Consider the following 225,919-nt stretch of genomic DNA (forward strand, 5'->3'; position numbering starts at 1 on the left):
TCTCGGCGGCGTCGCTGCCGCTGCGCCTTACCGCTATCCTCGGCGTGCTGGTGATGGCGGCGGCCACCTTGCTGGTTTTCTTCCATTCGCCGCTGCCCTGGCACGAGGACGCGCCGCTGGCGATGCCGTTCGTCTATGTCGCCGGCATCTGGATGGCGGTGTTCTCCTCCATCGCCTTCACAGCGATCTACGCCTTCCGCGTCGCCGAGGAAGCCCGCCTGCTCGCCAACGCGCTCGCCGCCACCGAACTGGTGCTGCAGCGCGAGCAGCATCTGTCGGCGCTCGATGGTCTCGCCGCCGCCGCCGCGCATGAGCTGGGCACGCCGCTCGCCACCATCGCGCTGGTCTCCAAGGAGATGGAAAAGGCGCTCGGTGAAGACTCGAAATACCGCGAGGACGTAACGCTGCTGCGCTCGCAAAGCGAGCGCTGCCGCGAAATCCTCAAGCGCTTGACCAGCCTGTCATCCGAGGGCGAGGCGCATCTCTCCCGTCTGCCGCTGACCTCGCTGGTCGAGGAGGTGACTGCACCGCATCGTGATTTCGGCATCTCGATCCGGCTGCGGCCGGGCGAGCGCATTGGCGCCGAACCAGTCGGACGGCGCAATCCCGGCGTCATCTACGGCCTCGGCAATCTGGTTGAGAACGCCGTCGATTTCGCCCGCAAGACCGTCACTGTGCGCTGGAGCTGGGATGAGGATGACGTCACCTTCTCGATAATCGATGACGGGCCTGGTTTCCCGCCCGAAATCATCGACCGCATCGGCGAGCCCTATATGTCGACGCGCCAGGGCAACGAAGCCGGCGGCGGCCTCGGCCTCGGGCTTTTCATCGCCAAGACCTTGCTCGAACGCTCGGGCGCTACGCTCGATTTCCGCAATTCGAGCGGGCTGGGCGAGGGCGCGGTCGTGCATATAGCGTGGCCGCGCAGTGTCTTCCTCAATCCCGAATCGGCCTCGGCCACCATGTTTGACACCGCTTAAATTGGACAATGGCGCTTCGGAACGATATCTGCGTAAAATTAAGGCAGCAGGATTTTTGAACACGATGACAGGCGACGAGATAATTGGTGCAATGGTTGAGGGCGAGGACACCTCGCTGCTGATCGTCGACGACGACAAACCATTTCTCACGCGCCTTGCTCGCGCCATGGAAACCAGGGGTTTCGTGGTCGACACCGCCGAGAGCGTCGAGGAGGCGGTGGCCAAGGCGCGCGCCAATCCGCCCGCCTATGCGGTGGTCGACATGCGGCTCGGCGACGGCAACGGTCTCGATGTCGTTGCCGCCATCCGCGAGAAGCGCGACGACGCCCGCGCCATCATCCTCACCGGCTATGGCAACATCGCCACCGCGGTGACGGCGGTGAAGCTCGGCGCCATCGACTATCTGTCGAAGCCGGCCGATGCCGACGACATTTTTGCAGCACTCACCCGCACCGCCGGCGAACGCGCGGCGCCGCCCGAAAATCCGATGTCGGCCGACCGCGTGCGCTGGGAACACATCCAGCGCGTCTACGAAATGTGCGACCGCAACGTCTCGGAAACAGCGCGCCGCCTCAACATGCATCGCCGCACGCTGCAGCGGATACTGGCCAAGCGCGCACCGCGCTGAGACTGTTTGGAAATTCTACTCCGGCGGCCATCTGATGGCGTTTTCTGCGCTTCCGGTGCTCGCGGACCCAAATGTCCGCTGCGCTCCGGTTCTCGAAACCACCACCATATGACTCGCCGGAGCGAATACCGAAACAGTCTCTGAGAGGGCGGAGAACACATGCGCGACGAGCGGCCAAAATCCATCCTTCGCGAATTCCTTGACGGCGAGGCGGCCGGCGGCATCATCCTGATGGTGGCCGCGGCGCTCGCCCTGATCGTCGCCAATTCGCCGCTGTCCCAGGCCTATTTCGCTGCCCTGCATGCCTATGTCGGGCCGCTCAGCGTCTCGCACTGGATCAATGACGGGCTGATGGCGGTGTTTTTCCTGCTGGTCGGCCTGGAGATCAAGCGAGAGATGCTCGACGGCCAGCTCTCGACCTGGCCGCGACGTGTCCTGCCGGGCGTGGCCGCAGCCGGCGGCATGGTTGTGCCGGCCCTGGTCTATGTCGCCATCAACCGCAACAATTCAGCAGCACTCTCCGGCTGGGCGATCCCCACCGCCACCGACATCGCCTTTGCGCTTGGCGTGCTGTCGTTGCTCGGCAGCCGCGTGCCGGCGTCGCTGAAAATCTTCCTCACCGCGCTTGCCATCATCGACGATCTCGGCGCCGTCATCATCATCGCGATCTTCTACACCAACGGCCTGTCGCTCGCCTATCTCGGCGCTGCCTTCGCCGTCATCGCCGTGCTCCTCGTGCTCAACCGCATGCGTGTACTCATCTTGCTGCCCTATATCGTGCTCGGCATCGTGCTCTGGGTGCTGGTGCTGAAATCCGGCGTCCACGCCACGCTCGCCGGCGTGGCGCTGGCGCTGACCATCCCGCTCAAGGTTTCCCCGGGCAGCGGCCACGATCTCGACCATTCGCCGCTGCACCGGCTCGAGCATGGCCTGCACAAGATCGTACCCTTCTTCGTCATCCCGATCTTCGGCTTTGCCAATGCCGGCGTCTCGCTCGCCGGCCTGAGCGCTGCCGCCCTGGTCGAGCCGCTGACGCTCGGCGTCGCCGCCGGCCTCGTCGCCGGTAAGCTGGTTGGCGTCTTCGGCTCCTCGGCACTTGCCATCCGGCTCGGCTTTGCCGACCTGCCGGTCAACGCCGGCTGGCTGCACATGATCGGAATTTCGCTGCTGTGCGGCATCGGCTTCACCATGAGCCTGTTCATCGGCCTGCTCGCCTTCGCCAATGATTTGGCGCTGCAGGACGCGGTCAAGGTCGGCATCCTCGCCGGCTCCTTCATCGCCGCCCTCCTCGGCGCCGCCATGCTGCTGATGGCACCGGCCGCGGGCGAGGCTACTGACGAGGATTAGGCCAGACAAGCGGCAGGCCGAAGGCCGTAAACAAGTCTTGGCCGAGCGGACCGACATAGACCGTCAGCAAGGAGATCTTGTCGTCGGCAGGCTCGATGACGTGCAGGGACTGGGCTCGCCACACGAGATCCCCGTGGCGGCGCGCGTAGACCGCAAACGCGGGCTGGCCATTGGCGCCGGTGGCGACCGCATGGTAGCCGGCGAAATTGCCCCAGACGGTCTCGAAAAAACCACGGATCGCCTCGCGTCCCTGGTACCAGTCCCGCCATGGTGGCATGTGATAGCTGGCATCCTCGCGCAGCAGTTCGATCAAGCCGTCGAGACTGGCGGCCTGCCAGGCCTGCATGTAGCGTTCGAGCAACAGCGCCTCCTGGCGGCTGGGCTGCGATCGATGCAGGGGACGTCCCCGAGGATATCGCGCGCCAAGCGTCGCGCGAGCCCGCTGCAGGGCGCTGTTGATCGACGCGGTCGACCCGCCGAGCAATTGTGCCGTCTCGAGCGCCGACCACCCCAGCACGTCGCACAGCAAAAGGGCGGCCCGCTGCCTGGGTGGCAGCAGCTGGATCGCGGCGACGAAGGCCAGTTGCACGGCCTCGCGCGTTTCATAGCGCGCTTCCGGACCGGGTTCGCCGTCAACGAGGTCCGGAAGCTCCGCGTCCGGATAGGGCTCCAGCCAGGTGAGCTCTGGCGCCGGCCCGCCTGTGGCCGGTCCGCGCGAGGGCGACCGTTCGGGCTGCTGGAGAAGGCGCTGCGCCGTCGACCTCGCCTTGAGCGCGTTGAGGCAGCTGTTGGTGGCGATCGTGTAGAGCCAGCCGCGCAGCGAGCCTCGCGCGTCGAACTGCAACCGCCCGCGCCAGGCCCGCAGGAAGGTTTCCTGGACTAGGTCGTCCGCCTCGTGCACCGAGCCCATCATCCGGTAACAATGGAGCTTGAGCTCGCGGCGGTGGGCAGCCGTGAGACGCTCGAAGGCCGGCCGATCGAGGATCGGCCGGCCCAGTGGCTCAACAGGGCCAGGAGCATCTGTCATAGGCAGCCCGCGGTGCTGAAATCGCCTTGCATCCTGAGCGCCTCAGGCCGCTGCCGCAAGTCCGCTGCCGCTGACCGTGAAGGAACTGCCTTCCGATTTCCCGGTGGCGAGCGCGACCACCGCGCGGCCCACATCGGCCGGCGTCTGCATGTCGGTCATGCTGGCGAGGATTTCTGCAGGCTGGATGCCCAGATACGCAGCAAAGCCATCGAGGCCGGCATCGCCGACGCCGGTCCCTGGCATGATGCGCGCCGGTGCGAGCGCCATGAAGCGCAGCCCAGTCCAAGCCGATCCGATTCCTTCTGGCAATGACCGGCCAGAAACATCTGCATGCGTTTTGCGCCGGCATAGCCGCCGGCGAACGGTGGTCCGCCGCTCAAGGCTGCGCCGCTGGAGATCAGCACAATTCGGGTCCCCGGCTTGAGCGGATCGTTGAGCGCGGCCTTGCAGAACAGGAACGCCGCCTTGACGTCAGTTTCCCAGTTTGCGGAGAAGACCTCCCAGCTCTGTTTCTGCACAAGCGTGGAGGGTGCAAGGGCGCCTGCGCAGATCACCAGCACATCCGGCGCTAGCGTGTCGAAAACCACTTCGGGCGCGACCTCCTTCGTCGCGTCGACCGCAAGGGTCTTCAAGCCTGGGTTCTCCCAGGAGAGCTCCTTCAGGGCCGCTGCGCCGCGGGCGACGGCGAGAACGGTCGCCCCCTCGCCAAGTGCTGCTTCTACGATTGCGCGGCCGACACCCCGGCTGCCACCGACGACGACGACATTCTGACCTTGTAACGATCGCATGGATCACCTCGCTTTCCGGCAGCTGGACCATCCAGCGCCTATTGATCAGGACAGCGCCGGGGAGCGGAAATCATCGGTGCGGGATAAAATATTTTTCGCGGTCCGGCGCAAAAACCCTCGATCGCGCGAAATCGACAGGCGGCGGCGCATCGGCTAGTGCGGCGCACATTTGCGGCGGACCTACTCGCTCTCACCCTCCAGCGCCGGCACCGAGACGCCGGCTAGTTCCGCCGCCAGCAGCCGCGATGCACCGGCGCGCGCAATCCGCAGCATCAGCGCCTTGCGTGTTGCCGCCGCCATGCGGTGCTCCGGCGCGTCGCGCATGATCTCGGCGCCGTAACCGTCCGAGAGGATGAATCCGCATTCCTCGGGAAAAATCTCCGCGGGCACGCCGGGATGGGTGGCGAAGAAAAAGCGGTCGGAGTGCAATCGGTAGTCAGGCCATTTGCGGTCGACCCTGAAATCCTCGATCGAGGATTTGATCTCGATGATCCAGATGTCGCCCTGGCGGGTCAGCGCCACGAGGTCAGCGCGGCGGCCGGTGGCCAGCGACAGTTCCGGCAGCACATGCATGCCCATTTGCATGAGCAGCCGCTGCACGCCGCGCCGCACCAGCATGGCGCGTTCCGATTGGCGGCCATCGATCAGAGGGTTGAGCGGAATCGGGGAAATGATCGGCATGGCCGGCATCATGCCAGAGTTTGTTCACGGTTTGAACCCTCTCCTGCAAGGGCAATTATATATTTGACAGACCCGCTCCTTGCGGTTGCAGGCTACCTATCCGCAACGGAGCCGTTTGAGCCAGTTGCATTATTGGCGCTGCCAATTCTTCCCTCATCTCTCTTCGCGTGGAAGAATTTGCCTTGCGCGCGTGACATTCTCTTATTCAAACTTCCCAAGAGGTAACCGGCGGGCGATACGCACATTATTCCGGTTACGACGTTATTTGGTAAAACAAAGTACAATAGCGCATAACCTACGCAACCTACAATAAATATCCAGAATACCGTTCCAATCGCGTCTTGCCACATGCGATTTACAGGAAGGAATTGCTCCATCCATGGCATTACCAAGGGGTTTTTATCCCAAAACTGGTCAATTCGAATGGGGTCTTGGGGCATAGCTCTAGACGAATCCGCAGGCCACGATTGACCCAAGGCCAGCATGCGACCCGATGGTAGGATGGACCAATCACAATATCGAGCACGGGGAAGTAGCGGCTAGGCTTGCTGAGAGGCCAGAATGCGGGCTTCCCTCACAAGCGATGTCCAGTTCTGAGCCCCAATAAAGCCGATAAGCTCGCGGGCCTGATCTTCCGAAATGCCAGTATCTTCCACCAGTCGGCGCACAAAAAGGCTATAGCCCGCGTGCGGCTTGCCTTGTTCCTCTACCATGGTGGATACACTCCAGGTTCGCGTGAACGCGCGGAACGGATAATGGTTCCAGTGGCGCTACCCAGCCGTGAGGGAATGGCCGGTGCGGCTGGGGTGTTTGGGGTTGAGGTGGCCGCACCGGCCACTGCGGGCTGTTTTTGGCCGTCCCCCGCGCTGATTAAACTATGAGCATATTAGCAATCGCGCAATTACGACCAAGGGCCCTAGGCTCGCCGGACCTTTGGCTACCATCCGTAGGGGAATGGCGGGGGATTACCCCGCCAAGCGCCTCTCTTGGTCTCGGCGATCTTCCTCAATGGTAGTGCGAACTCGCTTGGATCGTCGGAGCCCATCGCGTCGCGAAGGTTGGCGCTGGCGGGGACACCACGACTCCACCTATCCAGCCCTAGGGGTAATGGCCGGTGCGGTTTACCTCGGGGGTGCGGAGGCCGCACCGGCCACTGCGGGTTGGGGTTGGGCCGCCCCCCGCGTTGACTAAACTATAGGCATATTAGCAATTACGCAATTAAGCCGATCGGTGGTGCTCAGCCGCGTCGACGCGGTCCTATGCCGACGCCGAAGCGCCTTTTTCATTGAGCAACACCGCCCCCGCCATATCGTCCAAAATCGGACAATCCGGCCTGTCGTCGCCGTGGCAGGCGTGGACCGCTTTTGCAAGGTCGCGCGCATCGACTGCAATTCGAGCACCTTTTCCTCGATGGCGCCGACATGGGCGGCGGCGATTTCGCGCACGTCGTGGCTGGCGCGGCTGCGGTCCTGGTAGAGCGCCATCAGCTGGCGGCAATCATCGATTGAAATGCCGAGATTGCGGGCGCAGCGCAAAAACGCCAGCGGGTGGATGTCGTCACACCTGAATAATCGCGGTAACCATTGCCGGCACGCGCCGACGCGATCAGATCGAATTCCTTATAGCAGCGGATGGTCTTGGCGGCAGGCCGGAACGCTGGGCGGCATCGCCGAGATTCGTAGTGGTTCCTCGATTCCGGGCAGTCCGACAGAGCCGCCCATTGAATTTCCTTCACAATCCTGTGAAGCCTGTTGCCAAAATGTCATAGTTGTGAGCTTACCGGCGCGTAAGCCCCTGCATATGGGCATCGCGCGCTTGGCAAGCAAAGCAAATGCCAGCATGAATGTTCCTGACAAAAGCGGCCGACTCGTGCCGCTACCTTTGGGCGGGGCATCGGACATTTTCATGCGCGTGAAGTCACTTGCAATCGTTGCCGCTCTCGCGTTGTCGACCGCGATCTCGGGTTGCAGCACCATCGGTGCGCAACTGTTCACCAACAACTACGGCTCGGTCACCGATGCCGGCTATCAATTGCCGCGCATCCCGATCGAAAAGGTGCCGCTGAAATATCACCGGCAGGAGGTCAACTACGACACCTCGGAAAAGCCGGGCACCATCATCGTCGATACGCAGAACAAGTTCCTGTACTTCGTCGAGGGCGACGGCCGGGCGATACGCTATGGCATCGGCGTCGGCCGCGAAGGCTTTGAATGGCACGGCACCGCCCGTATCGCACTGAAGCGCGAATGGCCGACCTGGACGCCGCCGAAGCAGATGATCCAGCGCCAGCCGGAACTGGCCAAGTTTGCCGACGGCATGGAGCCAGGCCTGAAGAACCCGCTCGGCGCGCGCGCCATGTACCTGTTCAACAAGGGCGGCGACATGGGCTACCGTCTGCATGGCAGCCCGGAGTGGAACTCGATCGGCAAGGCCATGTCGTCAGGCTGCATCCGGCTGATGAACCAGGACATTATCGACCTCTATGACCGCGCCTCGGTCGGCGCCAAGGTCATTGTGATGTAGGACCATGATCCCGAAAAGTGGAAACCGGTTTTCGGGCAAGATCATGGTCAAAGTAGAAGATTACCTTCGTACGCGGACCGTCTAGGCAACAACGGACGTCCCAAACAGAAAACCGGGCAATTCGGCCCGGTTTTTTGTTGTCTGCTTGAAGGTGATTGGAGCAATTCCAGGAAAAGTGTGCAGCGGTTTTCCGTCCGGAATTGCGTAAAAACAAAGGGTCTTAAGAAACCTGTTCGACGGCCTGCACTTCCGGCACAAAATGCCGAAGCAGGTTCTGGATGCCGTGCTTCAGCGTCGCCGTCGAAGACGGGCAGCCGGCGCAGGCGCCCTTCATATGCAGGAACACGGTGCCGTTCTCGAAGCCGCGGAAGGTGATGTCGCCACCGTCCTGTGCAACCGCCGGGCGCACCCTTGTGTCAAGAAGTTCCTTGATGGTGATGACCAGTTCCTCGTCGGCCTTGTCGTAGAACTCGCCGGTCTGGCTGGTCTCGGCGGCGGGTCCGGCCTTGGCCATGACGGGCGCGCCCGACATGAAATGCTCCATGATGGCGCCGAGGATTGCCGGCTTCAAATGCTGCCAGTCGGGGCCGTCCTTGGTCACGGTGATGAAATCATAGCCGAAGAACACACCGGTCACGCCGGGGATCTCGAACAGCCGTCCGGCCAGCGGCGAAGCGATTGCGGCACTATCGGCATCGCGGAAATCGGCTGTGCCTTCGAGAAGCACCTCCTTGCCGGGCAGGAACTTCAGGGTTGCCGGGTTTGGCGTCGATTCGGTCTGGATGAACATGGCCGTCTCCGTGCCCATGCCGGGCAGCTAGTTTGGAATAGTTCTAAATAGGCTCTATTGGCTGGACATTCAAGCGAAACGCGTCGTCGGAACGGCTGGCTGGCGGAATGTTTTTGCGCGCCCACCAAGCGCCTAGAGGTGTGTCGTGATTCGGGTCAGGCAGGCCCCACCTGAATATCAGTACACCTCAGGCCAGGCTGTCGATCTCCTCGTCGGACAGATTCTGCGGCACCACCGTGACAGGGATCGGGAAAGCAGCACCCTTGCCGGCCACAGCGCCGACCAGCGGCCCCGGGCCTTCCTTGCCCGCGCCGGCCGCCAGCACCAGGATGGCGATGTCCTGGTCTTCCTCGATCAACTTGTGGATTTCTTCGGTCGGCTTGCCTTCGCGCACCACCAGTTCCGGCTCGATGCCCAGCTTCTGGCGTACCTTGTTGGCGTAGCTGTCGAGCGCGGTACGCGCCGTGGCGTTGGCCTCCTCGCGCATGATCTTTTCGACGCCCAGCCAGTGCTGGAAGTCGTCCGGCTCGATGACATAGAGCAGCACCAGCACGCCGCTGGTGCTCTGCGCCCGCTTCGAGGCGTAGGCAACGGCGCGCTCGCATTCCGGCGTGTCGTCGATGATCGCCAGGAACTTGCGGCGATGGCCGGCTTCGCGACTAAGGCGTTTGGAGACCATATTCTACCTGTCGATGGTTTCGGTCCGCAATCTGCCACCCGCACCGGCTGGCTGCAAGCGGCCGGTCTGTGTCGGGTGTTGGTGCAGATCAGCCCTGCAGCAGGCCGATAATGTCGCGCACGGTCTTCATCGTCGCCTCGGCCAGCACGCCGGCCCGCTCGCCGCCATCCTTCAGCACCGCGTCGACATAGGCCCGGTCGTCGGAAATGCGGCGCATCTCGCCGGCGATCGGCGCCAGCTTCTCCACCGCCAGGTCGGCGAGCGCCGGCTTGAACACGGAAAACTGCTGGCCGCCGAACGCCTTCAGCACGTCGGCCTTCGAGATCTCGGCGAGGCCAGCGTAGATACCGACCAGGTTCTCCGCCTCGGGCCTTGTGGCTAGACCGTCCAGCTCGCTTGGCAACGCTTCCGGGTCGGTCTTGGCCTTGCGGATCTTCTTCGAAATAGTGTCGGCATCGTCGGTCAAATTGATGCGCGACAGGTCCGACGGGTCCGACTTCGACATCTTCTTCGAGCCGTCGCGCAACGACATGATGCGCGCCGCCGGTCCGCCGATGATCGGCTCCGTCAACGGGAAATAGCCGTTCACCGTCTCCTCGCCGATTTGCATCTCGACGCCGACACCAAGGCCGGCGATGCGGTCCGAAAAGTCATTGTTGAACTTTTGCGCGATGTCGCGCGTCAGCTCCAGATGCTGCTTCTGGTCGTCGCCCACCGGCACGTGGGTGGCGCGGTAGACGAGGATGTCGGCAGCCATCAGCGAGGGATAGGCTAACAGGCCGAGCGAGGCGTTCTCGCGGTCCTTGCCGGCCTTGTCCTTGAACTGCGTCATGCGGTTCATCCAGCCGATCCGCGCCACGCAATTGAAGACCCAGGCAAGCTCGGCATGCTGCATCACCCGCGACTGGTTGAAGACGATGTGCTTCTTCGGGTCGATGCCCGAGGCGAGAAACGCCGCGGTGATCGACCGTGTCTGGTCAGCGAGGTCTTCATGGACGAGCTGGGCGGTCAGCGAATGCAGGTCGACGACGCAATAGATGCAGTCGGAGGTGTCCTGCAGCGCGACGAATTTCTTGATGGCGCCGAGATAGTTGCCGAGATGCAAATTGCCGGTCGGCTGGACGCCGGAAAAAACGAGTGGCTTGAAGGCGGTCATTGTTGTTCCCTTGGCTTGTGGAGGGCCGTTTCGCGCGCGGCGAAAGTCTTTCGACGGCGCGCTTATGGACGAGAGCGCGGAGAGGATCAAGACCGCCGTCGCCGTGAGGTTGCAGGAACTATTCGTCCGGATCGGATTTTGCGGCGGAGGGGGGCGCCTTCGCGGCGCCCCGCATGGCATTGCGCCGGATCATGCCGAAATCGGCGCCGCCGGTGGCGAAAGCTGTGATGAAATAGAGTGCTGCACCACCGGCAACCAGCGACAGCAGCGTCACGGCCTTGATCACCAGCGGCGAGCCGGGGCCGAGCCTGATGGCGAACCAGTGCTCGGCAAAATAGAGCGCCGCCCCCATCACCGCCGCCGACAGCACCAGCCGCGGAATGCGCTTCAACAGCGGCACGTCGCGGCCCCAATGGCCGCGCCGGATCAGCACGGCAAGCAGCATCATCGCGTTGACCCAGCCGGCGACTGCCGAAGCCACCGCGATGCCCGGCGCGCCCATCGACGGAAACAGCGTCAGCGCCGTGGTGACGTTCACCGCCACCGAGATGGCGGCGAAGATCATCGGCGTGCGGGTGTCCTCGCGGGCGAAATAGCCGGGGGTGAACGCCTTGATCAGCACGAAGGCCGGCAGGCCGAGGCCGAAGATCGCCAGGATGGCCGCCACGATCGGCGTCGAGTGGTTGGCGGCAAACGCGCCGCGCTCATAGACCAGCCGCACGATCGGCTCGGACATCACCCAAAGTGCGGCGGCCGCCGGCAAGGTCAGGAACAGCGTGAATTCGACCGAGCGGTTCTGCAGATTGGCTGCCTCGATCAGATTGCCCGATTTCAGTGCCCGCGACAGTTCCGGCAACAGCACGATGGCGACAGCGACGCCGACGACGCCGAGCGGCAGCTGGTAGATGCGGTCGGCATAGGCCAACGAGGAGACCGCGCTGTCCTGCGCCGAAGCGATGGCGGTACCGATCAGCTGGTTGATCTGGGTGATGCCGCCGGTGATCGCCGCCGGCAGCGCCAGGATCAACAGCCGCTTGACGCTGGGCGTCATCTTCGGCCGGCGAAAGCCGATCGATATGCCGGCATGGCGCACCGCCACCCAGACTATCGCCAATTGCACCAGCCCCGCCGCCAGCACGCCCCAGGACAGGCCGAAGCCGACCGCGCGCGCATCCAGCCCCTTGTACCAGGAATAGCCGAGCACGCCGATCAGGATGACGTTGAGGAACACCGGCGCCACCGCTGCGGCAAAATAGCGGCGCAGCGAGTTCAGCATGCCGGCCATCATGGCGCCGAGCGACATGCAGATCAGGTAGGGGAACATGATGGTCGCGAGCGTGACCGTCATCTCGAATTTTCCCGGCGTGTCGGCAAAGCCGGGCGCCACCAAATAGCGCACGATCAACGGCATCGCCAGTTCCATGGCGATGGTCAGCGCCAGCAGCGCGGTAAACAGCACGCCGAACACTTCTTCCGAAAAGCGCTTGGCGCCCTCGGTGCCGTGGGTTTCGATCTCCTTGGCAAACAAAGGCACGAAGGCGGCGTTGAAGGCGCCTTCTGCGAACAGCCGGCGAAAGGTATTGGGAAACTGGAAGGCAGCGTTGAAGGCGTCGGCGATCGGCCCGGTGCCGAGTGCGGCGGCCATCAGCATCTCGCGGCCAAAACCGAGCGCACGGCTCATCAGCGTGCCGGAAGCGACCGTCGCGAATTTTCTGACAAGGCTCATGCGTGTGTAGACTGCCTTAGAGCAATTCCAGGAAAAGTGTGAAACGGTATTCCGCCCGGAATTGCGTTAAAACGAAGAGTTAGAGCTATTCGCCGTTTCCGTGAAACGGCGAATAGCTCGAGGGATTGGGACAAAGTGATGGTGACGATCACTCGGCGGCCGCCTTGGCCTTGCCGCCGCGCTCGGGCGCGATGCCTTCAAGCGCCGCGATCAGCCGGTTGTGGATGGCCGCAATGCGGGCGGGGCTGTCGATCTTCTGGCCGGTCAGGTCGGTGACATAGAAAGTGTCGATGACCTTTTCGCCAAACGTGGTGATGTGGGCCGAGGCGATGTCGAGCGACAGATCGGACAGCGCGCCGGTGATCTCGGAGAGCAGGCCCGGCCGGTCCAGCCCCTCGACCTCGATCACCGAGAACCGGTTCGACAGCGTGTTGCGGATTTCGGCGCGCGGCGGAATTTTGAACACCTTGGCGCCGCGCCGCGGCTTGGTGCGCTTCTCGATCATCTCCGGCAGCCAGCTCTTGCCCGACAGCACGTCCTCGATCAGCTTACCGACGCGCTCGGCGCGGCGGCGCTCATCCTCGTCGCGGTCGAACTCCCGCGAGATCAGGATGGTGTCCAGCGCCCGGCCATCGGAGGTGGTGAAGATCTGCGCATCGACGATGTTGCCGCCGGCTCCCGCACAGGCACCGGCGATGACCGAGAGCAGGCGCGGATGGTCCTGCGCCAGCACGGTGATCTCGGTCACCCCCTCGAACTGGTGGGTCTTGACCATGGTGGCGAGCTTCTTGCCGGCCACATCCGCCTCGCGAATGAATTCGGCATGGCGAAGCTGGTCGGGGAGATCGACCGTCAGCAAATAGTTCTCGTAATGCTGGCCGACATAGCGCTTGCGAGCCTTTTCCGGCCAAGCGGACAGCGCCTCGGCCAGTCGCTCGCGGGCAGCCGCCGTGCGCGTCGCGCGCGACACTTCCGAAAACCCGCCGGTCAACAGCAGTTCGGTTTCGTAGTAGAGCGTGCGCAGCAACTGGCCTTTCCAGCCGTTCCAGACGCCCGGCCCGACGCCTCTGATGTCGCAGACGGTGAGGATGAGCAGCAGCTTCAGCCGTTCGACCGACTGCACGATCGCGGCAAAATCCTCGATCGTCTTGCGGTCGTTGAGATCGCGGGTCTGCGCCGTCATCGACATGACGAGGTGGTTCTCGACCAACCAGGCGACGGTTTCGGTGTCGGCCGGCGACAGTCCCATATGCGGGCAGATGCGCCGCGCGATGCGGGCGCCGGCTTCGGAATGGTCCTCCAGCCGTCCCTTGGCGATGTCGTGCAGCAGCACCGCGACATAGAGCGCCTCGCGGCTCTTCTTCAGCCCCGGCATCAGCGTGTGGGAAAGCGGATGGATTTTTTCGCCGTCGCCGCGCTCGATCTCGGCCAACACGCCGATGCAGCGGATCAGGTGCTCGTCCACCGTGTAGTGGTGGTACATCGAGAACTGCATCATGGCGACGATCTTGCCGAAATCCGGGATCAACCTGCCCAGCAATCCGGCCTCGTTCATGCGCCGCAGGTTGAGCTCGGCGTTGCGGTCCGAGGTCAAGATGTCGAGGAACAGCCGGTTGGCCTCCTCGTCGCGCCGCAGCGACTTGTTGACCAGGCCGAGCGAACGGGTCAGCAGCTTCAGCGCGTCGGGGTGGAATTCCAGCCCGTGCTTGTCGGCAAACCAGAACAGCCTGAGCAGATTGACCGGGTCGCGCTCGAACACCGTGTCGTCGGCAATGTTGATGCGGTGATTGTCGACGATGAAATCGGAGGTGCCGGCCAGCTTGCGCTTGCGCCTGGAGAAAGTCAGGAAGATACGGTTGAAGCCCGGCACATGCTTGGCCTGCTCCTCCTCGAGCGCGGCGCAGAAGATGCGGGTCAGGTCGCCGACATCCTTGGCGACGAGGAAGTAGTGCTTCATGAAGCGTTCGACCGCCGACAGGCCGGGATGGGTGGTGTAGCCCAGCCGTTCGGCGATCTCACGCTGGATGTCGAAATGCAGCCTCTCCTCAGGCTTGCCGGTGAGGAAATGCATGTGGCAGCGCACCGCCCACAGGAAATCCTCGGCCTTCTGGAACTCCCGGTATTCGCCTTCCGTGAAGACGCCCTTGTCGACCAGCTCCTCGCCGGTGCGCACCCGGTAGAAATATTTCCCGATCCAGAACAGCGTCTGCAGGTCGCGCAGGCCGCCCTTGCCGTCCTTGACGTTGGGTTCGACGAGGTAGCGGCTTTCGCCGGCCTTCGCGTGGCGCTCGTCGCGCTCGGCCAGCTTGGCCTGCACATATTCAGGCCCGGTCGTGCGCACCACCTCGTGGTCGAAGCGCAGCAGAAGCTCGTCATAGAGCTTTTGCTCGCCCCACAGGAAGCGTGCTTCCAGGATCGAGGTGCGGATGGTGATGTCGGTGCGCGACAGCCTGACGCATTCGTCGATATTGCGGGTGGCGTGGCCGACTTTCAGCCCGAGGTCCCACAGCATGTAGAGCATGTATTCGACGGTCTGCTCGCCCCACGGCGTCTGCTTGTAGGGCAGCAGGAACAGAAGATCGATGTCGGATCCCGGCGCCAGCGTGCCGCGGCCATAGCCGCCGACGGCGACGACGGCCATGCGTTCGGCCGTCGAGGGGTTTTTCACCCGATAGACATGGGTCGCGGCAAAATCGTAGAGCGCGCGGATGATCTCGTCCATGACATGCGACAGCCTGGCGGCGCAGGCATTGCCGCTGCCGTCATCCCGCAGCATGGCCTCGGCTGTTTTGCGGCCATCGGCGAGCCGGCCCTTGAGAAGCTGAAGCACGCCGCTGCGCACCACCTGCCCGGAGCCGTCGCCTGCGGTCGCCGCAGTCAGCGCGGTCATCTCGCGGCGCAAGGCTTCGCCGTCGATCAGTTCATCGAGCTTCAGAGAGATTTTTGCCATATGCGCGGGTTGGCCTTGCCTTTTCGGCGGCGTCTATAGCGCGTTTTCGCGGTGCTGGGTATGGGGCGGACGGACGTGTTGTCTACGGCAGTCCGACAACCGCCGCCACAAGAAAAGTCGAAAATCAGCCCTTGACCTTCCAGTTACTGGAAGCACTACCTCTGCACCAGCATCGAGACACAAAGGCATTTTTTCAATGGCGCATTCCGACCATGACCATCACGCGCACGCCGCTGCCGGCTGCTGCTCGGCAAAGCATGCTGCACCTGTCGCGGCCACTGTGGCTCGCGATCCGGTCTGCGGCATGAGCGTCGACCCTGCCACGGCCAAGCATTCTTTGCGGCATGAGAGCCAGGATTTCTATTTCTGCTCGGCCGGCTGCAAGGCGAAGTTCGAGGCGGAGCCGGCAAAATATCTTGGCGACCGGCCAGAACCGAAGGCGATGCCGAAAGGCACGCAATACACCTGCCCAATGCATCCCGAAATCATCCGCGACAAGCCCGGATCCTGCCCGATCTGCGGCATGGCGCTGGAGCCGATGGGAGTGCCGACCGGCGACGAGGGTCCAAACCCGGAGCTTGTCGACTTCACCCGGCGTCTCTGGGTCAGTGCCATCCTGTCGGTGCCTTTGCTGATCGTCGCCATGGCGCCGATGTTCGGCCTAACCTTCGCAAGCTTTATCGATGAACGATCGATGGTCTGGCTGGAGCTGGCGTTGGCGAGCCCGGTGGTGCTGTGGGCGGCGCTACCCTTCTTCCATCGCGGCTGGGACTCGGTCGTCAACCGCAGTCCCAACATGTGGACGTTGATCTCGCTCGGCGTCGGCGCGGCCTATCTCTACAGCCTCGTCGCCACGCTGTTTCCGGACATTTTTCCGCACCAGTTCCGCGGTCATGACGGCACTGTCCCGGTCTATTTCGAGGCGGCCGCCGTCATCGTGGCGCTGGTGTTCCTTGGCCAGGTGCTGGAGCTGCGGGCTCGCGAGCAAACCGGTTCGGCGATCCGCGCGCTGCTCGATCTGGCGCCGAAGACGGCGCGGCTGATAGGCGCGGACGGTGCCGAAAATGACGTGCCGCTCGACGCGGTCAAGGCGGGTGACCGGCTGCGCATCCGCCCTGGCGACGCCGTTCCGGTCGACGGCATCGTGCTGGAGGGCCGCTCTGCCATCGACGAATCGATGATCACAGGCGAGCCGCTGCCGGTCGAAAAGACCCAAGGCGACGCGTTGACCGGCGGCACGCTCAACAAATACGGTTCGCTGATCATGCGCGCCGAGAAGGTTGGCGCCGAGACGACGCTGGCCCGCATTGTCGAACTGGTCGCCAAGGCGCAGCGGTCGCGGGCGCCGATCCAGGGGCTGGCCGACCGCGTCTCCTTCTACTTCGTTCCCGTCGTCGTGCTGGTCGCGCTCGTCGCTTTCACCGCCTGGGCGTTTCTCGGCCCCGAGCCCAGCCTGATCTTCGCCATCGTCTCGGCGGTGTCGGTGCTGATCATCGCCTGCCCGTGCGCGCTGGGTCTGGCGACGCCGATGTCGATCATGACCGCCACCGGGCGCGGGGCGCATGCCGGCGTGCTGATCAAGGAAGCGGCGGCGCTCGAGCGCTTTGCCTCCGTCAACACGCTGATCGTCGACAAGACCGGCACACTGACCGAAGGCCGACCGCGATTGACCGATGTCGTCGCTGTCGAAGGCATGGTGGAAGATGAATTGCTGGCACTCGCCGCAGCACTGGAAAAAGGCTCCGAGCATCCGCTGGCAGAGGCGATCGTCGAGGGCGCCGGCGAACGCGGCCTGAAGATCGCCGATGCCGGCGGTTTCGAGGCGGTCACCGGCAAGGGCGTTTCCGGCACGGTGTCGGGCAAGCTGGTCGCGCTCGGCAACGCGGCAATGATGGCCGATCTCGGCATCGACATCGGGTCGGTGTCAGCCAAGGCCGAAGCGCTGCAGGCCGAAGGCAAGACCGCGATGTTTGTTGCCGTGGAGAACAAACTGGCCGGCATCGTTGCCGTCGCCGACCCGGTCAAGGCAACGACGGCCGAGGCGATCAAGGCGCTGCATGACAGTGGGCTGAGGATCATCATGGCGACCGGCGACAATGAGCGCACGGCGAGAGCCATTGCGAGCAAGCTCGGCATCGACGAGGTGCGCGCCGGTCTGCTTCCGGAACAGAAGGCAGCCCTCGTCGAGGAACTGCGCGCCAAAGGCGCCGGCGTTGCCATGGCCGGCGACGGTGTCAACGATGCGCCCGCACTTGCCGCCGCCGATGTCGGCATCGCCATGGGCACCGGCGCCGATGTCGCGGTCGAAAGCGCCGGGATCACGCTGGTCAAGGGCGACCTGAACGGCATCGTCCGCGCCCGCCGGCTTGCCCAGGCGACGATCCGCAACATCCGCCAGAACCTGTTTTTCGCCTTCCTTTACAATGTGTTGGGTGTACCGGTGGCTGCCGGCGTGCTCTATCCGCTGACCGGAACGTTGCTGTCGCCGATGCTGGCCGCGGCGGCGATGAGCCTGTCCTCGGTCTCGGTCATCGCCAACGCATTGCGGCTCAGGACGTTGAAACTCTGAACTCAACCCCCAAATACGAAAACCCAATCAACAGGAGACCATGAATGACCTTGGCTAAAAAGATCGTGCTTTTGCTGATGGCGGCGGGAATGCTGCTTGCCGTTTTCCTCGAAAGCATCCCGGCGCAATCGGAGGAGGTAAAACATGACATGGCCGGTATGGCGATGGGCGCGGAAGGTCCTTCGACCGATGGCTACAAGGCTGCGATGGACAAGATGCACACCGACATGATGATCGAATATTCCGGCAATGCCGATGTCGATTTTGTCAGGGGCATGATCCCGCATCATCAGGGTGCGATCGACATGGCCAAGGTCGAGCTTGCCAACGGCAAGGATCCGGAAATCCGCAAGCTGGCCGAAGGCGTCATCGCCGCGCAGGAAGCCGAGATCAAGCAGATGCAGACTTGGCTCGCCGCTCACCCGGTGAAGTAAGACATCTGCCACGGTGATGGAGAATCCGGTGAAGATGCTTTCCGGATTTCTCCCGCTGGCTATGATGGTCTCCGGCCTCGACTGGAGCATGCAATGTCCTCAACGATAAGAACCACCACGCTGCCTTCAGGCGAAGCCGTTCAGGTGCTTGGCCAAGGCACATGGAAGATGGGCGAGGATGCCCGTCGCCGTGCCGATGAGGTCAACGCCCTGAAGCTCGGACTCGACCTCGGCATGACGCTGATCGACACCGCCGAAATGTATGCCAGCGGCGGCGCCGAGGAGGTGGTGGCGGAAGCCATTGCCGGACGCCGTGACGAACTCTTTCTCGTCTCCAAGGTGCTGCCGTCCAATGCCTCGCGCAGCGGCGTGCCGGCGGCTTGCGAGAAAAGCCTCAGGCGCATGCGCACCGACCGCATCGATCTCTACCTCCTGCATTGGCCGGGCAGCGTGCCGCTGGCGGAAACGGTCGAGGCGTTTGAGGCGCTGAAGAAAGCTGGCAAGATCCGCCACTGGGGCGTCAGCAATTTCGACACCGACGAGATGGACGAACTGACCGGGCTGCCCTCGGGCGGTAATGTCCAGACCAATCAGGTGCTCTACAATCTGTCGCGGCGCGGCCCCGAATTCGACCTCGCACCGTGGAGCCGGCAGCGCGGCATTCCGCTGATGGCCTATTCGCCGGTCGAGCAGGGCGCCCTGGCGCGCAATGCCAAGCTGGAGGCTATTGCCGCCCGCCACAACGCCACGCCGGCGCAGATCGCGCTTGCCTGGGTGATGGCGCAGCCCGGCGTCATCGCCATTCCGAAGGCCAGCCGCCAGGAGCATGTCCGCCAGAATGTCGCCGCGCTCGACATCAAGCTCACCGGCGAAGACCTCGCCGACCTCGATCGCGCTTTCCCGCCGCCGACCCGCAAGCGCGGGCTGGAGATGATCTAGCGAGCCTTGAGCGCCGCCCGCGCCCGTTGCAGCGCACGCGAAAACACCGCTGTGTCGTCGAAGGCGCGTGCCAGCGTGAGCGCGCCCTGGATGGCGGCGACAGTCTCTTCAGCGAGGTCGGCCGCTTGCGGCTGGCTATGGCCGAGGCGCTGCAGCGCCTCAGTCAGACGCGCGACCCAGCGGCCGAAATAGCTTTTTATCGCCTTGGCAAAAAGGTCGCGCGCGTCGTCCAGCGCGAAGGCGCCGATCAGGCACACACGACGACCGGAGCGGAAATAGTTGTCGGTCGCCTCCAGCATGCGCTCGATGCCGGCTTGCGGGTCGGCCCTGTCCTGCAGCGGCACGAAGACATTCTCCTCGAACCAGCCATCGATATGGGCGATGACGGCTGCCGCCATCTCTTCCTTCCCGCCGGGAAAGAAATGATAAAGGCTGCCCTTGCCGAGCCTCGTCGCTTCGCCGATCAGCGACAGGCTGGCGCCCTCATAGCCATGCTCGCGAAACACCTCGGCCAAAATGGCCAGCAGGCTGTCGCGATCGGGCGCGATCCGGCGCATCCTTACAGTCCGAGTTCGGACAGGCCCGGATGGTCGTCCGGCCGGCGGCCGAGCGGCCAGTGATACTTGCGCTCGGCCTCAGTGATCGGCAGGTCGTTGATGCTGGCGACGCGCCGGCGCATCAATCCGGCTGCATCGAACTCCCAGTTCTCATTGCCGTAGGAGCGGAACCAGTGACCGCTGTCGTCGCGCCACTCATAGGCGAAGCGCACGGCAATGCGGTTGTCGGTAAAGGCCCAGACCTCCTTGATCAGGCGGTAGTCGAGCTCGCGTGCCCATTTGCGCGTCAGGAAATCGACGATCTCCGGCCGCCCGGCAACGAATTCGGCCCGGTTGCGCCAGACGCTGTCGTCGGTATAGGCGAGCGACACCCGCTCCGGGTCGCGACTGTTCCAGGCATCTTCGGCCATGCGCGCTTTTTGCGCCGCCGTCTCGGCTGTAAAGGGCGGCAGCGGCGGACGACTCATGGCGTTCTCCCATCGATAGAAGTGATGGCGAGCATTGTACTGATCGGTACAATCAAGTCAAGAGGGTCAATGAAGCTATGGCTTCCCTGCCAGCCCCTTCAGCCGGTAAAGCACTTCCAGCGCCTCGCGCGGCGTCATCTCGTCGGGGTTGATGTCGTCGAGCGCCGCACCCAGCGCATCGTTCTTCACCGGCTTCGGCGCCTCCCGCCTCGCCGCCACCGAAAACAGCGGCAAATCGTCGACCAGCCGGTTCGCCTTGCCTGAAACTTCGCCTGCTTCCAGCTGGTGCAGCACTTCCTTGGCCCGACCGACCACCGCTTCCGGCAGGCCGGCCAGCCGCGCCACCTGTACGCCGTAGGAGCGGTCGGCGGCACCCTTGCCGACCTCGTGCAGGAAGACGACGTCGCCTTCCCATTCCTTGACCCGCATGGTGACGTTGTGCAGCCGCGCCAGCTTTCCGGCCAGCGCCGTCATCTCGTGGAAATGGGTGGCGAAGATCGCCCGGCAGCGGTTCTTTTCGTGCAGATATTCGACCGCCGCCCAGGCGATCGACAGGCCGTCGAAGGTTGCAGTGCCGCGGCCGATTTCGTCGAGGATGACCAGCGCCCGTTCGCCGGCCTGGTTGAGGATCGCCGCCGTCTCGACCATCTCGACCATGAAGGTCGAGCGGCCGCGCGCCAGATCGTCCGAGGCGCCGACACGCGAAAACAGCCGGTCGACGACGCCGATATGAGCCGATGTCGCCGGCACGAACGAGCCGGTCTGGGCAAGGATGGCGATCAGCGCGTTCTGCCGCAGGAAGGTCGACTTACCGCCCATATTGGGGCCGGTCAGCAGCCAGATCGCGCCGTTTTTCGTGCCGCCTTCCGGCGACAGGTCGCAATCATTGGCGACGAATGGCCCGTCGCCTGAACGCCGCAGCGACTGCTCGACCACCGGGTGGCGTCCGCCGGAGATGTCGAAGGCAAGGCTGGCGTCGACAATCGGTCGGCACCAGGCCTCGCTCTCGGAAAGCAGCGCGAGTGCCGCCGACACGTCGAGCACGGCAAGCGCCTCGGCTCCGGCGCGGATAGCATCGGCCTGGCCGACCGCTTCCGCCGTCAGCGTGTCGAAAGCGGCTAGCTCGACGCTCAGCGCCCGGTCGGCGGCATTGGCGATCTTCGATTCCAGCGCCGCCAGATCGGTGGTGGTGAAGCGCATGGCGTTGGCCATGGTCTGGCGGTGGATGAAGCGCGCCTTGGCCCCATCACTGCTGGTCATGATCGCGTGATGGTTGGCGGTAACCTCGATATAGTAGCCCAGCACATTGTTGTGCCGGATTTTCAGCGAGCGGATGCCGGTCTCCTCGATCAGCGAGCGCTCCAGCCCGGCGATCACCTTGCGCGATTCATCGCGCAGCGCCCGCATCTCGTCGAGCTCGGCGTGGTAGCCGGCACGGACGAAGCCGCCATCGCGCTTCAGCAACGGCAATTCGTCGCCGAGCGCCTGCGTCAGATGCGCGGCCAGCGCGCTCGGCAGTGTCTTGATCGTCGCCAGCGCTGCTGCCAATTCGCCGGGCAGGGCGGTCTCTCCAAACAGGTTGGCAATGGCGCCGGCCGCCTCGAAGCCGGCGCGCAGCGCGCCGAGGTCGCGCGGTCCGCCGCGGTTGAGCGCCAGCCTGGACAAAGCACGCGGCATGTCGGCGACACTCTTCAGGCTCGCCCGCACCGCCTGGCAGAGGCGCGTTTCCGAGCGGAAGAACGACACCGAGTCGAGCCGCGCCGTAATGTGTGTGGGGTCGGTCAGTGGCGCCATCAGCCGGTCGGCCAGCAACCGCGCGCCGCCACCCGTCACCGTGCGGTCGATCGCCTTGAACAACGAGCCGTCGCGGCTGCCGGACAGCGTGCGTAAGAGTTCCAGATTGGCGCGCGTCGCCGGGTCGATGAACAGCGTCGACCCTTGCTCCTCGCGCTCCGGCCGCGACAGCGGCGGCCGCTCGGCCTTCTGCGTCTTCTCGACATAGGCGATGGCGCCGGAGATCGCCGACAGCTCGGCGCGCGAAAAGGCGCCAAAGCTGTCCGGCGTCGCCACCTCGAAGAAGCGGGCGATGCGCCCCGCGGCAGACGCCGAATCGAACAGAGACGGCGGCTGCGGGTTGGCAACGCGGCCAAGCACGTCGAACACCGGCTTCAGCTCCGGGTCGTAAAACACCGGTTCGGCGACGATCAGCTCGCGTGGGTCGACGCGGAACACATCGGCCAGCAGCCGGTCGGCCGTCGTCTCGGCAACACGAAAAGCCCCCGTCGATATCTCGATCCAGGCCAACGCAAAACTTCCTTGGTTCCCTGTCGCGCTGCCGCGCTCCCCGCCTCTTGGCTCTGCCCCGCCCTTGACCCGCCCCAGCGCCATCAGGAAGCTCGATTCCGATGGCGCCAGCAATTTGTCCTCGGTGATGGTGCCGGGTGTCACCAGCCGCACCACGTCGCGGCGCACCACCGATTTGCCGCCGCGTTTTTTCGCCTCGGCCGGATCCTCGATCTGCTCGCAGACGGCGACGCGAAAACCCTGGCCGATCAGCTTCTGCAGATAGTCGTCGGCGGCATGCACCGGCACGCCGCACATCGGAATGTCGAGGCCCTGGTGCTTGCCGCGCTTGGTCAAGACGATGCCCAGCGCCCGGCTCGCCTTCTCGGCATCGTCGAAGAACAGCTCGTAGAAATCGCCCATGCGGTAGAACAGCAGCGAATCCGGGTTCGCCGCCTTGATCTCGATGAACTGTTCGATCATCGGCGTAGCACCCGGTGCGGCGACCGGCGTCGGCGTCAAGGGCGTAGCGGTATCGTTGTCGGAAGGGATCATATCCATGGCCGCACGCTAGCAGATGTGGCCGGACGGTTTAATGCCGGCGGCTGTGGAAAACAGGGGACGACGGCGGTTCCGAGGGCTCGCAACGAATCTCAGCTGCCAAAGGTCACTCAGGTTGCGCCGGGCGAGGGCCAGGCCCTATGATCTCTAGGGCGAGATTATGGGGAATCGTGGGTGGACCAGGACAAGCAGGAGACGTTCGATGAGATGGTTGGTCCCGTCGAGTCGACGATCACGCGTCTGTTGCTTTTGGCGGCACGACGCGCCGATCGAACCAGGAACAAACTGAGGGTTGCGGCGCGCAAGCGGTTGCCCTTCATCCTCCCGGCGCGCGGCCCGCTGTCCGATCTCGATGGCGGCATCGAGATTGCGGCCCATGTCTTCAATCGCGATCCGCTGGTGCTGTACATGCCGGTCGGCGGTCCTCGCCCTCTCTATCCGCTGGCGGCGATTGGCCGGCGCCTGGCGTCACGCCAGGTCACGTTCCTGATGATGCCGAGCTGGACGTTCGAAAGGCCTGATGTCGTCACCCGGATGGGCCGCGACCTCGACTGGTATGCCAGGCACTTTCCCCTGCATGAGATCATCTTCCTATGCAACACCGAGGAAGAGCGCCGTCTGATCAGCGCGGTCGGCGGCAATGCCATTTTCTCCAATCACAATCTGATGATATCGGAGAACGTCTTTCGACCGCTGCCGGATGTGCCGGTCGAATTCGACGCCGTCTACAATGGCCGCATCTCGCCGACAAAGCGTCACCATCTTGCATTCGAAATCGAACGACTGGCGCACGTCACCTATTCGATCGGCGAACTGCCTCCCGCCGCCGCCCGGGCCTTCATCCGGCGTCTGCAGGCACAGTCGCCGCTTCACCGCATCGTCAATCCGATCGTCGATGGCATGCCCGGAAGATTGACAGCCAGCGAGGTCAACCGCGCCTACAACCAGGCCGCGGTCGGGCTCTGCCTGTCGGCAAGCGAAGGCGCGATGTATTCCTCGATGGAGTATCTGATGGCCGGGCTGCCGATCGTCAGCACACCGAGCCTCGGCGGCCGCGATGTTTATTTCGATCCGGATTATTGCATCATCGCCGACCCGGAACCGGCGGCCATCCGCCGTGCCGTCGAGACTTTGCGCGACCGCGCCATACCACGCGAGGAAGTACGCGGCAGGACGCTCGAGAAGGTTCGCGCCCAGCGCATCGAACTCATGGCCTATCTGTCTGCGCTTCTGCGACGCAAAGGCAGCAGCGCCCCACCAATCGAGACTTGGCCGTTTTCCGGCACGCAGGGCCTGATGCGATGGGGACCGGTGCGCGACCAGGCGCGGGACTTTGCCGCGCTCGCCAGCGGGTCCGGCCGGCCCTGACCGGATAAATTCTCAGGGATGCACGAGATCGCTTGTCGGTTTACAGCGGCGGCGTGTAGCCTTAGGGAACTTTAAAAAACACGCGCCCGTCTCAAGGGTGCCGCATGGGCGAGGAAATCAAAAGCATCATGGCCAGGAAAACCGAAAACAACGGTCCCTCCGTCAGCGCGCAGGAAGCGCTGGAGTTCCACTCCATGGGCCGCCCCGGCAAGCTGGAGGTCGTCGCCACCAAGCCGATGGCAACGCAGCGCGATTTGAGCCTCGCCTATTCGCCGGGTGTCGCGGTTCCTGTCCTGGCCATCGCCGAGGACCCCAGCCGCGCCTTCGACTATACGACGCGCGGCAATATGGTCGCCGTCATTTCCAATGGCACCGCCATTCTCGGCCTCGGCAATCTCGGCGCGCTGGCTTCCAAGCCGGTGATGGAAGGCAAGGCGGTGCTGTTCAAGCGCTTTGCCGATGTCGATTCCATTGATCTGGAAGTCGACACCGAGGATGCCGACGAGTTCATCAACTGCGTGCGCTTTCTCGGCCCGTCCTTCGGCGGCATCAACCTCGAGGACATCAAGGCGCCGGAGTGCTTCATCATCGAGCAGCGGCTGCGCGAGCTGATGGACATCCCGGTCTTCCACGACGACCAGCACGGCACCGCCATCATCTCGGCCGCCGGCCTGATCAACGCGCTGGAAATCACCGGCCGCGACATGAAGACCACCAAAATGGTCTGCAACGGCGCCGGCGCCGCCGGCATCGCCTGCATCGAGCTGATGAAGGCGATGGGCTTTGCCCCCGACAACATCATCCTGTGCGACACCAAGGGCGTGGTCTACCAAGGCCGCACCGAGGGCATGAACCAGTGGAAGTCGGCGCATGCGGTCAAGACCGACACGCGCTCGCTGGCCGAGGCGCTCGATGGCGCCGATGTCTTCCTCGGCCTCTCCGCCAAGGGCGCGCTGACCACCGCCATGGTGCAGTCGATGGCCAAGAACCCGATCATCTTCGCCATGGCCAACCCCGATCCGGAAATCACGCCCGAGGAAGTGGCCGAGATCCGCACCGACGCCATCATGGCCACCGGGCGTTCTGATTACCCCAATCAGGTCAACAACGTGCTCGGTTTCCCCTATATCTTCCGCGGCGCGCTGGATGTACGCGCCACCACCATCAATGACGACATGAAGATCGCCGCCGCCCGTGCGCTCGCCGAACTGGCGCGCAAGGACGTGCCCGACGATGTCGCCGCCGCCTATCAGGGCAACCGGCCGAAATTCGGCCCCAACTACATCATTCCGGTGCCGTTCGATCCGCGCTTGATCTCGGCCATCCCGATCGCGGTGGCAAAGGCTGCGATGGAAAGCGGCGTCGCCCGCAAGCCGATCCTCGATCTCGACCGCTACCAGCAGGAGCTGTCCGCTCGTCGCGATCCGATCGCCTCGACCTTGCAGCGCATCTACGACCGCGTGCGTCGCCAGCCCAAGCGCATCGTCTTCGCCGAGGGCGAGGAGGAGCAGGTCATGCGCGCCGCCGTCTCCTATGTGAATCAGCGGCTCGGCACCGCCATCCTGCTCGGCCGCGACGATGTCATCAAGGAAAACGCCCGGAACGCCGGCATAGAACTCGACAAGCAAGGCATCGAGATCATCAATGCGAGGCTGTCGCGCCGCAACGGCATCTACACCGACTATCTCTACGAGCGCATGCAGCGCAAAGGTTTTCTGTTCCGCGATTGCCAGCGCCTGATCAACAACGACCGCAACCACTTCGCCGCCTGCATGGTGGCGCTGGGCGATGCCGACGGCATCGTCACCGGCGTCACCCGCAACTATTCCACCGCGCTCGAGGACATCCGCCGCGTCATCGACGCGAGGCCGGGCCATTGTGTCATCGGTGTCTCGATCGTGCTCGCGCGCGGCCGCACTGTGCTCGTTGCCGACACTGCCGTGCATGATATGCCCAATGCCGAGCAGATCGCCGACATTGCCGAGGAAGCCGCCGGCTTTGCCCGCCGCATGGGCTACGAGCCGAGGCTGGCCATGCTCGCCTATTCCACCTTCGGCCATCCTCAGGGCGAACGCTCCGAGCGCGTCCAGGAAGCGGTGCGCATCCTCGACAAGCGCCGCGTCGATTTCGAGTATGATGGCGAAATGGCCGCCGACGTCGCGCTCAACGCCCGCGCCATGGCGCAATATCCCTTCATCCGCCTGACCGGCCCGGCCAATGTGCTGATCATGCCGGCCTTCCACTCGGCCTCGATCTCGACCAAGATGCTGCAGGAACTCGGCGGCTCGACCGTCATCGGCCCGCTGCTGGTCGGCCTCAACAAACCGGTGCAGATCGTCTCGCTCAACGCCAAGGATTCAGACATCGTCAACATGGCGGCCATCGCGGCGTATAGCGCGGGGGCTTGACGCCCGCGCTGCGGACGAAAAGCCGACGGTGAGCCCGCGAACGCTTTTCGAGTGAGGCAAGGCCCGAAGCCATAACGGAAGGCAGACTGACGAACGGCCGCCCCGGAGCGCCCAACCCCAGGAATCTCGCGATTCCAGCCGAATTGGTCGCAAATCGCCAATTTCCATAAGGGATTGATAATACTCGACTGCTATAGGGGACGTTCTTGCCCATGCCCTTACGGCATTCGGGCGCGCTCAGACCGCCAAAACGGGAGTGCGGCCATGAAGCATGACACGGTTTCAGTGGTCGGCCAGGGGGTCGTCCACGACGAGCGCCTGGATGCGCTGCTCAGCATCACCGGCCGCATGGACGGCTATCTCTACCGTTGCCGCAACGATTCCTCCTACACCATGCTCTACATCAGCGACGGCATTTTCACCGTCAGCGGCTATCGGCCGAGCGACTTCATTCACAACGCTGTGCGCGACTACGTCTCGGCGATCCACCCGGACGATCTCGCCGCTGTCTATGCCGCTGTCGACACCGCGCTTGCGGCGCGCTGCAACTGGAACGTCGACTACCGCATCGTGCCGCAGGCAGGCGAACCGCTCTGGGTCCGCGAGATCGGCGGCGGCGTCTGGGATGACGCCGGCGAACTCGAATTCCTCGAGGGTTTCGTCGTCGACATCAGCGATCGCAAGGTTGTCGAGGACCTCAATGCCGAACTGCTGCTCGAACTCAAGGCCGCCAACGAAGAGCTCTCCGTGCAAAAACGCGAGATCGAGCTGGCCAAGCAGCATAGCGACCACTCGGCCAACCACGATGCATTGACCGACCTGCCCAACCGCCGCGCCTTTCACAACGAACTGAGGTCGGTGATCGACCGCTGCGACAGTACCGGCCAGGCAGCCGGCCTGCTGTTCATCGATCTCGACAGGTTCAAGAAGGTCAACGACACGCTCGGCCACGAGGCGGGTGACGCGCTCCTGCTGGAGGTGTCGGGCCAGCTTCGCACGATCCTGCGCAGCGCCGATTTCGTGGCGCGGCTTGGCGGCGACGAGTTCGCCTTCCTGTTTTCGGGCGCGGCCGACCAGGCCCGTCAAAAAGCCGTGCGTGTCGCCGAACGCATCCTGGAGAAGCTGCGCATCAAGGTTCCGACGCCGACTGGCGCCATCCATGTCGGCTGCACGGTTGGCGTCGCCATCTATCCGTCGGAAGCGCCCGATTCGGAGGCGCTGATAACGCTCGCCGACCGGCTGATGTACATCGGCAAGAAAAGCGGCCGCAACCGCCTGGTCACCGCCGAGGCGTTGGAACTCGGGCCGACCTCCGACGACCTTCGCCGCACCGCCTGATCCCGCAGCGGGTCCACTGTCGTCCCTGAAATGAAACGGCCCGCAGCGACGTGCTGCGGGCCGTCTCTGTACAATCGGTAGGCTATTAGAACGAGCGCTGGAAGCGGAGGATGCCGCCGATCGCGTCGGAATTGCTCTTGTCGAAATTGTCGTAGTAGTCGGCTTCGGCGGTGATCGTGTAGCCAGGAACGATGGTGTAGGCGATGTTCGCCGCCACGGCGAAGTCCTTGGCATCGGTGTACGAGACTTGGGCGTTGAGCGCGGTCTTCTTGTTGATCGTGTAGGTGCCGCCGCCCCAGACGGCGAAGTTTCCGGTCCACGGCTTGTAGAAGTTCGTTGCCTTGTTGTCATCGGTGCCATAGCCGCCCATCACGAACAGCGTCAGGTCCGCGGTCGCCTTGACGTCAAGGCGGACCTTGCCGGCCCATTCTTCCCAGTTGCTGTTGTAGGCGCCGACCGCGGTGATCGAGCCCCAGTCGCCCTTGTACTTCACGCCGCCGACGATATGCGGAACATAGCTGTCGATGGTCTCGGCGCCCGAACCTTCTTCGAGCGAAGCCACCGCCGAGAAGCCGTCGCCGGCATCGAAGTAGTAGCTGATCAGGCCGGTGTCCTTGAGACCATAGGGGATGATGGTGTCCTGGACGACGTTGCCGGCGTAGCCGATGAACGAGTCATAGACGGTTTCGTCCTTACCGACGCGCAAGCCGCCAAGCTGGATCCAGGCGAAGTGCAGGTCGACGGCCTTGTTGCCGGCCTCGCTGAACACCACGCCGCCTTCCGTAACGTTGCTATTGCCCCAGTTGAAACGGGTCTCGGTATAGGTCTTCAAGGTGCCGAGTTCGGTTTCCTGGCCGGTCCACGTCTTCAAATTGAAGCGGGCGTTCTTGTTCCAGGTCTGCTGCTGGTCGCCGTCCATGCGGTCATGCGTCGTTGCGCCGTCCAGGACGCGGCCGGCGTCGCCAAAGCTGGCGTCATAGCGGATGTAGCCACCGATGCGCAGGCAGGTTTCGGTGCCGGGGATGTAGAAGTAACCGGCGCCGTAGACGTCGCAAATCTTGACGTATTCGGCCGGTTCCGGCTCGGCGACGACGACCGCGTCGGCGGCGCGTGCACCCGAAACTGCGATCAGGGCCGCAGCGGAGCCGAGAAGAAGGCTCTTGATGTTCATTTTCTGAATCTCCAGTCAGTCAAAGGGTCAAAACAGGTCGGGCGTCCTGCTCATTCGCAGCGTTTCTGCCCCATCCCCACCATCGAAAAAGACGCGCACCGCGCCGCTTCTTCGGCTTCGACATGACCGATGCGGCGGCAGCGTTCAACACAGATCGTGGCGAAAGAGTGTTTTATGGATTCTTCCAAAAGTATTGTTGCGTAAATGCCACGAAAATCGAAATAAGATGGGACAAGTGGCACATTTTGTACAAATTTATATGCCAAATGCGCGATCAAGCGACTCAAACAATATTACAGAATTATGAAACATTAGTTGGCTAATACGCCAGTGATCGGTTCTGTCCAAAACCTTGATTCCATGCCTGAAATCAGGCCAGGGAGGATCCTCGCGCGGCCTTCACAACATCCTGCACCATGTCCTGCTTGAGCATTTCAATCGGGATGCGGCCGCCGAGCTCGGGTGAAGGACGGTTCAGCCATGACCACGCAAGCCTTGGATTGGCGATCAGCGAAAGCACTTCGCTTATCCCGGGAGCTGGCCTGCCGTCGATGAACTGGGCGAGCGGAAAGACATGCTTGCGACCGCCCTTGCGCAAGGCAATAACTTCGTTGCGCCTTTGCCAGCGATGCAGCGTCGAGCGCGCTATGCGAAAATTCTCTTCCAGATAGGTCGAGCCGGCGACCTCGCCCGCCCAATCCTCGATCAGCAACGATTGAAGATCGTTGATTCGCTCGCGCTGCGAAGCGGGTTTCCGGCTGTCGATTGCCGACGCCAAGGTCGCGCTTTCATCCCGGCTATTCGCTGCGTCGCGGTGTGCGGCTGCTATTGTGTGGACGAACTCAGAGGCCAGGGCTCTCCATTCACCCTTATAGGAGCTGATCGCGCGCCGCTGTGCTTGCGGCAGGAAAGGCAGGCTGGCGGCGACGCTGCCGGCAAAGGCACTGGTTGAAACCAGGGTCTGTGTGTCAAGAGCGACGCCGTGCCGGATCAGCGCCTGTTGCACCGCTTCCGCCACCAGGCCTGCCAAGGCATCCTGCGAGATCCCATCCATCGGATTTTGAAATCTGGTCACGTATCTGCCTTGCGGGCCACGCGCTCTCTTCCCCAGCCGCGGCCAATTGAAATGGCTACAACAGGAAGCGGAAATGGCAACAACAGCAGACACAGCGACCCGACAGGTTGCTGTCTTGCACCGAACACCCCAACTGACTGTGGACGTCCCGAAATGTCAGTCGCGGGACGTCTCAGTTTGCATGTAGGTGCGATGTGTGACAGGCGCACGACAGATGGCGTCGTCTGACGCTCATCAGGGGTGACGCAGCCGGACCTAAAGCAGTCCGGCCAGTTGGGCCGCGCTGCGCAGATTCTGCCGCGGCCGTGGTCCGAGCTGCTGGATCACCAGTCCGGCGGCCAGCGAGCCGAGATCGCCGCAATCCTTCAGGCTGCGCCCCGTGGTGTAGCCGTAGAGGAAGCCGGCGGCATAGAGGTCGCCGGCGCCGGTGGTGTCGACCAGTTCGCGGATCGTCGTCGCCTGGATGGTGACGGTCTCGTCGCCGCGCACGATCACCGAACCTTTTTCGGAGCGCGTGACGGCGGCGATCTTGCAGTCCTTGCGAATAGCCTCCAGCGCCTCGTCGAAGGATTTGGTCTGGTAGAGCGACTTGATCTCGTGGCTGTTGGCAAAGACGATGTCGACGGTGCCCGAGCGCATCAGCTCGAGGAACTCGTCCCGGTAGCGGTCGACGCAGAACGAATCCGAGAGCGTCATCGACACTTCGCGCCCGGCGGCGTGCGCCAGCCGCGCGGTCTGGCGGATCGCCTCCTTGGCGCGCGGCGGATCCCACAGATAGCCCTCGAAATAGGTGACCTTTGCGCCGGATGCCTTGTCGGCCTCGACATCTTGCGGGCCGAGCTCGACGCAGGCGCCGAGATAGGTGTTCATCGAACGCTCGCCGTCGGGGGTAACGAAGATCATCGAGCGGGCCGTCGGCGGCTGGCCCTCAAGCGGCTTGGTGTCGAAGGCGACGCCTTGCGCATGGATGTCATGGGCATAGATCTCGCCGAGCGGGTCGTTCGACACCTTGCCGAAGAAGGCGGCGCGGCCGCCGAAGCTGGCGACGCCGGCCGCCGTGTTGCCGGCGCTGCCGCCGGAGGCTTCGATCGCCGGACCCATGCGGCTGTAGAGCAGTTCGGCGCGCCTGGTGTCGATCAGGTTCATCGCGCCCTTGATGATGCCGTTCGTCTCGAGAAACGCCTCGTCGCACTGGGCGATGATGTCGACAATGGCATTGCCGATGCAAAGAACGTCATAATCCGGCATCAATATCTCCGCCAATAACCCTGCCGGCTTTCTGCCACGCCGACCCGGCGCGGGTCTAGCGATTTGGCGCGGCTTTGCCTAGCCGACAAATACGGGGTCGCCCACGCTTCGAGGCGCAGCGACAATTCGACCGTGGCAGAAGCATTTCACCCCGGCGTTGCCTACAAGCATGTCGATCACTTCCGAAGGCGCCAACCAGCCATGCCCGCAAAAACCGATATGAAGACCGAGCTGGCGCTGCTCCTCGTGCTGGCGGTGCTGTGGGGGGCGTCCTACAGCTTCATCAAGATCGGCGTCGAGACGATCCCGCCGGTAACGCTGATCGCAGCCAGGACCTTGATCGCGGGCGGCATTCTTCTCGCCATCATCCGCTGGCGCGGCCTGGCCTTGCCGGGCGATGCGGCAAGCTGGCGCCGTTTTGCGTTCCAGGCCTGCCTCAACAGCGTCGTGCCGTTCACGCTGATCGCCGCGGCCGAGCGCTCGGTGGACGCGAGCCTGGCGACGATCCTGAATGCCACGTCGCCGATCTTCACCTTCCTGCTGACCGCCCTCATCACCCGCCACGAGCCGGTGACCATGCGCAAACTGTTCGGCGTCGGCGCCGGCATAGCCGGCATATGCCTGATCATCGGCACCCAGGCGCTTGGCGGCCTTGGCCATCAATTGTGGGCGCAGCTTGCCATCGTCGCGGCGACGATCTGCTATGCCGGTGCTGCCATTTTCGGCCGCAGCTTCAAAGGGCTCGATCCGATGCTGCCGGCCGCCGGCTCCATGCTTTGCGGCGCCGTCATGCTGGTCCCCTTGAGTCTCGTCTTCGACCGGCCATGGACATTGGCGCCCTCGACGGCGTCGATCCTGGCCTTGGTCGGCTTGTCGGTCTTTTCGACCGCACTGGCCTTCTGCATCTATTTCCGCCTCATCCACACGCTGGGCTCGGTCGGCACGACGTCGCAGGCCTATCTCAGAGTGCCGATCGGCGTCGGCATCGGCGCTCTATTTCTCGGCGAAAGCCTCGGTCCGACGGCATGGTGGGGAATGGCCTTTGTCGTCGCCGGCGTGGCGGCAATGACCATCCCTGCCAACAAGCCGGCGCTGGCGCGCTAGAGCATGATCCCGAAAAGTGGGAACCGGTTTTCGGAAAAGATCATGCTCAAACAAGGAAGCTAGAGCCCCATCCCGATTCCATCGGGATGGAACAGGCTCCAGGTTGCGCTTGCGGCTTGCCCGCTCTCCACCTATCTCGGAGGCGTTGCGTTCGACAAGGGTTGGAAACGCCGTGATTTTCGATGCCGCCCGCGCCGCCGCCAGCCGGCTGTTCTCGCCAGAACTGCGCTCGGTGTTCCTGAAGACGCTGGGGCTGACCCTGCTGGCGCTGGCAGCACTCTGGTTCAGCCTGACCAGCCTCGTGGAATGGCTGGCCCTGCCATGGCTCGAGGCAATGGTCCCTGGCCTGCCGTCCTGGGCCGGATGGCTGGGCGGCATCATTGCCGCCATCGCTCTTGCCTTCGGGATGGCGCTGCTCATCGCGCCGGTGACGGCGATCGTCGCCGGCCTGTTCCTTGACGATGTCGCCGAAGTGGTCGAGCGCACCGATTATCCCAGCGACCCGCCCGGCCGCGCCATGCCGGCATTGCGCTCGCTGGTGCTGGCTGTCAGGTTCTTCGGCGTCGTCATCCTGGGCAACCTTGTCGCCCTGCTGCTTCTGCTGGTGCCGGGCATCAACATCGCCGCCTTCTTCATCGTCAATGGCTACCTGCTCGGGCGTGAGTTCTTCGAATTCGCCGCCATGCGCTTTCGTCCGGAGGTCGACGCTCGCGCCTTGCGCAAGAAATACGCCGGCACGGTGTTTCTCGCCGGCCTGGTCATCGCCGCCTTCCTCGCCGTGCCGCTGCTCAACCTTTTGACGCCGCTGTTTGCCGCCGCCATGATGGTGCACCTGCACAAGGCGGTCTCGGCGCGCGAAGCAGCCCGCACTTCGCGGCGCTAGGCGTTTCTTCAGCGCAAGAGGAAGCCGCGTCCGAGCTCATCGTCGGGTTCGACGATGAATTCCGTCCGTCCTGAATAATAGGCGCGGCCGCCGACACGGGCGATGATGGCGTCATGCGGGCCGGTTTTCGCCGTCCGCACCACCGCGCCGGAAAAGCGCGAGCCGGCGATGCTCTCGAAGGTCCGTGTCTGGCCGATTTCGATCTCGCCTTTGGCATGCATTGCCGCCAGCCGTGCGGTGACGCCGGAACCGGTCGGCGAACGGTCGACTTCCGCCTCGGCGAAGACGCAGATGTTTTTGGTAGCCTCGCCGGAAAACGCATCCTTGCCGTCAGTCAGGATGGTGCCATAGAGGAAGGCAAGGTCGGCATGGTCGGGGTGTGACAGCGGAAACTCGGCCTTGAGTTTCCCCGTCAGCGCGGTTGCCGCATCGACGAAATCGCGCACCCAGTCGCGGCCGAATTGCAAGCCGAACTGGTGGCAGTTGGCCAGCGCGTAGAAGGCGCCGCCATAAGCGATGTCGAAGCTGATCGCGCCAAAACCCGGCAGCTCGATTGTCTGGTCGCGGGCGAGCAGAAAGGCCGGCACGCTTTCGAACGACACCGCACCCGCCTTGCCGTCCGTCACCTCTACCGAGGCGACGATCAGCCCGCAGGGCGCCTCGATGTTGACGGTCGTCACCGGCTCCTGCCGCGCAACCAGGCCTTCGTCGATGGCGTAGCGGCCGAGCGCGATGATGGCGTGGCCGCACATGGTCGAATAGCCTTCATTGTGCATGAACAGCACCGCGAGGTCGGCGCCGGGAAGATCGGGCTCGACCAGCAGCGCGCCATACATGTCATAATGGCCGCGCGGCTCGAAGATCAGGATTTTCCTGAGATGATCGAGGTGATCGCGCACATAGGCGCGCTTTTCCAGGATCGTGCCTTTGGGGGTGTCCGGGTAGCCAGCGGTGACGATCCTCAGCGGCTCGCCGCCGGTGTGCATGTCGACGACCTTGAGCGTCATGCGTTGAGGCCTGTTCTAACCTGAAGATTTGGAAAACAGCGCCTGCAATTTGCCGAACGGCATGGCGGCGCGGGTGAAGCCGAAAGTGCCGTCCTGCTGGATTTCGCGCGCCGCCGTCTCCAGCATGCCGAAAGCGAAATTAGCAAGCCATGGCCCGAGCGAGATGCGCTTGACCCCGACCATGGCCAGGTCGGCAATGGTGAAGCCGGGCATTGCCATGACATTGACCGGCCTGGTCACCGCCGAGCAGACGGCGCGCAACGTCTCGACGTCGCCGAGCCCCGGCGCGTAGAGTACATCGGCGCCTGCCTTCTCGAAGGCCTGCAGCCGCTTGATGGTGTCGTCGATATCGGGCTTGCCCCACAGGAAATTTTCGGCCCGTGCGGTGAAGACGAAATCATGCTTCAGCGCTCGTGCCGCCTCGACCGCCGCGGCGACACGCTCGACCGCATGCGAAAAATCATAGATCGGCTTGTCCGGGTCGCCGGTGTGGTCCTCGATCGAGCAGCCGGCAAGGCCAGCCGCTTCGGCGGCAAAAATGGTCTCGGCGGCGCTGGTCGGGCTGTCGCCCTTGCCTTTCTCGAGATCGGCCGAAACCGGCAGGCTGGTCGCCGCCGTCACGTCGCGGCAATGGTGGATCATCGCCTCGAACGTCACCGCGCCGTCTGGCAGGCCGCGCGAAAAGGCAAAGCCGGCGCTGGTCGTCGCCAGCGCCTTGAAGCCGAACGAGGCCAACAGCTTGGTCGTGCCGACATCCCACGGATTGGGCATGACGAAGGTCGAGGCGTGCAGGTCGCGAAAGATCTTGCCCTTGTCCATGAACGCGTCCCTTCATCTGTGGAATTGTGCGGCGGATTCTAGCGTGCCGAAATGCCCCGGGCAAACGAATGCGGTTGGCTCAGAAGCGTTTGGCGTTCTCTGCTGCCAATTTGTCCAGCGCGTCGGAATCCTTGACGTAGCGCGACGCTGCCTTGTCCCAGTGATAGGTGACGGAAATGGCGGTCGAGACGGCTGCGGGCGGCGTCTCGTCGCAGCTTTCTTCGCTCGGCAAGGTGGCGTCGGTCACCGTCACCTGGATGGCATTGCGGGGCTGGCCGTCGGCAATCGTCTGGAAAGCCGGTTCCTGCTGGCGGCGGTATGCGCACAGGTTCTCGTCGAAGGTAAAGATCATATCGATCAGTTCGAATTTGTCGTTCCGGATCATGATCAGCGGCGTGATGACATAGCCCTGGCTCGAATTGAAATGCGTGCTGGTGGTGATGAGCACGTCATCGCCGGCGTCGACGGACAGCTTGCCGGGTTCACGAAACGAGGTGCTGCGGTCGACGGCGACATTGACGGCGTCGAGCAGCGCCGGCTTGCCGGTGATGTCATACAGCGCCAGCACCGCATAGCCTTCGGCGCTGTCGGGGGAGTCGCCGAGGTCGAACAGCATGGCCAGCCGATCCTTGCCGCCAGCCTTGATGGCGAGCGCGTCGGCACCGGAAAAGCCCGTGGTGTTGGGTGGCGAGCCGCCGGAATCAGGACCCTCTATATGGCGCATCTCGATCGGCAATCCACCCCGGTAGAAGCCGTTACTGTCCCCGGTCAGGTCTGGAATGATCATCCGGGCGAGGTCGAGATAGGTGGCTTTCCCACCGGGGATGACGCTGCCGAGCTCAGGGTAGCCAACCTCTTGCGCGCTCGCCGCGGACCACAGGCACGGCACAGCACAAAGGCGAGGAGGAAGCGAAGCAGGCTGGGTTTCATGCGTGTGGCCTCAGATTGGCGGCGGCACGCTAGCACGGACAATCGAGGCGTACAGCCTTGGGCTGACGGTCAGATCATTGGATCGGCACCAGCCCCGCGAGCTCGCGCATGTCATCGAACAGTATGCCGCCGGCTTCAGCCAGCCCGTCGCGGTCGGAGAGCGGATCGCCATGATAGGAAAACACCCGCATGCCGGCGGCGATGCCGGCTTGCGTTCCGGCGACGCTGTCTTCGATGACGATGCAATCGGCGGGCGCAAACCCCATCGTTTTCGCCGCGTGCAGGAACAGGTCGGGAAACGGCTTGCCGCGGCCGACCATGGTCGAACTGAACAGCGCTTGCTCGAACAGCGGCAGCAGCCCGGTCTGGCCGAGCGTGATGTGCATCTTCGAAATCCTGGCCGAAGTGGCGACGCAATAGGCGATGCCCGCCGCGCGCACGGCCTCGACAAACTCCCGGACATAGGGGACAGCTTCCACGCCATGAGCAAACAGGTCCGGCAGGCCGGCATTCCAGCGGTCGACGAAATCGGCGCCGAGGCTGACGCCGGTCGCTTCGACCTCCTTCTGCACCGACACCATGCTGCGGCCGGAAAAATTCTTGCGGCAATATTCGAAGCTTGTGGGATAGCCGGCGGCGGTCAGCCATTCGGCGAGACGTCGATTGGCGAGATTCTCGGTATCGACCAGGATCCCGTCGCAATCGAAGATAACCAGTTTGGGTAGGGACATCAGGCCGTGCCGGTCGATCCGAAGCCGCCGGAGCCGCGCGCCGTGCCGCCGGCCAATGTGCGCTCCTCGACCGCCGCTTGCACCACCGAGGCAAAGACGATCTGGGCGATGCGCATGCCGCGCGTCACGGCAAAATCCTCATCGCCGAGATTGATCAGCAACACCTTCACCTCGCCGCGATAGTCGCTGTCGATGGTGCCCGGCGTGTTGAGAACGGTCAGCCCGTGCTTGAAGGCGAGGCCCGAACGCGGCCGGACCTGGCCTTCCATGCCTTCGGGAATTTCCAGGATCAGCCCGGTCGGCACCAAGGCGCGTTTGCCCGGCAAGATCAGCAGCGGCCGATCGTCGGGGACGGCGGCGCGCAAATCCATGCCGGCGGCGCCGGTGCTCTCATAGGCTGGAAGCGGTAAACCCTCACCATGCGGCAACCTGACGAAGCCGACGGAGGGACCCATGACGGAGGAGTTTTGGAGGGCTGCGCGCATAAAATCGATCCTATCGGCGCGAACGGCGATTCGGTCAATTCGTCCGCAACGCTATCAACGGCTTTCTTTGTGGCGTCACCGAGACCTCAACGCAGTTCCACCGGAACGACCGTCGTCTCCTTGATCTCTTCCATGACGAAGGACGCCGAGACATCCGACAACGCCACCTTGGCGATCAGCCGCTGGTAGAGCCGGTCATAGGCCTTTACGTCGGCGACGCGAGCCCGCAGCACATAGTCGAGATCGCCGGACATGCGGTAGACGCCGGTGATCTCGGAAAAGCCGGTCACCGCCGCTCGAAACTTCTGCAGCCAGTCCGGGTCATGGTTGGAGGTGCGGATCAGGATGAACACCGAAAGCCCGAGCCCGAGCTTGTCGGCATCGACCAGCGCCACCCGGCCGGTGATGACGCCGTCTTCCTCCAGCCGCTTCACCCGCCGCCAGCAGGCATTGCGCGACAGCGATATCTTTTCCGACAGCTGGTCGACCGACAGCGTACCGTCGCGTTGCAGCTCGGCCAGCAATCTGCGGTCGATTTCATCGATTCCCACTGACATGTGGGATATTTGTCCCAACAATTGGCCTGATACAAGGACAATTTGAGACAAGTGAACCAGATGGTCATGTCAGGATACTCATCATCGGGTCTTCATGCCCGACAGGAGGGGACCAACATGACGGCACGGCTTGCACGACTTTTCACCTCTCACCCGGCAGCGGTGGGCGAGAGCTATTTCGGCCATATGGCATTTGCCGCGTGGTTCTCGTCGCGACTGTTCCTGGCGGCAGGTGCTGCGCTCATTCACGCTTTCTTGCCGTTTATGTTCGATTCTACGGCAAGCCGAATCGTCCGCGAGCTTTACGAGCGGACGCACAACAGAGGCTCGCACGCGACCAAGGAACCGACGGCTCTTCCGGATCGTGCCTAGAGGACGATAAGCAATGTGCCGATGGGCGGCCTATCTTGGCGAAGCGGTCTTCCTCGAAGACATCGTCACCGCGCCCTGCCATTCGCTGATCGCCCAGAGCCATTGCGCCCAGGAAGCGAAGTCGCCGACCAATGGCGACGGTTTCGGCCTCGCCTGGTACGGCGACCGGCCCGAGCCCGGCCTCTACCGTGACATCCTGCCGGCCTGGTCGGACCCCAATCTGAAGAGCCTGTGCCGGCAGATCAAATCCGGTCTGTTTCTCGCCCATGTCCGCGCCTCGACCGGCGGCGCCACCAGCCGCATGAACTGCCACCCCTTCATTTCCGGCCGCTGGTCGTTCATGCACAATGGCCAGATCGGCGGCTTCGAAAAAATCCGCCGCACACTGGAGAATTCACTCTCCGACGCCGTCTTCGACCAGCGCGAAGGCACCACCGATTCCGAACTCTTTTTTCTCTTGATGATCGACGAGGGCCTGTCCGACGATCCACAAGGCGCCGTGTCGCGCGCCACCAGCCGCGTCGTCGATGCCTCGCGCCGCGCCGGAATTGAGCCGGCTTTGAAACTCACCGCGGCCTTCTCGGATGGCGTGTCGCTCTATGCAGTCCGCTATGCCAGCGACAATCACGCACCGACGCTCTACACCTCCACCTTTGGCAAGGGCACCGGCGGCTGCATCGTCTCGGAGCCGTTTGATCGCGACGGTGGCGAGTGGCAGGCGATCCCGCCCTCGAGCTTCGTCACCATGACGATCTCAGGTATGACCATCCGCCCGTTCGTGCCCGTCGCAGCCAAGCTGGCGCTGGTCGGATAATCCTTCGCCTGGTCGCAAATCATGGCAACGTCGCGGGACAGCGCCCCCCTCTGTCCTGCCGGACATCTCCCCCACACGGGGGGAGATTGGCAGCTTCGCGCCCCGCGCCATTCCTTCAACGTTGGAGATTGGCGAAAGCCGTCGTGACATCCAATCTCCCCACCTGTGGGGGAGATGTCCGGCAGGACAGAGGGGGGCGACGTAGAGCGCCGACCTCAATCGGCCTCCGCAACGCAATTCCGATCAAGCGCCGTGGACCCCCGAATGCTCTACTCAGCTTGAAAACGCGCCGCTGTCCGCCATCTTGATCTGGCGAGTGCGGTCAAGCCGGAGCGTTGATCATGGACCTCGTCTTTTCCTCGACCACCGAACTCGCCGCTGCGATCGCCGAGCGGAAGGTCTCCGCTGTAGAAGTGCTCGATGCCCATCTGGCCCAGATCGACAGGCACAACGGGGTGGTCAACGCTGTCATCAATCTCGACCGGGAAGGCGCCCACGATCGCGCGAGAAAAGCCGACGCTGCGCAGGCGCGGGGCGACGCTCTCGGTCCATTGCACGGCGTGCCGTTCACGCTGAAGGACACGCATGAAACGGCAGGCATGAAGACCACAACCGGCTTCCCGCCCTTTGCCGACTATGTCGCCAGCCAGGACAACCCGGTCGTTGCCCGATTGAAGGCGGCCGGCGGGGTGCTGATGGCCAAGACCAATGTGCCGACGATGCTGTCCGACTGGCAGTCGAACAATCCGCTGTTCGGCCGCACCAGCAGCCCGTGGGATCTCTCGCGCACCGCGGGCGGGTCCAGCGGCGGTGCGGCGGCAGCCGTTTGCTCGGGCATGACGCCGTTCGAAGTCGGCACCGACATGCAGGCTTCGATCCGCCTGCCGGCTGCGTTCTGCGGCGTCTATGGCCTCAAACCCACCGAGCACCGTATCTCGCTGGCCGGCGCCTTTCCCGATCCGGAAGGTGCTGCGCGTAGCGTGCGGCTGATGTCCTGCCTCGGCCCGCTGGCGCGGACCGTCGACGATCTGGCGCTGATCTACAAAATCATCGCCGGGCCGGATGGACGCGACACCGACCTTGCGGCTGTACCGGTAGAGGACGTCCCGGCGGTCGACCTCAACACACTGCGTATCGCCTTCGCTCCTGCCTTTCCAGGGTTTCCGGTGGCTGCCGCCATCAGCGCCGCTGTCGAAACTCTGGCAAGGCAACTCGCGTCGGCAGGCGCGACCGTCGAAGAAGCAGAACTCCCAAAACTCGACCTGCACGACGATCTGGCCAAGGGCGGCGCGCTGATCGGCATGATGCTGGAGGCCGCACAGCCGCAGCCATCCGAGCAGCCGACGCCGGTGTCGCGATGGTTTGAAGCGCTCGCTCGTCGCGACAGGTCGATCCTGGCCTGGGACCGGGGTTTCGAAAACTGCGATGCCTTGTTGTGCCCGGTCGCCATGACCACGGCTTTTGCGCATTGCGAGCCGGGGACGCCGATCGCGGTCGATGGCAAGGAGCAAAGCTACTGGATGCTGCCGGCCTATGGCGCGGTGTTCAACTATTCCGGCCATCCGGCGCTGACGATACCCGGCGGGCAGGACCGCGATGGCTTGACCATTGGCCTGCAGCTGGTCGGCAAGCGTTGGTCCGAATCGCAGCTGCTTGGCATCGCGAAAGCAATCGAACCGCTGACCGGCGGCTTTCGCCGTCCGCCCGGCTATTGAGCGAAACGCGACAGCCCGTAAGGCTCAAGCAGCGGGTCGCGCTCGCCGTCGAGGATTTCGCGGGTGGCGAACAGGCCGACGGCGGGGGCCAGCGTGATGCCCGAATGCATGACCGCGACATAGACGCCGGCGACACTTTCGGCGCGGCCGATGATCGGAAAACCGTCGATCGGATTGGGGCGATAGCCGACTGTGTGGAAATCCAGTTCCAGTCCGTCGGCGCCGCGCAAGGCTGCCTTCATTGCCGCAAACAAGTCGCGCGCCGTGGCGTCAGGGTTTTCGCCCGGATCGCCGCCGGCGAAATCCGAGCCGGCGATGATGCGGCCCTCTGCCGTCTGGCGCATATGCAGCTTCTCGGCGTGCACCAGGCCGTTGAGCAGTTTTTTGTAAGGCCGCGAGTGGACAATCAGGCCAGCCGGCGTCTCGATCGGCAGTTTGATGCCGGTGGTCGCCGCGATGGCCGGGGCGCCGGCGCCGGCTGCGATCACCACCTCGTCGGCAGCGATCGTCTCGCCCGAAATGACCACGCCAGTAACTTTGCCGTTGGTTAGAGCCAGCCTGTCGATGGCTCCCGTGACCACCCGTGCGCCGTGCCGTTCCGCATCTGCCAGCAGCGCCTTGGCCGCCGCCACCGGCTCGGCCACACCTTCCTCGGCGACATAGACGGCGAATTCAGGAGGCGCGACGAGATTGGGCTCGATTTGCGCCGCCCGCTTCCGGCCAACGCGTTCGATACCGTAACCCCATGAAGAGTGCTCGGCCGCGTAGGCTTCGAGCCTGTCGGCCGGCAGATCGAAGCATAGGCCGCCGCACCAGGTGAGCGGCAGGCCGGGCAGGTCGTTTGCCAGCCGTTTCCACTCGGCCATGGCGCGGATGCGCAGCCGGAAATAGATCTCGGGATTGCCCCAGCTGGCGTTGATCCAGGCAAAGGAGTTCGGCGTCGCGACGCCACCTGCGCCGCTCTCTGAGATCACCGTCACCTGCGCGCCGGCCTTGCTGAGATGCCGGGCGATGGAGGCGCCGATGATGCCGGCGCCGATGACGATGACTTGCTTGCTCATGCTGGACCTTTGCCGGATTGGCCCTTCTGATGCCATTGCGGCGGCCTGATCTCAAGACCCGGCAAGGAGGCTGCGGCCAAAACTGTTCGACAGGCCGGAAAAGCGCTGCTAGAAGCCCGCCACCACATGGGATTCCACAAATTGGCTGAAGACATCACGCAGGCGGTGGCGCGCCGCCGCACCTTCGCGATCATCGCGCACCCCGACGCCGGCAAGACGACGCTCACCGAAAAGCTGCTGCTGTTCGGCGGCGCCATCCAGCTTGCCGGTGAGGTCAAGGCCAAGAAGGACCGCATCCAGACCCGATCCGACTGGATGAAGATCGAGCGCGAGCGCGGCATTTCGGTCGTCACCTCGGTGATGACCTTCGAGTATGAGGACAATGTCTTCAACCTCCTCGACACGCCCGGCCACGAGGATTTCGCCGACGACACCTACCGCACGCTGTCGGCGGTCGACTCTGCCGTCATGGTCATCGATGCCGCCAAGGGCATCGAGCCGCGCACGCTGAAGCTGTTCGAGGTCTGCCGCCTGCGCGACATCCCGATCATCACCTTCATCAACAAGATGGACCGCGAAAGCCGCGACCCGTTCGAAATCCTCGACGAGATCGAGCAGAAGCTGGCGCTGGACACTGCCCCCATCACTTGGCCGATCGGCCGCGGCAAGACCTTTTCCGGCACCTATCATCTGTCGCAGAACGCTGTGCGTCGGGGCGACGCGGAAAAGGACCGCACGCCGGTCAACGGCCCCGATTCCAACCGCGTCGCCGGCCTGCTGCCGGAGAACGAGCGCGAAGCCTTCATCGAGGAGCTGGAGCTCGCGCGGGAAGCTTGCCGACCTCTTGATATTGACGCCTTTCGCGAGGGCCACCTGACGCCGGTCTATTTCGGCTCGGCGTTGCGCAACTTTGGCGTCCGCGACCTGATCGAGGCGCTGGGCAACTACGGTCCGCCGCCGCGCGCGCAGGAGGCCGACACCCGCAAGGTCGAGGCCACCGAGGACAAGATGACCTCGTTCGTTTTCAAGATCCAAGCCAACATGGATCCGAACCACCGCGACCGCATCGCCTTCGTCCGCGTCTGCTCCGGCAAGCTCGAGCGCGGCATGAAGGCCAAGCTGGTGCGGACCGGAAAGCCGATGAGCCTGTCGGCGCCGCAATTCTTTTTTGCCCGCACCCGCGTCACCGCCGACGAAGCCTTTGCCGGCGACGTCGTCGGCATTCCCAACCACGGCACGTTGCGCATCGGCGACACGCTGACCGAGGGGGAGGAAATCCTGTTCAGAGGCGTGCCGAATTTCGCTCCGGAAATCTTGCGCCGCGTTCGCCTCGGCGACGCGATGAAGGCCAAGAAGCTTAAGGAAGCGCTGCACCAGATGGCCGAGGAGGGCGTCGTGCAGCTGTTCTCGCCCGAGGATGGCTCACCGGCCATCGTCGGCGTCGTCGGCGCGCTGCAGCTCGATGTGCTGAAGGAGCGGCTGAACTTCGAATATACGCTGCCGGTCGAATTCGAGATGTCGCGCTTTTCCGTCTGCCGCTGGATTTCGGCCGACGACAAGGCCGAGGTCTACCGCTTCATCGAGGCGCATCGCGGCGACATCGCCCGCGACCTCGACAACGACCCGGTGTTTCTGGCCCAGCACGCCTTCTCGCTCAACTACGAAGCCGAGCGCTGGAAGGCGATCCGGTTTGCCGCGATCAAGGATTATCAGGTCCGCGACAAGGCGGCGTAAAGTGCACTCTTCCCTTCTCCCACAAGGGGAGAAGGGAAGAGTGCGCGGTGCTCAGCCTCTTGCCGCCTCTTCGATCTTGGCGATGTCGATCTTGCCCATCTGCATCATCGCATTCATCGCCCGGCCGGCCTTGGCCTGGTCCGCATCCCCAAGCAGGCGCGGCAGCTGTTCCGGCACGACTTGCCAGGAAACGCCGAACTTGTCCTTCAGCCAGCTGCAACGGCCGGGTTCGCCGCCTTCGGTCAGCCTGTCCCAGAAATGGTCGACCTCTTCCTGGTTCTTGCAGTCGATCGAAAGCGAGATCGCCTCGGTGAATTTGTATTGCGGTCCGCCGTTAAGCGCCAGGAACGGGACGCCATCGAGTTCGAACGAGGCCACCAGCACCTTGCCTTCGAGAGCGTGGCCCTTGGGCCAGCGCGTTGTGCTCAGCACCTTCGAATTCTTGAAGATGGATATGTAGTGGTTCATCGCTTCTTCGGCCTGGTCGTCGAACCACAGGAAGGTGGTGATCTTTTGCATCGTCGTTCTCCTCGGTGTTTAGGGTTGCGGCGGCTTCTTTTGGGGGAAGGGTCAGGCGGCGCCCTTCGCGGCGTCCTGCAGGGAAGCGAGATAGGAATCGAGCTGGGCGTAGCTGTCGGCCATGCCGCTGGTCATGCCGGTGCCGAGCGCGCCGTCGCGCGCCGCCTGCGAGGCGTAAAGCACCGTCTGCGTCAGCAGCGTTTTGCCGGTGTGATCGGCAAAGGTCACCGTTCCAATCGTCTCGCCACCCGTCCAATCCTCGTCGAACAGTTCGGTGGCGACGATCCGGCTCGGCCGCACGATCTCGCGATAGGCTCCGCTCATGCCCATGCTGCGACCGTCGCGGTGTTGCCAGACATAGCGTGTCGCGCCGCCCACCCTGAGGTCGATTTCGCACACCGCCAGCCGCCAGCCGTCGGGGCCGTGCAGCCAGCCTTTCAAAAGCTCCGGCACGGTCCAGCAGTCGAAGACCATCGGCCGCGGCGCATCGAAGATGCGGGTGATCTGGACTTCACGGTCGCTCGGCGTGGTCACGGTCAATGTCGCAACGGTCGAGCCGGGCAAGGTGGTGGTGCTCACGATTGTCCTCCTGCGCTTGTCTGTTTGCCCAAGGACGTCCGGCCAACTGGCGATCCGACACGGCCCCTGATTTTCTTTCGGCTATTGGCCGGCCTCGCCGGGAGCCTTTTCGGCCTGCATGGCGCCCAGCAGGGCGTCGAGGCGCTGAAAATTGCCTTCCCAGATTTTTCGGTAGCGCTCCAGCCAGTCATTGGCTTCGGCCAGTGGCCGGGCTTCCAGCCGGCACGGCCGGCGCTGCGCGTCGCGGCCGCGTGAAATCAGCCCTGCGGCTTCCAGCACTTTCAGATGCTTGGAGATCGACGGCTGGCTCATCGCGAACGGCTCGGCCAGTTCCATCACCGAGGCCTCCCCCTGGATGAGGCGGGCAAGGATGGCGCGCCGCGTCGGATCGGCAAGCGCGGCAAAGGTGGCGTCGAGCTGGTTCATTTCACATCCATAGCCAATTAGATATATACCCATTTGGCTATATACAGCGGAACGCCCCTCGTCAACCCGCGTGCGCCATGCGCTCTGGCGCATCGCAAAATTGTGGCCATACCAGATTGTGGCGTCTATAACGCCTGCGGTCCGAATTCAGCGCCGCCGCGCCAGCCATCGAGCGCAGCCAGCCACCAAGGAAAAAATATGCCTGCCTATCGTTCCCGCACCACCACCCATGGCCGCAACATGGCCGGCGCCCGCGGTCTCTGGCGCGCCACCGGCATGAAGGATTCCGATTTCGGCAAGCCGATCATCGCCGTCGTCAACTCCTTCACCCAGTTCGTGCCGGGTCACGTCCATCTCAAGGACCTCGGCCAGCTGGTTGCGCGCGAGATCGAGAAGGCCGGTGGCGTCGCCAAGGAATTCAACACCATCGCCGTCGATGACGGCATCGCCATGGGCCATGACGGCATGCTCTATTCGCTGCCGTCGCGCGAGCTGATCGCCGACTCGGTCGAATACATGGTCAACGCCCACTGCGCCGATGCCATGGTCTGCATCTCCAATTGCGACAAGATCACGCCGGGCATGCTGATGGCGTCGCTGCGGCTCAACATCCCGACCGTCTTCGTCTCCGGCGGCCCGATGGAAGCCGGCAAGGTGGTGCTCGCGGGGAAGACGCAGGCGCTCGATCTGGTCGATGCCATGGTCGCTGCCGCCGACGACAAGATCTCCGACGAGGACGTCAAGGTCATCGAGCGCTCGGCCTGTCCGACCTGCGGCTCCTGCTCTGGCATGTTCACCGCCAATTCGATGAACTGTTTGACCGAGGCGCTCGGCCTGTCGCTGCCCGGCAATGGCTCGACGCTGGCGACGCACGCCGATCGCAAGCGCCTGTTCGTCGAGGCCGGCCATCTGATCGTCGATCTCGCCCAGCGCTATTACGAACAGGACGACGAGACCGCGCTGCCACGCAACATCGCCTCTAAGGGCGCCTTCGAGAACGCAATGACGCTCGACATCGCCATGGGCGGCTCGACCAACACCGTTCTGCACATCCTGGCCGCCGCGCATGAGGGCGAGATCGATTTCGATCAGGACGATATCGACGCGCTGTCGCGCAAGGTTCCGGTGCTGTGCAAGGTTGCTCCGGCCAAGTCCGACGTGCACATGGAAGACGTCCACCGCGCCGGCGGCATCATGGCCATTCTCGGCCAGCTCGACAATGCCGGGCTGATCAACCGCGATTTGCCGACCGTGCACACGTCGACGCTCGGCGAGGCGCTCGACCATTGGGATATTTCCCGCACCTCCAGCCAGAGCGTCCGCGACTTCTTCCTGGCCGCTCCTGGCGGCGTGCCGACGCAGGTCGCGTTCAGCCAGGACCGCCGCTGGGACGAGCTCGATCTCGACCGCGAGAAGGGCGTCATCCGGTCAGTCGAGCATCCTTTCTCCAAGGACGGTGGCCTTGCCGTGCTGAAGGGCAATCTGGCGCTCGACGGCTGCATCGTGAAGACCGCCGGCGTCGATGAATCGATCCTGAAATTCACCGGCCCGGCCCGCGTGTTCGAAAGCCAGGACGCCAGCGTCAAGGCGATCCTGTCCAACGAGATCAAGGCCGGCGATGTCGTCGTCATCCGCTACGAAGGGCCGCGTGGCGGGCCCGGCATGCAGGAAATGCTCTACCCCACCAGCTATCTCAAGTCGAAAGGCCTCGGCAAAGCCTGCGCACTGGTCACTGACGGCCGCTTCTCCGGCGGCACGTCGGGCCTGTCGATCGGCCATGCCTCGCCGGAAGCGGCGGAAGGCGGTCTCATCGGGCTGGTGCAGGAGGGCGACACGATCGAGATCGATATCCCGAACCGCAGCATCCGCCTTGCCGTAGACGATGCCGAACTGGCTGCGCGCCGCGCGGCGATGGAGGCCAAGGGCACCGCTGCCTGGAAGCCTGAGGAGAAGCGCAAGCGCAAGGTGACGACTGCCTTGCGCGCCTACGCCGCGATGGCGACGAGCGCGGCAAAGGGTGCGGTAAGGTTCGTGCCGGAGTAGCGCGCTCTTACCTTCTCCCACAAGGGGAGAAGGGAAGGGCGCTACGGCATCAGCTGATATTCATAAAGCTTCTGGTAAAGCCCACCCTGACTGAGCAAGGTCTTGTGCGGGCCGCTTTCAGCCACTTTGCCGGCTTCCAGGACCACGATCGTATCGGCCTGATGCACGGTCGACAGCCGGTGCGCGATGACAATCGTGGTGCGCCCCACCGTCAGCTGCTGCAGCGCATCGCGGAACAGCGCTTCCGATTCCGCGTCGAGCGCGCTGGTCGCCTCGTCCAGCAGCAGGATCTCCGCGTTGCGCAACATGGCGCGGGCGATCGAGATCCGCTGGCGCTGACCACCAGACAGCATGCCGCCATTCTCGCCGACTTCCGTGTCATAACCGTTCGCCTGGGCAGTGATGAAGGTGTGGGCATTGGCGGCCTTGGCGGCGGCGATCACCTCTTCGTCAGTCGCGTCCTGGCGGCCGAGGCGGATGTTGTGCATGATCGTGCCGGCAAACAGGAACGTGTCCTGGCTGACATAGGCAATCTTTTCTCGAACCGAGCTGAGCGTTGCGCCGGAGATATCCTGGCCGTCGAACAGCACCTTGCCGCTCTGCGGATCGTACATGCGCATGATCAGGTTCAGCATGGTTGACTTGCCGCTGCCGGAAGGTCCGACCAGTGCCGTCATCCTGCCGGGCTCGATAGTCAGGTTGAACTGCTCGAGGACCGGTTGGCCTTCCTGATAGACAAAGCCGACATCATCGAACGTGATTTCGCCTGGCCCCGCTTTCAGCGGCTGTGCATCAGGCTTTTCAGCCAGCGTCAGCGGCCGGTCCGCTAGTTGGAACATCATTCGCACTCCGACGATGCCGGTTTCTAGCGATATGCGTACGCGCGCCAGACGCTTGGCCGGTTCATAGGCAAGCAGCAGTGCCCCGATGAAGGCCATGATGTTACCCGGCATCTGGCCGCCCTGCAGGACCAGGAAGCCGCTGACCAGCACGGAGCCGGAGATCGCCAGCCCTGCGAGCGTTTCCATCACCGGGCTGGTGGCGGCTTCCAGCGTGGCGATGTTGTTGGCGCGGTTCTCGACGTCGGAAACCGCTTTGTACATGCGCCCGCGCATCGCCCCTTCGAGATTGAAGGATTTGACGACCCGCACGCCGATCGCGGTTTCCTGCATGATCTGCACGATCTGGCCGATCGAGCGGAACTCCATTGCGGCAATGTTGCGGACTCGCTTCAGGATGCGGTTGACGCCGTAGATGGCCAGGGGGCCGATGATGAAGCAGATCAAGGACAGCGCCGGTTGCTGCCAGATCATGACCAGCACCAGGACAACCAAGGTCACCAGGTCCCGCACATAGGACGTGACGATGAGGTCGAGCACGTTGCGTGCCGCCTGCGCATTGTTGGTCATGCGGTTGATCAGATCGGACGACGAGGTCGAATGGTAGAACTCGATGCCTTGCGCCAGGATACGGTCATAGATCTTGCGCTGCCGCTCGGCGATGATGCTGTTGCCGACGCGGCTCATGCAGTAGGCTTGGACGAAATTGGCGACGCCCTTGAGAATGAAGATCGCGGCGACCGCGGCTGCTATCAGGTTAATGCGGTCGAGTCTCTTGTAGATCACGAATTCGTTGGTGATCTCACGCAGAATCCAGGCGCTGGCACCTGTCGTGGCGGCCACCACCAGCATCGAAGCGATGGCGGCGCCGTAGCCGAACCTGTGCTGGTGGAACGATTCCCGCAGCAGCCTCACGATAAGGCGCTGGTTCTCCATCGAGCGCTCGTCGCGTTTCAGGAATTTAAAATCCAGAGCCACACGGGATTCCATGGTTTGCTGAGCATGATCCCGAAATTCGTCGCTGCACTGCGCGCCACTGGTGCGAACTTCGGATTCGCCGGTTAGGACGAAAGGCGGCTTATAGAGCCAGTTGCATCAGGATGGAACCTTTCGCCACGACTGAAAGAAACGGCTGCGGCAAGCTGTCTTTTGCGCCACCATGGTCGGGTGATTCTGAAAAGGGATGACGACAGATGAATTTCGACCTTGTTGTGCGCGGCGGCACGCTGCCCGACGGCACCATTGCCGACATCGGCATCGTCGGCGAGACGATCGCTGCGATCGGGCCCGACCTCGACGTTACGGCGGGTACCGCTATCGACGCTCATGGCAATCTGGTCTCGCCGCCCTTCGTCGATCCGCATTTCCACATGGACGCGACGCTCTCCTACGGCATTCCGCGCATCAACGTCTCAGGCACGCTGCTGGAAGGCATTTCGCTGTGGGGTGAGCTGAAGCCGCTGCTGACGCATGAGGCCGTGCGCGACCGCGCGCTTGCCTATTGCGACTGGGCTGTGTCGATGGGCCTGCTCGCCATCCGCACCCATGTCGATGTCTGCGACGACCGCTTGCTGGCGGTGGAAGCCTTGCTCGATGTGAAGAAAACGGTCGCGCCCTATATCGACCTGCAGCTGGTCGCCTTCCCGCAGGACGGGCTTTACCGCTCGCCGACGGCGCGCCAGAACACGCTGCGGGCGCTCGACCTCGGCGTCGATATTGTCGGCGGCATCCCGCATTTTGAGCGCACCATGGCCGACGGCACGCGTTCCGTGACCGAACTCTGCGAAATCGCGGCAAAACGCGGGCTGATGGTCGACCTGCATTGCGACGAGACCGACGACCCGCTGTCGCGCCATATCGAGCAACTGGCCTACGAGACGCAGCGCCTTGGCCTGCAAGGCAGGGTGGCCGGCTCGCACCTCACCTCGATGCATTCGATGGACAATTACTATGTCTCGAAGCTGTTGCCGCTGATCGCCGAGGCCGGCGTTTCGGCCATCCCCAATCCGCTGATCAACATCATGCTGCAGGGTCGCCACGATACGTTTCCCAAGCGCCGTGGCCTGACCCGCGTCAAGGAGATGCTGGCCATGGGCATCCGCGTCGGCTGGGGCCAGGATTGCGTACTTGACCCCTGGTATTCGCTGGGCACCGCCGACATGCTCGACGTCGCCTTCATGGGCCTGCACGTCGCCCAGATGTCGAGTCCGGCCGACATGGCCCGTTGTTTCGACATGGTCACCAACGTCAACGCCGCCATCATGGGCCTCGACCATCTCGGCCTTGCCGTCGGCAAGCGCGCCAGCCTCGTCATCCTCGACGCCGGCAACCCGATAGAGGCCCTGCGCCTGCGCGCCGAACGGCTTTGCGTCATCGCCAGGGGCAAGGTGGTGGCGCAGCGTACCAGGCAGGACACCCGGCTGTCGATTCCCGGAAGGCCCGGAGAGGTGAACCGGCGGCACAAAACCGCTTGAGATCACCCATTTCCGGCGCTGGTCTTACCGATTTTTCGCTTTTCCGCCTCGCCAAGGCTGCCGCTTGTGTCTACGACGCGGTTCACCCTACGCATGGCAGGAACCGGCAAAGGCATGGCGCAGCCAACAGCCCAGAATTCGACGATCAGGAACGTTCTCGTGGCCGGCATCCTGCTGATGCTGGCCGGCGATTTCCTGTTCGCGTTGAACGACGCCATGGGCAAATGGCTGGTCGCCAGCTTTTCCGTCGGCCAGGTCGTGCTGATCCGCTCGGTCGGCGCCTTTTTCGTGCTCGGGCCGATGATTGCAAATCAAGGCGCCGGCAAACTGTTTCGCATGGAACGGCTGGAGCTGCAGGTCTTGCGCGTGGTGGCGACGACGCTCGACACCGCCTTGTTCTACGCCGCCGTCGTCTATCTGCCGCTTGCCGATGTGATGAGCTTCTACATGGCGGGGCCGATCTATGTCGCGGCGCTGTCGCATTTCCTGCTCGGCGAAAGGGTCGGTTGGCGCCGCTGGGCGGCGATCCTGGTCGGCTTCTGCGGCGTGCTGATCATGCTGAAGCCGTCCTCGGCGGCGTTCTCGCAGTCCGCGGTGTTCGCGCTGGTCGGCAGCATTGCGTTTGCCTTCGCCATCATCCTCAACCGCCGCCTGCGCGGCACCAGCGACACCAATCTGGTGACGTGGCAGACCATCGGCACGCTGTTGGTCGGCGGCGCGATGACCATCGGCAGCTGGCAGACACCGTCAGCGCTCGATTTCGGCGCCATGCTGCTGCTCGGCATCGTCTCCTGCGGCGCGCATCTGATGATCACCAGGGCGCTGAAGCTGGCACCGGCCTCGACGCTGGCGCCGCTGCACTACACGCTGTTGTTGTGGGCGGTCGTCTTCGGTCTGGTGTTCTTTGGCGACGTTCCCGGCCCGCGCATCCTGATCGGCTCGGCCATCGTCGTGTTCGCGGGCCTGTTCATCTTCCATCGCCAGAAAGTGGTCGAGACAGTCGTGCCGCCCGAGAACGTGCCGAAGGGCGTGAATTGAGGTCCAGATTTCTGGTACTTAGCCCCGACGCACCGCCGCCAGATGGCGGGAAAACTCAGGCGTCTCCATCAACGCCTTGCAGCGCGCAAACCGTCCGTCGGCATAGGCGCGAAAGTCGTCGACGGGATTGTTGTTGGCAAGCTGGATCAACCCCCACAGCGTCCACAACAGATCGCACATCGCCTTGTAGATGATGATGCGGCCGCGCTCGGCCGGTTTTGCCTCGCCGCCAAAATAGGCATACATCATCTCGTCGTCCTGTGCCGTGTCGAATTGTCCTTCGACACTGAGGTCGCCGAGATCCCAGAGCGGGTCGTTCATGCCCGAATATTCCCAGTCGACGATCCACATCCGCTCTCCCGTATCGAGAAAGTTCTCGCACAGCGGGTCGCAATGGCAGGCGGCGAGGGGAAGCGGATGGGCGGCAAGTGCGGCGCGTACCGTGCCGGCCTCGCGCACGACGTCGTGGTAGCCGGCGGGCAAGGCGACATCCTTGGTCGACAGCACTTTCAGATAATCGTCGATCATCGCAAACAGCTCGAAGCGGAAGGGAAACACCGCTCCGGAGCCGTGCAATGCGCGAAAGGCCTTGCCGGCACGCGCGGGACTGCCCGGCCGTGTCCTGAATTTCTCCGGCGACATCGTCTGCGCGCCGGCGATGAAGCGCGTCACCATTACCCCGGTCCCTTGGTCGACATGCAGCACTTCGGGGCTGACCCCGGCCTTTGCCGCCTCGCGCGCCGCGACCGCCTCGTTGGCGCGGTTTATATATTCCTCTGTGCCTTTGCCGGGAATGCGCAGGCAGAGGTCGCCGGCCTTGAAGACGAGATTGGTGAGGCCGCCGAGCCGCTCCAGCGGCCCGTCATAGCCTGCCAGCAGCGGAATGCCCTTGAGCGTTGCGCGCGCCTCGTCGACCACCATGCGTGAGCCCCCTCATGCCGTTATTTGTCGCCACGACGGTTCCACAGTTTTCGCCGTTTGGCTATCATCTGATAGAATGTGGCGTATAGACCGGCGGACGGAGTGGCGATGACGGACGGCAAACATCATGGCACGCTCGGCGCCGCCTATGCGGCGAAACGGCCTGAAGAGGTGGCGGCGCTCTACGATCGCTGGGCCGATACCTACGATGCCGACATGTCGGCGGCCGGCTACCGCCATCCGACGATCTGCCTTGCCTTGCTTGCCCGCCATTTGCCGCGCGGCGCAGCCCCTCTGCTCGATGCCGGCGCCGGCACCGGGCTGATCGGCGAATGGCTGACCATCACCGGCTACCCACAAGTCGAGGCGCTCGACATCTCGCAAGGCATGCTGGACAAGGCGGCCGCCAAGGGCGTCTATACGGCGCTCCACTGCCTGGCGATGGGTGGGCCATTGCCCTTCGCGGACGACGCCTATGCCGGCATCGTCTCCGCCGGCGTCTTCACCTCCGGCCATGTCGGCGCCGAAGGGCTGGACGAGCTGATCCGCATCTGCAGGCCGGGCGGCGTCATCGTGCTGACGGTCAAGAACACGCTGTGGGAAGCGGGATTTTCCGCGCGCATTGCCGAGCTGGCAGCGCAAGGCATCGTCGTCCGCGCCGAGGAAACGCCGCCTTACGTTTCCATGCCGGGCGAGGCGGATACCGTGCCCAGTCGTGGCATCGTGCTCCGCGTGAGCTGAATCTACGCTTTGATCTTTTCTCCAGCCGCGTCGTACAGCGGCTGCAGATGGATTTTTGCCGGCGTCCGCTCCATCGCCACCACCAATTCGTAGTCGCCGGTGGCGAGGAAATCGTCACTCACGCCGTCGGCGTTGCGGACATAGCCAAAACCGATGTTCTTGCCCAACGTGTAGCCATAGCCGCCGCTGGTGAGATAACCGACCGGCTCGCCGTTGCGCAATATCGTCTCGCGCCCGACCAGCACGATCTCGGGATCGTCGACGGTGAAGCCGGCAAAGCGTTTCTTCAGCGCTGCGCCATTGAGCTGCTCAAGTGCCCGCCGGCCGACGAAATCGGTGTTCTTCCTGAGCTTCACCGCCCAGCCGAGACCGGCCTCCTGTGGCGTGTCATTGGGGGTGATGTCGGAGCCCCAGGCGCGATAGCCCTTTTCCAGCCGCAGCGATTCCAGCGCCCGGTAGCCGACCGGGCGGATGTCGTGCTTCTTACCGGCCGTGATCAGCGCGTCGAAGATTTCGCCCGTCGCCGCGATCGGCACATGCAATTCCCAACCGAGCTCACCGACATAGGTGACGCGCAGCGCCCGCACTGTGTGGCCGGCAATGGCAATCTCGCGCACATGGCTGAAGGGGAAGCTGGCGTTCGACACATCGGCATCGGTCACTCCGGCCAGCACATCGCGTGCCCTGGGACCCATCAGCGACAGCGTGCCGAAATCCTCGGTGACATCGGTCAGCGTCACGTCGAGCCCATCGCCGATATGATCGCTGATCCATGAGGAATCATGCGTGCGAAAACCGGTGCCGGTGACGATGTAGAATTTTTCCTCGGCCAGCCGCGCCACGGTGAGATCGGCCTCGATGCCGCCGCGTGTGTTGAGCAGTTGCGTGTAGGTCAGCCGTCCCGCCGGTTTGCTGACGTCGTTGGCGCAGATCCAGTCCAGCGCCTTCAGCGCGTCGGGGCCGGTCAGTTCGTATTTGGCGAAGGACGACTGGTCGAAAATACCGACGTGCTCGCGCACATGCCGGTGCTCGTCGCCGACCGGCGCGAACCAGTTCTGCCTGCCCATCGAATAGACATCCTTCGGCTCGACGCCTTCGGGCGCGAACCAGTTCGGCCGCTCCCAGCCCAGCTTCGAACCGAACACGCCGCGATGCTGTTTCAGTCGCTCGTACAACGGCGAGACGATGCGCGGCCGGCCGGAGGAATATTCCTCATGCGGGAAGCCGATCGTGTAGTGTTTGCCATAGGCTTCCAACGTGCGGTCGCAGACCCATTGCCGGTCGCGGTGCAGGTTGGAGAAGCGCCTGATATCGACCACCCACAGGTCGAGCGGCGCCTCGCCGTCGACCACCCATTGCGCCAGCACCCAGCCGGCGCCACCGCCCGACGCGATGCCGAAAGCGTTGAAGCCGGCGCCGACGAACATGTTGACGCATTCGGGTGCCGTGCCGAGGATGAAATTGCCGTCTGACGTAAAACTCTCCGGCCCGTTGATCATCTGCTTGACGCCGACGGTCTCTAGCGCCGGAACCCGCGCTATCGCCTGGGTCATATGCTGCTCGAAATGATCGTAGTCGTCGTCGAACAGCCGGAATTCCCAGTCGTCGGGCACATCACCTGTCGTCCAGGCCTGCGGGTTCGGTTCGTAGCCGCCCATCACGAGCCCGCCGACCTCCTCCTTGAAATAGGTGCGCCGGTCAGGGTCGCGGATGGTCGGCGCATCGGTCGACAGTCCCTCGATCTTTTCGGTGATGATGTACTGGTGCCTCACCGGCTGCAACGGCACGTTGATGCCGGCTAGGGCGCCCACTTGCCGCGCCCATTGTCCGGCACAGTTCACCACCTTGTCGCAAGCAATATCGCCCTTGCTGGTCTTCACCGCGGTGATGCGGCCGTCCTTCATCTCAAAGCCGGTGACGCGGACATCCTCGAACAGTTTGGCGCCATGCATGCGTGCGCCCTTGGCCAGCGACTGCGTAATGTCGGAAGGGCTCGCCTGGCCGTCGGTCGGCAGCCAGGAGGCGCCGACGAGGTCGCCGGTTTCCAGCAGCGGCCACATTTGTTTCACCTCTGCCGGCGACAGCAATTGCATGTCCATGCCGAAGCTTTTCGCCGTCGTCGCCAGCCTTTTGTATTCGGTCCAACGATCGGCATTGGTGGCCAGCCGCAGGCACCCGGTCATTTTCCACCCGGTGGCCAGTCCGGTCTCGGCCTCCAGCCCCTTGTAGAGATCGACCGAATATTTGAGCACGCGCGTGATCGAGGCCGACGAACGCAACTGACCGACCAGCCCGGCGGCGTGCCAGGTCGAGCCCGAGGTCAGCTTGCCCTGTTCTAGCAGCACGACATCGGCCTTGTGGTCGCGCGCCAGGTGATAGGCCGTCGAACAGCCGATGATGCCGCCGCCGATGACGACGATCCCGGCGTGCGTAGGCAAAGTCATGCGTGTATCCCGTATTTTGTTCTGTAGTTTTCCAGCGCGGCGTCGAGCCGCGTCAGGTTCTCTTCGGTGTAGGCGACGTAGTCGATGCCGGGCGCGTCGAGATAGAGCTCGGAAACCATGCTCCACATCGCCTCGCGCAGCAGCGACGCGCATTGCATGGCCGCATGCGAGCGGCGGATCGCCTCGTCCGGTTCCTTCATGAAATAGGCGGTGAGGAAAGCGAAGGATACCTCGTCACTCATCTCGGCATTCGAGGCGACGCCGGCAAGGTCGAACATCGCCGTGTTGAAACCGGCATATTCGAAGTCGATCAGCCACAACCTGCTACCGTCGTCGAGAATATTGGCCGGCAAGAGATCATTGTGACCAAAGACGATCGGCAGCAGTTTCTGCGCCCGCTCGAGTTCGTCCGCGAGCGTCAGAAGGCGCGGCAAGTCGCCTCGCTTGCGGCTGCCACCCTCTTCCAGCGTGCGCGCATAGTCGCGGATGACGTGGAACACCCAGAACATGAAGCCGGCGCCGGAGATGTGATTGGGCATTTCGCGGTGGAAGCCGCGCATCAGGGCGGCGACGCGGCCGATATTGCTGCGGACGTCTTCGGCGACATAGGTCTTGGCGCCGAGAAACTCCGTCACCATGATGCCGGGTTCGGCATAGCGGACGGCCGGCGCGAAGCCGGCGGCGTGCGCTGCCCGCGCCGTCATCACCTCGCGCTCGCGAAACACGTGGTGGAACGGATAGTCCTGGCCAAAGCGCACGACATGCCGTCCGGCCGCGTCCTTGACCAGATAGTTGGCGTTGCTGAGGCCGCCCGGCAGCGGCGCGATATCGATGCTGCCGGTCCAGCAGGGCAGGGCGCGGATGCGGTCTTCAGCAGTCACGGGACCATCCCTGGTTGGCTGAGCTTCGACAAAGCGCCGCGGACAGCGCGACGATGGCGGGGAGAAACGCAAAAATCTCGTCGGTGCGGGACGCCAGGATTGGTATCCCGCACCGCACCGACGAGCCCCTTGGCCAGGTTTTTAATACCCGCCATCCGCCCCCGCGGATCTGAAAAATCCTTGCACCAGGCGCATTCCAGACGATCTGGTCTGTAAGTTGCGGCTCTGCCATCACCCTCTCGTGGCAGTTCCGAGCCTGTCACGCCTTGATCTCACGTCAGTGTTGGCCGGCTGTCAATAAAAAGTTGTGACTTTTTTTGGGTGTTTTGCCCGAAAGCACAAGCAATTGCTTTAAAACAGTTTGAATTACCTTAGAATCGGTCAAAAGGGCAAAAACCAGGAAAGCCGAATGATCCATTCGAAGCGGCATGGCGAAATCCTGCGCCTCCTCAAGGAGGAAGGCACAATCAGCATCGCCAGCCTGGCCGATCGGCTGGGTGTGTCGCTGGAAACCGTGCGCCGCGACGTCAAGCCGCTAACGGGCGATGGCTCGATCCTGAAGATGCATGGCGCCATCGGCCTGCCCTCGATGGCCGGTGAGGCACCGTTCGAGCGGCGCATGCGCGACAATGCCGACGCCAAGCGCATGATCGCTCGCATGGTCGCCGCCACCATCCGCGACGGCGAATCGATCATGCTCGACACCGGCACGACGACGTCTTTCCTCGCCCGCGAACTGCTCGGCCACCGGCGGCTGACGGTCGTCACCAATTCGTCCGACATCGCCCGCACGCTGGCCACCGTCAACGGCAACAAGGTCTATATGGCCGGCGGCGAATTGCGCAGCGATTCAGGCGCTGCTTTCGGAGTCTCGGCCATCGAATTCGTCAGCCGCTTTTCCGTCAACCATGCGGTGATTTCCACAGGTGCCGTCGATGCCGTCACCGGCGTCATGGACTATGACCTGGAAGAGGCGGAGTTCGCCCGTATGGTGCTGTCGCGCGGCCAGCGCTCGCTGGTTGTCACCGACCACACAAAATTCGGCCGCCAGGGTCTGGTCCAGGTTTGCGGCTTCGACGACTTTTCCGAACTCGCGACCGACAGGCCGCCGCCGCGCGACATCGCTGCGGCTCTCGCACAAGCCGGCGCGCGGCTCAGCATCGCTGGTGGCGGAACCGACCCCTGATCTGCGAAAGTTGGCGATTGGGCGCCGACGCCCTTCTGATCGCCCCACTTCCCAGCGTCGCCTTAGCCGTGTTTAGTCCGGCCATGGCTTTCACCATCCGCCAGTTGCAGTTCTTCATCGCCGTCGCCGAGCAGGGCACGGTGTCGGGCGCCGCGCAGAACCTGTCGATCTCGCAATCGTCGGTCACCGAGGCGATCAAGGAGCTTGAAAGCGATCTCGGCGTGGAACTGTTCGAGCGCCACCCGCGCGGCCTCAACATAACCCACAAGGGTCATCAGTTCCTGCGCCACGCGACCAAGATCCTCGCCGACGTTTCCGATGCGCGCCGCTCCTTCTCCGGCGACCAGATGGTGGCGGGCGGTCGGCTGCAGCTCGGCGTGACCTCGCTGGTTGCCGGCTATGTGCTGTCCGACCTGCTCGCCCGCTACCGCCGCGCCTATCCGGGCGTCGAGGTTTCGGCCATCGAGGACAATGGCGACTACCTCGAACATCTGCTGATCGGCGGCAAGCTCGACATCGCCGTCATGGTCACCTCGAACCTGCGCGACCGCACCGCGCTGCAATCGGAAATCCTCGAAGTCTCGGCCTACCGGCTGTGGCTGCCGCTCGGCCATCCGCTGGCCAGCGCCGACATCATCGGCATCGGCGACATTGCCGGCGAGCCGCTGATCATGCTGACCGTCGACGAAATCGAGGAAAACACCGGCAAGCTGCTGGCGGCGATCGGCGCCAAGCCGCATGTCGCTTTTCGCACCCGTTCGGTCGAGGCGGTGCGCAGCCTTGTCGCCACCGGCGCCGGCGTGGCGCTGCTGCCGGATCTCGTCTACCGGCCATGGTCGCTGGAAGGCGACCGCATCGAATCGCGCGATATTTCCGGCTCCCTGCCGGTGGTGCAGGTCGGCATGGTCTGGCGGCGCGGCTCCGGTCTGCCGCAGGCGGCGCGCGACTTCATCGGCCTTGCCCAGTCGCAGCGCATGGTCCGCCAGCGGCCCGACAAGGTTGGGCGCTGATCTATCGGAAAAACCGATATCGCCCTTCTGATAAATGAATTTGCGAAACCGGCAATTTCACAGCACTTTGTCTGTCAGGAACCAAAACCGCCGTCAGAGCGGCATGCGTCCATCGGACGAGCTGACTTTTTCAGTCCGCGCGTGACCCTAGCGAAGACCGAAACCGGCTTCGGGGTCAGGCGCCAAAATGGGAGATCGATGATGAATTCATTCCTCAAGTCATGCACTGCATTGACGGTTGCGCTGACCTTCTCCGGCCAGGCTGTCGCCCAGGTCAAGGAACTCGGCAAGGGCGAAGGCCAGGTCAACATTGTCGCCTGGCCCGGCTACATCGAGCGCGGCGAAACCGACAAGGGCTATGACTGGGTTTCCTCATTCGAGAAGGACACTGGCTGCAAGGTCAATGTCAAGACCGCCAACACCTCCGACGAGATGGTCTCGCTGATGAACGAGGGTGGTTTTGACCTCGTCACCGCCTCGGGCGATGCGTCGCTGCGCCTCGTCGCCGGCAAGCGCGTCCAGCCGATCAACACCGATCTCATCCCGAGCTGGAAGACGGTCGACGACCGACTGAAGGATGCGCCCTGGTTCACGGTCGACAAGGTACACTACGGCGTTCCCTATCAGTGGGGGCCGAATGTGCTGATGTACAACACCGACGTGTTCAAGGAAGCACCGAAGAGCTGGAACGTCGTCTTCGAGGAAATGAACCTGCCGGACGGCAAGTCGAACAAGGGCCGTGTCCAGGCCTATGACGGTGCGATCCATATTGCCGACGCCGCCAATTATTTGATGTTCCACAAGCCGGAACTCGGCATCAAGGACCCTTACGAACTGACCGAAGACCAGTACAAGGCCGCGCTCGAATTGCTGCGCGTCCAGCGCACGCTGGTCGGCCGCTATTGGCATGACGCCGCCATCCAGGTCGACGATTTCCAGAACGAAGGCGTCGTCGCCTCCGGTTCATGGCCTTACCAGGTCAACACGCTGGTTGCCGCCAAGAAGCCGATCGCCTCGACCGTGCCCGAGGAAGGCGTCACCGGTTGGGCGGATACCACCATGATGGAGGCCGACGCGGCCAACCCGAACTGCGCCTATATGTGGCTGGAACATTCGCTGTCGCCAAAGGTGCAGGGCGACGTTTCCGCCTGGTTCGGTTCGCTGCCAGTGGTGCCTGCCGCCTGCAAGGGCAATGAGCTGTTGACCGACGAAGGCTGCAAAACCAACGGCTACGACAATTTCGACAAGATCAAGTTCTGGAAGACGCCGGTGTCGAAATGCGTCAGCCAGAACAATCAGTGCGTGCCCTACTATCGCTGGGTCTCGGATTATATCGGCGTCATCGGCGGACGCTGATTTCGCCCATTGCCCTCCCCTGATGGGGAGGGTCGACGCGTACCGTTGGGGTGGAGTCCGCGAGGTGGGGGCTGCTCGGCAGGTCATGCCGGATCACCCCACCCGCGGCTTCGCCGCAACCTCCCCCATTTGAGGGAGGTGAAATGTTGCGCCAATCCGTCATCCCGGTCGGGAGGCGTGAGCGATTCGACAAAGCTAAACCGGCAACAGATTGACAGCCCATGACACCAGCCGTTTCCTTCAAACAGGTCTCCCGCCATTTCGGCAGCGTGCGCGCCGTCGATGCGGTCGACCTCGATATCGTGCCGGGTGAGTTCTTCGCCATGCTCGGACCCTCGGGCTCCGGCAAGACGACCTGCTTGCGCCTGATCGCCGGTTTCGAGCAGCCGACATCGGGCTCGATCTCAATCTTCGGCGAACGCGCTGAGGGCGTCCCGCCCTATCGCCGCAACGTCAACACCGTGTTCCAGGACTATGCGCTGTTCCCGCATCTGAACGTCCTCGACAACGTCGCCTACGGGCTGATGGTCAAGGGCGTCGGCAAGCCGGAACGACAGAAGGCGGCGGAAGAGGCACTGTCGCTGGTGCGGCTTCCCGGCTATGGCGCCCGCCGCCCCGGCCAGCTTTCCGGCGGCCAGCGCCAGCGCGTCGCGCTCGCCCGCGCGCTGGTCAACCAGCCCAAGGTGCTGTTGCTCGACGAGCCGCTCGGTGCGCTCGACCTCAAATTGCGCGAGAACATGCAGGAAGAGCTGAAATCGCTGCAGAAGGCGCTCGGCATCACCTTCATCTTCGTCACCCATGACCAGGGCGAGGCGCTGTCGATGGCCGACCGCGTCGCTGTCTTCAACGACGGCAAGATCATGCAGATCGGCACGCCGGAGGACATCTATCAGCGCCCGAAAACCCGCTTCGTCGCCGATTTCGTCGGCTCCTCCAATGTCTTGCCGCCGGATTTCGTGCAGCGCTATGCCGGTCAGCATCGCTGGGGCAGCCTGCGTCCTGAATCCATTCGCGTCGGCCGTGCCGCGAAAGGCGACGGTGTTGCCGCTCGCCTCGTCTCCACCAACTATCTCGGCGCCACGACCAAACTGGCGCTCGCTGCCGACGGGCTGAAGCTGCATGCCATAGTGCCGGCAGGCACCGCCTTGCCGGCAGAAGGCGAGGCGGTGGTGCTCACCTTCAACCGCGAGCATTTGCACATCATGGACGAGCCGGCATGAGCCTCGACGCCGCCATGCCGCGCGCCGATGCTCCCGCGATCCTGCCGGGAAGCGGTGGCCTGCGCGGCGCATTGTCGGACCTGTTCTGGCGCAAGCCAAAGGTCCTGCTGTTACTCATGCTGCTGCCGCCGGTGCTGTGGCTCGGCATCGTCTATATCGGCTCGCTGTTTGCGCTGCTGGCACAGAGTTTTTTCTCGATCGACGAGTTCTCCGGCCTCATCAATCGCGAGTTCACGCTGAAAACCTATGGCGACCTGTTCCAGGCCGCCAATCTCGACATCATCCTGCGCACCGTGACGATGGCGGCTCTGGTCACGGTTGCTTCGGCCATGGTCGCTTTCCCCATCGCCTACTACGCGGCGCGTTATGCGCGCGGCCGCTGGAAGGCGCTGCTCTATCTCGGCATCATGCTGCCGTTGTGGTCGAGCTACCTGGTCAAGATCTATGCCTGGAAGCTGATCCTCGCCAAGGAAGGCATCCTGACCTGGCTGCTCGCCAAGTTGCATCTTTTGTGGCTGCTCGATGGCTGGCTGTCGCTGCCGGTCGTCGGCGGCAATTCGCTCTCGGTCTCCGCCACCGGCACCTTCATCGTCTTTGTCTATGTCTGGCTGCCGTTCATGATCCTGCCGGTGCAGGCAGCACTCGAGCGTGTGCCCGGCAATCTGGTCGAAGCCTCCTCCGATCTCGGCGCCTCGCCCGGGCAGACCTTTCGCAACGTGCTGTTCCCGCTGGCGTTGCCGGGCATCGTCGCCGGCTCGATCTTCACCTTCTCGCTGACGCTCGGCGACTACATCATCCCACAGATCATCGGGACGTCGCGGCTGTTCATCGGCCAGGCCGTCTATTCGCAGCAAGGCACCGCCGGCAACATCCCGCTCGCCGCCGCCTTCACTGTGGTGCCCATCGTCATCATGGGCTTCTACCTCTGGGGCGCCAAGCGCATGGGGGCCTTCGATGCGCTCTGATGGCTCGCAGTCGGCACCCCTCGGCCTGAAGATATCAGCCGCTTGCGGCCTGCTGTTCCTGCATCTGCCGATCCTGCTGATCTTCGTCTACGCCTTCACCACCGAGGAAAAGAGTTTTGTCTGGCCGCCGCCGGGCCTGACCACGCAGTGGTTCGCCGTCACCTGGAACCGGCCCGATGTCTGGCAGGCGCTGTCGCTGTCGGTCCGGGTCGCGGCGATCTCGACGGCCATTGCGCTGATCCTCGGCACGCTCTGCTCGGCCGCGGTTTCCAGGACAAAATTCTTCGGCCGCGAAACCATCTCGCTGCTGGTCATCCTGCCGATCGCGCTGCCCGGCATCATCACCGGCATCGCGTTGCGCTCGGCGTTTTCGCTGGCCGACATCCCATTCTCGTTCTGGACGATCGTGCTCGGCCACGCCACCTTCTGCGTCGTCGTCGTCTACAACAACGCCGTCGCCCGTTTTCGCCGCACCTCCGGCTCGATGATCGAGGCCTCGATGGATCTCGGCGCCGACGGATTTCAGACGTTTCGCCATGTCGTGCTGCCCAACATCGCCACCGCTCTGCTCGCCGGCGGCATGCTGGCCTTTGCCTTGTCCTTCGACGAGGTCATCGTCACCACTTTCACCGCCGGCCAACAGCAGACGCTGCCTATCTGGATGCTGGAGGAGTTGATCCGTCCGCGCCAGCGCCCGGTCACCAATGTCGTGGCCATGGTCGTCGTGCTGGTGACGCTGCTGCCCATCCTGCTTGCCTATTACCTGACCCGCGACGGCGACCAGATCGCCGGCAGTGGAAAATGAAACAGCGAATAGGGAGTAGCCAATAGCGAATAGGGAAAGATCGGCGGTCAAACCCTATTCGCTATTCGCTATTCGCTACTCGCTCCTGATTAAGGAGAACGACATGGACACCCACATGCTGATCGGCTCGACCTTCGAGAAGGGCACCGAGACCGAGGAGCCGATCCTCAACCCAAAGACCGGGGCGACCATTCTCAACCTGCCTGAAGCCAACCAGGCGCAGATCGAGGCGGCGGTCACTGCCGCCGAACGAGCGTTCGTCTTGTGGTCGCGCACCACGCCGGCACAGCGCTCCGGCTATCTCCTGAAAATCGCCGATCGCATCGAGGCCGACGCGAAGGAGTTCGCGGCACTCGAGGCGCTCAACTGCGGCAAGCCGATCAATGCCGTGCTCAATGACGAGATTCCGGCGATCGTCGACTGCTATCGCTTCTTTGCCGGCGCAGTGCGCTCCATGCCGGGCGTGGTCGCCGGCGAGTATATTCCGGGTCACACCTCGATGGTCCGCCGCGATGCCATCGGCATCGTCGCCTCCATCGCGCCGTGGAACTATCCGCTGATGATGATGGCGTGGAAGCTGGCGCCGGCGATTGCCGGCGGCAACACCGTCGTCTTCAAGCCGTCGGAGCAGACGCCGCTGACGGCGCTGAAGCTGGCGAAGATCCTGGCCGAAATCCTGCCGGAAGGCGTCGTCAATGTCGTGCTTGGCCGCGGCGACAGCGTCGGCAACACGCTGATCAACCACCCCAAGGTCAACATGATCTCGATCACCGGTGATGTCGCCACCGGCAAAAAGGTGCTGCAGGCCGCCGCCAAGTCGGTCAAGCGTACGCATCTGGAACTCGGCGGCAAGGCGCCAGTCATCGTCTTCGACGACGCCGACCTCGGCGCCGTGGTCAACGGCCTGCGCGCCTTCGGCTACTACAATGCCGGCCAGGACTGCACCGCCGCCTGCCGCATCTATGCCGGCAAGAAGATCTACGACAAGCTGGTCGCCGACCTCTCTTCGGCCGTCTCGACCATCAAGTACAACCGCCCCGACGACACCGAGAACGAGATCGGACCGTTGATCTCGCGTCGCCAGCGCGACCGCGTCTCGAGCTTCGTCGAGCGTGCTTCGGAGCTCAAGCACATCGAGATCACCACCGGCGGCAAGCCGGGCGAGGGCTCCGGCTTCTACTACCAGCCGACTGTCGTTGCTGGCGCGCTGCAGGAAGACGAGATCGTTCGCCGCGAGGTGTTCGGGCCGGTCGTCTCGGTCACCCGTTTCACCGAAGTCGACGAGGCGGTCAACTGGGCCAATGACAGCGACTACGGCCTGGCATCGTCGGTGTGGACCAAGGATGTCTCGCGCGCTATGGCGACCGCCGCACGTCTTCAGTACGGCTGCACCTGGATCAACACCCACTTCATGCTGACCAACGAGATGCCGCATGGCGGGCTAAAACAGTCCGGCTACGGCAAGGACATGTCGCTCTATGCGCTGGAGGATTACACCGCCGTGCGCCACGTGATGGTTGCGCATGGGTGAGGAGCGGTCCGCGCAGCGGACGAAAAGCCCTCAAATGGGCTTTTCGAGCGACGAACGCCCGGAGCCATAGCGAAGCGCGGGGAGGCGTTGGAGATTGTCTCTTCGAAGGGCCGGGCGGCGATCGAAGCAAAGACATGGCGCGGAGGCTATCGTTAAAGTATTCGTCTTGCGGTTATCGATCCGCTAAGCGAATTCAACTTTCGCGGCCCCGCAGCAGATCACAATTTACTGAATATTCAACCTGGGCGAGCAGCCTTCGTGTCGGCAAACCGGCGGCGAGGGGGTTCGCGCATGAATACGGCCAAGATCAAGTTGACACTAATCGGCGGCTTCTGCGTGCTGATCGCCGTCTTCGGCGGCAATGACGTCATCAAGAAAAGCGGCTGGCCGCAGGCGCCGGCCGAAATCCTGGCGGTCAACGTCGAATGCAACATGGAATCGACCGCGCACAGGATCGTCTACAAGACCGTGAGCACCGCGACGATCCCATGCGAGTTGGTTGATGCGTTCAAGACAGTCCACGCGGACAAAGAGTGGAAGGTGAGCCAGAAATTCACCGGCACCTTGCGCGTCGGCACCGGCGCCGATGCCGTCGAAGCGACGATGGATCTGAACAAGAACGGCGACCGTGAACCGCAGGTAGGCGACACGCTCACCGTCGTCCAGAACCCTGCCAAACCGACCCAGATCGAGCCCACCGGCATGACCGGCACGCGTCTCACGATAGTCATCGGCGCCGGGCTGCTCGGCGCGCTGTTGCTGTTCATCGCTTTCCGTGGCAGCAGGCCAGCGCGAGTCAGCGCAACGACCGCGAACTTTGCCGACGATGCAGCCGGCGACGCCGAACGCGCCCGCAAGGCCGATGCCATGATAGCAGCGGCCTTGGCCAGACAGGGCGCCATGCCCGGCCAGGGCGCTCCGGCGGGGCGCATGGCGGCCGCCGAACAGGCCAGGCAAGAGCGCTACGCGGGGCCGCGGACAAGCTTCGGCCGTCGAAGCTGACGGCCGAAAGTTGCGGCACCTGTGGAGCTGCTACTCGACGATGCGATAGATGTTCCACAGGCTGGTGCCCGAGACCACATAAGGCTCGATCTCCTTGCCCCATTTGGCGTGCGCGTCGATCTTGCCGATCTTGGCGAAGAACGCCTCCAGCTGGGCCAGGCTTTCGACCTCGTGATGCGACTCGACCGTCGCTTCCCGCGCGCCGATCGATCCGGTCATGATCTGGAACTTCAGGTCGGCGATGCCGACCTGCGAGCCGATCTCGCGTTCCCATTTCTTCAACAGCTCAAGCACGGTCTGCTTGTGCCCGAACTTGGCGTCGATCTGCCATCTGGCGCTGAACATCTTCTTCTCCTCCGGGTTTGCGGCGCAATCCGCCGTTGATCTACGCGGTTGACCTACTCGTCCCAGGCCTGCACGACGGTCTGCCGTGCGATCAGCCCGTTCTTCAATTCCAGCATCGCCGCGCAGAACACCTTGGTGCCGTCCGGATAGGAGCAGGCCTGGGTGAAGGCGAGGTTGTTGCCATCGGCGATGGTGGTGTCGACCTTGTGGGTCATCGCCCGGCTGCAGATGTCATCCCAGAACGTGCTGATCGCCGCCCGCCCGCGGATTTCACGCGGCTTGCTCGGCGGGTTGTTGCGGTCGAACACGCGCACCAGCGCGTCATCGGTATAGAAGCTTGACAGCAGCTTTCCATCACGGCCTTCCTTGATCGCCGCGCCGTCCACGACTTGAGTCTTCGTCAGCATTTTATCCTCCATGTGCCCGTCTTCCCGATCGGGCGGTTGATCATCAGAAGCGCTGCCCGGCGCTCATCGACGGGCAGAGGTTTCTTCACTGCGACTTGGCCTTGACGGCCGCGAACACATCGTCGGTCTGCTTCTTGAAGGTAGCGAGGTCGACCTGGCTGCCATTGAGCATCGTCGACCAGTGGCGAACGATCGCCGCCATTGCCACGGCTTCCTTGATCTCCTCGTCGCTGGCGCCGTTGAGCTTGGCTGCCTGCGTGTGGAAATAGATGCAGTACTGGCACGGGATCTGCGAGGCGACGGCGAGGCCCATCAGTTCCTTGGTCTTCCCGTCGAGCGCCGTGTTCGGATTGAGCTGCACGCCCTTGATCTCAGCCCAGGCGCCGGCGACCGCGACGTCCGGCAAGGTGTTGAACATATCCGGCACCGAGCCGAGCGTGGCCTGAATGTCCTTGTAGGCGGCCGTCGCCGAAGCGTCCTCCGCCTTGGCAGGTGCCATGGCAAAGAGCGCGCCGACGCTCGCCGCCATTGCCAGCGATATGAGTGTCCGGTTCGACTTCAACATTTCCTCCTCCGTTCGCAGCGCCTTTCCTGGCGACATCCGCCTGGCCTGCATGGGAAGAATTGATAGCGCTTACGCTACCTTGGCCGCTTCGCCCGAAAGCGCCATGGCTCCTATGGCCCGTCCGGGCCAGTGTGCCTGGCTGAAAACGCCGCCGCGGCTGCTCGCGACGGCAGATCCAGTTTGAGCAGTATGTTGGCGACGTGACGCTTGACCGTGTGTTCGCTGAGCCTGAGCTCGGCGGCGATCGCTGCATTGCTCTTGCCGTCGGCGATCAGGCTCACCACCTCGCTTTCCCGCGCCGTCAGCGCGGCCGGTTCGGCCGGTTTGGGCTTGGGGCGGCAAGCCGGTTCCAGATGCTGTTCGGACGTCGCTCGGACCAGCGCCAACGGTTCGTCCTGTTCGTCCAGCGTGATGCGCCCGGCGTCTGCGAAATGCAGGCCCGAGCCGGCTGCGAGATCGGCAACCAGCCGCGACGCGAGGATGTCGCCGCGTCCGGCATGGGCGGCAAGCTGCATCGTCACGCGGGCTGTCAGCCCGACCGGCGGCCCGCGCAATTCGACCTCGCCGACATGCACGCCTTGCCCGCTGGCGATGCCGATTTCCTGTGCCGCGTCGCGCAGTGCGGCCGCGCAGCGAATGGCGCGGGCCGGGCCGTCGAAGCGCGAAATCATCATTTCGCCCTGCGTGCCTGCCGAGCGGCCGCCATGGCGCCCAACCAGCAGCCGCCAGCTTTCCTGGAAGCGCTGGCTGCGTTCGCTCCACATGCGGTCGCCGATCCGCGCCGTATCGTAGATGCGTGTCGCCACAAGTGTGGCAAGCACGCGTTCCACCTCCGCCACGGCGCGCGCGCCGGTCAGGAACTCCTCGATCAGGTCGGCCACCCGGTCGACATCGCCGGTCCAGATCGGATGGTCGCGTCCGGGCACCTCGACCAGCTGCGCATTCGCGATTTTCTTGGCCAGGAAGCGGCTGGCATCGGGGTCGACCCGCGCATCGTTGCGGCGATGGATCAGCAAGGTCGGCGCGCTGATCGCCGAAAGTATCCCGCGCACGTCGATCCCGGCATTCATGCGCGCCAGCGCGGCTGCCGCGGTCGGGCTTGCAGACAGCCGCTCGAACCGCCCCCACCACAAGGCGAAACGCGGATCGTCGACCCGGCCAGGAGCGAAATGCGGCAGCGTGGCGCCGGTGCCCCATGCGGTCTCGGCTGTCTCGATGAAAGCGTCGAGGCGCTCCGGCGACATCACCCATTTGTGGAAATGCGCATAGCCGCCGTAAAGCGCCAGCGCCCGCGTCCGCTGCGGATAGGTGGCGGCGAACAGCATCGCCATCGGCGCGCCTTCCGAAGCGCCAAGCAGCGCCGCCCGGCCGCTGCCGGCGGCATCCATCACCGCGCGCACATCGTCCATGCGGGTTTCGAGACTGGGCAAATGATGGGTATCGACGCGGTCGGAAAGGCCGGTGCCGCGCTTGTCGAACAGGATCAGCCGTGAGAAGGCCGATAGCCGCCTCAACAGCCTGGTATAGCCTTCGTCTTCCCAGTGCAGATCCAGATTGGAAATGAAACCCGGCACGAACACCAGATCGAACGAGCCTTGGCCGATCACCTGATAGGCGATCCGCACATCGCCGCTCAGGGCGTATCGGGTCTCGATCGGCCTCACGAGTGCATTCCACCCGGCCAGACGTTCTGATCGCCGACCATAGCAGAGGCGCGCCGCTTGCGGCAGCCAAACTTCAGGGGACTGAAATATACGACCTTTGGCGACCGGGAGGGCGGTTGTCGGTCTATTTCTGCGGGGCGACGCTCTCGGCCTGCGCGGGCTCGCGCCCAGTGTAACCGATACTCGTATCGGCCTGTTCTGGCGTCTTGGGCCGCTTGATCTTGGCGGAAGCAGCCACGACCAGTTCGTTGAAGCCCTCACCACCACTGTTCAGCATCTCGAACAGTTGCCGCCGCATTCTCGGCTCCCAGAACTTGTTGATGTGCTCGGCGATGCCGGCGATGCCTTCCTCGCGCGGCTTGGAGTGGAAGAAGGCTGCGATCTGGTTGGCCATGATCACCAGCTTCTCGCTGGTGCTCATGATGTGCTCTTCGTCATGCGACATGCTGTGTAACTCCGGAGACCACCCGGTCGGGGTGGGTGAAAATATCGAAATCGTCGCCGCGCACCAGCGCCACCAGCGTCATGCCGGCGCCTTCGGCCGTACGAATGGCGAGGGCTGTAGGCGCCGAGACAGCGATGATGAAGGCAGAGCCGATCGCCGCCGTCTTCTGCACCATCTCGACTGAAACGCGTGACGTGACGACGACGGCACCCGATGCGCCGTCTATGCCGACCTTGGCCAGCGCGCCGGCCAGTTTGTCCAGCGCATTGTGACGCCCGACATCCTCGCGCGCCATGACGATGCCCTTGCCGGGAATGTAAAAGCCGGCGGCGTGCACCGCGCCGGTCTCGGCGTGCAGCGGCTGCACCTTCGACAAGAGCTTGACCGAGCGAACGATGTCGTCGGCCTCAAGCGTAAGTCTCGACGCACCGACCGCATCGACCGAGCGCATCGCCTCCTCGATCGATTCAATGCCGCACAGGCCGCAGCCGACCGGTCCGGCCAGCCTCCTGCGCCGCGCCTCGAAGCGCGTGTTGGCCTGATCCTTGAGCCGAATCTGGATGTCGATGCCGGCGCCATGATCCTCGACCTCGATGGCCTCGATTTCTTCCGGCGCTGCGATAATGCCTTCGGTCAGCGAGAAGCCGAGCGCAAAATCCTCGAAATCCGCGGGGCTCGCCATCATCACCGCATGTGTGGTGCCGGCAAAGGAGAACGCCACCGGCGTCTCCTCCGGCACCATGCGGTTGGCCGCCGCGGTGCCGCCGGCGCGGCGTGCGAGGCGCGAGATTTGCGTCGTGGCTTTGCGGCGCGCGGCCAAGACCTATTCCGCCGCTTCCAGCTTTGCGATGCGGCGGCTCTGCTTGGCCTGCTCGTCATAGTCGCGCTGCCATTCCGACGGGCCGTTGGACGCGCCGACCTGCACCGCCGTCACCTTGTATTCCGGGCAGTTGGTCGCCCAGTCGGAGAAGTCGGTGGTGATGACGTTGGCCTGCGTGTCCGGATGGTGGAACGTCGTGTAGACCACGCCGGGTGACACCCGGTCGGTGATCAGCGCACGCAGCGTCGTCTCGCCCGAGCGGCTGGTCAGCCGGACCCAATCGCCATCGCGCAGGCCGCGGTTCTCGGCATCGTGCGGATGGATTTCCAGCCGGTCCTCCGAGTGCCACATGACGTTGTCGGTGCGCCTGGTCTGCGCGCCGACATTGTATTGCGACAGGATCCGGCCGGTGGTCAGCAGCAGCGGGAAGCGCGGCCCGGTCCGCTCGTCCGTAGCAACATATTCTGTGCGGATGAACTTACCCTTGCCGCGCACGAAACCATCGACATGCATGATCGGAGTGCCGAGCGGCGCCTTCTCATTGCAGGGCCATTGCACAGATCCGACACGGTCGAGCAGCTCGAAGGAGACGCCGGCGAAGCTCGGCGTCGTCTTGGCGACCTCGTCCATGATCTCCGAGGGATGCTGATAATTCCAGTCCAGCCCTACCGCGCGCGCAAGCTCCTGCGTCGCCTCCCAGTCGGCGTAGCGCGCCTTGGGCTCCAGAACCTTGCGCACCATGTTGATGCGGCGCTCGGCGTTGGTGAAAGTGCCGTCCTTCTCCAGGAAGGTCGAGCCCGGCAGGAACACATGTGCGTAGTTCGCCGTCTCGTTGAGGAAGAGGTCGTGCACGACGACGCATTCCATCGCTGCGAGGCCGGCGGCAACATGCTTGGTATCAGGATCTGACTGAAGAATGTCCTCGCCCTGGATGTAGATGCCCTTGAACGTGCCGTCGACGGCGGCGTCCAACATGTTGGGAATGCGCAGGCCGGGCTCGTCGTCCAGCTTCACGCCCCACAGGCTCTCATAGATGTCGCGCACGGCTTCGCCGGAGATGTGACGATAGCCGGGCAATTCGTGCGGGAAGGAGCCCATGTCGCACGAGCCTTGCACGTTGTTCTGGCCGCGCAGCGGGTTCACGCCAACGCCGGGACGGCCGATATTGCCGGTGGCCATGGCGAGGTTGGCGATCGCCATCACCGTGGTCGACCCCTGGCTGTGTTCCGTCACGCCCAGGCCATAATAGATCGCGCCGTTGCCGCCGGTGGCGTACATCCGCGCAGCACCCCTGATCAACTCGGGATCGACGCCGGACAGCTTGCCGACGATTTCGGGGCTGTTTTCCGGCAAGGCGACAAACGAAGCCCAATCCTGGAACTCCACCCAGTCGCAGCGCTCGCGGATGAAGGCTTCGTTGAAAAGACCTTCGGTGACGATGACATGCGCCAGCGACGTCAGCACTGCCACATTGGTGCCGGGCTTCAGCGGCAGGTGATAATCCGCCTCGATATGGGCTGACTTGACCATTTCGGTGCGACGCGGATCGAGCACGATCAGCTTGGCGCCCTGGCGCAGCCGCTTCTTCAGTCGCGAGGCGAACACCGGATGGGCGGAAGCGGGATTGGCGCCGATGATGACGGCGACGTCGGTGTAATCGACGGAGTCGAAATCCTGCGTGCCGGCCGAGGTGCCATAGGTCTGGCCGAGACCGTAGCCGGTCGGCGAATGGCAGACGCGCGCGCAGGTATCGACGTTGTTGTTGCGGAAGCCTTGCCGCACCAGCTTCTGGACGAGATAGGTCTCCTCGTTCGTGCAGCGCGAGGACGTGATGCCGCCGATTGCGGTGCGTCCGTACTGATACTGGATACGACGGAATTCCTTGGCTGTGTGAACGATCGCCTCTTCCCAGCTCACTTCGCGCCAGGGATCGCTGATCTTTTCCCGGATCATCGGCGACAGGATGCGGTCCTTGTGGGTGGCGTAGCCATAGGCGAAACGGCCCTTCACGCAGGAATGGCCGTGGTTCGCCTTGCCGTCCTTGTACGGCATCATGCGGATGACTTCGTCGTCCTTCACCTCGGCCTTGAACGAGCAGCCGACGCCGCAATAGGCGCAGGTGGTGACGGCCGAGCGCTCCGGCATGCCCTTCTCGAGCACCGTTTTCTCGCGCAGCGCATCGGTCGGACAGGCCTGCACGCAGGCGCCGCAGGACACGCATTCGGAGGCGATGAAGTCCTCGTGCATGCCGGCGACCATGCGCGATTCGAAACCGCGACCCTCGATGGTCAGCGCGAAGGTGCCCTGCACCTCCTCGCAGGCCCGTACGCAGCGCGAGCAAACGATGCATTGCGCCGGATCATAGGTGAAATAGGGGTTGGACTCATCGCGGGCGATGTAGTCGACCGCCAGCGAACCATGGCCGGGCGCGACGCCGTTTTCCTTGACGTGGTTGCGGCCCTCGACGCCGAAGCGGTTCTCGGTCAGGCCGACCGACTTTGCCACCGCGTCGAACTCGCTGGCGCCGGTGCCGGCTTTCTCGTTCCAGCCGGTCGGATGGTCGGATATGTAGAGTTCCATGACACCGCGGCGAATAGCGTCGAGCCGATCGGACTGCGTGCGCACCACCATGCCTTCGCCAACCGGCGTCGTGCAGGACGCCGGCGTGCCGCCGCGTCCCTCGATCTCGACCAGGCAGACACGACACGAACCGAACGAATCCAGCATGTCGGTGGCGCAGAGCTTGGGGATCTCGACCCCGCCTTCCATCGCGGCGCGCATGATCGACGTGCCCTCCGGCACGCTGATGCTGCGGCCGTCGACGGTCAGCGTGATCCGCTTCTCCGCATTCGATTGCGGGGTTCCGTAGTCGATCTCTTCGACGAGCGGCGGGAAGTCGGCCTTGATGTTCATCTGCCAGCTCCTATTCAGCAGCCACGCGCGCCGGCGCGGGCTTGAAATCTTCGGGGAAGTGGGTGATCGAGCTCATCACCGGGTAAGGCGTGAAGCCGCCCAGCGCGCACAGCGACCCGAACTTCATCGTGTTGCAGAGGTCGGTGACCAGCGCGAGGTTCTTCTCCGGCTCGATGCCGGCCGCGAGCCTGTCAATGGTCTCGACACCGCGCGTCGAGCCGATGCGGCAGGGCGTGCACTTGCCGCAACTTTCGATGGCGCAGAACTCCATGGCGAAGCGCGCCTGCTTCAGCATGTCGGCGGTGTCGTCGAAGACGGTGATGCCGGCATGGCCGATCAGACCATCCTTGGCGGCGAAGGCTTCATAGTCGAACGGCGTATCGAACAGGCTGCGCGGGAAGTAGGCGCCGAGCGGTCCGCCGACCTGGACCGCCTTCACCGGCCGGCCGGTCGCGGTGCCGCCGCCGATATCATCGACGATCTCGCCTAGCGTCATGCCGAAGGCCGCCTCGAACAGGCCACCTTGCTTGACGTTGCCAGCAATCTGGATCGGGATTGTGCCGCGCGAGCGGCCCATGCCGTAATCCTTGTAGAAGGCGGCACCCCTGTCCATGATGATCGGCACGGAGGCTAGGCTGATGACGTTGTTGATCACCGTCGGCTTGCCGAACAGGCCTTGGATCGCCGGCAGCGGCGGCTTGGCGCGAACGACACCGCGCTTGCCCTCCAGGCTGTTCAACAGCGAGGTTTCCTCGCCGCAGACATAAGCACCGGCGCCGACGCGGATTTCCATATCGAAGGCATTGGGCGAGCCGAGCACATTGACGCCGAGCACGCCGGCCTTGCGGGCGACCTCGACAGCCTTGTTCATCGTCGCCACCGCATGCGGATATTCCGAGCGGATATAGACAAAACCCTTGGTCGCGCCGGTGGCGATACCGGCGATCGCCATGCCTTCGATGAGCACGAAGGGGTCGCCTTCCATGATCATGCGGTCGGCGAAGGTGGCGCTGTCGCCCTCGTCGGCGTTACAGACGATGTATTTGCGGTCACCAGCGGTGTCGAGCACCGTCTTCCACTTGATGCCGGTCGGGAAGCCGGCGCCGCCGCGGCCGCGCAGACCCGAGTCCGTCACCTGCTTGACGATGTCGGCGGGCGCCATGGCCACTGCATTCTGCAGGCCCTTCAGCCCGCCGAGCGATTTGTAGGCGTCCAGCGACACCGGGTCGTTGATGCCGCAGCGCGCAAAAGTCAGGCGCGTCTGCTTGGCCAGGAACGGGATCTTGTCTGGCGCGCCCAGCCAGCGCTTGTGATGGCCACCCTTGAGGAAGCCGCAGTCGAACAGGCTTTTGACGTCGGAAGGCTTCACAGGCCCATAGGCGACGCGGCCCTCGGCGGTAGCCACCTCGACCATCGGCTCGAGGAAATAAGCGCCGCGCGAACCATTGCGTACGATCTTGGCCTCGATGCCGCGTTCGGCCAGTTCCACCTGAATCGCCTTGGCGACTTTCTCGGCGCCGAGTGCCAGAGCACCGGAGTCTGCGGGGATATAGATGCGCGGGATCATGAGCGTACCTCGGCGACGATCTCTTCGATCTTCTCGTCATCGAGCCGGCCGATAACCTCACCGTCCAGCATCGCCGACGGCGAACAGGCACAAAGCCCGAGGCAATAGACCGGCTCCAGCGTCACCGATCCGTCGCGCGTGGTTTCGTGGAAACCGATGCCCAGCAATTGCTTGATCTTGGCGGCGACGGCATCCGAACCCATCGACTGGCAGGCTTCTGCCTGGCAGAGCTTGAGCACATGCCGTCCGGCCGGCTTGGCGCGGAAATCATGATAGAAGGTGACGACGCCGTGCACTTCGGCCCGCGACAGGTTCAGCCCATCGGCGATGATCGGCAGCGCGTCGTGCGGCACATGGCCGAACTCTTCCTGGATGCCGTGGAGGATCGGCAACAGTGGACCTTCGAGGTCCTTTAACTCCTGGATGATCGCCGCCGTGCGCGACGCGATCTCGGTACTTGCAGGCTGCATCGTCATGCAGCGCCCTCCCTGGTGGTAGCTTTTTATCGCTAAGTCTTTACAAAATCAGAGGAAACCCGCGGAATCAATAAAGCTGTTCCGTTGTTCGATAGAGATCTTCTATCGATGGTATCCAGCCAGCATTGTTTAGCTCAACGTCGGGTGTGGAAATCGTCCGCCAGCGCCATCGCCTCGTCCAGCAGCGCCGAGACCAGCGGCGTGTGCGGCTCGCGCGGCGTCGCCACCAGCCCGACTGTGTGGCTGGCGTCGGGCTCGACGATCGGAATGGCCCGGATCGGCTCGGAAAAGCCGAATGTTTCCGCAAGGTTGAGCGGCATGATCGATGACCATTTTCCGGTGCGGATATGCGAAAACAGCACGATCATCGAATTGGATTCCAGCGTCGGCCGCACCTGCACGCCGGCCTCGGCCAGATGCTGGTCGATGATGCGGCGGTTCTGCATGTCCGGCGTCAGCAGGCAGAGCGGCAGCTGGCTGAGCTCGGCCCATGTCACTTTGTCGCGGTCGGAATAGGGGTTCCCAACCGCGGTGATCAGCTGGTAGCGCTCATCATAGAGCGGCACGCTGGTCACCCGCCCGAGCGGTTCATTGTCGAGATAGGTGATGCCGGCGTCGATGTCGAAATTGCCGAGCAGCGACAGCACCTCGATCGAGGTCCGCGACAGCACCGAGAAGGTGACGCCGGGATGCTTTGCCCGAAACGGTGTCGTCAGCCGCGCCACCATGGCCAGTGCGGTTGGAATGGCGGCGATGCGGATGCGGCCGGAAAGGCCGTGGCGCGCCGCCCGCATCTCTTCTCTCATAGTGCGTGTGTCGCCGACGATGCGGCGCGCCCAGACCAGCACCTGCTTTCCCTCGGGCGTCAGCCCCTGGAAGCGCGAGCCGCGCAGCACCAGCATCACCCCGAGCTGGCCCTCCAACTGCTTGATCCCGGCCGAAAGCGTCGGCTGGGTGACGCCGCACAGCTCTGCCGCTCGCCCAAAATGCTCTTCCCTGGCCAGCGCGATGAAGAATTCCAGCTTGTCGATCATGGGCGAAAGCTAACCGGCGCGAGGCGGCTACGCCAGCCGGTGCTGGCGCCCCTTACCCAAAATCGCCTTGTGCACACGAGATCGCGGCCGAAACCTACCTGTCTACAAGGTTCAGGATGTTGCCGTCTGGATCCTTGAACCAGGCGACCTTCATCCCGTAGCCGACATGGATATCGCCCTCCAGCGTCAGGCCGGGCATGTCGTAGTGCTCGAAGGTAACGCCCTTCGCCTTTAGTGCCTTGACGACATTGCCGATCTCATCGCCAACCATCCAGGTCACCGCCGTCGCCTTGTTGGTTCCGGCAAATCGGGAATGATACACGTTGATGGCGGTGTCGCCGCTTTTGTACACGATCAGTTCGCCGCCCTCATCATGCACCTGTTTCAGGCCAAGGGTCCCCTCATAGAAGGCCTTGGCCCTTGCCAGGTCTTTCACCGCCAGATTGGCCGTCGCGTTGCTGTTTGCGAGCATGGTCGTCTCCTTCCGAGACTGTCGGTCTTGCTGGTCATTGAAATAGGTCGCTCCGATCGTTTGACGACTGTCGGCTGGCCCAATTGCTGGCCGCACCGGCGTTCGATCATCTGGAAGACGTTTGGCGGGGATGAAGTCCGACAAGACCCGTCGTTTTTACGGGCGCGCCAGGGCAGCCATTGCTCCACGGCTTGGTTCTGTCGGGGAACTGCATTATCTCAGGCGCAAGCTGCGTAAGGAAAAACTGCCATGTCAGTCACCAAGGAAATCGTCACCGAGCGCCTGAAGACGGTCAATGGCCCGGATTTCACCGGCAATATCGTCGACCTCGGCATGGTTTCCGAGATTTTCATTGCCGATTCCAAGGTCTTCTTCTCGATCACCGTGCCCGCTGCGCGCGCCCAGGAGATGGAGCCGCTGCGCGCCGCCGCTGAGCGGGTGGTGAAAGCGATCCCCGGTGTTGCCGGGGCCGTGGTCGCGCTGACGGCGGAAAAGAAGGGCGGCGGCATGGAGGCCTCGGTCCCGGCGCGCCCCGCCCCCAGGCCTGCGCCGCCGGCAGCACCGGCCGCCCCGCGGCCTGCTCCCCACGCTCCTGCTTCGCACAGCCAAGGCAAGCGCGGCGTGCCCGGTATCGAGGCGATCATCGCGGTGGCTTCCGGCAAGGGTGGCGTCGGCAAGTCGACCACCGCCGTCAACATCGCGCTTGGCCTCGCCGCCAACGGCCTGCGGGTCGGCGTGCTCGACGCCGACATCTACGGCCCGTCAATGCCGCGACTGTTGAACATCCATGGTCGGCCGCAGACCGTCGACGGCAAGATCCTGAAACCGATGGAGAATTACGGGCTCAAGGTCATGTCGATGGGCTTCCTCGTCGATGAGGAGACGCCGATGATCTGGCGCGGCCCGATGGTGATGTCGGCGCTGACGCAGATGCTGCGCGAGGTCGAATGGGGCCGGCTCGACGTGCTGGTCGTCGACATGCCGCCCGGCACCGGCGATGCCCAGCTGACCATGGCCCAGCAGGTCCCGCTGGCCGGCGCCGTCATCGTCTCGACGCCGCAGGATCTGGCCCTGATCGATGCCCGTAAGGGTCTGAACATGTTCAAAAAAGTCGACGTTCCGCTGTTGGGGATCGTCGAGAACATGAGCTATTTCATCGCCCCCGATACCGGCAAACGCTATGACATCTTCGGCCATGGCGGAGCCCGCCGGGAGGCCGAGCGTCTCGGCGTCGCCTTCCTCGGCGAAGTGCCGCTCGAAATGGGCATTCGCGAAAGCTCGGACGCCGGCACGCCGGTGGTCGTCTCGAAACCCGATGGTCCCGAGGCGAAAATCTACCGCGATATTGCCGGAAAGGTCTGGGAGCGGATCAACGAGGAACGCGGCGCGGCGGCAGCTGCCGTGCCGAGCATCGTCTTTGAGTGATCCCCTCAAGGGGGAGGGGTTTAGCCGCCGACCTTCTCGCCAAAGCTCGAAAAGAACTGGCCGGCCAGTTTCTTCGAGGTCGACTCGATCAGCCGGCTGCCGAGCTGGGCGATCTTGCCGCCGACATCGGCCTTGGCCGCGTATTTGAGGATCGTCGCATCCGGCCCGTCTGATGTCAGCGTGACGTCGGCGCCGCCCTTGGCGAAGCCGGCGATGCCGCCCTTGCCTTCGCCCTGGATCGTGTAGGAGTTCGGCGGGTTGAGGTTTTTCAGCGTCACCTCGCCGTTGAACGTCGCCTTGATTGGCCCGATCTTCAGCACAACGGTCGCCGTCATCTCGGTCGGTGATTTCATGTCGAGGCTCTTGCAGCCGGGAATCGTCGCCTTCAGCACCTCGGGGTCGTTCAGTGCTTCCCATACTTTTTGCAGGGGTGCGGCGATCCGTTCCTCGCCTTCGATCACCAAAGCCATCAAAATCTCCCCGAAAAGACAGGTCCGAAGCCCTAGCGCAGGGGCGCTGATATGTCTATCGCACCAAAGTGCGGGTTCGGACCGCGGGTGCCCCTTGCCTGCATCCGCGCGTTGTCATATCGATTTGTCCTACAAATATGGAGACCATGATGGCCGGCGCCCCCACCAGAAAGAAGAAATTTCGCTCGCAGGAGTGGTTTGACAACCCAGACAATCCGGGGATGACGGCGCTTTATCTGGAGCGCTACCTGAATTACGGGCTGACGCGCGCCGAACTGATGTCGGGCAAGCCGCTGATCGGCATTGCCCAGACCGGCTCGGACCTGTCGCCCTGCAACCGCCACCACATCGAACTGGCCAAGCGCGTGCGCGAGGGCATCGTCTCGATGGGCGGCATTCCTTTCGAGTTTCCTTGCCATCCGATCCAGGAAACCGGCAAGCGGCCGACCGCGGCCCTCGATCGCAACCTTGCCTATCTCGGCCTGGTCGAGATTCTCTATGGCTATCCACTCGATGGCGTCGTGCTCACCATCGGTTGCGACAAGACCACGCCCGCGCTTTTGATGGCCGCGGCCACCGTCAACATTCCGGCGATTGCGCTGTCGGTCGGCCCGATGCTGAACGGCTGGCACAAGGGCAAGCGCACCGGCTCCGGCACCATCGTCTGGGAATCGCGCCAGCGCCTGTCGGCCGGCGAGATCGGCTATGACGAGTTCATGGACATCGTCGCGTCCTCGGCGCCGTCCACTGGCTATTGCAACACCATGGGCACCGCCACCACCATGAATTCGCTGGCCGAGGCGCTCGGCATGCAATTGCCGGGCTCGGCCGCCATCCCCGCGCCCTACCGCGAGCGCGGTCAGATTTCCTACGAGACCGGAAAACGCATCGTCGAGATGGTGCATGAGGATCTGAAGCCGTCCGACATCATGACCAGAGAGGCGTTCGAGAACGCCGTCGTCGTCAATTCGGCCATTGGCGGCTCCACCAACGCGCCGATCCATCTCAATGCCATCGCCCGCCATCTCGGCGTCAAGCTTGACAATGACGACTGGCAGGCAATCGGCCTCAACGTGCCGCTGCTAGTCAACCTGCAGCCGACCGGCGAGTATCTCGGCGAGGACTATCACCATGCCGGCGGCGTGCCGGCCGTGGTGGCTGAGCTGATCAAGGGCGGGCTGTTGCCGCATCCCGGCGCGCGCACCGTCAACGGCAAGTCGATCGGTGAGAATTGCGAGGGCGTCGCCAACGAAAATACCGACGTCATCCGCTCCGTCGCCAAGCCGCTGAAGACCAATGCCGGTTTCATCAACCTTAGAGGTAATCTGTTCGATTCGGCGATCATGAAGACCAGCGGTATCTCGCCCGAATTCCGCGAGCGCTATCTGTCCAACCCTGCGGATCCCGAGGCCTTCGAGGGCAACGCCATGGTCTTCGACGGGCCGGAGGACTATCACGCCCGCATCGACGATCCGGCGCAAGGCATCGACGAACACACCATCCTGTTCATGCGCGGCGCCGGCCCAATCGGCTATCCCGGTGGCGCCGAGGTCGTCAACATGCAGCCGCCGGCCTATCTCATCAAGAAGGGCATCCATGCGCTGGCTTGCATCGGCGATGGCCGCCAGTCGGGCACATCGGGCTCGCCGTCGATCCTCAACGCCTCGCCGGAAGCTGCCATCGGCGGCGGCTTGGCACTGCTGAAGACCGGCGACCGTGTGCGCATAGACTTACGCAAAGGAACCGCCGACATCCTCGTCACCGACGACGAGATTACCCGGCGCCGCGCCGAACTGCAGAACAATGGCGGCTACCACTACCCCAAGCACCAGACGCCATGGCAGGAGATCCAGCGCGGCATGGTCGACCAGTTCTCGGCCGGCATGGTGCTGAAGCCAGCGGTGAAATACCAGGATGTCGCGCACACCAGCGGCGTGCCGAGGGACAACCACTGACCGACGGGTTCGGCCGCGCAAGCCGCCGGGCAAGGCTGTTGTGGGCGGCAATCGCCCTGGCAGCCTCGCTCGTGTCGTCGGTCGCAACTGCAACCGACTTTCCCGTGACGGCGGGCGGCTGGACGGTCGCCGTTGCGGAACGCTGGTGCAACGCGACCAACCGTGATCCGGTTGAATTCGCTGCAACGCCTTACAACGGCCTGCAGTTTGGCCGCACGCGCGACTCGAACCGCATCGTCATGCGCGTCTTCGTGTGGCCGGGCGCCTTCAAGGAAGAGGACGTGCCGGTCACGGTGACTCTGCAGCTCAAGGGCGCCGACCAGCCGCTGGAAATGACGGCCATGACCACCGTCGACTATATCGCCGACATCGACAACGCGCTGACGGCGGAAGAGCAGAAGGCGATCGCCGATGCCGGGTCGATGACGGTGCGCGTGACCGGCGTCGAACAGCCGCTCACCTTTCGCACCGAAGGTCTCGCTGGAGCGCTGCGGCTGCTTGAGGAATGTGCCAGGACGATCAAGCAGGGGTGAGTCCTATTCGGTTTCTTTCCGAACGCGCGGTTCCCATATTGATTGGGAAACGGACAGGACCATCGATGACGACACGACGCTCTTCGCTCGGATTTCTCGGAATGTTCGGCCGCTCGGGCGACCTCAGGGAGCTCGACGCGGCATTGCGTGGCGCCGATCTTCATCCCGCTTTGGTGCCGGAGGGCGTAAAGCTCACCATCGTCAACCTGATGAAGGATCACTGGCCCGAAGAGCCGCCAGCAGACGCCTATCGATCCGTGGCGCAACTGTTCAGCTACTGTATCGCCGGGCCGGAAACATTCGAGCAGGCCAATGGCTCTGAAAGCAGGCTGGACGCGGAACGCCGGATCGAGGCGGCACTCGAGGCCGGCGACAGTTTCGATGCGCAAATCGTGCTGATGACGCTGCATGCCAAGCTGATCAGCGCCGAAATCGTCGAGCGCTACCGGCTGAGCGCCGACTGACTACCCGGCAGGGCTGGTTCACCCGCCCATATTGCCGCGCGGCAGCTTGATCATCTCGCCGAAGCGGGCGCGCAATCTGTCGTCGATCGCCTTTGGCACATGGCGCGGAAAGCGCTCGGCGAGGATGCGCTTCTTCTCGATGATCGCCCGCTGCAAGATGTCGGGCCTGCCCTTTTCGTTCCATTCCTTCGGCGAAAAACGGTCACCAACGGCCGGGTAGAAATATTCGGTCTGCATCAGCCGCAGCGTCTGCTCGTTGCCGAGATAGTGGCCGGGTCCCTTGAGACAGACATCGGCGATGGTGTCGATCGACAGCGCTTCGTCGGTCACCTCGATGCCGCGCACGCAGCGCAGGCAATGGCCCAGCATGTCATTGTCAATGATCAGGCTTTCCAGGCAGAAGCCGAGCAGCGAGGCGTGCATGCCGGCCGATTCATAGACGAGGTTGAGCCCGGCAAGGCCGGCCATCACATCGGTGATGCCCTTTTCGTAGCCGGACTGGATGTCGGGCAATTTCGAATCCGTCATGCCGGCGGCCGAACCACCCGGGAGATCGTAGAATTGCGCCATCTGCGCGCAGGCCGCGGTCAGCACCGCCTGCTCGGCCGACCCGCCGGACATGGCGCCGGTCCTGAGATCGGAAACGAACGGCCACGTGCCGAAGATCGCCGGATGTCCGGGCTTGATGGCGTTGACATAGATGAGGCCGACGAGCACTTCGGCCACCGCTTGCACAACCGCACCGGCAATCGCCGCCGGCGCTGTCGCGCCAGCCTGGCCGGCCGAGAGCAGGAGAATCGGAATGCCGCCTTCCACACAGGCTTCGAGCACGCCGCAGGCGTCCTCGGCGAATTTCATCGGCGGCACGACGAAGCAGTTCGAGTTCGACACGAACGGCCGGGCGCGGAAATTCTCTTCACCGCCGGCGATCGCATAGAGCATTTCGAGCGCCGGCTGGACGTTTTCGCGCACCGTAAACGAGGTGCCGACATGCTTGGACGTGCCCATCACGCAGGCGTAGAGCGTGTTGAAATCCATATCGAGCGGATCGGGAATGTCGCGCGGCACCATCGGCCGCTGGAAGAAATGGATGTTGTCCAGCCCCTCGACGATGCGGGCGGCGTCATAGATGTCCTGCAGCAGCGACTCGCGGTATTCGCGCTTTTCGACATCGACAAGATGCACGGCAGCGCCGGCGGTGCCGTAATGCACGCGCTTGCCCTTGATCAGCATGTCGTGCCGGGGATCCTGGCCGTGCAGGGTGAAATGCCGTGCCGCCTTCTTGATCGTGTCGAGGACCAGGCCGCGCGGAAAGCGCAAACGGCCATCGTCGCCAAGCGTAGCGCCGGCCTTGGTCAGGGCCTCGATGCAGGAAGGAATGGCATTGGCGAAGCCGACCGTCTCCAGAAGGGTCAGCACCGCTTCGTGGATGCGCTCCTGGTCGTTCTCGGTCAGCGGTCCGTAGCTGCCGCCTTCAAGGCCGGCACGCACCGGCCTGATATCGTCGGCCAGCGGCGCAGCCCGCATGGCGCGGCGCGCTTCGCGGCCGCCGGAGCGTCGCGAACGTTGGTCCGTCGATGCTTCCTGCTTCTCAAGAGCCACTGACATGGAGGCACTCCACCTTTAGCTGCGAAGCGGGAGGCGGTGGTTGGTCCACCATCGGCCTGCTTCGTCCCCTTTATGCCTCCGACTATGCCGCCGGCATTGGCACAGCCTATGGGCCAACGGCTCCCGTCGCATATGCCAGAGTGCTAAAGAAGAACGGGGCCGTTTCCGGCCCCGCCATAAACAAGGTTGTCAGGCCGCTGCCGGTCGGCGCCCGGCTGCAGTGGCCAGTTCGCGGATGCCGGGCTCGATGTGCTGCAGCGCGATCGAGGAAATGCCCAAGCGCATGAAACGCGACGGCTTTTCGTTGCGGTCGAAGAAGCGGTCGCCGGGCTCGATGATGACGCTGCGCGAGGCCGCGGCCTCGGCCAGCCCGCGCGAATCGGTGCCGCGCGGCCCTTCGAGCCAGAGCGATGTGCCGCCGGCGGAATCGGTCGAACGCCACTCCGGCAGGAAGGCGGAAATCGCATGGACCAGACGCTTGCGCCGCTCGTCGAATGCGCTCGACAGCCGCCGCACCAGCGCTTCGTGATGGCCGAGCGACAGGAACAGCGCGACCGCGCGCTGATTGTTGGCCGGCGGATGGCGCAGCATAAAGCGGCGCAACGCGCGCAGCTCGGAGATCAACCCGGCAGACGCGACGATGTAGCCAAGCCGCAGACCGGGAGCCAGCGTCTTCGACATCGAGCCGACATAGACGACGCGGCCAGACCGATCGAGGCTCTTCAGCGCCTGCTGCGGCGCCTCGTCGAGAAGCTGGCTGTCATAGCCATCCTCGATGATGATCTGGTTGTAGCGGTTGGCGCGCGCCAAAAGGTCCTGCCGCCGCTCCGCCGACAACGGCACCATGGTCGGGCAATGATGGCTCGGCGTGACGAAGACGAAGCCGGAATCGTTGGGGATGGAAGAGGTTACAATGCCGGACTGGTCGACCGGAACCGGCTGTATCTCGGCGCCCGCCAGCCGGAAAATGCTGCGCGCGTCGGGATAGCCGGGATCTTCCATTGCCACTTTGGAGCCCTTGGTCATCAGCAGCGTGGCCAGCATGTAGAGCGCATTCTGGGCGCCCAAGGTCACGATGATCTCGTCCGGATTGGCAAAGATGCCGCGCCGCGGCAGCAGCCGCGCCTGGATCTGTTCGATCAGCAGCGGATCGTCGCGATCGACCATGTCTGAGGCCCAGTTGCGGATTTCGAGCACGGCCAGCGCCATGCGGTTGCACTCGCGCCATTCGGCGGTCGGGAACAGCGCCGGGTCGAACTGGCCGTAGACGAAGGGATAGGACGACTTGATCCAGTTGTCATGCTTGGCCGGCGGCGGCATGTCGCTGGCGGCGATCTGCCGGCGCGCCTTCCAGTCGATCTCATTGGCCTGGTCGGGCGCCTTCTGGTGCGGCTTGGCCGGTGTCGCCAGCACGTCGGGATTGACGAAATGGCCACGCCGTTCGCGCGCCACCAGGAAGCCCTGGTCGACCAGCTGCTGGAAAGCCAGAACCACGGTGCCGCGGGCGACACCGAGCTTTTCGGCCAGAATCCGGCAGGACGGAAGCGGCATCGAAGCGGCAATTTGCCGGTCGAGGATGGCGGCGACGATCGCCTGGCGGATCTGCGCCTGCAGGGTCTGACCGGATTCCGCCGAAATCCGGAACAGGCCGGACCATATGGCCGTGTCGTTACGCTGTGGCATGGAAGATGTTCCTCGATGGCCAACCTTTTTTGCTTGGTTGGACCAGCCGAACGTAGCCGTGGTACAAGGGGTTGCGCCAATCAATTTTTCTGATCTCTGGGATTTATGCCAGTGATCCTTCGCGCGACGCGCAGCGTCGTCGCGCAGCATTGTCCCCGCGTGACGCGCAGCGTCATCGCGTCGTGACGCTCGCGTCATCCCGCCGCGCATCGCGCCATCGCCTTGTGCTGCACTGCGTCATCCCTCCGCATTGAAACGAATGGAATTCGGCTCAATAGATTGACGCGCCGACACGCGCCGGAAACATCCGGTCTGATAGAATGTGTCAAAAAGCCCAGGAGCGCCGCCAGTGGATCAACCAGCATTCGACAAGCAGCTCGCCGCCTTGCGCGACCATCGCGCGGCGACGTCAGGCACCATGCGCGAGGCTTTCGCCGCCGATCCCAGGCGCTTCGAGACATTCTCCGCCACTGACGGCGACCTGTTGCTGGACTGGTCGAAATGCGCCGTCGACGCAAAAACGATGGAGCTGCTGGAGAAGCTCGCGGGTGCGGCCGACCTTGCGGGCCGCCGTGCCGCGATGTTTTCCGGCAAGAAGATCAACTTCACCGAAGATCGCGCCGTGCTGCACACGGCGCTGCGCACCCTCAGCGGCAAGGGCGTCACGGTCGACGGTCAGGACGTCAAAGCGGATGTGCTTGCCGTGCTCGACGCGATGGGCGTTTTCGCCGACGCGGTGCGCTCGGGCAAGGCGGCCGGCGCCACCGGCAAGAAGATCACCGATATCGTCAACATCGGCATCGGTGGGTCCGACCTCGGCCCGGCCATGGCGACGCTGGCACTGGCGCCCTATCACGATGGTCCGCGCGCCCACTACGTGTCCAACATCGACGGCGCCCATATCCACGACACGCTGAAGAGCCTGTCCGCCGAGACCACTCTGTTCATCGTCGCCTCGAAGACCTTTACCACGGTCGAGACGATGACCAACGCCGAGACGGCGCGCAAATGGGTGCAGAAGGCGCTCGGCGAGGAAGCCGTCGGCAAGCATTTCGCCGCCGTCTCGACCGCGCTCGACCTGGTGGCGAAGTTTGGCATCGCCTCCGACCGCGTGTTCGGCTTCTGGGACTGGGTCGGCGGCCGCTACTCGCTCTGGGGCGCGATCGGCCTGCCGGTGATGATCGCCGTTGGGCCAAGAAACTTTCGCGCCTTTCTCGATGGCGCGCATGAGATGGACGAGCACTTCCGCACCGCGCCGCTGGCGAAAAACCTGCCGGCGCTGATGGGGTTGATCGGCTGGTGGCATCGGGTGATCTGCAAATATCCGGCCCGCGCCGTCATCCCTTACGACCAGCGTCTGTCCAGGTTGCCGGCCTATCTGCAGCAGCTCGACATGGAATCGAACGGCAAGAGCGTCACCCTCGACGGCGGCCCCGTCACCACGCCGACCGGCCCGCTGGTCTGGGGCGAGCCCGGCACCAACGGCCAGCACGCTTTCTTCCAGCTGCTGCACCAGGGCACCGATGTCATCCCGGTCGAATTCCTCGCGGCGGCCGTCGGCCACGAGCCGGACCTCCGGCATCACCATGATCTGTTGCTGGCCAACTGCCTGGCGCAGTCGGAAGCCTTCATGAAGGGCCGCACGCTGGAGGAAGCCCGCGCGCAGATGCTGGCCAAAGGCATGAAGCCGGCCGATGTCGACAGAATAGCCCCGCACCGTGTCTTCTCCGGCAACCGGCCCTCGGTGACGATCCTCTACAAGAAGCTCGACCCGCGCACCTTCGGCCGGCTGGTCGCGCTCTACGAGCATCGCGTCTTCGTCGAAGGAACGCTGTTCAACATCAATTCCTTCGACCAGTGGGGTGTCGAACTCGGCAAGGAACTGGCGACCGGGCTGCTGCCTGTCGTGGAAGGCAAGGAGAATGCCGCAAAGCGTGACGCTTCGACGGCCGGTCTGGTGGGACACATCCACCAATTGCGTGGCTCGGAGTGAAGAATTTGGCGGACATCAAGGGAATTCTGTTCGACAAGGACGGCACGCTTGTCGACTTCAATGCGACATGGCTCGGCATCGCCGATTTCATGGCCATGGACGCCTCCGAAGGCGACCGCTGGAAGGCCGACAGACTGCTGGCGGCGGCAGGCTTCGATTTTGCCACCAAGCGCTTCAAGCCCGATTCCATCTTTGCGTCGGGCACCAACATGGATGTCGTCGAATTGTGGTTTCCGCGCCTGTCCGACGAAGACCAGATGCTGGCCGTCGCCCGCTTCAACGAGATCACCTCGGTGAAAGGCTCGGCAATGGCGGTGGCGCTGCCGGGCATCGTCGAGTCGCTGACGGCGCTGCACAGGAAATCCTACCGGCTCGGCGTCGCCACCAACGATTCGACCAGCGGTGCGGAGAAAACCTTGCTGACGCTGGGCGTCGCCCAGCTGTTCGATGCCGCCTATGGCTACGACGCCGTGGCCAATCCGAAACCGGCACCGGACACGATCCTCGCCTTCTCAGACCTGACCGGCCTGAGGCCGGCGCAGATCGCCATGGTCGGCGACAACCGTCACGATCTCGAAATGGCGCGCGCCGGCGGCTGCGGCCTGGCGGTCGGCGTGCTCTCCGGCACCGGCACGCGTGAATCGCTGTCATCGATCGCCGACGTCGTTCTCGACTCGGTTGCCGATCTGCCGGCGTTTCTGTCGGAGCGGGTCAAGGAGACGATCTGACTGGCAAGGCCTTTGAACAAGACGCAAATCGACCCAAGCTTTCCCGCCAATGGCTGACATAGGTGGAAAGCTGACATCGGGAGTCGAAGTGCCGAACGTCCGTTCTGGGGCCGCGAGCTGACGGTCAGCTTCCAGGCTGAAGTCATCAGCAAGCGGATGTTCCGCAGGCGACCTCGTTGCGTACCTAGACAGAACAAACAATCTCTGTCGGCGGATGGCTCAAAGCCTAGCAGTCTGGCATCGCGTCGCTCGCCAACAGTGACGAACCGATGTCTCCGTCAAGGCGCGAAGCTGCCGTTTGCGAACCGGTCGCGCAATCGCATTTGGGTCAATGCGGCCCACTGCCAGTTCCACTCGGATAGGAGCGTGGGTGACAACCAGTTCGTTCCACTCGACCGAGTTTTCTGCTTGAATGCCTCTGAAACCCAGCCGTGGAGCGCCTCCCATCTTGAAAGATCCCTTCGCCCCGCTACGGCAGCGTTTCCTGGCCCGGTGCGCCGCTCAACTGACGGAGTTGAAGGCGGCGCGTCATAAAGGCCCGCTACCGGGCTCCAACGACTCCCTGATTCCGACCGCGCACTCACTCGCCGGAGCCGCGGGAACGTTCGGCTTTGCGGAGATCAGCGCGCGGGCATCAGTGTTGGAAACACTGCTGATCGAACGGGCGGATGACGGGGCTGCGCACACCGCACTCGATGCGCTTATTATGGAGATCGAGCGGACGCTGAAGTGACTCAGCCGATGGGGCTCACTTCTTCGAGCCAGTCAGGCCGGTCCTGGTCATCTCGCCCCAGCTCTGGTCGGCCCGCAGGAATTGCCACCAACCCTTCACGCGCCAGAAATTGTTGAGCTGGCGGTAGCCGAAATTCTCGATCACAGCCACGGCCGTGAGCACGGCGAGATCCCGCGCGCGCGGAAAACGCTGAAGCTCGGCCTCTTCGAGGACCAGCGAACACACGCTCACGCAAACGCCGTAGGTGAAAACCAGCGACGTGAACGCCAACAGATATTCGGTCGAAAGGATGCCGAGTAGCCAGAAGGCCGGGATCAGAACATAGCCCAGCACCTCCGATATCGGCCCAAGCACGTCGACAATCAGTATGTGGCCAAAGCCGAGGAAGCCGACACGCCCATAGCGGGGGTTGAAGAGCATGGAGCGGTAACGGAAGAAGCATTCGAGCGAACCGCGTTGCCAGCGCGTGCGCTGCCTTGCCAGAACGCGCAGTGACTCCGGCGCTTCGGTCCAGCACACCGGCTCCGGAATGAACTGGATGCTGTATCTGCGTTTGGTGTCCATCATGTGGCGATGCAGCTTGATCACGAGGTCCAAATCCTCACCCATCGACCCACTGGTGAAGCCGCCAACCGCCACAACTTCCTTGCGACGGAACAGACCGAAGGCTCCGGACACCAGCATCAACGTGTTGATGCGGCTCCAGGCAAGCCGCGCCATGAGGAAGGCGCGCAGATATTCGACCACCTGCAGCAGCGGCAACAGCCGGTTCGGCAGCCGGACCTCGCGCACCCTGCCACCTTCGATCCTAGAGCCGTTGGCGATCCGGATCGTGCCGCCCACCGCGATGGTGCGCTCCGGATCGTCGATGAAGGGCTGCGCGGCGCGCATGAGCGCATCGGGCTCGAGGATGGAATCGCCGTCGATCACGCAAAACAGCGGCGCGCGGCAGACATTGACGCCGACATTCTGGGCATCGGCCTTGCCGCCATTCTCCTTGTCGACAACGAACAGCCGTTCGGTCATCGGCGAGGAATAGAGGCCGCGGATCGGCTTGTGCGTCAGGGTCTCCTCATAGGGCCGGTGGAATTTCACCAGCTTGAAGCCTTCGATAAGGCGCTGCAGAGTCTGATCCTTCGAGCCGTCATTGATGACGATGACCTCGAAATTCGGATATTCGAGCGCCAACATCGAGTGCACGCTCTCGACTACGTTCACTTCCTCATTGTAGGCGGGCACTAGCAGCGCGATCGGCGGCGCGACGTCGCCATAACGGTGCCACAGCAGTGCCGAACGCGCGACCGGCGGGCGCTTCGACAGCGCGTAGGCGGCGATGACGAGCTGCAGCAGGTAGACTGCCGTCTGCGCCAGCCCTGCCCCGATGATGAACCAGGACAGGATGGAGGCACCCAGAACGATCTCTTGGCTCCAGTCGAACATCAGGCGGCCGGCCCCTCGGCAAGGATCAGCGAGGCCGTGCGCTGGCTGCGCGAGACCTCGCTGGCGGCGATCTCTCGCAGCACCTGTTCGCCCTGCTGGCCGAACGAGCGCAATGCGTTGGCGGCGGCATAGCGCACGGTCCATGCCTCGTCGTCCATCAGTTGCGCCAGCGGCGCGGCGAGTTCGGACAGGCCGAGGCGGCCTGCCGCATCCGCAGCGTCGGCTCGTACGTCCCAGCCGCCATTTTCCATCGCCTTGATCAGGATGGCCGGCGCGTTGGCATGTCCGGTCAGGCCGAGCGCCCGCAACGCGGCTGCGGCGACCTCCGGCGACGGATCGCCAGCCGCGCGGGCAAAGAACTCCCCAAACTGGAAGTTGCCGCCGCGGGCAAGCGCGTCGATCGCGGCCGCCCTTATGAAGGGCACCGCGTCCTGACGCCCGGCGTAATCCCTGAGCTCGTCGAACCGCTTTGACGGAAAGCGCCTGAAAAGTTCGATTAGGCGCCGCGAGCGCTGCCCCGCCACGCCGATCTTGCGCAGCGTTATGACGAGAGGCGGCAAGGCACCGACATCGCAGAGCGCGATGGCGACGGCGATCCTGACGTCGCGCGAGCGGTCGCGGTCGAGTGCCGAAAGCAGGCTTGCCCCCGCGTTTTCCGAACGCAGCGCCGCCAGCATCTCGGCCGCATGGATACGTTCGGCGCCGTTGCCTTTTTCCAGCTGGGTGCCGACAAGCGTCGGCAGGCCACATTCGTTGAAGGCTGAAAGGAGCTCGTCGTGCTCCTCACCGCGCAACAGCGAAATGAACTCGAAGCCGGCATCGATCGCCACCCTCGCCGGCACCGCAAGCAGCGCCGCCTCCAATGCCGCGCGATCCCGGCTTTCGGTGAAAGCGATCAGCGCAGTCAGAAGAAGGCGCCGCTGATCGGCGCCCGCCGTCCCCCGGCGCTCGTGCAGCACCCGGCGCACGATCAGCAGAAGCATGATGGCCAGGGAAAGGACACTGAGCAGGATGGACAGGTACCAGATGTACAACATGATCAGAACCGCGTGGTTAGGCCGAGCCCGAATATGGTTCGGTCGAATGTCGGGCGTTGCTCATTGGCGAGGCTGGCGCGCAGTGTCAGCGGGTCGGCAACGTCCCAGGAGATGCCGCCAAAGACGGTGCGCGTCGGCACGAGCGTGCCGTCGGAGATCTCGGGGGCATCCGCGTAACCGCCGAACACATTGACTCCCGGCGTGAGAGCAAGATCGGCGCGCAGCACATAGCCATCCGCGCGCGTGCCGATATCGTCGTCAGCGTGCACCCATCGGGCAGAAAGCCCGAGCCGGCCATCGAGAACATATCCCTGCACCCAGGGCGAGATAGTGGTGATGTCGACGTTGGCGAAATCGTCGTAGCGGGTGTCGATGTTGAGAGAGAATGGGCCGAACGCCTTTGCTGGCGCCATGACCTGCCAGGACGCGCCGGCGCCGACCGAATAGCGCGCCAGGAAATCGGCATCCGGCGTCGCGGCCGCCAGCGCATAGGCTGAGACCGTGGGCGAGAACGCCTGGTCGATGCGGCCTTCGATCTGAAGGTCGGTGTGGCCGAAGCGGGTCGCCATCCGGGTCCGGCCCGAAATGGTCGTCCGCGGGGTGAGCCGATAGGCAACGCCGGCCGAGCTGTCGGTCCAGTCGCCAAGCCCGTCAGTGAGATCGCTCACTTCGCTGCCGACATCGAGCCGCCATTTGCGTGGCGGCGGCGCGGCGAGCCTCTGCTCGACATCGCGCGAGCCGGGTTCAAGGGCAAGCGCCTGCCGGTAGGCGTCGCGCGCGGCGTCGTCGTCGCCACGGGCGCGGCGCACATCGCCGATCCCCACCAGCGCCTCGGCGTTGCGCGGATCGATCGCCAACACCCGCTGAAACGACTGCTCGGCCCGCGTGTAATCCTGCTCGAGCAGGGAAATCCGCGCGTCGAGGCCGAGCGCCTCGGAATTGCCAGGCGCGGTGCCAAGCAAATCGTCTATCATAGCGCGTGCGCGCGGCACGTCGCCCTGCCAGATCGCCAGGCGGACCTTGCCGAGGCGGGCGTCGAGAAGGCCGGGCTTTTCGGCAAGCGCCTGGTCGAAGAACTGCCCGGCCTCGTCGAATCTCTGGCTGGAGCCCACAACCAGCCCAAGGGCGACCAGGATGTCGGTGTTTTGCGGTGCCAGCCTGAGCGCGCGGCGGTAGGCCTTCTCCGCCTCGGGCAACTGTCCCGACGCCCGCAATCTCCGGCCCTCCTCCATCAGGCCGGCAACGGGATCCGGCCGCGGCGGGAGCGGCTTCTTCCCCGCGGTCGCAGGCTTCGCGTTGTTGCTGCCGGCCTGCTGGGCCTCGCGGATATTGGCGACAAGCACGGCCGCATCGGCATTGCCGGGCTCGGCGCGCGAGACCTTTTCGGCGAGCGGCAGCGCGGCGTCGAGATTGCCGGAGCGGAATTCGACCTCAGCCAAGCCGAAGCTGGCATCGAGATAGGCCGGCGCCAGCGAAAGCGCCCTGGAAAAGGCTTCGCGCGCCGCCGGCAGATCGTTGCGGCCAAGCTCGGCGAAGCCGAGTTGCACCAGGGCGTCGGCATTGTCGGGCTTGAGCGCCAGCGCACGCCGAAGCAGCTCCGCCGCCTCGTCGAAATGCTGGGCTTGCCTGGCCTTGACGCCGGAAGCGTAGAGTTCGTCAACCGTCTGGGCCAGCGCCGCGGCAGGCGCCGCGGCAACCGCCAGGAATACGCATGCGGCAATGATGGCGCGCCGGCCTCGCCGCATCAGCGTTTCCCGCTCTTTCGCGCCAGCAGACGCGCAAGCCGGGCCAGCAGTTCCTCGGGAATGAAGGGTTTCACAAGGTAGTCGTCGGCCCCCTTCTCAAGGGCCGAGACGATGTCTTTTTCACCCTTGCGGGCGGTCAGCATGACGACCGGGATTTCGGACAAAACCGGATCGCTCTTGATGCGGGCAAGAACCTCCAGGCCGTCGGCCTTGGGCATCATCGCGTCGAGCACGATGATGTCCGGGGCCTCATGCTCCGCCTTCGTGAGCGCTTCCGCCCCGTCTACCGCCTTGATGACTTCGTATCCCTTCGCCCTGAGCCTGAATTCCATCAGTTCGAGCAATAAGGGATCGTCATCGCAAATCAGAACTCTTGCCTTCGCTCCGTTCACCAGCCTTGCTCCGGTTCGCGCCTCGTTTGCCGCTAGCCCCCCGGAGTGATTGATCCATGAACCGACATCCGCCAATGCGGTTCATGCAGACAGGCACATTCTTCTCAAATCTCTCGCCGACGTCCGCCGATGCCGCGCGATCATAGACAACCTGATTCGAGACGCCTGGATCTCAGCACAATCAGTAGATGAATAAGACGACATGGTATAGGAGCCGTGAACGGCATCGCACAGGCTGCAGCCAGACTGCGCTCTGTGCCTAAACCAACCGTCGTTTCAGGCGCGTGGCACAAGCAATCTTTTGACGTCACCGGCAAGCGCAAGCGGGTCGAACGGCTTGGCGATCACCCCTACAGCCCCCATCGCCAGGTAGCGTTCGACCTCATGCGTCTGGGTGCGCGCGGTGATGAATACCACTGGTATCGACGCCGTCGGCCGAGATTCGGCCAGGCGCCTCAACGTCTCCGGCCCGTCCATGTCTGGCATCATCACGTCGAGCAGAATGAGGTCGGGTCGCCATTCAGCGGCATCGGCCAGCGCCTGCATGCCCGAAGAACAGCACCGCACCTCGAATTCCGGCTCGAGCTCCAGCGACATCTGGGCGATTTCGCGGATATCGTCCTCGTCATCCACATAGAGGATCCTTGCGGGCATCAGCGTCACTCCTTTGCGTGCGCGGCAGGCCGAGTGCGGGTCGAAACCAACATGCTCCTGACCAGCTTTGCCACATCGATCTCCGACGCCCTGGTCTTGGTCATGATCGCTTGCACGCGATCGCCGAGTTTCTGGTCGAGTTCCGCCGCCGAGAACACGATGACCGCGGTCTCGAGCGGCAGATCGACGAGGAGGTCGAGGCCAGATCCGTCGGGAAGCGCGATGTCGAGGATGACCAGGTCGAAGCGATGGCGAGCGACCGCCTGCCGCGCTTCCTGCAGCGTCTTTGCGGCTGTGATCGAGACGCTCGAACCCAGCCCCGCCGACAACACCGCAAGCACGCCCTCATCGTCTTCGACGTGCAGAATCTGCGGCTTCGGCTCGATCCTGCGGCCGACGATCTTGGCGAGAGCGTCGTGAAGCCGTTTCGAATCCACCGGCTTCTCCAGCCAGTCGACGATGCCGACGGCGCTGCCGTTCAGCGAGCGCCTGGCCTCGTCGGCGACAGCGGAGATGACGATGACCGCAATGTCGGAATTCACCGGGGATGCCCTTATGTCGTGGAAGAGCTTGATGCCGGATTCCCCCGCCAGCTTGATGTCTAGCGTCAGCGCCACGTAGTCGCGGGAGCTCAGGAGCGCCGTGGCGGTTTCGATATCGGGCGCGACGTCGCTGGAAAAGCCTTCCGCATCGAGAAGTGTTGCGATCACCGCAGCGACGTCGGGCTCGTCCTCGCAGATGAGAACACGCAGGCGGCTATCGCGCTTGCGCGCCCGACGCTCGACCAAAACCGGCTTCTCGGCCTGCCTGTGCGCTTCGGGAAGGTCGACGTGAAACGAGGTTCCCTTGCCTTCCTCGGTTTCGAAGGAAACGGCGCCGCCCAGCTTTTCGGCGATAGCCTTGACTATGCTCAAGCCCAGGCCTGTGCCGCCTATCTTGCGGGTGCTGGAGGCGTCCGCCTGCTCGAACTTCCCGAAAATGCGGCTGCGGAACGCCTCGGGGATGCCGGCGCCCTGGTCCACCACGGAGAGGCGCAGCATGTCGCGGTCACGACGCTGGAGTTTCACCGTGACGGTGCCATCGGTGTGCGAGAACTTGATCGCATTCGACAGCAGGTTCGCCATCACCTGATGCAGGCGATCCGGATCGATATTGGCCTCGGCGCGCGGGGCGTCGTCGACCAGGACGATCCTGATCCGGCTGTCGGCCATGTAGTTGGAGCTGGCGGCAATGGCCTGCTCCAGGACCTGGCGGACAGGCATCTGCCTGATCTTGAAGGTGATCACGCCCGATTCGATCTTCTCGATGTCGAGGATGTCGTTGATGAGAAGAACCAGCCTTTCGCTGTTGGTGTGGGCGATGTTGACGAGATTGGCGGCCTTGGGCGGCAGTTCGCCGGCCACGCCGGCCGCGATCAGGCCAAGCGAGCCGCGGATGGACGTCAACGGGGTCCGCAATTCGTGGCTGACCGTGGAAATGAAATCGTTCTTGAGCTGGGCGGTGCGCTTCTGCTCGGTGATGTCGCGATTGTAGGTGATGACGCCGACGATCTTGCCGGACTCGTCGCGGAAAGGGGCCTTGAGCGTGTAGAGCCAGCCTTGTCTGCCATCCGGTAAAAGTGCCGGCTGATCGATCCGCAGTGTCTGCCCTGCCTCCAGCGCGCCCATCTCATCCTGCCGGAAGCGCTCTGCCACCTCCTTCGGATAGAAATCGAAATCCGTCTTGCCGATGAGTTCCTCCACCGAAGCGGCGCGAACCATTTCGGCGGTGGCGGGGTTGGCGGCGATGAAGCGGCCGTCGACATCCTTTATGTTCAGGCAATCCGGCAGTTCGCGAACCATGGCCCGGTAGGTCATGTTGGACATCAAGAGATCCCGCCGGCGCTGCTGCCGGTCGAGCAGTACGCCGATGATGATTGTGCTGAGGAAGCGGAACACGAGGGACGGGAACGTGCTCTGCTGCACAAGGCCGGTGATAACTTGCGCGGGGATGACCAGGAGCGTGATCAGCCCGGCGAGAGCGACCGACACGCCGAGACCGAATATATCGTACATGGTGCGCGATCGGGCCGCGACGATGTGGTGCCACGCAATGCCGACGACTGCGGTGATGAGGATGCCCATGACCCCGATGCTCGCGCCCTGCCCGCCCAGATGGATGCGATAGGCAATGGAGCCGCCCGTGGCGATGAGCATTGCCGGCCATCCGCCGAAGAACGCGGCCGCAGCAATAAAGGCGGCGCGCAGATCGACGACGAAGCCGGAGACGGACAAGGCCGTCGCCATGGAAGTGATCGCGCCCACGCACATGACCACGCCGAGAAGCAACGACTGCATCCGCCGCGAGAGACGCCCGGTGAAATCGGCCACAAGGTCCCAGGCGACCACGAGGATGGAGACCAGGGCAAGGTTGGCGAGGAGTGAGTGCCAGATCTCGGTCATGACTTCGGCTCCCTTTTTTCCGATAAATACCGGCGAAACCTATCCGAGGTCTAAAGAAGATACAGACCGCTCGGTGGCGCGGACTCGAACGAAAACACCCCACTCGGCTTGGTTGCAGCGCCTTTTGCGTCGCCGAAATCCGCCACCTGATATTCGGCCAGCAACCGCAGCCGGGACAGCGGCAAATCTGCGCGGCGGGGATCGCCGACCAGCACCTCGATGCCGGCTGCCAGGCAGCGGTCGAGGAACGGAGTGACGCGTAGAGCAACCTCACGGCCGTAGAAAACGTCGCCTGCAAGCACGAGGTCGACCGCCGGTGGCGGGCCCGTGGTGATATCCATGTCGACAATGGTGATCGTGACGCCGTTGGCTGCGGCATTGAGACGGATGGCGGCAACCCCGTTGCGGTCGATCTCGGCCGCAATCACCGCGCGGGCTCCGGCCTTTGCTGCAGTGATGCCGATTAGGCCTGAGCCGGCGCCGAGGTCGAGCACGCGGCGGCCGGCCACACTTTGCGGATGGTCGAGTATATAGCGGGCAAGCACCGCGCCGCCGGCCCAGACATAGGCCCAGTAGGGCGGCTGCGGCTCTGGCGCATCGTCGGCTGGCGCGACCGCATCGTCGTCCGCGTCGGCGCCTCGGTGCGGGTCGGCAAGCCGCCTCAGACCGCTGCCTGGATGAGCCGTGTAGAGTTGGATTTCAGGAAGCGCGGGAACGGGCGCAAGCCGCAGGTTCGCTTCGATGAATGTTGCCGGGTCGGGACGCCGACCATCGTCCGCGATCCCGCCGCAACCAGGGCCATCGTTCGAAATCGTGCCTATCCTCGCAACGCCCGCCGCAGGATCTTGCCCACCGGCGTCTTCGGCAGCTCGGTCCGGAATTCGATGTATTTTGGCCGCTTGTAGCCGGTCAGGTTCTCGCGGCAATAGGCGATCAGCGCCTCGGAGGTCAGGTTCGGGTCCTTCTTGACCACGAACAGTTTTGGCACCTCGCCCGAATGCTCGTCCGGCACGCCGATCGCCGCCACTTCGAGCACGCCCGGATGCATCGCCACGACTTCCTCGAGCTCGTTAGGATAGACGTTGAAGCCCGAGACCAGGATCATGTCCTTCTTGCGGTCGACGATCTTGGTGTAGCCGCGCTCGTCCATGAAGCCCATGTCGCCGGATTTGAAGAAACCGTCTGGAGTCATCACCTTGGCGGTCTCGTCGGGCCGGTTCCAGTAGCCGGCCATCACCTGGGGCCCGCGGATGCAGATCTCGCCGACTTCACCGAGAGGCAGATTGTTGCCGTCGTCGTCGCGGATGGCGATCTCGGTCGAGGGCAGCGGCAGTCCGATCGTGCCGGTGAAATCGCCGTCGCTGAACTTGTTGGCGGTGGCCACCGGCGACGTCTCAGACAGGCCGTAGCCCTCGGTGATCGAGTTGCCGGTCAGCGCCTTCCAGCGTTCGGCAACGCCTTTCTGCACCGCCATGCCGCCGCCCAGTGTCAGGATCAGCGGCTTGAAGTCGAGCTTGCGGAAATCCTCATTGTTGAGCAGCGCGTTGAACAGCGTGTTGAGGCCGGGAAAGATGTGGATCGGGTATTTCTGCAGCTCCTTGACGAAGCCGGGAATGTCGCGCGGGTTGGGGATGAGCACGTTCTGGGCACCTTGCTGCATGCCCATCAGCGCGTTCACCGTCAGCGCGAAGATATGGTAGAGCGGCAGCGCGCAGATGAAGTTGGGATGCGCCGGCTTTGGCTTGATCGCGTAGGCGTCGTCCATCCACAGCGTATTCTGCGCGACATTGGCCAGCACATTGCTGTGCAGCAGCGTCGCGCCCTTGGAGACGCCGGTTGTGCCGCCGGTATATTGCAGGAAGGCGACATCTCCGGCCGCCACCTTGGCGGGTTTGAAGGCGACACCCGTACCGGCCTTCAAGGCGGCGTTGAACGCGATATGGCCGGGCAGCGACCAGGCCGGCACCATCTTTTTCACGCGGCGCACGACGAAATTGACGATGGTCCCCTTCAGGCTGCCCAGCATGTCGCCCATCGTGGCGACCACGACATGCTTGACATCAGTCCTGGCGATCACGGCTTGCAAGGTGTTGGCAAAATTTTCGAGGATGACGATGGCTTGCGCACCAGAATCCTTGAGCTGGTGCTCGAGCTCGCGCGGCGTGTAGAGCGGGTTGATGTTCACCACGATGTAGCCGGCGCGCAGGATGGCCATCATCGCCACCGGATATTGCAGCACGTTCGGCATCATCAGCGCGACGCGCGCACCCTTCTGCAATCCCTTCGACTGCAGATAGGCGCCAAAGGCAGCCGACTGCCGCTCGAGTTCGGCGTAGCTGATCGACTTGCCCATGCAGATGAAAGCCGGCTGCGCGGCAAACTGTTTGCAGGCGCCCACCAGAAAGTCACCGATGGAACTGTAGGGTAGGGCGCCGATCTCGGCCGGAACGACTTTCGGATAGCTTTTGAGCCACGGCTTTTCCGGCAGTCCGGCAGTCAGCGCCGTGAGCGCCTTCGGCAACCTCTTGACCGGAGCCGCTGCCGGCTTTGCCGCCGCTTTCACCACTGGCTTGGTCGCTGCCGGTTTTGTTGCGGCTGCCGGCTTCCCAGCGGCAGGCTTGGCCACGGTTTTCGCGACGGACTTGGCGCTTGCCTTGGCAGGTGCAGTCGTCGCCTTTGGCTTGGCCGGCGCAGCTGCTTTGACGGATGAGGCTTTGGGCTTGGCCGTGGCAGCAGCAGCTTTGGGAGCTGCCTTGGCCCCCGCTTTCGCGGCCGTTGTCTTTGTTGCTTTTGCCATCCGTGCCTCCCTCGGTCGTTCCACTGCATGCTCCATGCCGCACCGCCTCTGAATGACCGAGACGTCCTCTGCTGCAGCGATGGTGCGGATTCCCTAGAGAAATCCGGCATGCAGTCTATGTATTGCGACTAGCGGCGGCCGTGCAAGTCTTGCCCCTGCGGCAGAACCGGAAAGATTTGCCGCCGAAATCTTTCCGGCGACGGGGCCTTCGAGGCCTGCTTCCCGTCATGCGGGCGACAGGGCCGGGCCTGTGGATGATTGTATTCGCGGGACTGGCGATCAATAAAAAAATGCGGTCGTTAACAATCCTGTGATTAGCAGGTTTTGCTATTTTTTTCTGAAATTGAGCAAAACAAGAGAATCATTTTCTGCTTACGGTGGGGTAGGCAAACAGGGAGTTCCAAAGCCGGGAAAACGGTGCTTATATGCGCCCTTCGCGAGCCTGCTAGAGGGGCTTGGCAGAACATCAGGGAGTGCTCAATGAAAAAGAAACTGACTTTTGCAGCCGCGTTGCTGGCTGCAAGCGTCCTCGGCGGCGTGGCCAGCGCAAAGACGCTGGTTTACTGTTCGGAGGCATCGCCGGCCAATTTCGATCCGGGTACCACGACTGGCGGCAATGATTTCGACGCCTCGTCGCGTACCGTCTATTCGCGGCTGGTCGAGTTCAAGCATGGCGGCACCGAGGTCGAGCCCGGCCTCGCCGACAAGTGGGAAATCTCGGACGACGGCCTGGTCTATACCTTCCACCTGCATCCGGGCGTGAAGTTCCAGACCACCGAGTATTTCAAGCCGACGCGCGACCTCAATGCGGACGACGTAGTCTTCTCCTTTGACCGCCAGTTCAACAAGGAAAATCCCTGGAACGGCGACAAGTATCTGCCGAACCTGACCTGGGACTACTACACCGGCATGGACATGCCGAAATACGTCGCCAAGTGGGAAAAGGTCGATGACCTGACGGTCAAGCTGACGCTGACCGAGCCGAACGCGCCGATGCTGGCCAATCTCGGCATGGACTTCGCCTCGATCGTCTCGAAGGAATATGCCGACCAGCTTCAGAAGGACGGCAAGATGGCCGACTTCTCGACCAAGCCGATCGGCACCGGCCCGTTCCAGTTCGTCGACTACCAGCTGGATTCGGTTATCCGCTATGCGGCTCACCCGGACTACTTCAAGGGCAAGGAGAAGATCGACGATCTCGTCTTCGCCATCACGCCTGACGCGACCGCCCGTATCCAGAAGGTCCTGGCCGGCGAGTGCGACATCGCTCCCTATCCGAATCCTGCCGACATCGGCACGATCAAGGCCAACGCCGACGTGACCCTGATGGATCAGGCCGGCCTGAACATCGGCTATATGAGCTACAACACGACCATCCCGCCGCTCGACAAGCCTGAGGTGCGTCACGCGCTCAACCAGGCGATCGATCGGGAATCGCTGATCAAGTCGCTGTTCCAGGATGCCGGCGCAACGCCGGCCGAAAACCTGATTCCGCCGACGATGTGGTCGTGGAACAAGGACGTGAAGTCCGACGCCTATGATCCGGAAGCTGCCAAGAAAGTGCTGGCCGCAGCCGGTCTCACGGAAATCCAGCTTTGGGCTTCCGACCGCGTTCGTCCTTACAACCCGAACTTCCAGCGTGCCGCCGAACTGATCCAGGCCGACTGGGCCAAGGTCGGCGTCAAGGCTGAGATCGTCAACTACGAGTGGACCAAGTATCGCTCGGAGGGCAAGAAGAAGGATCGTCCAGGCGCCTTCCAGATCGGCTGGACCGGCGACAATGGCGATCCGGACAACTTCTTCGCCACGCTGTTCGCCTGCTCGGCCATCGGCGTGTCGAACTACTCGAGCTGGTGCGACAAGGACTTCGAGGACCTGATCCAGAAGGCCAAGAAGACCAGCGACCAGGCTGAACGCACCAAGCTTTACGAGCAGGCTCAGGTGGTCTTCCAGAAGCAGGCTCCGGCCTTCCTTCTGGCACACAGCCAAGTCTACTCGGTCGTGCGCAAGAATGTCAGCGGCTACATGATGGATCCGCTCGGCATTCACCGCTTCGACGGCGTCGACAAAGCCGAATAAGACATTAGAGTGGGGCGGCGCGATAAAGCGCCGCCCCCTTCATCATGCTCAAATATATCCTCAACAGAATAGCACTTTTGATTCCGACGCTTATCGGCATCACCATCTGTGCTTTTGCTTTCGTCAGGCTGCTGCCTGGCGATCCCATCCTTGCCATGGCCGGCGAGCATGGCGTGTCGGCTGAGCGTTACGCCGAGCTCAAGGAACAGTTCGGCTACAATTTGCCGATCTGGCAGCAATACGCACGCTATGTCGGCGAAGTCCTGACAGGCGATTTCGGCGTTGCGATCTCCTCCAAGCGCCCGGTTCTCGAAGAGTTCAAAACCCTGTTTCCGGCAACGCTGGAACTGTCGTTCTTCGCCATGATTTTTGCCATGGCGCTGGGCATTCCGGCCGGCATATTCGCGGCGGTCAAGCGCGGCTCCTGGTTCGATCAGTCGCTGATGGGCACCGCACTCGTCGGCTATTCCATGCCGATCTTCTGGTGGGGCCTGCTGCTGATCATCTTTTTCTCCGGCTATCTCGGCTGGACGCCGGTTTCGGGCCGCATCGGCCTGCAGTACTTCTTCAAGCCGATCACCGGCTTCATGACCATCGACACATTGCTCTACGGCAAATGGGACGCGTTCCGCTCGGCATTGAGCCATCTGGTGCTGCCGACAATTGCGCTCGGCACCATCCCGCTGGCGGTGATCGCTCGCCAGACGCGCTCGGCCATGCTTGAAGTGTTGGGCGAGGACTATGTGCGGACCGCCCGTGCCAAGGGGCTGTCGTCGTCCCGCGTCATCGGCGTGCACGCGCTGCGCAATGCATTGATCCCGGTGGTCACCACCATCGGCCTGCAGGTCAGCACCCTGCTCGCCGGCGCCATCCTCACCGAAACCATCTTTGCCTGGCCGGGCATCGGCAAGTGGATGGTCGACTCCATCGGCAAGCGCGACTATGTGGTGGTGCAATCAGGCTTGCTCTTGATCGCCCTTATTGTCATGGCCGTGAACCTGATCGTCGACGTGCTCTATGCCGTCATCAACCCGCGCATACGGGCATCGTGATGAGCCAGTCAACCGAAACCGCCCCGATGGCCGCCGGCAATCCGGATAGGCTGACCGGCTTCAGGACCTTCTGGCACTATTTCTCGGTGAACCGCGGCGCCGTCATCGGCCTGTTCGTCTTCATCCTGCTGGTGATGGCCGCGATCCTTGCGCCGGTGCTGGCGCCCTATGCGCCCGATGTCCAGGACAAGACCGCGTTTCTGAGGCCTCCGGCATGGGAGGCAGGCGGCAGCGCCGAATATCTGCTCGGCACCGACGCCGTCGGCCGCGACATACTTTCCCGCCTGCTCTATGGCGCGCGCTTCTCGCTGCTGATCGGCGCCGTCGTCGTTACGCTTGCCCTGGTCGGCGGCATCACGCTCGGCCTGCTCGCCGGTTATTTCCGCGGCTGGGTCGACGTGGCGATCATGCGCGTCATGGATCTGATCCTGGCCTTTCCGTCGCTGCTGCTGGCACTGGTGCTGGTGACCATCCTGGGTCCCGGCCTGTTCAACGCCATGCTGGCGATCGCGCTGGTGCTGCAGCCGCATTTCGCCCGCCTGGTGCGCGCCGCGGTGATGGCCGAAAAGAGCCGCGAATATGTGGTCGCCGCCAAGGTTGCCGGCGCCGGCCACATTAGGCTGATGCTGCGCACCATCCTGCCCAATTGCCTCGCGCCGCTGATCGTCCAGGGCACGCTGTCCTTCTCCAACGCAATCCTCGAGGCGGCTGCGCTCGGCTTCCTCGGCCTTGGCGCCCAGCCGCCGACGCCGGAGTGGGGAACCATGCTTGCCACGGCGCGCGAATTCATCCTGCGCGCCTGGTGGGTGGTGACCTTCCCCGGCCTCGCCATCCTCATCACCGTGCTCGCCATCAATTTGATCGGCGACGGCCTGCGCGACGCACTCGATCCAAAACTCAGGAGATCGTGATGGCGCTGCTCGACATCCAGAACCTCGTCGTCGAATTCCAGACCGCGTCGGGCCCGTTCCGTGCGGTCGACGGTGTCTCGCTCCATGTCGAAGAGCGCGAGGTGCTCGCCATTGTCGGCGAATCCGGCTCCGGCAAGTCGGTGTCGATGCTGGCGGTGATGGGCCTGTTGCCGTGGACCGCAACGGTCACCGCCGACAGGATGAGCTTCAATGGCCGCGACCTCCTGAAGCTGAGTCCGGCCGAGCGCCGCAAGATCGTCGGCAAGGACATGTCGATGATCTTCCAGGAGCCGATGGCCAGCCTCAATCCGTGCTTCACGGTTGGCTTCCAGATTGAGGAAGTGCTGCGCTTCCATATGGGCATGGACGGTGCGCAACGCCGGGAGCGCGCCATCGAGCTTTTGACGCAAGTCGGCATTGCTGAGCCGGCGGAACGGCTGAACTCCTTCCCGCACCAGATGTCGGGCGGCCAGTGCCAGCGCGTCATGATCGCCATCGCCATCGCCTGCAATCCGAAGCTTTTGATCGCCGACGAGCCGACCACCGCACTCGACGTCACCATCCAGAAGCAGATCCTCGACCTGCTGGTCTCGCTGCAGGTCAAATACGGCATGGGCCTGATCATGATCACCCACAATATGGGCGTCGTCGCCGAGACCGCCGACCGCGTCATCGTTCAGTACAAGGGCCGCAAGATGGAAGAGGCCGACGTGCTGTCGCTGTTCGAGTCGCCAAAGAGCAACTACACGCGTGCGCTCCTGTCGGCCCTGCCGGACAACGCTGTCGGCGACCGTCTGCCGACTGTCTCAGACATGCTGTTCGAACCGGCCGCCGGAGTCGCCTGATGAGCATCAAGGTCGTCGAAGGCAAGGACATCAAGCGCGACTATCACGTCGGCGGCGGCCTGTTTCGCGGGCAGCGCACCGTGCATGCCGTCAAGGGCGTTTCCTTCAGTGTCGACAAGGGCAAGACGCTGGCCATTGTCGGCGAGAGCGGCTGCGGCAAGTCCACGCTTGCCCGCATCATCACGCTGATCGATCCGGCAACGTCGGGCGAGCTTTTCATCGACGGCAACAAGGTCGATATCGCCAGGAACGGCCTGACCAAGGAGATGCGCCGCAAGGTGCAGATCGTCTTCCAGAATCCATACGGGTCGCTTAATCCGCGCCAGAAGATCGGCGATGTGCTCGGCGAACCACTGCTCATCAACACCGACAAGCCGGCCGAAGAGCGGCGCGACCTGGCCATGAAGATGCTGAAGAAAGTCGGCCTCGGCACCGAGCACTACAATCGCTATCCGCACATGTTCTCGGGCGGTCAGCGCCAGCGCATCGCCATTGCCCGCGCGCTGATGCTGAACCCGAGCCTGCTGGTTCTGGACGAGCCGGTCTCGGCACTCGATCTGTCGGTACAGGCACAGGTGTTGAACCTGCTCGCCGACCTGCAGGACGAGTTCCAGCTGACCTATGTCTTCATCAGCCACGACCTGTCCGTGGTGCGCTACATCGCCGACGACGTGATGGTGATGTATTTCGGTGAAGCGGTCGAATATGGCTCGCGCGAAGAGGTCTTTGCCGACCCCAAGCACCCCTATACGAAGACGCTGTTCGCCGCGACGCCGCGCGCCGACGTCGCCTCGATCAAGGCGAGACTGGCGAAGAAGGCGGCGGCCTGACCGGAAGGTCAGGCACGCCGCATTCCAGTCACGACAGCTTGGCGATGATGGCGCGCAGCGCCTCGCCGAAGCGCCTGATCTCGTCCACCGTGTTGTAGTGCACCAGCGAGGCGCGGATGGCGCCGCTGTCCATCGAGAGGTTGAGCCGTTTCATCAGCCGCGGCGCGTACATGTGGCCGTCGCGGATGCCGATCTGCATTTCGGCCATTTCTTCGACCATCCGCTGCGGCGACAGCTTGCCGATGTTGAAGCAGAAGGTCGGCACGCGCTCATCGATGCGGGCCTCGTCGGCGACGCCGTAGATGGTGGCGCCGCAATCCTTGAGCACGGCCAGCATCTCGCGCGCCAGCACCAGCTCGTAATCGCGGATGGCGCCCATGCCGGCGACGATGTTGTCGCGCCGCGAGCGGTTGTTGGATGGCGCAAGATTGCGGCCGATCAGTTCCAGATACTGCACGGCGGCATCCATGCCGGAGACGTTCTCGTAGATGAAGGTACCGGCCTCGACCTTGTAGGGCGGCTCGTCGGGGATGAAATCCTCGCGAAAGGTCGGCAGCCGCTTCAGTGTCTCGAAGCGACCCCACAGGAAGCCCATATGCGGCGAGAAGTTCTTGTAGCCGGAGCAGACGAGGTAATCGCAATCCCAGGCCTGCACGTCGATCAACCCGTGCGGGCCGTAATGCACGCAGTCGAGGAACACTTCGGCGCCGGCCGCGTGCGCGATCCTGGCCACTGACGCGACATCGACGATCGAGCCGATCGAGTGCGCCGTCACCGTGCAAGCGACAAGCCTTGTGCGGTCGGAGACCAGGGGCTTGAGGTCGTCGACATGCAGATTGCCGTCCTCACGCATGCGCCACCACTTGAACTTGGCGCCGGCGGACTCCAGCGCCAGCCATGTCGCGATGTTGGCGTCGTGGTCCATGTCGGTGATGACGATCTCGTCGCGCTCCTGCAGCATCTGGCCGATGCCGAGGCTGACGAGACGGATGAAGGAGGTGGCGTTCATGCCGAAGCAGATTTCGGCCGGGCTGTAGGCGTTTATCAGCAGCGCTACGCTTTCCCGCGCATCGGCGACCGACTGGTCGACAGTGACGCTTCGGCCATAACGGCCGCCGCGCTGCACATTGTGCGCGACCAGATGGTTGGTCACCGCGTCGAGCACGCTTTGCGGGATCTGCGCGCCGGCGGCATTGTCCAGGAAGATGAAGTCGCCGGCCCGCTGCAACGCGGGGAACATGGCGCGGATGGCTTCGACGGGGAACGCGCCGGCGGCGTCGCTCGCATTGTCGGTCTGGTGCTTGTTCAAGGTCGTCTCCTGCGCAAGTGCTTTGCAGATGGAAATTGTGGCGAGGTCAGCGCGTCTTTTCGGTTTTGAAGCGGCGTTCCAGCAGGCTGACGAGGCGGACCATCGGCCAAAGGAAGATGAGATAGACCAGTGCCGCGCCGATCAGCGGCGAGGGATTGGCGTAGAGCGACTGCGCGTTGGTCGCTTCCTTCAAGAGTTCCGGCAGCGCCACGGTGGATGCCAGCGAAGTGTCCTTGAACATCGAGACGCAGTTGCTGGTCATCGGTGGAATGACGACGCGGATCGCCTGCGGCAGCACCACCTTGCGCAAGGTCAGCAGGAACGGCAGGCCGAGCGCGTTTGCCGCCTCGAACTGGCCGATTGGAATGCTTTCGATGCCGGAGCGGAACACTTCGCTCGAATAGGCCGACATGATGATGGCAAACGCTGTCACTGCGGAGGTCCAGGACGACAGGCGTATGCCGAGGAAGGGCAGCGCATAATAGATCAGGATCAGCACGACCAGCACCGGCAACGCGCGAAAGATGTCGGTGTAGCCAATCGCCAGCCAGCGCAGCGGCTTTGGCGCATAGAGCCGCACCAGGCTGATCACCAGGCCGACGGGGATACCGATGCCGATGCTGAGCAGTCCGAGCAGCAGCGTGTTCAGGAAGCCACGCAGCAACGCCGGCAGGCTGGACATGATGACATCGGGGTTGAAGAAGGTGTCCAGCAGCGACATGGGAGCATTCCCGAAACGGTTGGCGTCCCGCGACGCTAAAGCATGATCCCGGAAACCGAAATCGGTTTCCGGGGAGGGTCATGCGCGAAAATCGAAGGACGCCGTCAAATCGTGCCGGCCTGGAAAGCCGGCGCGGTTCAAACGAAAACTGCCGCTCAGCCCTTCGGCAGCGGCAGTTCCTTGACGGTCGAGGAATCGGCCGGTGCATCGCTGCCGAACCACTTCTTGTGTATCGCGGCGATCGTGCCGTCCTTCTTCATCGTGGTCAGCGCGTCGTTCAGCTTGCCGAGCAGCGGGTGGTCCTTGGTCATCATCAGGCCGTACTGTTCGCCGGTCTTGATGCGCTCCTTCACGGTGAGGTCCTTCATCTTGGTGAAGGAGTATTCCATGCCCGGAATGTCGCTGACGGCGGCGTCGACGCGGCCGGCGCTGAGATCGAGCAGCAGGTTCTGCTGCGTGTCGTAGCCCTTCACATCGCTGAACCCGTCGGCCGCCTGGTGCTCCTTAACCCAGGTCTCGCCGGTCGAGCCGGACAGCACGCCGATGATCTTGCCCTTGAGGTCGGCCTCGGTGTTGATCGCGCTGTCGGTCTTGGTGGCGATGCCCATGTCGGAATCATAATAGGGCTGGGTGAACGACTGCGACTTCAGCCGCTCCGGCGTGATGGTGATCGACGAGATGGCGACATCGATGCGCTTTGAGGTGGTGGCGGCAAACAGCGCCTGGAATCCGAGGTCGGCAATTTCCGTGGTCATGCCGACGCGCTTTGCCGCTTCGTTGACGATGTCGACTTCAAAACCCTCGAACGTGCCGCTCTCGTTCTTGTATTCGAAGGGCGGATTGGTCGGGTAGGCGCCGACATTGAGCACATCGGCCGCGAAGGCGGTGGCGGGGCCGGCAGCGATGCCGATCGTGGCCGCGAGAAGAAGCAGGTTACGACGAGTGAGGCTCATTTTTGTTCCCTCTGGTTGTTGATCGGGCGGGTTTGCTCCCGCACGGTTTTTTGCCGCCCCGCTTTTGGGCAGGGCGTCAATTCATGGCAGCGGTCATGCGGTCGAGCGCAGTCGCTAACTGGTCGCGGTCGCGGCAGACACACATGCGCAGGAAGGCCGTCGCCGAACTTCCGAACAGATGGCCGGGCGCCAGCCCGACGCGTGCCGTCTCCAGGATCTTGGCGCAGGCGCGGCGCGCGTCGTCTTCGCCTTCCATGGCAAAGAACGCATACATGCCGCCGCGCGGTTTTGTCGGCAGCACGATACCCGGGATCTCAGCCAGCCTGTCATAGGCGAGGTCGAGACCGGTCTTGATCCGCTGCCTGATCTCCTCGACCAGCGGCTCGCCCTGGCGGATCGCCGCGACGGCACCGGCCTGGATGGGGGCGGCCGTGCCACTGTTGATATACTGGCTCATGGCGCCGAGCTGGTCGGCGACACCGGAGGGATGCGTCAGCCAGCCGACGCGCCAGCCGGTCATTGCCCAGGCCTTCGAGAAGCTGTTGACCGACAGCACCCGGTCGCCGTCCTCGGCGATCTGCAGCACCGAAGGCGCCACAACGCTGTCGAAATAGAGCCGGCCATAAACCTCGTCGGAGATGATCCAGATGCCGGTGCGCCGGCTGAAATCGAGCAGAGCCTGCATCTCCTCGCGCGATGCGGTCCAGCCGGTTGGATTGGACGGCGTCGACAGGAAGATCGCCCGCGTGCGCGCATCGCAAGTCGCAAACAGCCGGTCGAGATCGAGCTTCCAGTCGCCCTTGAAATCGAGGGAAAACGGCCGCGGCTCGCCACCGATCAGATGGATGGCGTTGTGAATGTTGGGCCATTGCGGCGCGACATAGACGACGTTGGTGCCGGTATCGACCAGCAGCTCCAGCGCCAGGTACAGCGCCTGCATGCCGCCCGGCGTCACCGTGGTGCGGGCGATCGGGATCGGCCGTCCGTGGAGGCGCGTCTGATACTCCGACAGCGCTTCATTTAACGGACCGTGGCCGCGCATGTTGGGAACGTAGAAGGTCAGGCCTTCATCGAACGCCTGCTTGGCCGCGTCGCGGATGAAGGCCGGCGTCACCATGTCGCCTTCGCCGTACCAGAGCGCGATCACGTCGCCCAGTTCACGCGCACGCACGGCAAGGTTGGCGATGTTTTCGGTATGCAGGTCGCGAATTTGGGCGCGCACGCCATCGAAAGCGTAACGCGCGCTGGCCAGAGACGATGACTGGGGCAGCATGAACGACAAGGACTGAACCTCGCACCCTGAACGCCTCGACTGGACCGCCGGCAAGCCCGTCCGGCACGGCAGTCACGATCGATATTGAATGCTTATCCAAAGCGTCGGACATTTCAAGACAAAAGTTTTAAGCTTAAAAAGTTTCCGTTAAGCCAGCTCATCGCGTGCCGCGGCATAGTTGGCGGCAGCGCCGGCGCCGAGAAACATTGTGTCGCTGGCCAGGATGAAAAAGCTGGCGCCAATGGCTGCCCATTGGCCGACAGGCTGCGGGCTGGCGCAAAATATGCCGGCGGCCTTGCCGTGAGCGATCGTCACGCCGATGATCGTCCGGATCGCCGCATTGAGCTTGTCGGCGCCTTTCGGGCCGATTGCATCGATCGACACCGAGAGGTCTCCAGGACCGACGAAGATCACGTCAACGCCGTCCACGGCTGCAATCGCCTCGATATTGGCAAGACCTTCGGCGGTTTCGACCTGGACCGCGACAACGGTCCTGGCATTGGCGGCAGCGAGATATTGCGGGATGCGGTAGCCATAGCCGGCGGCCCGGCCGGGCCCGACGCCTCGCTCGCCCTCAGGCGGATAGCGCGAGGCCTTCACCGCCGCCTGGGCCTGGGCAGCCGTCGAGATGCGCGGGATGAGCACGCCTTGCGCACCGCTGTCGAGTGCGGCGGCGATCGCTTCCGGCTGGTGCCCGGGGACGCGCACAATGGCCGGCACGCGATGGCTATCGGCGGCCCGCACCATGTTCTCGATCGTGTCCCTGGAGATCTGGGCATGCTCCCAGTCGATGCAAAGGAAATCGAGACCGGCCATCGCCATCACTTCCACCGCAACGGCGTGCGGTATGGCGGCGAACGAGCCGACGAGGTTTTGCTTGGCCGTGCATTTCTGGCGGAACTCGCTCATGCCGATCCCCTTTTTTGTCCGGTCCAAATCCATAGCCGCAAACCAGAGCCGAGCGAAGCTATTTCAGGCTTGAAATATTTTCCCGCGGCCGTAGCCTGCCGTCTCCCGCAGCGAGTTTTCAGACATGATCAAAGCGCATCCTCTGCACGGCCCGAACCGGTTGAAGCTCGGCGTCTTTTCGACCAATGCCGATGGCGGCCTTGCCATTACCGATGTGCCGGAACGCTGGACGGCAAGCTGGCAGGACAATCTGACGGCAGCCCGGATCGCCGACCGCGCCGGTCTGGAGTTCATGCTGCCGATCGCGCGCTGGCGCGGTTTTGGCGGCCGCAACAAGGTGCGCGAATGGTCGTTCGAGACTTTTACCTGGGCTGCGGCCCTTGCCGTGGCGACCGAACAGATTGGCCTGTTCATGACCGTGCATGTGCCGCTCGTGCATCCGCTCTACGCCGCCAAGGCACTGGCGACGGTCGACCACATCAGCCAGGGCCGCGCCGGCCTCAACATCGTATGCGGCTGGAACCCGAAGGAATTCGGCATGTTCGGCACGCCTTTGGTCGAGAAAGGCTACGACCAGGCGGCCGAATGGATCGAAATCCTCGAAAAACTGTACGCCTCGGACCAGCCGCTCGACTACGAAGGCACCTATTATCACCTGAAAGAGGCGGTGAGCCGCCCGGCCAGTCTACAAGCTCCACGCCCGGTGACCATGAATGCCGCTTTCGGCGGTCCGGGCCGGGATTTCGCCGCCGCCCAATGTGATTACCTGTTCACAACCTTTTCCGAAATGAGCGATGCCGGCAAGCACGTCGCCGATATCAGTGAGCGAGCCGACAAGGTGGGCCGTGATGTCGGCGTCTACACCGTGGCGCATGTCGTCTGCCGCCCGACGATGGAAGAGGCACAGGCCTACTACACCCGCTATGCGGTCGAGATGGCCGACCACGACGCGGTCGATGCCCACATGGCGGGCAAGAAGGAATTCTCGCAGTCGCACGACCCGCATGCCTATGACCGCTACCGCCAGCGCTTTGCCGGCGGCGCCGGCACTTATCCCCTGATCGGAACGCCGGAAACGATCGCCGCCGACATGGTCGCCATTGCCGGGCATGGCTATCAGGGAATTGCGCTGTCCTTCGTCAACTACACGCAAGAACTGCCCTATTTCTGCGACCGCGTGCTGCCGCTTCTGAAACAGGCAGGCCTTCGCGGATAATTCACTCAGGGATGACCGCGGTAGCCTGGATCTCGACCTTGGCGCGGTCCTCGACCAGCGCCATCACCTGCATGGCGGCCATGGCCGGAAAATGCCGTCCGATCACCTCGCGATAGGCCTCGCCAACGCCTTTGAGGTTGGCCAGATATTCGGCCTTGTCGGTAAAATACCAGGTCATCGAGGTGATGTGCTGTGGCTCGGCGCCGGCCTCGGCCAGCACGGCGACGATGTTTTCAAGTGTCTGCCGCACCTGGCCGGCGAAATCATCGGTCTCGAACTGGCATTGCCCGTTCCAGCCGACCTGGCCGCCGACGAAGACCAGCCGCCCACGCGCCGCGACGCCGTTGGCGTAGCCGACAGGTTTTGCCCAGCCTTCCGGCTGCAGGATGGTGTGCATGTCTGGCCTCCCGATATTCAATCTGCTTCTAAAATGTCCGGTTCGAAAACGGTCTCGTCTAAATCTTCTGAGCTGCCTCAGGCCGCGCCCATCACTTGCCGTGCTATCACCACCTTCTGCACGTCCGACGCGCCCTCATAGATGCGCAGCGCGCGGATCTCGCGATACAGGCTTTCGACGATATGACCTTTGCGAACTCCGTCGCCGCCATGCAACTGCACGGCCTTGTCGATCACCTCTTGCGCGCGGTCTGTCGCGTATAGTTTCGCCATGGCCGCCTCGCGCGTCACCCGCGGTGCCCCCATGTCCTTGGTCCAGGCGGCGCGGTAGACAAGCAAGGCAGCGGCATCGACATCGAGCGCCATGTCGGCGATGTGGCCCTGCACCATCTGCAGCTCGGCCATCGGCGCGCCGAACAATTCGCGCTCGGCCACCCTGGCGATGCTTTCATCGAGCGCCCGGCGGGCAAAGCCCAGGGCGGCGGCACCCACCGTCGAGCGGAACACGTCGAGCACCGACATGGCGATGCGAAAGCCATCGCTGGGCTTGCCGATCAGCGCCGAGGCTGGAACGCGGACGTTGTCGAAGGACAGGCGCGCCAGCGGATGCGGTGCAATCACCTCGATGCGCTCGGCGATGCTCAACCCCTTGGTTTCGGCCGGCACGATGAAAGCGGAAAGCCCCTTGGCGCCCGGCGCCTCGCCGGTGCGGGCGAAGACGACATAGAGGTCGGCGATGCCGCCATTGGAGATCCAAGTCTTTTCGCCGGAGAGAACATAGCTATCGCCGTCACGGACGGCTTCCATCTCCATATTGGCGACATCCGAACCCGAGCGTGGTTCCGACAAGGCAAAGGCCGAAATCGCCTTGCCGGCGCGCGTTTTCGCCAGCCATTGCTGCTGCTGCGGTGTGCCGAACAGGCTGAGCGCGCCGGTGCCGAGCCCTTGCATGGCGAAAGCGAAGTCGGCCAGCCCGTCATGCCGTGCCAGCGTCTCGCGGGTGATGCATAGGGTTCGCACGTCGAGTGGCCCAGGGGTTTCCGTGTCGATCGCCGTCGGCTTCAGCCAGCCGTCTTGGCCGAGCTTCGCCACCAGTTCGCGACAAGCGGCATCGACATCATGGTGATCGACCGGCAGGTTCTTGGCGCACCATGCGTCCAGCCGCTCGGCCAGCTCGCGGTGGCGGTCCTCGAAGAACGGCCAGTTGAGGAAACTCTTGTCGGCCATCAATTGCCCTCGAACACCGGTTTTCCCTTGGCGACGAAGGCCTTGTAGGCGCGCTCGAAATCGCGCGTCTGCATGCAGATCGCTTGCGCTTGCGCTTCCGCTTCGATCGCCTGGTCGAGCCCCATCGACCATTCCTGGTTCAACTGCGTCTTGGTGATGCCGTGGGCGAAGGTCGGGCCGGAAACAATGCGCTCCGCCATGTCGAGTGCGTCGGCCTCGAGTGCCGCCGCATCGACCAGCCGGTTGTAGAACCCCCAACGCTCGCCTTCAGCCGCCGTCATTGTCCGGCCGGTGTAAAGCAATTCGGCGGCGCGGCCCTGGCCGATGATGCGCGGCAGGATCGCGCAGGCGCCCATATCGCAGCCGGCAAGGCCGACGCGGGTGAACAGGAACGCGGTCTTGGCTTCCGGCGTGGCGATGCGGATATCGGACGCCATGGCGATGATGGCGCCGGCGCCGACCGCCACACCGTCGACCGCCGAAATTATCGGCTTGCCGCAATTCAGCATCGCCTTGACGAAATCGCCGGTCATGCGGGTGAAGGCGAGCAGTTCCTTCATGTCCATCTTGACCAGCGGCCCGATAATGTCGTGCACATCCCCGCCGGAGCAGAAATTGCCGCCATTGGACAGGAACACCACGGCATCGACATCGTCGGCATAGACGAGGTCGCGAAAAGTGTCGCGCAATTCGGCATAGCTCTCGAACGTCAGCGGGTTCTTGCGCTCCGGCCGGTCGAGCCGGACCTTGGCGATTTTGCCTTCGACCTGCCAGAGGAAATGCTTCGGCTTGCGGCCTGCCAAATCGGTCATTCCCTGCCCTCCCAATTGCTGCGGAACGAGGTCAGCATGCCGGTCAGCCGGCGTGCTTCATCCTCGCTGACATTGCCCAGCAGCTCGGCGATCCATGTCTCATGCGCGGCAGCGATGATGCCGAAGGCTTTCGAGCCTTCCTCGGTCAGCCGCACCATCGAGGTGCGGCGGTCGCCATTGCGGCGCGCGCGGGCCACCAGCCCTTCCGAAACCAGCCGGTCGACGATGCCGGTGACATTGCCGTTGGACACCAGCAGGAAGCGCGACAGGTCGCTCATCAGCATGCCTTCCGGCACGCGGTAGAGCGCCGCCATCACGTCGAAACGCGGCAGCGTCGTGTTGAATTCTTTTTTCAGACGCTCGCGCAGTTCGGCTTCGATGGTGCGGGATGCCCGCAGCAGCCTTATCCACAGCCGCAGCCGGTCCTTGCCGTGTCCTGAAGGGGTGGGCAGGGGACCTGCTACCATGTCTCGCCTCCTGAAATCGAGATCGTCTGCCCGGTGATCGAGCGGGCGGCATCGCCGCACAGCCAAAGCACCGCGGCGGCGACTTCCTCCGGCTGGATGAAGCGGCCTTGCGGATTGGTCGAGGCGAGGCTCGTCCGTGCGTCCTCGACCGAGCGGCCGGTCTTGTCGATGATGCGCTGGACGGATGCCTCCAGCATGTCGGTTTCGACGAAGCCCGGGCAAACGGCGTTGACGGTCACCCCAGTTTTGACGGTCTCGGCGGCAAGCGCCCGCATCAGCCCGACGACGCCGTGCTTGGCGGCAACGTATGCTGCGACATACGGATAACCTTTCAGCCCGGCGGTGGAGGCGACGAAGACGATGCGACCCGCCTTGCGCGCGGCCATACCGGCCAACGCCGGCTTCACCGTCAGGAACGCACCGGTGAGATTGACGTCGAGCGTGCGCTGCCAGTCGCTGAGCGCGGTTCTGTGCGCCGGTGCGCTGCCGGACATACCGGCATTGGCGACGACGATGTCGAATGGTCCGCGTGCGGCTTCCGCCTGGCTGTAGAGCGACGCCATCGAGGCTTCGTCGGTGACGTCTGCGGCGATGCCGAAGATACGGCTGCTTTCCTTGGCCACCTTGGCGAGCTCCGCCTCGCGCCGGCCGCAGATGGTCACGTCGATGCCGGCGCCGGCCAGCGCCAATGCGATCGCCCGGCCAACGCCGGAGCCGCCGCCGGTGACCAGCGCATGCCTGCCAGCGATGGCTGCGGCGCCGCTCATACTTTCAACCCCGCAGCCGCATCGCGTTCGGCCAGCCGGTAGATCTGGTCGCGGCCTGGCAAATAGGGATCCGGCCATTTGACGCCGCGGTCGCCGAGCGTGACGGCGGCATGCAGCGTCCAGTAGGGATCGGCGAGATGCGGCCTTGCCAGCGCCACCAGGTCGGCGCGGCCGGCCATCAGAATCGAATTGACGTGGTCGGGTTCGTAGATGTTGCCGACCGCCATCGTCGCCATGCCGACCTCATTGCGGATGCGGTCGGAAAACGGCGTCTGGAACATGCGGCCATAGACAGGCTTTGCCAGCGCCGATGTCTGGCCGGCTGAGACGTCGCAAATGTCGACGCCGGCCTCATGCAACAGCCGTGCGATCTCGACCGCGTCGGCAGGCGTCACGCCTTCGATGCCGACCCAGTCATTGGCCGAGATGCGCATCGAGATCGGCTTTTCCGAGGGCCACACGGCGCGCACCGCATGGAAGATCTCCAGCGGATAACGCATGCGGTTTTCCAGCGAACCGCCATAGGCGTCGGTGCGTCGGTTGGTGACCGGTGTGATGAAGGACGACAGCAGATAGCCGTGTGCGGCATGGATTTCGAGCATGTCGAAGCCGCCACGCTCGGCCATCTCGGCCGAGGCTACGAACTGGTCTCGCACGCGGTCCATGTCGGCGCGGTCCATCGCCTTCGGCACCTGGTTCTCAGGCGACCAGGCGACAGCCGATGCCGCCATCACCGGCCAGTTGCCGGACGGCAGCGGCACGTCGGTGCCTAACCAGCCGAGCCGGGTCGAGCCCTTGGCGCCGGAATGGCCGATCTGGGCGCAGATCTTCGCCTCTGTCTCGGTGTGGACGAAATCGACCAGCCGCTTCCACGCGACTTCATGCTCTGGTGCGTAGAATCCGGGGCAGCCAGGCGTGATCCGACCTTCCGGGCTGACGCAGGTCATCTCGATATAGAGCAGGCCGGCGCCGCCCTTGGCACGCTCGGCATAGTGGGCGAAATGCCAGTCGGTCGGACAGCCGTCGACGGCCTTGTACTGCGCCATCGGCGAGACGACGATGCGGTTGGCGAGCGCCATGTCGCGCAGCTTGAACGGCGCGAACATCGGCGCGCGGCGCAAGCTGTTGCCGCCGGCGCCGGCCTGGCGCTGGAACCATTCTTCGGCGCCGGCCAGCCATTCCGCATCGCGCAGCCGCAAATTCTCGTGGCTGATTCGTTGTGACCGCGTCAGCAGCGAGTAATTGAACTGGACCGGATCGAGGCCGAGATAGCGCTCGACTTCCTCGAACCATTCGAGCGAATTGCGCGCCGCCGACTGCAGCTTCAGCACCTCGGTGCGGCGCGCATCCTCATATTTACGAAACGCCGCTTCGAGGTCGGGCTCGGACTCGACATAGTCTGCCAGCGCCACAGCACTTTCCAGCGCCAGCTTGGTGCCGGAGCCGATCGAGAAATGCGCCGATGCCGCCGCATCGCCCATCAGCGCCAGGTTCTGATAGGACCAGCGCTCGCACAGCACGCGCGGGAAATTGATCCAGGCCGAACCCCTTATGTGGTTGGCATTGGTCATCAGCGCGTGGCCGCCAAGGTGCTTGGCGAAGATGCGCTCGCAGACGGTGATCGATTCCTGCTGCGACATCGAACCGAAGCCGAAACCAGCCCAGGTCTGTTCGCTGCATTCGACGATGAAGGTCGCGGTATCGCTGTCGAACTGGTAGGCGTGCGCCCACACCCAGCCATGCTCCGTCTTCTCGAAGATAAAGGTGAAGGCGTCGTCGAATTTCTGCTCGGTGCCCAGCCAGACGAACTTGCATTTGCGGGTGTCGATGTCGGGCTTGAACACGTCGACGAAAGTGTTGCGGGCTCTCGAGTTCAGCCCGTCGGCGGCAACGACGAGATCGTACGTTTCCATATAAGGCTTGGGATCGGCGATGTCGGTCTCGAAGTTGAGTTTGACGCCGAGTTCGCGCGCCCGCCTTTGCAACAGGACGAGCAGCCGCTTGCGGCCGATGCCGCAGAAACCATGGCCGGTCGAGACGGTGCGCACACCGTCATGGATGACGGCGATGTCGTCCCAATAGGCGAAGTGCTTCTTGATCCAGACGGCACTGACCGGATCGTTCCGGGTCAGATTGTCGAGCGTCTCGGCCGACAGCACGACGCCCCAGCCGAACGTGTCGTCGGCGCGATTGCGCTCGAACACCGTCACCTCGTGCGCGGCGTCCCTGAGTTTCATCGAGATGGCAAAGTAGAGGCCGGCAGGTCCACCGCCGAGAACCGCAACCTTCATGCCTGCGATCTCCCCTTCGCTTCCGGGTCGCCGGCAAGGCCGGCGATCTCGACTGCCAGTATTGTGCCGGAGGGAAATTATTTCAAGCTTAAAGTTTCATGTTGAGACGATTTGCTTCGGGGGCCTATCGCGTGCTTGCGGATGGTTGCGCAAGCACGCCCTGCCGGGTCACTTTTCCGGGTTCTTTGGGCTCCACAGCACGGTCTCGGCGCCTTTCTCGTAGGCCATGCCGTCGGGATAGCTGATCGCTTCCAGCTGCAGGCCCCAGGGCGCCTGGAAATAGAGGATGGTCTGGCCGGCGGCCGGGCCCTCCTTGACCGGGAGCGGACCCAACCGGGTCTTCACGCCCTTGCCGTCGAGATAGGCTTTCGCGGCGGCGACATCGTCGACATAAAGCGCGATGTGGAAGCCGCCAATGTCGCTGTTCTTCGGCGTCAAATCCTTTTGGTCGGGTGCCGTGTATTTGAACAGCTCGATGTTCGATCCGTAGCCGCAGCGGACCATGGTGATCTCTTCGATCACCGCCTTGGGATCGACGCCGAGCAGGTCCTGCATGAAGGTGCCCTTGTCGTCGGCGAATGGGCCGAACGACATCGCCTTTTTGCAGCCGACCACTTCGGTGAAGAAATCGACCGCCTGCTTCATGTCGGGCACGGTGATGCCGGTGTGGTCGTGGCCGCGCATACCGGGGATGGAATCGGCGCAAGCAGCACCCATGGTTCCCAGAGCGGCGGCCGCAAATGTTGCAGTCAGGATTGCACTCTTCATGTCAGTCATCCTCCATTGCGGGACACTTGCCGGGCGCACGCCAAAGCCCGCTGTTCGGCGTGCGGATGGTTCATGCCGGTGGCTTTGCGGCGGGATGGATGTCCAGCCAGCCGGCATCGATTTCGGGAAGCGGAATGGCTGATATCAGGTCGCGCGTGTAGGCCTGCCGCGGACTGTCGAACAGAGCGTCCGTCGCGCTGGCCTCGACGATTACGCCTTCGCGCATGACGATCACCTGCTTGCACAGCCGCCGGATCACCGACAGGTCATGGCTGATGAAGGCAACGGTCAGGCCCATCTCGGCCGCGAGCTTTTCCAGGAGCGTCAGGATCTGCGCCTGGGTCGACACGTCGAGGCCGGAGACGATCTCGTCGGCCAGCACGAATTTCGGCGACAGCGCCAGGGCGCGCGCAATGCCGACACGCTGGCGCTGGCCGCCGGACAGTTCGTGCCGGTAGCGGCTGGCAAAACTCTGTGGCAGGCCGACGCGCTGCAGTGCTTCTGCGACGCGGGCCTTCAGATTGTCGCCAAGCCCATTCTGCTTGAGCGGGGCGGCGATGATGCTGAAGATGGTGCGGCGGGGATTGAGCGACGACATCGGATCCTGAAAGATCATCTGCAGATTGCGCCGCAACGGCCTGAGCTCCGCCTCCGGCAGGTGGGTGATATCGCGGCCATCGAAGCTGATGCTACCGGCGCTTGGTTCCAGCAGGCGCACCAGCGCACGGCCGAGTGTCGATTTGCCGGATCCGGATTCGCCGACGATGCCGGTCACCGAACCCTTGGGCAGGTCGAAGTCCAGACCTTTCAGGATCTCGGCCAGCGGCGCGCGGCCAATCAGCGGCTTGCGCGTCATGTCGGGCAGCGCGACCTTCAGCCCGCGCACGGAAAACAGCGGCTCAGCCATGCGGCCTCCACGCCTGGTCGGCGGCAGCGATCTCGGCGGCGAGCCCCGCCAGCACCGCCTCGTCCACCGGCTTCAGCGACGCCAACGGATCGGTGTAGCGCGGCGTGGCTTGCATCAGCGCCCGCGTGTAGGGATGTTCAGGGGCGGCGAAGAGATCAGCCGTCTCGGCTTCCTCCACCACCTTGCCGGCATAGAGCACCGAGACCTTTTGGCTGATCTTGGCGACGACGCCGAGATCATGGGTGACGAACAGGATCGCGGTGCCATGCTCGCGCTGCAACTCGGCGATCAGCCGCAGGATCTGCTTCTGCACGGTGACATCGAGCGCCGTGGTCGGCTCGTCGGCGACGATCAGCCTTGGCTCGGCGGCGAAGGCGGCGGCGATCAGCACGCGCTGGCGCATGCCGCCGGACAGTTCGTGCGGATAGCATTTCAGCACACGGTCCGGATCGCGGATCTGCACCTGGTCCAGCAATTGCCGGATGCGCTGGTCGGCCCTTTCACCGCTCCAGCCGAGAATGCGCACCAGCCGGTCGGTCATCTGCAGGCCGATGCGGCGCGACGGGTTGAGCGCGGTCAGCGGGTCCTGCGGGATCAGCGCGGTGCGTGCACCGATCAGGGTGCGCCGCGCCTTTGGCTGCAGTTTGCCGAGGTCCTCGCCTTCGAGCAGCATACTGCCTTCGACAATGCGCACGCTCGGCGGCAGCACGCCGAGCACCGCCTTGCCGATCATCGTCTTGCCGGCGCCGCTTTCGCCGACCAGCGCGCGTACTTCGCCCGGCTGTACAGCGAGCGACACGGAGCGCAGCACGCGCTGGCCGTTCGGCAGCACGGCGCTCAAGCCCCTGATGTCGAGGCAGGCCGCGCTCATCGCAGCACCGGATCGAAACGCGCCTTCAGCCCCTCGCCGAACTGACTGAACGACAGCACGGTCAGGATCAGCGTGATCAGCGGAAACACCAGCACCCACCAGGCCTGATGGATCGACAACCGGCCCTCGGCGATGATGCCGCCCCAGGTCGGATCGTCGGTCGAGATCGACAGATTGACGAAGGACAGGATCGCCTCGACGATGACCGCGATGCCCATTTCCAGCGACAGCAGCGCCACGATCGACGGCACCACATTGGGCAGCACTTCGCGCAGCATGATGCCGATGCGGCCATAGCCGGCGATGCGGGCATTCTCGACATAATCCATGCGAGACTGGCCCATCGTCTCGGCGCGGATCACCCGGCAGAAGCGCGTCCAGTCGATGATGGCGATGGCCAGGATGACGGAGCTCAATCCGGTGCCGAGCACGGCAACCAAGAGGATGGCGAACAGCACCGGCGGAAACGCCATCCAGACATCGACGATGCGCGAGATGATGCGGTCGGCCCAGCCGCCGAAATAGCCGGCAAGCAGCCCCAGCGTCGACCCGACCAGGCACGCGGCGATGGCCGCGGCGAAGGCGACGATGAAGGCGATGCGGCCGCCGAAGATCAGTCGCGACAACAGATCGCGGCCGAGGCTGTCGGTGCCGAGCCAATAGCCGGGCTCGGCGCCGCTCATCCAGAATGGCGGCAGGCGCTCCAGCATCAGATCCTGCGCCAGCGGATCCTGCGGCGCCACCAACGGCGCGAAGATCGCGGCCAGCAGTGCCAGCAGCAGCCAGCCGCCGGCCAGCCACAATTTCGCGCCCGAGCCATGTCTCGAAATGCGGCCGTCATCCATGGCGCAGCCTCGGATTGAGCAGCGCATACATCATGTCGACGGCAAGGTTGATCAGCACGAACAGCAGCGCAAAGACCAGCACAATGCCCTGGATCAGCGGCAGGTCGCGGTTGATGACCGCGTCGATCGCCATGTTGCCGAGACCTTCATAAGAGAACAGCCGCTCGACGATGACCGTGCCGCCGATGAGGAAGGTGAACTGCACGCCGACCAGAGTGAGCGTCGGCAGGGCGGCATTCTTCAGCGCCTCGCGCAGGATGACCTGCGTTTCCGAAAACCCTTTGACCCTGGCCAGCACGACATAGTCGAGATCGAGCACTTCCTTCAGCGACTGTTTTAAGAGCTGCGAAATGATCGCCGCCAGCGGCAACGCCAGTGCAATCGCCGGCATCAGCATGTGCGCCAGCAGATCCTTGGTCAGGTCGAAGCGCAGCCGAAATATGCTCTCGACGAGATAGAACTGGGTGACGAATGGCAGGTCGAGCTGCGGCGACACCCGCCCGGAAATGTCGAACACCGGCACCAGCACGCCGAAGAGAAGAATGAGCACCAGGCCCCACAGGAAATCCGGAATGGACAGTGCCGCACCGCTGGCAATGTCGATGCCGGCTTCCACCGCGGTGCCGCGTTCGCGCGCGCCAAGGATCGCCGTCGTACCGCCGATCGCCAGTGCCATGATGAGCGCCACGATAGCGAGTTCCAGCGTCGCCGGCAGCCGGTTGAAGACCAGCCCCAGCACGTCTTGCCGCAGCGAAATCGAGGTGCCGAAATCGCCCCTGACGACGCCGGACAGCCAGATGAAGAACTGTTGCACGATGGTCTTGTCGAGCCCGTAGAGCGCGCGCAGCCGGGCGATATCCTCCTGGGTCGCGCCGGGCGGCAGCATCATCGCAATCGGGTCGCCGGGCGCGACGCGAATGACGACGAAGACCACGACCGCGACGCCGAACAGCGTGATCGCCATCGTCACAAGACGGATCAGAAATCTTTGCAGAAGCATGGTCGCCTGTAAGCCTGGCGGAAAGAGGCGCGCCACCGGTTGCGGTGGCGCGCACGCAGTCTATGCCGATGTCAGGCCGGGGTCATCAAGGCCGGCAACAGCGCGCCGGACACATGCTGCACGACGTTGACGCCCTTGGCATGCACGATCGGCTGCGCATACTGGATCAGCGGCAGCACATAGGCCTGCTCGGCGATGTACTTGTCGACCGCCTTCCAGCCGGCGATGCGCTTGGCCTCGTCCTTTTCGCCCCACAGCGGGTTGATCATGTCGATCAGGTCCTGGCTGTCCCACACCGAATGCGGGCTGGGGCCATACATGGCAAAGCCGGTCGACGTCGTCGGATCGCCGATGGCATTGCCCCAATTGTAGAAGGCGGCCGGCGCCAGCTTGTCGGCGGCGCGCAGTTCGTAATGCTTGGCGATCTCATAGACCTCGATCGTCGCCTCGATGCCGACCTTGCGCCACATGCCGACGATCGCCTGGATCATCTCATAGTCCTTGGGCTTGAAGCCCTTGGTGGTCTGGATGGTGAACTTGACCGGCTTCTCCGGCGAAAAACCGGAGGCGGCCAAAAGCTCCTTGGCCTTTTCCGGATTGTGCTCGACCTTGATCGACGGATCGAAGGCCGTGTATTCCGGCGTCTCCAGCGTATCGATGGGCTGGCCGTAGCCGTGCAGCAGGCGCTCGACGAGCAGCTTCTTGTCGACCGCCATCACCGCAGCCTGGCGGACGTTCTTGTCCAGCATCGCCTCGATGTCGTTGAAGAAGATCATGCCGATGTCGGACACGTTCTTGCACGAGCCGGCCAGCCCGTCCTTGGCGATCAGCCGGTCATACTCCTCATAGGGGACTTCGAGCGTCACCTGCGAGGAGCCCGACTCGATCTCGGCGACGCGGCTTGCCGCATCGGTGACGAACTTGATCGTCACGTTCTCGAAGGCCGGCTTGTCGCCCCAATAGTTCGGGTTGGCCTTCAGCCGCAGGAAGGCGTTGCGCTCGAATTTGTCGACCATGTAGGGGCCGGTGCCGATCGGCGCCTTCTCGAAACCCTCGGCGCCGACCTTCTCGTAATAGGCTTTTGGCATGATGTAGCCGGTCAGGAACGACATCCACTTGAAATACACCGGGTCGAACTGCACCACGTCGCCGGTGATCTTGTTGCCGTCGATCTTGAAGTTGGTGACGTTCTTCCAGACGAACTGGATCGGGTTGCCGGTCTTCTCGTCGCCCGCCCGCTGCAGCGACCACACCACGTCCTCTGCGGTGAACGGCGACCCGTCATGCCAGGTCACGCCCTCGCGCACCGTCATCGTGATCTTGCTGCGGTCGTCGTTCCAGCCCCATTCGGTGATCAGGCCCGGCGCAAACGAAAGGTCCGGCTTCTGCGGAATGAACTGGTCGAACACCGATTGGTAGAGACCCTGGATCGTCGGGTTGACCGCCGAAGGTCCAGTCGTCGGATCCCAGGACGGCAAATTGACGTTATAGGCGATGGTCAGTTCGCCCGCCGCCTTGGCAACCTGCGGCAAGCCGATCGCCGCCGCACCAAGCGCTGCAGCACTGTATCCAAGCAATTCGCGTCTGTTGATGGTCATCATCGTTCCCCTGTTTGGTTATTCGTCTGCGCGGCTATGTCAGTTCATTCGTTCAGGCTCCTTGGGCAGCAGCGCCGTGCCCCTCGTCGCCCCTATGAAATCTTTGGCTCCTACCTCCCGCCAAGCTGTTGCGCGAGCATGAAGCCGGAGGCGGCACCGGTGCCGGCGCCCGGCCATGTCGCAGCGCCGGTGAGGTGCAGATGCGCCACCGGTGTGTTCCAGCCGGCGTAACCGCGTGCCGGGCGAAACAGAAAATTCTGCGCCAGATGATGGCTGCCGCAAACCTGGTCGCCGCCGACGAGGTTCGGGTTCTCGCGCTCGAGATCGACAGGCGAAAACACCGCACGGCCGAGGATCTTGTGGCGAAGACCAGGCGCGTAGGTCTCGATGATGTCGAGGACGCGCTCGGCGTAGGTTTCCTTGACCTTGTCCCAGTGATCCGGTGCGATTGTGCCGGCTGCGTCGCCCAAAATTTCGGCCGGCAGCATGCGCACCTGCACCCACAGGACATGCTTGCCCTGAGGCGCGCGCGACGGGTCGACGGCAGTCGGCTGGCCGACGACCAGCACCGGCTCGTCCGGCAGCAGGCCTGCCATCGCCTGCTGGTAGGTGCGCGACATGGCATCGAGCGACGGCGACAGATGCACATAGGCGAATTGCCGGAGCTCTGCGCCGGCGCGCCAGTCCGGCAATTCGTCCAGCGCCAGATGGATCATCATCGTGCCCGGTGCATGGCGGAACTTTTTCATCGCCGTATCGAAGCCGGCATCGCCGGAACCGTTCGGCAACAGTTTGACGGCTAGCGCGGCGGGAGCGACGCCGGCGATGACCGCCTTGGTCGCACTATGCGTCTCGCCGGAAGCGAGCCGCACGCCGGTCGCCTTGCCGGCGGAAACCGTGATCTCGGCCACTTCCGCCCCTGTGACGATCTTGCCGCCGGCTGATGTGACCATGCCGGACAAAGCGCGGATCATGGTATCGGCGCCGCCCTTGCCGATCACCATGCCGAAACACTGGTTGACCATCGATTCCAGATAGGGGAACACCGCACCCCCGGCGATGTCGGGCGCGAAATCGAGATGCATGCCCCAGGTGGCGAGCGTCGCCCTGACATAGGGCGACTCGAAATTCTCCTCGAGCCACGCACGGGGTGAGGAAAGCAACATACGACTGGTGTCGAGCGCCCCGGCAATGCCCTTCTTGCGCCACAGGTTCCAGGCGGTGCCGGCAAGGGCACGCGCGCTCATCGGCGAGCCCAGCAGGCGGAACAGATGCTCGGCCTCCCCAGGGAAAGCCGCAACCAGCTTTCGCCATGTGGCCGCGTCAGCGGCGGAGAAAGCGGCGATGCGCGACGTCGTCTTTTCCAGATCGTTGCTGACGCCGAACCAGCGGCCGTCAGGAAAGGCGCTGGCGAAGCAATCGGCGACCGGCGCGAATTCCAGCCCGTGGGTTTTCAATTCATTTGCATATTTCCGGTGAAAGGCCGAGCCGGCAAACAGGCTCAGGTTCATCGCGCCGAAATCGTGCCGGAAGCCGGGAAGTGTATATTCGTCAGTCTGGACGGCGCCGCCGATTGCTGCACTGCGCTCGAAAATCCCGGTTTTCCAACCCTTGAGCGCCAGATGCGCGGCGCAGGCCAGACTGTTGTGGCCGGCCCCGACGAATATGGCGTCAAACTCGCTCACGCCCACCCAACCCATTTCCTTTATGCTTAAAGATAATTGCAGATGCATATGTTTTCGTCTAGTAGGATATTAAGGGCCGAGACGAGCCTTGATCATCACTGACAAAAGAGGGAACTGAGACCATGGACACCCAGAAACTCCTCGGCGAAGTTGCCGGCCAGCTTCTTTCAGGCGCCATCCAGGTGATCGACCTGTCGGCGCCACTTGGACCCAACACGCCGCTGATCAAGCTGCCGCCGGAGCTGGCCGTCGACACGCCGAAGGTCGAGATCCACTCGATCTCCCGCTACGACAAGAACGGGCCGTGGTGGGCCTGGAACTGGCTGAAGCTCGGCGAGCATTCGGGCACGCATTTCGACGCGCCGCAGCATTGGATCACCGGCAAGGATTATCCGGACGGCGCCACCGACACCATTCCGGCGCAGAATTTCGTCGGCCCGGTCAATGTCATCGACTGCTCGAAGGAAGCCGCCGCCGACCATGACTTCCTGCTCACCGTCGACCACATCAAGGCATGGGAGGCCAAGCATGGCGCCATTAACGCCGGCGAGTGGGTGGTGATGCGCACCGACTGGTACAAGCGCAACGGCTCGGAAGCCGAATTCCTCAACGCCAACGAAACCGGCCCGCACACGCCGGGCCCGACCGCCGAAGCCATCCAGTTCCTGATCAGCAAGAATATCAAGGGCTGGGGCAGCGAAACGATCGGCACCGATGCTGGCAAGGCCGGCGGCATGGAGCCACCATTCCCGGCGCACACGCTGATGCACAAGGCCAACCGCTACGGCCTCGCCAGCCTCTGCAATCTCGACCAGTTGCCGCCGAAAGGCGCCATCCTGATCGCGGCGCCGCTGAAGATCGAACACGGCACCGGCAGCCCGATCCGCGCGCTGGCGCTTGTGTCGAAAGGCTAAGCGAAGGCACGCTGAAGTGAGCCAGCCGGATCACATCATTGTCGGCAGCGGCATCAACGCGCTGGTCTGCGCGGCGATGCTTGGCGGCAAGGGCGCGAAGGTGCTCATCCTCGAGCGCAACGACCGTATCGGCGGCTGCATGCGCACCGAGGAGATCACCGCGCCCGGTTTCATCCATGATGTGATGGCGACGACCTTCGTCCTGTTCATCACCTCGCCGGCCTATGCGGCGCTGGGCAAGGACCTGGCGCGGCACGGGCTGGAATTCTGCCACGCCGGCACGCCGACCGGCGTGCTGCGGCCGGACGGCAGCCATGCCGTGCTCAGCACCGACCGCGCCGCCAATGTCGCTGCGATCAATGCGATTGCTGCGGGTGACGGCGACAAGCATGGAAGCGATGTCGGCGACATCGAGCGCAATGCCGGACTGCTGTTCGGCCTGCTCGGCGGCAGCCTGTGGTCCTACTCGACGGCGAAGCTGTTGGCGGGCGAGGTCTGGCGGCGTGGCCCACGCGGCCTTGCTGCGTTCCTCGGCGAAGCTTTGGCGCCGGCGCGCTGCTGGCTGGAAAGCACTTACCAGTCCGACACCATCCGCGCGCTGTGGGCGCCCTGGGTGCTGCATGCGGGCCTGGGGCCCGAAGACGCATTTTCCGGCCAGATCGCCAGGGTTATTGCCTTCGCGCTGGAAGCCGCCGGGGCGCCGATCGTCAAGGGCGGGGCGCAAAACTTGCTCTCGGCTTTCGAGGCGGTCATCACCGAGCGCGGCGGCGTCATCTCCACAGAAGCCGACGTTGCCTCCATCATCCTGACCGGCGGCCGCGCCACCGGTGTGCGGCTGGCCTCGGGCGAGACCGTCAATGCGAGGAAGAGCATCATCTGTTCGGTCACGCCGACGCAGCTTTACGGGCGCTTGCTTGGCGCAATTGCTCCCAAGGACGATGTCGAGGCGACGCAGAAATACCGCTACGGCAAGGGCAATTTCCAGATCCACTATGCCCTGAGCAAGCCGCCGGCATGGCGCGGCGAAGGCCTGGACAAGGTCGCTCTGCTGCATCTGACACCGGGGCTCGATGGTGTGTCGAAGGCCTGCAATGAGGCCGTGCGCGGCCTGTTGCCGGAGGTGCCGACCATCTGTGTCGGCCAGCCGCACGCGCTCGACCCGTCGCGTTGCCCGGACGGCAAGGCGATCCTCTGGCTGCAACTGCCCGAGGCGCCGAGGCACATCAAGGGCGACGCCGCCGGCACGCTACAGACACCTGCGGACGGCCGCTGGACCGAGGCGCTGCGCGAAGCCTATGCCGATCGTGCGGAGGCCATCCTCGCCAGCCATATCGACGGCTTCAAGGGCAGCGTTATCGCGCGCCGCGCCTATTCACCGGCCGATCTCGAAGCGATGAACATCAATCTGGTCGGCGGCGATCCCTATGGCGGCTCGTCGACCATCGACCAGTCGTTCCTGTGGCGGCCATTCAAGGCCAGCCGCAACCATCAGACAGGCATCAAAGGCCTCTATCACATCGGCGCCTCGACCCATCCCGGCGCCGGCCTCGGCGGCGGCTCCGGCTTCCTGCTGGCGGGGAGGTTGTGATGGATCAGAAGCCCCCGGAAAAACGCCAGCGCATCTCGACCCTGGGCGAGATCGGCCTGCAGCAATTCGCGCCCTATCTGATGAACCGCATCATGGGCCGCTACAACGCCACTTTGCGTGACGATTTCCGCAAGCAGGGCCTGACCATTCCGCAGGTCCGCACGCTGGCCGTGCTGTCGATCACCGACGGGGTCACCGTCAACGATCTCTCGGTCTATACGGTGATCGAGCAGTCCACCTTGAGCCGCACGCTAGACACGCTGGAGGGGCAAGGGTTTGTGCGGCGCGAGCAGGGCGTCACCGACAGCCGCATCCGCCACGTGTTCCTGACCGACGAAGGCCGCGCCGAGTTCACTCGCGCCTGGCCGGCCATGCATGACGCCTTCGAGGCGATGTTCGACGATGTCGACGATGCCGAATATGCCGCGCTGATCGCCACGCTTTTGAAGATGCTGAAGAACATTCGCAAGCACGACATCTAGACCTACGCGCCGCCGGCGTCGGGCGGTAACGGAAGGAGACAAAAATGGCCGAACGGTCTTTTGCCAAGGAAGTCGAAAAACTCCGGCTCGGTGCCGGCGAGGAGTTTGCCGGCGAAGGCATTCTCGCCATCACCAAGGCGCTGCTGCAATGCGGCGTCGGCTATGTCGGCGGCTATCAGGGTGCGCCGATCAGCCATCTGATGGACGTGCTGGCCGACGCCCAGGACATACTGGGCGAGCTCGGCGTGCATTTTGAAGCCAGCGCCTCGGAAGCGACAGCCACCGCCATGCTGGCGGCATCGGTGCACTATCCGATCCGCGGTGCGGCGACCTTCAAGTCGACGGTCGGCACCAATGTCGCCTCCGATGCGCTCGCCAATCTCGCTTCCGGCGGCGTTACCGGCGGCGCGCTGATCATCGTCGGCGAGGACTATGGCGAAGGCTCCTCGATCATGCAGGAGCGCAGCCATGCCTTCGCCATGAAGAGCCAGGTCTGGCTGCTCGATCCGCGCCCGAACTTGCCGTCGATCGTCAAGGCGGTGGAGGACGGCTTTGAGCTGTCCGAGGCCTCCAACACGCCGGTCATGCTGCAGGTTCGCATCCGCTGCTGCCATGTCCATGGCCATTTCATCGCCAAGGACAACAAGCGGCCGCCGATGACGGTAGCCGACGCGCTCGACGCGCCGCGTCGCGACACCGGCCGTATCGTGCTGCCGCCCGCTTCCTTTCTGCACGAGAAGGAGAAGGTGCAGAAGCGCTGGCCGGCGGCGGTCGATTTCATTCGCAGGAACAAGATCAACGAGATCTTCGGGCCGGATCATGGCTCGGTCGGCATCGTCCTGCAGGGCGGCATGTACAATGCGGTCATCCGCGCGCTGCAGCGTCTCGGCCTTGCCGATACCTTTGGCGGCACCGACGTGCCGCTCTACGTCCTGAATGCCGTCTACCCCTTGGTCGATGACGAGTTCCTGGGCTTCTGCGAGGGCAAGGGCTCCGTGCTCGTCGTCGAGGAGGGCCAGCCCAACTACATCGAGCAGGCGTTCGCCTCGATGCTGCACAAGGCCGGGCGCGGTACCAGCATCGTCGGCAAGGAGCACCTGCCGATGGCCGGCGAATACACCGGCCAGGTCATGCTCGACGGCATCGGCTCCTTCCTGCGCGCCACCGCACCGCATCTTTTGCCGGGCGAGGTGCGCGCGCCAAACAAGGTCGGCGACGGGCTCGACATTGCCGACCTGATCAATGTCGTGCCGGGCCGCCCGCCCGGCTTCTGCGTCGGTTGCCCGGAACGGCCGATCTTTGCCGCCACCAAGCTGGTCGAGCAGGAGCTTGGCAAGCACCACATCGCCTCCGACATCGGCTGCCATCTGTTCTCGATCATGCCGCCTTTCGAGCTCGGCGCCACCACCATGGGCTATGGGCTCGGGCCGGCCTCGGCCTCGGCATTCAATTCGCCCGATGCCAAGCGCCGCTCGATCTCCTTCGTCGGCGATGGCGGCTTCTGGCACAACGGCCTGACCTCCTCGATCGGCAATGCGGTGTTCAACAAGAACGACGGCGTCATCGTCATCGTCGACAACTTCTACTCGGCCGCCACTGGCGGCCAGGACATTCTCTCATCGCGCGCCGGCAACAAGACCAAATCGACCAAGCATCCGATCACCGAGGCGGTGAAAGGCATGGGCGTCAAATGGCTGCGCCACATCGATCGCACCTATGACGTGACCAAGATGCAGGACACGCTGCGCGAGGCGCTGACGACGGAGGAGAAGGGGCCAAAGGTCATCGTCGCTTCGTCCGAATGCATGCTCAACCGGCAGCGTCGTGAAAAGCCGCTGGTCGACAAGGCGATCAAGGGCGGCGAGCGCGTCGTCAAACCGAAATTCGGCGTCGACGAGGATATCTGCACCGGCGATCACGCCTGCATGCGGCTGTCCGGTTGCCCGTCGCTGTCGGTCAAGTCGCTGGACGATCCGCTGCGCGACGATCCGGTGGCGCATATCGACCAGAGCTGCGTCGGCTGCGGCAATTGCGGTGAGGTCGCCGATGCGGCGGTGCTCTGCCCGTCTTTTTACCGCGCCGACGTGGTGCACAACCCGAGCCACTGGGATCGTTTCCTCGAAGCCACGCGACGCGCCACCATCGGCCTCTTGCAGCGCCGCCGCGAAAGCCGGCGCCTGACATTCGCCGATGCTTGAGCCTTCATCCCACTCCAGGGCGGACGCGCAGCATGACGAGCGCGTCATCAAGCTTGCTGTGCTGGCGGTTGGCGGCCAGGGCGGCGGCGTTCTGGCCGACTGGATCGCCGACGTCGCCGAGCGCAATGGCTATGTCGCGCAATCGACCTCGGTTGCCGGCGTCGCCCAGCGCACCGGCGCCACCATCTACTATGTCGAGATGTGCCGCGACACCGGCCGCCCGCCGGTCCTCGCTCTGTCGCCGTCGCAGGGCGATGTCGACATCCTGATCGCCGCCGAACTGATGGAGGCCGGCCGCGCCATCATCCGTGGCTTCGTCACGCCTGAACGCACGACGCTGATCGCCTCGTCGCACCGCATTGCCGCGGTGTCGGAAAAGATCGAACCCGGCGACGGCCGCGCATCGTCGTCAAAGGTGCACGCAACGGCGGAAGCTGCGGCCAAGCGCTTCATCGCCTTCGACATGGAAAAGATCGCCGCCGACAACGGCTCGATGATCTCGGCCAGCCTGCTCGGCGCACTGGCCGGATCCGACGCGCTGCCCTTCACCCGCGAAAGCTATGAGCAGGCGATCGGTGCCGGTGGTCGCGGCGTCAAGGCCAGCCTCGCCGCCTTCGGCGCTGCCTTTGATCGCGCGCGCGGCACCGGCTCGCCAGCGCCACAGGCGGCGGAACCCGTGGCTGCCGAGAGCGTCCCTGATGCGGCGGGAAAAGTCAGCGGTCCGGAAAGCCTGCTGAAGGGCTGGCAGGCCTTGGCGGCTCGCGTCGCCGCGCTGCCGGAGCCAGCGCGCGACATGGCGATGCGCGGCCTGAAAAAGGTCGTCGACTATCAGGACATCGCCTATGGCGGCGAGTATCTCGACCGGCTCGACCGGGCGATCGCGCTGGACGGTGCCGGACAGGCCTATGCGCTGTCGATCGCCGCCGCCAAGCATCTCGCCAACGCGATGTGCTATGACGACATGATCCGCGTTGCCGATCTGAAGACGCGCTCGACCAGAGACCAGCGCGTGCGCCGCGAGGTCGGCGTCAAGGACGGCTCGATCCTGCAGGTGACCGAATATTTCCATCCGCGCATCGAGGAATTCTGCGGCACGCTGCCGGCGGGGCTCGGCAGCTACATCGAGGACCGGCCGAAGCTCGCCGCCTTTCTCGACCGCCGCATCAACCATGGCCGCCGCATCCGCACCGACAGCTCTGCCGGCTTCGCCGCTCTGTGGTTCATCGGCGGCTTGCGCCGCTGGCGCCGCAGCCTGCTGCGCCACCAGGTCGAAATTGCCCATCTCGATCGCTGGTATGCGCTGGCGCTGGGCTATGTGCCGGCTGATTACGCGCTGGCTGTCGAGATCGTCAACTGCCGCCGGCTGATCAAGGGCTACAGCGACACTCATCTCCGCGCCCAGTCGAAATTCGACCGCGTGCTGTCGGCGCTCGATCTGGTCAAGGGCCGCCCGGATGCCGCCGACTGGATCCGGCGGCTGCGCGAGATGGCGCTGAAAGACGAGAAGGGCGACATGCTCGACGGCGCGCTGAAGACCGTGGCGACGCTGTAGCGAACGGATTTCGTGCTTCCCCCAGCTGACCGGTGAAATAGCGGGTGCGGCAGCCGCGCAGGCCTTCTGTGGTTCGCGCGCCCGGCTCGTGCTATCGTCATTCTGGGAGACGGCGGACGCGCCGTGAGCGCCCGTACGCTCCCCATTTGTGGGAGGAACCAATGGCTTACTACGTATTGCTGTCGAGTTTCACAGATCAAGGCATCAAGAGCATCAAGGACACCCAGAAGCGTGCTGAAGCTTTCAAGGCGATGGCCAGCAAGAACGGGATCAAGGTTCACACGCTGTTGTGGACGCTTGGACAATATGATGTCGTGGCGGTCGCAGAAGCCGACGACGACATTGCCGCGACCGCACTAGCCCTATCGATCGCATCGCTGGGCAACATCAGAACCCAGACATTGCGGGCGTTCGACACCGCAGACATGGCCAAGATCCTGGCAAAGATGGCCTGACCGCCACTGTGCTGCCCTGCGCAGACGGAAGCCGGCCGCTGAGCCGAGCGGCGGCAAGCTTGTTTGTTTTCCATGAAGCGAAAACCCCGGCGTCAGGTCGGGGTTTTTGGTGATCTCGCGAAGGTGCAGGCCTTGCTGGCACGGCAGTCGAACCTGTCATCGCCTTTCAACGCTTCTTGCAGGGCGTGTTCCACGCATGTCGGCGAGGCGGCGGCATGGCCAAATGACGCATTTGTGATTGCGCCGTTCAGTCAACATTCAGGTGGCAGCGGGTTAATTGTTCGCGGGGGTGTGAACATGGAGAACACAGTCATGCTCACCAAACACATTCTACCCATCGCGATTGCGGCAGGCACCTTGATGCTGTCGAGTGTCGGCTCGCAGGCTCTGCCAACGGCAAAGCCCGGTACCGTCCCAATCCCCATTCAAAGCGGCGGTCCCATTGAAACCGTTGGTTGGCGATGCGGCCCCGCCTGGCACATGAACCGATGGGGCAATTGCGTGCCGAACCACCGGGTGATGATGCGTCCGGTCGGCCACTGGCATGCCGGATTCTGGTTCCGCCATCGCTGGCATCCCGGCTATTGGGGCTTTTGACCACTGACAGGATTTACCAAAAGCGCCCGCTCCGGAAACGGGCGGGCGTTTCAGCCGCAACGCGGGCAGGCAACTCACTGTGGGTCGATCTTACTGCTGAGAGGGGGCAGCGCTCAATCGTCGATAGGAGACGCCGTCGAAAACCGCGACGGCAAAGTCCGTAGCCGACATCTTGCGCTTACGGCCGTCGCTGCAACTGAAAACCGGCCAACCGGCATCGCTGCATTCGCTGGCAGCGCAGATGCGGGCAAGGCAATTTCCGAGCGTCAGCCGGAAGCCGCCAGTCCCTGCGAAACCCTGCAACAGACTGCCGTCCGCCGCGCGCCATGTCCGGGCCCGGAATTCCGCTCGCAAGAGCGTTGGTTCGAGAGGGACCGCAAGGTCGGTTTCGCCAGAACGTCCCGCGAGCTTCAGCCGGATGCGCGCCATTCCTGTCGTGTAGGCGGTTACAAGGTCGGATTCTGCCGCATAGGCTGAAGCCATGGCAGAACGGTCAAGCAGATGAGAAATCCACCTGCCTGCTCCCACCGGCTGGATGAAGACAGCAATCAGGACGATAAAGGCGAAGCAAGCTCGCGACATCGGATAATTCCAGCAGCCGTTTTGGCGCCAGCGTGCCGGTTCGCCTCCCGTTTCCCTCGTACAACATCCTGCCAATTGGCGCCTGACGCAAGCCACCGCCTGCCATTTTGCTGTCGTCGATAAATGGGGGCGTCCAGAGCAGCCCGTCGGGAGCAAGTGCGGGCAAATGTCTGAGAAAAATGGTGCCGCTTAGGTGACTCGAACACCTGACCCCATCATTACGAATTATGGGCTGCACATTTTCATCACCACTCATCTCCCTCGAAATACCAGGGGGAAAAACCCTGAAAATCCATTGACGTAGGCCGATCTAGCCTCAATGATCATTCCATCGCCACGCAACGACTGCCACCTGCTTTTGTGGCTCGAAACGTGTCCTGTTTGGGAGTGAGACACATGGCCGAGGCACTGACCCAGAAAAAGATCGACGCACTGTCCGACAAGCGACCGGCCAGCAAGCGGGAGGTCCCCGACGGCGGCCAGGCGGGGCTCTATCTGATCGTCGGTCCGCGAGCGCTCAAATGGATCGTCCGCTACAGGTCGCCAGCCACAGGCGAGAACGTCAAACTTGCGATTGGCGACTACGGCGCCGCAAAGCCGAAGCTCGGCCTGCACGATGCGCGAAAGGCGGCCGAGAGCACGCTGCGGCTTGTGAGGCAGGGCCAGGATCCTCGAGACGGCAGGGACGCCACCACAGCCGACCTCACGGTCACCGAGGCCTTCGCCGATTTCGTCAAGCGCTATGCCACGAAGGAAAACAAGCCGAGCACCGTTGCGGAAACACAGGCGTTCATCAACAGGGAGATCAACCCGAAGTGGGGTCGCCGGCGCATTCGATCGATCAGCAGGCACGACATCGTCAAGCTCATCGACGGAATCGCAGAGGACCAGCTGGACAGCGAGGGGAAACTCCTCCAGGCCGGCCGGCCGCAATCCGCGGTGAGAGTTCGCGCGCTCCTGTCGAAAGCCTTCTCGTGGTTCGCTGCGAAGGCGATCGTGACCGAGAATCCGTTCAGGGACATCGAAGTGCCGGCGCCGCCCCGGGCGCGCGATCGGGTGCTCTCCGAGGGCGAAATTCGTTGGCTGTGGGCCGCCACAGCCGCTGTCGGCTGGCCCTTCGGGGATCTCGCGCGACTGTTGCTGCTCACCGGACAGCGGCGCGACGAGGTGGCCGCATCGGAATGGCGAGAGCTCAGCGTCCCGGACGCGACATGGTCGATTCCGCCGGAGCGGACGAAGAACGGTCGACGCCAGGTCCTGCCACTGGCGCCTCAGGTGATCAGCATCCTCGGCGCGCTGCCGCGTGTGGTCGACAAAAAGCAGGGCGGAAAGGAGGAGCCCAAATTCGTGCTCTCCACGAACGCCGAGACGCCGGTCAGCGGATACAGCCGCGCCAAGAAAAAGATCGACGAGAAGATGCTCGAAGCAGCTCGCAAGGAGACGGCCGATCCGAAACTCTCGATCGAGCCCTGGACGCTGCACGACCTCAGGCGAACGGCCGCCTCGGGCATGGCCGGCCTGGGCATTGCGGTGCACGTCGTCGAGGCAGTGCTGAACCACAAGAGCGGCGTCATCAGCGGCGTTGCTGCGATCTACAACAGGCACGACTACGCCCGGGAAAAACGCCAGGCGCTTGAGGCGTGGGCGAATCGACTGGATGAGATCGTCGGCGCCGGCAGCCGGGAGAATGTGGTCGCTCTCGCCTCGCGCAAGTTGGGTGTGGACATCTGACGCTTGACGCATTGACTTCGGCGATCATAGCATCCACCCTCATCGCCTAAACTATATTCGGCAATCAACAGAGCGACGCACGCCTACAGACCCCAAGGGGCCTGAGCAATAGGCGCCCCGACCCGGGTTTCATGCGGTTTTGATTGTCCCTTCGGCCATCGGCCGAATGGCAGCGGCCTCGGGAAACGCAGACGTTTGATCTGCGTCCGCCCGGCTCAATCCACTGAAGATTTGACCGCGCGGGCGCCCCAAGAGGAGCTTGCCATGCAAAAAAGATGGGTCCGGGCCGCGGCGGTCAGAGAGCGCTTTGGCGACATCAGCGAGCAGACGCTTTGGCGCTGGGTGAACAAGCCAGGCGCGACATTTCCGAAACCGGTGATGCGGCTGGGAGTGCGATATTGGGACGAGGCGGAGCTCGATCGCTTCGACGCCGCCCTCGTTGAAAACAGCAGGCGGCAGGTCGCCTGAGGCTATGAGCGCTGCTCCTAGCATGCCGATGTTCTGGGATGCCTACCTCGCCGACACGACGCACCTGTCGTTGGAGGAGCACGGCGCCTTATGCCTGTTGCTCGGCGCGATGTGGCGCCGCAACGGCTCGGTGCCGAATGACGATCGGGACTTGGCCAGGATCTTGGGCGTGTCGAAGCCTCGATGGAAGAAACTCAAGGCGCGCCTGGCGCCACTGCTGCTGATCGACGAGGCGTCAATCTCGCAAAAGCGGCTGAAAAAGGAGTGGGATTGGGTCCAAGAGACGCGTGCGAAAAACGCTCAGAACGGTGCCAAAGGCGGCAGGCCGAGAAAAAGCAATATCAATGGCTTAAGTAAAGCGAACGCTTTTCCCTCGGTTTCATCGGCTGAAAGCCCCCATACCCATACCCAATCCCAATCTCCCCCTAAATCCCCCTTTGAGCTCAAGAACCCGGACTGGCGGCCGCCGGCAGACGCGGTGGAGGGGGCGTGCTGATGAAAATCGAAATAGAGCCCCTATGGAAGCGTTTTCTCGACCCGGGCCTTCACCAACTACCGGCGAAGGCCTCCTCGCGCGTCCTGGCCCTGCCCACGCAGCGAATTGATGGCATTCGAACGGCTGGCTCTACCCTCGTCGAAGGCGTCGAGCTCGCTTTCGGGCCAGAACCGCCGCCGGCCGCGCAGTTTGGGCTGCGGAAAGCCGAGACCGCGATGCAGCAGCCATCGATCGAGTGTGGTGTCGGAGATCCTATAGCGCCGGCAGACCGACGCTGTGTCGAGGTCGCGCTTGAGTTTCGTGAGCCAGGTCACCCGCACCTCCACGCGAAACCGTTCCCGCCTGGGACGGATAGCACATTATTTAAAAAACTGTGCTCATCCCCGAACAAGTCCTTACACTCCATGGCTTTCAGATGCTAGATTCGCCTGGCAAAGGTCATTGGGACATGAATCGAGACACAACGCCACATCGTCGAGCTTCGCATCGAGTGCGTGGCTCGCGCGCCCGTGAGTGTTCAGAGTGTTCAGAATGGTAGCCGTCGGCGACCTCGTCCGGATTACGCGCTGGCAAGGCCTATGGGCCGTCGCCGGCCAAGTGCCGAGCGCGTCGATGTCGCGCCGATGGAGATTGACGCTCTGGAACGGCGTCGACTTATCACCGACAGGCCTGGACCGGGGCGAAGGAGACATCGAGGTCCTGGGCCACCCCACGTTCACGCCCGGGCAAATTGTCCAGCACTGGGGCCGCCCGGTGACCGTGATCGCCGACGAGGGCGCGAAGGTCCGTGTCTTCATCGAGCGCCGCCACGAGGTGGCGCGAGATCCACACCTCTATCCGAACGGCGTGTTCATCAACGCTAGCGGGGAGACACCCGTCGATCGCGCCGGCCTGGTCGCGGAGAACGCCACCAGGCTCCTGAAACTCCTGGAGACACCATGAAGCTGCAAGCCCCACTGAGCCTGGCCCCCGAGGCCGTCGCCATGCACTACAAGCGCGATCGCCTCAATGGCGGAGCGATCGTGCCAGATACCTCGCTCGCAGCTCTCGAAACGTCGATGCGCGGTGCCGACGAAGAGATGCAGCGGGTTGTTGCGCTCGCCGCAACGCGAGACCCGACCGTCACGGTCGAGGCCCACGCTTTGAAAATCCGCGACGTTGCGATGCAGGCCGCAGAGCGAGCGGCAGGGAAACTCGACGCGGCTCGAGCGGCAGCTATGGCCGATATCCAGCGGATCCAGGCCGAAACCGCCGCTCCGCCGACGCCACGTGATCCCAACGCCGTCCAGTTGGAGGCGGAGATCCGATCCAGGTTGGCGAGCATGGACGACAAGCAGCGCGGCGTGGCCATCGCCAAAGCGATCGCCGACGGGGACGACCTGGTGGTCGGCGCCTTTCTTCGCGGTCCGGCAATGCTGACCGGCGTCGGCGACGCCGAACGCGAGATGCGTCGCGCTCTATGGCGCAAAGCGCGCTTCCCCGAGAAGGTCGACCGCGAGGAGCGTCTAGGGAAGGCGATCGCAGCGGTCGACCGCGGCGGCAAGAGCATGCTCGCGCTCGTCAAGCAGATCACCGAGGCGCCGGCCGTGACACTGGCCGAGGCCGGGAAAAAGCGCGCCGAGCAGGCGCTGGCGGCGCTGATGCCGCACCAGGAGTGACATGGGCAAGCTGCGAAGGGATATCTGGCGCCGTGTTGGCAACGTCGAGCGTGCCGACCGGGCCAACATCTTCAAGCTGCGCCCTGTGATGCGCGCCGAGGCGATCGCAATGCTCGTCGAGCGGCGCGGCATCGATGAAGTGGCCCGCCGCTTGGGAATGTCCGCCGAACAGGTGCACGAGCTCACCAACGAAAAAAAGGACCCTACGGACATGGCTGAGGACGACACTTTCGCCTTTCCTGAGCACGTCGACGACCTCGAGGCCGTGCCCGAGGCGTGGCGCACCCTCTATGCGCCTTCGGATGCCCAGAACTTCGCGCTGATCCCGGAAGCCGCCGAGGCGCTCGGCGCCGTCAAGGTCGCGGCCGACGCCAAGCTCGCGGCCGCGCACGCGGAACGCGATGCGAAGATCCTGGCGCAGGACGCATCGATCGAACAGGGCCGGCGGCAGCTCACCCAGATGGTCGCCGACGGCGCCATTCGCCAGCGCCTCCTCGAACGCGGTGTGCGGCTGGGCCTGGTGCCGGCAGCAATTGCGACGATACGCGACTACTTCGAAGTCGCGATTGAGAAGCGCGTCGACGGCGGATTCGACACGTTGATCGCAGACAGCTTCGGCAAGGTGCCGGTGACAGAAGCGGTCGACCTTTGGCTATTGCGGGACGAAGCGCAGGCTTTCCTGCCACCGCCTCCGCCAACAGAAGGCGCCTTCACCCAGGCAGTCCGCCGGCTGCGCGCGAGCGTGCACTGATGAACAGGCCCGAGCACATATCTGATCAACACGTGCCGCGACCCAGCCTGTTCTTTCAAGGCACAGGTTTGCGGGCGATCCCGATGCGCCAGGCGCGCTTTGGGACGCGTAGCGGGACACATAGAAAGGATTTGCAGCCATGGAAGTAACCGGTCTTGTCGGCAGCGTTGTCGTGGAAATCCGTGCCGACCTCAAGCCGCTCGAAAAGGGCTTCGACGACGCCAAGGCGAAATCGCAGCAGTTCGATCGCCAGGTCTCGGGCAGCTTCACTGGCATGATCCGGGAGTCCGAGCAGGCCGGTCGCGCTGTTGAAGGCTCGGCCGCGCGTGCTGCCGCTTCGAACGAGGTCCTTGGCAGGTCGGTCACGGTTGTCGGCAGCGCCTATCGCGCGGTGACTGCGGTCGCCGGCGCCGCCGGCGTGGCGCTGCGCAGCATCGGTCCCGCCGCCATCGCGGCCAGCCTGGGCTTCAAGGCAATCCAGGATGCAGCCAGCGAGGCCGAGCACCGCTCTGTCTCGCTTGGCGAAACGCTCACCGCCTTGGGCCAGACCATCGGCAACTACCTCAGCGGGACCTGGATCGGAACCGCCTTCAATGCGCTCGTGTCCGCCGCCAGCTTTGCGTTCGGCAAGCTCAAATCGGCAGCAACCGACCTGGCCGAATGGACCATCAACGCTTTCCGGGCAGTCGGCTCGGACATGGCGTTCATCTGGAACAACCTCCCGACGATCGTCAGGGCCGCAGCGATCGGCGCAGCCAATGCGCTGGTGTCGACAATGGAAGGCGCCATCAACAAGGTGCGGGATGCCGTCAACGATTTGAACGATGCTTTCGGCGGGATTCTGCCCAAAATGGAGCACGTCGACCTCGGGCGGTTTGCCAACCCGGCCGCGTTTGACCTGGCCGCCAAAAATGCCGAGCACCTTCAAGACGTGCTGGCGATCCTCAATTCGACGCCCCTGCGCGATTTCGGGAAGGACGTCGTCGACCAGATCGCCACCAACCATGCCCTGGAGAGCCTGGGCGATCTCAGCAAGATCAGCTTCGGCAGCGCCACCGGCAGCGCCAATGGTTTCAGCTCGGCGCTCGGCGGTATCGGCAAGGAGGCCAACGGCGTCACCGTCGAGTTTGGCGGCATGAGCCGGCAGGTGATCAACGTCGGCCGCGCGCTCCAGGACGCCAAGCTGGCGCAGATGGGCGATCTGCAGCAGACGGTCACCAACCTCCATTCCACGCAGGCCGAAATCAAGAAGATCCAGGATCTCCTCACTGCGGCGCCGCATGCCTCCATCGCGGACGTTTTCGGCGAAGGGTTTTTCGGCAATGCGAAGGCGGCGCAGGATGCGATTGAGCGCACCACCACCGCTGTCGAAAAGCTGTTCAACGCCTACGACCATGGCAACGGCTCGATCGCGACCATCAACACCAGCATCGACCTGCTGCGCCAGAGCCTGTTGCAGATGGGCGGCGATCCGGTCGCGATCAACGGGTTTCTCGACAGCGTCGTCAGCGGCGAAATCAAGGTCCGCCAGCTTCGGTCGAGCGTGCAGGGATTGTCGGACAGCATCCGCGCCATTCCGAACCGCACCGTCACGATCACAGTCGTCACCAAGCAGGTCGGGAGCGGGACGCAATCGCTCTACGATGTGCTCAACAGCAGCGGTGGCACCAGCAGCGTCGGCGTGACGCGCTATGGTGGCGTGCCAGGCCAACAGTCCGGCCCTTCGATCTCGGCCAGTTCGGTGCCGCGCACCGGCTACGGCAGCATGGGCGGCTCCGGCGACTCCGGCAACACGACGGTCAACGTCACCCGGTTCGCCACCGGCGGCATGATCCATCCAGGCGACAGCCAACGCGTGGAGTTCTTCAAGTCGCCCGAGGAGACGGTCGGCATCTTCACGGCCAACCAGATGGGCGCTCTCGCCAATGCGCAATCCGGCTTCACCGGTCGCGACCCAACCCGTGAGGAAGACCGCCTGTGGACCGTCCTCATGAACATCGAGGCGAACACCCGCAAGACCTTTGAGGGTGTCGAGAAATGGGGGGCGGCGAGCCGCCTCAGCAGCTCCGGCGGCGGCTCGTCCGGTATCAGCTCGGGCGGCGACTCGTCAGGCGGCAATGATGATCCGCGTGCCGCCATGTATCTGAAAGTCCTCGCCACCTGGCGGTCCAACTTCGCGGCCGCCGGCATCGTTGGCAGCGGCAACATCGGCTATGGCTCGCAAGGGCTCGGCGCGACGCCTGAACAGATCGCTCGCAACATCGTCTATGGCGGCATGTCGTCGGTCGGCAGCGCCGGCGCCAACACGTATCAGAAGACGTTGGCTGAGACGGCAGGCGTCCATGCCTACGCCGAGTCTGAGCGTGTGAAGGCGGGCGGTCTCAACTATGGTTTCTCGACGGGCGGCATGATCGGGCCCGGCAACGGCGACACGCAACAGGTCGAGTTCTGGAAGTCGCCTGAGGAGCGCGTGCTCATCGTCAAGCCGGATCAATTCGAGGATCAGCGCGGCGGCGGCTCGCCCAAGGCCGGTGGTGGCGAACCGCCGATCGTCAACATCTACCAGACCAACAATTGGAACGGCAACGGGCCGCCGGCCAGGGAAAGCATCGGAGAGGTGCGTCGGCAGACATCGCTCGGCGCCGGCGACGCATTGGCGTCTATCTATGGTCGCTAGCGCCTGGCTCGCCTTCATGCTCGCGGCCGGCGTCGTGCTGGCGATCGTCGTGTTCATTTGAGGAGAGCACATAATCCGGTATCACGTGCTCACGCAGCCAGGACGCCCAAATCCCAAGGCTTCGCGGTTCCTCCGACGCACCGCGGAACGATCTGGGACACCTTTCGGGACATTTGGACACGTCCAAATGCTTCACGTGAGGCATGTAACCAAATTGGTTACGTAAGAGTATTTGGAACCGTTATGGTGACTAAATAACCATTTTGGTCCATTATATGGAGATGAATTTCGATCTATACTTCAACTGTTGGATCATAATTCCAACGGCCGAAGGAGAAAAGCCATGAAGATCAAGATCAACCTTTCCCCTATGTTTCGCGACCCCATGCTGCGCGCGGCTTTCCAGCGCGCAGAGCGCGACACCGGGCCCGAGCCGGTCGTAGTCTGTCCGCCCAAGGCGCCGGTGCTGACCGATGGCGCTGCGGCGAAGATCGAGGAGGTGGCGTGATGGACGCGCAGGCGAAGCAAGAAGCTATTTTCGACAAGCTGTGCGAACTGCAGGTTCTTGAACATGACACCAGCCTTGCCGTGGCGCTGCGGTCAGCGATCGCGCAACTTTGTGGGTCCGTCGCCTTTATTGAAGCACGCGCCGGAAAGGCCACGGCAACCGATGTCGTCAGGGAACTGCACCATTCGCTGATCCGGGACGCTTTGGGGCCGCAGGATCCCATCCCGGAGCGTTTCAAGCGCTGACCGGCTCGCGCGCGTGAGTGTGCAAAGTGCGCACCTTGCGCGCGCCCGCGAGTGTAAAATCTGTAAAGGATGAGGCGCACATGCAGATCGTCACCTCGAGCTTTTTCACCAAGCTGCCCGCGCACTTCGCGCCGATCTCGATCGCGCGCTGGGCGCCACATCGCCTTCGAGATATCCCCGCGCTGCGCGCTCTCTCTCCTGGCGACTGGTTCAAGAGCGTCGACGTCGACGAGTATCGCCGGCGCTACCTCGAGCAGCTCGCCAGGCTCGATCCACATGAAACCGTCCGCACGATCGAGGATCTGGCGGGCGGCCGGCCGGCGGCGCTGCTCTGCTGGGAGCGGCCTCGGGATGGCGTTTTCTGCCACCGCGGCTATGTCAGCGCTTGGCTTTTCGACCAGATTGGTGTCCAGGTTCCGGAGCTCGGCCTCGACGGTTGCGGCCACCATCATCCGAAGCTGCCGGAAGCGCATCGATCCGGCCCGGTGGAGCCCAGGTTGCTCTAATCCCGGGTCGTTTGTGTCCCGAAATGTGTCCTGATCTGATTTTTGAGGCTTTGCCCGGGAGCGCTTTGGCCCGCAATCCCTTGGAAAGTATGGTGCCGCTTAGGTGACTCGAACACCTGACCCCATCATTACGAATGATGTGCTCTACCAACTGAGCTAAAGCGGCCCAGGAAGCCAAGGCCTCCAAGATGGGCTGGGTGATAGCCGCAACCGGTCGCAAATTCAAGACAGGACTTGGCATTTCGTGCCGACATTGGCTGCCGGTCCAAAAGCAGCCGGCGCACCGGTCCGCTGACGCCTACGCGACCGTCGCCGGGCGCTTCGTCCGTGATCGCACCGGCAAGATCGGCGAAATATGTTGATTTCTTTGCCGAAAACCTCCGAAATCGGCCTTGGACGCCCTGCTGAGGCAGAATGCGGCCGCTCGCCCGTTGATTGATTGGTCGCCTGCGGCTAACGATCATGGCGATGTGAGCGAACGTGCAGAGGGATTTCGCTTGGACGCGATCGAAAAAGCGATCCGCAACGCCTTCGAAAAAGGCAATGCCGAGGACCGGGCGTTTCGCGAGAAGGTCTATCGATCGGCCTTCGCCGCGCTTGACCGCGTCCTCCAGGCCAATCCCGGCGTGACGGTGGAAGCCGCCATCAAGCGCCGCAAGGCGGTGCAGGCCAAGATCACCGAGATCGAATCCGAGTATCTGCCGGCGGTAGCCGACGTTGCGCCGCAGGCGGAAACTGCCACGCAAGCGGAACCTGCCGCGGCTGCGCCCGCGGTGGAACTTCCCACGAGCACCGAACCTGTGGGCGAAGCTGTCGAACCCGCGCCGTCGCCTGAGGTCGTTGTCGACGGGCCAGTGCGACCTCCGGCATCCGACGCGCCGCAATCGCGCGTCTTGCCGGTCGTCCCCGATATCATGCCCGACGCGGTTCTTCCCGGCGTGCCGGAAATCGACATGTTCACCTCAGCTCCCACCGAAGCCGCGACAGAGGTGGCGCCCGACCGTGACGAGAGGCGGGTGAGGGGGCGCCGCTTGCCGCTGACCGCGATCTTCCTCGCTGTGACTCTGCTCGCCGCCGCCGGCATCGGCCTCTATTTCGGCATCCAGACCGGCGTCTTCAAAACGCCGGCCCAACTCGACACGGCCCCGCCAGAGGCGCCGCCGACGGTCGACGGTGACGATTTCACGCCACCGGCCGACTCGGGCTCGCCGCAGAAACCCGGCGCCGCCGATCAGGCGCGCGACTGGATCAATGTGTTTTCGCCTGCCGATCCGACGCATGTCAGCGCGCCGTCCGACGCCAAGGCCGAGGTGATGCAGGACGACACCGGGTCCTTCCTGCGCATCCGCTCCGGCGCCTCCGGCTCGGCCATCGCCTTCGATGTCGGGCAAGGCGTGCTGGAGAAACTCGCCGGCAAACACGCCATGTTCGATATCCTCGCCCGCTCGGAAGAGGGCAAGGAGACGCAGATTTCCGTCGACTGCAATTTCGGCGATCTCGGCGATTGTGGCCGCAAGCGCTACGCGGTCAGCCAGGAGCGCAACGAATATCTGTTCGACGTGCAATTCCCGCAGAAGCATCCGGGTGCCGCCGGCACCATCGCCATCAATTCCGACTTCGACAAGCAGGGCAAAGCAGTCGACATCTACGAAATCCGCGTCTCGATCGCGCCCTAGTCCAACAACGCCTGCAGCGTTTCGATGCGGTCGGCCTCGGCGGTCGGCTTGTCCCAGCGTAGCCGCGAAATTCTGGGAAATCGCATGGCGACGCCGGATTTGTGCCGGGTCGAGCGGTTGAGCCCTTCGAACGCCACCTCCAGCACCAGGCCGTTCTTGCGGTCGGCCCGCACCGAGCGGACCGGGCCAAAACGCTCGACCGTGTTGTCGCGGACATATTTGTCGATCTGCTTCAGTTCCTCGTCGGTGAAGCCGAAATAGGCCTTGCCGACGGGCACCAGTTCCTCCGATCCCTCCGGCCCCGACCAGACACCGAACGTATAGTCGGAGTAGAAACTTGAGCGCTTGCCATGGCCGCGCTGCGCATACATCAGCACCGCGTCGACCGTGTGCGGATCGCGCTTCCACTTGAACCACGGGCCTTTCGGCCGTCCCGCGAGATAGGGCGAATCCCAGCGCTTCAGCATCACGCCTTCGATGATTGGGTGCGGCGGCGCCCGGCGCATTTCCTCCAGCGCCGGCCAGCCGGTGAAGTCGACCAGTGGCGAGAGATCGAAGCGGCTCGGATCGAGCGTCTTGACGAAGGCTTCAAGGTGGCCGCGCCGTTCGCGAAACGACTGGGCGCGCAGATCCTCGTCGCCGATCTGCAGGAGGTCGTAGCAGCGCATGAACGCTGGGTATTGCTGCTGCATCTTCGGCGTCACCGTCTTGCGGTTCAGCCGCTGCTGCAGGTCCGAAAACGTGCCGGTTGCTGAGGGATCGCCGACCAGCAGCTCGCCGTCGAGGGCGGCGGAAAAATGCATAGCTTCGGCGAGATCCGGAAAGGCGCCGGAGACATCGTCGCCGGTGCGCGAATAGAGCCGGCGAACGCCGCCTTCGCAGGTTGCCTGGACGCGGATACCGTCCCATTTCCATTCGGCGGCATAGTCGGCCGGGTTGAGCTTTTCGAGATCGCCGTCGCCAATCGGGTTGGACAGCATCACCGGCCGGAACAGCGCCAGCGCCGTCCTCGCCGGCTTTTCCGCCTTGCCTTCCAGCCAGGCGAACAGCCCGGTATAGGGTGGGGTCAGCCCGTGCCAGAGCTCCTCGATTTCGGCGATTTCGACTTTGCCGAATTCGGCCAGCGCCTGTTTCGCCAGCCGCGCCGAGACGCCGATGCGCAGACCGCCAGTGACCAGTTTGATGATGGCAAAGCGTGCCGAAATGCTGGCGCTGTCGAGCAGTCTGGCGAGCACCTTCGGCCCGTCGGAACGGCTCGCCGCCTGCAGCTTTTCGACGACCTCGCAAAGCGTCGGCTCACGGTTCTGCATATTTGCGGGCGATTGCGGCCAGACCAGCGACACGGTTTCGGCGAGATCGCCGACATAGTCGTAGGAATAGCCGAACAGCACCGGGTCCATACGCTCGGTGACCAGCGTGCGCAGCATCGCCGGCTTGACCGCCGCGATCGAGAGATCGCCGGTGATCGCCGCCAGCGCCAGCCCGCGATCCGGATCCTCGACGCTGCGAAAATACTCGGTCAGCAGTGTCAGCTTGCCATTGCGCGACGGCGTCAGCACCAGGCGGTCGAGAAGTTCGGCAAAGCGGTTCATGCCTCAGTCGCCCTCGTCCTCATAGCCGACGAGATGCAGCGGCCTGGCAGCAATGCCCTCGAGTTCGCACCAGCGCACCAGCGCTTCCTCGCGGCCATGCGTGACCCAGATTTCGCCGGCGCCCGTCTCCTTGATGGTGGCGGTCAGCTCGTCCCAGTCGGCATGGTCGGATATGATCAGCGGCAGTTCGACGCCACCTTGCTTGGCGCGCTGGCGGATGCGCATCCAGCCGGAAGCAAAGCACGAGATCGGGTCGGGAAAGCGCCGCGCCCAGCGGTCGGCGAAGGCCGAGGGTGGACCGATGACGATCGCGCCTGCGAAATCACCCTTGCCGCCTTCCACCGTTGCCGGCTCCAGCGTGCCGAGGTCGATGCCCTGGCTCTGGTAGTAGTCGCTGAGCTTGGCCAGCGCACCGTGGATGTAGATCGGCTTGTCATAGCCGGCATCGCGCAGCACCCGCATCACGCGCTGCGCCTTGCCCAGCGCATAGGCGCCGACCAGATGCGAGCGTTCGGGAAATTGTGCGGCCGACTTCAGCAATCTGGCGATCTCTTCGGTGTCGGGCGGGTGGCGGAACACCGGCAGGCCGAAGGTCGCCTCGGTGATGAAGACGTCGCATTTGACCGGCTCGAACGGTGCGCAAGTGGCGTCCTTCTGCCGCTTGTAGTCACCGGATGCAACGATGCGCCTGCCCTGGTACTCGACCGCGATCTGCGCCGAGCCGAGCACATGGCCCGCCGGATGAAAGGTGACGCTGACGCCGTTCAGCGCGATCGTCTCGCCGAACGCGGCGGCTTGTGTTGCCTCGGCAAAATCCTCGCCATAGCGCAGCCCCATAATGTCGAGCGTCTGCTGGGTCGCCAGCACCGAGCGGTGGCCGGAGCGAGCATGGTCGGAATGGCCGTGCGTGATCAGCGCCCGGTTGACCGGCCGCACCGGGTCGATGAAGAAATCGCCGGGCGGGCAATACAGGCCTTCGGGCCGGGGATGAAGCAGGTCGCTGGCGCGCATGGGTGCAAGATAGGCACTAATTCCGGCGCGGGAAGCCTGTTGTAAGTCACTGCTGACTCCCGCATACACGGCACCGCCGGCTTCCGTTTGCCGGCAGGACCCATCGCCATGAAACCGCTTCAGGCCTCGTCCGGCGACTTGAACGCCGACCGCCGCGCCGACTATGCCGAGATGCTGCACGCTGACGGCGATCATGCGGCGGCGGCGGAATTGCTGCTTGGCGCCCTGGAACTGACGCCGCAATGGGCGATGGGCTGGTTCCGCCTCGGCGAGATGCAGCAAGCGGCGGGCGCTCCGAGTCTGGCGGCGCAAGCCTGGACGATGTCATTGCAGCTGGACCCGACGGATCGCCAGGGTGCGTCGCTCAATTTGCAATTGATCGGCAAGGCGCCGGCGACCGACGCACTCCCCAGCGCCTTCGTCGAGACGCTGTTCGACCACTATGCCGAGACGTTCGATCAATCGCTGGTCGACAAACTCGGCTACCGCTTGCCGGAGTTTCTCGATCAGGCCATTCGGACGGCAAGGCCGAGCCGCTTCTCGCTGGCGCTCGATCTCGGCTGCGGCACTGGGTTGATGGGGCAAAGGCTGCGGCCGATCGCCGACCGGCTGGAGGGCTACGATATCTCCGCCAGCATGCTGAGAAAGGCGCGAGCCAAGGGCATCTACGATTTTCTGGGCAAGACGGACCTACGGGGTTTTTCCTATGCCGGCCCAAAAGCCGATCTGGTGACGGTGGCCGACGTGTTCATCTATGTCGGCGGGGTCGAAGCCATGCTGAAGACGATTGCCGGGCTGCTGGCCAGCGACGGTCTGCTTGCGTTCTCGGTCGAGAGTTTGTCAGACCCGGCCGGCGATTTCGCGCTGCAGCAGTCGCGCCGCTTTGCGCATTCGGAGCCCTATGTCAGGCGGATTCTGGCCGCCAGCGGGTTTTCGGTCCTGTCGCTGGACGCAAAAACCATCCGGCAGGATCGCCGTCAGGCGGTCGAAGGGCTGGTGGTGGTGGCAGGGAAAATCAGCACGGGCTGAATGCTCACAATGGTGACCAAAGCCGCGGTGCCGTCCCGCCTCCTTTGCTGTGAAAAAGCCCGAATCGCATGCGCGGATGACAGGGGGCGGACATCCGCAGGAGCAAAACCAATGCGCTGGAACATGATGGTCTTGGCGTCTTGCCTGGCGATGGCCGGCTGCATGGGCTCATCGATGTCCGAGCGGCAGGATGCCAATGTCGAATCCTCGCTGCAGTTCGACACCGTGCCTTGCGATCAATTGCTGGCACAGCGAAACGGCCTGGCGCAGCAATATCATTTGGCGGTGGATGCCAAGCCGACCTTCTCCAATCCGGCTTTGGGTTTTGGCCCGTTCACGCCGGATATGCGCTCGAAGAACAAGCGCGATATCGACCAGGCAACCGGCAGGATCGACGCCATGAACCGCTCGATCGACCGCCGCGATTGCGGCAAGCCTAACAAGCAGAAGAAGTTCGCTCTCCCCAGCTGAGATACCAAGCCGTCAGCGGTCGAGAATAGCAGGCAACAAGCTACCTCTTAGGGCACGATCGGATGGATCTCTCGGAGCTGGGGAACCGCATCTGTATCCTCGGGCCGTCCAACAGCGGCAAGTCGACCCTTGCCGACGCGATTGCCCGCAAGCGCAATCTGGAGGTCGTTCATCTCGATCTGCTCTTCCATCTTCCGAACACGGATTGGGAACAGCGTCCCAAGGGCGAATTTATGGCTCTGCATGACACGGCAATCGCCGGCGAACGCTGGGTGATGGATGGAAATTACGCGATCGGCATGCCGCAGCGCTTTCAGCGGGCGACGGGGCTGATCCTGCTGGATATCTCCACGCCGCTTAGTCTGCTGCGCTATGTCAGGCGAACGCTGTTCGAAAAAGACAGGCGCGGCGGCCTGGAAGGCGGGCGCGACAGCATCAAATGGGACATGATCCACCACATTGCCGTGACTACACCGAAAAATCGCAAACGATACCGGGCAATGTTCGCAGAGCTCGATCTGCCAAAGCTGCAGCTGTCGTCGCTGCGGGCAATCAAGAAGAGTTTCCGGGACTGGGACCTGGCCAAGTGAAGGCTCGGCTAGTACCCCGCGTCGCGATCGACCAGATTGTCGAGCTTTTCGCCCCGCTCATAGGCGGCCATCTGCCGAAGCATGATCGGTACCAGATGCACGGGATCGGAGGTCGCCGCCGCGTGCGGGGTCACGAACACTTTCGGATGGCCCCAGAGCGGACTGGTCTTCGGCAGCGGCTCGACCTCGAACACGTCGAGGCTCGCTTCCTTCAGCGTGCCGTCGTCCAGCGCGCGCAAAATGTCGGCATCTTTTTGCAGCCGGCCGCGCCCGGCATTGATCAGCACCGCGCCGCCAAGGCCATTGCGCTTGCGCAACTCCTTCAGCACGCCATGATTGATGATGCCTTTTGTGTCGGGCGTCAGCGGCAACAGCACCACTAGGATGTCGGTGGCATTGAGGAAGGGAACCAGCCCGGCCTCTCCCGCATAGGTCGAGACACCTTTCATCGGCCGGTCCGTGCGCGACCAGCCATTGACCGGAAAGCCGAGCGACAACAGCACCGACGCCGCCGCGCGGCCGAGATTCCCGAGCCCCATAATGCCGACCGAGATGTCGCCGGCCGGCCGCTGCGGCGGCTCGTGCCAGATCTTCTTCGGCTGCTGCGACCGGTAGAGCATGCCCTGGCGGTGATGATCGAGCACCCGCCAGACGACATATTCGGTCATGTACTGGGTGAGGTTGTCGGCGACGACCTTGACGATCGGCACCTTGGGCAGGCCGGGGTCGGCGAAGATATGGTCGACGCCGGCGCCGATCGAGAAGATGGCGCGCAGATTGGGTAGCGACGCCAGAAGGTTCGGCTTCTGCTTCCACACCACCGCATAGGTGATCGACGGATCGCTGGCGCCGTCCGGCTCGAGCACCACCTCGCGCTCGGCCGACAAAAGTTCGCGCCAGCGCTGCGGATGAAAGCCGGTGACGGCAAGCAGGATGCGGCCTTTTTCCATCTTCGGACTTTGTTCCCTCTTGCGCAGTCTACTCGCTGACGATGCCGACCGGCGCCGTCTCGATCCTGAAGGCGGCCGAGATCAACGCCTTGGTATAGTCGGTCTGCGGCCGCTCGAAAATCTGTTCTGACGGGCCGGCTTCGACGATCCTGCCATTGCGCATGACGATGACGTCGTTGGCAAGGGCTCGGATGACTTTCAGGTCATGGCTGATGAAGAGGTAGGCGAGGTCGTGCTTTGCCTGCAGGCTGCGCAAAAGGTCGACGACTTGCGCCTGCACGCTCATGTCGAGCGCCGAGGTCGGCTCGTCCAGCATGACGAAGCGCGGATTGAGCACCATGGCGCGCGCGATGGCGACGCGCTGGCGCTGGCCGCCGGAGAATTCATGCGGATAGCGGTTGCGCGTGGCGGCATCGAGGCCGACTTCGCCGAGCACGTCGACCACCCTGATATCACGCTGGTCGGGCGATAGTTTCGGCTCGTGGATCTTCAGCCCTTCCTCGATGATCTCCGAGATGGACATGCGCGGGCTGAGCGACCCGAACGGGTCCTGGAAGACGATCTGCAACTCGCGCCGCAGCGGCCGCATGGCGTTGAAGGTCAGCTTGTTGATGTCACGTCCATTGAACTGAATGGTTCCGGTCGACGAGATCATCCTCGCCAGCGCCAGGCCGAGCGTCGTCTTGCCCGAACCGGATTCGCCAACGACGCCGAGCGTCTGGCCGGCGCGCACGGTGACGTCGATGCCGTCGACCGCTTTCACATTGTCGACGGTGGTGCGGAAGAAGCCTTTCTTGATCGGAAACCAGACCTTGATGTCGTGACCCGTCATCACCGGCTTGGCGGCAGCGTTGGCGGCCGGCGGCTTGCCTTTCGGCTCGGCCGCCAGGAGGTGCTTGGTATAGGCGTGTTGCGGGTTGGCGAAGATCTCTTTCGTCGGCCCGGTCTCGACGATCTTGCCCTTCGTCATCACGCAGACGCGGTCGGCGATTTTCCGGACGATGCCGAGATCATGGGTGATGAACAGCATCGACATGCCCTTGCGGCTCTTCAGCCCCGCCAGCAGTTCGAGAATCTGCGCCTGCACGGTGACGTCAAGCGCCGTCGTCGGCTCGTCGGCGATCAGCAGCTCAGGCTCGTTGGCCAGCGCCATGGCGATCATGACGCGCTGGCGCTGGCCGCCGGAAAGCTGGTGCGGATAGGCGTCGAGCCGCTTTTGCGGTTCGCGGATGCCGACCTCGTTGAGCAGTTCCAGCGTGCGCGCGCGTGCCGGGCGATCAGCCATGCCCTGATGCAGTTTCAGGATCTCGACAATCTGCTGCTCGATCGTGTGCAGCGGATTGAGCGAGGTCATCGGCTCCTGGAAGATCATGGTGATCTTGTTGCCGCGCACGCTGCGCAACTGCTTCTCGTTCATCGCCAGCAGGTCGGCGCCCTGGAACAGGATCTTGCCTGAGGGATGGCTGGCCGTTGGATAGGGCAACAGCTTCAGCACCGACAGCGCCGAGACCGATTTGCCGGAGCCGGATTCGCCGACCAGTGCAACTGTCTCGCCCTTGGCGAGATCGAAGGAGATGTGGTCGACGGCCATCGACTGGTTGCCGCCTTGCGTGAAGGCGACGCTGAGATCGCGGACGGAAAGGAGAGGGGCGTCGCTCATCGGAACGCCTTGCGCGGGTCGAAAGCGTCGCGGGTCGCTTCGCCGACGAAGACCAGCAACGACAGCATCAGCGAAATGACGACGAAGCCGGAAATGCCCAGCCACGGCGCGTTGAGATTGCGCTGCGCCTGCTTCAACAATTCACCGAGCGAGGCAGAGCCGGGCGGCAGGCCGAAGCCGAGATAGTCGAGCGAGGTCAGCGTCGAGATCGAGCCTGAGAGCAGGAAGGGCAGGAAGGTCAGCGTCGCCACCATGGCGTTGGGCAAGAGATGCCGGAACATGATGGTGTGGTTAGGTACGCCGAGCGCGCGCGCGGCGTTGACATATTCGAAATTGCGGGCGCGCAGGAACTCGGCCCGTACCACGCCGACCAGCGCCACCCAGGAGAACAAGAGCATCAGCCCGAGCAGGATGAAGAAGCCGGGCGGCAGGATGGCGGCGACGATCAGCAGCAGATAGAGCACCGGGATCGCCGACCAGATTTCGATGAAGCGCTGGAACAGAAGATCCGTCCAGCCGCCGAAATAACCTTGCACCGCACCGGCCGCGACGCCGATCAGTGCCGAGCCCAGCGTCAGGATCAGCCCGAACAGCACCGAGATTCTGAACCCATAAATGACGCGCGCCAGCACGTCGCGCGCCTGGTCGTCGGTGCCGAGCCAGTTCCAGTTGCCGACGACGCAGTTGGGGTCGGCAGCACCTTGCGGATACTGGTTGCAGCGTGTCTTGGCATCATAGAGCCAGGATGGCTTGGTGGGGGCTGCCTCGGGAATGGCGTTGTTGACGGTCTGGTAGGAGTAGCGCACCGGCGGCCAGATCATCCAGCCATTGCCATTGATCTCGTCCTGGATGACAGGGTCGCGATAGTCGGTGACCGCGTAAAAGCCGCCGAACTTCTCTTCCGGGTAGGCGACCAGCACCGGAAACAGGATCTCGCCCTTGTAGGACACGATGATCGGCCTGTCGTTGGCGATCAGTTCGGAAAACAGCGACAGCACGAACAGGACAAGAAAAATCCACAACGACCAGTAGCCGCGCCGGTTGGCTTTGAAATTCTGCAGGCGCCGCTGGTTGAGCGGCGACAGCCACGGCCGAGGAATCCGCGCCGGCACAGCATCTGTGGCAGCTTGCGTCATCAGACGTCTCTCCGCTCGAAGTCGATGCGCGGGTCGACCCAGGTGTAGATCAGGTCGGACAAGAGCCCGACAAACAGGCCAAGCAACGAAAAGATGTAGAGGTTGGCAAACACCACCGGATAGTCGCGATCGATCACCGATTTGAAGCCGAGCAGGCCAAGGCCGTCGAGGGAGAATATGTTCTCGATCAGCAGCGAGCCGGTGAAAAAGGCCGAGATGAAAGCGCCGGGAAAGCCGGCGATGACGATCAGCATGGCGTTGCGGAAGACGTGGCCATAGAGCACCTGCCGCTCCGACAGGCCCTTGGCGCGTGCGGTCACCACATATTGCTTGCGGATTTCCTCGAGGAACGAATTCTTGGTCAAAAGCGTGGTGGTGGCGAAGGCCGACAGCACCAGCGCGGTCAGCGGCAAGGTCATGTGCCAGAAATAGTCCAGAATCTTGCTTGACCAGGACAGCTGGTCCCAATTGTCGGAGGTGATTCCGCGCAGCGGAAACCAGTCCCAGAACGATCCGCCGGCAAACAGCACCATCAGCATGATGCCGAACAGGAAGCCTGGAATGGCGTAGCCGACGATGACGACGCCGCTGGTCCATATGTCAAAGGGCGTGCCGTCCTTGACCGCCTTGCGGATACCGAGCGGGATCGAGATCAGGTAGGATAAAAGCGTGATCCACAGCCCGATCGAAATCGATACCGGCATCTTTTCCAGGATCAGGTCGAGCACCGAAATGTCGCGGAAATAGCTGTCGCCGAAATCGAAACGGGCATAGTTCCACAGCATCAGGCCGAAGCGCTCGAGCGGCGGCTTGTCGAAGCCGAACTGCTTCTCCAGCTTCTTGATGAATTCAGGATCGAGTCCTTGCGCGCCGCGGTATTTCGAACTGACATCGCCGGCCGGATCGAAATTGGCGCCGCCCGAATCGCCGCCGCCACTGCCGAGACGATCGCTGCCGCCCTGGTTGGTCAGCTTGGCGATGACCTGCTCGACCGGGCCGCCTGGAGCGAACTGGACGACCGCGAAGGACACCGCCATGATGCCGAACAGGGTCGGGATCATCAGCAGGATGCGGCGCAGTATATAGGCGCCCATTAGGCCCTCTGCCCTCGATGGGCGAACATCTCAGCCTTTGCCAATCTTTGCCGCCTTGCCCTTGTCCAACCACCACAGCGCTTCGACCGGAAAGCCGAAATCGGGTTTCTGCTCGGGAAAGCCGAACATGTCCCAATAGGCGCTTCGGTGATTCGCCAGGAACCAACTAGGAATCCAATCGCGCCGCGCACGCAAGGCCCGGTCGAGCGCCCGGACCGCAACCGTCAAGTTTTCTCGATCCTTGGCGGCGCCGACGGCGTCGATGAGTGCGTCGATGGCCGGGCTTGATACCCCCGACAGGTTGCGCGAACCGGAGACTTTTGCCGTGCTCGAATGGAAGAAGATTTCGAGATCGTCGCGGGTCGGCGTCGCCGAAAACGAGAAGGCGGCCGAGATCAGGTCGAAATCGAAGGTCGATTGCCGTAGCTGGTATTGCGCTGAATCGACCAACCGGATGGTGGCATCGATGCCGACGGCCTTCATATTGGCAACCCAGGGTGAGTAGACCTGCACGAAGGTTTCGTCATCGACCAGGAATTCGGCCGAAAGCCTTTCGCCCTTGTCGTTGGCGACGAAATCGCCGGACCGCTTCCAGCCGGCCTCGGCCAGAAGCTTCGCCGCCTTGCCCAGCAGTTTCCGGTCGCGGCCGGAGCCGTCGGAGACCGCCTGCACGACGGCTTCGCCGAAGACTTCCACCGGAAGCTGGTCGCGCAGCGGTTCCAGCAAAGCGAGCTCTTGCGGCGATGGCAGTCCTTCGGCGCGAAAGTCCGATTTCTCGAAGCAGGATTGCGAGCGCTCGTAGGAGCCGTAGAAGAAATTGCGCCGCGTCCATTCGAAGTCGAAGCAAAGTGCGATTGCTTGCCGCACGCGTGAATCGCGAAAATGTTCGCGCCTTTGGTTGACCGCGGTGGCCTGCATGGACGGCAATGTCTCGGCGGGGAATTCGTGTTTGATCACCTTGCCGGCGGTGAAGGCTGGAAAATCGTAAGCCGTCGCCCAGACGCGCGAGGTGAATTCCTCCCGGTAGGTGATCTCGCCTTTCTTGAAGGCTTCGAAGCCGGCCGTGCGGTCCTGATAGAACTCGATGCGGATACGCTCGAAATTGTTCTGGCCGCGATTGACGGGTAGATCCTTGCCCCAATAGTCAGCCACGCGCTCATATTCGATCCAGGCTCCCGCCGACCAGCGCCCGACCTTGTAGGCGCCGCAGCCGAGCGGTGGGTTCAGTTGCGAGGAATCGAAGGGATTGGCGGTGTAAAAGGCCTTCGACAGAATTGGGAACTCGACGATATTCAGGATGGTACGAGCCGACTGCTTGCCGGAAAAGGTCAGTCGTAGCGTGTGGGGACCGACGGCAACCGCATCCTCGAGATGCGTCAGCGATAGCGACAGGTCGGGATGGCCCTTGTCCTTGAACAGCTTGAAGCTGAAGGCGGCGTCTTCGGCGGTCAGCGGCGTGCCATCGTGGAAGCGTGCTTCAGGCCTGAGCGAAAACTCGAAGCTGTTGCGGTCATCAGCAATCGTCACGCCATCGGCGATCAGGCCATAGACGGCGTCCGGCTCGTCCAACGCCCTTGTCATGAGGGAATCGAAGCACATCCCCATGCGTGGCGGCGCGTCGCCCTTGACCGAGAAAGAGTTCAGCGTGTTGAAGGTCAAAGGGCTCTGGTTGTAACCCCAGTTGGGCGGCGAGAAATTGAAGGTGCCGCCTTGCGGCGCGTCAACGTTCACATAGTCGAAATGCGTGAAGTCAGGCTTGTATTTCAGATCGCCGAAGGCCGACAGGCCGTGCAGCTTCACGCTGGTCGGGATGGTGGCGAAGGCTCGACCTGGCAGAAGCGCAACGGCGGCTACAGCGCCGCCCAAGGCCAGGAAGTCGCGGCGGGGCAGCACCGCCATCAATTTCCGCCCTTGTATTTGGCCGCCAACGCCTTTTCCTTCTCGGGAATGATCCACCAGGAATCGGTGTCGGCGCCGATATAGGCGGGTTGCTTGTCGGGGATGCCGAACTTGTTCCAGTAGGCCAGCCACACCACCGGGCGGTGCCATTGCGGCACGACATAATAGCTCCACAACAGCACCCGATCGAGCGCATGGGTGGCGGCGACGAGGTCGTCGCGGTCGGTGGCGAAGATGATGCGGTCTACCAGCGCATCGACAATCGGATCCTTGATGCCCACCAGGTTGCGTGAGCCGTGCGTGTCAGCAGCCTTCGAGCCCCAGAATTCGCGCTGCTCGTTGCCGGGCGAATCCGATTGGCCGAACAGGCCCGTGACAACGTCAAAATCGAAATTGGTGACGCGGTTGATGTACTGGGACTGATCGACGATGCGCAGTGTAGCGTCGATGCCTATCTTGCGCAGATTGGCCATATAGGGGCTGGCGATCACCTGGTCGGTGTCGTTCCAGCCGAGGATTTCGAACTTGAACGGCTCGCCGGTCTTGGCGTTGACCATCTTGCCCCCCTTGATCACCCAGCCGGCCTTTGCAAAGAGATCGACCGCCTGTTTGAGGTACTTCCGTTCCGCTTGCGGCGTATCATAGACGGGCAGCTTGAAGTCCTGGGTGAAGAGTTCGGGCGGCAGCTTGTCGCGATACGGCTCGAGGATTTCCAGCTCCTTGCCTTGTGGCAGCCCGCTCGACGCCAATTCGGTGCCCTGGAAATAGCTTGATGTACGGGTGTTGAAACCGAAGAACAGGGTACGATTCATCGTCTCGAAATCGAACGGCAAGGTCAGTGCCTCCCGCACCAGGCGGTCCTGGAACAGCGGCCGCCGCTGGTTGAGTACGAAGCCCTGCATCGGCTGTGGCGACTGGCTCTGGAAGTCCTTCTTGATGACGTCGCCGGCCTTGATTGCCGGGAAAGTATAGGCCGTCGCCCATTTGCGCGAGCTGTACTCGCGGTTGATGTCTTCGAACCCGCCCTTGGTGAAGGCCTGCCAGGCGGCATTGTCGTCGAGGATATAGGTAAACCGTTCGCGGTCGAAATTGTTACGCCCCACATTGATGCCAAGGCCCGCCGCCCAGTAATCGGGGACCCGCCGCCAGACGACTTCCGAGCCAGGTTTGAAACTCTCGATCTTGTAAGGCCCTGAGCCGAGCGGGATTTCGAGGCTTGGCTGGGTGATGTCGCGCTTCTTGCCGTTGGCGTCGGTGCCTTCCCACCAGTGCTTCGGCAGCACCACCACATCCGCCATGATCAGTGGCAGCTCACGATTGCCTTTTTGGTCAAAGCGGAACTCGACTTCCCGATCTGAAACGGCGACCGCTTCCGTGACATTGGCAAAATAGCGGTTGAACTGCGGGCTTTCCTTTTTCAGGAAATTGAATGACCAGATCACGTCATCGACGGTGATCGGCTGGCCATCGTGCCATCGGGCGCGCGGGTCGAGCCGATACGTCGCAGATGAGAAATCTTCCGGGTACTTGTAGGCCTCGGCGATCTCGGGGTGGTTGGTGCTACCCTCGTCAATGGATTTCGCCATCAGCGACTGGTAGAGCAGGCCGCCCTGATAGTTCAACCCTGCGGCAGGGGTGCCGCGAGCAATGAACGGGTTGAAGCTGTCAAACGTGCCCAACACCACCGAATTCAGCGTGCCACCCTTTGGCGCGTCCGGGTTGACGTAGTCGTAGTGCTGGAAATTGTCGCCGTATTTCGACTGGCCGATCAGCGACGAGGAGGTCCGCCATTCGTCAGACGAGGCTGCCCGCAGGCCGCCGGCGAGCGTGGCCACGATCAGCGCTGATCTGAGAAGCGTTCGGCCAACCGTCATGCGTTTCCTCTCTGCGGTGCGTTCGCGGACAGTCTAGATGATTTGACGTCCGTGAAAACCGCGACAGACCGGCTTTGTCGCCGCATATGCATCATCCCTAACAAAAAAGCCGGGCTGAACCCGGCTTTTTCAAGGAAGTGTCTATTACAATTTCGTTATTTGGCAGGCGCCGCTGGCGCTGCAGCTTCGGCCGGCTTGGCGGGAGCTGCACCTTCCGCTGGCTTGGCCGGCGCCGTTGCGTCGGCAGCAGCACCCGGCGCCGGCAGCGGCTTCGGGCTGTCCGACAGCGTGCGCAGATAGGCGATGACGTTAGCGCGGTCCTCGTCCTTGGGCAGGCCGGCAAAGCCCATTGCCGTGCCCTTCACGAACTTCTTCGGCGAGGTGATGAAGTGGTTGATGTTGTCATAGGTCCACTTCTCGGTGCCGCCCTTGGAGAACTCCTTCATGCCGGCCGAATAGGCAAAGCCCTCGTGCTCGGCCACCGGACGATCGATCAGGTCCCACAGATCGGGACCGACCTTGTTGGGGCCGCCCTTTTCGCCGGAATGGCAGGCCTGGCATTTCTTGAAGACGGCAGCACCTTGCTCGACATTGGCGGTGGCCAAAAGTTCGGCGATCGGCTTGGCTGCTTCGGCAGGGGCGGCCGGGCCGCCTTCAGCCGGCTCTGCCGCCTCGATGGCGAAGCCGGGTTTTTCCGGCGCCGGCGAGGCGAACAGCGCGTCGGACACCAAACCGACCGAGAAGACCACGAAACAGGTTCCGAGCAATCCGGCGAGCAGTTTGTTGACTTCGTTGGAATCCATACGCCCCAGGCTCCCTTTTCCGGCGGACCTCTCCGTCCACGCGTCCGTCGGTATCGTGACCCACCCCTCGGAGCCGGTCAAATCGGGCGGAAACTAGGTCTTTTGCTCAGGCGTTGCAACACCTATAAGGGCGCTTCCAGTGAGACCTTTTGCCACTTTCCCCATCCTCTTTTCGAACGCCTGCTGACTTCATGTCCACGCTCATCCTCATCCCGGCCCGCATGGCCTCGACCCGCCTGCCGGGCAAGCCGTTGGCCGACATTGCCGGCGCGCCGATGATCGTCCATGTCGCCCGCCGCGCCGCCGAGGCCGGGCTTGGCCGGGTAGTGGTGGCAACCGACACGCAAAGCGTGGCCGAAGCGGTGCGCGCGCACGGTTTCGAGGCGGTGATGACGCGGATGGACCATGAGTCGGGTTCGGACCGTATCTTCGAGGCGCTGACCGCGCTCGACCCCGGCCGCAAGGTCGAAACCATCGTCAATGTCCAGGGTGACCTGCCGACCATCGACCCTGAGATCATCGGCGCGTCGCTGAAGCCGTTCGAGGATGCGGCCGTGGACATCGCCACGCTCGGCGTCGAGATCGTCCGCGACGAGGAAAAGACCAACCCGAACGTCGTCAAGATCGTCGGCTCGCCGCTGTCTGCGACACGGCTCAAGGCGCTCTATTTCACCCGCGCCACCGCCCCCTGGGGCGACGGGCCGCTCTATCACCATATCGGCCTCTATGCCTATCGCCGCGCCGCACTCGAGCGCTTCGTTGCGCTGAAGCCGTCGCCGCTGGAACGGCGCGAGCGGCTGGAGCAGTTGCGGGCGCTGGAAGCCGGCATGCGCATCGACACCGAGATCGTCCAGTCGCTACCGCTCGGCGTCGACACGCCGCACGATCTCGAACGCGCCAGATCGATCCTTTCAACCTGAGATATTTGCGTCATGCCTGAAAAGACCAACAGAATATCCTTCCAGGGCGAGCCGGGCGCCAATTCCGACACCGCCAGCCGCAACATGTTCCCTTCGATGGAACCGTTGCCGTGCCCGACCTTCGAGGATGCGTTCAACGCGGTCGAGACCAACAAGGCCGATCTCGCCATGATCCCGATCGAGAACACCATTGCCGGGCGCGTCGCCGACATCCACCATTTGTTGCCGGAATCGAAGCTGCACATTGTCGGCGAATATTTCCTGCCGATCCATTTCCAGCTGATGGTGCTGCCGGGCGTCAAGCGCGCAGAGATCAAGACCGTGCACAGCCACATCCATGCGCTCGGCCAATGCCGCAAATACATCCGCAAGAACGGCTGGAAGGCGATCGTCGCCGGCGATACCGCGGGTGCCGCCAAGCTGGTTGCCGAGGTCAAGGACCGCACCATGGCGGCGTTGGCGCCGGCGCTGGCCGCGAGCCTCTACGGCCTCGACATCATCGAGGAAAATGTCGAGGACACCGATAGCAACGTCACCCGCTTCGTCGTCCTGACCAAGAACAAGCAATGGGCCGAGCGTCCGTCGCCCGACACCAAGATGATGACGACCTTCATCTTCCGCGTCCGCAACGTGCCGGCCGCGCTCTACAAGGCGATGGGCGGTTTCGCCACCAACGGCATCAACATGACCAAGCTGGAGAGCTATCAGCTCGGCGCGTTCACGGCGACGCTGTTCTATGCCGATATCGAGGGTCATCCCGATGATCCGCTGGTGAAACTGGCGCTCGAGGAGCTGCGCTTCTTCTCCCGCGAAATGCGGATCCTGGGTGTCTATCCCGCCGCCAATTCGCGCGAGGAATGGAAAGTCGCGGACTAGGCCTGCTGAGGTTCACCCTCCGGCCTGGGCACTCAACAGCGCCTGGTCCGGTCACTCAACCGCTGATCGTTCCCTCGCGGGAAAAATTCGCGGATCGATCGACGAGAAAGACAACGACATCCGAGTCCATGGTCGCCGTCACGGGGAGTGCGGTCTCATCCGCGCCGATCATGACCGCTGTGTGCGTTGCGGCCTCCTGTTGTCCCACTGAAACCTTGCCGCGAAAAACGTAGAGCCAGCGATCGAAACCGGGCCTTGACGGCAGGTCGACATGCCTGCCCGCCGACAGGTGGGCATCGTAGAGGGTGATGGCCTGGCGAATGAAGCTCGGCGCTGCCGATCCGATCGGCCCGGCCAGCAGCCGCCATCGATCGTTTCGCTTGCCGTCAGCGAGATTGATGAACTGAACGCCCGGTTCCAGGTTCGCCGCCTCGGGCCGGACGAAGATCTGCAGCATCTCGATCGGATCGTCGCCGACCACTTCCTCTTCGTGCGAGAAGCCGCGGCCTGCGTTCATCACCATCAACCGATCGGGCGATATGACTTCGCTCCTGCCAGCGGAATCGGTGTGGCGCATGCGGCCCGAGCGCATGTAGCTGATGATCTCGTCGTTGCGATGTTCGTGCATCCGGACGACGAGGCCGGGCTGCAGCCGGGCGTGGTCGATAATTCCAAGCCCGCCGAAACCCGAATCATCGCGTTGCCCCAGCGAAATACCCGGGCGGATTCGGCGGAGCTGGAACGGGCCGGAGGCCCTGACCAGATGGGTATCCGGCGAGATGACGCCGGTCCCTTTGATGGCGGTTGCTTCCATGGCCATGTTCCTTGCTCCCTGGCTTCCTGCGGGCTTGATATCGGCTACGCCTGGATCGGCGGCAGCACGTCCGTGAACAGCAACTGGATGAGCTTCTGCCCGTTTGGCGTGCCCCAGTTCTGGGCGAGTTCCGCGATCATGGTGTTGGTCGCCGTCAGGATGACGCCGGCGTCCTGCATGCGACGGCGCGACATGTCCTCGGAAAGTTCATACGGCGAACCCGAAGCGTCCATGACGGCCTGCACCTTGTAGCCCTCGGCAGCGGCGTCGATCGCCGGAAAGACAAGGCAGACGTCGGTGGTGACGCCAGCCATGATCAAGTTCTTGCGACCCGTCGCTTCGACCGCTGCCTTGAAGTTGGCATCGGTCCATGCATTGACGACGCCTTCGCGCTTGACGCGCTTGGCGAACGCGTCGGGAAGGATCTCCTGCAGTTCCGGCAGCAGCGGACCCTGCAGCCGATCTTCCTGACTCGAGGTCAGCACGGTCGGTATGCCCAGGATGCTTGCAGCTTTCGCCAGCGCCAGCGACATTCGCTTGGCCTGCTCGACGTCGATGTTCTTGATCAGTTGCATGGTGCCAAGCTGGTGGTCGATCAGCAGAAGCGCGGAATTCTCGGGCGTGAAATTCTTGGACATGATGTGATCTCCTTGGGAGCGCAATCGCTCGCCAATGGATTTATGAATGAAACGAACACTGCGGAAGGCTTGAAAAATACCCATGTCATGTTCCACAAATGGAACATGACAACGTTTGGAGACTTCGACGGCCTCGCGCTGTTTGTTCGCATCGTCGAGGCTGGCGGGCTAGCGGCCGCCAAACGTGCGACGGGCATCCCGAAGGCTACGCTCTCTCGCCGCCTATCGGCGCTGGAACAGGCTTTGAACGTTCGGCTGGCCCGGCGCACGAAGAAGGGCGTCGTGCTGACCGAGCAGGGCCAGCAGCTTTTCGACCGCAGTCGGACAGCTTTTACGCTCGCCGAAGAAGCCGTCGCCGAGGTTCAGGACGAGCGGGTAGCGCTGTCGGGGAGGGTGCGTCTGTCGCTACCGCCCGACATGGCCACGGCAGTGCTTGCTCCGGCCTTGATCCGGTTCAAAAGCCGATACCCGGACGTCATGATCGAAATGACGCTTGAAGACCGAAGGGTATCCCTGATCGAGGAAGGATACGATCTCGTTGTCCGGATGGGGTCGGTCGCGGACTCCGCGCTGGTGTTCAAGAAGATAGCGACCTTGCCGCGAATGCTGGTCGCCAGTCCGGACTATCTGGCGGCACATCCCGGTCTGAAGGAGCCGCAGGATCTGAAGGATATTCCTGCGCTGGCGATCCGTCGTGATCTGGTCGAATGGGATTTGCGTAACCATGCCGGCGTGACAACCACGGTGAGTCCCAGGATAGGCTTTGCGGCAAACCGGCAGACCATACTGATCGATGCCGCGATTGGAGGGCTCGGCGTCGCCAATCTGCCCATTTTCATGGTCGAGGCCGCATTGAAATCCGGTGCACTGGTCCGTGTCCTGCCGGACTGGGAACCGTCTCCCGTCGAGATGACAGCGCTTTGGCAGAAGGACAGGATCACCGGCCGCTTGATAAAAGCGATCGTTGCCGAGTTTTCCGAAGCGTTCAAGGACGGGCGCTCACCGCGTTAGCCCACGGCAACTAGGATGCCGCTCTAGACAAGCAGGCCCAGCGGCACGTAGTCGATTTCGAGAAACGCCGTGACTTCCGGCACCCAGCGGTCGCGCACGAAGGCGACGTGGTCGGGATGATCATTGTATCTCGTATAGGCCGCCTGATCGACGAACTCCATCGAGAAGCCGAAGTGATAGTCGTTCTTGGGGCTGACCTGCCGCAGCGGCTCGAAATGCGTAACGCCCTTGATCGCGCTGAGGATTCTCTTGGCGTCGGTGAGGAATCTTTTTTCCTCCAGTGAGTGTGGCGGATGCTTCAGCGTGAAGACGACGGTGTGACGGATCATGTTCGTACTCCTGCGATATTTCTCGTTTCGCTATCGACCCAGGCGCGGATCAAGTGATGCGCGATCGCGCCTTTCGGCGGCGTGACCAGGTTGTCCTTGTGCGTCCTGTCCAGCATCAGCCGCACCTCATCGCGGAAAAACCAGCGGCAGTCTTCGAGTTCGTTGAGGTCGGCCTGGATGTCGTCGTTGAGCGGCTCGCCGAAGCAGCCGATCATCAGCGAATAGGGGAACGGCCAAGGCTGGCTGGCGTGGTAGACGACGCGGCCGAGCCGGATGCCGGCTTCCTCCAGCGTCTCGCGGCGCACCGCCGCCTCGATCGTCTCGCCCGGCTCGATGAAGCCGGCAAGCGCGGAATACATGCCCGGCCCAAAATGCCGGCCGCGGCCAAGCAGGCATTTTTCCGGGGTGACGGTCAGCATGATCGCCACCGGGTCGGTGCGTGGGAAATGCTCGGTGCTGCAATTTGGGCAGTGGCGCTTGTAGCCGCCGGCCCGCATGTCCGACTGGGTGCCGCATTTGCTGCAGAAGCGGTGGCTGGCATGCCAGGCGAGCAAGGCAGCGCCTTGCGCCAGCGCGCCGGCAGCCGCCTCGTCGATTAGCCCTTGCATGTAGACCGAGCGATAGTCGATGGCCTTGATGGTTTCGGGAAGCTGCTCGGACTCGATCGCGACCGGCACGGCCAACACCGGGCCGCTTTCGGAAAAGCCGAGCAGAACGCCCTGTTCGGGCGAGGGTTTGAGCGGTCGGCTCTCGGCCAGATGGAACCACGGATCGAAGTTGCCATCCCTGAGCTTCAGGTGAAGCCGGCCGCCATGCATCAGCAAAAGCCGTGCTGAGGGGTCGGCCAGCGCCTTCTCGACGGAATCGTCGGCACGGTTCTCGGACTGCCGGTCGATGGTGTTGCCGGCAAAGCCGACGAACTGGCTCGGCTCGCGCAACGGCGCGTCAAACAGGCGGAAGGTCATTCAGGGGACTCGAAGGCTGGGATTGGCACGGACAGGCTTATAACGCCGCCTTGATCTGTTGCGCAAACTTGCGGATGTCGGAGCGCTGATAGGGTTCACGCATGCCGTGCCCCCACACCGGCCCCGGCCAGCCGGGATCGCCTTCCGAGCGGGCGATGACATGGACATGCAGCTGGCGCACGATATTGCCGAGCGCGCCGGTGTTGATCTTGGTGCAGCCGGTCACCTTTTTCAGCGCCTGCGCCACCATGTTGGTCTCGAAGGTCAGCATCGCCTGGTCGAGCGGCGTCAGGTCGTGGATTTCCTCCGAGCCTGGCCGCTGCGGCACCAGAAGCAGCCACGGCCAGCGGCAGTCGTTCATCACGCGCAATTCGCACAGGCCGAGCCACATCAGCTGCTCGCTGTCCACCTCCAGCCTGGAGTCGAGTGTGAATCCGGCCTTGAGGCCCGGCAGCATCGGCGTTTCCTTCAATTTTGCGGCTTTTTTCAAACTTGTGAACGCTAGAGCGGCTGCAAGAGGGCTGCAAGCGAATCATTGATCGGTCGCGGTTCGCGATGCGGATTCTCGTGTGCACTTGCATTTCATCGCGCAATTGCCGATATGGAACGCGGGAGGTTGGTGGTGGACGATCCACTCGCCAACCGGGTCAGGTCCGGAAGGAAGCAGCCCTAACGAGCCCGGAACGGGTCATTGTTCCAGCCTCCCACCTCATCGGCCCCTCTCGCGACATTGACGACGCATTGCAGCGCGGGCGAGACTATTAGCAGGAATCGGCCACCCTCGGACGCGGCCTTTTGGAGCTTTACGGGCGAATGAGCGAAGCCGGAAATTCGGGCCCAGAAAACCTGGATAAGCAAAAGGCCGGCGCCTATCGCGTTCTGGCGCGCAAATACCGTCCTTCCAATTTCTCCGAACTGATCGGCCAGGAGCCGATGGTTCGCACGCTGACCAATGCCTTTGCCACCGGCCGCATCGCCCAGGCCTGGATGCTGACCGGCGTGCGCGGTGTCGGCAAGACGACGACGGCGCGCATCCTGGCGCGGGCGCTGAACTACAAGACATCAAGCGTCGATCAGCCATCGATCGACCTTGCGGTGCTCGGCGAGCATTGCCAGGCAATCATGGAAGGCCGCCATGTCGACGTGATCGAGATGGACGCCGCCTCGCACACCGGCATCGACGACATCAGGGACATTATCGAGCGCGTGCGCTACGCGCCGGTGTCGGCGCGCTACAAGGTCTACATCATCGACGAAGTGCACATGCTCTCCACCCAGGCCTTCAACGGCCTGCTGAAGACGCTGGAAGAGCCGCCGCCGCACGTCAAATTCATTTTTGCCACCACCGAAATCCGCAAGGTGCCGATCACCGTTCTGTCGCGCTGCCAGCGCTTTGACCTCAGGCGTATCGATGCCGGCGCGCTGGTCGCGCATCTCGCCTCGATTTCGGCCAAGGAAGGCATTGCCGTCGACGACGACGCACTGGCGATGATCGCGCGGGCCGCCGAGGGCTCGGCGCGCGATTCGCTGTCCATCCTCGACCAGGCGATCGCCCATGGCGGCGGCGCGGTCAGCGCCGAAGCGGTGCGCTCCATGCTGGGCCTGGCCGACCGCGCCCGCATCGTCGACCTGTTCGAGCATGTGATGAAGGGTGATGTGGCGGCGGCGCTGGCCGAATTCCGCAACCAGTACGACACCGGCGCCGACCCGGCCGCGGTGCTGACCGACCTTGCCGAATTCAACCACCTCGTCACCCGGCTGCGTTTCGTGCCGACCGCGCTCGACGACGCCTCGCTGTCCGAGGATGAGCGTGCGCGTGGCGCCGACTTCGCCAGGACGCTCTCGGTCCGGGTGCTGTCCAGAACATGGCAGATGCTGCTGAAAGGCATTCCAGAGGTGCAGTCTTCCAACCGGCCGGTCAGCGCCGGTGAAATGGTGCTGATCCGGCTGGCGCACGCCGCCGACCTGCCGACGCTGGACGAGGCGCTGCGGTCGCTGGAGGGTGTTGCGCCGGCCTCGAATGGCGCGCCACGCTCGAACGGTGCGCCGGCAGGCACCGGCAATGGCGCCGGCACCAGCGCTGTGGCGCAGACACGGATGCCGACGCCTGGCGGTGGTGCGCAGACCATGCGGCTGGTCGAGACCGAGCCGATGCCTGCCGCCTTTGTTGCACCGCCCGAGCCTGTCGCGGAAGTGCCGCCGGTGCTGCTGAAATCGCTGGCCGACATCGCCGCCCTTGCCGACGCCCAGCGGGACATCGCCTTCAAGGTGCTGGTCAAGCGCTGCATGCGCCTGGTGCGCATCGAGCCAGGCCGCATCGACCTCAGCCTGACCGACGATGCGCCAAAAATGCTGCTCAACGATCTGACCACCAAGCTGCGCGCCTGGACAGGCCGCAGCTGGCTGGTGTCGTTGTCGAAGGAAACCGGCGGCCAGACGCTGGCCGAGATGGAATCGACCAAACGCGAGAACGCTTTCCTGGATGCCAAGAGCGACCCGACCGTCGCTGCCATCCTGGCGCGCTTTCCCGGCGCCAAGATCATCGACGTGCGCATTCCAGACGCGCCGGAAGTCGACACGGACAAGACCGAAGTGCCGGTCGAGCCGCCGGCCGATGACGACGAGACCTGACAAACCAGACTCTGCAAAGGATCGGATCAATGAAAGATCTTCTCGGCCTGATGGGCAAGGCGAAGGAAATGCAGGCCAAATTCCAGGCCATGCAGGACGAGATCGCCACGCTGGAAGCCACCGGCGTGGCCGGCGGCGGCCTGGTCGTCGTGACACTGACCGGCAAGTTCGAGATGAAGTCGCTGAAGATCGATCCGTCACTGTTCAAGGAAGACGAGGTCGAGATTCTCGAAGACCTGCTTCTGGCCGCCCACAATGACGCCAAAAATAAGGTCGAGCAAATCATGCAGGAGAAGACCAAGGCGCTGACGGCAGGCTTGCCGATACCGCCTGGGATGAAACTGCCATTCTAAGCCGGCGGCAACCAGTTAATTGATTGTGAAGGAAAATTCGCTTCCAGCCGTGGTCTTAACGGTTTCCCCAGGAGTGTTCACGGCGTTGTTTCCAAGCATTCATAAAGTTTTACCCAAGCTGCACGAATGCTAATCCTTTAGCCATCTTTTTGCCTTTAAGAGTCTCATTCTTGCCACATCTCGGGGCGGGCTGGCATCTGGAAATGAGGCAATTTTGTTGATCGCGACGCGATGGAAGACGCCGCTGATACTCGGCGTTATCACCTCTCCGCTGTTTCTGGCCGGTTGCAGTCAGACCACCCACAGCATGTCGGTCGCCAGCCTGACCGATGCTATCACGCCCAGTTTTCTGAGCCGCCCGTTCGGCCACACCCCGAAGGACAAGGAGTGCCTGGAACGGGCGATGTTCTTCGAGTCCAACCGTTCGAGCCGTGACGGCATGATCGCCGTCGGCACCGTCGTCATGAACCGGCTGCGCTCCGGCCAGCATGGCAGCACCATCTGCGACGTCGTCGGCGAGCCAGGCCAGTTCGCGCCCGGCGTGATGACGCGGCCGATGAATTCCAAGGCGATGCCCGATGTCGAGGAAGCCGCCGAGGCGGTGCTCAAGGGCGAGCGCAAGGCCAAGCTCAAGAACACGATGTATTTCCACACCGCCGGCCTGCGCTTCCCTTACAAGAACATGCACTACACGATGGTCGCCGGCGGCAACGCCTTCTACGAAAAGCGCGGCCGCAACTGGCAGCCGCTGCCGGACGAGCCAACCACCATGGTTGCCTCCGCCGAGCCAAAGGCGCCGGTGCCTGCCGCGCCGGTTACGCTTGTCGCCTCAGCAGAGCCGGTATTGCCTGCCAAGGCCACAGCCGCCAAGGCAACCTATGTGACCGCCGGCGTGGCGCAGCCTGTGAAGTCCGCAAGGGTGAGCCCTGTCAAGCCGGCCCTCATTAAGCCCACCGCCAAGCCGACAATGGTGGCGTTGCAGGAGCCCATGCAGGAGCCGGACGCCGCCCGTTTCGGCGGACCCGCGAGCCCGCAGATCATCACCTCGTTCCCGGCTGCGTCGCAGCAAGCGGCGATGGCGTTTGAATCGACACCGGAGAACACCGACGCCGTCGCCGCGATGATCGTCGGCCAGGAAGCAAACTAGGCGGCGGCGTTCGATCGCCGCGTCCTTTGCGCGTTGATACGTTCCAAAGCGCGTCAAAAAATCCTAAACCGGTGCGATGTCCAAGCGAATCGCCGGTCCCGAGATTGAACGCCTGATCCAGCTCCTGGCCAAGGTGCCGGGGCTCGGTCCGCGTTCGGCCAGGCGCGCTGCCCTCCACCTCATCAAGAAGAAAGAGCAGTTGCTGTCGCCGCTCGCCGCCGCCATGAGCGAGGCGGTCGACAAGGTGCGCATCTGCTCGACCTGTGGCAATGTCGATACGTCCGACCCTTGCATGATCTGCACCGATCCGCGCCGTGACGCCGCTACGCTCATAGTCGTCGAGGATGTCTCCGACCTGTGGGCGCTGGAGCGGGCCGCCGCCATGAACGTGCGCTACCATGTGCTCGGTGGCACGCTGTCGCCGCTCGACGGCATCGGTCCCGAACAGCTCAACATCCGCTCGCTGGTCGACCGCGTCGCCGGCGGCGAGGTAAAGGAAGTGATCCTCGCCGTCAACGCCACGGTCGAGGGGCAGACCACCGCGCACTACCTTACCGACCAGCTGTCCGGTTTTGAGATCAAGGTGACCCGGCTGGCGCATGGCGTGCCGGTCGGCGGCGAACTCGACTATCTCGACGAGGGAACGCTGGCCGCCGCACTGCGCTCGCGGACGGCGTTTTGACGCAATTGGCGGGCAGGGAATGCGAATGAAGCCTGCTTCTGTGAAATCGGCCCTTGTCGTTTTCTGCCTCGCTTTGATGGTGGTCGTCTTGGCCGCCCCCGCCTCCGCCGCGAAAATCGACGACCAGTTCCGCGCCTGGCTGCTAAACGATCTCTGGCTGGAAGCCAAGGCCAAAGGCATCTCCAAAAGAACCTTCGATGCCGCCTTCGATGGCGTGACGCCCAACCTCAAGCTTCCCGACCTTGTCCTGCCTGGCCAGAAGGCGACGACGCCGCAGAAGCAGCACCAGGCCGAGTTCGGTTCGCCCGGCGCCTATTTCGCCGAAAAGACCGTGCGCGCCGTCACATCAGGCGGGCGCACGCGCGAGGCTGCCAATGCCAAGACGCTGGCCGCGATCGAAAAGCGCTATGGCGTGCCGGGTGAGGTGCTGTTGGCGATCTGGGGCCGCGAGACCGGCTTCGGTGCGGCAAAGATGCCTTTCGATGCCTTCAAGGTGCTCGGCACCAAGGCCTTCATGTCGACCAAGAAAGACTTCTTTCGCACCGAACTGCTGGCCGCACTCGAGATCGTCGAGCGCGGGCTGGCCCAGGTCGGCGCGATGAAATCGTCATGGGCCGGCGCGCTCGGCCAGCCGCAGTTCATGCCGACCTCGTTCCTGAAACATGCCGTCGATTTCGATGGCGACGGCCGCGTCGATATCTGGAATTCGACGCCGGACGTGCTCGCCTCGATCGCCAACTATCTCGTCCACTATGGCTGGGTGAAAGGTCGCGGCTGGGGTTTTGAAGTGACCGTGCCGGAGACGGTCTCTTGTTCGCTGGAAGGCCCGGACCAGGGCAAGAAGATCTCCGAATGGGCGGCGATGGGCATCAAGCGCGTCGGCGCAAAACCGTTTCCGGCCAGCGAACTGAAGGCCGAAGGCTTTCTGTTGATGCCGGCCGGGCGCAGCGGCCCGGCCTTCATCGCCACGCCCAATTTCTACGTTCTGAAGCAATACAACACCAGCGACCTCTACGCCCTGTTCATCGGCCATGGCGCCGACCGCATCGCCCATGGCGACAGCGATTTTTCCGGCAGCTGGGGGGCGGTCGGCGGCCTCTACCGCTCCGACATTGCCGGCCTGCAGCGGGCGCTGGAGGCCAAGGGGTATGATGTTGGCAGCGCCGACGGCCTGCCCGGTTTCAAGACGCGCCGCTCGATCGGCGAGTGGCAGGCCAAGAACGGCCGCGCCGCCACCTGTTTTCCTGACGCCGATCTGGTCGCAGCGCTGAAGTAGTCACGAAAATTAGCAGATTTTTCCCGATTGGCGGCTTCAATTAGCCGGCATGTGCGTCGACGTGGCCCTGCCCATTCTGGTCCAATAAGCTGTCGTACAAATGCTCGTTGCCGGCTTGGAAGCCGCCGGATATGGTGTTGACCAATTGGACAAAAACCACGACGGTAAGGGGTTAGAGGGCCGTCGTTCGACCCCGGAATTAATTCTGCAGCCTGAGCCGGGAACTCAGGTCAACAAACCAACAAAACAGGGAACAATCAAAATGATGATGGAAAAGTTTGCTCTACGCTCGCGCGTCTTGCTCGCAGGCGCTGCCATGTCCGCGCTGCTGCTGGCCGGCGCACCGGCTGGCGCGGTCACGCCCGCCGACACGCTGGTCGAAGGTTTTGCGATCGACGACATCATCACCATGGATCCGGGCGAGGCGTTCGAATTGTCGACCGCCGAGGTCACCGGCAACACCTATGATCTGCTTGTCCGCCTCGACCTCAGTGACACGTCCAAGGTCAAGGGCGATCTCGCCGAAAGCTGGACCGTCTCCGATGACGGCCTGACCTATACCTTCAAGCTCAAGCCCGGCCTGAAATTTGCCTCGGGCAACCCGATCACCGCGGCCGACGTCGCCTACTCGTTCGAACGCGCCGTCAAGCTGGACAAGAGCCCGGCCTTCATCATCGGCCAGTTCGGCATCAGCGGCGACAATGTCACCGAGAAGGCCAAGTCAATCGATGACACAACCTTCCAGTTCACTGTAGACAAGGCCTATGCGCCGAGCTTCGTGTTGAACTGCCTGTCGGCCACCGTCGCGTCGGTGGTCGACGCCAAGCTGGTCAAGGAACATGTCGCTGCGGTGACGCCGAGCGCCGACTACAAATGGGACAATGATTTCGGCAATGCCTGGCTGAAGACCGGCTATGCCGGCTCCGGCGCCTTCAAGCTGCGCGAATGGCGCGCCAACGAAGCCGTCGTCATGGAGCGAAACGACAATTACTATGGTGAGAAGGCCAAGCTTGCCCGCGTCATCTATCGCAACATGAAGGAGAGTTCGGCCCAGCGCCTGGCGCTCGAAGCCGGCGACATCGACGTTGCCCGCAACCTCGAGCCGAACGACCTCGACGCCATCGCCAAGAATGCCGATCTCACCACCACCAGCGCGCCGAAGGGCACGGTCTACTACATCAGTCTCAACCAGAAGAATCCGAACCTCGCCAAGCCCGAGGTTCGCCAGGCCTTCAAATATCTGGTCGACTACGACGCGCTGGGCTCGACCATCCTCAAGGGCATCGGCGAGATCCACCAGACCTTCCTGCCGAAAGGCGTGCTGGGTGAACTCGACGAGAATCCGTTCAAGCTCGATGTCGCCAAGGCCAAGGAACTGCTGGCCAAGGCCGGCCTGCCGGACGGCTTCAGCGTCACCATGGACGTACGCAGCAAACAGCCGGAGACAGGCATGGCGGAATCGATCCAGCAGACGCTGGGACAGGTCGGCATCAAGCTGGAGATCATTCCCGGCGACGGCAAGCAGACGCTGACCAAGTACCGCGCCCGCAACCACGACATCTACATCGGCCAGTGGGGCCAGGACTATTTCGATCCGAATTCGAATGCCCAGACCTTTGCCTCGAACCCGGACAATTCGGATGCCGGCAAGTCGCACACGCTGGCCTGGCGCAACTCATGGGACATTCCGGATCTGACCAAGGAGACGGAAGCGGCCCTGCTGGAGAAGGACGCCGGCAAGCGCGCCGACATGTACAAGGATCTCGAGAAGAAGATCCTCGACACCAGTCCCTTCGTGATCATTCACCAGCAGCTGGAAGTGGCCGGCCTGCGCAAGAACCTCAAGGGTTTTGCGCTCGGACCGAGCTTCGACACCAACTTCGTCGGGCCGGTCTCCAAGGAATAGCGTTCGCGGACGCGCCGCATGAGCGCGGTTGAAAACCAAGTGGCGGCGCGGCGCGGCAGCGCCCGCGCCGTTGCTGCCGCATCCTTCATTGGCCGCTTCCTGGTTATCGCGATAACGACCTATCTCGGTCTTCTCGCGGTGACCTTCTTCATTGGCCGTGTCATCCCGATCGACCCGGTTCTGGCGGTGCTCGGCGACCGGGCGCCGGTCAATGTCGTCGAGCGCACACGCCGCGAGATGGGTCTCGACCTGCCGCTGGTCGAGCAATTCTATATCTATGTGAAAAACGCCCTGAACGGCGATTTCGGCACCTCGGTGCTGACCACCAATCCTGTCATGACCGACATTCGCCGTGCCTTTCCGGCGACGATCGAACTGGCGACGCTGGGAACCTTGATCGGTTCCGTGATCGGCGTGCCGCTCGGCGTGCTGGCCGCGGTGCGGCGTGGCAGCATCATCGACCAGATCGTGCGCATCGTCGGCCTGATCGGCTATTCCGTGCCGATCTTCTGGATCGGGCTGCTGGGGCTGGTGCTGTTCTACGCCAAGCTGAAATGGGTCGCCTTTCCCGGTCGCCTCGACGTCGTCTACGAATACACCTTCACGCCGATCACCGGCTTCTATCTTCTGGATGCGCTGTGGCAGCGACAGTGGGATGTCTTCTACGACGCCTTCCGCCACATCATCCTGCCGGCAGGGCTGCTGGGCTATTTCTCGCTCGCCTACATCAGCCGCATGACGCGCTCGTTCATGCTCAACGAGCTCGCCCAGGAATACATCGTTGCGGCGCGCGCAAAGGGCCTGTCGGAAACCCGCATCATCTGGCGCCATGCGTTGCGCAATGCCGCCGTGCCGATGGTCACCGTGATCGCGCTTTCCTATGCCGGGCTGCTCGAAGGCTCGGTGCTGACCGAGACCGTGTTTTCGTGGCCTGGCATCGGCCTCTACATCACCAATTCGCTGCAGAACGCGGACATGAACGCCGTGCTCGGCGGCACCATCGTCATCGGCTCGGTCTTCATCGCCATCAATCTTTTGTCCGATCTGCTCTACCGCGTGCTCGATCCAAGGACCAAGGCAGGATGAGCGCCGAGGTGATCCAGAGCCGCCGCGATTGGCTGCTCAGCGAGCGGCCAGCCTCGCGCATGCAGGCCAGGCTCGGCCGCACTTACGTGGCGTGGCGGCGCTTTTCCGCCAACCGGCTGGCGTTTCTTGGCCTGCTCATCATCATCGCGCTGTTGGTGGTCGCGGGCCTTGCCGATGTGCTGGCGCCCTATTCCCCGACATTCGGCGACCTCAAGAATTCGCGGCTGTTGGCGCCAAGCGCCGCGCACTGGTTCGGCACAGATGACCTTGGCCGCGACATCCTCTCGCGCATCATCTTCGGCTCGCGATGGACGCTCTATGTCGTCATCCTTGTCGCTGTCATCGCCGCCCCGATCGGCCTGCTGGTCGGCACCGTAGCCGGCTATGCCGGCGGCTGGACCGACGCCATCCTGATGCGCATCACCGACATCTTCCTCGCTTTCCCCAAGCTGATCCTGGCGCTGGCCTTCGTTGCCGCCCTTGGCCCCGGCATCGAGAACGCGGTTCTGGCCATCGCCATCACCTCATGGCCGCCCTATGCCCGCATTGCGCGCGCCGAAACGCTGACCGTGCGCAATTCCGATTACATCAAGGCGGTGCAATTGATGGGCGCTTCGCCGTTCCGCATCGTTTTGCGCCACATCATGCCGCTCTGCATCTCCTCGCTGATCATCAGGGTGACGCTCGACATGGCCGGCATCATCCTGACAGCCGCCGGTCTCGGCTTCCTCGGCCTCGGCGCGCAGCCACCGCTTCCCGAATGGGGCGCGATGATCGCCTCGGGCCGTCGCTTTGTGCTCGATCAGTGGTGGGTGGCCGGCGCGCCCGGCTTCGCCATCCTCATCGTCAGCCTCGGCTTCAACCTGCTCGGCGACGGCCTGCGCGACGCGCTCGATCCAAGGAGTGGCGAGCAATGAGCGGCGACCGTGCGCTTCTCGAGGTCGACGACCTGCGCGTCACCTTCCCGACCCGCACCGGCCTGATCGAGGCGGTGCGCGGCGTCTCCTTCTCGCTAGGCCGCGAAAGACTGGGCATTGTCGGCGAGAGCGGCTCGGGCAAGTCGCAGACCGGCCGCGCCATTATGGGCCTGACCCCGCCGCAGGCCCGCATATCAGCCAACAAGCTCGCTTTTGACGGCATCGACCTGCTCGGCGTCTCGCCGCGCGAACGAAGGGCCATGCGGGGAAAACGGATCGCCATGATCCTTCAAGACCCCAAATACTCGCTCGATCCGGTGATGAGTATAGGCCGCCAGATCGTCGAGACGTTGCGCACGCATGAGAAGGTCGGCAAGGCCGAGGCACGCGATCGCGCGCTCGCCATGCTGGAAGCGGTGCAGATCCGTGACCCGGCCCGTGTCTTCGACCTGCATCCGCATGAGGTCTCCGGCGGCATGGGCCAGCGCGCCATGATCGCCATGATGCTGATCGCCGGACCGGAAATGATGATTGCCGACGAGCCGACCTCGGCCCTCGACGTCACCGTCCAACTCGACGTGCTCGGAATTCTCGACCGGCTGGTCAGCGAGCGCGGCATGGGGCTGATCTTCATCTCGCACGATCTGCGCCTGGTCTCGTCCTTCTGCGACCGGGTGATCGTCATGTATGCCGGCAAAGTGGTCGAGCAGCTGAAGGCGTCCGAGCTCCGCGACGCCCAACATCCCTATACGCGCGGCCTGCTCAACTGCATGCCCAGGATAGGCTTCGAACGCCACCCGCTGCCGGTGCTCGACCGCAAGCCGGAGTGGGCGGCATGACAGCAGCGATTGCCATCGACGGGCTCGAGGTGATCTTCGACCGCTTTCGCGCGCTGAAAGGCGTCAGCCTCGAAGTCAGGTCAGGCGAATCTTTTGGCCTGGTCGGCGAATCTGGCTCCGGGAAATCGACGCTGCTGCGGGCAATCGCCGGCCTCGCGCCGGTCGCTTCAGGCGGCATCACCGTCAACGGCAAGAAGCTTGGGCTGCGCCGCGACAAGGCTTTTTACCGCGAAGTGCAGATGGTCTTCCAGGACCCCTACGGCTCGCTGCATCCGCGCCAGACGGTCGACAGGCTGCTGCAGGAGCCGCTCGCCATCCATGGCTTCGCCGATGGCGAAAAGCGCATCCAGCAGGCGCTGGACGAGGTCGGCCTCGGCAATGGCTTCCGCTTCCGCTATTCGCATCAATTGTCAGGCGGCCAGCGCCAGCGCGTCGCGATCGCCCGTGCCCTGATCCTCGAACCGTCGATCCTTTTGCTCGACGAACCGACTTCGGCGCTCGACGCATCGGTGCAGGCGGAAGTGCTCAACCTGCTGGAGGAAATCCGCAGGCGACGCAAGCTGACCTTCCTGATGGTCAGCCACGACCTCGCCATCGTCACCCATATGTGCGAGCGGCTGATGGTGATGCAGAACGGCGAGGCGGTTGAAAACCTGACGGCGAGCCAGCTGATCGGCCACCGCGTGACGGAGGATTATACGCGCAACCTGCTCAGGGCGAGTGAGGGGTTTGTGAGAACTGCCTGAGCAACTGTCGTCGTCGGGGGAATTCCATGGCGGAATGGAAGTTTTCAGACCCGCCCAATGTCGCGGTGTTTTTGGACAAGGGCATCGTGATCCGCGGCGACTGGATCGCATATGTGTCGCATGACGATGATGACGGCAGCTGGCAGTTTCACAACAGCGAACCTGGACCCGTTGATGAAGGTGACATCATGATCGCCAGCTTGCAGAACGTGGTGCAGCGGGATGAAAGCATCCTTGCCTTGGCCGACCTGCCCGAAGGCTGGCATGCCTGCCGCACCTCAAAATCGTCGCCTTGGCAGCGCGCCAAGTCGCGTCCTATGCCCTCCAACGACAACGAATGATCCGGCCGAGCCTTAAGCTGGACCTTCCACCAATTCGCCATTCTCCAGAACCGGTGGCTCTTCCCGGGGCTTCGGCTCCTTGATCCGGAACCACGCGACATAAAGGGCCGGCAGGAACAGCAGCGTGATCGCCGTGCCGGCGATGATGCCGCCCATCATGGCGTAGGCCATCGGCCCCCAGAACACTTCGCGCGCAATCGGGATCAGCGCCAAGCTGGCGGCGGCCGCCGTCAGCGCGATCGGCCGCATGCGGTGCTCGGTCGCCTCGATCACGGCCGCCCAGCGGTCCTTGCCCTCGCGCACCAGATCCTCGATCTGCACGATCAGGATGACCGAGTTGCGGATCAGGATGCCGATCAGCGCCAGCACGCCGAGGATGGCGACGAAGCCGAGCGGCGCGCCGCTCGGCACCAGGGCCGCGACCACGCCGATCAGGCCGAGCGGCGCCACCGCCACGACCAGGAACAGGCGCTGGAAGCTTTGCAGCTGGATCATCAGGATGGTCGCCATGACGAACAGCATCAGCGGCACCACGGCGGCGATCGGTCCCTGGCTCTTGGCGCTTTCCTCGACCGAGCCGGCGGTTGCGATCGAATAGCCCGGCGGTAGCTTGGCGATGAAGGCGTCGACCGATGGCTTCAATTCGTTGACGACGGTGGCGGGCAGCACGTCGCCGACCAGGCCTGCGCGCACGGTGATCGTCGGGATGCGATTGCGTCGCCACACCGTCGGCTGTTCGAGGTCGTAGAGGAAGTTCGCCACCGCCGCTAGCGGGATCGCCTCGCCATTGCCGGTCGGCAGCTGCATGTTTTGCAGCGTGTCGATCGAACCGCGTTCGGCCTCGCGCGAGCGGGCGACGACGTTGATCAGATAGGTGGCGTCGCGCACTTGGGTGATGGTGGCGCCGCCAACCGTGCTGTTCAGCGCGCTGGCAATATCGGAGGACGTTATGCCGAGCTGTCGCGCCTTGTCCTGCAGCACGTCGACCCTGAGCACGCGCTGCGGTTCGTTCCAGTCGAAAGTCGGTGCCGCCAGCTTCGGATTGACCGAGATCAGGCCGGCGAATTGCTGCGCCAGTTCGCGCACCGTCTGGATGTCCGGACCGCCGACGCGATACTGCACGGGGCGGCCGACCGGCGGCCCGAGCTCAAGCGGCTTTACGAAGGCGTCGGTGCCGATGAACTCCTCGCGCAGCAGCTTCTCCAGCACCGGCTTCAGCCGGTTGCGCGCCTCGATGCTCTTGGTGACGATGACGGTCTGGCCGAAATAGGGATTGGCCGGCTGGACGTCGAAGGCAAGCAGGAAACGCACCGCGCCCTGGCCGATATAGGAGCTGAAATGATCGATGTCGGGATTGCCGGCCAGCGCGCGGCCTTCGAAGCGCTCGATCTGGTCGCGGGTCTCGGTAATCGACGAGTTCTGCGGCAGGTTCCAATCGACGATCAGTTCCGGCCGGTCCGAAGGCGGAAAGAACTGCTGCTGGACGAGACCGAAGCCGGCTATCGAGCCGGCAAACAACAGCACCGTGGCGATGATGGTCAGCCAGTGATGCCGCACCGAGCCCAGCAGCACGCGCCGGAACAGGCTGGTGAACCGGCCGGGCTTGTCGTGATGCTGTTGTTTCATCGTCGCCGGCAGGATGGTGACGCCGAGCAGCGGCGCAAACAGCACCGCGACGATCCATGACACCAGAAGCGACACGGCGATGACGACGAACAGCGTGAAGGTGTATTCGCCGGCGGCGCTGTTGTTGAGGCCGATCGGGATAAAGCCGGCGACCGTGACCAGTGTGCCGGTCAGCATCGGGAAGGCGGTCGAGGTGTAGACGTAGGTCGCCGCCTTGCGCAGCGTGTCGCCGACCTCCAGCCGCGCCACCATCATCTCGACGGCGATCATGGCGTCGTCGACCAGCAGGCCGAGCGCGATGATCAGCGCGCCCAGCGAAATGCGCTGCAGCGAGATGCCGAGATAGGCCATGACCGTGAAGGTGATGGCCAGCACCAGCGGGATCGATAGCGCCACGACGAAGCCGGCGCGCATGCCGAGGCTGATGAAAGACACTGCGAGCACGATGGCGACCGCCTCGGCCAGCGCCCGGGTGAAGCCCGAAACCGCCTCCTCGACGATGACAGGCTGGTCGGCGACAAGGTGCACGCCGACGCCGACCGGCAGGTCGGCCAGCACCGCGTCCATTTCCTTCTCGAGTGCGGCGCCGAATTCGAGCAGATTGGCGTTGGGCTTCATGCCGATGGCCAGCCCGATTGCATCCTGGCCGTTGAAGCGGAACAGCGCCGTCGGTGGATCGGCGTAGCCGCGCCGGATCGTCGCCACGTCGCTCAGCCGGAAGAAGCGATCGTTGACGCGCAGATTGATGGCGCGCAGGCTCTCCTCCGAGGTGAACTGGCCGCCGACGCGCACGCTGACGCGCTCGGGACCGGATTCGACGACTCCCGACGGCGTGATGGCGTTCTGCGCCTGCAGGCTGGCCACGATCGCCTGCTGGTTGAGGCCGAGCGCGGCGATCTGGCGGGTCGAGAATTCGAGATAGATGGCTTCGTCCTGGGCGCCAACCAGATCGACCTTGCCGGCGTTCGGCACGGCCAGGATCCTGGTCCGGACATCCTCGACATAGTCGCGCAGCTGGCGCGGCGTCAGCCCGTCCGAGGTGAAGGCGTAGATGTTGCCATAGACGTCGCCGAAGCGGTCGTTGAAAAACGGCCCCTGCACGCCTTGCGGAAACTGCGCCCGGATGTCGGTGACCACGTTGCGCACCTGGGTCCAGTTCGGCACGACATCGCGCGCTTTGGTGGTGTCCTTCAGGTTGACGAAGATGACGGTCTTGCCCGCGGTGGTGACCGAGCGGGTGAAGTCGAGGCTGTCCAGTTCCTCCAGTTTCTTTTCGATGCGGTCGGTGACCTGCCGCACCGTCTCGTTGACCGAAGCGCCCGGCCAGTTGGCCTGGATGACCATGGTCTTGATGGTGAAGGCCGGGTCTTCCTCGCGGCCGAGATTGAGATAGGCAAAGACGCCGGCGACGACGAAGACCAGCATGAAGTACCAGACCAGCGAGCGGTGGTTGAGCGCCCAGTCGGAGAGGTTGAACCCCTTCATGTCGCCCCTCCTTGGCTGATCTTGACCTTCTGCCCCTCCACCAGGCTGTGGACGCCGGCGGTGACGACGCGCATCCCGGCCTCGAGGCCTTCGGCGACAATGAAGGTGGCAGCACCCTTGGCGGTGACCTTGATGTCGCGCGAACGCACGTTCGACGTCTGCTCATCGACAATCCAGACCTTGTCGGCGCCATTCTTCTCGAGCAGTGCCGACAGCGGCAGTTCGATCGTCGGTGCAACCGTGGCCACGCGTGTCGCCGTCACCGTCGAACCCAGCCGGAATGCCTGCGGCGGATTGGTCAGCGTCAGCCGGACGCGGCGGGTCCGCGTCGAGCCTTCGGCCTGCGGCGCGATCTCGCGCAATTTGGCCTCGGTGTGGATCGTCGGCAGCGATTGCAGAATGATGTCGAACGACGTGCCGGCTGAGAGGTCGTCGGTCAGTTGGTCGGGAATATCGACGACCGCGTCGCGCAGGTCCGAGCGGGCCACGGTGACGACGGTCTGGCCGGGCGAGACCGTCTGGCCGACTTCGGCGCCGACGGCTGTGACGACCCCATCGAAATCCGAAAACAGACGGGCATAGCCCAGCTGCTCCTGCGATTTGGCAAGTGCTGCCTTGGCCTTTTCGACGCCGGCTTCGGCCGCTTTCCTGGCTTGCTGCGCGGCATCGAAGACGGCCTGCGAGGTGTTGGCGGCGGCGAGCAGCTGGCGCTGCCGCTCCTCGCTGGCGGCGGCATTGGCGAATTGCGCCTCGGCGTTGGAGAGTTCCGCCTTTGCTGCCTGTACCGCAAGCTCCAGCGCCGTCGGATCGAGTGTGGCGATCGTCGTTCCCTTGGTGACGATGTCGCCGACCTTGACGTCACGGGAGACGATCCGGCCAAGCAGGCGGAAGGCGAGATCGGCGCTGAATTGTGGCTCGACCGAGCCGGCAAAGCCGAATGTCTGGCTGGTTTGCGGTTCGATCACCACTGACAGAACCGGCCGGATGATCTCGGGCGGCTTCTCCTCCGACTGCGAGCAGGCGGCGAGCCACCCGAGCGTAAGCAGGCCAAGCAAGGCAGGGATGCGCGGCAGCCGGCTCATTGTCCCGCTCCCGATATCTCGACCGTCTGGCCGGGGCTGAGAAACTGGCCGCCCGCGGTGACGACGCTTTGTCCAGCCTCCAGTCCCTTGTCGATGACGACGATGCCGGAATCGAAGGCCAGCACATTGACCAGTGCCGTTGCCACTGCCTTGCTCGACGCATCGACGACCCAGACCGCCGGCTTGCCTTCGCTCGAGGTCAGCGCCTGCCAGGGCAGGATGACGGCTTTCGACGGCTGGGCGCTGACTGAGCCAATGACGGCCGCGCCCAGCGGCATGCCGGCGGGGGTGTCGGGAATGGCGATCTTGACCCGGATCGAACCCGAAGCCGGATCGACCGCCGGTGCAATTTCGCGCACCTTGCCCATCGCCTTGACCTGCGGGTCGGACAACAGGGTGATGGTTACCGCCGGCGATGGTGCGGTCTTGGCGACCAGGGTTTCCTGCACATTGAACACCGCATCGCGGTCGCCGTCCTCGGCGACGGTGAAGACGGTTTGTGCTGCCTGCACCACCTGTCCGGCTTCGACCTGGCGGGCGGTGATGACGCCGGCGGCACCGGCTCTGAGTTCGGTGAAGGACAGGTTCTCCTTGGCGTTGGAAAGCGCGCTTTGCGCCGCGTCGACACTGCCTTGCGCCACCTTCAGCGCCTGGTCGGCCGCATCATAGTCGCGCCGTGTGGTGAAACCCTGGGCAAGCAGCGTCTTTTGCCGTTCGAAGGCCGCGGTGGCCTGCGTCAATTGCGCCTGTGCCGCATCGAGGTCGGCCTGCGCCGAGCGCAGGTCGGATTCCTGTTCCTGCGGATCGATGCGGGCAAGCACGGCGTCCTTGTCGACATGCTGGCCGACATCGACAAGCCGTTCAGCGACACGGCCGCCGACACGAAACGACAGATTGTTTAGCGTGCGCGCGGCGATCACGCCGGTCAGCGAGGTCCTTGGCGCATAGTCGGCAACCGTCACTGTTTCGGTGCGCACCATGACCGGCAGTTTTTTCACGGCCGCCTCCTGCTTCTGACAGCCGGCCAGAAACAAACTCAGTGCACAGGCCAGAAGGACGGGAGCGGCTGGAAATGACAAAGGGTTGGAAGGCTGCGGGGCGGACGATGTCGCGTTCCTGCTCATGGATCCCTCATCAGCCTGGGACGCTCGTGGCCGGCGAGCTGTCGCAGACGACTGGAAGGATAATCGATCCCAAGGAAAAGGGAACCGGTCTCGTACGCGTATCGGTCGACTGGCTAGGGCCGAACGGCAGGCCCAATGAACCGGGCGGTGGTGCCGACTTGAGGAAAACGTGAAATAAGGTCAGAAGAGGTCTGGAGCAGCTACCAACGAGAACGGGCGCCCGCCCGGCGAGGACGAGACATGAAGAATTCAGCCATTTCCGAACGCAAGAACCAGTCGATTTCGCGCGGCGTCGGCATGACCACGCAGATCTATGCCGATCGCGCCGAGAATTCAGAAATCTGGGATGTTGAGGGACGCCGCTACATCGACTTCTCGTCCGGCATCGCCGTCGTCAACACCGGCCACCGCCATCCCAAGGTGATCGAGGCTGTGAAGGCGCAGCTCGACCGTTTCACCCACACCTGCCACCAGGTGGTGCCTTACGAGAGCTATGTGCGACTGGCCGAACGGCTGAACGCCATGCTGCCCGGCAAGTTCGACAAGAAGACGATTTTTGTCACCACTGGTGCCGAGGCGGTCGAGAACGCCATCAAGATCGCCCGCAACGCCACCGGCCGCCAGGCCGTCATCGCCTTTGCCGGCGGTTTCCACGGCCGCACCTTCATGGGCATGGCGCTGACCGGCAAGGTCGTGCCCTACAAGGTCGGCTTCGGCGCCATGCCGGCCGATGTTTTCCACGCGCCGTTCCCGGTGCCGCTGCATGGCGTCTCGGTCGCCGATTCGCTGGCCGCACTCGATCGCCTGTTCAAGGCCGATGTCGACCCGGCCCGTGTCGCCGCCATCATCCTCGAACCAGTGCAGGGCGAGGGCGGCTTTTACGATGCGCCGCGTGAATTCATGGTGGCCCTGCGCAAGATCTGCGACCAGCACGGCATGCTGCTGATCGCCGACGAGGTGCAGACCGGCTTTGCCCGTACCGGCAAGATGTTCGCCATGGATCATCACGACGTGGCGGCCGACATCACCACAATGGCCAAGAGCCTGGCCGGCGGCTTCCCGCTGGCGGCGGTCACCGGCCGCGCTGAGATCATGGATGCGCCGAACCCCGGCGGGCTCGGCGGCACCTATGGCGGCAGCCCGATCGGTGTTGCTGCCGCGCATGCCGTCCTCGACGTGATCGAGGACGAAAAGCTCTGCGACCGCGCCAATACGCTGGGTGCAAGGCTGAAGCAGCGGCTGCAGTCGATTCGTGACGACGTGCCCGAGATTGTCGATATCCGGGGCCTCGGTTTCATGAACGCGGTCGAGTTCAACGACGTCAAGAAGGGCCTGCCGTCGGCCGAGATCGCAAATGCGATCCGGCTGAAGGCGCTCGACAAGGGCCTGATCCTCTTGACCTGCGGCGTCTACGGCAACGTCATCCGCTTCCTGGCGCCGATCACCATCCAGGACAACGTCATGAACGAGGCGCTTGATATTCTGGAAAGCTCGATCCGCGAAGTCTGCGCTGCCTGAGCCGCGACCCCTACCTCCCCCTCGTGGGGAGGTAGGACCGAAGGTCCGGGTGGGGGTCGGTGCCGCCCCGCTGCTTCGCAGCGACCCTCCCCACAAGGGGGAGGGTAAGCGCATCTAGCCCGCAGCCCTAGCCGGTTCATCCTGCTGAAACGCCGCCAGTGCAGCCTTCAGCCCATCAGGGCCTTCTGCTACCGTCTGCGGCGTTGGCGAGAAGCCGGCGCCGAGCATCTTGCGGCCAAGCATGTGGTCGCCGGGGCGGTTGACCGATTCAATCCCGAGCAGCCGGTCTCCGGCATAGTGATAGATCGAAAATTTGTTCTCGCCCAGATCGCCCAGCACGACATGGCTGTCGCCGCCCGACGTCAGCCCGACCATCTGCAGCTTCATGTCGCCGATATCCGACCAGAACCAGGGCACCGCCGCAAAGGCGTCGGCATGGCCAGCGATGGTGCGCGCCGCAAGCCGCGCCTGGTCGGTGGCGTTCTGCACCGATTCCAGCCGCACGTCCGCCCCGGTGAACCAGTGCCGGTAGGAGGCGGCGTCGCCGATGGCGAGGATTTCCGGCAATGAGCTGCGCATCTGCTGGTCGACGCGGATGCCGTTGGCAATGGCGATGCCGGCTGCCTCAGCCAATTCGACATTGGGCACGACGCCGATGCCGATGATGATCATTTGCGCCGGCAGCCGCTCGCCACCGGATGTGACCGCAGCCGAAACACGGCCGTTCTCGCCTTCCAGCCGGGCAATGGTGGTGCCGGTGAGGATGCGCACGCCCGTCGCCTCCAGCCGCTGTCGGACGTGGCTGGCGATGACTGGCGCCACCGCCCGGCCAAGCAGCCGGTCGACGGCTTCGACCACGGTCACCTTGCGGCCGGCCGCTTTCAGGGTGGCTGCGATCTCCAGTCCGATGAATCCGCCGCCGAGAATGACGACATCCTCGCTGTGCGCGCTGAGCTCCCGGATCAGCCGCGCATCGGCGATCGAACGCAGCGACACCACGCCGGAAAGGTCGGAACCTGGCAGCGGAAGAAGACGCGGCCGCGAGCCGGTCGCCAGGATCAGGCGGTCAAACGGCAGCGCGCCGCCGCCTTCAATCTCCAGCTTGCGGCCACCGGCGTCGATGCGGTCTATGCGGATGCCCGGCCGGTAGTCGATGGCACTGCCGATGTAAAAAGCCTCGCCACGCAATGGCTGCGGTTTCGCCTCTGAGTCCTTGATGAAGGTCTTCGACAGCGGCGGCTTGTGATACGGCAGCTCGTTCTCGTCGCCGGTAAGGATCACCGGCCCATCATAGCCCTCCTCGCGCAGGCTGGCGGCCGCTTGCACGCCCGCATGCCCCGCACCGACTATGACCACACCGTTCTTCATCGCAGCCCAAATTCCTCAACCGATTCTAGGACGTCTGGCCAAGTGGCGATTGTCTGCCGCCGTCGCAAGAGCCCCGGTCCGGGTCGCACCCGGGATGGCCACCTGTCAATCGCCGCGTTCCTGAACCGTGCAATGTGCGGGGCGGTTAAAGTTGACAGTTACAGTTTAGAATAATTCTAAACTGTTGTTTCAATTGATTTTTCTTGTCCGTGCCAGTTGACTTCCCGCCCCGCCGCCGCTTTATGAGAGCCTCGCGCAGCAAGCGCATCCCTTTGATGTCTGGGCCTTGAACCCTTTCGATTGGAGGCATTTCGGTGTCTTTCTTTAGCAAATCGCGCCCGTGTCGCGGCCTCTTTTTCGCCCGATGGCAGATGCATGCCGCGGCGCCGATCATCCATTGCTGCGCCGTCGGCGCCGACATTTCACTGAAATTCCTGAGGAGACGACAATCATGAGAGCGATGATCACGGCACGGTATGGCTCAAGGCTTGCTGCGATCGGCGCCACGGCACTGCTGACGGCGGCAGTGTTCGTGCTGCCGGCTAAGGCGGAAACCGATGCCAAGGCGGTCATCAAGACCTATTCGGACATCGCGCTCGCCAAATACGAGGATTCGTTGACCACGGCGCAGGCGCTCGACACGGCCGTCGATGCGCTGCTTGCCAAGCCTTCGGTGGAAACGCTGACCGCCGCGCGCGAGGCCTGGAAGGCATCGCGCATCCCCTACCAGCAGACCGAAGTCTACCGTTTCGGCAACAAGATCGTCGACGACTGGGAAGGTAAGGTGAACTCCTGGCCGCTGGACGAAGGCCTGATCGACTATGTCGCCAAGAGCTACGGCACCGAGTCCGACGCCAACGCGCTCTACACCGCCAATGTGATCGCCAACAAGTCGATCGAGATCAACGGCAAGAAGGTCGATGCCACCAACCTGACGCCGGAATTCCTATCCGGCACGCTGCAGGAGGCCGGCGGCATAGAGGCCAATGTCGCCACCGGCTATCACGCCATCGAATTCCTGCTCTGGGGCCAGGACCTGCATGGCACCGGCGCCGGCGCCGGCGAGCGGCCCTACACGGACTATGACCTTGCCAATTGCACCGGCGGCAATTGCGACCGGCGCGCGCAATATCTGAAATCCGCGAGCGACCTTCTGGTTTCCGGCCTGCAGGAGATGGTTGGCAACTGGAAGGAAGACGGCGCCGCCCGCAAAAACCTCGTCGACGGTGAGCCGAACACCGCCATCTCGGTGATCTTCACCGGCATGGGCTCGCTGTCCTATGGCGAACTGGCCGGCGAGCGCATGAAGCTCGGCCTGTTGCTGCACGATCCGGAAGAGGAGCATGACTGCTTCTCCGACAACACCTATATCTCCCATCTCTATGACGCCATCGGCATCCGCGCCGCCTATCTCGCCAGCTACACGCGGCTCGACGGCACCGTCATTCAGGGACCGTCAGTGCACGACATGGTCAAGGCCGCCGATCCGGCGATCGACAAGGAACTGTCGGACAAGCTGGATGTCTCGGTCGCCAAGATGGAAGCCATCAAGGCCCGCGCCCTGGCCGGCGAGGCCTATGACCAGCAGATCGCCGAGGGCAACGCGCAAGGCAATGCAACCGTTCAGGCGGCAATCGACGCGCTGATCGACCAGACCAAGTCGATCGAACGCGCCGTTGGCGCCCTCAAGCTCAACAACATCGCTTTCGAAGGGTCCGACAGCCTCGATGCGCCGGACAAAGTGTTCAAGTAAGGTCTGACCAAGAAACAAGCCACACGGTGCGGAGGAGCGCGCCGTCAGCCAGAGCAAGTCGATGCTGATCTGCCATTGCAACATCATCACGGAGAAGGAAATCGAGCAGACGATCGTCGCACTGCTCGATCAGGATCCGTGGCAGCTCATCGTGCCGGCGAAGATCTATCACGCCATGCAGAAGCGCGGTCGCTGTTGCGGCTGCTTCCCAAATGTGGTCGAAACGATCATTCGGGTCACCGAAAATTACCACGCCCGCTCGGAGGCGAACGGCGTGGACATCGTTTCACATCTGGATCGCGTCAGAGGCCTGCGCGTCCAATACGGGAGCAGAACCCATGAAAGGCGAAAAGCAGGTCATCGAGCGGCTTAACGAGGCGCTGTTTCTGGAGCTGGGGGCGGTCAACCAATACTGGGTGCATTTCCGTCTTCTGGAAGACTGGGGATACGCCAAGCTGGCGAAGAAGGAACGCGCTGAATCGATCGAGGAGATGCACCATGCCGACCGGCTGGTGGCCCGTATCATCTTCCTCGAGGGACATCCGAACCTGCAATCCGTGGCGCCTTTGCGCATCGGGCAGAACGTCAAGGAAGTGCTCGAATCCGATCTTGCCGGCGAATATGACGCACGCACCGCCTACAGGCGCTCGCGCGAGATCTGTGAAGAAGCAGGCGACTACGTGACGATGAAACTGTTCGAGGAATTGCTGGCCGACGAGGAAGGTCACATCGACTTCCTCGAGACGCAACTCGATCTGCTCGCCTCGATCGGCGAGGAAAAATACGGCCAGCTCAACGCGGCATCGGCCGACGAAGCGGAATAAGGACATGCGGGAATGCGGCGCCCCTTAGACATTCTGCGCCGCTTACGGCAGGCCGACCTCGGCCTGCCGCCCCAGAAAAACCCGCGACACCAGATGTTTCGCGGCGTATCGCTTGCCGTCGTGGTGACCCTGACGGCTTCGGCCCAGGCCGGTGCGCCGGAGCCGGCGGGCCTTGCCACCAGCCGCACGGACCTCACGCCGAAAGACCTGGCGCGCGTCATTGCCGTCACCCGGCCGACCACAGATTTCTCCAAGCCCGAGCCATTCGAGCTGATGCAGGGCGGCGCCGGCACGTCGAGGAAGGGCGTCGACAGGGACGCGTTCTCGCAATCCGCCGCCAACATCACCTTCGAGGAAGAGGGCACTTTCAAGCTCGGCAATGCGCTTTTCCGCAAGAACTGGGTGTCGTCGCCGTCGTCGACGCAAGCCTCGGACGGGCTCGGGCCCCTGTTCAATGAGCGGGCCTGCCAGAACTGCCATCTCAAGGACGGCCGCGGTCATCCGCCGGAGGGCGATGCCGGCACCACCTCGATGTTCCTGCGGCTGGCGCGACAAGCGAGCAGCGCGGAAGAGAAGGCCGAGATCGCCGACCAAAAGGTGCTCAATTTCCCCGACCCGGTCTATGGCACCCAATTGCAGGACTTGGCCGTTCCGGGCCTGCCGGGCGAAGGCAAGATGCATGTCGACTATCGGGAAGAGCAGGTGACGCTCGGCGACGGCAGTGTCGTTTCGCTGCGCAAGCCCAGTTATTCGGTCGACAATCTGGCCTACGGGCCGCTCGATCCGCACACCACACTGTCGCCGCGCCTGACGCCGCCGATGATCGGGCTCGGCCTGATCGAGCAGATCGCTGCGGCCGACATTCTCGCCAACGCCGAACCGGACGACCGCAACAATGACGGCATTTCCGGCAGGCCCAACATCGTGCGCGACATCATGAGCGGTGCGCTGACGCTCGGCCGTTTCGGCTGGAAGGCGCAGACGCCGTCGATCCGCGAACAAGCGGCGGATGCTTTCGCCGGCGACATCGGCATTTCGACGCCGGAAGTGCCTGATCATTGGGGCGACTGCACCGCAGCCGAGCAGAAATGCCTGGCCATGCCGAACGGCGTGCAAAAACGCCTCGGTCCGGTCGAGGCACCACCGCCGATCATGGATCTCGTCACCTTCTATTCGCAGAACCTTGCCGTGCCCGCGCGGCGCGACGTCGACGCGCGCCAAGTGCTCGCCGGAAAGAAGATCTTTTACGACATCGGCTGCATTGCCTGCCACACGCCGAAATTCGTGACCATACGCAGCACGCCCAACAAGGCGCAGGCCTTTCAACTGATCTGGCCGTATTCCGACTTTCTGTTGCATGACATGGGGCTTGATCTCGCCGATGGGCAGGCCGTGGGCGACGCCACCGGCAGCGAATGGCGCACGCCACCGCTATGGGGCATCGGCCTGACCCAAACCGTCAACGGCAACGCTTTTTTCCTGCATGATGGGCGCGCTCGCAGCCTTGATGAGGCCATCCTGTGGCATGGTGGCGAGGGCCAGAAGGCGCGCGACCGCTTTGCCGCCGCCAATGCTGCCGACCGCGATGCGCTGGTCAAATTCCTGGAGTCACTCTGATGTTGAAGCGTTCTGCGCTGGTTCTCGTTCTTCCGCTGGTTCTGCTGGGTGTTTTCCCGGCATCCCCGGCGGTCAAGGCCTCAGAAATCATCCAGCGGGCGATCGACGGCTTTGTCCGCCCGGCCTATGCCGGCTTGCATGACCATGCGGGACGTTTGACCAAGGCAATGCACACGCTGTGCGACGCGGCCTCGCAAGCCGATCTCGATGCGGCACGCGCCGAATTCTCGGCCACGGTCGAAGCCTGGTCTTCCGCCGAAATCATCGGTTTCGGGCCGATCAAGGAGAACAACCGGCTGGAACGCATGCTCTATTGGCCGGATCGCAAGAGCATCGGCCTCAAGCAGGTCCAGGCGGCATTGGCCGGCAAGGATCCGACCGCCACCGATCCGGCTCAGCTGGCCGGCAAGAGCGTCGCCATGCAGGGCCTGGGCGCGCTGGAATTCGTGCTCTACGGCGACGGCGCCGAGACGCTCGCCGGCAAGGACGATCCCTATCGCTGCGCCTATGGCGCGGCGGTCGCCGGTAACATCGAAACCATGGCCGCCGATGTCAGCGACGCCTGGAACAGACCGGATGGGTTTGCCGCGCTCTGGGCCAATCCCGGACCGCAAAACGCGCTCTACCGCGATGGCACCGAAGCGGTGACCGAACTGGTCGGTGTCTTCATCAATGAGCTGGATATGGTCCGCGACGTACGCCTGAAAGGCTTTCTCGGCGGTAAGCCGGAAGCCGACAAACCCAGGCAGGCGATCTATTGGCGCTCGCAAAACACCGCCACGTCACTGGCTGGAAATCTATCCGGCATCGATACGCTATTCCAGGCCTCGCAACTGGGTGACGCGCTGCCGGAAGATGCGCGCTGGATGGCGGACTCGATCCATATCCAGCTGGTCAACGGCGTCGCGACCGCGAAGTCCATCCAGGGTCCGATCGACAAGGCGCTCGCCGATCCGGTGCTGCGTGACAAACTCGACCATTTCGCGCTGATCACTTCGAGCCTGTCGACGCTGATAGGCACCAGGCTGACCGCCGAATTCGGCCTGACCGCCGGCTTTTCCTCGCTCGACGGGGACTGATCATGAGAACGCCGCTGATCGGCCGCCGCGATTTCCTGAGGGCCGCAGGTGCCGGCTTTGTGGCAGCTATGGCGCCGTCGGCTTGGGCAAAGACGCTCGATGCCGACGCTGTCTTCGCCACCGCTTTCGTAAAGCGCGACGGCAGCCATGGCGCGGCGATCCTCTCCGATTCCGGCAAGGTGCTGCATGCGATCGACCTGCCCGATCGCGGTCATGACGTCACCTTCGATCCAGTGTCGAAGCGCTCGGTGGTCTTCGCCAGGCAGCCCGGCACCTTCGCCGTGGTCTTCGATCACACCGGCCGCGACAAGCCGCAGACCATCGCCAGCATCGCTGGCCGGCACTTCTTCGGCCACGGCGTGTTCTCTGGCGATGGCGCGCTGCTCTACGCCACCGAGAATGATTTCGACAACGCCGCCGGGGTCGTCGGAATCTATGACGCGCGGGCGAAATTCAACCGCATCGGCGAGTTTCCGACCTACGGCATGGGCTCGCACGAGCTTCTGCTGCTGGGCGACGGCAGGACCCTGGCCATTGCCAATGGCGGCATCGAAACCCATCCGGATTTCGGCCGCGCCGAGCTCAACATAGCGACAATGAAGCCGTCCTATGTGCTGGTCGACCGCGTCACCGGCGATCTCATCGAAAAGCATGAATTGCCGACCGCACTGCACCAGCTGTCGATCCGCCACATGGATGCCGATCAGTCCGGCACCGTCTGGTTCGGCTGCCAGTACCGCGGGCCGGGCACCGACCGTCCGCTGCTGGTCGGCCGCGCCGCGCGCGGCAAGGCGTTGCAGCTGCTCGATATGCCGCAGGACGTGCTTTCCGGCTTTCGCAATTACATCGGCTCGGTCGCCGCCAACCCGGCGAGCGGGATCGTCGCCGTGTCCTCGCCGGAGGGCAATTCGCTGGCGTTGATCGACGTGGCCAGCGGCCGCATCGTCGCCACCCGGTCGCTGGCCGAGGTCTGCGGCGTCGCGCCCGACAAAGCGAGCTTCATGGCAACGACAGGCGCCGGTGACATCGTCGAAGCCGGCGGCGCGACACGCTCCGAACCGGACTATGTCTGGGACAATCACATGCTGCGCATCGAGCAGGTTGCGTAGGCTGGGCTGTCGTCCTGGCAAAGCAAGCCGCTTAACTTTCTCCTTGCGGTCACGGGCCATGGCGGGGCACAGGGAATTGTTTCTCGAACCGGCCGCCTCATGAAGTTGCTTGCCATCGACTGTGCCGCCTCTCTCTGTGCTGCCTGCGTCTACGACGCGGCGGCCGGGAAGGAGCTTGGCCGCTCGGTGCTCAACCTCGGCAAGGGTCATGCCGAGCATCTGATGGCCGTCATCGATACGGCGTTGAAGGCCGGTGGAACCGACTTTGCCGGCCTCGGCGCCATCGCCGTCTCCATCGGTCCCGGCTCCTTCACCGGCCTGCGCGTCGGCGTTTCGGCGGCGCGCGGCCTGGCGCTGGCGCTGAAAATCCCGGCGATCGGGGTGACGACGCTGGAAGGGCTCGCTGCGGAAGCAGCAGCTGGATTTCCCGGCCGCGCCGTGTTCGCCGCGCTCGATGCCGGGCGCGAGGAGATCCATGCAGCGCTTTACGATGAATTGTCGGTTTTGCGCTATGGTCCTGACGTGACCACGCTCTCGCAAGCCGCCACCATGGCGGCGGACAAGTCTCCGGTCCTTGCCGGTACCGCTGCCATGCAGATCGCCGCGACCGTCGGGCACGCCCTAGACATCGGTCCAACGGCTGCCACCGCCGATATCGCCGTCTACGCACGGCTCGCCGCCGCCAAGGGCGAGGGCGAAAAGCCGAAACCGCTCTATCTGCGTGGTGCCGACGCAAAGCCGCAGGCCGGCTTTATTCTTTCGAGGCAGGAAGAATAATGCGCATTCCCTTCCTCCAACCGCGCCGTAGGGATTATGCGCTCGAACCGCTGACCATTGCCGACAGCCCGGCGGTGTCGGTTCTGCATCGCGAGGATTTCGTGCGACCGTGGACCGATGGCGAATTCGCCGCGCTGCTCGAGCAGGACACGGTGTTCGGCTATGCCGCGCGCGAGACGGGACACGGCGCCAAGCCGCCGGTCGGCTTCGTGCTGGCGCGGCTGGCGGCCGGCGAGGGCGAGATCCTGACCGTCGCGGTGGCGCGATCGCATCGCCGCCAGGGGCTCGGCTGGCAATTGATGGACGCCGTGCTGCGCGAACTGCACGCGCAGCGCGCCGAAGCGCTTTTCCTCGAGGTCGACGAGACCAACGTCGCCGCCATCGCGCTCTACCGGCGGCTCGGCTTCCGTGAGGTCGGCAAGCGCGCCAACTATTACAAATCGCCGGAACACGGCCCGACCGGCGCGCTTGTCATGCGCCGCGATCTTCGCTAGCAGAGCGCGGGCAGGGCCAGGGCGAATGATCAAGAAAATCCGGATTTTCCTGGCGCTGGGCCTCGTTGTCGTCAGCTCGCTGATCCTTGTGCCGCTGCAGATCCTGTCGATGAAGACCGGGATTTGGCCCGAGACGTTCATCCTCAAGATCTGGCACAGGATCATCGTCAGGGCGCTCGGCATGCGCATCCATGTCAAAGGCACGCTGTCCAACCAGCGCCCGCTGCTGGTGGCGTCCAACCACATCTCCTGGACCGACATCATGGTGCTGGGCTCGATGGTCGATGTAAAATTTATCGCCAGGGCCGATATGGAAGGCTGGCCCCTGATCGGCATGCTGTCGAAGCTGCAGCGCACCGTCTTCATCGAGCGCGAGCGCAAGCGTTCGTCGGGCGATCAGGCGAGCGAGATCGCCAACCGCATGGCCAAGGGCGATGCCATGGTGCTGTTTGCCGAAGGCTCGACCGGCGATGGCAATTTGCTTTTGCCGTTCAAGAGCACGCTGTTCGGCGCCGCCTCGATGGCGCTCGCGGAAGGCGCAGTCGACCAGGTGTTCATCCAGCCGGTGGCGATCGTTTACACGCGCCTGCATGGCGTGCCGCTCGGCCGCCGGCACCGGCCGATTGCCGCCTGGATCGGCGACGAGGACCTGATGCCGCATCTCAAGGTGTTGCTGGCCGAGGGCGCTCTCGATGTCGAGGTGCATTTCGGCGAGCCGGTTCCCTTCTCCAAGGGCTCGAACCGCAAGGAAACGTCGAAGCTGATGGAAAGCCAGGTGCGCGCGATGATGCAGGCGGCACTCGCCGCGCCGCGGCCGAGCCGGTAGTTCCAAGCCGCTCCGGGCAAAAGCGTCTGTTTTTTGTCACCAAAAGGCGTTAGAAGCCGCCGGATGGATTTGAACACGATAGAACGGGACGACATCGCCACGGCGACCGAAAGCGCGGTCACGCCGGCTGCTGCAACCAGGAAGGTCTTCGTCAAGACCTATGGCTGCCAGATGAACGTCTATGACTCACAGCGCATGACCGATGCGCTGGCCGCCGACGGCTATGCGGCGACGGATGCCATTGGCGAGGCCGATCTGGTGCTGCTCAACACCTGCCACATCAGGGAGAAAGCGGCGGAAAAGGTCTATTCCGAACTCGGCCGCATCCGCGAGATGAAGGCCGAACGTGCCAAGGTCGGGCGCGAGATGCTGATCGGCGTTGCCGGTTGCGTCGCGCAGGCGGAAGGGACGGAGATCCTGCGGCGTTCGCCGGCCGTCGATCTGGTCATCGGCCCGCAGACCTATCACCGGCTGCCCGATGTGCTGGCAAGGGTGCGTGGCGGCGAGAAGGTCATCGAGACCGACTACGCCGTCGAGGACAAGTTCGAGCATTTGCCGCAGCCCAGGCGCGCCGAAGTGATCAAGCGCGGCGTCACCGCCTTCCTCACCGTGCAGGAAGGCTGCGACAAGTTCTGCACCTTCTGCGTCGTGCCCTATACAAGAGGCTCGGAAGTGTCGCGGCCGGTGGCGCAGATCGTTGCGGAGGCCGAGCGTCTGGCGGAAGCCGGCGTGCGCGAGGTGACGCTGCTCGGCCAGAACGTCAACGCATGGCATGGCCAGGGCGAAAACGGCGCGGAATGGGGCCTTGGCCGCCTGCTGTTCCGGCTGGCCGAGATTCCCGGCCTTGCCCGGCTGCGCTACACCACCAGCCACCCGCGCGACATGGACGACGAGCTGATATCAGCCCACCGCGACCTGCCGGCGCTGATGCCCTACCTGCATCTGCCGGTGCAATCGGGCTCCGACCGCATCCTCAAGGCGATGAACCGCAGGCACACGGCAAAGGACTATCTGACTCTGCTCGACCGTGTTCGCGCCGCGCGCAGCGACATCGCGCTTTCAGGCGACTTCATTGTCGGCTTCCCCGGCGAGACGGAAGCCGATTTCGAGGCGACGATGCAACTGGTCCGTCAGGTAAATTATGCCTCGGCCTTTTCGTTCAAATATTCGCCGCGTCCCGGCACGCCGGGCGCCGAGATGACCGATCATGTGCCGGAAGCGGTCAAGGACGAGCGCCTGCAGCGTCTGCAGGCTCTGCTTGTGAAACAGCAGCAGGATTTCGGCGCCAGCCTGGTCGGTAGGACCATTGATACGCTGATCGAGAAGCCCGGCCGCCAGGCCGGCCAGAAGGTTGGCCGCTCGCCATGGCTGCAGCCAGTTATTGTTGATGAAAAGGCCGGCGAAATCGGTGACATTATCCAGGTGCGAATCACGAAGACGGGCTACAATAGCCTGTTCGCCGAATTGGCCTGACGGCCTCGGCAGATGAGGAGAGACGGTTGAGCGCTGCTGAAGTGAAGAATCTGCCTCAGAGTTTGACGTCTGGGGCCTCGGATATGGCGCACATCGTTCTGACTTTCGACAACAACAAGCTTGCCAGCGCCCTTTACGGCCAGTTCGACGAGAATCTGGCCCGACTTGAACAAAAGCTCGGTATCGATATCCGCTCGCGCGGCAATCAGCTGACCATCAAGGGGTCCGCTTCGGCAGCCGAGCAGGCGCGCCGCGCACTCGACAATCTCTACGGCATTCTCCAGAAAGGCGTCGATATCGGCCAGTCGGACGTCGATGGCGCCGTGCGCATGGCGATCGCCGCCGACGACCAGCTGACGCTGCCGACGCTGGAGCGCAAGGGCAAGGTATCCGCCGCCCAGATCGCTACCCGCAAGAAGACGATCTATGCCCGCTCGCTCAACCAGGACGCCTATATGCGCGCGCTGGAGCGGTCCGAGCTTGTCTTCGGCATCGGCCCGGCCGGCACCGGCAAGACCTATCTGGCGGTGGCGCATGCGGCGATGCTGCTCGAACGCGGCATGGTCGAACGCATCATCCTGTCGCGGCCGGCGGTCGAGGCTGGTGAAAGGCTCGGCTTCCTGCCCGGCGACATGAAGGAAAAGGTCGATCCGTACCTGCGGCCGCTCTATGACGCGCTCTACGACATGATGCCCGCCGACAAGGTCGAGCGCGCCATTGCCGCCGAGGTGATCGAAATCGCGCCGCTGGCCTTCATGCGCGGCCGCACGCTGGCGCATGCCGCCGTCATCCTCGACGAGGCGCAGAACACCACGCCGATGCAGATGAAGATGTTCCTCACCCGTCTCGGCGAGAACTCGCGCATGATCGTCACCGGCGATCCGACGCAGATCGACCTGCCCTCCAACACCAAATCGGGCCTGGTCGAAGCGCTGCGGGTCCTTGATGGCGTGGACGGCGCGGTAACGGTGCGCTTCAACGACGGCGACGTGGTCCGCCACCCGCTGGTGGCCGAAATCGTCAGGGCCTATGACCGCGACGCCAAGCTGGCGCGTGGTCTCGGCGTCGAGAGCTGATGTGACGATGCCGGCTCATGCCTGAAGACTTAAAACCTGGCGACGGGGATTTTTCGGTTCCCGTCGAGATCGACATCTCTGTCGAAGCCGGCGACTGGCCCGATGAGGCAAGCTTGACGCGGCTGGTCGATCGCGCCGTTGCTGCCGCGTTTGCCGAAACCGGTGTTGCGGGGCAGTCCGAGCTCAGCATCGTCTTTTCCGACGATGCCCATATCCGCACCCTCAACGCCGATTGGCGCGGCAAGGACAAACCCACCAACGTCCTGTCTTTCCCGGCTTTTCCGTTCGTCATGGGTGGTCCGCTGCCGCCGATGCTGGGCGACATCGTGCTGGCCGCCGAGACCGTTGCGCGCGAAGCGGCACTGGAAGACAAGCCGATCGACAACCATATCACCCATCTCGTCATCCACGGCCTGCTGCATTTGCTGGGCCACGATCACGAGACCGATGCCGAGGCAGAGGCAATGGAAGCCATCGAGCGCGCCACGCTGGCAAGGCTTGCCATTCCCGATCCCTACGCGTAACTACAAAAGACCAAATGACCGGACGACGATGAACGACAAACCAGAAACTGCCGCCCGCCCCGAAGCCGGCAGTGCGACCAAGCCTTCCGATACGACGGAAGAGGGCTCGAGTCCCAGTACCACGACCGGCAGCCCCGTTTCTGGCAGCATTGCCAGCGAGCCATCGCCTGCCGGTCCTTCCCTGTTCGACCGCGTGATCGGCCTGTTCCGGCAGCGCAACGGCACCAGCCTGCGCGAGGAAATCGCCGGCGCCCTGGCCGAAACGACAAGCGACGCCGGCGCCTTTTCGCCCGGCGAACGCGCCATGCTCAACAACATCCTGCGTCTGCGCGAAGTGCGCGTCGAGGATGTCATGGTGCCGCGCGCTGACATCGAGGCGGTCGAGATCACCACGACTTTGGGCGATCTGCTCGGCCTGTTCGAACAGTCCGGCCATTCCCGCATGCCGGTCTATTCCGAGACGCTCGACGATCCGCGCGGCATGGTCCACATCCGCGACGTGCTGGCGCACATCACCAAGGTCGCCCGCGTCAAGAAGGGCAGGACATCGAGGAAAGCCCCAGCCGCCACGCTGCTCGACCTCGCCCAGGTCGACCTTGCGCGCACCATCGGTGAGTTGAGCCTGATCCGCCCGGTGCTCTTCGTGCCGCCGTCGATGCTGGCTTCCGACCTGATGGGACGGATGCAGGCGACGCGCACCCAGATGGCGCTGGTCATCGACGAATATGGCGGCACCGATGGTCTCGCCTCGCTGGAAGACATCGTCGAGATGGTGGTCGGCGACATCGAAGACGAGCATGACGATGACGAGCCGATGATCACCCAGACCGGCGATGGCGTGTTCGTCGTCGATGGCAAGGCCGAGATCGACGAGGTCGCCAAGATGATCGGCGAGGACTTTACCGCCGGCGAGCATGGCGAATATGTCGATACGATCGGTGGCATGATCTTCAACACGCTGGGCCGCGTGCCGGCGCGTGGCGAAGTGGTGCAAGCCATACCCGGCTTCGAGTTCCACGTGCTCGATGCCGATCCGCGCCGCGTCAAGCGGGTGCGCATCGTGCAGAGCCAGAAAGGCGAGCGCCGCCGGCGCGCCGTCCGCACCGAGCAGGCGTAAGGAAGCGCCGACCAATGGCGGTCGACGATCCGTTCAAGCACGCGACCCTCGGCTCCGGCATATTCTACAAGGACCCGCGCGCCGCCTTGCGATGGCTTGAGACGGCCTTCGGCTTCGAGCCAAGCATGGTCGTCAGTGATGCCGACGGGAAACTCGTCCATTCCGAAATGCGCTTCGGTGACGGCTATATCATTGTCGATTCCGAATGGGCCGCTCACATCGCCAGCCCGGCTTCGGTGGGCGGCAGGAACACCCAATCGGTCTATATGAGGCTGAAAGACGGCCTGGACGCTCATTGCGAGCAGGCGCGGGCGGCCGGCGCCGACATCGTCCAGGAGCCCGCCGATCAGTTCTACGGCGAGCGGCTGTATCGGGCGCGCGACCCCGAAGGCCATGCCTGGACCTTCACGCAAACCCTACGCTCGGTTCCCCGCGAAGAGGCCGAGCGGGTCGGTGATGTGCAGATCGAGGGTTGGCACCGCTAGATCACATTTAAGCGGTTTGGAGCGCGGACTGCAGCCTGCTAAATCTTCTGCCGTGATTCGCGCGATGTGGAAGCCTCGATGCAGCGCCTTGCCGGCCGGATAATTCTGCTTTGGGGCTGGCGGCGCGCGCTGGTAGCGTTTCTCGCCGGGGCATTGGCGGTTCTGGCCCAGGCGCCCTACGATTTTTTCGCTGTCTGTTTCGTTTCGTTTCCGCTGCTGGTCTGGCTTCTCGATGGCGCCACCGGCGAAGCCTCCGACGGCTGGCTGCGGCGCCTGCGGCCGGCCTTTGCCGTCGGCTGGTGGTTCGGTTTCGGTTATTTTCTCGCCGGCCTGTGGTGGATCGGCTCGGCACTTCTGGTCGAGGCCGACAGTTTCGCCTGGGCCTTGCCGTTCGCAGTCATCGGCATCCCCTTCGCGCTCGCCTTTTTCTATGGTTTCGCCACGGTCGTCGCCCGGCTGCTGTGGAGCAACGACATCGGCCGCATCGCCGCGCTGGCCTTTGGTTTTGCCCTGGCGGAATGGCTGCGCGGCTTTCTGTTCACCGGCTTTCCCTGGAACGCCGTCGGCTATGCGGCGATGCCGGTGCCCTTGCTGATGCAGAGCGTCTCGCTCACCGGCATGATCGGCATGAACGCGCTGGCGGTCTTTGTTTTCGCGCTGCCGGCGCTGCTTGCGGCGCAAAGGCATCTGCGCCTGGGTGCCGCGCTGCTGGTCATTCTTGTCGGCGCCCATGTCGGCTTCGGCTATGTCAGGCTTACCGCTGCGGTCGCGCCTGCAACCCGCACCGTCGATGTCCGCATCGTGCAGCCTGACGTCGATCTCAGCGAGAAGTGGGACGCCTCGGTGCGCGACCGCATCTTCGCCACCCTGATGGGGTTGTCGGCCAAGGCGCCGGAGCCTGGCCACGGCAAGCCGCAGCTGATCCTGTGGCCGGAGACGTCGGTGCCGTTTCTGTTTACCGAGCGCCCGGATGCGCTGACGGCGCTGGGCGAGATGCTTGGGACCGGCCAGGTGCTGGTTGCCGGCGTCGTGCGCGAGGAGGGCGGCTCGGCGGCGAATGCCAGCAGCCGCTATTACAATGCCGTGGTGGCGATCGACGACAAGGGTGAGATCACCGATGCCGTCGACAAGGTTCATCTGGTGCCGTTTGGTGAATATCTGCCTTTCGCCGACCTGCTTGGCCGTTTCGGCGTCGATCAGCTCGTTGCCGGGCCGATGAATTTCGCCGCCGGCAATGAGCGCCACCCGATCGCGCTGCCCGGCGGCATCCGCGCGCTGCCCTTTATCTGTTACGAGGTGATCTTTCCTGATCTGGTAGCAGTTGACGCTGCGTCAGCCGAGCTTATTGTGAACGTCACAAATGACGCATGGTTCGGCGACACGCCGGGTCCGTACCAGCACTTCAGGCAGGCTCAGATTCGCGCGGTCGAGAATGGATTGCCCTTGTTGCGTGCCGCCAATAACGGCATTTCCGCCGTTGTCGACGCGCACGGACGCATCGTCGACGCTTTGGCCGTCGATGCGCGAGGCGCCATCGACGTGCGGGTGCCGGTCTCCGGACAGGCTCTCGTCTCCGCCGGCCAGAGGCGCATTAACGGAATGCTGATCATGTTGCTGTTTGCCATGATCGCCCTCGCATTGAATGTAAGGCAACGGCTACGGGTGAATTGACAGTCGACACATTAGAAACTCATACTGTACGCGCCTAAAATTTCTCGAAGTCGGTTGGAGGTTCTGTTGGGGCAGTTGGCTCCGGCTTCGTTTGGGCAAGAAAAATAGAAAAAGCCGGAAAAATTCGGCGAGGAAAAAATGACAGAAGAAAACAAGAAAAAACCGAATCCGATCGACATCCATGTCGGAAGTCGCATCCGGCTTCGGCGCAATATGCTTGGAATGAGTCAGGAAAAGCTGGGTGAGAATCTCGGCATCACGTTTCAACAGATCCAGAAATATGAAAAAGGCACGAATCGCGTCGGCGCCAGCCGCCTGCAGGCAATAGCGTCCATACTCAGCGTGCCCGTTGCCTTTTTCTTCGAGGATGCCCCGGGTCAGGAGCCCGTAGGCAATCGCGGATTCGCTGAAGATGCCTCGATGGCTTTCGCCGTCGAATTCTGCGGCAGTCCCGAAGGGCTTCAGCTCAACCGCGCCTTCGTCAAGATCGTTGATGTGAAGGTGCGCCGGCGGATCATTGATCTGGTGAAATCTCTTTCCACCGAAGGTGCCGACTGATCCGGAGGCTCGACTGCCGGCGGCGCCATGCTGCCGGTGGTACAAGATAATAACTGCTGCGACATTCATGCCAGAACTGCGGCACCGCTTGACGAGCGACGCCCGGCACCGCTAACACGTGGCGCGCCAAAGTCGGCAGCTCTGCCGATCCGTTTTCAAGAGGGGACACCCGTGACGCGGCAGAATTACTTCTTTACCTCGGAATCCGTTGCCGAGGGCCATCCCGACAAGGTTTGTGACCGTATCTCCGACGAGATCGTCGATCTGGTCTATCGTGAGGCCAAGAAGACCGGCATGGACCCGTGGAAGGTTCGTGTCGCTTGCGAGACGCTGGCAACCACCAACCGCGTCGTCATCGCCGGCGAAGTGCGTGTTCCCGACACGCTGCTCAAGCGAGACAAGGCCGGCAATATTCTGAAGGACGCGGCCGGGCATTCGGTCGTCAATCCGGCGAAATTCAAGTCGGTTGCGCGCAAGGCGATCCGCGAAATCGGCTACGAGCAGGCCGGTTTCCACTGGAAGACGGCAAAGATCGAGGTTCTCCTGCACGGCCAGTCGCCTGACATCGGCCAGGGTGTCGACAACGCGTCCGACCGCCAGGGCGAGGAAGGTGCCGGCGACCAGGGCATCATGTTCGGTTATGCCTGCCGCGAGACGCCGGACCTGATGCCGGCGCCGATCTATTACAGCCACAAGATCCTCGAATTGCTGGCCGCCGCGCGCCACGAAGGCAGCGGCGACGCCGGCAAGCTCGGCCCGGATGCCAAGAGCCAGGTCACCGTCCGCTACATCGACGGTAAGGCCGCCGAGGCGACGCAGATCGTGCTGTCGACCCAGCATCTCGATGCAAGCTGGGATTCGAAGAAAGTCCGCAAGGTCGTCGAACCCTATATCCGCGAGGCGCTTGGCGATCTGAAGATCGCCGACGATTGCATGTGGTACATCAACCCGACCGGCAAGTTCGTCATCGGTGGACCCGATGGCGACGCCGGCCTGACCGGCCGCAAGATCATCGTCGACACCTATGGTGGTGCCGCACCGCATGGCGGCGGCGCTTTCTCGGGCAAGGACACCACCAAGGTCGACCGTTCCGCCGCCTACGCTGCCCGCTACCTCGCCAAGAATGTGGTGGCGGCCAAGCTCGCCGAACGCTGCACCATCCAGCTGTCCTATGCCATCGGCGTCGCCCAGCCGCTGTCGGTCTATGTCGACCTGCACGGCACTGGCAAGGTTGACGAGGCAAAGCTCGAGGAAGCGCTGCGCACGGTGATGGATCTGTCGCCGTCCGGCATCCGCCGTCACCTCGACCTCAACAAGCCGATCTACGCCAAGACCTCGTCCTACGGCCATTTCGGCCGCAAGGCCGGTCGCGACGGTTCTTTCTCCTGGGAAAAGACCGATCTCGCCAAGGCGCTCAAGGACGCGGTTGCCGCCTGATCGGTGGCCGCCACGCGTCAGCCCATGGATCCCAAAGACAGGCCAAGCCGCGCGACAGAAGCATTTTTCGGTCGCCGGCGCGGCAAGACCATTCGCCCGCAGCAGGCGGCCGCACTCGAAAGCGGCTTCAGCACCTACAGGCTCGACCTGACGGCCAAGCCGCCTGTCGATCTGCGGGATCTGTTCGCGACGGATGTTTCCGCGGTTCAGCTGGAAATCGGTTTTGGCGGTGGCGAGCACCTTTTGCACCGGGCTACGGCGGCACCTGCCACCGGTTTTGTCGGCGTCGAGCCGTTCGTCAACGGCATGGCCAAGATGATGATGGCGGTGCGCGAAAAGCCGCTTGCCAACCTTCAGGTCTATGACGACGACGCCACCCGCCTGCTCGACTGGTTGCCTGAGGCTTCGCTCGATGGCATCGACCTGCTTTATCCCGACCCGTGGCCGAAGAAAAAGCACTGGAAGCGGCGCTTCGTCAGCCCGCTCAATCTCGACCGTTTTGCGCGTGTGCTGAAGCCTGGTGCAAAGTTCCGCTTCGCTTCCGACATCGACACCTATGTGAACTGGACGCTGCTTCACTGCCGGGCGCATGGCGCATTCGCGTGGCAGGCGCAGGAGGCGGCCGACTGGCACCGGCCCTATGATGGCTGGCCGGGCACGCGCTACGAGGCGAAAGCCATTCGCGAGGGCCGGCGGCCGGCCTATCTTACCTTCGTGCGAAGCTGATCCTGGTTCGCATTTGAAAAGGCGACGCGGACGCGCAGGCCGCGATCGTCCTTGCCTGCCGACAAATCGAGCCGTCCGCCAAACAGTGCCGCGATCTCCTCGACGATCGGCAGGCCGAGCCCTGCTCCTGGTTTGCCGCCGAAACCGCCGCGCACGAAGCGCTGGCGCACGCCTGCCAATTCATTGGCCGCGATACCCGGTCCACTGTCTTCGACTTCCAGCACGACATCGTTGCTGTCGGCGAAAACCCTTACGGTCGCCTCCGTCCCGCTGCCGGCATAGGCGAGCACGTTTTCGATCAGATTGCGGATCATTTCGCTCAGCAGCATCGGCTCGCCGCGGACGAACTGCGCCTGTTCGCCCTCGAAGCCGAGGTCGATACCGGCGCTGTGGGCCTGGGCGACAAAGTCGGCGGTCAGCGTCTGCGCCAGCTCGGTCAGATTGATCGCACCAAGGCTCTTCAGCCGATCGGACATCGCTTCGTCGACCTTGGCCAGCAGCAGCAGCTGGGCGATGACGCGTTCGGCATGGGCCACCGCCTCGTCGCCGATCGTTGCGGCATGGCGGGCCTCTTCAAGCGAATGGGCGCGCGCCGAAAGCGCCAGCTGCGTGCGGATGATGGCCAGCGGCGTGCGCAGCTGGTGGCTGGCATTGCCGGTGAAATGCCGCATCGCGCCAAGCGCCGAACCAAGTCTTCCCATGAACGAATTGACGGTGTCGACCAAGCCGCGCACCTCCTTTGGCACCGACTGTTCGATCGGATGCAAGTCCTCGGGGTTACGTTCGGCAATAGCATCGCGCAGCCGATAGAGCGGCTGCAGCGAAAAGGTGACGGCGAGCCACATGATTGCCGCCGCGCTGCCGATCAGGATGGCCAGCCGCAATGCGGAGCGCAACAGGATTGTCCGCGCCAGTTGCGTGCGGGCGATCGTCGTTTCGGCGATGGTGACGACAAAAGGCACCGAACTCGCCCCGGTCGAAGCGGCGCGCGACAGCGATGTCAGCCGGATGGGCTCGCCGCGAAAGCTGGCATCGGCATAACCGCTTTCCTCGCGCGCAAGCCCCTTGATCACCGGCAACGTCTGATAGCCGGTTATGAAGACGCCACCGGGGCCGTCGACGCGGTAGAACACGCGGTCCTGCGCTGCCGACGTCAGCATTTCGAGCGCCACATAGGGGACGTCGACCTCCAGCACGCCGTTCTCGGCAACGACTATGCGCTCGGCAATGGCCAGCGCCGAGCCGGCAAGCACCCGGTCCGAGACGGCGTTTGCCGTATTCACGGCCTCGCGATAGGTGTCGGCTAGCGCAATCAGGCCGATGATGACCAGCGGCACCAGCAGCCAGACCAGCAGCCGCCTGCGCAGCGAATATGGCTTTGCCGGCACCATCAGCCGCTTTGGATCTTTTCGAGGTAATAGCCGATGCCGCGTGCGGTCCTGATCGTCAGGCCGTAAGGCGCCAGCCGCTTGCGCAGGCGGCTGGCATATTGCTCGATGGCGTTGGCGCTCAGATCCTCGTCGAAACCGGCAAGCGATTCGATGATGGCCTGCTTGGCCACCACCTTGCCGGCGCGCATGAACAGCGTTTCGAGAAATGCCAGTTCGCGCGCCGGAATGTCGATTGTTGCTCCCTGCGAAGAGAAGCTGCGCGTGTTGAGGTCGAGAACCACTTCGCCGAAGGCAACGGTCGCTGCCTTGAGGCCGGCGCGGCGGCGCAGCAGCGTGCGAACCCGCGCCTCCAGTTCGCCGACATCGAAGGGTTTGACCATATAGTCGTCGGCGCCAAGGTCTAGCCCTTTGACCCTTTCGTCCAGCGAGTGGCGCGCCGACAGGATCAGCACCGCCGCGTCATGCTGGCGACCGCGCATGGTGCGCAGCACTTCCAGACCATCCATCTGCGGCAGGTTGAGGTCGAGAATGACGAGGTCAAACCGCTCGGTGGCAAGGACGGCCACGGCCGACGCGCCGTCGCCGACCACGTCGACGGCATAGCCGCTGCCCTTCAGCACGGCTGCGAGACCGGCGGCCAACGTCTGACTGTCCTCTACCACCAGAATGCGCACCGGGTTCTCCTCCCCTGCACCGACGATGCCCATTCGACAGGCAAAGGTCCAGAGCCGTGTCACTTGCGTCGGTGGCGTGTCGCCGTTGTGCGGTGCGCCTTGTTGATGCATGGTCTGGCGACCATGCGCCTGGCCATCCTCACCGTTCTGGTTTGTCTTTCGGCGCCCGCATGGGCGGACGTCACCCTCTTTCCCGCACTTGACGGGGCTTCGACCGCACGCACTCTGGTCGTCTATTCCTCGCTGGACGCGCCTTTGGCCAAGCCGATGATCGACGGCTTCCAGAAGGCCAATCCCGACGTCGCCGTGCGCTATGAGGATCTGTTGACGACCGATATCTACGATCGCGTCGTTGCCGAAACCGACGCCGGTAAGGGTACCGCCGACATCGCTTTTTCCTCGGCCATGGACCTGCAGGTCAAGCTCGCCAATGACGGCTACGCCCAGGAAAGCCGCCTGCCGCTTTCCGATCTCTGGCCGCGCTGGGCAAACTGGCGTAACACCGCCTACGCACTGACGTTCGAGCCCGCGGTGTTCGTCTACCACAAGCCGAGCTTCAAGGACGCTCCGCCGCCCGCCACGCGCGGCCAGTTCGTCGATTTTCTCAAGACCCAGGGCGACAAGGTCTACGGCCGTATCGCTACCTACGACATCGAGCGCTCCGGCGTCGGTTTCATGTTCATGGCGCGCGACCAGGAACAGTACCCGGATATCTGGTCGGTCATCCGTGCCATGGGAGCGTCCGGCGTGAAGCTTTACTCGACCAGCTCCGCCATCCTCGAGCGCATCGCCGATGGCCGCTTCGTGCTTGGCTACAACATCCTGGGGTCCTATGCCGCCGATTGGGCCGCCAGGGATCCCGACGTCGGCATCGTGCTGCCCAAGGACTACACGGTGGTGATGTCGCGCATCGGACTGGTGCCCACCGCCTCCCGCTCGCCGGACCTTGGCCGCCGTTATCTCGAATATTTCATGTCCGCCGAAGGACAGACGGTGATGGCGCGCAAATTGCAGATCGCCGCCGTCAATCCGGAAGTTTCGGGTGAGAACACGGCAAACAGAATGCAAGCGGTTCTCGGCGGACAATTGCGTCCGGTCCCGGTCAGCCCGGGCCTGATGGTCTATCTCGACCAGGTCAAGCGCATGCGCCTCATCGAACGCTGGAATGCGGCGCTGCGCAGTCCCTGATCGTACGATATTCCTATCCTGTTGCATCGGTGTCAGTCTGATGTCAGGTTGCTGCGCTAGGTAGGTTTTGGCCCATCCGTGGAGGCGGCGAGGCTCGGAAAGTTCGGGAGGACTTCGAACACGTTTCCGCAAAGACCACCCGACGGCGGCAACCGGCGCTGCGCGAGTGGTTTGGAAACGCTGCCCATATCGGCCGGCCCTGAGCCGGGCCGGTTCCTTCCCCAGTTATTTCGAGACGCAGCCTGACGCGGGCTTCGAAACTGAACAGGCATTTGCCCCGCGCATGCGGGTCGCAAGGGAGGAACGGCAATGAAGCAATTCGTGTTGGCATCCATCATCGCGGGCGCACTCGCCCTGCCGGCCGCAGCGGCCGACTACAAGATCATGGCTCCTGCAGCCCCTGGCGGCGGCTGGGACCAGACGGCGCGTTCGATGCAGACCGCGCTCCAGGACGAAAAGATCTCGGGCAGCGTCCAGGTCAACAACGTCCCGGGCGCCGGCGGCACCATCGGCCTCGCGCAATTCGTCAATCAGGCCAATGGCGATCCGACCCAGCTTATCGTCGGCGGCTATGTCATGGTCGGCGCGATCCTCACCAACGCTTCGCCGGTGACGCTCGACCAGATCACCCCGATCGCCCGCCTGACCGGCGAATATGAAGCGATCGTCGTTCCAACCGCCTCCGACATCAAGGATATGGCTGGGCTTGTTGCCAAGCTCAAGGCCGATCCGGGTGCGGTTTCCTGGGGTGGCGGTTCGGCCGGTGGCACCGACCATATTGCTGCCGGGCTGATTGCCAAGGCCGTTGGCGTCGATCCCACCAAGATCAACTACATCGCCTTCTCCGGCGGCGGTGAAGCGCTTGCCGCCATTCTTGGCGGTCAGGTGACCGTCGGCATTTCCGGCTACGGCGAATTCGACTCGCAGATCAAGGCCGGACAGCTGCGCATCATCGGCATCACCAGCGATGCCAAGGTCGAAACCATCGATGCGCCGACCCTCAAGGAAAGCGGCGTCGATGTTTCCATCCAGAACTGGCGCATGGTTGCGGCCGCTCCCGGCCTCTCCGCCGACCAGAAAGCCGCCGTGCTGGCTGACGTCGACAAGATGGTGCAATCGGCTTCGTGGAAGAAGATCCTCGCCGACAAAGGCTGGGCCAACACCTATCTCGCCGGTGACGATTTCGCCGCACAGCTCAAGAAGGACACCGAAGCCACGGCGGTGATCCTGAAAGATATCGGTCTGGTGAAATGAGCCAGACTGACCAAAATGAAGCGAAGCGCCGCCCGGATCGGGCGGCGCTTGTCATTGCCGCTATCCTGGGCGTGGTGGCTGTGGTGATTGCCTGGAGCACCGCCAGCCAAGGTGCCGGCGCCAATTATGCCCGTGTTGGCCCGACAACATTCCCCTATTTCATTGCCGCGGTGTTTTTCGGTCTGTCGATCTGGACGGCTTTCGAGGCCGTTCGCGGTGATTTTCCCGAACGCGAGCATCAGGAAATCAGCCCGATCCTGTGGATCGTCGGCGGTCTCGTGGCCCAGATGCTGTTGCTGAAAGTGGCGGGTTTCGGGATTGCCACAGGCCTGCTCTTTGCCGCCACCGCACGTGCATTCGGGCGCGGCCCGTTGTGGCAGACGGTCCCCATCGGCATCGTGCTGTCGTTCGTCATCTGGATCATCTTCGCCAAGGGGCTGCAGCTTTCGCTGCCGGCCGGCCCGCTCGAACGGCTGTTCTGAGCGATTTTCATGGGAGTTCGGCCCTAGATGGATACGTTCGGTCTGCTGGCTAACGGGTTGTTGACGGCGCTCCAGCCGATGAACATGCTTTATGCGCTCATCGGCGTCACGCTCGGCACCGCTGTCGGCGTTCTTCCCGGCATCGGCCCCGCGCTCACCGTGGCGCTGCTTTTGCCGGTTACCTACAAGCTGGACCCGGCGGGGTCGCTGATCATGTTTGCCGGTATCTATTATGGCGGCATGTATGGCGGCTCGACGACGTCGATCCTGCTCAATACGCCGGGCGAAAGTGCCTCGATCGTGACCGCGCTGGAAGGCAACAAGATGGCACGCGCCGGGCGCGGCGGACCGGCCCTTGCGACGGCGGCCATTGGCTCCTTCGTCGCCGGCCTGATTGCCACCATCGGCCTCGCCTTCATCGCGCCAACCATCGTCAAGATGGCGTTGTCCTTCGGTCCGGCCGAATATTTCGCGCTGATGATCCTCGCCTTCATGACCGTTTCAGCTGCTTTCGGCGATTCGACGCTGCGCGGTCTCACCGCGCTGTTTATCGGCCTGGCGCTCGGCCTGATCGGCATTGACCTGCAGACCGGGCAGGCGCGCCTCGCCTTCGGCATTCCCGATTTGCTTGACGGCATTGAGGTGACCACGCTTGCGGTGGCGCTGTTTGCCATCGGCGAAGCGTTGAGCGTTGCTGCCAGCAAGAGCAGCAGTTCGACCATCCAGGCGGTCAAGGGTTCGGTGTGGATGACCCGCGAGGACTGGCGCCGTTCCTGGAAGCCGTGGCTGCGCGGCACCGCCATCGGCTTCCCGATCGGCGCGATGCCGGCCGGCGGCGCCGAGATCGGCACGTTCCTGTCCTATTCGGTGGAAAGGCAGCTGGCGGAAAAACCGGAAGAATTCGGCCACGGCGCGATCGAGGGCGTTGCCGGCCCGGAAGCGGCCAACAACGCTTCGGCCGCCGGCACGCTGGTGCCATTGCTGACGCTCGGCCTGCCGACCACGGCCACGGCCGCGATCATGCTGGCCGGCTTCCAGCAGTTCGGATTGCAGCCCGGTCCGCTGCTTTTCGCCACAAACCCTCAGCTTGTCTGGGGTCTGATCGCCAGCCTGCTCGTGGCCAATTTCATGCTCCTGGTGCTCAACCTGCCGCTGATCGGTGTCTGGATCAAGCTTTTGACCATACCGACGCCTTGGCTCTACGCCGGCATCCTGCTGTTTGCGACGCTCGGAACGATTGGCGCCAACGCAGCGGTGTTGCAGGTCAACGTGCTCGGCCTGTTCACCTTGCCCGTTTCCTTCGAGCTGGGCATGCTTTTGGCTTTCGGTCTGCTCGGCTACGGTTTGCGTCGCTTCGGCTATCCGATCGCGCCTGTCGTGGTGGGGCTGATCCTGGGGCCGATGGCCGAGCAGCAGTTACGCCGCGCCCTGGCCATCAGCCAGGGCGATGTGTCGATCCTAGTCGGATCTCCGATTGCGGTGGTGCTGTTGCTGCTTGCGGCGACCGCCGTGCTGCTGCCGCTCTATCTGCGGGCCCGAGGCCGCGGCAAGGTGCTGGCGCAGCTTGGCGCCAGCGAGGACTGACAGGCTTAAAAGCGCCGGATGCGGTGGAAATCGCGGGGCTCGATGCTCAGCGTCACCAGGTCCCGATTGTTGGGGCGGCGACCGCGCTCAACAGCGGCCGACACAGCAATGGCGCTGCCAAACAGGCGCACCAGTTCGCCAATGGCGCCAAACGGCTTATGGGTACTCATCTTTTCATCCTTACTGCCGCACATTGTGGAAATCGTCCGGCTAGACGCAGGTAGGTGCCGCAAAGACAGTCGGTTAGGGGTGCAGATGCATGCTTGCCATGCGTCTGCTGCAACGGTCGATGGAATCCGCTTGGGCGGGCGCTGCCTGCCACGGCACTTGAAAGGCGAGCCACCTTCGTTTATATCAACGTCAAATTCTTGGTCGGTATGACGAAGAGTGGGTCCACCCGGTCCCGCTCTTTTTTATTACCTGCCGGTCAGCCACCAATCGAACGACAGGGATCGAATGACTGCAACGGCAAGCGAAGGCGACGACCGCATCATCCGCGAAAGCGGTATCGATGCGCGCATCGCGCTGATCGTACAGCCGGTCCTGCGCGGCATCGGCTTCCGCCTCGTCAAGGTGCATCTGTCGGGCCAGAACGGGCTCACGCTGCAGATCATGGCCGAACGCGAGGACGGCACCATGACCGTCGAGGATTGCGAAGAGGTCAGCCGCGCGGTGTCGCCGGCACTCGATGTCGATGACCCGATCGAGAAGGCCTATCATCTCGAAGTGTCGTCGCCGGGCATCGACCGGCCGCTGGTGCGCAAGTCGGATTTCGTCACCTGGACCGGTCACCTAGTGAAGCTGGAAACGTCGATCCTCGTCGCCGACCGCAAGCGCTTCAAGGGCAAGATCACTGAGGCCGGCGAAGACGATGTTGTGATCGCGCGCGACAAGGCCGCCTATGGCGAGGAGCCGACGGTGCGCATTCCTTATGACGCGATCGCCGAGACACGGCTGATCCTCACCGACGACCTCATCCGTGACGCGCTGTCGAAGGACAACCGGGCGCGCAAGGAAGCCAAGAAACGCCGCGGCGAACCGGACGACGCGCCAGAGGGTGCTGAAGACGGCGCGGAAGACGAAATCGAACAGGAACTATGATTGAGCGGCCGGGCCTAAAGGCTCGGCAACCAAGCTCGGGAGAAAAAAGATGGTTGTAAGCGCCAACAGACTTGAACTGCTGCAGATCGCCGACGCGGTCGCGCGTGAAAAGTCGATCGACAAGTCGATCGTCATCGCCGCCATGGCCGATGCGATCCAGAAGGCGGCGCGCTCGCGCTACGGCCAGGAAACCAACATCCGCGCCGACATCAACCCGAACACCGGCGAGATGAAGCTGCAGCGGCTGATGGAAGTGGTCGAGAAGGTCGATGACTACGCGACGCAGATCGCTATTTCCTCGGCCCGCGAGCGCAATCCCGACGCGCAACTCGGCGATTTCATCGCCGAACAGCTGCCGCCGATGGATTTCGGCCGCATCGCCGCCCAGTCGGCCAAACAGGTCATCGTGCAGAAGGTGCGCGAAGCTGAGCGTGACCGTCAGTATGATGAATACAAGGATCGCATCGGCGAGATCGTCAACGGCACCGTCAAGCGTGTCGAATACGGCAACGTCATCGTCGATCTCGGCCGTGGCGAGGCGATCATCCGCCGCGACGAGCTGATTCCGCGCGAAAACTACAAATATGGCGATCGCGTCCGCGCCTATGTCTACGACGTCCGCCGCGAACAGCGCGGCCCGCAGATCTTCCTGTCGCGCACCCATCCGCAGTTCATGGCCAAGCTGTTCACCATGGAAGTGCCGGAAATCTACGACGGCATCATCGAGATCAAGTCGGTTGCCCGCGACCCGGGCTCGCGCGCCAAGATCGCCGTCATCTCGCGTGACAGTTCCATCGATCCGGTCGGCGCCTGCGTCGGCATGCGCGGCAGCCGCGTTCAGGCGGTCGTCGGCGAGCTGCAGGGCGAGAAGATCGACATCATTCCGTGGTCGCCCTCGGCCGCTTCCTTCATCGTCAACGCGCTGCAGCCGGCCGAAGTCGCCAAGGTGGTGCTCGACGAGGATGCGGAGCGCATCGAAGTCGTAGTGCCGGACGACCAGCTGTCGCTGGCCATCGGCCGTCGCGGCCAGAACGTTCGGCTGGCTTCGCAGCTGACCGGCTGGGACATCGACATCCTGACCGAGGCTGAGGAATCCGAGCGCCGCCAGAAGGAATTCGTCGAACGTTCGTCGCTGTTCATGGAAGCCCTCGATGTCGACGAGATGGTCGGCCAGGTGCTGGCTTCGGAAGGCTTCACCAGCGTCGAGGAAGTCGCCTATGTCGACGCCGGCGAAATCGCCTCCATCGACGGCTTCGACGAAGACACCGCCTCGGAAATCCAGACCCGCGCCCGCGAGTATCTGGAGAAGATCGAGGCCGAGCACGACGACAAGCGCAAGGCGCTGGGCGTGACCGACGAATTGCGCGAAATCCCCGGTGTCACCACCGCCATGATGGTGACGCTCGGCGAGGACGGCGTGAAGACGATCGAGGATTTCGCCGGCTATGCCGCCGACGACCTGACCGGTTGGAAGGAACGCAAGGACGGCGAGACCAAGGTATTCCCCGGCGTGCTCGCCAATCACGGCGTGTCGCGCGCCGACGCCGAGCAGATGGTTCTGGCTGCCCGCCTCAAGGCCGGCTGGATCACCGAAGACGAGCTTGCAGCCGAAGAAGTCCCGGCTGACGAAGCCGTTGGTGCGTGAGGTGAAACCGCATCGCACCGAACCCGCCCCAGGACGAGATGAACGATCGCACCTGCATCGTCACCCGCAAGCAGGCCGAACCGGATGATCTGATCCGTTTCGTCGTCGGCCCGGATTCGGCCGTCGTTCCGGATATCAAGAGAAACCTGCCCGGCCGTGGTTGCTGGGTGACCGCCGACCGCCTACATATCGACAAGGCGGCGGCGAAGAACCTGTTTGCCCGTGCCTTCAAAGCGCAAGTGACCGTGCCACCCGATCTCGGCGGCATGGTCGAAGGACTGCTTTCCAAAGCTGCTTTGGGCATGCTCGGCCTCGCCCGCAAGGCAGGCGCAATTTCCCTCGGCGCCACCAAGGTCGAGAGCGCGGTGCGCGGCGGGCTGGCGCTTTTCGTGCTCCATGCCGCCGAAGCGTCGGACGATGGCGTGCGCAAGATCAGCCAGGCGAGACGGGCCACCGTCCATCTCGGCGGGCCTGCCATCCTTGCCTACAAACTTTTCTCCGAGGCCGAGTTGAGCTTGGCATTGGGGGGTACAAATGTGATACATGCTGCCGTTCTCGCGGGAGACGCGGGCAAGGCGGTCCAGAAGCGCATGGTTGCGCTCGACCGATATCGGGGCGGTACCCCGGACGATCTGGCAATGCTTGCGGCCGTTGCTGACGAAGATGATGCCGCAGAGGATATGGAATGAGCGATACGAAATCGGGCGACGACAAGACGTTGAGTGTTACGCCGAAGAAGACCTTGACGCTGAAGCGCCCCGGTACGGAGCAGGGCATTGTGCGCCAGAATTTCTCGCATGGCCGCACCAAACAGGTCCTGGTCGAGACCAAGAAGCGCAAGTTCTCGATGCCTGGCGACAAGCCAGAGCCGGTCGCAGCCCCTGCGTCCGTGTTCACGCCGAAGCCGCCAGTGGCGGCAGCGCCCGTTGTGCAGGAAGCGCCCAAGGCGCCACCGCCTCCACCGCCGGCTGAACGCGGCGGCATGGTGCTGAACGAATTGTCGCGCAATGAAATGGAAGCCCGCCGCAAGGCGCTCGAAGGCTCCAAGGTCCGCGACGTCGAGGATCGCCAGCGCGCCATCGACGAGGCCAAGCGCCGCAACGAGGATGAAGAGCGCCGCAAGCGCGAGCGTGAGGAATCCGCGCGCCGCCAGGCCGAGGAAGAAGCCCGGTTGCAGACCGAGGCCGAGTCCCGCCGTCGCGCCGAGGAAGAGGCACGCCGCCGCGCGCCGCTTGCCGCCGAACTGGCGACCGTCGACGATGAAGAAGACGTCAAGCCGAAGCGCACCGGCGCCGGCGCCCCGGTGCGCCGTCCGGTTACGCCCGAAGTGGCGCGCCCGGCCAAGCCCACCAAGGGCGAGGAAGACCGCCGTCGCGGCAAACTGACGCTCAACACTGCGCTTTCCGACGAGGATGCGCGCGCCCGCTCGCTGTCGTCGATGCGCCGCCGTCAAGAGAAGTTCAAGCGCGCGCTGCATAATGAGCCGCGCGAGAAAGTTATGCGCGAAGTGATCCTGCCCGAAACCATCACCATCCAGGAACTGGCGCAGCGCATGTCCGAGCGCGCGGTCGATGTGGTCAAGTTCTTCATGAAGCAGGGCCAGATCCTGAAGCCGGGCGACGTCATCGACGCCGATACGGCCGAACTGGTTGCTACGGAATTCGGCCATACGGTCCGCCGCGTTGCCGAGTCCGACATCGAGGAAGGCCTGTTCAACATCGCCGACAACGCGGAGGATCTCGAGTCGCGTCCGCCGGTGGTGACGATCATGGGCCATGTCGATCACGGCAAGACCTCGCTGCTCGATGCCATCCGCAATGCCAATGTCGTCTCCGGCGAAGCCGGCGGCATCACGCAGCATATCGGCGCCTATCAGGTCGAGAAGAACGGTCACAAGATCACCTTCATCGACACGCCCGGCCACGCCGCCTTCACGGCAATGCGCGCCCGTGGCGCTCAGGCCACCGACATCGCCATCCTTGTGGTGGCGGCCGACGACAGCGTCATGCCGCAGACGATCGAATCGATCAGCCATGCCAAGGCGGCCGGCGTTCCGATCATCGTGGCCATCAACAAGATCGACAAGCACGACGCCGATCCGCAGAAGGTCCGCTCGGAGCTGCTGCGCCATGAGGTGTTCGTCGAATCGATGGGCGGTGAAGTGCTGGACGTCGAAGTCTCGGCGACCAAGGGCACCAACATCGACAAGCTGCTCGAAGCGATCCTGCTGCAGGCCGAAATCCTCGACCTGAAGGCCAATCCGGACCGCACCGCCGAAGGTGTCGTCATCGAAGCCCAGCTCGACAAGGGCCGTGGTCCCGTCGCCACCGTGCTGGTGCAGACCGGCACCCTGATGCCGGGCGATATCCTCGTCGCCGGCAACGAATGGGGCCGGGTGCGCGCGCTGGTCAACGACCGTGGCGGGCAGATCAAGGAAGCTCCGCCGGCAATGCCGGTCGAGGTGCTTGGCCTGCAAGGCACGCCGCAGGCCGGCGACCGTTTCGCCGTGGTCAACAACGAGGCCCGCGCTCGCGAGATCACCGAATATCGTCAGCGCCTGGCGCGCGAGAAGGCAGTGGCCAAGCATGCCGGCCAGCGCGGCTCGCTCGAACAGATGATGTCGCAGTTGCAGACGAGCGGGCTGAAGGAATTCCCGCTGGTCATCAAGGGCGACGTGCAGGGCTCGATCGAGGCGATCAATGCCGCGCTCGACAAGCTCGGCACCGACGAGGTGCGCGCCCGCATCGTTCATGCGGGTGCCGGCGGCATCACCGAAAGCGACGTGTCGCTGGCGGAAACCTCTGGCGCCGCGATCATCGGCTTCAACGTCCGCGCCAATGTGCAGGCGCGTGCGGCTGCCGCGGCAGCTGGCATCGAGATCCGCTACTACTCGATCATCTACAATCTCGTCGATGACGTGAAGGCTGCTCTTTCCGGCCTGCTGTCGCCGGAGCGTCGCGAGACCTTCATCGGCAATGCCGAGATCCTCGAAATCTTCGACATCACCAAGGTCGGCAAGATCGCCGGCTGCCGTGTCACCGAAGGCAAGGTCGAGCGTGGTGCGGGCGTCCGTCTGATCCGCGACAACGTCGTCATCCACGAAGGCACGCTGAAGACCCTGAAGCGCTTCAAGGACGAAGTCTCGGAAGTTCCGGGTGGCCAGGAATGCGGCATGGCCTTCCAGAACTACGAGGACATGCGCGTCGGCGACGTCATCGAGTGCTTCCGCGTCGAGATGGTAACCCGGACGCTCTGAGTTCGAGTGCCCTGTTGAGACCGGGCGGTGGTCGAAAGGCCGCCGCCCAACACATTTGAGACATGCGGCACGGTCCCATCCCGCGCCCCACGCTTTCAGGATTGAGAAAAATGCCCCGTCCAACCACATCAAGTCCATCCCAGCGCATGCTGCGCGTCGCCGAACAGGTGCGCCATGCGCTGTCCGAAACCTTGCAGCGCGGCGAGATCATCGATCCGCTGATCGAGAACACCGTGGTTTCGGTCTCGGAAGTGCGCATGTCGCCCGACCTGAAGGTCGCCACGGCTTTCGTTTCGCCGCTCGGCGCCAAGGACACCGGTGCGGTGATCGACGCGCTCAACAAGCATGCGAAATTCGTGCGCGGCCGCGTTTCCGGCGCGCTGCGGCAGATGAAGTTCATGCCGGAGTTCCGCTTCAAGCTCGACACGTCGTTCGACAATTTCGCCAGGATCAACGATTTGCTGAAGTCGCCCGAAGTCGCGCGCGATCTCGGCCCCGTTGATAGCGACAAAGACAACGACCAGGATAAAGACGACAAGAAGGACAGCGAATAGTGGGGCGTCGCGGCAAGAAGAAGGGCCGGCCGATTTCCGGCTGGCTGGTGCTCGACAAGCCCGTCGGCATGGGCTCGACCGAAGCCGTCTCCAAGATCAAGTGGCTGTTCCAGGCGGAAAAGGCCGGCCATGCCGGCACGCTCGATCCGCTGGCGTCCGGCATGCTGCCGATAGCGCTTGGCGAGGCCACCAAGACCGTGCCCTACGTCCAGGACGGCGCCAAGATCTACCGCTTTACGGTCGCCTGGGGCGATGAGCGCTCGACTGACGATCTCGAAGGCCCGGTGACCCAGAGTTCCGACCGGCGTCCGGCGGAAGCCGATGTGCTGGCGGTGATGCCGAAATACACCGGCGTCATCATGCAGACGCCGCCGCAATTCTCGGCCATCAAGATCGCAGGCGAACGCGCCTATGACCTCGCCCGCGAGGGCCAGACGGTCGACATTCCCGAGCGCGAGGTCGAGATCGGCCGCCTCGACCTTGTCGAGCACAGTGCCGACCACAGTATTTTCGAGGTCGAATGCGGCAAGGGCACCTATGTGCGCTCGCTGGCGCGTGACATGGGCCGCGACCTCGGCTGTTTCGGCCACATTTCGGAACTGCGCCGGATCGAAGTCGAGCCGTTCACGCAGGAAGACTTCGTCACCATCGCCGAACTGGAAGCCGCCCGTTTCGGCGAGCAGCGTGACGAGAAGCCGGAAGAAGCGGACGCTGCCGACGCCGTGGATGTGCCGGTCGACTTCAGCGCCATCGACGCGCTGCTGGTCGATACATCGGCGGCACTCGACTGCCTACCGCAGATCGCCATCAGCGACGACGCCGCGACAAAAATCCGCCTCGGCAATCCGGTCATCATCCGTGGCCGCGACGCGCCGGTGGAAGCCGAGGAAGCATGCGCCACCGCGCGCGGCAAGCTGGTCGCCATCGGCGCCATCGAACAGGGCATGTTCAAGCCGAAGCGGGTCTTTGCCGGGTGAGGGTTCTCATCTAGTTTCGGTTCGATTTGCGCTTGAGGGGCATATGGCAAAGACTGGGACGATGAAGAAGCGGGCGCCGGTGACAACGCGGCGACCGCCGGTCGGCGCCTCGCCGGGCACGCTGATCGCCGATCCCGCGGCACGGCGCTCCGAACTGCGGCTGACGCTGATCTCGCCCGACAAGTTCAAGACGATCGAAGATGCCAGCATCGACGACGTCACCGCCAATTGCGACCAATGGCCGGTCATCTGGCTCGACTGCACCGGTCTCGCCAACATCCAGCTGATCGAAGAGATCGGCCGCATTTTCAGCCTACATCCGCTGGCGCTGGAAGACGTCGTCAACACCGGCCAGCGGCCGAAGGTGGATTTTTTCGAGGACCATGCCTTCGTCGTCGTCAGGATGATCGACGATGTCACCGCGCACCGCTACGAACAGATCGCCGTCTTCTTCGGCAAGAATTTCGTCGTCACCTTCCAGGAGCGCGAAGGCGACCCGTTCGACCCGGTGCGCAAGCGCATCGAAAGCTCGATGCCCAACCGGCTGCGGGCGCGCGGCGCCGACTATCTCGCTTATGCGCTGATCGATGCCATCGTCGACAGCTATTTCCCGCCGATCGAGACGGCCGGCGAACTGGTCGACAGCATCGAGGACCAGATGCTGCACACGCCGCACAAGCACCAGATGCGGCAGCTGCACGAGTTGCGGCGCGATGCCAACGTGCTGAAGGGCGTCCTTTGGCCGATGCGCGATGCGCTGGCGACGATGATCCGCAACGACGTGCCCTTTGTGAAGGCCGAGACCAAGATCTTCCTCAACGACACGCTCGATCATTCGCTCCGGCTGATCGAACTGGTGGAAAACCAGCGCGACATGCTGACCGGGCTGATCGAGATGCATCTGTCGCTGAGCCAGGCACGCACCAACGACGTCATCTCCTATCTGACCATCGTCTCGGTGATTTTCATGCCGCTGACCTTCCTCGTCGGCGTTTGGGGCATGAACTTCGACCCGGATACCTCGCCATGGAACATGCCCGAGTTGAAGGCCTACTATGGGTATCCGACAGCTCTCGTCTTCATGCTGGTGGTGGCGATAGGGCTCATCGCCTTCTTCAGATGGAAGAAGTGGCTTTAGCCAAAGCGAAAATCTCTGCTTTTGCTGCAAAAGGCTGCGACAAGCCGGCTTCGTGAATTGGGCTGGTGTTTTCCGGGGAATTGCCCTATATGCGCCGCAGCTTAGCGCACTGACGCTTTGCTTGCACCGGCCCCTGCTGGACGACATCCCGGCTGAGGGCGACCCGTTTCCTCAAACAGATAAGGAAAAACACGATGTCGATTACTGCCGAGCGCAAACAGGAATTGATGGGTGAATTCGCAACCGCCAAGGGCGATACCGGGTCTCCGGAAGTCCAGGTGGCCATCCTTTCCGAGCGCATCAAGAACCTGACCGACCACTTCAAGGACCACAAGAAGGATAACCATTCCCGCCGTGGTCTGCTCGCTCTCGTCTCCCAGCGCCGCAGCCTGCTTGATTATCTCAAGCGCAAGGATGACGCGCGCTATCAGACGCTGATCGAGAAGCTCGGTCTGCGCCGTTGACGAATTGACCGGCGGGCTTTCCTTAAGGAGAGCCCGCCGGTCGCGCATTCGGCCAGTCGCATCGATTGGCCAGACCCGGTTTCGAGCGTGCAGAGGGCCACTCGAAACCGCCCATGGACGGTCATGGGGCAGGATTGCAGGACGCTCGCGCGCTCATCGCGCTGAAATTCCCGAGCTTCCCGTTGTCTTGCCCGTGGCTGCCCGAGAAAGGAAGCCAGGGAAAGGGCATCCGCGCACCGTGAAACGGCGCGGCCCTTTCCGCATAGTAAGGACAAGACATGTTCAATCACCACAAAGTGGAAATCGAATGGGGCGGCCGTCCGCTCATTCTCGAAACCGGCAAGATCGCGCGCCAGGCTGACGGCGCCGTGCTCGCCACCTACGGCGAAACCAAGGTTCTCGCCACCGTCGTCTCGATGAAGGAGCCGAAGCCAGGCCTCGACTTCTTCCCGCTGACCGTCAATTACCAGGAAAAGACCTACGCCGCCGGCAAGATCCCGGGTGGCTATTTCAAGCGCGAGGGCCGTCCGAGCGAGAAGGAAACGCTGGTTTCCCGCCTGATCGATCGTCCGATCCGCCCGCTCTTCGCCGCCGGCTACAAGAACGACACACAGATCGTCGTCACCGTCGTCCAGCATGACCTCGAGAACGATCCGGACATCCTGTCGATCGTCGCCACCTCGGCCGCCCTGACGCTCTCGGGCGTTCCCTTCATGGGTCCGGTTGGCGGCGCCCGCGTCGGTTACATCAACGGCGAATATGTGCTCAACCCGCATGTCGACGAGATGCAGGAATCCAAGCTCGACCTGGTCGTCGCCGGCACCGCCGACGCCGTGCTGATGGTCGAGTCCGAAGCCAAGGAACTTGGCGAAGAGCTGATGCTCGGCGCCGTCATGTTCGGCCACAAGGGCTTCCAGCCGGTCATAGACGCCATCATCAAGCTGGCCGAAGTTGCCGCCAAGGAGCCGCGCGATTTCACGGCGCCGGATTATTCCGCGCTTGAAGCCGAGATGCTGAAGATCGTCGGCGACGAGCTCAGCAATGCCTACAAGAACGTCGACAAGCAGAAGCGCTACGCCGCCGTCGACGCCGTCAAGGCGAAGGTCAAGGCAGCGTTCGCCCCGGCCGAAGGCGAAGACGCCAAGTACACGTCCGAGCAGATCGGTTCGGTGTTCAAGGAACTGCAGGCCAAGGTCGTGCGCTGGAACATCCTCGACACCGGCTCGCGCATCGACGGCCGTGACCTCAAGACGGTCCGCAAGATCGTCTCCGAAGTCGGCGTCCTGCCGCGCACCCACGGTTCGGCGCTGTTTACCCGCGGCGAAACCCAGGCGCTGGTGGTTGCCACGCTCGGCACCGGCGAGGACGAGCAGTATGTCGACTCGCTGACCGGCATGTACAAGGAGAAGTTCCTCCTTCACTACAACTTCCCTCCCTACTCCGTCGGTGAGACCGGCCGCATGGGTTCGCCGGGCCGCCGCGAAATCGGCCACGGCAAGCTCGCCTGGCGCGCCATCCGTCCGATGCTGCCCTCCGCTGACCAGTTCCCCTACACGCTGCGCGTCGTCTCGGAGATCACCGAGTCCAACGGCTCGTCGTCGATGGCCACTGTCTGCGGCACCTCGCTGGCGCTGATGGATGCCGGCGTGCCGCTGGCAAAGCCCGTCGCCGGTATCGCCATGGGCCTGATCAAGGAAGGCGAGCGCTTCGCGGTTCTCTCCGACATCCTGGGTGACGAAGATCACCTCGGCGACATGGACTTCAAGGTCGCCGGCACCGCCAACGGCATCACCTCGCTGCAGATGGACATCAAGATCGAGGGCATCACCGAGGAGATCATGAAGATCGCGCTGGATCAGGCCAAGGATGGCCGCCAGCATATCCTCGGCGAGATGGCGCATGCTCTGACCGGCGCCCGCCCCGAACTCGGCGAGTTCGCACCGCGCATCGAGGTCATGCACATCCCGACCGACAAGATCCGCGACGTGATCGGTTCGGGCGGCAAGGTCATCCGCGAGATCGTCGAAAAGACCGGCGCCAAGATCAACATCGAGGACGACGGCACGGTCAAGATCGCTTCGTCGAATGCCAAGGAGATCGAGGCGGCGAAGAAGTGGATCCATACCATCGTCGCCGAGCCCGAAGTCGGCGAAATCTACGAAGGCACGGTCGTCAAGACCGCCGACTTCGGCGCTTTCGTCAATTTCTTCGGTCCGCGTGACGGCCTCGTCCACATCTCGCAGCTTGCCAACGACCGGGTCGCCAAGACCTCGGACGTGGTCAAGGAAGGCGACAAGGTCTGGGTCAAGCTGATGGGCTTCGACGAGCGCGGCAAGGTCCGCCTGTCGATGAAGGTCGTCGACCAGGCCACCGGCAAGGAACTCGCGCGCGACAAGAAGACCGAAGGCGAAGAACACGCCGCCTGAACGGTCTGACAAAGTTATCGAAACGGGCGCGACGGATGTCGCGCCCGTTTTCATTTTCACGGTAAGAGCGAGATCGAATGTCCACCGAGCCGCTGAAGACCTTGTTCCACCCCTTCGAGGCCGAGGTCCTTCCTCTGCCGCGCAAGGGCGAGCGTGTGCTGTTTCTGGGCGCGGAACCGGGTTTTCGCCTGCCCGTGGGCTTCGAGGCAGCGCTCCATCTGGTGCAGGGCTTCCGGCCGTATTTACGTGCGCTGCAGGCGTCGGGTTTTTCCGTGACCCCGCAAGCGCATGACAACGGCTTTGATGCAGCGCTTGTGCTTGCCGGTCGCCATCGCGGTCGCAACGAACTGCGCATCGCCGAAGCGCTGCAGCGTGTGGCGCCAGGCGGATTGATCGTCGTCGCCGGCGGCAAGGATGAGGGCATTGCCAGCCTGCGCAAGCGCATCGGCGAGCTTGTGCCGCTTGAGGACCATCTGCCGAAATATCACGGCATTGCTTTCTGGTTTCGCCGTCCGGCGGATATCGACGCTGCTGAGAAACTACGCGCCGCCAATCCCGCCTTGCTGGTTGACGGCAGCTTCCACACCGCGCCGGGCATGTTCTCCTTCGATCGCGTCGATCTCGGCTCGAAGCTGCTGGTGGAACATCTGCCCAAGGACCTGCGCGGCACCGTTGCCGATTTCTGCGCCGGCTGGGGCTATGTCGCGGCCGAGGTTTCAGCACGCTCGCCCGGCGTAACCGGGCTCGACCTCTACGAGGCGGACTTCGACTCGCTCGAAGCGGCGAAAGGCAATGTTGGCAAAGGCGCCGTCGAGCCGCGCTTCATCTGGATCGATCTGCTCAGCGAAGCCGTCGAGCAGCGCTACGATGCGATCGTCATGAACCCGCCCTTCCACCGCAGCCGCGCGACCGAGCCGGAGATCGGCGCCGGCATGATCCGCGCAGCAAGCAAGGCGCTGAAGCCGGGTGGGCGGCTGTTCATGGTGGCGAACCGCCAGCTTCCCTACGAGCCGGTGCTGGCCGCGGCCTTTTCCAGCCATGCCGAGATCGCCCGCGACGGCATGTTCAAGGTTTTCGTGGCCCGTCGCTGAAACAAGCGCGGTGCTGCCCGCTCAGTGCAGGCTGGCGACACGCGGTGCGCGAACGCTGACGACCGTGCGGATTTCGCCGGGCCTCATCTTGAGCGGTGCGGGCCGGCCGAACAGATAGCCTTGCACCACTTCGCAGCCGGCGGCCCTGAGCAGCGCCGCCTGGTTTTCCGTCTCGACGCCTTCGGCGATGATGCTGACGCCCAGGGCGCGTGACAGCCCGACGATGGTCGAGACCACAGCACCCGAGCTGGAATCGGTGTCGATGCGGCTGACGAAGGAGCGGTCGATCTTCAGCTTGCCGAACGCGAAATCGATGAGATAGCTCAGATTGGAATAGCCGGTGCCGAAATCGTCGACGGCCACCGAGATGCCCATGTCGGCAAGCTGCTTCAGGATGATGGCGGCGCGGTCGCGATCCTGCATCATCGCCGTCTCGGTGACTTCCAGCTCCAGCCGTGACGGCTTGATGCCGGTGCTCGCCATTGTCTCGCGAACGATGCCGACGAAGTCCTTGGTCATGAACTGGACCGGCGAAATGTTGACGGCGACGAAACAGTCCTCAGGCAGGTGGCGGGCATCGCTGCAGGCTTTGCGCAGCACCCATTCGCCGATGGGACCGATCATGCCGGTCTCCTCGGCGATCGGAATGAATTCCATCGGCGGGATCATGCCGCGTTCCGGATGCTTCCAGCGGATGAGTGCCTCATAGCCGATGATGCGGCCGCTCGGCAGGTCGAGCTGCGGCTGGTAGTGGAGGTCGAAATCGCCGCGCTCGAACGCGGTGTGCAGTTCGGATTCGATCCACTGACGATAATCGGCGACACGACCCATGTCGGCATGGAAGATCGACCAGTTGCCCACCCCGCCGGCGCGTGCATTCTGCAGCGCCAGATTGGAACGGCGCAGAATGAGGACGGGATCGACGCCGTCCTTGGGCATCGCCACGATGCCCACCGACAGGGCCACCGATTGCAGGTGGGAATTGAGATCGTAGGGCTGCATCATCTCGTCGATAAGCTTCTCGGCGAGGCTTTCCATCGACCCTTGGATCTCCCGCTCCGTCAGGAGTATGGCAAATTCGCCGGCGCCAATGCGCCCCATCAACGTGCCCTCGGGCATGCAAGCCTTCAGCCGCCTGGTGAAGGCCCTGATCAACTCGTCGCCGTGGCTGTAGCCGATGGCGTCGTTGATCTGCTTGAAGCGGTCGATGTCGATGTCGATGAGAAACACCGGCTCGCCGGTCCTGATCGTCGCCGATGCCGCTTCGGCAATCTTGCTGACCATTGCCGGACGAGCCAGAAGCCCGGTCAGCTTGTCGAAATGGGTTTCCTTGAAGACGTACTCCGCCGATTCATCGACGCCGGCAAAGAAGGACAAGGCAGCTCCCGCCGCGGCGAGTGCGCAAAGCGCGGCGGTGATGCCGGCCATCGTTCCAGCCTGCATGCCGATAAGGTCGTCGCCGAAACCGAGTTTCAGGCCCCAGAGACCGAGAACGAAACTGCCCAAGCCCGCGCTGGCCACGGTGAGCAGCCGGAATACCGGTGTTCGCTTCGGGTTGCTGACGGAAGGCATTACAGGGTCCCCAGGTTGCGGGACCCTAGCGGACATCTCCTTAAAATGAGTTTCCGCCGATGCATTTAATTTTACCGGACGTATCAGAGGGTTAGTCCTTGCCGCCATCCGTCTGCTTCAGCTCGTCCAGCGTCGGCATGGAAACGATGTGGTAGCCGGAATCGACGTAGTGGATTTCGCCGGTGACACCCGACGACAGGTCGGACAGGAGATAGAGCGCGGAACCACCGACCTCGTCGATGGTCACCGTACGGCGCAGCGGCGAATTGCGCTGCTGGTAGGAAAACATGTGGCGTGCGTCGGAAATCCCGGCGCCGGCAAGCGTGCGCACCGGTCCCGCCGATATGCCGTTCACCCTGATGCCGCGCGGACCATAGTCGTTGGCGAGATAGCGCACGCTGGCCTCGAGCCCGGCCTTGGCGACGCCCATGACATTGTAGTTCGGCATGACGCGGACGGAGCCGGCATAGGTCAACGTGATCATCGAACCACCATCCTTCATCAACGCGGCGGCATGGCGGGCGACTTCGGTGAAGGAGTAGCAGGAGATGACCATGGTGCGGACGAAATTGTCACGGCTGGTGTCGGCGTAGAGGCCCTTCAGCTCGTTCTTGTCGGAAAAGCCGATGGCATGGACGACGAAGTCGAGCCCGCCCCATTCCTTGCCCAGGGTCTCGAAGGTGGCAGCGACCGACGCACTGTCCTCGACATCGCAAGGCACGACAAGTGCCGCGCCAATCTTCTCGGCGAGTGGCTTGACCCGGCGCCCGAAGGCATCGCCCTGATAGGTAAAGGCGAGTTCCGCCCCATGTTCGGACAGCTTCTTGGCGATGCCCCAGGCGATCGAATGATCGTTGGCGATACCCATGACAAGCCCGCGCTTGCCCTTCATCAGTCCGTCCATGGCCGGCAATCCTTATACAAAAGCGCTGGCCTTATGCGGAATAGCGCTGGAAAACGAGCGTTGCGTTGGTGCCGCCGAAACCGAACGAATTGGACAAAACGGTGTCGATCTTGGCGTTATCGATGCGTTTGCGCACGATCGGCATGCCCTCGAATTCCGGATCGAGGTTTTCGATATGGGCGCTTTCGCCGATGAAGCCGCCTTGCATCATCAGGATCGAATAGATCGATTCCTGCACGCCGGCCGCACCCAGCGAGTGGCCGGTCAGCGATTTCGTCGAGGTGATATGGGGCATCTTGTCGCCGAACACTTCGCGGATGGCGCCCATTTCCTTGGAATCGCCGACCGGTGTCGAGGTGCCGTGGGTGTTGATGTAATCGACCGGCGACGAGACGGTCGCCAGGGCCTGCCGCATGCAGCGGATAGCACCTTCGCCCGATGGCGCCACCATGTCGTAGCCGTCCGAGGTGGCGCCGTAGCCGACGATTTCGGCGTAGATCTTGGCACCGCGCGCCTTGGCATGCTCGAGCTCTTCCAGAACCAGCACGCCGGCGCCACCGGCAATGACGAAGCCGTCGCGATTGACGTCATACGCGCGCGAGGCGGTCGATGCCTTGTCGTTGAACTTGGACGACATGGCGCCCATGGCGTCGAACAGGTCCGACATCGTCCAGTCGAGGTCCTCGTGGCCGCCGGCAAAGACCATGTCCTGCTTGCCCCACTGGATCAGCTCGTACCCATTGCCGATGCAATGCGCCGAGGTCGAGCAGGCCGAGGAGATCGAATAGTTGACGCCGTGGATCTTGAACCAGGTGGCGAGCGTCGCCGAAGCCGTCGACGACATCGCCTTCGGCACCGCGAACGGACCGATGCGCTTCGGACTGCCGTTCTTGAGCGTCGTCTCGGCGGCCTCGACGATGGTGCGCGTGGACGGTCCGCCCGAGCCCATGACGATGCCGGTGCGCTCATTGGTGATGTCAGCCTCGCCGAGGCCGGCATCGGCGATCGCCTGGTCCATGGCGACATGGTTCCAGGCCGCACCTTGGCTCAGGAAGCGCATGGCGCGCCGGTCGATCATGGCCGACGGGTCGAGCGTCGGCGCTCCCCAGACCTGGCAGCGGAAGCCGTGTTCGGCGAAGGAATCGGAGAAGCTGATGCCGGATTTGGCATCATGCAGCGAGGCCTGCACCTCGTTGGCGTTGTTGCCGATCGACGACACGATGCCGAGGCCTGTGACTACGACCCGTCTCATGGGCTGCTCCTTCCAGAGTGTCCGGTGACGATCAGGCGACCGCCGATTGCTTTGACAGACCCACTTTGAGATCCGTTGCCGCGTATATGGGCTCGCCATCGGCTTTCAGCCAGCCATCGGCAATGCCAAGCACCAGCCGCCCGCGCATCACGCGCTTGAAGTCGATGCCGTATTCCACCTTCTTGACCGACGGTGTGACCATGCCCCTGAACTTGACCTCACCGGTCGACAGCGCCATGCCCTTGCCCTGCTCGCCGAGCCAGCCGAGATAGAATCCCGTCAACTGCCACATCGCATCGAGGCCCAGGCAGCCTGGCATGATCGGATTGCCGATGAAATGGCAGGCGAAGAACCAGAGGTCAGGCTTGATGTCGAATTCAGCGCGGATGAAGCCCTTATCGAAGGCGCCGCCGGTCTCGCTGATCTCGGTGATGCGGTCGAACATCAGCATTGGCGGGTAGGGCAGCTGGGCATTGCCAGCCCCGAACAGCTCGCCGCGGGCGCAGGCCAGCAATTCTTCATAACCGTAGCTGGATTTCGTACCCGCCATCAATCTCGTCCCCGTAATCGTCCCGGGCGGTAGGGCGCCCTTGTCGTTGGTTTCCTAACACAATCTGTTTCAGGCCGGAAACCGGCGTTTGCGCTTAACCCGCCCGTCTGTCCGGGTCAATGCGCGCTATTGATCGTATTCAGCCGACAGAATATATGTCGGGAGGCATCCAGTTTCGGCCGATGACGTTTTTTTGCCACTCTGGGCGTGTGTTGGGGCAGAACTGTGAGCTTGGACGGACGGATGGATCTGGGCTGCCGGAAGGAAAATGTCGCTGTGGACAAGCGGGTTCGCGAAGCCGGGTTGAGGCCGACACGCCAGCGCATCGCGCTGGCCGATCTGCTTTTTGCCAAGGGCGACCGCCATCTTTCGGCCGAGGAATTGCATGAGGAGGCGATCGCCGCCGGCGTTCCGGTGTCGCTGGCCACCGTCTACAATGCCCTGCACCAGTTCACCCAGGCCGGTCTTCTGCGCATCCTGGCCGTCGAAGGCTCGAAGACGTATTTCGACACCAACACCTCCGATCACCACCATTTCTACATCGAAGGTGAAAACAGGATCTTCGATATCGCCAGCGGTCCTGTCACGGTTTCCAACCTGCCGGAGCCCCCGGAAGGCATGGAGATCGCCAATGTCGATATCGTGGTGAGGCTGCGCCCCAAGCGCTGCGATTGATCGGCCCTTCATGAAATTCGTGGATTTGGCAGTCCGGCTGGAATGGGCCGCTATCGCGGTGGCTGCTCTGGCGTTTTATGCCATGGCAGGTTTTTCCTGGTGGCTGTTTGCCGTGCTCATTCTGGCGCCGGACGTGTCGATGCTGGGCTATCTCGCCGGACCCCGCGTCGGCGCCATCGCCTACAACGCCTTGCACATCTTGATTGTGCCGGTGTTGTTGGCGGTCGCCGGAAACCTATTCGGCAACGTGCTGGTGACGGCGATCGCGCTGATCTGGACCGCTCATATCGCCATCGATCGCGCTCTGGGCTACGGCCTCAAGCTGTCGAGCGGCTTCCAGGATACCCATCTCGGTCGCATTGGACGCCAAGAAGGCTCTTGATCAGTTCTTGACGTGCTCGCCCGGATAGGCGCCCCAGACGACCGACTGCGGCAACCAGCCGGTATGGCCGTCGAAGGTCATTTCGCACCATTGGCCATCGCAGGTCTTGATCGTGCCCATGACCCCCGGCTCGATGATGGCGATGACGCTGGCGTCCTTTTGCGGGTCGTCGAGAAGGTTGATTCGGCCGCCCTTGCTGCGCTGCCAGGGTGCGACGATGGCCGTGCGGCGGCCTGAAAGTAGCGACTGGTTGATCCAGCCTTCCGAGCCGTCGGCGTCGCGCACGCGCCGCCAGGTATCGAATTCCTGGATGATTTCCATCGGCAGGCCGGCCTTCATGTACATCCAGTCGACGGAATAGTTGGCGCCGGGGCCGACGCGCGAGTTGACGCGGCCCGATTTCAGGCTGACGAACCGTGGCAGCGGCAGGCCGCTCGGCCCTAATGTGATCGTTTGCGCGGGGGCAGCCGCGCTCTGCGCCGCCACCACGGGGGAATAAAGGACAGCGCCGAGAATT

The 225,919-nt window shown here is 63.5% G+C and carries 208 protein-coding genes, 1 tRNA gene, 1 other RNA gene and 1 pseudogene (2 of these 211 only partly in view); 112 read left to right on the top strand and 99 right to left on the bottom strand.

Annotation, left to right across the window (positions count from 1 at the left end; genetic code table 11):
* The 3 genes from AC1D0N_RS03060 to nhaA form a co-directional block, all read left to right on the top strand.
* Nucleotides 1–980: the 3' portion of an ActS/PrrB/RegB family redox-sensitive histidine kinase gene (locus AC1D0N_RS03060; RefSeq protein WP_477241248.1), read on the top strand. It extends 346 nt beyond the left edge of the window; the window shows 980 of its 1,326 coding nt (coding positions 347–1,326); the start codon falls outside the window, past its left edge; its stop codon occupies nt 978–980.
* Nucleotides 981–1,044: 64 nt separating this feature from the next.
* Nucleotides 1,045–1,608, top strand: coding sequence for an ActR/PrrA/RegA family redox response regulator transcription factor (locus tag AC1D0N_RS03065; protein ID WP_477241250.1), 564 nt, complete (start codon nt 1,045–1,047; stop codon nt 1,606–1,608).
* A 159-nt stretch (nt 1,609–1,767) separates the two neighbouring features.
* Nucleotides 1,768–2,955 carry a Na+/H+ antiporter NhaA gene (gene nhaA, locus AC1D0N_RS03070; protein ID WP_477241252.1) on the top strand — a complete coding sequence of 396 codons (1,188 nt, stop codon included), beginning with the start codon at nt 1,768–1,770 and terminating at the stop codon, nt 2,953–2,955.
* Here the strand turns inward: nhaA and AC1D0N_RS03075 are convergent.
* From AC1D0N_RS03075 to AC1D0N_RS03095, 5 genes and pseudogenes are all read right to left on the bottom strand, one after another.
* A complete protein-coding gene (locus AC1D0N_RS03075) occupies nt 2,939–3,982 on the bottom strand; it encodes an RNA polymerase subunit sigma-70 (RefSeq protein ID WP_477241254.1) in 1,044 nt (347 codons plus the stop codon). The genes nhaA and AC1D0N_RS03075 overlap by 17 nt on opposite strands.
* Before the next feature lie 155 nt (nt 3,983–4,137).
* Nucleotides 4,138–4,770, bottom strand: coding sequence for an SDR family NAD(P)-dependent oxidoreductase (locus AC1D0N_RS03080; protein ID WP_477241256.1), 633 nt, complete (start codon nt 4,768–4,770; stop codon nt 4,138–4,140).
* Nucleotides 4,771–4,950: 180 nt separating this feature from the next.
* Nucleotides 4,951–5,451 (bottom strand): MmcB family DNA repair protein, encoded by a 501-nt coding sequence (locus AC1D0N_RS03085; RefSeq protein WP_477241258.1) that lies wholly within the window; start codon nt 5,449–5,451, stop codon nt 4,951–4,953.
* Nucleotides 5,452–5,990: 539 nt separating this feature from the next.
* Nucleotides 5,991–6,164, bottom strand: a complete 174-nt coding sequence (locus AC1D0N_RS03090) for a hypothetical protein (protein WP_477241260.1) — start codon at nt 6,162–6,164, stop codon at nt 5,991–5,993.
* A gap of 544 nt (nt 6,165–6,708) precedes the next feature.
* Nucleotides 6,709–7,098: pseudogene (locus tag AC1D0N_RS03095) on the bottom strand (MerR family DNA-binding protein).
* A gap of 258 nt (nt 7,099–7,356) precedes the next feature.
* Here AC1D0N_RS03095 and AC1D0N_RS03100 point away from each other — a divergent pair.
* Nucleotides 7,357–7,974: a L,D-transpeptidase gene (locus tag AC1D0N_RS03100; protein ID WP_477241261.1), complete on the top strand. Its 618-nt coding sequence runs from the start codon at nt 7,357–7,359 to the stop codon at nt 7,972–7,974.
* Nucleotides 7,975–8,194: 220 nt separating this feature from the next.
* On the opposite strand, the gene AC1D0N_RS03105 is transcribed toward AC1D0N_RS03100, so the two are convergent.
* From AC1D0N_RS03105 to AC1D0N_RS03125, 5 genes are all read right to left on the bottom strand, one after another.
* Nucleotides 8,195–8,764 (bottom strand): NifU family protein, encoded by a 570-nt coding sequence (locus tag AC1D0N_RS03105; RefSeq protein WP_477241265.1) that lies wholly within the window; start codon nt 8,762–8,764, stop codon nt 8,195–8,197.
* 187 nt (nt 8,765–8,951) lie between these two features.
* Entirely contained in the window at nt 8,952–9,443 is a 492-nt protein-coding gene (locus AC1D0N_RS03110; protein WP_477241267.1) for a universal stress protein, read from the bottom strand.
* Between the two features lie 88 nt (nt 9,444–9,531).
* A complete protein-coding gene (trpS, locus tag AC1D0N_RS03115; RefSeq protein WP_477241269.1) occupies nt 9,532–10,599 on the bottom strand; it encodes a tryptophan--tRNA ligase in 1,068 nt (355 codons plus the stop codon).
* Between the two features lie 118 nt (nt 10,600–10,717).
* On the bottom strand, nt 10,718–12,325 hold the full coding sequence (murJ, locus tag AC1D0N_RS03120) for a murein biosynthesis integral membrane protein MurJ (protein WP_477241271.1): 1,608 nt from the start codon (nt 12,323–12,325) through the stop codon (nt 10,718–10,720).
* A gap of 148 nt (nt 12,326–12,473) precedes the next feature.
* Nucleotides 12,474–15,275, bottom strand: a complete 2,802-nt coding sequence (locus AC1D0N_RS03125; RefSeq protein WP_477241273.1) for a [protein-PII] uridylyltransferase — start codon at nt 15,273–15,275, stop codon at nt 12,474–12,476.
* A 196-nt stretch (nt 15,276–15,471) separates the two neighbouring features.
* On the opposite strand from AC1D0N_RS03125, the gene AC1D0N_RS03130 reads away from it, so the two are divergent.
* The 3 genes from AC1D0N_RS03130 to AC1D0N_RS03140 all read left to right on the top strand — a co-directional run bounded on the left by AC1D0N_RS03130 (nt 15,472) and on the right by AC1D0N_RS03140 (nt 19,217).
* Complete coding sequence (locus AC1D0N_RS03130) at nt 15,472–17,844, top strand: heavy metal translocating P-type ATPase (protein WP_477241275.1); 2,373 nt, start codon at nt 15,472–15,474, stop codon at nt 17,842–17,844.
* 44 nt (nt 17,845–17,888) lie between these two features.
* Nucleotides 17,889–18,278 carry a CopM family metallochaperone gene (gene copM, locus AC1D0N_RS03135; protein ID WP_477241277.1) on the top strand — a complete coding sequence of 130 codons (390 nt, stop codon included), beginning with the start codon at nt 17,889–17,891 and terminating at the stop codon, nt 18,276–18,278.
* Nucleotides 18,279–18,371: 93 nt separating this feature from the next.
* On the top strand, nt 18,372–19,217 hold the full coding sequence (locus AC1D0N_RS03140; RefSeq protein WP_477241279.1) for an aldo/keto reductase: 846 nt from the start codon (nt 18,372–18,374) through the stop codon (nt 19,215–19,217).
* Here AC1D0N_RS03140 and AC1D0N_RS03145 read toward each other — a convergent pair.
* The 3 genes from AC1D0N_RS03145 to mutS all read right to left on the bottom strand — a co-directional run bounded on the left by AC1D0N_RS03145 (nt 19,214) and on the right by mutS (nt 23,085).
* Nucleotides 19,214–19,774 carry a TetR/AcrR family transcriptional regulator gene (locus tag AC1D0N_RS03145; RefSeq protein WP_477241281.1) on the bottom strand — a complete coding sequence of 187 codons (561 nt, stop codon included), beginning with the start codon at nt 19,772–19,774 and terminating at the stop codon, nt 19,214–19,216. The genes AC1D0N_RS03140 and AC1D0N_RS03145 overlap by 4 nt on opposite strands.
* A 2-nt stretch (nt 19,775–19,776) precedes the next feature.
* Nucleotides 19,777–20,241 carry a nuclear transport factor 2 family protein gene (locus AC1D0N_RS03150; protein WP_477241283.1) on the bottom strand — a complete coding sequence of 155 codons (465 nt, stop codon included), beginning with the start codon at nt 20,239–20,241 and terminating at the stop codon, nt 19,777–19,779.
* A gap of 75 nt (nt 20,242–20,316) precedes the next feature.
* The gene (gene mutS, locus AC1D0N_RS03155; RefSeq protein ID WP_477241285.1) at nt 20,317–23,085 is read right to left on the bottom strand and encodes a DNA mismatch repair protein MutS; all 2,769 of its coding nucleotides are present in this window, start codon (nt 23,083–23,085) and stop codon (nt 20,317–20,319) included.
* Between the two features lie 174 nt (nt 23,086–23,259).
* Here mutS and AC1D0N_RS03160 point away from each other — a divergent pair, with 174 nt between their 5' ends.
* The 3 genes from AC1D0N_RS03160 to AC1D0N_RS03170 all read left to right on the top strand — a co-directional run bounded on the left by AC1D0N_RS03160 (nt 23,260) and on the right by AC1D0N_RS03170 (nt 28,199).
* The gene (locus AC1D0N_RS03160) at nt 23,260–24,453 is read left to right on the top strand and encodes a glycosyltransferase family protein (RefSeq protein ID WP_477241287.1); all 1,194 of its coding nucleotides are present in this window, start codon (nt 23,260–23,262) and stop codon (nt 24,451–24,453) included.
* Nucleotides 24,454–24,581: 128 nt separating this feature from the next.
* Nucleotides 24,582–26,861, top strand: coding sequence for an NADP-dependent malic enzyme (locus AC1D0N_RS03165; protein ID WP_477241289.1), 2,280 nt, complete (start codon nt 24,582–24,584; stop codon nt 26,859–26,861).
* 264 nt (nt 26,862–27,125) lie between these two features.
* Entirely contained in the window at nt 27,126–28,199 is a 1,074-nt protein-coding gene (locus tag AC1D0N_RS03170) for a diguanylate cyclase domain-containing protein (protein ID WP_477241291.1), read from the top strand.
* An 85-nt stretch (nt 28,200–28,284) separates the two neighbouring features.
* On the opposite strand, the gene AC1D0N_RS03175 is transcribed toward AC1D0N_RS03170, so the two are convergent.
* From AC1D0N_RS03175 to AC1D0N_RS03185, 3 genes are all read right to left on the bottom strand, one after another.
* A complete protein-coding gene (locus AC1D0N_RS03175; RefSeq protein WP_477241293.1) occupies nt 28,285–29,370 on the bottom strand; it encodes a porin in 1,086 nt (361 codons plus the stop codon).
* Nucleotides 29,371–29,740: 370 nt separating this feature from the next.
* Nucleotides 29,741–30,445 carry an antitoxin Xre/MbcA/ParS-like domain-containing protein gene (locus tag AC1D0N_RS03180; protein WP_477241295.1) on the bottom strand — a complete coding sequence of 235 codons (705 nt, stop codon included), beginning with the start codon at nt 30,443–30,445 and terminating at the stop codon, nt 29,741–29,743.
* Between the two features lie 255 nt (nt 30,446–30,700).
* Nucleotides 30,701–31,693: an adenosine kinase gene (locus AC1D0N_RS03185; protein ID WP_477241297.1), complete on the bottom strand. Its 993-nt coding sequence runs from the start codon at nt 31,691–31,693 to the stop codon at nt 30,701–30,703.
* A 201-nt stretch (nt 31,694–31,894) separates the two neighbouring features.
* Between AC1D0N_RS03185 and AC1D0N_RS03190 the strand changes: the two genes are divergently transcribed.
* Both AC1D0N_RS03190 and AC1D0N_RS03195 read left to right on the top strand, forming a co-directional pair.
* A complete protein-coding gene (locus AC1D0N_RS03190) occupies nt 31,895–32,797 on the top strand; it encodes a DMT family transporter (protein ID WP_477241299.1) in 903 nt (300 codons plus the stop codon).
* 172 nt (nt 32,798–32,969) lie between these two features.
* On the top strand, nt 32,970–33,680 hold the full coding sequence (locus AC1D0N_RS03195; protein WP_477241301.1) for a sulfate transporter family protein: 711 nt from the start codon (nt 32,970–32,972) through the stop codon (nt 33,678–33,680).
* A gap of 8 nt (nt 33,681–33,688) precedes the next feature.
* Here AC1D0N_RS03195 and AC1D0N_RS03200 read toward each other — a convergent pair whose 3' ends face one another.
* The 6 genes from AC1D0N_RS03200 to AC1D0N_RS03225 form a co-directional block, all read right to left on the bottom strand.
* Nucleotides 33,689–34,687, bottom strand: coding sequence for a proline racemase family protein (locus tag AC1D0N_RS03200; RefSeq protein WP_477241303.1), 999 nt, complete (start codon nt 34,685–34,687; stop codon nt 33,689–33,691).
* A gap of 15 nt (nt 34,688–34,702) precedes the next feature.
* Entirely contained in the window at nt 34,703–35,506 is an 804-nt protein-coding gene (locus AC1D0N_RS03205) for an isocitrate lyase/PEP mutase family protein (protein WP_477241305.1), read from the bottom strand.
* A 79-nt stretch (nt 35,507–35,585) separates the two neighbouring features.
* On the bottom strand, nt 35,586–36,293 hold the full coding sequence (locus AC1D0N_RS03210) for a hypothetical protein (RefSeq protein WP_477241307.1): 708 nt from the start codon (nt 36,291–36,293) through the stop codon (nt 35,586–35,588).
* A gap of 217 nt (nt 36,294–36,510) precedes the next feature.
* On the bottom strand, nt 36,511–37,167 hold the full coding sequence (locus tag AC1D0N_RS03215) for an HAD family hydrolase (protein ID WP_477241308.1): 657 nt from the start codon (nt 37,165–37,167) through the stop codon (nt 36,511–36,513).
* Complete coding sequence (dut, locus tag AC1D0N_RS03220) at nt 37,167–37,652, bottom strand: dUTP diphosphatase (RefSeq protein WP_477241310.1); 486 nt, start codon at nt 37,650–37,652, stop codon at nt 37,167–37,169. Before dut ends, AC1D0N_RS03215 begins: the two co-directional genes overlap by 1 nt.
* 86 nt (nt 37,653–37,738) lie before the next feature.
* Nucleotides 37,739–38,209 (bottom strand): Lrp/AsnC family transcriptional regulator, encoded by a 471-nt coding sequence (locus tag AC1D0N_RS03225; RefSeq protein ID WP_477241312.1) that lies wholly within the window; start codon nt 38,207–38,209, stop codon nt 37,739–37,741.
* A 117-nt stretch (nt 38,210–38,326) separates the two neighbouring features.
* Between AC1D0N_RS03225 and AC1D0N_RS03230 the strand changes: the two genes are divergently transcribed.
* The 3 genes from AC1D0N_RS03230 to AC1D0N_RS03240 all read left to right on the top strand — a co-directional run bounded on the left by AC1D0N_RS03230 (nt 38,327) and on the right by AC1D0N_RS03240 (nt 41,110).
* Complete coding sequence (locus tag AC1D0N_RS03230; protein WP_477241314.1) at nt 38,327–38,581, top strand: DUF6356 family protein; 255 nt, start codon at nt 38,327–38,329, stop codon at nt 38,579–38,581.
* A gap of 13 nt (nt 38,582–38,594) precedes the next feature.
* Nucleotides 38,595–39,395, top strand: a complete 801-nt coding sequence (locus AC1D0N_RS03235; RefSeq protein WP_477241316.1) for a class II glutamine amidotransferase — start codon at nt 38,595–38,597, stop codon at nt 39,393–39,395.
* 341 nt (nt 39,396–39,736) lie between these two features.
* Entirely contained in the window at nt 39,737–41,110 is a 1,374-nt protein-coding gene (locus tag AC1D0N_RS03240; RefSeq protein ID WP_477241318.1) for an amidase, read from the top strand.
* Here the strand turns inward: AC1D0N_RS03240 and AC1D0N_RS03245 are convergent.
* Nucleotides 41,104–42,171 (bottom strand): NAD(P)/FAD-dependent oxidoreductase, encoded by a 1,068-nt coding sequence (locus AC1D0N_RS03245; protein WP_477241320.1) that lies wholly within the window; start codon nt 42,169–42,171, stop codon nt 41,104–41,106. The genes AC1D0N_RS03240 and AC1D0N_RS03245 overlap by 7 nt on opposite strands.
* 126 nt (nt 42,172–42,297) lie before the next feature.
* Here AC1D0N_RS03245 and AC1D0N_RS03250 point away from each other — a divergent pair, with 126 nt between their 5' ends.
* Nucleotides 42,298–43,905 (top strand): peptide chain release factor 3, encoded by a 1,608-nt coding sequence (locus tag AC1D0N_RS03250; protein WP_477241321.1) that lies wholly within the window; start codon nt 42,298–42,300, stop codon nt 43,903–43,905.
* Nucleotides 43,906–43,956: 51 nt separating this feature from the next.
* Here the strand turns inward: AC1D0N_RS03250 and AC1D0N_RS03255 are convergent, their stop codons facing one another.
* The 3 genes from AC1D0N_RS03255 to AC1D0N_RS03265 all read right to left on the bottom strand — a co-directional run bounded on the left by AC1D0N_RS03255 (nt 43,957) and on the right by AC1D0N_RS03265 (nt 45,429).
* A complete protein-coding gene (locus AC1D0N_RS03255) occupies nt 43,957–44,424 on the bottom strand; it encodes a VOC family protein (protein ID WP_477241323.1) in 468 nt (155 codons plus the stop codon).
* 51 nt (nt 44,425–44,475) lie between these two features.
* The gene (locus AC1D0N_RS03260; RefSeq protein ID WP_477241325.1) at nt 44,476–45,003 is read right to left on the bottom strand and encodes an SRPBCC family protein; all 528 of its coding nucleotides are present in this window, start codon (nt 45,001–45,003) and stop codon (nt 44,476–44,478) included.
* 81 nt (nt 45,004–45,084) lie between these two features.
* Entirely contained in the window at nt 45,085–45,429 is a 345-nt protein-coding gene (locus AC1D0N_RS03265; protein ID WP_477241327.1) for an ArsR/SmtB family transcription factor, read from the bottom strand.
* A 198-nt stretch (nt 45,430–45,627) separates the two neighbouring features.
* Between AC1D0N_RS03265 and ilvD the strand changes: the two genes are divergently transcribed.
* On the top strand, nt 45,628–47,472 hold the full coding sequence (ilvD, locus tag AC1D0N_RS03270; protein WP_477241329.1) for a dihydroxy-acid dehydratase: 1,845 nt from the start codon (nt 45,628–45,630) through the stop codon (nt 47,470–47,472).
* A gap of 41 nt (nt 47,473–47,513) precedes the next feature.
* On the opposite strand, the gene AC1D0N_RS03275 is transcribed toward ilvD, so the two are convergent.
* Complete coding sequence (locus AC1D0N_RS03275; RefSeq protein WP_477241874.1) at nt 47,514–49,268, bottom strand: ABC transporter ATP-binding protein; 1,755 nt, start codon at nt 49,266–49,268, stop codon at nt 47,514–47,516.
* A 236-nt stretch (nt 49,269–49,504) separates the two neighbouring features.
* Here AC1D0N_RS03275 and AC1D0N_RS03280 point away from each other — a divergent pair, with 236 nt between their 5' ends.
* Nucleotides 49,505–50,785 (top strand): amidohydrolase family protein, encoded by a 1,281-nt coding sequence (locus AC1D0N_RS03280; protein WP_477241331.1) that lies wholly within the window; start codon nt 49,505–49,507, stop codon nt 50,783–50,785.
* 114 nt (nt 50,786–50,899) lie between these two features.
* Entirely contained in the window at nt 50,900–51,823 is a 924-nt protein-coding gene (locus AC1D0N_RS03285; RefSeq protein ID WP_477241333.1) for a DMT family transporter, read from the top strand.
* A gap of 18 nt (nt 51,824–51,841) precedes the next feature.
* Here AC1D0N_RS03285 and AC1D0N_RS03290 read toward each other — a convergent pair whose 3' ends face one another.
* The gene (locus AC1D0N_RS03290; protein ID WP_477241335.1) at nt 51,842–52,744 is read right to left on the bottom strand and encodes a phosphotransferase; all 903 of its coding nucleotides are present in this window, start codon (nt 52,742–52,744) and stop codon (nt 51,842–51,844) included.
* A gap of 108 nt (nt 52,745–52,852) precedes the next feature.
* On the opposite strand from AC1D0N_RS03290, the gene AC1D0N_RS03295 reads away from it, so the two are divergent.
* Nucleotides 52,853–53,485, top strand: a complete 633-nt coding sequence (locus AC1D0N_RS03295; RefSeq protein ID WP_477241337.1) for a class I SAM-dependent DNA methyltransferase — start codon at nt 52,853–52,855, stop codon at nt 53,483–53,485.
* Between the two features lie 2 nt (nt 53,486–53,487).
* Here the strand turns inward: AC1D0N_RS03295 and AC1D0N_RS03300 are convergent, their stop codons facing one another.
* Nucleotides 53,488–55,929, bottom strand: a complete 2,442-nt coding sequence (locus AC1D0N_RS03300) for a GcvT family protein (protein ID WP_477241339.1) — start codon at nt 55,927–55,929, stop codon at nt 53,488–53,490.
* Nucleotides 55,926–56,810 carry a phosphotransferase gene (locus AC1D0N_RS03305; protein WP_477241341.1) on the bottom strand — a complete coding sequence of 295 codons (885 nt, stop codon included), beginning with the start codon at nt 56,808–56,810 and terminating at the stop codon, nt 55,926–55,928. The genes AC1D0N_RS03300 and AC1D0N_RS03305 overlap by 4 nt, the downstream gene beginning before the upstream one ends.
* A 409-nt stretch (nt 56,811–57,219) precedes the next feature.
* Between AC1D0N_RS03305 and AC1D0N_RS03310 the strand changes: the two genes are divergently transcribed.
* The 8 genes from AC1D0N_RS03310 to AC1D0N_RS03345 all read left to right on the top strand — a co-directional run bounded on the left by AC1D0N_RS03310 (nt 57,220) and on the right by AC1D0N_RS03345 (nt 65,885).
* Entirely contained in the window at nt 57,220–57,996 is a 777-nt protein-coding gene (locus tag AC1D0N_RS03310; protein WP_477241343.1) for a DeoR/GlpR family DNA-binding transcription regulator, read from the top strand.
* Nucleotides 57,997–58,079: 83 nt separating this feature from the next.
* A complete protein-coding gene (locus AC1D0N_RS03315) occupies nt 58,080–59,006 on the top strand; it encodes a LysR family transcriptional regulator (RefSeq protein WP_477241345.1) in 927 nt (308 codons plus the stop codon).
* Between the two features lie 201 nt (nt 59,007–59,207).
* The gene (locus tag AC1D0N_RS03320) at nt 59,208–60,362 is read left to right on the top strand and encodes an ABC transporter substrate-binding protein (RefSeq protein WP_477241347.1); all 1,155 of its coding nucleotides are present in this window, start codon (nt 59,208–59,210) and stop codon (nt 60,360–60,362) included.
* Nucleotides 60,363–60,583: 221 nt separating this feature from the next.
* The gene (locus AC1D0N_RS03325) at nt 60,584–61,582 is read left to right on the top strand and encodes an ABC transporter ATP-binding protein (RefSeq protein ID WP_477241349.1); all 999 of its coding nucleotides are present in this window, start codon (nt 60,584–60,586) and stop codon (nt 61,580–61,582) included.
* Nucleotides 61,579–62,547, top strand: a complete 969-nt coding sequence (locus AC1D0N_RS03330; RefSeq protein ID WP_477241351.1) for an ABC transporter permease — start codon at nt 61,579–61,581, stop codon at nt 62,545–62,547. The genes AC1D0N_RS03325 and AC1D0N_RS03330 overlap by 4 nt, the downstream gene beginning before the upstream one ends.
* Nucleotides 62,537–63,352: an ABC transporter permease gene (locus AC1D0N_RS03335; RefSeq protein ID WP_477241353.1), complete on the top strand. Its 816-nt coding sequence runs from the start codon at nt 62,537–62,539 to the stop codon at nt 63,350–63,352. Before AC1D0N_RS03330 ends, AC1D0N_RS03335 begins: the two co-directional genes overlap by 11 nt.
* 103 nt (nt 63,353–63,455) lie before the next feature.
* Nucleotides 63,456–64,883 (top strand): gamma-aminobutyraldehyde dehydrogenase, encoded by a 1,428-nt coding sequence (locus AC1D0N_RS03340; RefSeq protein WP_477241355.1) that lies wholly within the window; start codon nt 63,456–63,458, stop codon nt 64,881–64,883.
* 291 nt (nt 64,884–65,174) lie between these two features.
* Nucleotides 65,175–65,885: a hypothetical protein gene (locus AC1D0N_RS03345; protein WP_477241357.1), complete on the top strand. Its 711-nt coding sequence runs from the start codon at nt 65,175–65,177 to the stop codon at nt 65,883–65,885.
* Nucleotides 65,886–65,915: 30 nt separating this feature from the next.
* Here AC1D0N_RS03345 and AC1D0N_RS03350 read toward each other — a convergent pair whose 3' ends face one another.
* The 11 genes from AC1D0N_RS03350 to AC1D0N_RS03400 form a co-directional block, all read right to left on the bottom strand.
* On the bottom strand, nt 65,916–66,230 hold the full coding sequence (locus tag AC1D0N_RS03350) for a hypothetical protein (RefSeq protein ID WP_477241359.1): 315 nt from the start codon (nt 66,228–66,230) through the stop codon (nt 65,916–65,918).
* Nucleotides 66,231–66,283: 53 nt separating this feature from the next.
* Nucleotides 66,284–66,637 carry a nuclear transport factor 2 family protein gene (locus tag AC1D0N_RS03355; RefSeq protein ID WP_477241361.1) on the bottom strand — a complete coding sequence of 118 codons (354 nt, stop codon included), beginning with the start codon at nt 66,635–66,637 and terminating at the stop codon, nt 66,284–66,286.
* An 85-nt stretch (nt 66,638–66,722) separates the two neighbouring features.
* A complete protein-coding gene (locus AC1D0N_RS03360; protein WP_477241363.1) occupies nt 66,723–67,202 on the bottom strand; it encodes a carboxymuconolactone decarboxylase family protein in 480 nt (159 codons plus the stop codon).
* Nucleotides 67,203–67,312: 110 nt separating this feature from the next.
* A complete protein-coding gene (locus AC1D0N_RS03365) occupies nt 67,313–68,866 on the bottom strand; it encodes an alpha/beta fold hydrolase (RefSeq protein WP_477241365.1) in 1,554 nt (517 codons plus the stop codon).
* Nucleotides 68,867–68,990: 124 nt separating this feature from the next.
* Nucleotides 68,991–69,311 (bottom strand): formate dehydrogenase subunit delta, encoded by a 321-nt coding sequence (locus tag AC1D0N_RS03370; RefSeq protein ID WP_477241367.1) that lies wholly within the window; start codon nt 69,309–69,311, stop codon nt 68,991–68,993.
* Nucleotides 69,301–70,131 carry a formate dehydrogenase accessory sulfurtransferase FdhD gene (gene fdhD, locus AC1D0N_RS03375; protein WP_477241369.1) on the bottom strand — a complete coding sequence of 277 codons (831 nt, stop codon included), beginning with the start codon at nt 70,129–70,131 and terminating at the stop codon, nt 69,301–69,303. Before fdhD ends, AC1D0N_RS03370 begins: the two co-directional genes overlap by 11 nt.
* A 3-nt stretch (nt 70,132–70,134) precedes the next feature.
* Nucleotides 70,135–73,044, bottom strand: a complete 2,910-nt coding sequence (gene fdhF / locus AC1D0N_RS03380; RefSeq protein ID WP_477241371.1) for a formate dehydrogenase subunit alpha — start codon at nt 73,042–73,044, stop codon at nt 70,135–70,137.
* Nucleotides 73,045–73,054: 10 nt separating this feature from the next.
* Complete coding sequence (locus AC1D0N_RS03385; protein ID WP_477241373.1) at nt 73,055–74,611, bottom strand: formate dehydrogenase beta subunit; 1,557 nt, start codon at nt 74,609–74,611, stop codon at nt 73,055–73,057.
* The gene (locus AC1D0N_RS03390; RefSeq protein ID WP_477241376.1) at nt 74,608–75,087 is read right to left on the bottom strand and encodes a formate dehydrogenase subunit gamma; all 480 of its coding nucleotides are present in this window, start codon (nt 75,085–75,087) and stop codon (nt 74,608–74,610) included. The genes AC1D0N_RS03385 and AC1D0N_RS03390 overlap by 4 nt, the downstream gene beginning before the upstream one ends.
* 134 nt (nt 75,088–75,221) lie before the next feature.
* On the bottom strand, nt 75,222–76,121 hold the full coding sequence (locus AC1D0N_RS03395) for a LysR family transcriptional regulator (RefSeq protein WP_477241378.1): 900 nt from the start codon (nt 76,119–76,121) through the stop codon (nt 75,222–75,224).
* A gap of 94 nt (nt 76,122–76,215) precedes the next feature.
* Nucleotides 76,216–76,593, bottom strand: a complete 378-nt coding sequence (locus AC1D0N_RS03400; RefSeq protein ID WP_477241380.1) for a VOC family protein — start codon at nt 76,591–76,593, stop codon at nt 76,216–76,218.
* Nucleotides 76,594–76,842: 249 nt separating this feature from the next.
* Between AC1D0N_RS03400 and AC1D0N_RS03405 the strand changes: the two genes are divergently transcribed.
* A complete protein-coding gene (locus tag AC1D0N_RS03405) occupies nt 76,843–78,018 on the top strand; it encodes an Mrp/NBP35 family ATP-binding protein (RefSeq protein ID WP_477241382.1) in 1,176 nt (391 codons plus the stop codon).
* 20 nt (nt 78,019–78,038) lie between these two features.
* On the opposite strand, the gene AC1D0N_RS03410 is transcribed toward AC1D0N_RS03405, so the two are convergent.
* On the bottom strand, nt 78,039–78,488 hold the full coding sequence (locus AC1D0N_RS03410) for an SRPBCC family protein (RefSeq protein WP_477241384.1): 450 nt from the start codon (nt 78,486–78,488) through the stop codon (nt 78,039–78,041).
* A 149-nt stretch (nt 78,489–78,637) separates the two neighbouring features.
* Between AC1D0N_RS03410 and AC1D0N_RS03415 the strand changes: the two genes are divergently transcribed.
* The 3 genes from AC1D0N_RS03415 to AC1D0N_RS03425 all read left to right on the top strand — a co-directional run bounded on the left by AC1D0N_RS03415 (nt 78,638) and on the right by AC1D0N_RS03425 (nt 81,440).
* Nucleotides 78,638–80,443 carry an IlvD/Edd family dehydratase gene (locus tag AC1D0N_RS03415; protein ID WP_477241386.1) on the top strand — a complete coding sequence of 602 codons (1,806 nt, stop codon included), beginning with the start codon at nt 78,638–78,640 and terminating at the stop codon, nt 80,441–80,443.
* Nucleotides 80,444–80,514: 71 nt separating this feature from the next.
* Nucleotides 80,515–80,976 carry a hypothetical protein gene (locus tag AC1D0N_RS03420; RefSeq protein ID WP_477241388.1) on the top strand — a complete coding sequence of 154 codons (462 nt, stop codon included), beginning with the start codon at nt 80,515–80,517 and terminating at the stop codon, nt 80,974–80,976.
* Nucleotides 80,977–81,041: 65 nt separating this feature from the next.
* Nucleotides 81,042–81,440, top strand: coding sequence for a hypothetical protein (locus tag AC1D0N_RS03425; protein WP_477241390.1), 399 nt, complete (start codon nt 81,042–81,044; stop codon nt 81,438–81,440).
* Between the two features lie 18 nt (nt 81,441–81,458).
* On the opposite strand, the gene AC1D0N_RS03430 is transcribed toward AC1D0N_RS03425, so the two are convergent.
* Nucleotides 81,459–83,048: a trimethylamine methyltransferase family protein gene (locus tag AC1D0N_RS03430; protein ID WP_477241392.1), complete on the bottom strand. Its 1,590-nt coding sequence runs from the start codon at nt 83,046–83,048 to the stop codon at nt 81,459–81,461.
* 189 nt (nt 83,049–83,237) lie between these two features.
* A complete protein-coding gene (pdxR, locus tag AC1D0N_RS03435) occupies nt 83,238–84,731 on the bottom strand; it encodes a MocR-like pyridoxine biosynthesis transcription factor PdxR (protein WP_477241394.1) in 1,494 nt (497 codons plus the stop codon).
* A gap of 349 nt (nt 84,732–85,080) precedes the next feature.
* On the opposite strand from pdxR, the gene pgi reads away from it, so the two are divergent.
* The 3 genes from pgi (at nt 85,081) to AC1D0N_RS03450 (ending at nt 88,185) form a co-directional block, all read left to right on the top strand.
* A complete protein-coding gene (gene pgi, locus AC1D0N_RS03440) occupies nt 85,081–86,724 on the top strand; it encodes a glucose-6-phosphate isomerase (RefSeq protein ID WP_477241396.1) in 1,644 nt (547 codons plus the stop codon).
* A gap of 5 nt (nt 86,725–86,729) precedes the next feature.
* The gene (locus tag AC1D0N_RS03445) at nt 86,730–87,452 is read left to right on the top strand and encodes an HAD family hydrolase (RefSeq protein ID WP_477241398.1); all 723 of its coding nucleotides are present in this window, start codon (nt 86,730–86,732) and stop codon (nt 87,450–87,452) included.
* A gap of 448 nt (nt 87,453–87,900) precedes the next feature.
* Entirely contained in the window at nt 87,901–88,185 is a 285-nt protein-coding gene (locus AC1D0N_RS03450; protein WP_477241400.1) for an Hpt domain-containing protein, read from the top strand.
* Nucleotides 88,186–88,200: 15 nt separating this feature from the next.
* Here the strand turns inward: AC1D0N_RS03450 and AC1D0N_RS03455 are convergent, their stop codons facing one another.
* From AC1D0N_RS03455 to AC1D0N_RS03490, 8 genes are all read right to left on the bottom strand, one after another.
* A complete protein-coding gene (locus AC1D0N_RS03455; RefSeq protein WP_477241402.1) occupies nt 88,201–89,625 on the bottom strand; it encodes a glycosyltransferase family 2 protein in 1,425 nt (474 codons plus the stop codon).
* The gene (locus tag AC1D0N_RS03460; RefSeq protein WP_477241404.1) at nt 89,625–90,662 is read right to left on the bottom strand and encodes a HEAT repeat domain-containing protein; all 1,038 of its coding nucleotides are present in this window, start codon (nt 90,660–90,662) and stop codon (nt 89,625–89,627) included. Before AC1D0N_RS03460 ends, AC1D0N_RS03455 begins: the two co-directional genes overlap by 1 nt.
* A gap of 2 nt (nt 90,663–90,664) precedes the next feature.
* A complete protein-coding gene (locus tag AC1D0N_RS03465) occupies nt 90,665–92,407 on the bottom strand; it encodes a YaiO family outer membrane beta-barrel protein (protein ID WP_477241406.1) in 1,743 nt (580 codons plus the stop codon).
* Nucleotides 92,407–92,874: a response regulator transcription factor gene (locus tag AC1D0N_RS03470; protein ID WP_477241408.1), complete on the bottom strand. Its 468-nt coding sequence runs from the start codon at nt 92,872–92,874 to the stop codon at nt 92,407–92,409. The genes AC1D0N_RS03465 and AC1D0N_RS03470 overlap by 1 nt, the downstream gene beginning before the upstream one ends.
* Before the next feature lie 201 nt (nt 92,875–93,075).
* Complete coding sequence (locus AC1D0N_RS03475) at nt 93,076–93,453, bottom strand: response regulator (RefSeq protein WP_477241410.1); 378 nt, start codon at nt 93,451–93,453, stop codon at nt 93,076–93,078.
* Nucleotides 93,454–93,458: 5 nt separating this feature from the next.
* Complete coding sequence (locus AC1D0N_RS03480) at nt 93,459–95,894, bottom strand: hybrid sensor histidine kinase/response regulator (protein WP_477241412.1); 2,436 nt, start codon at nt 95,892–95,894, stop codon at nt 93,459–93,461.
* Nucleotides 95,895–95,944: 50 nt separating this feature from the next.
* A complete protein-coding gene (locus tag AC1D0N_RS03485; RefSeq protein ID WP_477241876.1) occupies nt 95,945–96,706 on the bottom strand; it encodes a class I SAM-dependent methyltransferase in 762 nt (253 codons plus the stop codon).
* A gap of 5 nt (nt 96,707–96,711) precedes the next feature.
* Nucleotides 96,712–98,691, bottom strand: a complete 1,980-nt coding sequence (locus tag AC1D0N_RS03490) for a long-chain-fatty-acid--CoA ligase (protein ID WP_477241414.1) — start codon at nt 98,689–98,691, stop codon at nt 96,712–96,714.
* A 480-nt stretch (nt 98,692–99,171) separates the two neighbouring features.
* Between AC1D0N_RS03490 and AC1D0N_RS03495 the strand changes: the two genes are divergently transcribed.
* The 5 genes from AC1D0N_RS03495 to AC1D0N_RS03515 are packed head-to-tail and all read left to right on the top strand — an operon-like array spanning nt 99,172 to nt 104,408.
* Entirely contained in the window at nt 99,172–100,770 is a 1,599-nt protein-coding gene (locus AC1D0N_RS03495) for an ABC transporter substrate-binding protein (RefSeq protein ID WP_477241416.1), read from the top strand.
* Between the two features lie 44 nt (nt 100,771–100,814).
* Complete coding sequence (locus AC1D0N_RS03500; protein ID WP_477241418.1) at nt 100,815–101,822, top strand: ABC transporter permease subunit; 1,008 nt, start codon at nt 100,815–100,817, stop codon at nt 101,820–101,822.
* Between the two features lie 26 nt (nt 101,823–101,848).
* Nucleotides 101,849–102,733, top strand: coding sequence for an ABC transporter permease subunit (locus tag AC1D0N_RS03505; RefSeq protein WP_477241878.1), 885 nt, complete (start codon nt 101,849–101,851; stop codon nt 102,731–102,733).
* Nucleotides 102,733–103,578, top strand: a complete 846-nt coding sequence (locus AC1D0N_RS03510) for an ABC transporter ATP-binding protein (protein ID WP_477241420.1) — start codon at nt 102,733–102,735, stop codon at nt 103,576–103,578. The genes AC1D0N_RS03505 and AC1D0N_RS03510 overlap by 1 nt, the downstream gene beginning before the upstream one ends.
* Nucleotides 103,578–104,408, top strand: coding sequence for a dipeptide ABC transporter ATP-binding protein (locus tag AC1D0N_RS03515; protein ID WP_477241422.1), 831 nt, complete (start codon nt 103,578–103,580; stop codon nt 104,406–104,408). The genes AC1D0N_RS03510 and AC1D0N_RS03515 overlap by 1 nt, the downstream gene beginning before the upstream one ends.
* 28 nt (nt 104,409–104,436) lie before the next feature.
* Here the strand turns inward: AC1D0N_RS03515 and AC1D0N_RS03520 are convergent, their stop codons facing one another.
* The 5 genes from AC1D0N_RS03520 to AC1D0N_RS03540 form a co-directional block, all read right to left on the bottom strand.
* On the bottom strand, nt 104,437–105,717 hold the full coding sequence (locus tag AC1D0N_RS03520) for a cysteine desulfurase-like protein (RefSeq protein WP_477241424.1): 1,281 nt from the start codon (nt 105,715–105,717) through the stop codon (nt 104,437–104,439).
* A gap of 46 nt (nt 105,718–105,763) precedes the next feature.
* Entirely contained in the window at nt 105,764–106,438 is a 675-nt protein-coding gene (locus AC1D0N_RS03525; protein ID WP_477241426.1) for an amino acid ABC transporter permease, read from the bottom strand.
* A gap of 155 nt (nt 106,439–106,593) precedes the next feature.
* Nucleotides 106,594–107,391: an ABC transporter substrate-binding protein gene (locus tag AC1D0N_RS03530; RefSeq protein WP_477241428.1), complete on the bottom strand. Its 798-nt coding sequence runs from the start codon at nt 107,389–107,391 to the stop codon at nt 106,594–106,596.
* 76 nt (nt 107,392–107,467) lie between these two features.
* Nucleotides 107,468–108,664, bottom strand: coding sequence for a pyridoxal phosphate-dependent aminotransferase (locus tag AC1D0N_RS03535; protein WP_477241880.1), 1,197 nt, complete (start codon nt 108,662–108,664; stop codon nt 107,468–107,470).
* Nucleotides 108,665–108,811: 147 nt separating this feature from the next.
* Nucleotides 108,812–109,573 (bottom strand): HpcH/HpaI aldolase family protein, encoded by a 762-nt coding sequence (locus tag AC1D0N_RS03540; protein WP_477241430.1) that lies wholly within the window; start codon nt 109,571–109,573, stop codon nt 108,812–108,814.
* Nucleotides 109,574–109,697: 124 nt separating this feature from the next.
* On the opposite strand from AC1D0N_RS03540, the gene AC1D0N_RS03545 reads away from it, so the two are divergent.
* Nucleotides 109,698–110,789 (top strand): LLM class flavin-dependent oxidoreductase, encoded by a 1,092-nt coding sequence (locus tag AC1D0N_RS03545; RefSeq protein ID WP_477241432.1) that lies wholly within the window; start codon nt 109,698–109,700, stop codon nt 110,787–110,789.
* Between the two features lies 1 nt (nt 110,790).
* Here the strand turns inward: AC1D0N_RS03545 and AC1D0N_RS03550 are convergent, their stop codons facing one another.
* The 13 genes from AC1D0N_RS03550 to AC1D0N_RS03610 all read right to left on the bottom strand — a co-directional run bounded on the left by AC1D0N_RS03550 (nt 110,791) and on the right by AC1D0N_RS03610 (nt 124,423).
* Nucleotides 110,791–111,186 carry a RidA family protein gene (locus tag AC1D0N_RS03550; protein WP_477241434.1) on the bottom strand — a complete coding sequence of 132 codons (396 nt, stop codon included), beginning with the start codon at nt 111,184–111,186 and terminating at the stop codon, nt 110,791–110,793.
* A gap of 77 nt (nt 111,187–111,263) precedes the next feature.
* Nucleotides 111,264–112,412, bottom strand: a complete 1,149-nt coding sequence (locus tag AC1D0N_RS03555; RefSeq protein ID WP_477241436.1) for an acyl-CoA dehydrogenase family protein — start codon at nt 112,410–112,412, stop codon at nt 111,264–111,266.
* Nucleotides 112,412–113,224: an enoyl-CoA hydratase family protein gene (locus tag AC1D0N_RS03560; RefSeq protein ID WP_477241438.1), complete on the bottom strand. Its 813-nt coding sequence runs from the start codon at nt 113,222–113,224 to the stop codon at nt 112,412–112,414. Before AC1D0N_RS03560 ends, AC1D0N_RS03555 begins: the two co-directional genes overlap by 1 nt.
* Nucleotides 113,221–113,691 (bottom strand): MarR family winged helix-turn-helix transcriptional regulator, encoded by a 471-nt coding sequence (locus AC1D0N_RS03565; RefSeq protein WP_477241440.1) that lies wholly within the window; start codon nt 113,689–113,691, stop codon nt 113,221–113,223. The genes AC1D0N_RS03560 and AC1D0N_RS03565 overlap by 4 nt, the downstream gene beginning before the upstream one ends.
* On the bottom strand, nt 113,685–114,458 hold the full coding sequence (locus tag AC1D0N_RS03570) for an SDR family NAD(P)-dependent oxidoreductase (RefSeq protein ID WP_477241442.1): 774 nt from the start codon (nt 114,456–114,458) through the stop codon (nt 113,685–113,687). Before AC1D0N_RS03570 ends, AC1D0N_RS03565 begins: the two co-directional genes overlap by 7 nt.
* Nucleotides 114,455–116,749, bottom strand: a complete 2,295-nt coding sequence (locus AC1D0N_RS03575) for a bifunctional salicylyl-CoA 5-hydroxylase/oxidoreductase (RefSeq protein WP_477241444.1) — start codon at nt 116,747–116,749, stop codon at nt 114,455–114,457. Before AC1D0N_RS03575 ends, AC1D0N_RS03570 begins: the two co-directional genes overlap by 4 nt.
* 168 nt (nt 116,750–116,917) lie before the next feature.
* Nucleotides 116,918–117,517: a VOC family protein gene (locus AC1D0N_RS03580; RefSeq protein ID WP_477241446.1), complete on the bottom strand. Its 600-nt coding sequence runs from the start codon at nt 117,515–117,517 to the stop codon at nt 116,918–116,920.
* A gap of 70 nt (nt 117,518–117,587) precedes the next feature.
* Nucleotides 117,588–118,424 carry an ATP-binding cassette domain-containing protein gene (locus tag AC1D0N_RS03585; RefSeq protein WP_477241448.1) on the bottom strand — a complete coding sequence of 279 codons (837 nt, stop codon included), beginning with the start codon at nt 118,422–118,424 and terminating at the stop codon, nt 117,588–117,590.
* Nucleotides 118,417–119,295 (bottom strand): ABC transporter ATP-binding protein, encoded by an 879-nt coding sequence (locus tag AC1D0N_RS03590; RefSeq protein ID WP_477241450.1) that lies wholly within the window; start codon nt 119,293–119,295, stop codon nt 118,417–118,419. Before AC1D0N_RS03590 ends, AC1D0N_RS03585 begins: the two co-directional genes overlap by 8 nt.
* Nucleotides 119,292–120,140 (bottom strand): ABC transporter permease, encoded by an 849-nt coding sequence (locus AC1D0N_RS03595; RefSeq protein WP_477241452.1) that lies wholly within the window; start codon nt 120,138–120,140, stop codon nt 119,292–119,294. The genes AC1D0N_RS03590 and AC1D0N_RS03595 overlap by 4 nt, the downstream gene beginning before the upstream one ends.
* Nucleotides 120,133–121,140, bottom strand: coding sequence for an ABC transporter permease (locus AC1D0N_RS03600; RefSeq protein WP_477241454.1), 1,008 nt, complete (start codon nt 121,138–121,140; stop codon nt 120,133–120,135). Before AC1D0N_RS03600 ends, AC1D0N_RS03595 begins: the two co-directional genes overlap by 8 nt.
* 71 nt (nt 121,141–121,211) lie before the next feature.
* Nucleotides 121,212–122,738, bottom strand: coding sequence for an ABC transporter substrate-binding protein (locus AC1D0N_RS03605; protein WP_477241456.1), 1,527 nt, complete (start codon nt 122,736–122,738; stop codon nt 121,212–121,214).
* A 110-nt stretch (nt 122,739–122,848) separates the two neighbouring features.
* Nucleotides 122,849–124,423, bottom strand: a complete 1,575-nt coding sequence (locus AC1D0N_RS03610; protein WP_477241458.1) for a phytoene desaturase family protein — start codon at nt 124,421–124,423, stop codon at nt 122,849–122,851.
* A 122-nt stretch (nt 124,424–124,545) separates the two neighbouring features.
* Here AC1D0N_RS03610 and AC1D0N_RS03615 point away from each other — a divergent pair, with 122 nt between their 5' ends.
* From AC1D0N_RS03615 to AC1D0N_RS03645, 7 genes are all read left to right on the top strand, one after another.
* The gene (locus AC1D0N_RS03615) at nt 124,546–125,337 is read left to right on the top strand and encodes a cyclase family protein (RefSeq protein WP_477241460.1); all 792 of its coding nucleotides are present in this window, start codon (nt 124,546–124,548) and stop codon (nt 125,335–125,337) included.
* 16 nt (nt 125,338–125,353) lie between these two features.
* Nucleotides 125,354–126,925: a phytoene desaturase family protein gene (locus AC1D0N_RS03620; RefSeq protein ID WP_477241462.1), complete on the top strand. Its 1,572-nt coding sequence runs from the start codon at nt 125,354–125,356 to the stop codon at nt 126,923–126,925.
* Nucleotides 126,925–127,407, top strand: coding sequence for a MarR family winged helix-turn-helix transcriptional regulator (locus tag AC1D0N_RS03625; RefSeq protein ID WP_477241464.1), 483 nt, complete (start codon nt 126,925–126,927; stop codon nt 127,405–127,407). The genes AC1D0N_RS03620 and AC1D0N_RS03625 overlap by 1 nt, the downstream gene beginning before the upstream one ends.
* Before the next feature lie 44 nt (nt 127,408–127,451).
* Nucleotides 127,452–129,605 (top strand): thiamine pyrophosphate-dependent enzyme, encoded by a 2,154-nt coding sequence (locus tag AC1D0N_RS03630; RefSeq protein WP_477241466.1) that lies wholly within the window; start codon nt 127,452–127,454, stop codon nt 129,603–129,605.
* A complete protein-coding gene (locus AC1D0N_RS03635; protein WP_477241468.1) occupies nt 129,598–131,157 on the top strand; it encodes an indolepyruvate oxidoreductase subunit beta family protein in 1,560 nt (519 codons plus the stop codon). The genes AC1D0N_RS03630 and AC1D0N_RS03635 overlap by 8 nt, the downstream gene beginning before the upstream one ends.
* A gap of 161 nt (nt 131,158–131,318) precedes the next feature.
* A complete protein-coding gene (locus AC1D0N_RS03640; protein WP_477241470.1) occupies nt 131,319–131,612 on the top strand; it encodes a GYD domain-containing protein in 294 nt (97 codons plus the stop codon).
* A 312-nt stretch (nt 131,613–131,924) separates the two neighbouring features.
* Nucleotides 131,925–132,209 (top strand): GCG_CRPN prefix-to-repeats domain-containing protein, encoded by a 285-nt coding sequence (locus AC1D0N_RS03645; RefSeq protein ID WP_477241882.1) that lies wholly within the window; start codon nt 131,925–131,927, stop codon nt 132,207–132,209.
* Between the two features lie 90 nt (nt 132,210–132,299).
* Here AC1D0N_RS03645 and AC1D0N_RS03650 read toward each other — a convergent pair whose 3' ends face one another.
* The gene (locus AC1D0N_RS03650) at nt 132,300–132,692 is read right to left on the bottom strand and encodes a hypothetical protein (RefSeq protein WP_477241472.1); all 393 of its coding nucleotides are present in this window, start codon (nt 132,690–132,692) and stop codon (nt 132,300–132,302) included.
* A 495-nt stretch (nt 132,693–133,187) separates the two neighbouring features.
* Here AC1D0N_RS03650 and AC1D0N_RS03655 point away from each other — a divergent pair, with 495 nt between their 5' ends.
* The 3 genes from AC1D0N_RS03655 (at nt 133,188) to AC1D0N_RS03665 (ending at nt 135,486) form a co-directional block, all read left to right on the top strand.
* Complete coding sequence (locus tag AC1D0N_RS03655) at nt 133,188–134,522, top strand: tyrosine-type recombinase/integrase (RefSeq protein ID WP_477241474.1); 1,335 nt, start codon at nt 133,188–133,190, stop codon at nt 134,520–134,522.
* A gap of 264 nt (nt 134,523–134,786) precedes the next feature.
* Nucleotides 134,787–134,990, top strand: coding sequence for a helix-turn-helix transcriptional regulator (locus AC1D0N_RS03660; protein ID WP_477241476.1), 204 nt, complete (start codon nt 134,787–134,789; stop codon nt 134,988–134,990).
* A gap of 22 nt (nt 134,991–135,012) precedes the next feature.
* Nucleotides 135,013–135,486, top strand: coding sequence for a YdaU family protein (locus tag AC1D0N_RS03665; RefSeq protein WP_477241478.1), 474 nt, complete (start codon nt 135,013–135,015; stop codon nt 135,484–135,486).
* 56 nt (nt 135,487–135,542) lie between these two features.
* On the opposite strand, the gene AC1D0N_RS03670 is transcribed toward AC1D0N_RS03665, so the two are convergent.
* Nucleotides 135,543–135,800 (bottom strand): helix-turn-helix transcriptional regulator, encoded by a 258-nt coding sequence (locus AC1D0N_RS03670; RefSeq protein ID WP_477241480.1) that lies wholly within the window; start codon nt 135,798–135,800, stop codon nt 135,543–135,545.
* A gap of 217 nt (nt 135,801–136,017) precedes the next feature.
* On the opposite strand from AC1D0N_RS03670, the gene AC1D0N_RS03675 reads away from it, so the two are divergent.
* From AC1D0N_RS03675 to AC1D0N_RS03705, 7 genes are all read left to right on the top strand, one after another.
* Complete coding sequence (locus AC1D0N_RS03675) at nt 136,018–136,428, top strand: hypothetical protein (RefSeq protein ID WP_477241482.1); 411 nt, start codon at nt 136,018–136,020, stop codon at nt 136,426–136,428.
* A complete protein-coding gene (locus tag AC1D0N_RS03680) occupies nt 136,425–137,144 on the top strand; it encodes a hypothetical protein (protein ID WP_477241484.1) in 720 nt (239 codons plus the stop codon). Before AC1D0N_RS03675 ends, AC1D0N_RS03680 begins: the two co-directional genes overlap by 4 nt.
* A 1-nt stretch (nt 137,145) precedes the next feature.
* Nucleotides 137,146–137,895: a hypothetical protein gene (locus tag AC1D0N_RS03685; protein ID WP_477241486.1), complete on the top strand. Its 750-nt coding sequence runs from the start codon at nt 137,146–137,148 to the stop codon at nt 137,893–137,895.
* A 139-nt stretch (nt 137,896–138,034) separates the two neighbouring features.
* Nucleotides 138,035–140,572: a hypothetical protein gene (locus AC1D0N_RS03690; RefSeq protein ID WP_477241488.1), complete on the top strand. Its 2,538-nt coding sequence runs from the start codon at nt 138,035–138,037 to the stop codon at nt 140,570–140,572.
* Nucleotides 140,573–140,915: 343 nt separating this feature from the next.
* The gene (locus AC1D0N_RS03695; protein WP_477241490.1) at nt 140,916–141,080 is read left to right on the top strand and encodes a hypothetical protein; all 165 of its coding nucleotides are present in this window, start codon (nt 140,916–140,918) and stop codon (nt 141,078–141,080) included.
* Entirely contained in the window at nt 141,080–141,325 is a 246-nt protein-coding gene (locus AC1D0N_RS03700; RefSeq protein ID WP_477241492.1) for a hypothetical protein, read from the top strand. Before AC1D0N_RS03695 ends, AC1D0N_RS03700 begins: the two co-directional genes overlap by 1 nt.
* Nucleotides 141,326–141,405: 80 nt before the next feature.
* On the top strand, nt 141,406–141,831 hold the full coding sequence (locus tag AC1D0N_RS03705; RefSeq protein ID WP_477241494.1) for a hypothetical protein: 426 nt from the start codon (nt 141,406–141,408) through the stop codon (nt 141,829–141,831).
* A 90-nt stretch (nt 141,832–141,921) separates the two neighbouring features.
* On the opposite strand, the gene AC1D0N_RS03710 is transcribed toward AC1D0N_RS03705, so the two are convergent.
* A tRNA-Thr gene (locus AC1D0N_RS03710) sits at nt 141,922–141,997 on the bottom strand.
* Nucleotides 141,998–142,328: 331 nt separating this feature from the next.
* Between AC1D0N_RS03710 and AC1D0N_RS03715 the strand changes: the two genes are divergently transcribed.
* Complete coding sequence (locus tag AC1D0N_RS03715) at nt 142,329–143,507, top strand: hypothetical protein (protein ID WP_477241496.1); 1,179 nt, start codon at nt 142,329–142,331, stop codon at nt 143,505–143,507.
* On the opposite strand, the gene AC1D0N_RS03720 is transcribed toward AC1D0N_RS03715, so the two are convergent.
* Nucleotides 143,504–145,099 carry a cisplatin damage response ATP-dependent DNA ligase gene (locus tag AC1D0N_RS03720; protein ID WP_477241498.1) on the bottom strand — a complete coding sequence of 532 codons (1,596 nt, stop codon included), beginning with the start codon at nt 145,097–145,099 and terminating at the stop codon, nt 143,504–143,506. The two genes, AC1D0N_RS03715 and AC1D0N_RS03720, sit on opposite strands and share 4 nt — an antisense overlap.
* Nucleotides 145,100–145,102: 3 nt before the next feature.
* Nucleotides 145,103–146,110 carry a ligase-associated DNA damage response exonuclease gene (locus AC1D0N_RS03725; protein WP_477241500.1) on the bottom strand — a complete coding sequence of 336 codons (1,008 nt, stop codon included), beginning with the start codon at nt 146,108–146,110 and terminating at the stop codon, nt 145,103–145,105.
* Between the two features lie 108 nt (nt 146,111–146,218).
* Between AC1D0N_RS03725 and AC1D0N_RS03730 the strand changes: the two genes are divergently transcribed.
* The 3 genes from AC1D0N_RS03730 (at nt 146,219) to AC1D0N_RS03740 (ending at nt 148,200) form a co-directional block, all read left to right on the top strand.
* Nucleotides 146,219–147,139 carry a class I SAM-dependent DNA methyltransferase gene (locus tag AC1D0N_RS03730; protein ID WP_477241502.1) on the top strand — a complete coding sequence of 307 codons (921 nt, stop codon included), beginning with the start codon at nt 146,219–146,221 and terminating at the stop codon, nt 147,137–147,139.
* Between the two features lie 111 nt (nt 147,140–147,250).
* Nucleotides 147,251–147,610 carry a hypothetical protein gene (locus AC1D0N_RS03735; RefSeq protein WP_477241504.1) on the top strand — a complete coding sequence of 120 codons (360 nt, stop codon included), beginning with the start codon at nt 147,251–147,253 and terminating at the stop codon, nt 147,608–147,610.
* Nucleotides 147,611–147,672: 62 nt separating this feature from the next.
* Nucleotides 147,673–148,200, top strand: a complete 528-nt coding sequence (locus AC1D0N_RS03740; RefSeq protein ID WP_477241506.1) for a P-loop NTPase family protein — start codon at nt 147,673–147,675, stop codon at nt 148,198–148,200.
* 8 nt (nt 148,201–148,208) lie between these two features.
* Here AC1D0N_RS03740 and AC1D0N_RS03745 read toward each other — a convergent pair whose 3' ends face one another.
* The 7 genes from AC1D0N_RS03745 to AC1D0N_RS03775 form a co-directional block, all read right to left on the bottom strand.
* Nucleotides 148,209–149,150, bottom strand: coding sequence for a 2-hydroxyacid dehydrogenase (locus tag AC1D0N_RS03745; protein WP_477241508.1), 942 nt, complete (start codon nt 149,148–149,150; stop codon nt 148,209–148,211).
* A 28-nt stretch (nt 149,151–149,178) separates the two neighbouring features.
* Complete coding sequence (locus AC1D0N_RS03750) at nt 149,179–150,810, bottom strand: ABC transporter ATP-binding protein (RefSeq protein ID WP_477241510.1); 1,632 nt, start codon at nt 150,808–150,810, stop codon at nt 149,179–149,181.
* Complete coding sequence (locus AC1D0N_RS03755) at nt 150,807–151,946, bottom strand: ABC transporter permease (protein ID WP_477241512.1); 1,140 nt, start codon at nt 151,944–151,946, stop codon at nt 150,807–150,809. Before AC1D0N_RS03755 ends, AC1D0N_RS03750 begins: the two co-directional genes overlap by 4 nt.
* On the bottom strand, nt 151,946–153,040 hold the full coding sequence (locus AC1D0N_RS03760; RefSeq protein ID WP_477241514.1) for a microcin C ABC transporter permease YejB: 1,095 nt from the start codon (nt 153,038–153,040) through the stop codon (nt 151,946–151,948). The genes AC1D0N_RS03755 and AC1D0N_RS03760 overlap by 1 nt, the downstream gene beginning before the upstream one ends.
* Nucleotides 153,041–153,070: 30 nt before the next feature.
* Entirely contained in the window at nt 153,071–154,939 is a 1,869-nt protein-coding gene (locus AC1D0N_RS03765) for an extracellular solute-binding protein (RefSeq protein ID WP_477241516.1), read from the bottom strand.
* Nucleotides 154,939–156,813, bottom strand: coding sequence for an extracellular solute-binding protein (locus AC1D0N_RS03770; protein ID WP_477241518.1), 1,875 nt, complete (start codon nt 156,811–156,813; stop codon nt 154,939–154,941). The genes AC1D0N_RS03765 and AC1D0N_RS03770 overlap by 1 nt, the downstream gene beginning before the upstream one ends.
* Nucleotides 156,814–156,968: 155 nt before the next feature.
* Nucleotides 156,969–157,616, bottom strand: coding sequence for a c-type cytochrome (locus AC1D0N_RS03775; RefSeq protein ID WP_477241520.1), 648 nt, complete (start codon nt 157,614–157,616; stop codon nt 156,969–156,971).
* A gap of 191 nt (nt 157,617–157,807) precedes the next feature.
* Between AC1D0N_RS03775 and AC1D0N_RS03780 the strand changes: the two genes are divergently transcribed.
* Nucleotides 157,808–158,536, top strand: coding sequence for a 3-deoxy-manno-octulosonate cytidylyltransferase (locus tag AC1D0N_RS03780; protein ID WP_477241522.1), 729 nt, complete (start codon nt 157,808–157,810; stop codon nt 158,534–158,536).
* A gap of 12 nt (nt 158,537–158,548) precedes the next feature.
* Nucleotides 158,549–159,412 (top strand): prephenate dehydratase, encoded by an 864-nt coding sequence (locus AC1D0N_RS03785; RefSeq protein ID WP_477241524.1) that lies wholly within the window; start codon nt 158,549–158,551, stop codon nt 159,410–159,412.
* Between the two features lie 55 nt (nt 159,413–159,467).
* On the opposite strand, the gene AC1D0N_RS03790 is transcribed toward AC1D0N_RS03785, so the two are convergent.
* The gene (locus AC1D0N_RS03790; RefSeq protein ID WP_477241526.1) at nt 159,468–160,232 is read right to left on the bottom strand and encodes a pirin family protein; all 765 of its coding nucleotides are present in this window, start codon (nt 160,230–160,232) and stop codon (nt 159,468–159,470) included.
* A gap of 38 nt (nt 160,233–160,270) precedes the next feature.
* Nucleotides 160,271–160,864, bottom strand: a complete 594-nt coding sequence (locus AC1D0N_RS03795) for an isochorismatase family protein (RefSeq protein WP_477241528.1) — start codon at nt 160,862–160,864, stop codon at nt 160,271–160,273.
* On the opposite strand from AC1D0N_RS03795, the gene AC1D0N_RS03800 reads away from it, so the two are divergent.
* Nucleotides 160,814–161,875 carry a LysR substrate-binding domain-containing protein gene (locus AC1D0N_RS03800; RefSeq protein ID WP_477241530.1) on the top strand — a complete coding sequence of 354 codons (1,062 nt, stop codon included), beginning with the start codon at nt 160,814–160,816 and terminating at the stop codon, nt 161,873–161,875. The two genes, AC1D0N_RS03795 and AC1D0N_RS03800, sit on opposite strands and share 51 nt — an antisense overlap.
* A gap of 23 nt (nt 161,876–161,898) precedes the next feature.
* Here AC1D0N_RS03800 and AC1D0N_RS03805 read toward each other — a convergent pair whose 3' ends face one another.
* The 3 genes from AC1D0N_RS03805 to AC1D0N_RS03815 are packed head-to-tail and all read right to left on the bottom strand — an operon-like array spanning nt 161,899 to nt 163,626.
* Nucleotides 161,899–162,204: a Dabb family protein gene (locus tag AC1D0N_RS03805; RefSeq protein WP_477241532.1), complete on the bottom strand. Its 306-nt coding sequence runs from the start codon at nt 162,202–162,204 to the stop codon at nt 161,899–161,901.
* The gene (gene nudC, locus AC1D0N_RS03810; protein WP_477241534.1) at nt 162,201–163,169 is read right to left on the bottom strand and encodes an NAD(+) diphosphatase; all 969 of its coding nucleotides are present in this window, start codon (nt 163,167–163,169) and stop codon (nt 162,201–162,203) included. The genes AC1D0N_RS03805 and nudC overlap by 4 nt, the downstream gene beginning before the upstream one ends.
* 37 nt (nt 163,170–163,206) lie before the next feature.
* Entirely contained in the window at nt 163,207–163,626 is a 420-nt protein-coding gene (locus AC1D0N_RS03815; protein ID WP_477241536.1) for an HIT domain-containing protein, read from the bottom strand.
* Between the two features lie 154 nt (nt 163,627–163,780).
* On the opposite strand from AC1D0N_RS03815, the gene ffs reads away from it, so the two are divergent.
* The 12 genes from ffs (at nt 163,781) to AC1D0N_RS03875 (ending at nt 175,093) form a co-directional block, all read left to right on the top strand.
* Nucleotides 163,781–163,877: signal recognition particle sRNA small type (gene ffs / locus AC1D0N_RS03820), an RNA gene on the top strand.
* Nucleotides 163,878–163,982: 105 nt separating this feature from the next.
* Nucleotides 163,983–165,800 (top strand): DNA polymerase III subunit gamma/tau, encoded by a 1,818-nt coding sequence (locus AC1D0N_RS03825; protein ID WP_477241538.1) that lies wholly within the window; start codon nt 163,983–163,985, stop codon nt 165,798–165,800.
* 29 nt (nt 165,801–165,829) lie between these two features.
* Nucleotides 165,830–166,153 (top strand): YbaB/EbfC family nucleoid-associated protein, encoded by a 324-nt coding sequence (locus AC1D0N_RS03830; protein WP_258604934.1) that lies wholly within the window; start codon nt 165,830–165,832, stop codon nt 166,151–166,153.
* Nucleotides 166,154–166,370: 217 nt separating this feature from the next.
* A complete protein-coding gene (locus AC1D0N_RS03835; RefSeq protein ID WP_477241540.1) occupies nt 166,371–167,300 on the top strand; it encodes a cell wall hydrolase in 930 nt (309 codons plus the stop codon).
* Nucleotides 167,301–167,376: 76 nt separating this feature from the next.
* Nucleotides 167,377–167,982, top strand: a complete 606-nt coding sequence (gene recR / locus AC1D0N_RS03840) for a recombination mediator RecR (protein WP_477241542.1) — start codon at nt 167,377–167,379, stop codon at nt 167,980–167,982.
* 76 nt (nt 167,983–168,058) lie between these two features.
* Complete coding sequence (locus AC1D0N_RS03845; RefSeq protein ID WP_477241884.1) at nt 168,059–169,258, top strand: lytic murein transglycosylase; 1,200 nt, start codon at nt 168,059–168,061, stop codon at nt 169,256–169,258.
* 262 nt (nt 169,259–169,520) lie between these two features.
* On the top strand, nt 169,521–171,164 hold the full coding sequence (locus tag AC1D0N_RS03850; protein WP_477241544.1) for an ABC transporter substrate-binding protein: 1,644 nt from the start codon (nt 169,521–169,523) through the stop codon (nt 171,162–171,164).
* Between the two features lie 18 nt (nt 171,165–171,182).
* Nucleotides 171,183–172,250, top strand: a complete 1,068-nt coding sequence (locus AC1D0N_RS03855) for an ABC transporter permease (protein ID WP_477241546.1) — start codon at nt 171,183–171,185, stop codon at nt 172,248–172,250.
* Complete coding sequence (gene nikC / locus AC1D0N_RS03860) at nt 172,247–173,167, top strand: nickel transporter permease (RefSeq protein WP_477241548.1); 921 nt, start codon at nt 172,247–172,249, stop codon at nt 173,165–173,167. Before AC1D0N_RS03855 ends, nikC begins: the two co-directional genes overlap by 4 nt.
* Nucleotides 173,164–174,006, top strand: a complete 843-nt coding sequence (locus AC1D0N_RS03865; protein ID WP_477241550.1) for an ABC transporter ATP-binding protein — start codon at nt 173,164–173,166, stop codon at nt 174,004–174,006. Before nikC ends, AC1D0N_RS03865 begins: the two co-directional genes overlap by 4 nt.
* A complete protein-coding gene (locus AC1D0N_RS03870) occupies nt 174,003–174,752 on the top strand; it encodes an ABC transporter ATP-binding protein (protein WP_477241552.1) in 750 nt (249 codons plus the stop codon). The genes AC1D0N_RS03865 and AC1D0N_RS03870 overlap by 4 nt, the downstream gene beginning before the upstream one ends.
* Nucleotides 174,753–174,778: 26 nt before the next feature.
* Nucleotides 174,779–175,093 (top strand): hypothetical protein, encoded by a 315-nt coding sequence (locus AC1D0N_RS03875; protein WP_477241554.1) that lies wholly within the window; start codon nt 174,779–174,781, stop codon nt 175,091–175,093.
* A gap of 12 nt (nt 175,094–175,105) precedes the next feature.
* Here the strand turns inward: AC1D0N_RS03875 and AC1D0N_RS03880 are convergent, their stop codons facing one another.
* The 3 genes from AC1D0N_RS03880 to AC1D0N_RS03890 are packed head-to-tail and all read right to left on the bottom strand — an operon-like array spanning nt 175,106 to nt 180,284.
* Nucleotides 175,106–178,204, bottom strand: coding sequence for an efflux RND transporter permease subunit (locus AC1D0N_RS03880; protein WP_477241556.1), 3,099 nt, complete (start codon nt 178,202–178,204; stop codon nt 175,106–175,108).
* A complete protein-coding gene (locus AC1D0N_RS03885; RefSeq protein WP_477241557.1) occupies nt 178,201–179,286 on the bottom strand; it encodes an efflux RND transporter periplasmic adaptor subunit in 1,086 nt (361 codons plus the stop codon). The genes AC1D0N_RS03880 and AC1D0N_RS03885 overlap by 4 nt, the downstream gene beginning before the upstream one ends.
* Nucleotides 179,283–180,284 carry an efflux RND transporter periplasmic adaptor subunit gene (locus AC1D0N_RS03890; RefSeq protein ID WP_477241559.1) on the bottom strand — a complete coding sequence of 334 codons (1,002 nt, stop codon included), beginning with the start codon at nt 180,282–180,284 and terminating at the stop codon, nt 179,283–179,285. The genes AC1D0N_RS03885 and AC1D0N_RS03890 overlap by 4 nt, the downstream gene beginning before the upstream one ends.
* Nucleotides 180,285–180,650: 366 nt before the next feature.
* Between AC1D0N_RS03890 and AC1D0N_RS03895 the strand changes: the two genes are divergently transcribed.
* Nucleotides 180,651–181,928 (top strand): 4-aminobutyrate--2-oxoglutarate transaminase, encoded by a 1,278-nt coding sequence (locus AC1D0N_RS03895; RefSeq protein WP_477241561.1) that lies wholly within the window; start codon nt 180,651–180,653, stop codon nt 181,926–181,928.
* Nucleotides 181,929–182,042: 114 nt separating this feature from the next.
* Here AC1D0N_RS03895 and AC1D0N_RS03900 read toward each other — a convergent pair whose 3' ends face one another.
* Nucleotides 182,043–183,296, bottom strand: coding sequence for an NAD(P)/FAD-dependent oxidoreductase (locus AC1D0N_RS03900; protein ID WP_477241563.1), 1,254 nt, complete (start codon nt 183,294–183,296; stop codon nt 182,043–182,045).
* Between the two features lie 460 nt (nt 183,297–183,756).
* Between AC1D0N_RS03900 and AC1D0N_RS03905 the strand changes: the two genes are divergently transcribed.
* From AC1D0N_RS03905 to trmB, 18 genes are all read left to right on the top strand, one after another.
* Nucleotides 183,757–185,049 carry an imelysin family protein gene (locus AC1D0N_RS03905; RefSeq protein ID WP_477241886.1) on the top strand — a complete coding sequence of 431 codons (1,293 nt, stop codon included), beginning with the start codon at nt 183,757–183,759 and terminating at the stop codon, nt 185,047–185,049.
* A gap of 61 nt (nt 185,050–185,110) precedes the next feature.
* Nucleotides 185,111–185,422, top strand: a complete 312-nt coding sequence (locus tag AC1D0N_RS03910; protein WP_477241565.1) for a (2Fe-2S)-binding protein — start codon at nt 185,111–185,113, stop codon at nt 185,420–185,422.
* The gene (bfr, locus tag AC1D0N_RS03915; protein WP_477241567.1) at nt 185,388–185,873 is read left to right on the top strand and encodes a bacterioferritin; all 486 of its coding nucleotides are present in this window, start codon (nt 185,388–185,390) and stop codon (nt 185,871–185,873) included. Before AC1D0N_RS03910 ends, bfr begins: the two co-directional genes overlap by 35 nt.
* Nucleotides 185,874–185,885: 12 nt before the next feature.
* A complete protein-coding gene (locus AC1D0N_RS03920) occupies nt 185,886–187,490 on the top strand; it encodes a di-heme oxidoreductase family protein (protein ID WP_477241569.1) in 1,605 nt (534 codons plus the stop codon).
* On the top strand, nt 187,490–188,569 hold the full coding sequence (locus tag AC1D0N_RS03925; RefSeq protein WP_477241571.1) for an imelysin family protein: 1,080 nt from the start codon (nt 187,490–187,492) through the stop codon (nt 188,567–188,569). Before AC1D0N_RS03920 ends, AC1D0N_RS03925 begins: the two co-directional genes overlap by 1 nt.
* Nucleotides 188,570–188,571: 2 nt before the next feature.
* Nucleotides 188,572–189,678, top strand: coding sequence for a DUF1513 domain-containing protein (locus AC1D0N_RS03930; RefSeq protein WP_477241573.1), 1,107 nt, complete (start codon nt 188,572–188,574; stop codon nt 189,676–189,678).
* 99 nt (nt 189,679–189,777) lie between these two features.
* Nucleotides 189,778–190,455: a tRNA (adenosine(37)-N6)-threonylcarbamoyltransferase complex dimerization subunit type 1 TsaB gene (gene tsaB, locus AC1D0N_RS03935; RefSeq protein WP_477241574.1), complete on the top strand. Its 678-nt coding sequence runs from the start codon at nt 189,778–189,780 to the stop codon at nt 190,453–190,455.
* A complete protein-coding gene (gene rimI, locus AC1D0N_RS03940; RefSeq protein ID WP_477241576.1) occupies nt 190,455–190,949 on the top strand; it encodes a ribosomal protein S18-alanine N-acetyltransferase in 495 nt (164 codons plus the stop codon). Before tsaB ends, rimI begins: the two co-directional genes overlap by 1 nt.
* A 25-nt stretch (nt 190,950–190,974) precedes the next feature.
* Nucleotides 190,975–191,775, top strand: a complete 801-nt coding sequence (olsA, locus tag AC1D0N_RS03945; RefSeq protein ID WP_477241578.1) for a lyso-ornithine lipid O-acyltransferase — start codon at nt 190,975–190,977, stop codon at nt 191,773–191,775.
* 63 nt (nt 191,776–191,838) lie between these two features.
* Nucleotides 191,839–193,248, top strand: coding sequence for a tRNA (N6-isopentenyl adenosine(37)-C2)-methylthiotransferase MiaB (gene miaB / locus AC1D0N_RS03950; RefSeq protein ID WP_477241580.1), 1,410 nt, complete (start codon nt 191,839–191,841; stop codon nt 193,246–193,248).
* An 83-nt stretch (nt 193,249–193,331) separates the two neighbouring features.
* Nucleotides 193,332–194,324 carry a PhoH family protein gene (locus tag AC1D0N_RS03955; RefSeq protein ID WP_477241582.1) on the top strand — a complete coding sequence of 331 codons (993 nt, stop codon included), beginning with the start codon at nt 193,332–193,334 and terminating at the stop codon, nt 194,322–194,324.
* Nucleotides 194,325–194,341: 17 nt separating this feature from the next.
* The gene (ybeY, locus tag AC1D0N_RS03960; RefSeq protein WP_477241584.1) at nt 194,342–194,848 is read left to right on the top strand and encodes an rRNA maturation RNase YbeY; all 507 of its coding nucleotides are present in this window, start codon (nt 194,342–194,344) and stop codon (nt 194,846–194,848) included.
* Between the two features lie 28 nt (nt 194,849–194,876).
* Complete coding sequence (locus tag AC1D0N_RS03965) at nt 194,877–195,965, top strand: hemolysin family protein (protein ID WP_477241586.1); 1,089 nt, start codon at nt 194,877–194,879, stop codon at nt 195,963–195,965.
* Between the two features lie 14 nt (nt 195,966–195,979).
* A complete protein-coding gene (locus AC1D0N_RS03970) occupies nt 195,980–196,450 on the top strand; it encodes a VOC family protein (RefSeq protein ID WP_477241588.1) in 471 nt (156 codons plus the stop codon).
* 78 nt (nt 196,451–196,528) lie between these two features.
* Nucleotides 196,529–198,121, top strand: a complete 1,593-nt coding sequence (gene lnt / locus AC1D0N_RS03975; RefSeq protein ID WP_477241590.1) for an apolipoprotein N-acyltransferase — start codon at nt 196,529–196,531, stop codon at nt 198,119–198,121.
* A 138-nt stretch (nt 198,122–198,259) separates the two neighbouring features.
* On the top strand, nt 198,260–198,679 hold the full coding sequence (locus tag AC1D0N_RS03980) for a helix-turn-helix domain-containing protein (RefSeq protein WP_477241592.1): 420 nt from the start codon (nt 198,260–198,262) through the stop codon (nt 198,677–198,679).
* A 171-nt stretch (nt 198,680–198,850) separates the two neighbouring features.
* Nucleotides 198,851–200,116: a methionine adenosyltransferase gene (metK, locus tag AC1D0N_RS03985; RefSeq protein WP_477241594.1), complete on the top strand. Its 1,266-nt coding sequence runs from the start codon at nt 198,851–198,853 to the stop codon at nt 200,114–200,116.
* A gap of 24 nt (nt 200,117–200,140) precedes the next feature.
* The gene (gene trmB / locus AC1D0N_RS03990) at nt 200,141–200,842 is read left to right on the top strand and encodes a tRNA (guanine(46)-N(7))-methyltransferase TrmB (RefSeq protein ID WP_477241596.1); all 702 of its coding nucleotides are present in this window, start codon (nt 200,141–200,143) and stop codon (nt 200,840–200,842) included.
* Here trmB and AC1D0N_RS03995 read toward each other — a convergent pair.
* The gene (locus AC1D0N_RS03995) at nt 200,818–202,233 is read right to left on the bottom strand and encodes a sensor histidine kinase N-terminal domain-containing protein (RefSeq protein ID WP_477241598.1); all 1,416 of its coding nucleotides are present in this window, start codon (nt 202,231–202,233) and stop codon (nt 200,818–200,820) included. The genes trmB and AC1D0N_RS03995 overlap by 25 nt on opposite strands.
* Nucleotides 202,233–202,907, bottom strand: coding sequence for a response regulator transcription factor (locus AC1D0N_RS04000; RefSeq protein ID WP_477241888.1), 675 nt, complete (start codon nt 202,905–202,907; stop codon nt 202,233–202,235). Before AC1D0N_RS04000 ends, AC1D0N_RS03995 begins: the two co-directional genes overlap by 1 nt.
* Before the next feature lie 123 nt (nt 202,908–203,030).
* On the opposite strand from AC1D0N_RS04000, the gene AC1D0N_RS04005 reads away from it, so the two are divergent.
* The 4 genes from AC1D0N_RS04005 (at nt 203,031) to AC1D0N_RS04020 (ending at nt 207,415) form a co-directional block, all read left to right on the top strand.
* Nucleotides 203,031–204,095 (top strand): ABC transporter substrate-binding protein, encoded by a 1,065-nt coding sequence (locus AC1D0N_RS04005; protein ID WP_477241890.1) that lies wholly within the window; start codon nt 203,031–203,033, stop codon nt 204,093–204,095.
* Nucleotides 204,096–204,404: 309 nt separating this feature from the next.
* Complete coding sequence (locus tag AC1D0N_RS04010) at nt 204,405–205,349, top strand: Bug family tripartite tricarboxylate transporter substrate binding protein (RefSeq protein WP_477241600.1); 945 nt, start codon at nt 204,405–204,407, stop codon at nt 205,347–205,349.
* On the top strand, nt 205,346–205,831 hold the full coding sequence (locus AC1D0N_RS04015; RefSeq protein ID WP_477241602.1) for a tripartite tricarboxylate transporter TctB family protein: 486 nt from the start codon (nt 205,346–205,348) through the stop codon (nt 205,829–205,831). Before AC1D0N_RS04010 ends, AC1D0N_RS04015 begins: the two co-directional genes overlap by 4 nt.
* Nucleotides 205,832–205,858: 27 nt before the next feature.
* Nucleotides 205,859–207,415, top strand: coding sequence for a tripartite tricarboxylate transporter permease (locus tag AC1D0N_RS04020; RefSeq protein WP_477241604.1), 1,557 nt, complete (start codon nt 205,859–205,861; stop codon nt 207,413–207,415).
* Nucleotides 207,416–207,420: 5 nt separating this feature from the next.
* Here AC1D0N_RS04020 and AC1D0N_RS04025 read toward each other — a convergent pair whose 3' ends face one another.
* Nucleotides 207,421–207,585 carry a hypothetical protein gene (locus AC1D0N_RS04025; protein WP_477241606.1) on the bottom strand — a complete coding sequence of 55 codons (165 nt, stop codon included), beginning with the start codon at nt 207,583–207,585 and terminating at the stop codon, nt 207,421–207,423.
* Between the two features lie 286 nt (nt 207,586–207,871).
* Between AC1D0N_RS04025 and rimP the strand changes: the two genes are divergently transcribed.
* The 10 genes from rimP to AC1D0N_RS04075 all read left to right on the top strand — a co-directional run bounded on the left by rimP (nt 207,872) and on the right by AC1D0N_RS04075 (nt 220,067).
* Nucleotides 207,872–208,516, top strand: coding sequence for a ribosome maturation factor RimP (gene rimP / locus AC1D0N_RS04030; RefSeq protein ID WP_477241608.1), 645 nt, complete (start codon nt 207,872–207,874; stop codon nt 208,514–208,516).
* 49 nt (nt 208,517–208,565) lie between these two features.
* Nucleotides 208,566–210,161: a transcription termination factor NusA gene (gene nusA / locus AC1D0N_RS04035; protein WP_477241610.1), complete on the top strand. Its 1,596-nt coding sequence runs from the start codon at nt 208,566–208,568 to the stop codon at nt 210,159–210,161.
* A gap of 38 nt (nt 210,162–210,199) precedes the next feature.
* Nucleotides 210,200–210,850, top strand: a complete 651-nt coding sequence (locus AC1D0N_RS04040; protein ID WP_477241612.1) for an RNA-binding protein — start codon at nt 210,200–210,202, stop codon at nt 210,848–210,850.
* Nucleotides 210,847–213,417 (top strand): translation initiation factor IF-2, encoded by a 2,571-nt coding sequence (infB, locus tag AC1D0N_RS04045; protein WP_477241614.1) that lies wholly within the window; start codon nt 210,847–210,849, stop codon nt 213,415–213,417. Before AC1D0N_RS04040 ends, infB begins: the two co-directional genes overlap by 4 nt.
* Nucleotides 213,418–213,527: 110 nt before the next feature.
* On the top strand, nt 213,528–213,971 hold the full coding sequence (rbfA, locus tag AC1D0N_RS04050) for a 30S ribosome-binding factor RbfA (protein WP_477241616.1): 444 nt from the start codon (nt 213,528–213,530) through the stop codon (nt 213,969–213,971).
* Nucleotides 213,971–214,948 (top strand): tRNA pseudouridine(55) synthase TruB, encoded by a 978-nt coding sequence (truB, locus tag AC1D0N_RS04055; RefSeq protein ID WP_477241618.1) that lies wholly within the window; start codon nt 213,971–213,973, stop codon nt 214,946–214,948. The genes rbfA and truB overlap by 1 nt, the downstream gene beginning before the upstream one ends.
* A gap of 43 nt (nt 214,949–214,991) precedes the next feature.
* On the top strand, nt 214,992–216,086 hold the full coding sequence (gene corA, locus AC1D0N_RS04060; RefSeq protein WP_477241620.1) for a magnesium/cobalt transporter CorA: 1,095 nt from the start codon (nt 214,992–214,994) through the stop codon (nt 216,084–216,086).
* Between the two features lie 152 nt (nt 216,087–216,238).
* Nucleotides 216,239–216,550: a 30S ribosomal protein S15 gene (gene rpsO, locus AC1D0N_RS04065; protein ID WP_269470859.1), complete on the top strand. Its 312-nt coding sequence runs from the start codon at nt 216,239–216,241 to the stop codon at nt 216,548–216,550.
* Nucleotides 216,551–216,828: 278 nt separating this feature from the next.
* Complete coding sequence (gene pnp, locus AC1D0N_RS04070; protein ID WP_477241622.1) at nt 216,829–218,976, top strand: polyribonucleotide nucleotidyltransferase; 2,148 nt, start codon at nt 216,829–216,831, stop codon at nt 218,974–218,976.
* 77 nt (nt 218,977–219,053) lie between these two features.
* Nucleotides 219,054–220,067: a class I SAM-dependent methyltransferase gene (locus tag AC1D0N_RS04075; protein ID WP_477241624.1), complete on the top strand. Its 1,014-nt coding sequence runs from the start codon at nt 219,054–219,056 to the stop codon at nt 220,065–220,067.
* A 21-nt stretch (nt 220,068–220,088) separates the two neighbouring features.
* On the opposite strand, the gene AC1D0N_RS04080 is transcribed toward AC1D0N_RS04075, so the two are convergent.
* The 4 genes from AC1D0N_RS04080 to fabA form a co-directional block, all read right to left on the bottom strand.
* Nucleotides 220,089–221,639 (bottom strand): putative bifunctional diguanylate cyclase/phosphodiesterase, encoded by a 1,551-nt coding sequence (locus AC1D0N_RS04080; protein ID WP_477241626.1) that lies wholly within the window; start codon nt 221,637–221,639, stop codon nt 220,089–220,091.
* Nucleotides 221,640–221,730: 91 nt separating this feature from the next.
* The gene (gene fabI, locus AC1D0N_RS04085) at nt 221,731–222,543 is read right to left on the bottom strand and encodes an enoyl-ACP reductase FabI (RefSeq protein ID WP_477241628.1); all 813 of its coding nucleotides are present in this window, start codon (nt 222,541–222,543) and stop codon (nt 221,731–221,733) included.
* Between the two features lie 31 nt (nt 222,544–222,574).
* Entirely contained in the window at nt 222,575–223,795 is a 1,221-nt protein-coding gene (gene fabB / locus AC1D0N_RS04090) for a beta-ketoacyl-ACP synthase I (protein ID WP_477241630.1), read from the bottom strand.
* Between the two features lie 31 nt (nt 223,796–223,826).
* Complete coding sequence (fabA, locus tag AC1D0N_RS04095) at nt 223,827–224,345, bottom strand: 3-hydroxyacyl-[acyl-carrier-protein] dehydratase FabA (protein WP_477241632.1); 519 nt, start codon at nt 224,343–224,345, stop codon at nt 223,827–223,829.
* Nucleotides 224,346–224,588: 243 nt separating this feature from the next.
* Between fabA and irrA the strand changes: the two genes are divergently transcribed.
* Both irrA and AC1D0N_RS04105 read left to right on the top strand, forming a co-directional pair.
* Nucleotides 224,589–225,020, top strand: a complete 432-nt coding sequence (gene irrA / locus AC1D0N_RS04100; protein ID WP_006337949.1) for an iron response transcriptional regulator IrrA — start codon at nt 224,589–224,591, stop codon at nt 225,018–225,020.
* A gap of 10 nt (nt 225,021–225,030) precedes the next feature.
* Nucleotides 225,031–225,402, top strand: a complete 372-nt coding sequence (locus tag AC1D0N_RS04105; RefSeq protein ID WP_477241635.1) for a DUF4260 domain-containing protein — start codon at nt 225,031–225,033, stop codon at nt 225,400–225,402.
* Here AC1D0N_RS04105 and AC1D0N_RS04110 read toward each other — a convergent pair whose 3' ends face one another.
* Nucleotides 225,403–225,919, bottom strand: partial view of an SH3 domain-containing protein gene (locus tag AC1D0N_RS04110; protein ID WP_477241637.1) — the 3' portion only. It continues 41 nt past the right edge of the window; only the last 517 of its 558 coding nucleotides appear in the window; its start codon lies beyond the right edge, outside the window — the gene reads right to left on this strand; its stop codon occupies nt 225,403–225,405.

The organism is Mesorhizobium sp. P2_E10, assembly GCF_056404235.1.

Excerpts from the sequence above, each read along its gene's own strand:
- AC1D0N_RS03065 (WP_477241250.1), top strand. The coding sequence starts at position 1,045 with ATGACAGGCGACGAGATAATTGGTGCAATGGTTGAGGGCGAGGACACC.
- nhaA (WP_477241252.1), top strand. The coding sequence starts at position 1,768 with ATGCGCGACGAGCGGCCAAAATCCATCCTTCGCGAATTCCTTGACGGC.
- AC1D0N_RS03075 (WP_477241254.1), bottom strand. The coding sequence starts at position 3,982 with ATGACAGATGCTCCTGGCCCTGTTGAGCCACTGGGCCGGCCGATCCTC.
- AC1D0N_RS03080 (WP_477241256.1), bottom strand. The coding sequence starts at position 4,770 with ATGCGATCGTTACAAGGTCAGAATGTCGTCGTCGTCGGTGGCAGCCGG.
- AC1D0N_RS03085 (WP_477241258.1), bottom strand. The coding sequence starts at position 5,451 with ATGCCGATCATTTCCCCGATTCCGCTCAACCCTCTGATCGATGGCCGC.
- AC1D0N_RS03090 (WP_477241260.1), bottom strand. The coding sequence starts at position 6,164 with ATGGTAGAGGAACAAGGCAAGCCGCACGCGGGCTATAGCCTTTTTGTG.
- AC1D0N_RS03100 (WP_477241261.1), top strand. The coding sequence starts at position 7,357 with ATGCGCGTGAAGTCACTTGCAATCGTTGCCGCTCTCGCGTTGTCGACC.
- AC1D0N_RS03105 (WP_477241265.1), bottom strand. The coding sequence starts at position 8,764 with ATGTTCATCCAGACCGAATCGACGCCAAACCCGGCAACCCTGAAGTTC.
- AC1D0N_RS03110 (WP_477241267.1), bottom strand. The coding sequence starts at position 9,443 with ATGGTCTCCAAACGCCTTAGTCGCGAAGCCGGCCATCGCCGCAAGTTC.
- trpS (WP_477241269.1), bottom strand. The coding sequence starts at position 10,599 with ATGACCGCCTTCAAGCCACTCGTTTTTTCCGGCGTCCAGCCGACCGGC.
- murJ (WP_477241271.1), bottom strand. The coding sequence starts at position 12,325 with ATGAGCCTTGTCAGAAAATTCGCGACGGTCGCTTCCGGCACGCTGATG.
- AC1D0N_RS03125 (WP_477241273.1), bottom strand. The coding sequence starts at position 15,275 with ATGGCAAAAATCTCTCTGAAGCTCGATGAACTGATCGACGGCGAAGCC.
- AC1D0N_RS03130 (WP_477241275.1), top strand. The coding sequence starts at position 15,472 with ATGGCGCATTCCGACCATGACCATCACGCGCACGCCGCTGCCGGCTGC.
- copM (WP_477241277.1), top strand. The coding sequence starts at position 17,889 with ATGACCTTGGCTAAAAAGATCGTGCTTTTGCTGATGGCGGCGGGAATG.
- AC1D0N_RS03140 (WP_477241279.1), top strand. The coding sequence starts at position 18,372 with ATGTCCTCAACGATAAGAACCACCACGCTGCCTTCAGGCGAAGCCGTT.
- AC1D0N_RS03145 (WP_477241281.1), bottom strand. The coding sequence starts at position 19,774 with ATGCGCCGGATCGCGCCCGATCGCGACAGCCTGCTGGCCATTTTGGCC.
- AC1D0N_RS03150 (WP_477241283.1), bottom strand. The coding sequence starts at position 20,241 with ATGAGTCGTCCGCCGCTGCCGCCCTTTACAGCCGAGACGGCGGCGCAA.
- mutS (WP_477241285.1), bottom strand. The coding sequence starts at position 23,085 with ATGGATATGATCCCTTCCGACAACGATACCGCTACGCCCTTGACGCCG.
- AC1D0N_RS03165 (WP_477241289.1), top strand. The coding sequence starts at position 24,582 with ATGGCCAGGAAAACCGAAAACAACGGTCCCTCCGTCAGCGCGCAGGAA.
- AC1D0N_RS03170 (WP_477241291.1), top strand. The coding sequence starts at position 27,126 with ATGAAGCATGACACGGTTTCAGTGGTCGGCCAGGGGGTCGTCCACGAC.
- AC1D0N_RS03175 (WP_477241293.1), bottom strand. The coding sequence starts at position 29,370 with ATGAACATCAAGAGCCTTCTTCTCGGCTCCGCTGCGGCCCTGATCGCA.
- AC1D0N_RS03185 (WP_477241297.1), bottom strand. The coding sequence starts at position 31,693 with ATGCCGGATTATGACGTTCTTTGCATCGGCAATGCCATTGTCGACATC.
- AC1D0N_RS03190 (WP_477241299.1), top strand. The coding sequence starts at position 31,895 with ATGCCCGCAAAAACCGATATGAAGACCGAGCTGGCGCTGCTCCTCGTG.
- AC1D0N_RS03200 (WP_477241303.1), bottom strand. The coding sequence starts at position 34,687 with ATGACGCTCAAGGTCGTCGACATGCACACCGGCGGCGAGCCGCTGAGG.
- AC1D0N_RS03205 (WP_477241305.1), bottom strand. The coding sequence starts at position 35,506 with ATGGACAAGGGCAAGATCTTTCGCGACCTGCACGCCTCGACCTTCGTC.
- AC1D0N_RS03210 (WP_477241307.1), bottom strand. The coding sequence starts at position 36,293 with ATGATCATTCCAGACCTGACCGGGGACAGTAACGGCTTCTACCGGGGT.
- AC1D0N_RS03215 (WP_477241308.1), bottom strand. The coding sequence starts at position 37,167 with ATGTCCCTACCCAAACTGGTTATCTTCGATTGCGACGGGATCCTGGTC.
- dut (WP_477241310.1), bottom strand. The coding sequence starts at position 37,652 with ATGCGCGCAGCCCTCCAAAACTCCTCCGTCATGGGTCCCTCCGTCGGC.
- AC1D0N_RS03225 (WP_477241312.1), bottom strand. The coding sequence starts at position 38,209 with ATGTCAGTGGGAATCGATGAAATCGACCGCAGATTGCTGGCCGAGCTG.
- AC1D0N_RS03230 (WP_477241314.1), top strand. The coding sequence starts at position 38,327 with ATGACGGCACGGCTTGCACGACTTTTCACCTCTCACCCGGCAGCGGTG.
- AC1D0N_RS03235 (WP_477241316.1), top strand. The coding sequence starts at position 38,595 with ATGTGCCGATGGGCGGCCTATCTTGGCGAAGCGGTCTTCCTCGAAGAC.
- AC1D0N_RS03240 (WP_477241318.1), top strand. The coding sequence starts at position 39,737 with ATGGACCTCGTCTTTTCCTCGACCACCGAACTCGCCGCTGCGATCGCC.
- AC1D0N_RS03245 (WP_477241320.1), bottom strand. The coding sequence starts at position 42,171 with ATGAGCAAGCAAGTCATCGTCATCGGCGCCGGCATCATCGGCGCCTCC.
- AC1D0N_RS03250 (WP_477241321.1), top strand. The coding sequence starts at position 42,298 with ATGGGATTCCACAAATTGGCTGAAGACATCACGCAGGCGGTGGCGCGC.
- AC1D0N_RS03255 (WP_477241323.1), bottom strand. The coding sequence starts at position 44,424 with ATGCAAAAGATCACCACCTTCCTGTGGTTCGACGACCAGGCCGAAGAA.
- AC1D0N_RS03265 (WP_477241327.1), bottom strand. The coding sequence starts at position 45,429 with ATGAACCAGCTCGACGCCACCTTTGCCGCGCTTGCCGATCCGACGCGG.
- ilvD (WP_477241329.1), top strand. The coding sequence starts at position 45,628 with ATGCCTGCCTATCGTTCCCGCACCACCACCCATGGCCGCAACATGGCC.
- AC1D0N_RS03280 (WP_477241331.1), top strand. The coding sequence starts at position 49,505 with ATGAATTTCGACCTTGTTGTGCGCGGCGGCACGCTGCCCGACGGCACC.
- AC1D0N_RS03285 (WP_477241333.1), top strand. The coding sequence starts at position 50,900 with ATGGCGCAGCCAACAGCCCAGAATTCGACGATCAGGAACGTTCTCGTG.
- AC1D0N_RS03290 (WP_477241335.1), bottom strand. The coding sequence starts at position 52,744 with ATGGTGGTCGACGAGGCGCGCGCAACGCTCAAGGGCATTCCGCTGCTG.
- AC1D0N_RS03295 (WP_477241337.1), top strand. The coding sequence starts at position 52,853 with ATGACGGACGGCAAACATCATGGCACGCTCGGCGCCGCCTATGCGGCG.
- AC1D0N_RS03300 (WP_477241339.1), bottom strand. The coding sequence starts at position 55,929 with ATGACTTTGCCTACGCACGCCGGGATCGTCGTCATCGGCGGCGGCATC.
- AC1D0N_RS03310 (WP_477241343.1), top strand. The coding sequence starts at position 57,220 with ATGATCCATTCGAAGCGGCATGGCGAAATCCTGCGCCTCCTCAAGGAG.
- AC1D0N_RS03315 (WP_477241345.1), top strand. The coding sequence starts at position 58,080 with ATGGCTTTCACCATCCGCCAGTTGCAGTTCTTCATCGCCGTCGCCGAG.
- AC1D0N_RS03320 (WP_477241347.1), top strand. The coding sequence starts at position 59,208 with ATGAATTCATTCCTCAAGTCATGCACTGCATTGACGGTTGCGCTGACC.
- AC1D0N_RS03325 (WP_477241349.1), top strand. The coding sequence starts at position 60,584 with ATGACACCAGCCGTTTCCTTCAAACAGGTCTCCCGCCATTTCGGCAGC.
- AC1D0N_RS03330 (WP_477241351.1), top strand. The coding sequence starts at position 61,579 with ATGAGCCTCGACGCCGCCATGCCGCGCGCCGATGCTCCCGCGATCCTG.
- AC1D0N_RS03335 (WP_477241353.1), top strand. The coding sequence starts at position 62,537 with ATGCGCTCTGATGGCTCGCAGTCGGCACCCCTCGGCCTGAAGATATCA.
- AC1D0N_RS03340 (WP_477241355.1), top strand. The coding sequence starts at position 63,456 with ATGGACACCCACATGCTGATCGGCTCGACCTTCGAGAAGGGCACCGAG.
- AC1D0N_RS03345 (WP_477241357.1), top strand. The coding sequence starts at position 65,175 with ATGAATACGGCCAAGATCAAGTTGACACTAATCGGCGGCTTCTGCGTG.
- AC1D0N_RS03350 (WP_477241359.1), bottom strand. The coding sequence starts at position 66,230 with ATGTTCAGCGCCAGATGGCAGATCGACGCCAAGTTCGGGCACAAGCAG.
- AC1D0N_RS03355 (WP_477241361.1), bottom strand. The coding sequence starts at position 66,637 with ATGCTGACGAAGACTCAAGTCGTGGACGGCGCGGCGATCAAGGAAGGC.
- AC1D0N_RS03360 (WP_477241363.1), bottom strand. The coding sequence starts at position 67,202 with ATGTTGAAGTCGAACCGGACACTCATATCGCTGGCAATGGCGGCGAGC.
- AC1D0N_RS03370 (WP_477241367.1), bottom strand. The coding sequence starts at position 69,311 with ATGTCGCATGACGAAGAGCACATCATGAGCACCAGCGAGAAGCTGGTG.
- fdhF (WP_477241371.1), bottom strand. The coding sequence starts at position 73,044 with ATGAACATCAAGGCCGACTTCCCGCCGCTCGTCGAAGAGATCGACTAC.
- AC1D0N_RS03385 (WP_477241373.1), bottom strand. The coding sequence starts at position 74,611 with ATGATCCCGCGCATCTATATCCCCGCAGACTCCGGTGCTCTGGCACTC.
- AC1D0N_RS03390 (WP_477241376.1), bottom strand. The coding sequence starts at position 75,087 with ATGACGATGCAGCCTGCAAGTACCGAGATCGCGTCGCGCACGGCGGCG.
- AC1D0N_RS03395 (WP_477241378.1), bottom strand. The coding sequence starts at position 76,121 with ATGATCGACAAGCTGGAATTCTTCATCGCGCTGGCCAGGGAAGAGCAT.
- AC1D0N_RS03400 (WP_477241380.1), bottom strand. The coding sequence starts at position 76,593 with ATGCTCGCAAACAGCAACGCGACGGCCAATCTGGCGGTGAAAGACCTG.
- AC1D0N_RS03405 (WP_477241382.1), top strand. The coding sequence starts at position 76,843 with ATGTCAGTCACCAAGGAAATCGTCACCGAGCGCCTGAAGACGGTCAAT.
- AC1D0N_RS03410 (WP_477241384.1), bottom strand. The coding sequence starts at position 78,488 with ATGGCTTTGGTGATCGAAGGCGAGGAACGGATCGCCGCACCCCTGCAA.
- AC1D0N_RS03415 (WP_477241386.1), top strand. The coding sequence starts at position 78,638 with ATGGCCGGCGCCCCCACCAGAAAGAAGAAATTTCGCTCGCAGGAGTGG.
- AC1D0N_RS03425 (WP_477241390.1), top strand. The coding sequence starts at position 81,042 with ATGACGACACGACGCTCTTCGCTCGGATTTCTCGGAATGTTCGGCCGC.
- AC1D0N_RS03430 (WP_477241392.1), bottom strand. The coding sequence starts at position 83,048 with ATGTCAGTGGCTCTTGAGAAGCAGGAAGCATCGACGGACCAACGTTCG.
- pdxR (WP_477241394.1), bottom strand. The coding sequence starts at position 84,731 with ATGCCACAGCGTAACGACACGGCCATATGGTCCGGCCTGTTCCGGATT.
- AC1D0N_RS03455 (WP_477241402.1), bottom strand. The coding sequence starts at position 89,625 with ATGTTCGACTGGAGCCAAGAGATCGTTCTGGGTGCCTCCATCCTGTCC.
- AC1D0N_RS03460 (WP_477241404.1), bottom strand. The coding sequence starts at position 90,662 with ATGTTGTACATCTGGTACCTGTCCATCCTGCTCAGTGTCCTTTCCCTG.
- AC1D0N_RS03465 (WP_477241406.1), bottom strand. The coding sequence starts at position 92,407 with ATGCGGCGAGGCCGGCGCGCCATCATTGCCGCATGCGTATTCCTGGCG.
- AC1D0N_RS03475 (WP_477241410.1), bottom strand. The coding sequence starts at position 93,453 with ATGCCCGCAAGGATCCTCTATGTGGATGACGAGGACGATATCCGCGAA.
- AC1D0N_RS03480 (WP_477241412.1), bottom strand. The coding sequence starts at position 95,894 with ATGACCGAGATCTGGCACTCACTCCTCGCCAACCTTGCCCTGGTCTCC.
- AC1D0N_RS03490 (WP_477241414.1), bottom strand. The coding sequence starts at position 98,691 with ATGGCAAAAGCAACAAAGACAACGGCCGCGAAAGCGGGGGCCAAGGCA.
- AC1D0N_RS03495 (WP_477241416.1), top strand. The coding sequence starts at position 99,172 with ATGAAAAAGAAACTGACTTTTGCAGCCGCGTTGCTGGCTGCAAGCGTC.
- AC1D0N_RS03500 (WP_477241418.1), top strand. The coding sequence starts at position 100,815 with ATGCTCAAATATATCCTCAACAGAATAGCACTTTTGATTCCGACGCTT.
- AC1D0N_RS03505 (WP_477241878.1), top strand. The coding sequence starts at position 101,849 with ATGGCCGCCGGCAATCCGGATAGGCTGACCGGCTTCAGGACCTTCTGG.
- AC1D0N_RS03510 (WP_477241420.1), top strand. The coding sequence starts at position 102,733 with ATGGCGCTGCTCGACATCCAGAACCTCGTCGTCGAATTCCAGACCGCG.
- AC1D0N_RS03515 (WP_477241422.1), top strand. The coding sequence starts at position 103,578 with ATGAGCATCAAGGTCGTCGAAGGCAAGGACATCAAGCGCGACTATCAC.
- AC1D0N_RS03525 (WP_477241426.1), bottom strand. The coding sequence starts at position 106,438 with ATGTCGCTGCTGGACACCTTCTTCAACCCCGATGTCATCATGTCCAGC.
- AC1D0N_RS03530 (WP_477241428.1), bottom strand. The coding sequence starts at position 107,391 with ATGAGCCTCACTCGTCGTAACCTGCTTCTTCTCGCGGCCACGATCGGC.
- AC1D0N_RS03535 (WP_477241880.1), bottom strand. The coding sequence starts at position 108,664 with ATGCTGCCCCAGTCATCGTCTCTGGCCAGCGCGCGTTACGCTTTCGAT.
- AC1D0N_RS03540 (WP_477241430.1), bottom strand. The coding sequence starts at position 109,573 with ATGAGCGAGTTCCGCCAGAAATGCACGGCCAAGCAAAACCTCGTCGGC.
- AC1D0N_RS03545 (WP_477241432.1), top strand. The coding sequence starts at position 109,698 with ATGATCAAAGCGCATCCTCTGCACGGCCCGAACCGGTTGAAGCTCGGC.
- AC1D0N_RS03550 (WP_477241434.1), bottom strand. The coding sequence starts at position 111,186 with ATGCACACCATCCTGCAGCCGGAAGGCTGGGCAAAACCTGTCGGCTAC.
- AC1D0N_RS03555 (WP_477241436.1), bottom strand. The coding sequence starts at position 112,412 with ATGGCCGACAAGAGTTTCCTCAACTGGCCGTTCTTCGAGGACCGCCAC.
- AC1D0N_RS03560 (WP_477241438.1), bottom strand. The coding sequence starts at position 113,224 with ATGACCGATTTGGCAGGCCGCAAGCCGAAGCATTTCCTCTGGCAGGTC.
- AC1D0N_RS03565 (WP_477241440.1), bottom strand. The coding sequence starts at position 113,691 with ATGGTAGCAGGTCCCCTGCCCACCCCTTCAGGACACGGCAAGGACCGG.
- AC1D0N_RS03570 (WP_477241442.1), bottom strand. The coding sequence starts at position 114,458 with ATGAGCGGCGCCGCAGCCATCGCTGGCAGGCATGCGCTGGTCACCGGC.
- AC1D0N_RS03575 (WP_477241444.1), bottom strand. The coding sequence starts at position 116,749 with ATGAAGGTTGCGGTTCTCGGCGGTGGACCTGCCGGCCTCTACTTTGCC.
- AC1D0N_RS03580 (WP_477241446.1), bottom strand. The coding sequence starts at position 117,517 with ATGAAGAGTGCAATCCTGACTGCAACATTTGCGGCCGCCGCTCTGGGA.
- AC1D0N_RS03585 (WP_477241448.1), bottom strand. The coding sequence starts at position 118,424 with ATGGCTGAGCCGCTGTTTTCCGTGCGCGGGCTGAAGGTCGCGCTGCCC.
- AC1D0N_RS03590 (WP_477241450.1), bottom strand. The coding sequence starts at position 119,295 with ATGAGCGCGGCCTGCCTCGACATCAGGGGCTTGAGCGCCGTGCTGCCG.
- AC1D0N_RS03595 (WP_477241452.1), bottom strand. The coding sequence starts at position 120,140 with ATGGATGACGGCCGCATTTCGAGACATGGCTCGGGCGCGAAATTGTGG.
- AC1D0N_RS03600 (WP_477241454.1), bottom strand. The coding sequence starts at position 121,140 with ATGCTTCTGCAAAGATTTCTGATCCGTCTTGTGACGATGGCGATCACG.
- AC1D0N_RS03605 (WP_477241456.1), bottom strand. The coding sequence starts at position 122,738 with ATGACCATCAACAGACGCGAATTGCTTGGATACAGTGCTGCAGCGCTT.
- AC1D0N_RS03615 (WP_477241460.1), top strand. The coding sequence starts at position 124,546 with ATGGACACCCAGAAACTCCTCGGCGAAGTTGCCGGCCAGCTTCTTTCA.
- AC1D0N_RS03625 (WP_477241464.1), top strand. The coding sequence starts at position 126,925 with ATGGATCAGAAGCCCCCGGAAAAACGCCAGCGCATCTCGACCCTGGGC.
- AC1D0N_RS03630 (WP_477241466.1), top strand. The coding sequence starts at position 127,452 with ATGGCCGAACGGTCTTTTGCCAAGGAAGTCGAAAAACTCCGGCTCGGT.
- AC1D0N_RS03635 (WP_477241468.1), top strand. The coding sequence starts at position 129,598 with ATGCTTGAGCCTTCATCCCACTCCAGGGCGGACGCGCAGCATGACGAG.
- AC1D0N_RS03640 (WP_477241470.1), top strand. The coding sequence starts at position 131,319 with ATGGCTTACTACGTATTGCTGTCGAGTTTCACAGATCAAGGCATCAAG.
- AC1D0N_RS03645 (WP_477241882.1), top strand. The coding sequence starts at position 131,925 with ATGCTCACCAAACACATTCTACCCATCGCGATTGCGGCAGGCACCTTG.
- AC1D0N_RS03650 (WP_477241472.1), bottom strand. The coding sequence starts at position 132,692 with ATGGCTTCAGCCTATGCGGCAGAATCCGACCTTGTAACCGCCTACACG.
- AC1D0N_RS03655 (WP_477241474.1), top strand. The coding sequence starts at position 133,188 with ATGGCCGAGGCACTGACCCAGAAAAAGATCGACGCACTGTCCGACAAG.
- AC1D0N_RS03660 (WP_477241476.1), top strand. The coding sequence starts at position 134,787 with ATGCAAAAAAGATGGGTCCGGGCCGCGGCGGTCAGAGAGCGCTTTGGC.
- AC1D0N_RS03665 (WP_477241478.1), top strand. The coding sequence starts at position 135,013 with ATGCCGATGTTCTGGGATGCCTACCTCGCCGACACGACGCACCTGTCG.
- AC1D0N_RS03675 (WP_477241482.1), top strand. The coding sequence starts at position 136,018 with ATGGTAGCCGTCGGCGACCTCGTCCGGATTACGCGCTGGCAAGGCCTA.
- AC1D0N_RS03680 (WP_477241484.1), top strand. The coding sequence starts at position 136,425 with ATGAAGCTGCAAGCCCCACTGAGCCTGGCCCCCGAGGCCGTCGCCATG.
- AC1D0N_RS03685 (WP_477241486.1), top strand. The coding sequence starts at position 137,146 with ATGGGCAAGCTGCGAAGGGATATCTGGCGCCGTGTTGGCAACGTCGAG.
- AC1D0N_RS03690 (WP_477241488.1), top strand. The coding sequence starts at position 138,035 with ATGGAAGTAACCGGTCTTGTCGGCAGCGTTGTCGTGGAAATCCGTGCC.
- AC1D0N_RS03695 (WP_477241490.1), top strand. The coding sequence starts at position 140,916 with ATGAAGATCAAGATCAACCTTTCCCCTATGTTTCGCGACCCCATGCTG.
- AC1D0N_RS03700 (WP_477241492.1), top strand. The coding sequence starts at position 141,080 with ATGGACGCGCAGGCGAAGCAAGAAGCTATTTTCGACAAGCTGTGCGAA.
- AC1D0N_RS03705 (WP_477241494.1), top strand. The coding sequence starts at position 141,406 with ATGCAGATCGTCACCTCGAGCTTTTTCACCAAGCTGCCCGCGCACTTC.
- AC1D0N_RS03720 (WP_477241498.1), bottom strand. The coding sequence starts at position 145,099 with ATGAACCGCTTTGCCGAACTTCTCGACCGCCTGGTGCTGACGCCGTCG.
- AC1D0N_RS03725 (WP_477241500.1), bottom strand. The coding sequence starts at position 146,110 with ATGCGCGCCAGCGACCTGCTTCATCCCCGGCCCGAAGGCCTGTATTGC.
- AC1D0N_RS03730 (WP_477241502.1), top strand. The coding sequence starts at position 146,219 with ATGAAACCGCTTCAGGCCTCGTCCGGCGACTTGAACGCCGACCGCCGC.
- AC1D0N_RS03735 (WP_477241504.1), top strand. The coding sequence starts at position 147,251 with ATGCGCTGGAACATGATGGTCTTGGCGTCTTGCCTGGCGATGGCCGGC.
- AC1D0N_RS03740 (WP_477241506.1), top strand. The coding sequence starts at position 147,673 with ATGGATCTCTCGGAGCTGGGGAACCGCATCTGTATCCTCGGGCCGTCC.
- AC1D0N_RS03745 (WP_477241508.1), bottom strand. The coding sequence starts at position 149,150 with ATGGAAAAAGGCCGCATCCTGCTTGCCGTCACCGGCTTTCATCCGCAG.
- AC1D0N_RS03750 (WP_477241510.1), bottom strand. The coding sequence starts at position 150,810 with ATGAGCGACGCCCCTCTCCTTTCCGTCCGCGATCTCAGCGTCGCCTTC.
- AC1D0N_RS03755 (WP_477241512.1), bottom strand. The coding sequence starts at position 151,946 with ATGACGCAAGCTGCCACAGATGCTGTGCCGGCGCGGATTCCTCGGCCG.
- AC1D0N_RS03760 (WP_477241514.1), bottom strand. The coding sequence starts at position 153,040 with ATGGGCGCCTATATACTGCGCCGCATCCTGCTGATGATCCCGACCCTG.
- AC1D0N_RS03765 (WP_477241516.1), bottom strand. The coding sequence starts at position 154,939 with ATGGCGGTGCTGCCCCGCCGCGACTTCCTGGCCTTGGGCGGCGCTGTA.
- AC1D0N_RS03770 (WP_477241518.1), bottom strand. The coding sequence starts at position 156,813 with ATGACGGTTGGCCGAACGCTTCTCAGATCAGCGCTGATCGTGGCCACG.
- AC1D0N_RS03775 (WP_477241520.1), bottom strand. The coding sequence starts at position 157,616 with ATGGATTCCAACGAAGTCAACAAACTGCTCGCCGGATTGCTCGGAACC.
- AC1D0N_RS03780 (WP_477241522.1), top strand. The coding sequence starts at position 157,808 with ATGTCCACGCTCATCCTCATCCCGGCCCGCATGGCCTCGACCCGCCTG.
- AC1D0N_RS03785 (WP_477241524.1), top strand. The coding sequence starts at position 158,549 with ATGCCTGAAAAGACCAACAGAATATCCTTCCAGGGCGAGCCGGGCGCC.
- AC1D0N_RS03790 (WP_477241526.1), bottom strand. The coding sequence starts at position 160,232 with ATGGCCATGGAAGCAACCGCCATCAAAGGGACCGGCGTCATCTCGCCG.
- AC1D0N_RS03795 (WP_477241528.1), bottom strand. The coding sequence starts at position 160,864 with ATGTCCAAGAATTTCACGCCCGAGAATTCCGCGCTTCTGCTGATCGAC.
- AC1D0N_RS03805 (WP_477241532.1), bottom strand. The coding sequence starts at position 162,204 with ATGATCCGTCACACCGTCGTCTTCACGCTGAAGCATCCGCCACACTCA.
- nudC (WP_477241534.1), bottom strand. The coding sequence starts at position 163,169 with ATGACCTTCCGCCTGTTTGACGCGCCGTTGCGCGAGCCGAGCCAGTTC.
- AC1D0N_RS03815 (WP_477241536.1), bottom strand. The coding sequence starts at position 163,626 with ATGCTGCCGGGCCTCAAGGCCGGATTCACACTCGACTCCAGGCTGGAG.
- AC1D0N_RS03825 (WP_477241538.1), top strand. The coding sequence starts at position 163,983 with ATGAGCGAAGCCGGAAATTCGGGCCCAGAAAACCTGGATAAGCAAAAG.
- AC1D0N_RS03830 (WP_258604934.1), top strand. The coding sequence starts at position 165,830 with ATGAAAGATCTTCTCGGCCTGATGGGCAAGGCGAAGGAAATGCAGGCC.
- recR (WP_477241542.1), top strand. The coding sequence starts at position 167,377 with ATGTCCAAGCGAATCGCCGGTCCCGAGATTGAACGCCTGATCCAGCTC.
- AC1D0N_RS03845 (WP_477241884.1), top strand. The coding sequence starts at position 168,059 with ATGGTGGTCGTCTTGGCCGCCCCCGCCTCCGCCGCGAAAATCGACGAC.
- AC1D0N_RS03850 (WP_477241544.1), top strand. The coding sequence starts at position 169,521 with ATGATGATGGAAAAGTTTGCTCTACGCTCGCGCGTCTTGCTCGCAGGC.
- AC1D0N_RS03855 (WP_477241546.1), top strand. The coding sequence starts at position 171,183 with ATGAGCGCGGTTGAAAACCAAGTGGCGGCGCGGCGCGGCAGCGCCCGC.
- nikC (WP_477241548.1), top strand. The coding sequence starts at position 172,247 with ATGAGCGCCGAGGTGATCCAGAGCCGCCGCGATTGGCTGCTCAGCGAG.
- AC1D0N_RS03865 (WP_477241550.1), top strand. The coding sequence starts at position 173,164 with ATGAGCGGCGACCGTGCGCTTCTCGAGGTCGACGACCTGCGCGTCACC.
- AC1D0N_RS03870 (WP_477241552.1), top strand. The coding sequence starts at position 174,003 with ATGACAGCAGCGATTGCCATCGACGGGCTCGAGGTGATCTTCGACCGC.
- AC1D0N_RS03875 (WP_477241554.1), top strand. The coding sequence starts at position 174,779 with ATGGCGGAATGGAAGTTTTCAGACCCGCCCAATGTCGCGGTGTTTTTG.
- AC1D0N_RS03880 (WP_477241556.1), bottom strand. The coding sequence starts at position 178,204 with ATGAAGGGGTTCAACCTCTCCGACTGGGCGCTCAACCACCGCTCGCTG.
- AC1D0N_RS03885 (WP_477241557.1), bottom strand. The coding sequence starts at position 179,286 with ATGAGCCGGCTGCCGCGCATCCCTGCCTTGCTTGGCCTGCTTACGCTC.
- AC1D0N_RS03895 (WP_477241561.1), top strand. The coding sequence starts at position 180,651 with ATGAAGAATTCAGCCATTTCCGAACGCAAGAACCAGTCGATTTCGCGC.
- AC1D0N_RS03900 (WP_477241563.1), bottom strand. The coding sequence starts at position 183,296 with ATGAAGAACGGTGTGGTCATAGTCGGTGCGGGGCATGCGGGCGTGCAA.
- AC1D0N_RS03905 (WP_477241886.1), top strand. The coding sequence starts at position 183,757 with ATGATCACGGCACGGTATGGCTCAAGGCTTGCTGCGATCGGCGCCACG.
- AC1D0N_RS03910 (WP_477241565.1), top strand. The coding sequence starts at position 185,111 with ATGCTGATCTGCCATTGCAACATCATCACGGAGAAGGAAATCGAGCAG.
- bfr (WP_477241567.1), top strand. The coding sequence starts at position 185,388 with ATGAAAGGCGAAAAGCAGGTCATCGAGCGGCTTAACGAGGCGCTGTTT.
- AC1D0N_RS03920 (WP_477241569.1), top strand. The coding sequence starts at position 185,886 with ATGCGGCGCCCCTTAGACATTCTGCGCCGCTTACGGCAGGCCGACCTC.
- AC1D0N_RS03925 (WP_477241571.1), top strand. The coding sequence starts at position 187,490 with ATGTTGAAGCGTTCTGCGCTGGTTCTCGTTCTTCCGCTGGTTCTGCTG.
- AC1D0N_RS03930 (WP_477241573.1), top strand. The coding sequence starts at position 188,572 with ATGAGAACGCCGCTGATCGGCCGCCGCGATTTCCTGAGGGCCGCAGGT.
- tsaB (WP_477241574.1), top strand. The coding sequence starts at position 189,778 with ATGAAGTTGCTTGCCATCGACTGTGCCGCCTCTCTCTGTGCTGCCTGC.
- rimI (WP_477241576.1), top strand. The coding sequence starts at position 190,455 with ATGCGCATTCCCTTCCTCCAACCGCGCCGTAGGGATTATGCGCTCGAA.
- olsA (WP_477241578.1), top strand. The coding sequence starts at position 190,975 with ATGATCAAGAAAATCCGGATTTTCCTGGCGCTGGGCCTCGTTGTCGTC.
- miaB (WP_477241580.1), top strand. The coding sequence starts at position 191,839 with ATGGATTTGAACACGATAGAACGGGACGACATCGCCACGGCGACCGAA.
- AC1D0N_RS03955 (WP_477241582.1), top strand. The coding sequence starts at position 193,332 with ATGGCGCACATCGTTCTGACTTTCGACAACAACAAGCTTGCCAGCGCC.
- ybeY (WP_477241584.1), top strand. The coding sequence starts at position 194,342 with ATGCCTGAAGACTTAAAACCTGGCGACGGGGATTTTTCGGTTCCCGTC.
- AC1D0N_RS03965 (WP_477241586.1), top strand. The coding sequence starts at position 194,877 with ATGAACGACAAACCAGAAACTGCCGCCCGCCCCGAAGCCGGCAGTGCG.
- AC1D0N_RS03970 (WP_477241588.1), top strand. The coding sequence starts at position 195,980 with ATGGCGGTCGACGATCCGTTCAAGCACGCGACCCTCGGCTCCGGCATA.
- lnt (WP_477241590.1), top strand. The coding sequence starts at position 196,529 with ATGCAGCGCCTTGCCGGCCGGATAATTCTGCTTTGGGGCTGGCGGCGC.
- AC1D0N_RS03980 (WP_477241592.1), top strand. The coding sequence starts at position 198,260 with ATGACAGAAGAAAACAAGAAAAAACCGAATCCGATCGACATCCATGTC.
- trmB (WP_477241596.1), top strand. The coding sequence starts at position 200,141 with ATGGATCCCAAAGACAGGCCAAGCCGCGCGACAGAAGCATTTTTCGGT.
- AC1D0N_RS03995 (WP_477241598.1), bottom strand. The coding sequence starts at position 202,233 with ATGGTGCCGGCAAAGCCATATTCGCTGCGCAGGCGGCTGCTGGTCTGG.
- AC1D0N_RS04005 (WP_477241890.1), top strand. The coding sequence starts at position 203,031 with ATGCGCCTGGCCATCCTCACCGTTCTGGTTTGTCTTTCGGCGCCCGCA.
- AC1D0N_RS04010 (WP_477241600.1), top strand. The coding sequence starts at position 204,405 with ATGAAGCAATTCGTGTTGGCATCCATCATCGCGGGCGCACTCGCCCTG.
- AC1D0N_RS04015 (WP_477241602.1), top strand. The coding sequence starts at position 205,346 with ATGAGCCAGACTGACCAAAATGAAGCGAAGCGCCGCCCGGATCGGGCG.
- AC1D0N_RS04020 (WP_477241604.1), top strand. The coding sequence starts at position 205,859 with ATGGATACGTTCGGTCTGCTGGCTAACGGGTTGTTGACGGCGCTCCAG.
- AC1D0N_RS04025 (WP_477241606.1), bottom strand. The coding sequence starts at position 207,585 with ATGAGTACCCATAAGCCGTTTGGCGCCATTGGCGAACTGGTGCGCCTG.
- rimP (WP_477241608.1), top strand. The coding sequence starts at position 207,872 with ATGACTGCAACGGCAAGCGAAGGCGACGACCGCATCATCCGCGAAAGC.
- nusA (WP_477241610.1), top strand. The coding sequence starts at position 208,566 with ATGGTTGTAAGCGCCAACAGACTTGAACTGCTGCAGATCGCCGACGCG.
- AC1D0N_RS04040 (WP_477241612.1), top strand. The coding sequence starts at position 210,200 with ATGAACGATCGCACCTGCATCGTCACCCGCAAGCAGGCCGAACCGGAT.
- infB (WP_477241614.1), top strand. The coding sequence starts at position 210,847 with ATGAGCGATACGAAATCGGGCGACGACAAGACGTTGAGTGTTACGCCG.
- rbfA (WP_477241616.1), top strand. The coding sequence starts at position 213,528 with ATGCCCCGTCCAACCACATCAAGTCCATCCCAGCGCATGCTGCGCGTC.
- corA (WP_477241620.1), top strand. The coding sequence starts at position 214,992 with ATGGCAAAGACTGGGACGATGAAGAAGCGGGCGCCGGTGACAACGCGG.
- pnp (WP_477241622.1), top strand. The coding sequence starts at position 216,829 with ATGTTCAATCACCACAAAGTGGAAATCGAATGGGGCGGCCGTCCGCTC.
- AC1D0N_RS04075 (WP_477241624.1), top strand. The coding sequence starts at position 219,054 with ATGTCCACCGAGCCGCTGAAGACCTTGTTCCACCCCTTCGAGGCCGAG.
- AC1D0N_RS04080 (WP_477241626.1), bottom strand. The coding sequence starts at position 221,639 with ATGCCTTCCGTCAGCAACCCGAAGCGAACACCGGTATTCCGGCTGCTC.
- fabI (WP_477241628.1), bottom strand. The coding sequence starts at position 222,543 with ATGGACGGACTGATGAAGGGCAAGCGCGGGCTTGTCATGGGTATCGCC.
- fabB (WP_477241630.1), bottom strand. The coding sequence starts at position 223,795 with ATGAGACGGGTCGTAGTCACAGGCCTCGGCATCGTGTCGTCGATCGGC.
- fabA (WP_477241632.1), bottom strand. The coding sequence starts at position 224,345 with ATGGCGGGTACGAAATCCAGCTACGGTTATGAAGAATTGCTGGCCTGC.
- irrA (WP_006337949.1), top strand. The coding sequence starts at position 224,589 with ATGGATCTGGGCTGCCGGAAGGAAAATGTCGCTGTGGACAAGCGGGTT.
- AC1D0N_RS04105 (WP_477241635.1), top strand. The coding sequence starts at position 225,031 with ATGAAATTCGTGGATTTGGCAGTCCGGCTGGAATGGGCCGCTATCGCG.